Source organism: Nostoc sp. EspVER01 (assembly GCF_034530635.1).
Classification (GTDB): Bacteria; Cyanobacteriota; Cyanobacteriia; order Cyanobacteriales; family Nostocaceae; genus Nostoc.
The window spans coordinates 15,407-206,829 of the sequence record NZ_JAVRCS010000010.1; the positions used below are offsets into that span (position 1 = coordinate 15,407).

Annotated in this window: 152 protein-coding genes, 6 tRNA genes and 5 pseudogenes; 88 read left to right on the forward strand and 75 right to left on the reverse strand. The window is 41.9% G+C overall.

Features of this window, described 5'->3' with window-relative positions:
* Positions 1-191: hypothetical protein (locus RMX69_RS10935; RefSeq protein ID WP_322637484.1), on the forward strand; the 191-nt coding region annotated here is incomplete at its 5' end.
* A 95-nt stretch (positions 192-286) separates the two neighbouring features.
* The gene (locus RMX69_RS10940; RefSeq protein WP_322637485.1) at positions 287-3,886 is read left to right on the forward strand and encodes a tetratricopeptide repeat protein; all 3,600 of its coding nucleotides are present in this window, start codon (positions 287-289) and stop codon (positions 3,884-3,886) included.
* A 187-nt stretch (positions 3,887-4,073) separates the two neighbouring features.
* Here the strand turns inward: RMX69_RS10940 and RMX69_RS10945 are convergent, their stop codons facing one another.
* Positions 4,074-4,742: a (2Fe-2S) ferredoxin domain-containing protein gene (locus RMX69_RS10945; protein ID WP_289796823.1), complete on the reverse strand. Its 669-nt coding sequence runs from the start codon at positions 4,740-4,742 to the stop codon at positions 4,074-4,076.
* 63 nt (positions 4,743-4,805) lie between these two features.
* Positions 4,806-5,063, reverse strand: coding sequence for an Asr1405/Asl0597 family protein (locus RMX69_RS10950; RefSeq protein ID WP_322637486.1), 258 nt, complete (start codon positions 5,061-5,063; stop codon positions 4,806-4,808).
* Positions 5,064-5,517: 454 nt separating this feature from the next.
* Here RMX69_RS10950 and RMX69_RS10955 point away from each other — a divergent pair, with 454 nt between their 5' ends.
* From RMX69_RS10955 to nblB, 7 genes are all read left to right on the forward strand, one after another.
* Positions 5,518-6,072 (forward strand): Dps family protein, encoded by a 555-nt coding sequence (locus tag RMX69_RS10955; protein ID WP_194044835.1) that lies wholly within the window; start codon positions 5,518-5,520, stop codon positions 6,070-6,072.
* Between the two features lie 609 nt (positions 6,073-6,681).
* Positions 6,682-9,948: a carbamoyl-phosphate synthase large subunit gene (carB, locus tag RMX69_RS10960; protein ID WP_289796825.1), complete on the forward strand. Its 3,267-nt coding sequence runs from the start codon at positions 6,682-6,684 to the stop codon at positions 9,946-9,948.
* A 596-nt stretch (positions 9,949-10,544) separates the two neighbouring features.
* Positions 10,545-11,501: an RNA polymerase sigma factor, RpoD/SigA family gene (locus RMX69_RS10965; RefSeq protein ID WP_094348517.1), complete on the forward strand. Its 957-nt coding sequence runs from the start codon at positions 10,545-10,547 to the stop codon at positions 11,499-11,501.
* A gap of 222 nt (positions 11,502-11,723) precedes the next feature.
* A complete protein-coding gene (locus RMX69_RS10970) occupies positions 11,724-12,068 on the forward strand; it encodes a DUF760 domain-containing protein (protein WP_289796826.1) in 345 nt (114 codons plus the stop codon).
* 670 nt (positions 12,069-12,738) lie between these two features.
* Positions 12,739-13,155 carry an 8-oxo-dGTP diphosphatase MutT gene (gene mutT, locus RMX69_RS10975; protein WP_289799979.1) on the forward strand — a complete coding sequence of 139 codons (417 nt, stop codon included), beginning with the start codon at positions 12,739-12,741 and terminating at the stop codon, positions 13,153-13,155.
* A gap of 185 nt (positions 13,156-13,340) precedes the next feature.
* Positions 13,341-13,805 carry a CBS domain-containing protein gene (locus tag RMX69_RS10980; RefSeq protein WP_289796827.1) on the forward strand — a complete coding sequence of 155 codons (465 nt, stop codon included), beginning with the start codon at positions 13,341-13,343 and terminating at the stop codon, positions 13,803-13,805.
* 93 nt (positions 13,806-13,898) lie between these two features.
* On the forward strand, positions 13,899-14,564 hold the full coding sequence (gene nblB, locus RMX69_RS10985) for a phycobilisome degradation protein NblB (RefSeq protein WP_322637487.1): 666 nt from the start codon (positions 13,899-13,901) through the stop codon (positions 14,562-14,564).
* Positions 14,565-14,724: 160 nt separating this feature from the next.
* On the opposite strand, the gene RMX69_RS10990 is transcribed toward nblB, so the two are convergent.
* Together RMX69_RS10990 and RMX69_RS10995 are read right to left on the reverse strand one after the other, a co-directional pair.
* Entirely contained in the window at positions 14,725-15,402 is a 678-nt protein-coding gene (locus RMX69_RS10990) for a PEP-CTERM sorting domain-containing protein (protein ID WP_322637488.1), read from the reverse strand.
* A gap of 555 nt (positions 15,403-15,957) precedes the next feature.
* The gene (locus RMX69_RS10995; RefSeq protein WP_322637489.1) at positions 15,958-16,476 is read right to left on the reverse strand and encodes a DUF456 domain-containing protein; all 519 of its coding nucleotides are present in this window, start codon (positions 16,474-16,476) and stop codon (positions 15,958-15,960) included.
* A gap of 155 nt (positions 16,477-16,631) precedes the next feature.
* Here RMX69_RS10995 and RMX69_RS11000 point away from each other — a divergent pair, with 155 nt between their 5' ends.
* Complete coding sequence (locus RMX69_RS11000; protein WP_289796831.1) at positions 16,632-17,537, forward strand: M48 family metallopeptidase; 906 nt, start codon at positions 16,632-16,634, stop codon at positions 17,535-17,537.
* Between the two features lie 145 nt (positions 17,538-17,682).
* Here the strand turns inward: RMX69_RS11000 and RMX69_RS11005 are convergent, their stop codons facing one another.
* Both RMX69_RS11005 and rpaB read right to left on the reverse strand, forming a co-directional pair.
* A complete protein-coding gene (locus tag RMX69_RS11005) occupies positions 17,683-18,333 on the reverse strand; it encodes a cofactor assembly of complex C subunit B (RefSeq protein ID WP_289796832.1) in 651 nt (216 codons plus the stop codon).
* A gap of 205 nt (positions 18,334-18,538) precedes the next feature.
* Positions 18,539-19,267 (reverse strand): response regulator transcription factor RpaB, encoded by a 729-nt coding sequence (rpaB, locus tag RMX69_RS11010; protein ID WP_012412029.1) that lies wholly within the window; start codon positions 19,265-19,267, stop codon positions 18,539-18,541.
* A 170-nt stretch (positions 19,268-19,437) separates the two neighbouring features.
* Here rpaB and radA point away from each other — a divergent pair, with 170 nt between their 5' ends.
* The 4 genes and pseudogenes from radA (at position 19,438) to RMX69_RS11030 (ending at position 24,147) form a co-directional block, all read left to right on the forward strand.
* Positions 19,438-20,964, forward strand: a complete 1,527-nt coding sequence (gene radA / locus RMX69_RS11015; protein ID WP_289796833.1) for a DNA repair protein RadA — start codon at positions 19,438-19,440, stop codon at positions 20,962-20,964.
* Positions 20,965-21,067: 103 nt separating this feature from the next.
* Complete coding sequence (locus tag RMX69_RS11020; protein ID WP_322637490.1) at positions 21,068-21,793, forward strand: Uma2 family endonuclease; 726 nt, start codon at positions 21,068-21,070, stop codon at positions 21,791-21,793.
* Positions 21,794-22,093: 300 nt separating this feature from the next.
* Positions 22,094-22,312: pseudogene (locus RMX69_RS11025) on the forward strand (Uma2 family endonuclease); the annotation flags it as partial.
* Between the two features lie 584 nt (positions 22,313-22,896).
* Positions 22,897-24,147: a serine/threonine-protein kinase gene (locus tag RMX69_RS11030; RefSeq protein ID WP_322637579.1), complete on the forward strand. Its 1,251-nt coding sequence runs from the start codon at positions 22,897-22,899 to the stop codon at positions 24,145-24,147.
* A 215-nt stretch (positions 24,148-24,362) separates the two neighbouring features.
* Here RMX69_RS11030 and RMX69_RS11035 read toward each other — a convergent pair whose 3' ends face one another.
* Positions 24,363-25,283 (reverse strand): Tll0287-like domain-containing protein, encoded by a 921-nt coding sequence (locus RMX69_RS11035; protein WP_322637491.1) that lies wholly within the window; start codon positions 25,281-25,283, stop codon positions 24,363-24,365.
* 296 nt (positions 25,284-25,579) lie between these two features.
* On the opposite strand from RMX69_RS11035, the gene RMX69_RS11040 reads away from it, so the two are divergent.
* Together RMX69_RS11040 and RMX69_RS11045 are read left to right on the forward strand one after the other, a co-directional pair.
* Positions 25,580-27,475: a serine/threonine-protein kinase gene (locus RMX69_RS11040; protein WP_289796847.1), complete on the forward strand. Its 1,896-nt coding sequence runs from the start codon at positions 25,580-25,582 to the stop codon at positions 27,473-27,475.
* Between the two features lie 105 nt (positions 27,476-27,580).
* Positions 27,581-28,474 (forward strand): SDH family Clp fold serine proteinase, encoded by an 894-nt coding sequence (locus RMX69_RS11045; protein ID WP_289796848.1) that lies wholly within the window; start codon positions 27,581-27,583, stop codon positions 28,472-28,474.
* A gap of 35 nt (positions 28,475-28,509) precedes the next feature.
* On the opposite strand, the gene RMX69_RS11050 is transcribed toward RMX69_RS11045, so the two are convergent.
* Entirely contained in the window at positions 28,510-29,211 is a 702-nt protein-coding gene (locus tag RMX69_RS11050; RefSeq protein WP_322637492.1) for a peptidoglycan-binding protein, read from the reverse strand.
* Between the two features lie 514 nt (positions 29,212-29,725).
* Between RMX69_RS11050 and RMX69_RS11055 the strand changes: the two genes are divergently transcribed.
* From RMX69_RS11055 to RMX69_RS11085, 7 genes are all read left to right on the forward strand, one after another.
* The gene (locus RMX69_RS11055) at positions 29,726-31,174 is read left to right on the forward strand and encodes a hypothetical protein (RefSeq protein WP_322637493.1); all 1,449 of its coding nucleotides are present in this window, start codon (positions 29,726-29,728) and stop codon (positions 31,172-31,174) included.
* A gap of 233 nt (positions 31,175-31,407) precedes the next feature.
* Positions 31,408-31,869, forward strand: a complete 462-nt coding sequence (gene rimP, locus RMX69_RS11060; protein ID WP_322637494.1) for a ribosome maturation factor RimP — start codon at positions 31,408-31,410, stop codon at positions 31,867-31,869.
* 230 nt (positions 31,870-32,099) lie between these two features.
* Positions 32,100-33,386, forward strand: a complete 1,287-nt coding sequence (gene nusA / locus RMX69_RS11065) for a transcription termination factor NusA (protein WP_322637495.1) — start codon at positions 32,100-32,102, stop codon at positions 33,384-33,386.
* Between the two features lie 148 nt (positions 33,387-33,534).
* Positions 33,535-33,804: a YlxR family protein gene (locus RMX69_RS11070; protein WP_289796853.1), complete on the forward strand. Its 270-nt coding sequence runs from the start codon at positions 33,535-33,537 to the stop codon at positions 33,802-33,804.
* Between the two features lie 479 nt (positions 33,805-34,283).
* A complete protein-coding gene (gene infB / locus RMX69_RS11075; protein WP_322637496.1) occupies positions 34,284-37,448 on the forward strand; it encodes a translation initiation factor IF-2 in 3,165 nt (1,054 codons plus the stop codon).
* Positions 37,449-37,551: 103 nt separating this feature from the next.
* Positions 37,552-38,172: a low-complexity tail membrane protein gene (locus RMX69_RS11080; protein ID WP_289796855.1), complete on the forward strand. Its 621-nt coding sequence runs from the start codon at positions 37,552-37,554 to the stop codon at positions 38,170-38,172.
* A 184-nt stretch (positions 38,173-38,356) separates the two neighbouring features.
* Positions 38,357-38,554 carry a hypothetical protein gene (locus RMX69_RS11085; RefSeq protein ID WP_289796856.1) on the forward strand — a complete coding sequence of 66 codons (198 nt, stop codon included), beginning with the start codon at positions 38,357-38,359 and terminating at the stop codon, positions 38,552-38,554.
* Here the strand turns inward: RMX69_RS11085 and RMX69_RS11090 are convergent.
* On the reverse strand, positions 38,551-38,814 hold the full coding sequence (locus RMX69_RS11090; RefSeq protein ID WP_322637580.1) for an alpha/beta hydrolase: 264 nt from the start codon (positions 38,812-38,814) through the stop codon (positions 38,551-38,553). The two genes, RMX69_RS11085 and RMX69_RS11090, sit on opposite strands and share 4 nt — an antisense overlap.
* 342 nt (positions 38,815-39,156) lie before the next feature.
* Here RMX69_RS11090 and RMX69_RS11095 point away from each other — a divergent pair, with 342 nt between their 5' ends.
* Positions 39,157-40,851 carry a DUF1565 domain-containing protein gene (locus RMX69_RS11095; RefSeq protein WP_322637497.1) on the forward strand — a complete coding sequence of 565 codons (1,695 nt, stop codon included), beginning with the start codon at positions 39,157-39,159 and terminating at the stop codon, positions 40,849-40,851.
* A gap of 352 nt (positions 40,852-41,203) precedes the next feature.
* Here the strand turns inward: RMX69_RS11095 and RMX69_RS11100 are convergent, their stop codons facing one another.
* Positions 41,204-41,497 carry a DUF3493 domain-containing protein gene (locus RMX69_RS11100; protein ID WP_289796858.1) on the reverse strand — a complete coding sequence of 98 codons (294 nt, stop codon included), beginning with the start codon at positions 41,495-41,497 and terminating at the stop codon, positions 41,204-41,206.
* Between the two features lie 33 nt (positions 41,498-41,530).
* Here RMX69_RS11100 and RMX69_RS11105 point away from each other — a divergent pair.
* Positions 41,531-41,602 (forward strand) — tRNA-Thr (locus tag RMX69_RS11105).
* 531 nt (positions 41,603-42,133) lie between these two features.
* Here RMX69_RS11105 and RMX69_RS11110 read toward each other — a convergent pair.
* From RMX69_RS11110 to RMX69_RS11120, 3 genes are all read right to left on the reverse strand, one after another.
* Positions 42,134-43,162 carry an SGNH/GDSL hydrolase family protein gene (locus RMX69_RS11110; RefSeq protein WP_322637498.1) on the reverse strand — a complete coding sequence of 343 codons (1,029 nt, stop codon included), beginning with the start codon at positions 43,160-43,162 and terminating at the stop codon, positions 42,134-42,136.
* Between the two features lie 317 nt (positions 43,163-43,479).
* On the reverse strand, positions 43,480-44,874 hold the full coding sequence (locus RMX69_RS11115) for an S-layer homology domain-containing protein (RefSeq protein WP_322637499.1): 1,395 nt from the start codon (positions 44,872-44,874) through the stop codon (positions 43,480-43,482).
* 765 nt (positions 44,875-45,639) lie between these two features.
* Positions 45,640-45,831, reverse strand: a complete 192-nt coding sequence (locus RMX69_RS11120) for a hypothetical protein (protein ID WP_322637500.1) — start codon at positions 45,829-45,831, stop codon at positions 45,640-45,642.
* Positions 45,832-46,436: 605 nt separating this feature from the next.
* On the opposite strand from RMX69_RS11120, the gene RMX69_RS11125 reads away from it, so the two are divergent.
* Positions 46,437-47,642 (forward strand): histidine kinase, encoded by a 1,206-nt coding sequence (locus tag RMX69_RS11125; RefSeq protein ID WP_322637501.1) that lies wholly within the window; start codon positions 46,437-46,439, stop codon positions 47,640-47,642.
* 38 nt (positions 47,643-47,680) lie between these two features.
* Here the strand turns inward: RMX69_RS11125 and RMX69_RS11130 are convergent, their stop codons facing one another.
* Positions 47,681-48,706, reverse strand: coding sequence for a response regulator (locus RMX69_RS11130; RefSeq protein ID WP_289799981.1), 1,026 nt, complete (start codon positions 48,704-48,706; stop codon positions 47,681-47,683).
* Between the two features lie 649 nt (positions 48,707-49,355).
* Here RMX69_RS11130 and RMX69_RS11135 point away from each other — a divergent pair.
* Complete coding sequence (locus tag RMX69_RS11135) at positions 49,356-49,616, forward strand: chlororespiratory reduction protein 7 (RefSeq protein ID WP_322637502.1); 261 nt, start codon at positions 49,356-49,358, stop codon at positions 49,614-49,616.
* A 328-nt stretch (positions 49,617-49,944) separates the two neighbouring features.
* Here the strand turns inward: RMX69_RS11135 and RMX69_RS11140 are convergent, their stop codons facing one another.
* Positions 49,945-50,514 (reverse strand): DUF2854 domain-containing protein, encoded by a 570-nt coding sequence (locus tag RMX69_RS11140; RefSeq protein WP_322637503.1) that lies wholly within the window; start codon positions 50,512-50,514, stop codon positions 49,945-49,947.
* A gap of 414 nt (positions 50,515-50,928) precedes the next feature.
* Here RMX69_RS11140 and RMX69_RS11145 point away from each other — a divergent pair, with 414 nt between their 5' ends.
* Complete coding sequence (locus RMX69_RS11145; RefSeq protein ID WP_094348556.1) at positions 50,929-51,102, forward strand: hypothetical protein; 174 nt, start codon at positions 50,929-50,931, stop codon at positions 51,100-51,102.
* 130 nt (positions 51,103-51,232) lie between these two features.
* On the opposite strand, the gene RMX69_RS11150 is transcribed toward RMX69_RS11145, so the two are convergent.
* The 3 genes and pseudogenes from RMX69_RS11150 to RMX69_RS11160 form a co-directional block, all read right to left on the reverse strand.
* On the reverse strand, positions 51,233-51,649 hold the full coding sequence (locus tag RMX69_RS11150) for a response regulator (protein WP_289796871.1): 417 nt from the start codon (positions 51,647-51,649) through the stop codon (positions 51,233-51,235).
* Positions 51,650-51,846: 197 nt separating this feature from the next.
* The gene (ppk1, locus tag RMX69_RS11155; protein ID WP_409878761.1) at positions 51,847-54,018 is read right to left on the reverse strand and encodes a polyphosphate kinase 1; all 2,172 of its coding nucleotides are present in this window, start codon (positions 54,016-54,018) and stop codon (positions 51,847-51,849) included.
* A gap of 385 nt (positions 54,019-54,403) precedes the next feature.
* Positions 54,404-55,469, reverse strand: a pseudogene (locus RMX69_RS11160) (IS630 family transposase).
* A gap of 637 nt (positions 55,470-56,106) precedes the next feature.
* On the opposite strand from RMX69_RS11160, the gene RMX69_RS11165 reads away from it, so the two are divergent.
* Together RMX69_RS11165 and RMX69_RS11170 are read left to right on the forward strand one after the other, a co-directional pair.
* Positions 56,107-56,523 carry a hypothetical protein gene (locus RMX69_RS11165; RefSeq protein ID WP_322637504.1) on the forward strand — a complete coding sequence of 139 codons (417 nt, stop codon included), beginning with the start codon at positions 56,107-56,109 and terminating at the stop codon, positions 56,521-56,523.
* Positions 56,524-57,166: 643 nt separating this feature from the next.
* A complete protein-coding gene (locus RMX69_RS11170) occupies positions 57,167-57,610 on the forward strand; it encodes a hypothetical protein (protein ID WP_289796876.1) in 444 nt (147 codons plus the stop codon).
* A gap of 218 nt (positions 57,611-57,828) precedes the next feature.
* On the opposite strand, the gene RMX69_RS11175 is transcribed toward RMX69_RS11170, so the two are convergent.
* On the reverse strand, positions 57,829-60,768 hold the full coding sequence (locus RMX69_RS11175; RefSeq protein ID WP_322637505.1) for a hypothetical protein: 2,940 nt from the start codon (positions 60,766-60,768) through the stop codon (positions 57,829-57,831).
* Positions 60,769-61,247: 479 nt separating this feature from the next.
* On the opposite strand from RMX69_RS11175, the gene RMX69_RS11180 reads away from it, so the two are divergent.
* The 5 genes from RMX69_RS11180 (at position 61,248) to RMX69_RS11200 (ending at position 67,998) form a co-directional block, all read left to right on the forward strand.
* Positions 61,248-61,385, forward strand: a complete 138-nt coding sequence (locus RMX69_RS11180; RefSeq protein ID WP_322637506.1) for a hypothetical protein — start codon at positions 61,248-61,250, stop codon at positions 61,383-61,385.
* Positions 61,386-61,448: 63 nt separating this feature from the next.
* Entirely contained in the window at positions 61,449-64,013 is a 2,565-nt protein-coding gene (locus RMX69_RS11185) for a GAF domain-containing protein (protein ID WP_322637507.1), read from the forward strand.
* A complete protein-coding gene (locus RMX69_RS11190; RefSeq protein ID WP_322637508.1) occupies positions 64,007-64,456 on the forward strand; it encodes a response regulator in 450 nt (149 codons plus the stop codon). Before RMX69_RS11185 ends, RMX69_RS11190 begins: the two co-directional genes overlap by 7 nt.
* Positions 64,457-64,461: 5 nt before the next feature.
* Positions 64,462-66,765 (forward strand): response regulator, encoded by a 2,304-nt coding sequence (locus RMX69_RS11195; protein WP_322637509.1) that lies wholly within the window; start codon positions 64,462-64,464, stop codon positions 66,763-66,765.
* 228 nt (positions 66,766-66,993) lie between these two features.
* Entirely contained in the window at positions 66,994-67,998 is a 1,005-nt protein-coding gene (locus tag RMX69_RS11200) for a zinc-binding dehydrogenase (RefSeq protein ID WP_322637510.1), read from the forward strand.
* A 254-nt stretch (positions 67,999-68,252) separates the two neighbouring features.
* Here RMX69_RS11200 and ychF read toward each other — a convergent pair whose 3' ends face one another.
* The 3 genes from ychF to yidD all read right to left on the reverse strand — a co-directional run bounded on the left by ychF (position 68,253) and on the right by yidD (position 69,991).
* Entirely contained in the window at positions 68,253-69,344 is a 1,092-nt protein-coding gene (ychF, locus tag RMX69_RS11205) for a redox-regulated ATPase YchF (RefSeq protein WP_322637511.1), read from the reverse strand.
* Positions 69,345-69,389: 45 nt separating this feature from the next.
* Positions 69,390-69,587 (reverse strand): hypothetical protein, encoded by a 198-nt coding sequence (locus tag RMX69_RS11210; RefSeq protein ID WP_094348567.1) that lies wholly within the window; start codon positions 69,585-69,587, stop codon positions 69,390-69,392.
* A gap of 167 nt (positions 69,588-69,754) precedes the next feature.
* Positions 69,755-69,991 carry a membrane protein insertion efficiency factor YidD gene (gene yidD, locus RMX69_RS11215; RefSeq protein WP_251960177.1) on the reverse strand — a complete coding sequence of 79 codons (237 nt, stop codon included), beginning with the start codon at positions 69,989-69,991 and terminating at the stop codon, positions 69,755-69,757.
* 61 nt (positions 69,992-70,052) lie between these two features.
* Between yidD and RMX69_RS11220 the strand changes: the two genes are divergently transcribed.
* A complete protein-coding gene (locus tag RMX69_RS11220) occupies positions 70,053-70,754 on the forward strand; it encodes a diacylglycerol/polyprenol kinase family protein (RefSeq protein WP_289796883.1) in 702 nt (233 codons plus the stop codon).
* 684 nt (positions 70,755-71,438) lie between these two features.
* Here the strand turns inward: RMX69_RS11220 and RMX69_RS11225 are convergent.
* Positions 71,439-72,338, reverse strand: coding sequence for an alpha/beta fold hydrolase (locus RMX69_RS11225; protein ID WP_322637512.1), 900 nt, complete (start codon positions 72,336-72,338; stop codon positions 71,439-71,441).
* A gap of 447 nt (positions 72,339-72,785) precedes the next feature.
* On the opposite strand from RMX69_RS11225, the gene RMX69_RS11230 reads away from it, so the two are divergent.
* From RMX69_RS11230 to RMX69_RS11250, 5 genes are all read left to right on the forward strand, one after another.
* Positions 72,786-73,340 (forward strand): thioredoxin family protein, encoded by a 555-nt coding sequence (locus RMX69_RS11230; protein WP_322637513.1) that lies wholly within the window; start codon positions 72,786-72,788, stop codon positions 73,338-73,340.
* A 71-nt stretch (positions 73,341-73,411) separates the two neighbouring features.
* Positions 73,412-74,140, forward strand: coding sequence for a UMP kinase (gene pyrH / locus RMX69_RS11235; protein ID WP_194043342.1), 729 nt, complete (start codon positions 73,412-73,414; stop codon positions 74,138-74,140).
* Positions 74,127-74,675 (forward strand): ribosome recycling factor, encoded by a 549-nt coding sequence (frr, locus tag RMX69_RS11240; protein ID WP_289796885.1) that lies wholly within the window; start codon positions 74,127-74,129, stop codon positions 74,673-74,675. The genes pyrH and frr overlap by 14 nt, the downstream gene beginning before the upstream one ends.
* Positions 74,676-74,811: 136 nt before the next feature.
* Positions 74,812-75,933 carry a geranylgeranyl reductase family protein gene (locus RMX69_RS11245; protein ID WP_322637514.1) on the forward strand — a complete coding sequence of 374 codons (1,122 nt, stop codon included), beginning with the start codon at positions 74,812-74,814 and terminating at the stop codon, positions 75,931-75,933.
* Positions 75,934-76,009: 76 nt separating this feature from the next.
* Entirely contained in the window at positions 76,010-76,435 is a 426-nt protein-coding gene (locus RMX69_RS11250; protein WP_289796887.1) for a hypothetical protein, read from the forward strand.
* 669 nt (positions 76,436-77,104) lie between these two features.
* Here RMX69_RS11250 and RMX69_RS11255 read toward each other — a convergent pair.
* Genes RMX69_RS11255 through RMX69_RS11265 form a run of 3 tightly spaced genes read right to left on the reverse strand, consistent with a single transcriptional unit; the run spans position 77,105 to position 77,750 of the window.
* Complete coding sequence (locus tag RMX69_RS11255; protein ID WP_289796891.1) at positions 77,105-77,338, reverse strand: EF-hand domain-containing protein; 234 nt, start codon at positions 77,336-77,338, stop codon at positions 77,105-77,107.
* A 36-nt stretch (positions 77,339-77,374) separates the two neighbouring features.
* Entirely contained in the window at positions 77,375-77,596 is a 222-nt protein-coding gene (locus RMX69_RS11260; RefSeq protein ID WP_322637515.1) for a hypothetical protein, read from the reverse strand.
* Positions 77,571-77,750, reverse strand: a complete 180-nt coding sequence (locus RMX69_RS11265) for a hypothetical protein (protein WP_289796893.1) — start codon at positions 77,748-77,750, stop codon at positions 77,571-77,573. Before RMX69_RS11265 ends, RMX69_RS11260 begins: the two co-directional genes overlap by 26 nt.
* A gap of 103 nt (positions 77,751-77,853) precedes the next feature.
* Between RMX69_RS11265 and lysS the strand changes: the two genes are divergently transcribed.
* Positions 77,854-79,377 carry a lysine--tRNA ligase gene (gene lysS / locus RMX69_RS11270; RefSeq protein ID WP_322637516.1) on the forward strand — a complete coding sequence of 508 codons (1,524 nt, stop codon included), beginning with the start codon at positions 77,854-77,856 and terminating at the stop codon, positions 79,375-79,377.
* 92 nt (positions 79,378-79,469) lie between these two features.
* Here lysS and purF read toward each other — a convergent pair whose 3' ends face one another.
* The 3 genes from purF to RMX69_RS11285 form a co-directional block, all read right to left on the reverse strand.
* Positions 79,470-80,969: an amidophosphoribosyltransferase gene (gene purF / locus RMX69_RS11275; protein WP_289796895.1), complete on the reverse strand. Its 1,500-nt coding sequence runs from the start codon at positions 80,967-80,969 to the stop codon at positions 79,470-79,472.
* A gap of 374 nt (positions 80,970-81,343) precedes the next feature.
* Entirely contained in the window at positions 81,344-83,794 is a 2,451-nt protein-coding gene (gene purL, locus RMX69_RS11280; protein WP_322637517.1) for a phosphoribosylformylglycinamidine synthase subunit PurL, read from the reverse strand.
* A gap of 788 nt (positions 83,795-84,582) precedes the next feature.
* Complete coding sequence (locus tag RMX69_RS11285) at positions 84,583-85,068, reverse strand: allophycocyanin subunit alpha-B (protein ID WP_094348587.1); 486 nt, start codon at positions 85,066-85,068, stop codon at positions 84,583-84,585.
* A gap of 215 nt (positions 85,069-85,283) precedes the next feature.
* Here RMX69_RS11285 and rlmD point away from each other — a divergent pair, with 215 nt between their 5' ends.
* Complete coding sequence (gene rlmD / locus RMX69_RS11290) at positions 85,284-86,690, forward strand: 23S rRNA (uracil(1939)-C(5))-methyltransferase RlmD (protein WP_322637518.1); 1,407 nt, start codon at positions 85,284-85,286, stop codon at positions 86,688-86,690.
* A gap of 390 nt (positions 86,691-87,080) precedes the next feature.
* Positions 87,081-87,530, forward strand: coding sequence for an anti-sigma regulatory factor (locus RMX69_RS11295; protein ID WP_322637519.1), 450 nt, complete (start codon positions 87,081-87,083; stop codon positions 87,528-87,530).
* A gap of 78 nt (positions 87,531-87,608) precedes the next feature.
* Here the strand turns inward: RMX69_RS11295 and RMX69_RS11300 are convergent, their stop codons facing one another.
* A complete protein-coding gene (locus tag RMX69_RS11300) occupies positions 87,609-87,887 on the reverse strand; it encodes a DUF6439 family protein (RefSeq protein WP_094328229.1) in 279 nt (92 codons plus the stop codon).
* A 125-nt stretch (positions 87,888-88,012) separates the two neighbouring features.
* Between RMX69_RS11300 and RMX69_RS11305 the strand changes: the two genes are divergently transcribed.
* From RMX69_RS11305 to RMX69_RS11315, 3 genes are all read left to right on the forward strand, one after another.
* A complete protein-coding gene (locus tag RMX69_RS11305) occupies positions 88,013-88,375 on the forward strand; it encodes a hypothetical protein (RefSeq protein ID WP_069074290.1) in 363 nt (120 codons plus the stop codon).
* A gap of 2 nt (positions 88,376-88,377) precedes the next feature.
* The gene (asnS, locus tag RMX69_RS11310) at positions 88,378-89,769 is read left to right on the forward strand and encodes an asparagine--tRNA ligase (protein WP_322637520.1); all 1,392 of its coding nucleotides are present in this window, start codon (positions 88,378-88,380) and stop codon (positions 89,767-89,769) included.
* Between the two features lie 599 nt (positions 89,770-90,368).
* Positions 90,369-90,677 carry an NIL domain-containing protein gene (locus RMX69_RS11315; RefSeq protein WP_289796904.1) on the forward strand — a complete coding sequence of 103 codons (309 nt, stop codon included), beginning with the start codon at positions 90,369-90,371 and terminating at the stop codon, positions 90,675-90,677.
* A gap of 76 nt (positions 90,678-90,753) precedes the next feature.
* Here the strand turns inward: RMX69_RS11315 and RMX69_RS11320 are convergent, their stop codons facing one another.
* Both RMX69_RS11320 and RMX69_RS11325 read right to left on the reverse strand, forming a co-directional pair.
* On the reverse strand, positions 90,754-91,431 hold the full coding sequence (locus RMX69_RS11320) for a response regulator transcription factor (protein WP_012407592.1): 678 nt from the start codon (positions 91,429-91,431) through the stop codon (positions 90,754-90,756).
* A 421-nt stretch (positions 91,432-91,852) separates the two neighbouring features.
* Entirely contained in the window at positions 91,853-92,011 is a 159-nt protein-coding gene (locus RMX69_RS11325) for a hypothetical protein (protein WP_289796905.1), read from the reverse strand.
* A gap of 502 nt (positions 92,012-92,513) precedes the next feature.
* On the opposite strand from RMX69_RS11325, the gene groES reads away from it, so the two are divergent.
* The 10 genes and pseudogenes from groES to RMX69_RS11375 all read left to right on the forward strand — a co-directional run bounded on the left by groES (position 92,514) and on the right by RMX69_RS11375 (position 100,476).
* A complete protein-coding gene (gene groES, locus RMX69_RS11330) occupies positions 92,514-92,825 on the forward strand; it encodes a co-chaperone GroES (RefSeq protein WP_094348596.1) in 312 nt (103 codons plus the stop codon).
* A 107-nt stretch (positions 92,826-92,932) separates the two neighbouring features.
* Complete coding sequence (gene groL, locus RMX69_RS11335; RefSeq protein WP_012407589.1) at positions 92,933-94,567, forward strand: chaperonin GroEL; 1,635 nt, start codon at positions 92,933-92,935, stop codon at positions 94,565-94,567.
* Between the two features lie 277 nt (positions 94,568-94,844).
* A pseudogene (locus RMX69_RS11340) lies at positions 94,845-95,153 on the forward strand (IS4 family transposase); the annotation flags it as partial.
* Between the two features lie 265 nt (positions 95,154-95,418).
* A complete protein-coding gene (locus RMX69_RS11345) occupies positions 95,419-96,258 on the forward strand; it encodes an urease accessory protein UreD (RefSeq protein ID WP_289796909.1) in 840 nt (279 codons plus the stop codon).
* A gap of 25 nt (positions 96,259-96,283) precedes the next feature.
* A complete protein-coding gene (gene ureA, locus RMX69_RS11350; protein WP_289796910.1) occupies positions 96,284-96,586 on the forward strand; it encodes an urease subunit gamma in 303 nt (100 codons plus the stop codon).
* A 21-nt stretch (positions 96,587-96,607) separates the two neighbouring features.
* Complete coding sequence (locus RMX69_RS11355; protein ID WP_322637521.1) at positions 96,608-96,913, forward strand: urease subunit beta; 306 nt, start codon at positions 96,608-96,610, stop codon at positions 96,911-96,913.
* Between the two features lie 8 nt (positions 96,914-96,921).
* Entirely contained in the window at positions 96,922-97,458 is a 537-nt protein-coding gene (locus RMX69_RS11360) for a DUF1349 domain-containing protein (protein ID WP_322637522.1), read from the forward strand.
* Between the two features lie 9 nt (positions 97,459-97,467).
* Positions 97,468-99,183, forward strand: coding sequence for an urease subunit alpha (gene ureC, locus RMX69_RS11365; RefSeq protein ID WP_322637523.1), 1,716 nt, complete (start codon positions 97,468-97,470; stop codon positions 99,181-99,183).
* Positions 99,184-99,186: 3 nt separating this feature from the next.
* The gene (locus tag RMX69_RS11370; RefSeq protein ID WP_322637524.1) at positions 99,187-100,140 is read left to right on the forward strand and encodes a transposase; all 954 of its coding nucleotides are present in this window, start codon (positions 99,187-99,189) and stop codon (positions 100,138-100,140) included.
* Positions 100,141-100,290: 150 nt separating this feature from the next.
* Positions 100,291-100,476, forward strand: a complete 186-nt coding sequence (locus tag RMX69_RS11375) for a hypothetical protein (protein WP_322637525.1) — start codon at positions 100,291-100,293, stop codon at positions 100,474-100,476.
* A 353-nt stretch (positions 100,477-100,829) separates the two neighbouring features.
* Here RMX69_RS11375 and RMX69_RS11380 read toward each other — a convergent pair whose 3' ends face one another.
* Entirely contained in the window at positions 100,830-103,112 is a 2,283-nt protein-coding gene (locus RMX69_RS11380) for an NACHT domain-containing NTPase (RefSeq protein WP_322637526.1), read from the reverse strand.
* A 665-nt stretch (positions 103,113-103,777) separates the two neighbouring features.
* Between RMX69_RS11380 and RMX69_RS11385 the strand changes: the two genes are divergently transcribed.
* Positions 103,778-104,917: a hybrid sensor histidine kinase/response regulator gene (locus tag RMX69_RS11385; protein WP_322637527.1), complete on the forward strand. Its 1,140-nt coding sequence runs from the start codon at positions 103,778-103,780 to the stop codon at positions 104,915-104,917.
* Positions 104,918-105,093: 176 nt separating this feature from the next.
* Positions 105,094-106,476, forward strand: coding sequence for an aldehyde dehydrogenase (locus RMX69_RS11390; RefSeq protein ID WP_322637528.1), 1,383 nt, complete (start codon positions 105,094-105,096; stop codon positions 106,474-106,476).
* An 88-nt stretch (positions 106,477-106,564) separates the two neighbouring features.
* Here RMX69_RS11390 and RMX69_RS11395 read toward each other — a convergent pair whose 3' ends face one another.
* The 3 genes from RMX69_RS11395 to RMX69_RS11405 all read right to left on the reverse strand — a co-directional run bounded on the left by RMX69_RS11395 (position 106,565) and on the right by RMX69_RS11405 (position 108,466).
* The gene (locus RMX69_RS11395; RefSeq protein WP_322637529.1) at positions 106,565-107,170 is read right to left on the reverse strand and encodes a sulfite oxidase-like oxidoreductase; all 606 of its coding nucleotides are present in this window, start codon (positions 107,168-107,170) and stop codon (positions 106,565-106,567) included.
* 484 nt (positions 107,171-107,654) lie between these two features.
* Entirely contained in the window at positions 107,655-107,828 is a 174-nt protein-coding gene (rpmF, locus tag RMX69_RS11400; RefSeq protein ID WP_012407602.1) for a 50S ribosomal protein L32, read from the reverse strand.
* A 146-nt stretch (positions 107,829-107,974) separates the two neighbouring features.
* Positions 107,975-108,466 carry a hypothetical protein gene (locus RMX69_RS11405; RefSeq protein WP_289796919.1) on the reverse strand — a complete coding sequence of 164 codons (492 nt, stop codon included), beginning with the start codon at positions 108,464-108,466 and terminating at the stop codon, positions 107,975-107,977.
* A 202-nt stretch (positions 108,467-108,668) separates the two neighbouring features.
* Here RMX69_RS11405 and RMX69_RS11410 point away from each other — a divergent pair, with 202 nt between their 5' ends.
* A complete protein-coding gene (locus RMX69_RS11410) occupies positions 108,669-110,534 on the forward strand; it encodes a caspase family protein (protein WP_322637530.1) in 1,866 nt (621 codons plus the stop codon).
* Between the two features lie 110 nt (positions 110,535-110,644).
* Here RMX69_RS11410 and RMX69_RS11415 read toward each other — a convergent pair whose 3' ends face one another.
* From RMX69_RS11415 to RMX69_RS11430, 4 genes are all read right to left on the reverse strand, one after another.
* Positions 110,645-111,022, reverse strand: a complete 378-nt coding sequence (locus tag RMX69_RS11415) for a Mo-dependent nitrogenase C-terminal domain-containing protein (RefSeq protein ID WP_289796921.1) — start codon at positions 111,020-111,022, stop codon at positions 110,645-110,647.
* A 759-nt stretch (positions 111,023-111,781) separates the two neighbouring features.
* Positions 111,782-113,554 (reverse strand): ribonuclease J, encoded by a 1,773-nt coding sequence (locus RMX69_RS11420; RefSeq protein ID WP_322637531.1) that lies wholly within the window; start codon positions 113,552-113,554, stop codon positions 111,782-111,784.
* A gap of 281 nt (positions 113,555-113,835) precedes the next feature.
* Positions 113,836-114,720, reverse strand: a complete 885-nt coding sequence (gene dapA, locus RMX69_RS11425; RefSeq protein WP_289796923.1) for a 4-hydroxy-tetrahydrodipicolinate synthase — start codon at positions 114,718-114,720, stop codon at positions 113,836-113,838.
* Between the two features lie 186 nt (positions 114,721-114,906).
* Complete coding sequence (locus RMX69_RS11430) at positions 114,907-115,944, reverse strand: aspartate-semialdehyde dehydrogenase (RefSeq protein WP_322637532.1); 1,038 nt, start codon at positions 115,942-115,944, stop codon at positions 114,907-114,909.
* Positions 115,945-116,816: 872 nt separating this feature from the next.
* Between RMX69_RS11430 and tig the strand changes: the two genes are divergently transcribed.
* The 4 genes from tig (at position 116,817) to RMX69_RS11450 (ending at position 121,809) form a co-directional block, all read left to right on the forward strand.
* Positions 116,817-118,250: a trigger factor gene (tig, locus tag RMX69_RS11435; RefSeq protein ID WP_289796925.1), complete on the forward strand. Its 1,434-nt coding sequence runs from the start codon at positions 116,817-116,819 to the stop codon at positions 118,248-118,250.
* A 337-nt stretch (positions 118,251-118,587) separates the two neighbouring features.
* Complete coding sequence (gene clpP, locus RMX69_RS11440; protein WP_104905916.1) at positions 118,588-119,286, forward strand: ATP-dependent Clp endopeptidase proteolytic subunit ClpP; 699 nt, start codon at positions 118,588-118,590, stop codon at positions 119,284-119,286.
* Positions 119,287-119,295: 9 nt separating this feature from the next.
* On the forward strand, positions 119,296-120,636 hold the full coding sequence (gene clpX / locus RMX69_RS11445; protein WP_104905917.1) for an ATP-dependent protease ATP-binding subunit ClpX: 1,341 nt from the start codon (positions 119,296-119,298) through the stop codon (positions 120,634-120,636).
* A 252-nt stretch (positions 120,637-120,888) separates the two neighbouring features.
* The gene (locus RMX69_RS11450; protein ID WP_322637533.1) at positions 120,889-121,809 is read left to right on the forward strand and encodes an alpha/beta hydrolase; all 921 of its coding nucleotides are present in this window, start codon (positions 120,889-120,891) and stop codon (positions 121,807-121,809) included.
* A gap of 13 nt (positions 121,810-121,822) precedes the next feature.
* On the opposite strand, the gene RMX69_RS11455 is transcribed toward RMX69_RS11450, so the two are convergent.
* Positions 121,823-123,022, reverse strand: a complete 1,200-nt coding sequence (locus RMX69_RS11455; RefSeq protein ID WP_289799984.1) for an FAD-dependent monooxygenase — start codon at positions 123,020-123,022, stop codon at positions 121,823-121,825.
* Positions 123,023-123,076: 54 nt separating this feature from the next.
* Complete coding sequence (locus tag RMX69_RS11460; protein ID WP_289796927.1) at positions 123,077-124,060, reverse strand: GntR family transcriptional regulator; 984 nt, start codon at positions 124,058-124,060, stop codon at positions 123,077-123,079.
* 277 nt (positions 124,061-124,337) lie between these two features.
* On the opposite strand from RMX69_RS11460, the gene RMX69_RS11465 reads away from it, so the two are divergent.
* The 5 genes from RMX69_RS11465 (at position 124,338) to RMX69_RS11485 (ending at position 131,159) form a co-directional block, all read left to right on the forward strand.
* The gene (locus RMX69_RS11465; RefSeq protein WP_322637534.1) at positions 124,338-125,078 is read left to right on the forward strand and encodes a dienelactone hydrolase family protein; all 741 of its coding nucleotides are present in this window, start codon (positions 124,338-124,340) and stop codon (positions 125,076-125,078) included.
* Positions 125,079-125,199: 121 nt separating this feature from the next.
* Positions 125,200-126,102 (forward strand): S1 RNA-binding domain-containing protein, encoded by a 903-nt coding sequence (locus RMX69_RS11470; protein ID WP_322637535.1) that lies wholly within the window; start codon positions 125,200-125,202, stop codon positions 126,100-126,102.
* Positions 126,103-126,531: 429 nt separating this feature from the next.
* Positions 126,532-127,620 carry a fatty acid desaturase family protein gene (locus RMX69_RS11475; RefSeq protein WP_322637536.1) on the forward strand — a complete coding sequence of 363 codons (1,089 nt, stop codon included), beginning with the start codon at positions 126,532-126,534 and terminating at the stop codon, positions 127,618-127,620.
* Between the two features lie 1,072 nt (positions 127,621-128,692).
* Entirely contained in the window at positions 128,693-129,568 is an 876-nt protein-coding gene (locus RMX69_RS11480) for an SDR family oxidoreductase (protein ID WP_289796930.1), read from the forward strand.
* Positions 129,569-129,662: 94 nt separating this feature from the next.
* Positions 129,663-131,159: an HlyD family efflux transporter periplasmic adaptor subunit gene (locus RMX69_RS11485; protein ID WP_322637537.1), complete on the forward strand. Its 1,497-nt coding sequence runs from the start codon at positions 129,663-129,665 to the stop codon at positions 131,157-131,159.
* 779 nt (positions 131,160-131,938) lie between these two features.
* Here the strand turns inward: RMX69_RS11485 and RMX69_RS29430 are convergent.
* The 4 genes and pseudogenes from RMX69_RS29430 to RMX69_RS11505 all read right to left on the reverse strand — a co-directional run.
* A pseudogene (locus RMX69_RS29430) lies at positions 131,939-133,111 on the reverse strand (S8 family peptidase); the annotation flags it as partial.
* 613 nt (positions 133,112-133,724) lie between these two features.
* Positions 133,725-136,427 (reverse strand): type I secretion system permease/ATPase, encoded by a 2,703-nt coding sequence (locus RMX69_RS11495; protein WP_322637539.1) that lies wholly within the window; start codon positions 136,425-136,427, stop codon positions 133,725-133,727.
* Positions 136,376-137,158 carry a peptidylprolyl isomerase gene (locus RMX69_RS11500; RefSeq protein WP_289796933.1) on the reverse strand — a complete coding sequence of 261 codons (783 nt, stop codon included), beginning with the start codon at positions 137,156-137,158 and terminating at the stop codon, positions 136,376-136,378. Before RMX69_RS11500 ends, RMX69_RS11495 begins: the two co-directional genes overlap by 52 nt.
* Before the next feature lie 369 nt (positions 137,159-137,527).
* Complete coding sequence (locus tag RMX69_RS11505) at positions 137,528-138,349, reverse strand: TIGR00297 family protein (protein WP_322637540.1); 822 nt, start codon at positions 138,347-138,349, stop codon at positions 137,528-137,530.
* Positions 138,350-138,751: 402 nt separating this feature from the next.
* On the opposite strand from RMX69_RS11505, the gene RMX69_RS11510 reads away from it, so the two are divergent.
* Positions 138,752-139,183 (forward strand): VOC family protein, encoded by a 432-nt coding sequence (locus RMX69_RS11510; protein WP_322637541.1) that lies wholly within the window; start codon positions 138,752-138,754, stop codon positions 139,181-139,183.
* 55 nt (positions 139,184-139,238) lie between these two features.
* Here RMX69_RS11510 and RMX69_RS11515 read toward each other — a convergent pair whose 3' ends face one another.
* Positions 139,239-139,874 (reverse strand): triacylglycerol lipase, encoded by a 636-nt coding sequence (locus RMX69_RS11515; RefSeq protein ID WP_322637542.1) that lies wholly within the window; start codon positions 139,872-139,874, stop codon positions 139,239-139,241.
* Between the two features lie 491 nt (positions 139,875-140,365).
* On the opposite strand from RMX69_RS11515, the gene RMX69_RS11520 reads away from it, so the two are divergent.
* Complete coding sequence (locus tag RMX69_RS11520; RefSeq protein ID WP_322637543.1) at positions 140,366-140,932, forward strand: hypothetical protein; 567 nt, start codon at positions 140,366-140,368, stop codon at positions 140,930-140,932.
* A 34-nt stretch (positions 140,933-140,966) separates the two neighbouring features.
* On the opposite strand, the gene RMX69_RS11525 is transcribed toward RMX69_RS11520, so the two are convergent.
* The 5 genes from RMX69_RS11525 to RMX69_RS11545 form a co-directional block, all read right to left on the reverse strand.
* Positions 140,967-143,288 carry a VIT domain-containing protein gene (locus RMX69_RS11525; RefSeq protein WP_322637544.1) on the reverse strand — a complete coding sequence of 774 codons (2,322 nt, stop codon included), beginning with the start codon at positions 143,286-143,288 and terminating at the stop codon, positions 140,967-140,969.
* A gap of 158 nt (positions 143,289-143,446) precedes the next feature.
* A complete protein-coding gene (locus tag RMX69_RS11530) occupies positions 143,447-144,511 on the reverse strand; it encodes a tetratricopeptide repeat protein (RefSeq protein WP_322637545.1) in 1,065 nt (354 codons plus the stop codon).
* A 68-nt stretch (positions 144,512-144,579) separates the two neighbouring features.
* Positions 144,580-145,287: a 16S rRNA (uracil(1498)-N(3))-methyltransferase gene (locus RMX69_RS11535; RefSeq protein WP_322637546.1), complete on the reverse strand. Its 708-nt coding sequence runs from the start codon at positions 145,285-145,287 to the stop codon at positions 144,580-144,582.
* Between the two features lie 87 nt (positions 145,288-145,374).
* Entirely contained in the window at positions 145,375-147,291 is a 1,917-nt protein-coding gene (gene sir, locus RMX69_RS11540) for a sulfite reductase, ferredoxin dependent (RefSeq protein WP_322637547.1), read from the reverse strand.
* 238 nt (positions 147,292-147,529) lie between these two features.
* Entirely contained in the window at positions 147,530-148,069 is a 540-nt protein-coding gene (locus RMX69_RS11545; protein WP_322637548.1) for a hypothetical protein, read from the reverse strand.
* A 394-nt stretch (positions 148,070-148,463) separates the two neighbouring features.
* On the opposite strand from RMX69_RS11545, the gene RMX69_RS11550 reads away from it, so the two are divergent.
* Complete coding sequence (locus RMX69_RS11550) at positions 148,464-149,405, forward strand: ADP-ribosylglycohydrolase family protein (RefSeq protein WP_322637549.1); 942 nt, start codon at positions 148,464-148,466, stop codon at positions 149,403-149,405.
* Between the two features lie 42 nt (positions 149,406-149,447).
* Here RMX69_RS11550 and cutA read toward each other — a convergent pair whose 3' ends face one another.
* The 4 genes from cutA to RMX69_RS11570 all read right to left on the reverse strand — a co-directional run bounded on the left by cutA (position 149,448) and on the right by RMX69_RS11570 (position 152,461).
* The gene (cutA, locus tag RMX69_RS11555; RefSeq protein ID WP_322637550.1) at positions 149,448-149,780 is read right to left on the reverse strand and encodes a divalent-cation tolerance protein CutA; all 333 of its coding nucleotides are present in this window, start codon (positions 149,778-149,780) and stop codon (positions 149,448-149,450) included.
* A gap of 5 nt (positions 149,781-149,785) precedes the next feature.
* The gene (locus RMX69_RS11560) at positions 149,786-150,787 is read right to left on the reverse strand and encodes a transposase (RefSeq protein WP_322637551.1); all 1,002 of its coding nucleotides are present in this window, start codon (positions 150,785-150,787) and stop codon (positions 149,786-149,788) included.
* Between the two features lie 21 nt (positions 150,788-150,808).
* The gene (locus RMX69_RS11565) at positions 150,809-151,660 is read right to left on the reverse strand and encodes a hypothetical protein (protein WP_322637552.1); all 852 of its coding nucleotides are present in this window, start codon (positions 151,658-151,660) and stop codon (positions 150,809-150,811) included.
* Between the two features lie 141 nt (positions 151,661-151,801).
* Positions 151,802-152,461 (reverse strand): Npun_F0813 family protein, encoded by a 660-nt coding sequence (locus RMX69_RS11570; protein WP_322637553.1) that lies wholly within the window; start codon positions 152,459-152,461, stop codon positions 151,802-151,804.
* A gap of 358 nt (positions 152,462-152,819) precedes the next feature.
* Here RMX69_RS11570 and RMX69_RS11575 point away from each other — a divergent pair.
* Both RMX69_RS11575 and RMX69_RS11580 read left to right on the forward strand, forming a co-directional pair.
* Positions 152,820-152,892, forward strand: a tRNA-Arg gene (locus RMX69_RS11575).
* 72 nt (positions 152,893-152,964) lie between these two features.
* A complete protein-coding gene (locus tag RMX69_RS11580; protein WP_322637554.1) occupies positions 152,965-153,618 on the forward strand; it encodes a group I intron-associated PD-(D/E)XK endonuclease in 654 nt (217 codons plus the stop codon).
* Between the two features lie 30 nt (positions 153,619-153,648).
* Here RMX69_RS11580 and RMX69_RS11585 read toward each other — a convergent pair.
* The 3 genes from RMX69_RS11585 to nadA form a co-directional block, all read right to left on the reverse strand.
* Positions 153,649-153,720 (reverse strand) — tRNA-Thr (locus RMX69_RS11585).
* An 88-nt stretch (positions 153,721-153,808) separates the two neighbouring features.
* A tRNA-Tyr gene (locus RMX69_RS11590) sits at positions 153,809-153,894 on the reverse strand.
* Positions 153,895-154,017: 123 nt separating this feature from the next.
* On the reverse strand, positions 154,018-154,992 hold the full coding sequence (gene nadA, locus RMX69_RS11595; RefSeq protein ID WP_322637555.1) for a quinolinate synthase NadA: 975 nt from the start codon (positions 154,990-154,992) through the stop codon (positions 154,018-154,020).
* A 149-nt stretch (positions 154,993-155,141) separates the two neighbouring features.
* Here nadA and RMX69_RS11600 point away from each other — a divergent pair, with 149 nt between their 5' ends.
* A complete protein-coding gene (locus tag RMX69_RS11600) occupies positions 155,142-156,071 on the forward strand; it encodes a TIGR04168 family protein (protein ID WP_322637556.1) in 930 nt (309 codons plus the stop codon).
* Positions 156,072-156,171: 100 nt separating this feature from the next.
* Positions 156,172-156,256, forward strand: a tRNA-Ser gene (locus RMX69_RS11605).
* A 143-nt stretch (positions 156,257-156,399) separates the two neighbouring features.
* On the opposite strand, the gene RMX69_RS11610 is transcribed toward RMX69_RS11605, so the two are convergent.
* The 3 genes from RMX69_RS11610 to RMX69_RS11620 are packed head-to-tail and all read right to left on the reverse strand — an operon-like array spanning position 156,400 to position 160,057.
* Positions 156,400-157,560: a P-loop NTPase fold protein gene (locus tag RMX69_RS11610; RefSeq protein ID WP_322637557.1), complete on the reverse strand. Its 1,161-nt coding sequence runs from the start codon at positions 157,558-157,560 to the stop codon at positions 156,400-156,402.
* Entirely contained in the window at positions 157,550-159,592 is a 2,043-nt protein-coding gene (locus tag RMX69_RS11615) for a hypothetical protein (protein ID WP_322637558.1), read from the reverse strand. Before RMX69_RS11615 ends, RMX69_RS11610 begins: the two co-directional genes overlap by 11 nt.
* 12 nt (positions 159,593-159,604) lie before the next feature.
* Positions 159,605-160,057 carry a hypothetical protein gene (locus RMX69_RS11620; RefSeq protein WP_292732485.1) on the reverse strand — a complete coding sequence of 151 codons (453 nt, stop codon included), beginning with the start codon at positions 160,055-160,057 and terminating at the stop codon, positions 159,605-159,607.
* Positions 160,058-160,301: 244 nt separating this feature from the next.
* Here RMX69_RS11620 and RMX69_RS11625 point away from each other — a divergent pair, with 244 nt between their 5' ends.
* The 3 genes from RMX69_RS11625 (at position 160,302) to RMX69_RS11635 (ending at position 161,673) form a co-directional block, all read left to right on the forward strand.
* Positions 160,302-160,568, forward strand: a complete 267-nt coding sequence (locus RMX69_RS11625; protein WP_322637559.1) for a FitA-like ribbon-helix-helix domain-containing protein — start codon at positions 160,302-160,304, stop codon at positions 160,566-160,568.
* Positions 160,565-161,026 (forward strand): type II toxin-antitoxin system VapC family toxin, encoded by a 462-nt coding sequence (locus RMX69_RS11630; protein ID WP_322637560.1) that lies wholly within the window; start codon positions 160,565-160,567, stop codon positions 161,024-161,026. The genes RMX69_RS11625 and RMX69_RS11630 overlap by 4 nt, the downstream gene beginning before the upstream one ends.
* 200 nt (positions 161,027-161,226) lie before the next feature.
* Entirely contained in the window at positions 161,227-161,673 is a 447-nt protein-coding gene (locus tag RMX69_RS11635) for a thioesterase family protein (protein ID WP_322637561.1), read from the forward strand.
* Here RMX69_RS11635 and RMX69_RS11640 read toward each other — a convergent pair.
* From RMX69_RS11640 to menA, 3 genes are read right to left on the reverse strand one after another with little or no spacing between them, the layout of a single operon-like run.
* Positions 161,666-163,051 carry a 2-succinylbenzoate--CoA ligase gene (locus RMX69_RS11640; protein WP_322637562.1) on the reverse strand — a complete coding sequence of 462 codons (1,386 nt, stop codon included), beginning with the start codon at positions 163,049-163,051 and terminating at the stop codon, positions 161,666-161,668. The genes RMX69_RS11635 and RMX69_RS11640 overlap by 8 nt on opposite strands.
* Positions 163,036-164,037, reverse strand: coding sequence for an o-succinylbenzoate synthase (locus RMX69_RS11645; protein WP_322637563.1), 1,002 nt, complete (start codon positions 164,035-164,037; stop codon positions 163,036-163,038). Before RMX69_RS11645 ends, RMX69_RS11640 begins: the two co-directional genes overlap by 16 nt.
* A gap of 13 nt (positions 164,038-164,050) precedes the next feature.
* Positions 164,051-164,947 carry a 2-carboxy-1,4-naphthoquinone phytyltransferase gene (menA, locus tag RMX69_RS11650; protein ID WP_322637564.1) on the reverse strand — a complete coding sequence of 299 codons (897 nt, stop codon included), beginning with the start codon at positions 164,945-164,947 and terminating at the stop codon, positions 164,051-164,053.
* A gap of 310 nt (positions 164,948-165,257) precedes the next feature.
* Here menA and RMX69_RS11655 point away from each other — a divergent pair, with 310 nt between their 5' ends.
* Both RMX69_RS11655 and RMX69_RS11660 read left to right on the forward strand, forming a co-directional pair.
* Positions 165,258-166,673 carry an isochorismate synthase MenF gene (locus RMX69_RS11655; protein WP_322637565.1) on the forward strand — a complete coding sequence of 472 codons (1,416 nt, stop codon included), beginning with the start codon at positions 165,258-165,260 and terminating at the stop codon, positions 166,671-166,673.
* Between the two features lie 135 nt (positions 166,674-166,808).
* Positions 166,809-167,555: a class I SAM-dependent methyltransferase gene (locus RMX69_RS11660; RefSeq protein WP_289796964.1), complete on the forward strand. Its 747-nt coding sequence runs from the start codon at positions 166,809-166,811 to the stop codon at positions 167,553-167,555.
* Between the two features lie 136 nt (positions 167,556-167,691).
* Here the strand turns inward: RMX69_RS11660 and RMX69_RS11665 are convergent, their stop codons facing one another.
* On the reverse strand, positions 167,692-168,996 hold the full coding sequence (locus RMX69_RS11665; RefSeq protein ID WP_289796965.1) for a glutamate-5-semialdehyde dehydrogenase: 1,305 nt from the start codon (positions 168,994-168,996) through the stop codon (positions 167,692-167,694).
* A 408-nt stretch (positions 168,997-169,404) separates the two neighbouring features.
* Here RMX69_RS11665 and RMX69_RS11670 point away from each other — a divergent pair, with 408 nt between their 5' ends.
* The 3 genes from RMX69_RS11670 to RMX69_RS11680 all read left to right on the forward strand — a co-directional run bounded on the left by RMX69_RS11670 (position 169,405) and on the right by RMX69_RS11680 (position 174,812).
* Positions 169,405-171,393 (forward strand): zinc metalloprotease HtpX, encoded by a 1,989-nt coding sequence (locus RMX69_RS11670; protein WP_289796966.1) that lies wholly within the window; start codon positions 169,405-169,407, stop codon positions 171,391-171,393.
* A 573-nt stretch (positions 171,394-171,966) separates the two neighbouring features.
* A complete protein-coding gene (locus RMX69_RS11675) occupies positions 171,967-173,436 on the forward strand; it encodes an aldehyde dehydrogenase family protein (RefSeq protein ID WP_322637566.1) in 1,470 nt (489 codons plus the stop codon).
* A 167-nt stretch (positions 173,437-173,603) separates the two neighbouring features.
* A complete protein-coding gene (locus RMX69_RS11680) occupies positions 173,604-174,812 on the forward strand; it encodes a transporter substrate-binding domain-containing protein (RefSeq protein ID WP_322637567.1) in 1,209 nt (402 codons plus the stop codon).
* Positions 174,813-174,937: 125 nt separating this feature from the next.
* Here the strand turns inward: RMX69_RS11680 and mazG are convergent, their stop codons facing one another.
* Positions 174,938-175,762: a nucleoside triphosphate pyrophosphohydrolase gene (gene mazG, locus RMX69_RS11685; RefSeq protein WP_322637568.1), complete on the reverse strand. Its 825-nt coding sequence runs from the start codon at positions 175,760-175,762 to the stop codon at positions 174,938-174,940.
* 51 nt (positions 175,763-175,813) lie between these two features.
* Entirely contained in the window at positions 175,814-176,401 is a 588-nt protein-coding gene (locus tag RMX69_RS11690; RefSeq protein ID WP_322637569.1) for a metal-binding protein, read from the reverse strand.
* A 143-nt stretch (positions 176,402-176,544) separates the two neighbouring features.
* Between RMX69_RS11690 and RMX69_RS11695 the strand changes: the two genes are divergently transcribed.
* Positions 176,545-176,617 (forward strand) — tRNA-Val (locus RMX69_RS11695).
* Between the two features lie 125 nt (positions 176,618-176,742).
* Here the strand turns inward: RMX69_RS11695 and RMX69_RS11700 are convergent.
* The 7 genes and pseudogenes from RMX69_RS11700 to RMX69_RS11730 all read right to left on the reverse strand — a co-directional run bounded on the left by RMX69_RS11700 (position 176,743) and on the right by RMX69_RS11730 (position 186,196).
* On the reverse strand, positions 176,743-177,192 hold the full coding sequence (locus tag RMX69_RS11700; protein ID WP_322637570.1) for a DUF5615 family PIN-like protein: 450 nt from the start codon (positions 177,190-177,192) through the stop codon (positions 176,743-176,745).
* Positions 177,192-177,341: a DUF433 domain-containing protein gene (locus RMX69_RS11705; RefSeq protein ID WP_322637571.1), complete on the reverse strand. Its 150-nt coding sequence runs from the start codon at positions 177,339-177,341 to the stop codon at positions 177,192-177,194. Before RMX69_RS11705 ends, RMX69_RS11700 begins: the two co-directional genes overlap by 1 nt.
* 40 nt (positions 177,342-177,381) lie before the next feature.
* Positions 177,382-177,444, reverse strand: a pseudogene (locus RMX69_RS11710) (hypothetical protein); the annotation flags it as partial.
* Between the two features lie 160 nt (positions 177,445-177,604).
* Complete coding sequence (locus RMX69_RS11715; RefSeq protein WP_322637572.1) at positions 177,605-178,348, reverse strand: alpha/beta hydrolase; 744 nt, start codon at positions 178,346-178,348, stop codon at positions 177,605-177,607.
* A 222-nt stretch (positions 178,349-178,570) separates the two neighbouring features.
* A complete protein-coding gene (locus RMX69_RS11720; RefSeq protein ID WP_289797070.1) occupies positions 178,571-179,185 on the reverse strand; it encodes a hypothetical protein in 615 nt (204 codons plus the stop codon).
* Positions 179,186-179,210: 25 nt separating this feature from the next.
* The gene (locus RMX69_RS11725) at positions 179,211-184,643 is read right to left on the reverse strand and encodes a ribosome assembly protein 4 (RefSeq protein WP_322637573.1); all 5,433 of its coding nucleotides are present in this window, start codon (positions 184,641-184,643) and stop codon (positions 179,211-179,213) included.
* Between the two features lie 203 nt (positions 184,644-184,846).
* Entirely contained in the window at positions 184,847-186,196 is a 1,350-nt protein-coding gene (locus tag RMX69_RS11730) for an AAA family ATPase (protein WP_322637574.1), read from the reverse strand.
* 513 nt (positions 186,197-186,709) lie between these two features.
* On the opposite strand from RMX69_RS11730, the gene leuC reads away from it, so the two are divergent.
* From leuC to RMX69_RS11745, 3 genes are all read left to right on the forward strand, one after another.
* Positions 186,710-188,113, forward strand: a complete 1,404-nt coding sequence (gene leuC, locus RMX69_RS11735; RefSeq protein ID WP_322637575.1) for a 3-isopropylmalate dehydratase large subunit — start codon at positions 186,710-186,712, stop codon at positions 188,111-188,113.
* A gap of 81 nt (positions 188,114-188,194) precedes the next feature.
* Complete coding sequence (leuD, locus tag RMX69_RS11740) at positions 188,195-188,803, forward strand: 3-isopropylmalate dehydratase small subunit (protein ID WP_322637576.1); 609 nt, start codon at positions 188,195-188,197, stop codon at positions 188,801-188,803.
* A gap of 962 nt (positions 188,804-189,765) precedes the next feature.
* Entirely contained in the window at positions 189,766-191,310 is a 1,545-nt protein-coding gene (locus RMX69_RS11745) for a calcium-binding protein (protein ID WP_322637577.1), read from the forward strand.
* The last annotated feature ends 113 nt before the right edge of the window (positions 191,311-191,423 follow it).

Below are 191,423 nucleotides of genomic sequence, written 5' to 3' on the forward strand. Positions count from 1 at the left end.
AGCCTCAGAAGGTCAACGTCGAGCCTCAGAAGGTCAACGTCGAGCCTCAGAAGGTCAACGTCGAGCCTCAAAAGGTCAACGTCGAGCCTCAAAAGGTCAAAGTTGAGCCTCAGAAGGTCAAAGTTAAGCCTCAGAAGGTCAACGTCGAGCCTCAGAAGGTCAAAGTTGAGCTTCAAAAGGTCAACGCATAAAAATTACTTAGAAAAAGTTTGATAAATTCCGAAATACACCTTGTATCTTTAGTAGTTATTTTGTAAACACTAGCACCTCAAAATAAAATCTTGTAATGAACCCGCAAAACAAGCCCAAGAGTTTACAAGATATTCTTAAGCAGCGCCAGCAATCAGGTTTTGTGGGTCGTGAAGACCAAGTAAACCAATTTCGCCAAAATTTAGCATTACCCCCAGAAGACGATCGCCGTCGTTTTCTGTATAATGTTTGGGGTCAAGGCGGAGTTGGTAAAAGTACTCTGCTGCGACAGTTTCGTAAAATTGCTGACGAAGCAAAAATCATTTCGGCTTACATCGATGAAGCTGAAAAAACTATACCAGAAGTTATGGGTCGTCTAGCAGAAGAGTTAGAACGGCAAGGTCACAAACTAACACAGTTTACAGAACGCTACAAAGTTTACCGTCAAAAGCGCCAAGAATTAGAAACCGATCCAGAAGCTCCTCAAGGTTTTTCCGCTTTTGTCGGGAAAACTATGGTAAAAACTGGTGTGCGTCTGGCGCGTCGAGTTCCCGTTGGTGGTGCTGTATTTGATTTTGTCGATGAAGATGCTTTTGCTACCCAAGCCGGAGAATGGGCATCTTATGTTGCAAAGAAAATAACGAATAAAGATGAGGTGCGATTAGTTCAAGAACCTGAAGAAGTGCTGACTCCGCTATTTTTGCAAGATATTTTTAAAATTGCAAAAGAAACTGCTGTTGTCTTGTTTTTTGATACTTATGAACGCACCGGGGAATTCTTAGATAACTGGCTACGAGAAATTTTGGAGGGTCGCCACGGTGAAGTATCTCTCAATATATTGATAACGATCGCTGGTCGGCATGAATTAGATAAAAATCATTGGGCACCTTACGAGGGATTAATAGTTCGTTTTCCTCTAGAACCCTTTACAGAAGAAGAAGCCCAACAATATCTAACTCGCAAAGGCATTACAGACAATCGTGTTGTTGAAGTAATTTTACACCTTTCTGGAAACTTACCCCTGCTAGTGGGAATGCTAGCAGATACTCATCCCAATGATCCAAACCAGGTAGTTGAGCCTTGCAACAGTGCTGTAGAACGCTTTTTAAAATGGGTTGATGACCCCAAACAGCAACAAGTGGCGCTTGATGCTGCCATTCCTCGGTGTTTGAATCGAGATGTTATAGCCAAATTAAGAACAGAAGAAGAAGCTGACGAGTTATTTACTTGGCTAAAAGAAACATCTTTTGTCAACGAACGTACCGACGGCTGGGCTTATCATGATGTGGTCAAAACCCAAATGTTACGCCACAAGCGCCTTTCATCGCCGCAAGGTTGGGCTGACATACATGGTAAGTTGGCAGAATATTATGACAGCCTGCGGAATGATTTTCAATTGGAAGAAGAGGAAAAACAGCGCGATCCTAGCTGGCAAAGTCACACATTAAACGTGTTGTATCACAACTTATGTCAGTCACCGCAAAGGAATTTATCTGTATCTCTGAATCAATTTCTTGCTGCACTCAAAAATAAACGCAAATTTGCCCAACAATATGCAGAAACGATGCTTCAGGCTGGTAAAGATGCGGATTCTGCTGAAGTTCAGCGTTGGGGTAAGCAATTAGCGAATGGGTTAAAAGCTTATGAGGAAAACCTTTATCAAGTTACATTGGAAATGTTTACCGCAGTCGTACAAAATTCTGGGATTGAGCTTAAATGGCAACCAATTGCTCTAGGTTGGCGCGGTTATACTTACCACTTAATGGAGCGCTACCCAGAAGCGCTAGAAGATTTTGACCGCGCTATTGAACTTGACCCCAAATATGACTGGGCGATCGCAAGTCGCGGTGAAACTTATTACTCAATGGAGCGTTACCCAGAGGCCCTAGAAAATTTTGACCGCGCCATTGAACTTAACCCCAAATATGACTGGGCGATCGCACAGCGCGGTTTTATTTACCGCTTAATGGAGCGTTACCCAGAAGCGCTAGAAGATTTTGACCGCGCCATTGAACTTAACCCCAAATATGACTGGGCGATCGCAAGTCGCGGTGAAACTTATCGCTTAATGGAGCGTTACCCAGAAGCACTAGAAGATTTTGACCGCGCTGTTGAACTTAACCCCAAATCTGACTGGGTGATCACACATCGCAGTTTTATTTACCAATCAATAAAGCGTTACCCAGAAGCACTAGAAGATTTTGACCGCGCCATTGAACTTAACCCCAAATCTGACTTGGCGATCGCAAGTCGCGGTGAAACTTATCGCTTAATGGAGCGTTACCCAGAAGCACTAGAAGATTTTGACCGCGCTGTTGAACTTAACCCCAAATCTGACTGGGTGATCACACATCGCAGTTTTATTTACCAATCAATAAAGCGTTACCCAGAAGCACTAGAAGATTTTGACCGCGCCATTGAACTTAACCCCAAATCTGACTTGGCGATCGCACTTCGCGGTTTTACTTACCGCTTAATGGAGCGTTACCCAGAAGCACTAAAAGATTTTGACTGCGCCATTGAACTTAACCCCAAATCTGACTTGGCGATCGCAAATCGCGGTGAAACTTACCGCTTAATGGAGCGTTACTCAGAAGCCCTAGAAGATTTTGACCGCGCCATTGAACTTAACCCCAAATCTGACTGGGTGATCACAAATCGCGGTTTTATTTACCAATCAATGAAGCGTTACCCAGAAGCACTAGAAGATTTTGACCGCGCCATTGAACTTAACCCCAAATATGACTTGGCGATCACAAATCGCGGTTTTATTTACCAATCAATGATGCGTTACCCAGAAGCCCTAGAAGATTTTGACCGCGCCATTGAACTTAACCCTAAATCTGACTTGGCGATCGCACTTCGCGGTGAAACTTACCGCTTAATGGAGCGTTACCCAGAAGCACTGGAAGATTTTGACCGCGCCATTGAACTTAATCCCAAATATGACTTGGCGATCGCACTTCGCGGTTTTACTTACCGCTTAATGGAGCGTTACCCAGAAGCACTAAAAGATTTTGACTGCGCCATTGAACTTAACCCCAAATCTGACTTGGCGATCGCAAATCGCGGTGAAACTTACCGCTTAATGGAGCTTTACCCAGAAGCCCTAGAAGATTTTAACCGTGCCATTGAACTTAACCCCAAATCTGACTGGGCGATTGCAAATCGCGGTTTTACTTACCGCTTAATGGAGCGTTATCCAGAAGCCCTAGAAGATTTTGACCACGCCATTGAACTTAACCCCAAATATGACTGGGCGATCGCACTTCGCGGTCAAACTTACCTGATGCTTAAGCTATATAATGAGGCTCTTGCAGATTTAAACTGCGCTATTGACTTACATTTTGGCAATAATTGGTATTTATATAATCGCGCTTTAGCCTACCAAGCCCTTAACCAACTAGATAAAGCACGGGCTGACTTAGCACTTGCCATCAAGCTTGCCACAGAGCATTGTAAAAAAGATTCTAAAGACTGGCTTAATGCCTTTAATTTAGCCCTTTACTATTTAGCTGATCAATATAATCAACCAGCAGAGAAGTTATATCGCTATGTTTTATCTCAAGGTGCTTCCTTAGAGCATATCCATGCAGCTATCCAAGACCTAAATGACTTTTTAACTGTTTTCCCTAACCATGTGCAGGCTACATCCATACGACAGTTGTTGCAGTCTTCTCTAACTGAGATGATGTAATTTCCAGTAAAAATATGAAGCGATGCCTGCGGTGGGCTACGCCTACGCCTCTTCATTCAAAAAACTGGCCTTAATTAAAGCCAGTTTTTTGATTTTATTGCAAACTTCTAGCGGACTTTACGGCCGAGTATTAACGGAACACACTTGAGAAGATATTATTAAGCTTTCTCATTCAAATGTCAAGATTTTATGAACTACTTCCCCAAAGTTTGCCATTAGATATCGCTACTTCCCTTAAATTCTCAGGCTGTGCTGACAAATTTTTATCGCCAAAATGCTGATTCATCAAGGCTGGAACTTGTGCAGCTTGAATTCGACTATGGCGGGTTTTATCTGGCATTACTAAATTCGGCCCAGCTTTACAGTTCTTCATACAACCAGTGCCCTTGATTGTAACTTGGTCTTCTAAACCGCGATCGCTTAAAGCCGCCTCCAACGCCTGACAAACTGCTTTACCACCGCGTTTCATACAATCAGACTTTTGACACACCAAAATCGTGGCCTTAGCCTTAGCTGGTTTTACCTTGACATTATCAATAGATGGGGGTTCTTGTGGTGTAGCGATCGTTTGAATTGTTGCTATTTCAGAACGCGCCGCCATCACACGTTCCGCTTTCAGTGTAACTTTGTCTTTTTTTATATCGTATTCTTTATAACCAACAACTTGTAGCCAAGTACCTGCTGGTAGCCGCAAATCAAAAGCAGCCCGTAAGTGTTTAGCAAGTTTAACGTAGCATTCACCCTCATGAGTACCTAGCAGTAAACCTTTCAGCTTATAGCCGTCTTTAATCACAAAATCTATAAATCTGCCCTCAAGGCAAAATTCTGATACTTCCATATTGTGAGATGCACCCATTTTTGAACCTCTTTTTAGTTAAGACAAGCTGTCAAGCGAGATATTCTCAGCAGTAGCTAAAAATTAGAACTGTTGATAACGACTTTTCCAACAACACTCAAGAGTCCAAATCTGGTCTTGACGAGAGGCTGTAAATCGCTGTACTACACTCCAAAGTTGAACAGCCGCAGTCGGATTGCTAATTTCAACTTTTAATGGCTGGTTAGCCGCACAACTACAGGGAATGTCTAACTCCTCTAAGCGTTGATAGACTTGCCAGCGGTCTACCCAATTCACCTCTACAAGGTGGTTTATTTCTATTTCTGAACTATACGATTTCAAGAGAATTGCCCTCAAAGTGCAACAAACTTGCAGTAACTACCGCCATTTAACTTCCTGCTTTTTGAAAATCTTAGTAGTCTAGCCTCTTAAAACCAGCATACCTTAAGTGCAAAGAATTCTCATTAATTTTGCAAAAAAAATAAAATTATTGCAATCTCTCATGAGAGAGATTAGGGGAATAACGAGGAGTATCAGAGCAAGGAGGCATTTACTCCTCCATCTCCCCTCACTCTCTTCGGGATGTATGCACACTTAACTTTTCATGTCAATAGTAATGAGAAATATACACAACTTGATGAGCGTGCCATAGTCCAGCCAACAATAAAGTTAAGGTTTTTAGTAAACAAAAATACAAAATCTTGTGATGGCAAATTGGCTTGCTCTTATTGTGAAAATGTTAATATGTAAAGAATGAGCAGTTAAAATCTATAATTGCTAAATAATAAGGAGAACAATGTCTGAAACGCAAACTTTGTTACGGAATTTTGGTCATGTATATGACAATCCTGTGTTGCTGGATCACAGTGTAACTGCTCCAGTTACAGAAGGATTTAATGTTGTATTAGCTAGTTTCCAGGCACTGTACTTGCAGTACCAAAAGCATCATTTTGTAGTTGAAGGCTCAGAATTTTACTCTCTGCATGAGTTTTTTAACGAAAGCTACAACCAAGTACAAGACCACGTTCATGAAATTGGAGAACGTTTAGATGGACTAGGTGGTGTGCCAGTAGCTACCTTCAGCAAATTAGCAGAATTAACCTGTTTTGAGCAAGAATCTGAAGGCGTATATTCCTCTCGCCAAATGGTGGAAAATGACCTAGCTGCCGAACAAGCAATCATTGGCGTAATTCGTCGTCAAGCTGCTCAGGCAGAGAGTTTAGGCGATCGGGGCACACGCTATCTATACGAAAAGATTTTGTTGAAAACTGAGGAACGTGCGTATCATTTATCTCACTTCCTCGCCAAAGACAGCTTAACTTTAGGGTTTGTCCAAGCAGCTCAAAGCTAAAATTCTCATAATCTAGATTTGTCTACCTAGACTGAAAGAAAAAGTTGGCAGCACCAACTATTAAAATATTATAAAAAATGGCAGAGAATGGTATCCCTATATTCTCTGCCATTTTTAATCTAAGTAAACATATTTATATAATATTTAACGTTGAAAATATTTAGCAATTAGCTAGGTTAGATAAAAATTTATCTAAGTAATCTATTTGTGTATAAATAAGTAGACAGATAAATACCAAAATAAATCATCATTTATCGGAAGAGTTATCAGATTAAATAACAAAGATTCGCAAAAACTTTAGAAATTTGAGCATCATAATTAAATAAAATTAAAAATACAAAATAATCATCGGGCATTGGGCATGGGGAAAAGGGTAAGGGGAAAAGGGTAAGGGGAAAAGGGTAAGGGGAAGATTAAATTTATTCCTTTAACCTTTAACCTTTAACCTTTAACCTGTTCCCCTGCTCCCCTGCTCCTTGTCCCCCACTCCTTGTCCCCCACTCCCTTCCTGTCATCAAACTTAGAAAACTTAATAATAAAAAGCACCAGAGGGGGTAAAGACCCTTAAAATGATCAGGATTTCTATTCTCGTATTCCAAGGCAACGACTATGCCCCGCCGTGACGACCTCCAGAAGATTCTACTGTTAGGTTCTGGTCCAATTGTGATCGGACAAGCCTGTGAGTTTGACTACTCTGGCACTCAAGCCTGCAAAGCGCTGCGAGAAGAAGGCTATGAAGTGGTTTTGGTCAACTCCAACCCTGCAACGATTATGACCGACCCGGAAACGGCCGATCGCACTTACATTGAGCCGTTAACGCCGGAATTGGTCGAAAAAGTCATCGAAAAAGAACGCCCTGATGCTTTACTACCAACGATGGGAGGACAAACCGCCCTCAATCTCGCCGTTGCTTTAGCCAAAAATGGCGTATTGGAAAAGTACGGCGTTGAGTTAATCGGCGCTAAACTCCCAGCGATCGAAAAAGCCGAAGATCGAAAGCTGTTTGGTGAAGCAATGGCAAGAATTGGGGTAGCTGTGTGTCCCAGCGACACAGCCGAATCTTTAGAAGAAGCCAAAGCTGTTGCCCGCCAAATTGGTACTTATCCGCTAATTATTCGTCCAGCTTTCACAATGGGTGGAAGTGGCGGTGGCATTGCCTACAACCAAGAAGAATTTGAAGAAATGGCACAGGTGGGTATAGATGCCAGCCCCGTTTCGCAAATTCTCATTGACCAGTCTTTACTCGGCTGGAAAGAATATGAACTCGAAGTGATGCGTGATTTGGCAGATAACGTGGTGATTATCTGCTCCATCGAAAACCTTGACCCTATGGGCATTCACACCGGGGATTCAATTACCGTCGCTCCTGCGCAAACCCTGACTGATAAAGAATATCAAAGGCTGCGGGATATGGCAATTAAAATCATCCGTGAGATAGGTGTGGAAACTGGTGGTTCTAATATTCAATTTGCTGTCAATCCGCTGAATGGTGATGTGGTTGTAATTGAAATGAACCCCCGCGTTTCCCGCAGTTCGGCTTTGTCTTCCAAAGCTACGGGTTTCCCCATCGCTAAAATGGCCGCAAAATTGGCTGTGGGCTACACCTTGGATGAAATTAAAAATGACATCACCAAAAAAACTCCCGCGTCATTTGAGCCGACAATTGACTATGTGGTGACAAAAATCCCCCGCTTCGCCTTTGAAAAATTCCCCGGTTCTGACCCAGTACTGACAACCCAAATGAAATCAGTTGGGGAAGCGATGGCTATTGGGCGGACTTTTAACGAATCCTTTCAAAAGGCATTGCGATCGCTCGAAACCGGACGCGCTGGTTGGGGTTGTGACAAAGCTGAAAAATTACCTAGCGGCGAACAAATCCGCGCCCAATTACGAACACCTAACCCCGATCGCATTTTCTCCGTGCGCCATGCCTTGCAACTAGGAATTAGTGCTGAGGAAATCTATGAACTGACTGGTATTGACCCGTGGTTCCTAGATAAATTTCAGCAACTACTAGATGTCGAGAAATTCCTGAAGCGGACACCTTTGCAGCAATTGACAAAAGAGCAACTTTATGAGGTTAAGAGGGACGGATATAGCGATCGCCAGATTGCTTACGCCACCAAAACCACTGAAGACGAAGTTCGCGCTTACCGCAAGTCGCTAGAAATTATCCCAGTTTACAAAACTGTAGATACTTGCGCGGCTGAATTTGAAGCCTTTACCCCCTACTACTATTCTACCTACGAAGAAGAAACAGAGGTAATCCCCGCAACCAAGCCAAAAGTGTTGATTTTGGGTGGTGGCCCCAACCGCATTGGACAGGGAATTGAGTTTGACTATTGTTGTTGTCATGCCGCTTATGCTTTGAAGAAAGCGGGGTATGAGACGATTATGGTCAACTCCAACCCAGAGACAGTTTCGACTGATTACGATACCAGCGATCGCCTTTACTTTGAGCCTTTAACAAAAGAAGATGTTCTTAACATCATCGAAACTGAAAATCCAGTTGGGGTAATTATCCAATTTGGCGGACAAACACCGCTGAAGTTGGCTATTCCTTTACAAGAGTTTCTTAACAATGACACTTCTGGACTGCTCACCAAAATCTGGGGTACATCACCAGATTCCATCGATATGGCAGAAAACCGGGAACGGTTTGAAAAGATTCTCCAACAGTTGAATATTGCCCAACCGCCCAACGGTATCGCGCGGAGTTACGAAGATGCGCTGATTGTTGCTAAACGCATTGGCTATCCGGTGGTGGTGCGTCCCAGCTATGTGTTGGGTGGACGGGCGATGGAAATCGTCTATTCTGATGCTGAGTTGGAACGCTACATGACCTTTGCGGTACTAGTGGAACCAGAACATCCAATTTTGATTGATAAGTTTTTGGAAAACGCGATTGAAGTTGATGTCGATGCGATCGCCGATCATACGGGACGGGTGGTAATTGGTGGTATCATGGAACACATTGAACAAGCGGGGATTCACTCAGGAGATTCCGCTTGTTCTTTACCTTCCATTTCTCTATCACCAGCAGTTCTCAATCAAATTCGCACTTGGACGGTGCAGCTAGCACAAGCGCTTTCAGTCGTAGGGTTGATGAATATCCAATTTGCTGTTGTGGGTGCAAGCAGCTATTCTCCCCAAGTTTACATTCTAGAAGCTAATCCCCGCGCTTCCCGTACAGTACCTTTTGTATCTAAAGCGACAGGCGTACAGTTGGCGAAATTAGCATCCTTAATTATGTCGGGTAAAACCTTAGAGGAGCTACATTTCACCGAAGAAGTCATCCCAACTCATATTGCTGTAAAAGAAGCTGTATTACCCTTTAATAAATTCCCAGGAACTGATACAATATTGGGCCCAGAAATGAGATCCACTGGTGAGGTGATGGGGATTGACAGCGACTTTGGCCGTGCTTTTGCCAAAGCGGAATTGGGTGCTGGGGAGCGTTTACCGCTAACGGGAACTGTATTTGTATCAATGAGCGATCGCGATAAAGCTGCTGCAAGTGGTGTAGTGAAGGAATTTATCGATTTGGGCTTTACAGTGATGGCTACCCTTGGTACACGCCGAGTTCTTCTGGAACAGGGGCTAAATATTGAATTAGTCTTAAAACTCCATGAAGGTCGTCCCCACGTCCTTGATGCGATCAAAAACCAGAAAATCCAACTTATTATCAACACACCTTCCGGGGAAGAAGCCCAGACTGATGCTAGGTTAATCCGCCGCACAGCCTTAGCTTACAAAATTCCCATCATTACTACCATCGCCGGTGCAAAAGCTACCGTCGCCGCCATCCGTTCCTTACAAAATACGACTTTGGACGTAAAAACTATCCAAGAGTACTGCCCGATTGCGAGGGTGTAGGGAAGCAGAAGGGCAGGGGGGCAGGGGAGCAGGGGAAGATGGGGGGACAAGAGGACAAGGGGGTAAACAAAACTCTTAACTCCTAACTCAGCACTCCGTATTCCTAATACCCCATGCCCAATTCCCAGAAAAAATTAAACAATTGTTAGAAGAGAATGAATATAGTTCTCATTGAGATACTTTAACAAATATGAGGAAAATTATTTGAACCAGATAATTTCTTAAATTGACTTTTAGTCAGCCTTAAGATAGAGGGCAACGTTGCATTAACTGGAAAAACCAGTAGATTTCATGTCGTTATCTAGCCAAAATCTTCTCATAAATGTTACAATTGTTCATAGGACTTCCATAAAAAATGTTTAAAAAGCAACCTTTTATCTAACTGTAGATACTTGTGAAAACTAGGAAATAACTGTAGTTTTAGCAGTTAACAAGCCTAAATTTGATGATTATGAGCAGCCGAGTTTCTCAGGCGCGTAAGTTGCAAACCATAACATGGGTTCCCAGTCTGACTGGGTAGCACCCTAATAAATAAAGAAAGCATCTATCCCTTAATGACCCTACCGCCAACCCCATCATTACCAAAGAGTAGCGCCATGAAGACCGCTCAGACAGCCACAGACCTCGTGCGGACTTACCTGCGTGAGATTGGCCGTGTGCCACTCTTAACACACGAGGAAGAGATTTTCTATGGTAAACAGGTGCAACGTTCCTGTGCTTTGCACGAATCAAGAGAATCTCTTGCCACTCAGCTAGATCGTCAACCGACTCTAGAAGAGTGGGCCACAGCAACAAACCTAGAACCAGCAGAGTTGAACGAAGCGATCGCAGATGGTGAAATTGCCAAACGCAAGATGGTAGAAGCCAATTTGCGGCTGGTAGTGTCCGTTGCCAAAAAATACATCAAGCGCAACGTTGATTTACTGGACTTGATCCAAGAAGGTAGCATTGGTATGCAACGGGGCGTAGAAAAGTTTGACCCCACCAAAGGGTACAGATTTTCTACTTATGCCTATTGGTGGATTCGGCAAGCGATTACTCGTGCTATAGCCGAAAAAGCTCGTACCATTCGGCTGCCTATTCATATCACCGAAAAATTAAATAAGATTAAAAAGGCACAGCGCCAATTGTCTCAAAAGTTGGGACGCGCTCCTACGGCTGGGGAGCTAGCTGAAGAATTAGAATTGACCCCCAAACAAGTACGAGAGTATTTAGAAAAAGCGCGTTTGCCTCTTTCCTTGGATTTGCGGCTGGGTGATAACTACGACACCGAACTCGGAGAAATGCTGGAAGATCCAGGGGCTTCTCCCGAAGAGTTTGTTATGCAATCCTCCCTATCTTATGACTTAGATCGTCTGATGGGCGATCTCACACCACAACAGAGGGAAGTAATCACACTGCGCTTTGGCTTAACTGATGGGCAAGCCCTGACTCTGGCTAGAATTGGTGAAATATTGAACATCAGTAGAGAACGAGTCCGACAAATTGAACGGGAAGCCTTAAGCAAACTTCGCAAGTCTAAAGCCAATATGGATGAATATTTGGCAAGTTAGAAGTTAGGAGTGATGAGTTTGTAATTAACTCCCCACTCCTCACTTATTTATTTGGGTGAGAAAATACGCTGACTTTGGTACGGTTACACCCACTTCCACTCTTACGCGAGGCTGTTACATTAGTTGACAGGAAGACAAAATAACTAAGTCAAATCCAAAACAGACATTTAATATTCAAATCACAAGCACCGCAGCTAATAGTGGTAGTTAAGGAGCTAAAAAATGAGTAACCCATCCAATCGTGTCTCAGAATTTTTTAATAGCGAATCAGAAACTAACGATTTACTCTGGCAGTACGTTAAATCCTTGAGTCCAGAGACAGTTACCCAGCTATCCAAACCCACATCTGCCGAAGTGTTTCAGGTGATGGAACGGAATATTACAGGACTATTAGGTAATCTACCTTCAGAACACTTTGGTGTTACTGTAACCACAAATCGCGAAAATCTAGGTAGGCTTCTTGCTTCTGCGATGATTAGTGGTTATTTCTTGCGTAACGCTGAACAGAGAATGAATTTTGAAATGGCGCTACAAGGATCTGAAACCGACAACAGCGAAATTGAGTAGAAATGTAAAATTTTGGAAATTCAATCAATATTGTTGGGCTGAGAGCTAGTCAGAGTTACGGCGATACGAATTGAAAATAAGTCTCTGCGAAATCTTTGCCGCTAATTTCCGCTTATACATCAGCTAAGTTTTTTTAAATATCCAAAATAGTGACGCATTGAGGTTAAAATTTCAATGCAGAGGAACGCGGAGTCTTTGATTTCGCTTCTCTGTAAACTCCTGTAATTTTGTGATTAATTCAATCAATTATATGATGTCAGGGATGTCATGCTAGTTAGTTATAACTCCCGAACCTATGCAGAAAGCATAAAAATTCCTCTCCTGTAAGGAACTTCCAAGAAATAAATTATCCAATCTTGTGGGGTGGGCATCTTGCCCGCCTTTGACTATGGGCTATCGTGTCGCCCACCCCACAATAAATAGTTGTATATTTTTTATTTGGAAGTCCCTAAGCCTTTTTACGGTTTGAATAATAAGTCTTTAACCGAATATGATATTAGAGGCTTATTCATAAATGATGAATGCACATTTGTGGATAAACGAACAGTGCTAAATGACCTTTGCAATAAATCAAAACTCGGCAGAGTTACAACTAGTCTGCCGAGTTTTGTTATTAGTCAAGAGTCAAAATTCAGGAATTCTTTCTCTACTCCCTACTTCCCATGCAATTATGAATGAAACTAGTTCTTTCCCACCCCATAAAATCATTGGTGTTGCAGTAATTTGGAATGACCAAAAGCAAATTTTAATTGACCGCCGTCGTCCAGAAGGAGCGATGGGTGGTTTGTGGGAATTTCCTGGTGGTAAAATTGAGCCTGGTGAAACCATCCAAGAATGTATTCAACGGGAAATTTCCGAAGAACTGGGAATAGTGATTGAAGTAGGAGAGCATCTGATTACTATTGACCACAGCTATACAAACTTACGCGTTACCCTCACAGTACATCACTGTCGCCATCTTACAGGTATCCCCCAACCTTTGGAATCTGATGAAATTCGCTGGGTAAGTTTGGAAGAACTGGAGCATTTTACTTTTCCGAAAGCAAATACTCAAATTATTGCTGCATTGAAAGGAAGTGGGGGCTAGGAAAGAAGCATAGGGAGCAGGGGAGCAGCACTTCGGCTACGCTCAGTGACCGAGGAGCAGAGGAGAATAATTAATAACCAATGCCCAATGACAAATCCCGTAACAATCTATTAATTGCATCAGGTTGAGTCCCGCAATTTTCTACAATAGGCGCAGGGACTTTGATTTAAGGTGTCAGCAAATAAATGCCTAAAACCGTTGCCGATGTGATGAGCCGCGATCCTATTGTTGTCCGGGAGGAAACTCCACTCAAGGAAGCTATCCAAATTCTCGCAGAACGCCATATCAGCGGACTACCTGTTGTGGACGATCTCGGTAAATTGGTGGGCATTATCTCGGAAACCGATTTGATGTGGCAAGAAACTGGTGTTACTCCACCTGCGTACATTATGTTTCTTGATAGTGTTATCTATTTAAAAAATCCTGCTACGTATGACCGTGATTTGCACAAGGCTCTAGGGCAAACCGTTGGGGAGGTGATGAGTAAAAACCCGATCGCTATTTCCCCTGATAAAACTTTAAAAGAAGCAGCTACAATCATGCACGATCGCAGCGTTCACCGCTTGCCAGTACTTGATATTACAGGTCAAGTAATTGGTATTCTCACTCGTGGTGATATTATTCGGGCTATGGCTGCTAGTCAAGATTAGTCAGTTGTCATTAGTTAATAGTCAAGATTTTTTTGACCCTTGAGTATTAACTAATGGCTGTTTTTTATACATTTGAAAATCAAGGATAACTAAATGAGTATTACTCCGGAGTCTGTTAAGCAATTGCTCAGTTCTGAGGATTTAGGCGATCGCTTACGTGCAGTAAATCAAATCCGCGAATTGGAACCTGCGATTGGCTTTGAATTAATTCAAAGTGCTATTGGCGATCGCAATTCCCGTGTCCGTTACTCAGCGGTGAGTCAAATGGATACACTTGGAACCCAAGATTTACAGTTATCCTTGGATATCTTGCGCGATCGCTTGCTTCATGACTCCGAAGTAGATGTACAAGCAGCAGCAGCAGACTGTTTGGGCGCTCTAAAATTAAGCGAAGCTTTTGAAGATTTACAGCAGCTTTATCATACAACCGGTGAATGGCTAATACAATTCAGTATTATTGCTACATTAGGAGAGCTGGGCGATCCACGAGCCTTTGAACTACTTAAAGAGGCACTTTTATCAGAAAACGAATTAGTCCAAACTGCTGCTATTAGTTCTTTGGGTGACTTGGGAGATGTACAAGCAGTTCCTCTGTTGGCTCCCTATGCTACCAACCCGGATTGGCAAATTCGTTACAGGCTTGTACAAGCCTTGGCTCGTTTAGATAATCCAGAAGCCAAATCAATATTAGAAATTCTGGCTAATGATAAAGTAGATGCGATCGCAAGCGAAGCTAAAAATTCTTTGCAGTCAGTTTAAGTCTATCTAAGGTTAATAAAATTCACCTTTAATATAGATTTGTCTGGCAGTATAAAAAATTCGACCTGGTTGGGAAAATTTTGCATTCCAGCCAGATCGAATAGATAAATTAGAGTTACTTTTAGCAATTAAAAGTAACTTTTTTATATTTAGGATAGGACTATTGAAGAATACTTTTGCGACGGCGAGACATAACCATGCCAGCACCAACTAAACCTAAACCTAACATTGTGGTTGGCTCAGGAACACTAACTGCTTCGAGAGTTAAATGGTAAGTGCTTCTAGCTCCATTAACAGAAGCACCCAAATTGCCAGCCGCAATAGTTTTTCCATTGAAATTAAATTTGCCCGTAATCCCATCCAATATTACGTCATTAATGTTAGTAGCCGATTTCCGAATTCTGGTAACTACAGAATCATCTAGATCAAAGGTAAGAAGCGCAGTAGTACTACCCAAGGTTCGCGATCCGAAATTAATGAATGGAGTGTAAACGCCTGTAGAATATGTAGCGCTTGTGGTTGTTCCCACTGTTGGTAGATTAGCTATCTTTGTTAAATTTAGAGTGTTAATGGTAATACCTGTGCCTGATAAAGTTGGTGAGAAGAATTCAAAATCACCATCAGGATCAACACCATCAACATCGACAAATTGAATGCTAGTGGTATCTGGATTGATTCCATCACTAGGAACGATAGATGTACCATTAAGACCAATACTTCCGCTCAGGGTTACAGCTTGAGCCGAACCAGCAGAGGTAAATATTCCAGCAGTAGCCAAGGGGATTGCAAAAGTAGCTGCTAGAGTTGCGTTTACTAATTTAGATTTAAAATTAATCATGATCCTTTGAGAGTCCTAATAATAACCTGGAACAGAGAAATTGATTGCTTAACCTTTACTATCAGTAATCTATTTAAAATACTGTCAGTGAAAGCGAAACTTGCGTGATGTATTTCTTATCTCCATAAAATCACATAGACTTAGAACCTGCAATATTTACTGAGTGGTCTTCATCACATCTTCAACTAATAAGTAGTCTTCATAAAATTTTAATTTCTTACATATCTGCGCTTCGTATATCTCTTACTCTCTAGGGTTTCAATTATTGGCATTCGCTGTGACTTTAAGAAAAATTATTTACGTAATTCAATAAAATAGTAGCTTTTTATACGTATAGTTACTAAACTATATTTTAGATAAATGGAGTATGCACTGTATCTATAATCTTTCTAGTTATCAGTATTTAGTGAAACGGTTCCTCTCATAGAATAAATGGGAGGAACCGCTGTATTTGTTTGCTATGAATAGTCTTTGCGATCAAATTGAATGTTTGTAATCAAACAGCTAACTGCTAGCTATTGCCGCTATTCTCAAATCTGTCTGCTTTTTCAAATGCTAAGAGCCAAATACCTGTGGCCAGGTTGTTACAACAAAAACTACAACTGCGGCGATCGCTAACAACCCTTGAATCAAATTTCCAACCAAAGATCCGACTACAATCCCTATACCTGCTTTAACTGCTAACCCAAATTCACGTCGGTACAGATACTCACCAATAATTGCTCCCAAAAGCGGGCCTAGTAAAATTCCTAACAGTGGCCCCCCAAAAGGTAAAGTTGGCAATAATCCCAAAAATCCTACCACCAAACCAACAATTGCGCCAATTTGCCCCCACTTGCTAGCTCCGGCTTGCTTTGCTCCTACGTAGCTAGCTAAAAAATCTACTCCGATACTGAGCAGTAAAACTATAATTGTCACAATTAGTGGAATTTTGATAGCTGCAAAGGAACTACTAACAATTCCCCAGATGATAATTGCAATTAAAATTAAGCTGCTACCGGGAATGGCTGGAACTACAGCACCAATAATACCCACAAACATTACAGCAACTAATAGCCAATAAATAATTTGCATAGATCAATTGTAAATTTCCAAATTTTCTCATAGGGATGCACATCTGTGCGTCTCTACTGTTTATTCTATCTGGGTAAGATAGCGAAAAATACTTAGTACACTGTGGTGCAAGTTTGCCTAATGCTTCTAAACTGCTATTAAAAAGCTCAAAACCTATGACGAGAAAAATATTAACTGGACTAAGTTCGGAAGCATACGAACACCCCTTCGATCGCAAAGCCTTGGCTTCTTTGCAAAATATGCCCGGTGTCTCCTTGCTACTCAAAAAAATTAACGAATACGGTATCGATCGCCTACTCAGACTGCAAAGCCTTGGTAGTGAAATCAGAATTTCGCCCCGTAATTTTCCCGAATTACATCAAGCATTTGTAGAAACCTGCCAAATTCTTGATGTTGCTCCACTTCCTGAATTGTATCTATTTCGAGGCACAGGTCACATTGAAACCTACATTGTTGGCGTGGAAAAACCCCTTGTCGGTATCAATTTAGATGCAATGGAGTGGCTTGGCGCAGATGAGTTGCTTTATGTTTTCGGACACGAAATCGCTCGCATCAAAAGTCAGCACATGGTTTATCACCAAATGGCAATTGTGATGCCAACGTTGAAAAATTTGTTGAGCAGTACCACATTGGGTGTCGGTGGCTTGGTAGCTGGTGGAATGGAACTAGGTTTGTATAATTGGCGGATGATGGCTAGGTTCACTGCCGATCGGGCTGCTTTGCTTGCTTGTCAGGATATTGACGTAGCAACTACTACACTGATGAAACTCGCGGGTTTACCAGATGAGTACTTGACTACTGCTGTAATTGAAGATTTCCTCGTTCAAGCCCGTGAATTTGCATCCAATAACTTTGATAGCGTGGATAAAGTCACTAAAATATTAAGCTATACAGAGCCTGGGCTTTCTTGGATAGTTATGCGGGCTGGCGAATTATTAAAATGGGTTGATTCAGGAGCTTATGATAATTTAATTCAACAGACAAATTTAAAGACACCAGAAAAACTAGAAGAAAAAACACCGGAAGAAAAAGAAGGTTGGAATTTTTTGACTTCTTGGTAATTGAATTTTAAGTTTTAGATTTTAGATTTAAAAATTAAATTTAAAATACGCTTGTGACAGTCAATAACTTGCTAATACAGATTAGCTGTGAGCTGCTTCCAAACAAGGGGCTTAAGCCCCTTGTCTCACTCAAATTGGCTGACTTCTAGCTGATTACCGAAGTACTAAGAGTAACGGCTAGCTTATCAGCAATTCCCGCAATCCAGTTTTCATCTTGTTTGGTGTAACTGCGAGGAGCATTTGCTCCCAAAATTAATGCACCTTGGTTGCCAATAGGTTGACAAATTACACCTTGAGTATTTTCTGGTAAATAATCAAATTCGAGCCTACCTGGATATATTTTTAGAGCAACTAGATAAATCGGTTTTTGTTTTTCGAGTACCTGTTTTAAGATTACTCCTGGTACAACCTCAGATTTAGTACCCAGAATCCCACGACGCAACAAAACTTTACCTTGATAAAAAACCACAAGCGATCGCGTTACTGTATTAGTCAACAATAAATGAGATGCCCAGGCTAGCTCTGTTTTCACGGCTTCGGGCAAATCTGCTGCCAGTACAAAACCTTCTTCTCCAATTAGTTCTACAATATCAGGCGATCGCGGCTGAACTTGCTGCCAAATTAAACCCGTCAAAATTAATACCGCACTCAAAATTACGCCTACTACATCACCACGCGATTGAGACTGGGTTAATTCCGGTGTCAAGAAACGGTTAATCAATAAAAGTACAGCGCCTAGCCCACCCACAACAATAGGTAGACGCCGCAAAACGCGATTAGGATCGGGTTTAGTCATTTGTCATTTGTCATTTGTCATTGGGCGTTAGGAGTGCTGAGTGCTGTTAGCGTCAGCGGGGTGTTGAACCAGTGCTGAGTGCTGAGTTAGGAGTTAAGAGTTCGGAGTTTTATTTATCTCTTTGTCCCCTTGTCCTTTCATCTCCTTCATCTCACCTGCTCCCTGCCCCCTGCTCCCCTGCTCCCTGCTCCCCTGCCTCATCTCCTTACTCCTCTCCTGGTTCAATAATTCGCTGGAAAAGATAACCAGTACCTCGTGCGGTGAGAATCAATTCTGGGTTGCTAGGATCGTCTTCTAATTTTGCCCGCAAACGTGATATATGCACATCTACTACGCGGGTATCTACATGACGTTCAGGTGTATAACCCCATACTTCCTGTAAAATTTCCGAACGAGAAAAAGCTTCTCCAGAACGACTGACTAACAACTCTAACAAGCTGAACTCCATACCTGTCAATCGAATCCGCTCATCGCCTTTGTAGACTTGTCGCTTATTCGTATCGATTTTAATATTAGCGACATGGATTACCCCAGAACTGGGAATTCCAGAAGCTCCGTTTTTATCTACTCGCCGCAGCACCGAGCGAATCCGGGCTTCTAGCTCCTTGGGGGAAAATGGTTTAACTACATAATCATCAGCACCCAATTCTAACCCGGTGATGCGATCGGCGACATCACCCAAGGCTGTTAGCATAATAATGGGGACATCTGATTCTTTTCGTAATTCTTGACATACACCATAGCCGTCTAGCTTTGGCATCATTACATCTAAAACTACCAGATCAGGCTCAGTTTTGCGAAAAGTTTCCAAAGCTTCTTCCCCGTCGCCAGCCGTCACTACATCGTAGCCAATCATGGAAAGGCGTGTTTCCAAAATCCGGCGAATGCTGGCTTCGTCGTCTACCACCAAGATTTTTTCTTTATGGCTTTCCAAGTTTCTCTAGGCTCCTTGACTAAAAATTTACATGATTAATTTTTAATACCATAATATTAAGATATCATTCCATGAATTGATTTGGAAAAAGCTCTAAATACCACTATTATTAGTTTCTAGTTTTTTTCAAGAATTAAGTAAATATTAAGATTATTTAATAAGATTTAAGAATGGCAAAGCCAAAAACCTTTTTCACTTGTAACGAATGTGGAGCAGAATCGCCCCAGTGGTTTGGTAAGTGTCCAGCTTGCGGCACTTACAACTCTCTAGAAGAACAAATTTCGATTCAATCCTCAGTAGATGTACCCAGTCGAGGGGGGGTAAGTAGTTGGCAATCCGCTCAAGGCAATGGCAAATCTCATAATAAACCAGCTAAAGCGCGAGCCTCTTTAACATTCGACCAAATTACCGATCGCCAAATCGCTCGCTGGGAGTCTGGTTATGGGGAATTAGATCGAGTGCTTGGAGGTGGGGTTGTCCCTGGCTCTATGGTGCTGATTGGTGGCGATCCAGGTATTGGTAAATCGACTTTATTGTTGCAAGTATCTAATCAATTAGCGCAGAAATACCGCATCCTTTACGTAACTGGCGAAGAATCGGGACAGCAGGTAAAATTACGAGCTTCCCGTTTGGGAGTATCAAAACCCCTAAGTGTGGTTAATGAGGAGAAGGTAACAGTAGTAGTAGATCCTACATTACCCATAGACCCTGACAGTATAGGTGCAGATTTATATGTACTGCCAGAAACAGATTTAGAAGAAATTTTACGGGAAATAGATTCTCTCAAGCCAAATGTGGCGGTGATTGATAGTATCCAAACGGTGTTTTTTCCAGCGCTGACTTCTGCACCAGGTTCAGTCGCTCAGGTACGGGAATGTACAGCAGCACTGATGAAGGTGGCGAAGCACGAAGATGTCACCATGCTGATTGTGGGACACGTTACTAAAGAAGGAGCGATCGCGGGGCCTAAAGTTTTAGAACATTTAGTCGATACAGTGTTGTATTTTGAAGGCGATCGCTTTGCTTCCCATCGGTTATTACGGACAGTGAAAAACCGCTTCGGCGCAACTCACGAAATCGGCATCTTTGAAATGGTGACAGATGGATTGCGAGAAGTCTCCAACCCCTCAGAGCTATTTTTAGGCAACCGTGACGATCCAGCGCCAGGTACGGCAATTGTGGTTGCTTGCGAAGGTACTCGCCCGATTGTCGTGGAATTGCAAGCTTTAGTGAGTCCTACCAGCTACCCCTCACCCCGTCGTGCTGGTACTGGTGTAGATTACAACCGCTTGGTACAAATTCTCGCCGTCTTAGAAAAACGGGTGGGAATTCCCATGTCGAAGTTAGATTCTTACGTTGCGTCTGCGGGTGGGTTGAATGTGGAAGAACCGGCAGTAGATTTGGGAATTGCGATCGCAATTGTCGCTAGTTTCCGCGATCGCATTGTCGATCCCGGTACAGTATTAATCGGTGAAGTTGGCTTAGGTGGACAAGTGCGATCGGTTTCCCAAATGGAACTGCGGTTAAAAGAAGCTGCTAAGTTGGGATTTAAAAGAGCGATCGTGCCCAAAGGGACAAAATTCCCCGATTTAAATATTGAGATATTACCAGTCTCTAAAGTCATAGATGCAATTATCGCCGCCATCCCGCATCAGGAATTGACAGCCGACGATTTAGAACCCGATGAAGATCAGTAAGGATAACGGGGGAGATGAAGGAGATGAGGGGGAATAACTCCTAACTCTTCACTCCTAACTCCTAACTCAACAGTCCCTTTTACACCCCAAAGGACAATCCACCATGACAACCCTCACCCAAGACTACAAAATCACTTGGGAAAAACTACCTGATGATTACAAACTCCCTGACGATCCAGTGGATAACATCAACCAACCAGCCTTAGCTGCTGCACTCACAGAAAGCCTACAATTAGCCGGAAAAATTTCAGCTAACACCTTAACAACAACTAATTACGGTATTTGTGCCACTCTAAACAACAAAATGGTCATTAAAGCCCCTGATTGGGCTTTCATTGCCAAAATTAATGTTAGTAGAGAAGAAGTAACACGCAGTTATACACCTCAATTACAGGGTGACATTCCCGTAATTGTGATGGAATTTATTTCTGATACACAGGAGACAGAGTATTCTATCAAAGCGACATATCCCCCAGGAAAATGGTTTTTCTATGAGCGCATCTTAAAAGTACCAAACTACATTATTTTTGAGCCAGATAGCGGCAGTTTAGAGATGTATCGCTTAACCACAGAACAGTACATTTTGCAAGAGCCTGATGAAAATCAACGCTATTGGATAGCCGAAATCAATCTTTACCTTGGAGTGTCGCAAGGTACTCGTGAAAACCGCACAGGAAAGTGGTTAAGGTGGTGGGATGAACAAGGAAACCTTTTACCTTGGGGAACAGAATTAGCCGCACAAGAACGCCAACGCACCGAACAAGAACGTCAACGTGCTGAACGACTAGCAGCACAATTGCGGGCGGCAGGGATTGAACCAGAGATGTGATGACTTATTTTAGGAAAAATTGAAAGCCATAGATCCCCGACTTCTTTGAGAATTCGGGGATTTTGTTTCTCACAAATAATTAAGTAGTGCTGAATACCAGTTGTTAGGCCAATACGGTTCAGTTAAGCATTGTTTTCCTCTCTCTGTTCCCTCTGTGCCTCTGCGGTTCGTTAAAAAAATTGACTTTGATAAAGAGTTTTAGCCTTAACTGAACCATATTGGTTGTTAGGCAAGATGAGGATTTACTAACTGCGATGTCTACGACGGGCTACGCCTACGCAATAGGTTGATTACGATTGATGGCAAGGTTCATTTCGAGATATTGAAAGGTTGTGGTTAAGGTGGTTCACTTTGACAGGAGAATTAATTCCTGAACCCACAGAGGAAGCCGCTGCTGCAACTGAACGAGCTATCATTGCGGAACAAGAAGTTGCTCAAGCCAAAGGAAAAGTAGAACAATTAACAGAACGTTTGCGTCAGTTAGGCGTGAATCCTGATGAACTAGATGAATTCTTGTAGCTTTACAAGTCTTTTCTGATACGCAGTATGATTTTCTGCTTTTGAAGAGTTACCTGCACTAAAAACTTTGATAGCTGATACCGAAGCAGCTATCTGATAACGATATTGGCTCCCATAAAGATTAATTTTTGAGAGCGATCGCATATTTAGCACTTGAAATACATATAATATTCCTTTCGGCAAGTCTATAGCAAACCTCAGTTTTTATGAAAAATCATGATGTCACGCTATATCCTTACTGTTCCTCAACTCAGTTTCAATTGGGTTACTAAGGGGAAAATAAGGTTCAGCAGCAAATCTCAAAGGCGATGCCTTGAACATTTGCAGATATTACCGCAGACACTGATTATGTGGCGGCGGCTAAAATACTTAAGTATGAGTAGTACGAGCTAACTACCCAGGTTAAAATTGTCTATTTGGTAACACAAGACCATCAGAAAATTGTAGAAAAGTGTATTTCCTTGTCTCGATAGTGATGCTAACCTCAATTTAAAGGATGTTATCAGCCTTTATCTGCTAGAGTTTCTGACTTTCAGCAAATTAGATAATTTATCAATAACAAAATCGCTAGGAGTGCGATGATGATGTCACAGTCCCCTATGACAAGACCAGAAATAGCTGCTGGAACTCTAATCGATAACCGCTATATTATCCAAAAACTTCTAGGACAGGGAGGATTGGGACGAACTTACTTAGCATTTGACACTCGTCGGTTTAATGAAGCCTGTGTTCTCAAAGAATTTGCACCCATTGGCACCGGCGAAAGTGGACTGGAACAATATCGTAACTTATTTAAAAGAGAAGCAAAAATTCTTCATCAATTGCAACATCCTCAAATTCCCAAGTTTTTGGCTTGCTTTGAAGGAGATGGCCGGCTATTTTTAGTACAAGAGTATGTTGACGGTAAAACATATTCAAGACTGCTAGGAGAACTTCAACGTCAAGGAAGAAATTTTTCTGAAGACGAAGTTATACAGTGGCTAAAGAATCTGCTGCCTGTTTTGGAATATGTCCATCAGCACAATATTATCCATCGAGATATTTCTCCAGACAACATCATGTTACCCGATGGCAAGGATCTGCCAGTGCTGATTGATTTCGGGGTAGGCAAGCAAATTGCTGATATTAACGAGGGGAGAAGTTCCAACCACCAAATAACGTTTGTTGGCAAAATGTCCCTTGTAGGCAAAGTTGGATATGCTCCCCGCGAACAGATTAGTTTGGGTTTATGTTCACCCTCTAGCGATCTTTATGCTTTGGGTGTAACTGCTATTGTATTACTCACTGCTAGAGATCCATCTTTACTAATGGATCAATACTCACTTGAATGGAACTGGCGTGATTATACCTATGTTACTGATGGGTTTGCTCAAGTACTTGATTGTATGTTGGAAGATAGACCTAATAAGCGATACCAAACAGCCAGCGAAGTTCTTAGAGATTTAGAGCGTATTGGAGAACCAGAAATAGCAATATCTTCTGCAATCATGGTTGATGATTTGCCAGCCACGGTATTTAACCCTGAATTTCAGGCTATGTCAGCCATATCGCAGTCATATAACCAATCTGAAGAAACAATTTTTAGTTCACCGACTAGTCCACAAAATGGGCGGCGAATTGAACAACAGCAACAACAATCCTCACTCCAACCAGCATTTATCAAACATTGCCAGCAAGAATTAGCCTACCACATCGGTCCAATGGCAAATCTGATTATAGAAGAAATACTAGCTCACAATCCTTATATTTCAGCTGACCAATTTATTGAACTTGTAACTAAGGAAATTCCTAACTTTCAAGCAGCTTTTGAATTCAAAAAAAGCTTATTTTCATAGAGATTTAGACATCATGAAATTGAGGAATAATTTTTTATCTCTTAACTAATTCTGTAAGTTGAAGTCAAGAGAGCTAATAAAAGTAACAAGGTTTTTTGGCAAAGCTACATGCAACGTCTTCTACAAAACGTTATGACGTTAGCGCAGCGGTAGCTAGTCCACGTAACCCTGGGGGGAAGCAACCTAATAAACGCAGCATCTTGCAGAGAGCATCATTACGAATTATTGTAATCGCTTGTACCTCCTTGAGTACGTTTGATTCTTTTCATTGCCATTTCTAAACTTAACTGCATCCGTTTAAAGGCTTTAGCTAAATTACCAATTTCATCATTAGACATCTGCTCAAATTCAACTTCCATATGTCCCGTACTAACTTCTTCGGCTATGCGAGTCATGCGTTTGAGAGGAAGAACAACTTGTCGATTCAAGAACAAGTTGACTAACAGAATAGTGGCTATAAATATAGCTGATACAATCAAGATAATTACTAAGGAAGACTGATTGGCTTTGCTGATGACATTCTTTGCAGGTACTGATATAATCTGAGCGCCAACAATTTCATTAAGCTTCCACCCAAATCCATTAGCAGCACCATAAAGACTAATCATACTTTGAGGTGCAGCTTCAGGTACACTATGACAGACCAGACAACTTTGTTCAGAAACTGCTAAGGGACGAGCAATATAAAAGATATCCCCTCCAGGAATTGAACGAAATCCACTAACTTCTTTAAGGTCTGGTTTATTTCTGAACTGTTTTACAATTTCCGTCTCAAAACCGTCAGCCTTATCCCGAAGATTTGTGGGATTGAGAGTTGCTTCTTTATAAAAGAAATCACGGTAGTCTGTTGTTTCCCGTAAAATTTCAAACACCTCTCGTGCTGAGTATCCAGGCACAGTTTGCGGCAAAAATTCAGTAGCCAATTTATCAACTAGCTTTGGATTCACTTGAGTACTGGTGTATTTACGAACAGAACTCATTGTTTGGATCAGCATGAGACCAGTTGAGCTAACATCTTGTTTGGCATTCTCCCTCAGTAGAGAAGAAAGAGTAAATCCACTCAAGCTCAGACCAAATGTCAAAATTACCAGTAGCAGAATTGTAAATTTTTGTTTCAAATTGAGATTCTTTAGCATAATCTTAGATTACCTACAAGTCAAATTATTATGAACAAATATGTCTAAAGTCACTGTTTACTCTAACATGAGCAATCAACTTTCATATTTTCATGTAAAGGCATGGTTTAGCCAAAACTATGAGGGTATATCCAAACTTTATACTATTAGTAATTATTGAGGTTAATGAAAATGTTCTCTAAGTAAGCTATATGCAAAAAAGCTACGACAGCGATTCAAATGGAATTCCCAAAAATTCGTGTTGGCTGTTCTGATACCTTGCCAAAATAAATACCAGCAATTGTCAAATATTACTAATGGTGTGGAATGCAGGAAAGTCTTTATTCGGGGGACGCTACATTATTGAAGGCCAATTAGGTGAAGGCGGAATTGGCATTACTTATCTTGCCAGAAATCAACGAAATCAACAGCGAGTGATTAAAACCCTCAAAGAAGAAATCCTGAATCACCCCGCCTGGATACTCCACCGAAACAAGTTACGGCAAGACTTTCGTGATGAAGCAGTTCGGCTGGCTGTGTGCCACCATCCTCATATAGTACAGATAGAAACCATCTTTGATGAGGGGAATTTGCCCTGCATGGTGATGGATTACATCGAAGGGGAAGACTTAGCACAGCGCTTGAGGCGAATAGGGGTGCTATCAGAGGCAGAAGCACTACTGTACATCCGGCAAATTGGCGATGCTTTGACCCTAATCCATTCTAAAGGACTGTTGCATCGGGATCTCAAACCACGCAACATAATGATCCGCATTGATAAATTAGAAGCAGTGCTGATAGACTTTGGCATCGCTAGAGAATTTGTTCCTAATATGATCCAAAGGCATACAGTGTATCGTACTCCTGGTTTTGCCCCACCTGAACAGTATGAATCAGAAGCGCCGCGAGGAGAATACATTGATATTTACGCCCTAGCCGCTACTTTGTATAACTTGCTTACCGCAGTTGTACCAACTAGTGCAGATGATAGACGTCACAATATTAATTTAGAACCACCACAATATTTTAATCCCAACATCAGCAACAGGGTAAATCAGGCTATTATGTGCGGCATGGATCTGGAGTCAACGTATCGTCCCCAGTCTGTGCAGGAGTGGTTAGATTTATTGGGCCCTGATACTGGGGAAGATATAACTAAAATATCATCTACTCTAGTGATAACACCTAGAGTGAAATTAACTATACCTGTACCTGTTGTATTAGATCGGCAGAACTGGCAATGTATACAGACCCTCAAAGGTCATTCTAGTATGGTTCATGCGATCGCCATTAGCCCAGACGGACAATTTATTGCTAGTGGCAGTAATGACAAGACCATCAAACTTTGGCAAGTCGGTACTGGTAAGTTAGTGCGTCAACTGGGTCGTTGGTCTTCTAGTCATTCCAGTATGGTTCATTCCGTCGCCTTTAGCCCAATCTCTTCAAACCTTTCTTATCAAGGCGAATCCGGCAAATCTGCGGGAGTTGCAGACCTGAACCGAGGAATCTTAGCTAGCGGGAGTTGGGATAATACAATCAAATTGTGGGATGTCAAGACGGGTAAAGAAATTCGCACTCTCACTGGTCATGCTAATTGGGTGAATTCCGTTACTTTTAGTCCAGATGGCAAGTTTCTAGCTAGTGGCAGTGCTGACTGCACAATTAAACTGTGGCAGGTACACACAGGCATAGAAATCCAAACTTTCACAGGTCATTCCGACCCAGTTTCGTCAGTTGCTTACTCTCCAAGAACGCTTGCAACCAATAGCCAGGATAGACAACTAGTGGCTAGTGGCAGTAATGATTACACCATTAAACTGTGGCAAATATACACAGGCAGAAACATTTACACACTCACAGGCCATTCTTTCTTTGTCAACTGTATCGCCTTCAGCAAAAATGGGGAAATTATCGCTAGTGGCAGTGGTGACAACACGATTAAACTGTGGCATGTAAATACAGGCAGAGAAATTCGTACTCTCACAGGTCACTCTGATTCAGTTTGGTCAGTCGCCTTTAGTCAGGATGGACAATTTCTCGCTAGTGGCAGTTGGGACAACACTATCAAACTGTGGCACATACACAGTGGTACAGAAATCAGTACACTTACAGGGCATTCCAACTATGTTAGATGCGTTGCCTTTAGTCCCGATGGCCAAACCCTAGTTAGCGGTAGTGATGACGACACTATTAAAATTTGGCGAAGGGGGTAGTAAATAATTCGTAATTTTTCTATAAATCTACAGATAGAACTGCGATCGCCCCAAATTTGTGACAATAATGACGGCAACCGTTATTTTTGAACAAAAATAAATTATATGGGCTTTGGTATTGGTGATTTATTCTGGATTTTCCTCCTTCTGACTTCTTTACAACCCCTTTGGCAAAAACGTCAAATAGAATATCGGCGCTTGCGTGCTTTACAACAATTCCAGCAGGAACGCAAAAGTCGGGTGATTTTGCTGATTCACCGTCAAGAGTCCATTAGCTTTTTGGGAATTCCCCTATCTCGCTACATTACTATTGAAGACTCAGAACAAATATTGCGAGCAATTCGCCTCACACCGCCAGATGTACCGATTGACTTAATTTTGCACACTCCTGGTGGTTTGGTTTTGGCTACAGAACAAATCGCCAGAGCATTAATTCGCCACCAAGCAAAAGTCACAGTCTTTGTACCCCACTATGCTATGAGTGGCGGTACAATGCTTGCGATCGCCTCTGATGAAATTATTATGGATGCTAACGCTGTCTTAGGGCCAGTTGATCCCCAACTGGGTAATTACCCCGCAGCCAGTATCCTGAAAGTGGTTGAAGATAAACCCATCAGTGAGATTGATGACCAAACTCTAATTATGGCCGATTTATCACGCAAAGCAATTCAGCAGGTACAGCGATTTGTACGAACTTTGCTAAAAGACAGTATACCTAAACAAAAAGTTCTGCCAGAAAATATTGAACCGATTATCGAAGCCTTGACAACTGGGCGCGTCACCCACGACTATCCCATCACTATTGAAGAAGCAACAGAAATGGGGCTGCCCGTAACCGTCGGACTGCCCCATTCTATTTATGATCTCATGGATCTGTACCCACAGCCACAAGGAGGACGACCCAGCGTGCAGTACATTCCTATGCCTTACAACGATCTCCGTCCAATTCTACCTACACCCAAGGGCAGACCCTTAGAAGAACCAAATCAGATGACCTGAGGGGCTAGTTTTGGGGTAAGAGTTTTTTATGGGGGCTAGGGTGTAGCTGTTGGTGTAGCTGTTGGTGTAGCTGTTGGTGTCGCTGTTGGTGTCGCTGTTGGTGTCGCTGTCGGTGTCGCTGTTGGTGTCGCTGTCGGTGTCGCTGTTGGTGTCGCTGTCGGTGTCGCTGTTGGTGTCGCTGTTGGTGTCGCTGTTGGTTTAGCTGTCGGTTTAGCTGTTGGTTTAGCTGTCGGCTTAGTTGTTGGTTTAGTTGTCGGCTGGCTGAAGAGTGTCTTTGCTTCTTCATTCAGCTTTTGGCGGAGTGCTAAATTAGCAATTCCAGTTTCTTGCAACTGATATTTCTTCTGATACTCCTTCACCACTTCTTCCGTGCGGGAACCATAAAAATGATCGCGCGGCAAGGGAGGATTTGGTTTTACCACTGCATTCAAATTTCTGTGCAGAATTTGAACGATGTTAGCAGCAAAATCTTGGGTTTTTGGCCCTGCAATGCCATCAACTGGTTTTAGCTTATAACCAGTCTGAAATTCTCGAATTGCCTTTTTAGTTTCCTCATCCGTCAAAGCAGTATTTGTTACCTTGACGTTATAGCCTAATCCCCGCAATACCTCACGGAATTGCTGGGGCGTATAACTTTTTTGAGGGGCTGCAAAACCTGTGTCTGCAATTACCAAACTAGCAGTCATCAGGCAAGTAACAGCAAAGGTTGCGCTTGATTTTCCAAACCCACACCACATACTTAAAAACTCCTTTGGGTTAAATCAGCAGGATTGTAAACGTTAACAGCTGCATTTTAAGTTTGTTTAATAACTTTTTTCACGATTATTTAATGAATTTTGAACAAATTGTGATTTTTTTTTGTTAAATTTAACTCCGTAATTAAAAAATAATTTATGTCATCTATCAAAAGAAGCATCTTGTATTGGTAGAGGTACAGCAGCGATCTGATCATTTGAATCGAATACACCTTTTCAACACTAAGTTGCTGTGTAATGCACATCTGAGCATTTGTGTCAACTTAAAATAAAAGGTAGTCTGTGTCTCTTTACCTGTGGCTATGCTGCAATCAAGAGTATTTCTAGCCTATGGTTGGAAAAAAGGTTTTAAAGGGGTTTTGGTTTGGGCTGAAGTTGACGCCCATGACAGATGTGCCCTTCTATTGAGGTCTACTCGACTAGAAAGGGGCGAAAATTAATAAATGAAAGAGTTTATATTTTAAATACCCAAACAGGTATTATATATTACAAAAAAATGAAAAATGTAAAATCTTCTAAGCAGCGTAATCTTTGGTTTGAAAGATTTATGGCAATTACTGCCACCGTAAATTTAAGTTTAGTGTTGTTTGATTTAAGTTACGTACCTTGGCGAGATTTCTACTTGCGAAAAGTTCCCCAAATTACTAAGATTTATGACCCGATAAAAGGTATTGAAGCCCATCGAGACACAGAAAACTATCTGAAAACAGTAGACGCATTAGAAGAAGAAGTTAGACAAACAGGGTTACAGTCGCCTCAAGTAAATGGCAAATTAATACAAATAAGTCGTCTTAGTAGCGAGATGATTGACAGTAACCCGTTTGCGGGAGCTAATAAGAGTGGGACGCTGGAAAAAATCAAACAAAGGATGCGATCGCACATCCGCAAAGAATCTGCAAAACAGTCCTTCGCTACTTTTTGGAGTCAGCCGCACTTATCACAAAATGGCTGGCTTGAAGAAATTAATTTTTTTAACAAGAGCATCCGCCCTTTGATCGCCAGTAACTACTACCGCCAAATCGGGGAAAATGGCGATTTTATTGATAAATTCTGGCTTATTGACTTACCCTTTGTAATTTTATTTGGCGTAGAATTGCTGGGGCGTACCTTCTTGCTCAAACGCCAACATCCTGGTTTTAGCTGGTTAGAAGCACTATTGTGGCGTTGGTACGATTTATTTTTACTACTGCCATTTTGGCGAGGGTTGCGAATCATACCTGTATTAATTCGCCTCGATCAAGCGCAGTTATTCAATCTGCATCCAGTGCGAAAGCAAATTAATCAGGGGATTGTCGCCAATTTTGCGGAAGAACTCACAGAAATTGTCGTGGTGAGGGTGATTAATCAGGTTCAGGGTTCAATTCAGCGGGGTGAGTTAACAAGCTGGCTCTCCCAACAAGAAAATTTACGTCCCTACATAGATATTAATAATGTGAATGAAGTAGAAGCGATCGCAGGTCTTTTGGTAAAAACAATTGTCTACCAAGTGCTACCTGATATCCAACCTGCGATCGTTGCCATTCTGCGCCACAACATCGAAACCGTCTTCCATCAAGTCCCCGTCTACCGCAACCTCCAGAATCTCCCTGGCGTGGGACAGGCTCAAACCCAATTAAGCGAACAACTGGCGACTCAAATCACAACTAATCTTTATAAAACTTTAATTAGCGCTGTTGAAGACCCTGTAGGAGCAAAACTCACCAGTCAACTAATAGAAAGCTTCACCAAGGTATTGGGATCTCAAATCAAGGAAAAACATGTACTCTCAGAAATTCAGAGTTTACTTTTTGACTTCTTAGAGGAAATCAAACTCAACTACGTCCAGCGTTTATCCCAAGAAGACATAGACCAAATTATCGAGCAAACCCGGCAGCTACGAACACAAGTATCTGTTCCCGTGGTAGTGGATAAAGGCGCTACTCTCCCAAAAATACGAGAAGGGTAGGGAGAGCAGAGGTGCAGGGGAGACAAGGTGACAAGGGGGTAAACAAAACTCTTAACTTCTAACTCCTAACTCTTAACTCCTAATGTAATGCCCAATTCCCAATACACGACTATAAAAGAAATGCGCTAAACTCGAATTAGGCGAATCATCATTTGGTTCGTCACAAGACTTCTTGGAAGATATACCTATCGCAGGAAGTGGGTCGATGCCCACTTTTTTTATTGAATTCTCTCATGGCTCATCCTTTAGTTCCACAAATTATTGATTTGGCGACACCAGTAGCAGAAGAACTGGGCTTGGAAGTGGTTGGCGTGGTTTTTCACACCAACCAAAATCCACCAGTGTTGCGGGTAGACATTCGCAATCCTGAGCAAGACACTGGGTTGAACGATTGTGAGAGGATGAGCCGTGCTTTAGAAGCCTCCTTAGATGCTGCGGAAATCGTTCCAGATACATACGTCTTGGAAGTGTCTAGTCCTGGTATTTCGCGGCAACTGGTAACAGACAGGGAGTTTATTTCCTTTAAAGGATTTCCTGTCATTATCTCCACAACGCCCCCCTACGACGGACAACAAGAGTGGATTGGTCTGTTGATTCGTCGGGATGAGACAGCACTTTACTTAAACCAAAAAGGTCGTGTAGTCGAAATTCCCCGCTCCCTAATTACTAAGGTGCAGTTAGAGGAGCGCCGATAAACAAAGGGCTATGGCTCAAGAGTTAGAGACTAGAGCACCTTAGCTCAAGGCTAAAGATTAGGAACTAAGGGCTAAAGGTTAGAGGCTAGAGGTTAGAGATTAGTTTAAAGCTATTCTCTAATCCCTGGCTCTAGTGCGTAGTTTTCAGTCCCTAGTCTCTAGTCCCCACTCAGTAGAGGCGCGATTAATCGCATCTCTCTCCACTCCCTAATTTTTAAAGGAGATTGCTTATGTCAATGGTTACTTTACCTGGATTAAAAGAATTAATTGAAAGTATAAGTCGCGAACGGAATTTACCCCGGCTTGCAGTTCAATCAGCTATTAGAGAAGCACTACTCAAAGGCTATGAACGCTATCGCCGCGCCCAAAATTTAGAGCGCAAACAGTTTGACGAAGATTATTTTGAAAATTTTGAAGTAGAACTCGATATTGAAGGAGAAGGATTTCGCGTTCTTTCCACCAAAACCATTGTTGAAGAAGTAGATAATACAGACCATCAAATTTCCCTAGACGAAGTTCAACAAGTCGCTCCCGAAGCGCAGTTAGGCGACTCTGTAGTGCTGGATGTTACCCCCGACCAAGGAGAATTTGGTCGGATGGCGGCGATGCAAACTAAGCAAGTATTGGCGCAAAAATTACGGGATCAACAGCGCCAGATGGTGCAAGAAGAGTTCCAAGATTTAGAAGGAACTGTTCTCCAAGCAAGAGTCCTGCGGTTTGAGCGGCAATCAGTGGTTTTGGCAGTTAGCAGCGGCTTTGGTCAGCCAGAAGTAGAAGCCGAATTACCGAAGCGGGAACAGCTGCCCAACGATAATTATCGGGCAAATGCCACCTTCAAGGTATATCTGAAAAAAGTTTCCCAAGGTCAGCAACGAGGGCCACAGTTGCTTGTGTCTCGTGCTGATGCTGGTTTGGTAGTTTATCTTTTCGCCAATGAAGTCCCAGAAATTGAAGATGAAGTGGTACGGATTGTTGCCGTAGCTAGGGAGGCAAACCCACCTTCCCGTTATGTCGGCCCCCGGACTAAAATAGCAGTAGATACTCTCGATCGCGATGTAGACCCAGTAGGCGCTTGTATTGGAGCCAGGGGATCGCGAATTCAAGTGGTAGTCAACGAATTACGTGGTGAAAAAATAGATGTAATTCGCTGGTCGCCAGACCCAGCAACATACATTGCTAATGCCTTAAGTCCAGCACGGGTGGATGAAGTACGCCTAATGGACCCAGAATCGAGGCAAACTCACGTACTTGTAGCTGAAGATCAATTGAGTTTGGCCATTGGTAAGGAAGGGCAAAACGTCCGTTTGGCAGCCCGTCTGACTGGTTGGAAAATAGACATTAAAGACAAAGCTAAGTATGACTATGCAGCAGAGGATACTAAGTTTGCAGCCGTCAGAACAAAATATCAATCAGAGCAATCAGAAGAAGACGATCTTGAATATGAAGAAGAATTCGAGGATGAAAATCAGAACGAATTAGAAGAGGAGGATAGTTTTGACAATAACGATGATGAATAATTGATTAATTTTGTAAAGTTTTGATACTGTAGATTGTAGTCTCAGTCTTAAGGATAATTTTCTCAAAAGCTATTTGGTATAAGTAAAAAATAGTAATAATAAACTTCTTTTTACACCCAAAATCCTGGACTGAGATCGCAAAGAACCGATGAAACCAAATTATCGGCGCTGTATTAGTTGCCGTAAAGTAGGCTCAAAAGATGAGTTTTGGCGGATTGTCCGCGTCTTTCCCGATGGAAAGGTACAATTGGATCAGGGCATGGGGCGTTCTGCCTATATTTGTCCAGAAACGAGTTGCTTACAAGCAGCTCAAAAAAAAAATCGACTAGGGCGATCGCTACATGCATCAGTGCCAGAAGCACTGTACCAAAGCTTGTCGCAACGTCTAGCCCCCAGTAATACCCAAAACCAAATTTAGTTGGAACAACTTTGTGACGTAATCATTAGAGAAATTGTGTCGAAAGCCGAAGTCGCGCTTTCATCACACCCTCTGTTGATCGTTAAGGTTAGTGCCAAAATAGTAAATGGGTGTAAAACGCATTCGGCTCTCCAATAGCGAGGGGCGAGGCAACATTCCCAGAACAAGATGTAATCGATTGTGTTGTGGAAGACTCAGAATCAACAAAACAAGAAACTACAAAATGGCAACCTGGTAGCGCTCAGGCGCAGTTCGGCGTCAAGGGTTCCTATAAAAATCTTTTATTTAAGAAATTTTTATGGGTATCCCTCAACCATCATTCCTGGTGGGGATGCCATTATTAAACCGAAACATCTCTCTTTCCTGATTGGAGGCACCGGCAAAAACTGAACGGCAGTCTAAAAACAGTAATCCAAGGATGGAGATGTCGCAAACCAGGCAACCATCCGCTAAAACTGTAAATTAAAGGGGAAGAGTGGATGACCAACGGCAAAGTTAGAATTTATGAATTATCAAAGGAATTGAATTTGGATAACAAAGAGCTACTAGCAATTTGCGACCAGCTCGATATTGCGGTCAAAAGCCATAGCAGCACGATTTCCGAATCCGAGGCAGAAAACATCCGGGCGGCAGCAGAAAAGCTTGCAACTACGAGTGTGTCTGCCAAAAAGGAACTAGGTACAACCAGCCATAAGCCAAATTCACCACCCAACGGCGGACGTAACCGACCTGCTGCACCCCACAAACAGCAAATTTTGGAAATACGCAAACCCAAAATATTGAGAAATACTACTCCCAACGCCCCAGAGGCGTCACTTGCTAACAATACCCAAGCTGCCTTGTCTGAAGCTAATCCTCCCTCTCCTCCACGGCCTTTCGCTACACCAGTCTCACCCCTGAAACCGGCAGCACCAACTCGACCTGTGCCCCGGACTCAATCTGAGACTCAAGAGCAACCTCCGATCGCTGACTTGCAACAAACGCCTAATCCAAATCCGGCGCCGGAAAAAATAGCATCCCCAAAACCGGAAAAAACAGTTTCACCGAGACCGAAATCGGAAAAACCAATCAAACCGCAACTAGTTGCTCCTCCAGCCAGACCGGCGGCGGAAGAAGCACAGGTGGTGGCAGATGAACAGCCAGTATCTCAGGCAGATAAACCGATCCTCAAACGCGACCAACGGCTACGTCCCGCGGAAGGCGATCGCGAACAAATTAAGCCAAGAGTCGCTAAACTGCCAACCGACCAGTCCGCACCAGGTGCGCCACAAAGGATAAGTCGTCCTACCCCTGCACCCAGCAGACCAGAGCAGAGAGGCAATAGACCATCTGCACCATCACAACTAGGAGAGGGACAAAGACCCAGACCGGCACGTCCAGGTGAAGCAGTAGCAGCCGCAATGCCGATCGCTACTCCACCCAGACAGATGTCAGGCATAGCGGGCAAATCTCAAGGATTGGGTGATGAACCAGTCACACCGGATCTCCTCGATTTGAAACGCCCAAGTCCGCCTCGCCCGACCAAAGGCGGCAAAAAGTGGGTAGAAGAGGAAATCATTGACGAAGTTAAAGAGAAGGCGAAAGCTGGCGTCAAAGGCAAGCGGATCAAACCCATCCTTGATGATGAGTTTGAAGAAGATTTGCTGGATGATGACGATATAGATTCACCAGCCACAGTCCAAGTCAGCCTTTCCATCGCTCGTCCTCCGAAACCGAAAGCGACTCGACCTGTACAGATGCCAGGTGCAACCCTTGCTAGCGCCCCAACTGCAAGAGGGAGAAAATCTGGTTCTAGGTCTGGTTCCAAGTCTTCGGGTCGCGACCATCACCAAAACCGTCGCCAAGAAGCTGAGACAAAGCGCGATCGCCCCGAAAAAGTGACGATCACAGGGCCGTTGACTGTGCAAGAACTGTCTGACGTATTAGGCGTTGCCGATACAGAGATTGTCAAAATCCTGTTCCTTAAAGGTATGGCGGTGAGTATCACTCAAAATCTAGATATTCCCACAATTACCCTGGTAGGAAAAGAACTAGAAATAGAAGTCGAAACCGTCGAACGAGAAGCAGAAGCTCGCAAAATCACGGAAATGGTCGGTGCAGAAGACCTAGAATATCTCCACCGCCGTCCGCCAGTCGTGACAATTATGGGTCACGTAGACCACGGTAAAACAACTCTGCTCGACTCAATCCGCAAAACCAAAGTGGCTGCTGGCGAAGCTGGCGGTATCACTCAACACATTGGTGCATACCATGTAGATTTGGAGCATGAGGGCAAACCTCAGCAGATAGTCTTCCTGGATACTCCTGGTCACGAAGCCTTTACAGCTATGCGGGCACGAGGAGCGCGGGTAACAGACATTGCGGTGTTAGTAGTGGCTGCTGATGATGGTGTCCGTCCCCAAACCATTGAAGCCATTAGTCACGCCCAAGCTGCGGGAGTGCCAATTGTTGTGGCAATCAACAAAATTGACAAAGAAGGGGCACAGCCAGAGCGGGTTAAACAAGAACTGACCCAGTATGGTCTGACATCAGAAGACTGGGGCGGTGAGACAATCATGGTTCCCGTGAGCGCCATTAGAGGTGAAAATCTGGATACGCTCTTAGAGATGATTCTGTTGGTAGCAGAGGTTGCAGAACTATCTGCCAACCCAGATCGTACCGCCAAAGGAACTGTCATTGAAGCACATCTGGATAAAGCTAAGGGAGCAGTTGCTACCCTACTAATTCAGAATGGCACTCTGCATGTGGGAGATATTTTGGTAGCTGGCTCGGCCTTTGGTAAAGTCCGAGCGATGGTGGATGACAGAAGTAAGAGAGTCGATATTGCTTCTCCTTCCTTTGCTGTCGAGGTGTTGGGTTTAAGTGATGTGCCAGCAGCCGGTGACGAGTTCGAGGTCTTCCAGAACGAAAAAGAAGCCAGAGCACTCGCTAGCGATCGCGCAGATAGACAACGCCTATCCCGCCTCTTACAGGGACGTGTTACCCTCACAACCCTGTCGGCTCAAGCACAAGAAGGCGAGTTGAAAGAACTCAACTTGATCTTGAAAGGAGACGTACAAGGTTCGGTGGAAGCCATTGTGGGAGCGCTCAAGCAAATCCCGCAAAACGAAGTCCAAATTCGGATGCTGTTGGCTACGGCTGGGGAAATCACCGAGACAGATATCGACTTAGCAGCTGCCAGTAACGCTGTAATTATCGGCTTCAATACCACCTTTGCCAGTGGTGCTAGACAAGCCGCCGATGAAGCGGGTGTCGATGTCCGGGAATATAACGTCATCTACAAACTCCTAGAAGATATCCAAGATGCCTTGGAAGGTCTTTTGGAACCAGAGTTAGTGGAAGAACCTTTGGGTCAAACCGAAGTCCGTGCCGTCTTCCCAGTCGGTCGTGGTGCGGTTGCCGGTTGCTACGTTCAATCTGGCAAGCTAGTTCGCAACTGCAAAGTCAGAGTGCGACGCGGTGGTAAGGTGATCTTTGAAGGTGTCCTTGACTCCCTAAAACGGATGAAAGAAGATGCCCGTGAGGTCAACGCCGGCTATGAATGCGGTGTCGGTATGGATAAATTCAATGATTGGGTTGAAGGTGACATCATCGAATCCTATCAGATGGTTACGAAACGCCGCACTCTCACCTTAACGAGATAGTGTTAAGGGTAAAATGGTTAGACGTTAGGAGTAATAAATTAGGAGTTAGGAGTTAAAGGCTGCTAATTCTTAACTCCTAACTCTTAACTCATAACTTTTTATTATGCATTCATTTCGCTCTGAACCTATTTTGTGGATTCACGTCGCTGGGTTGGCGACGTTGCCTGTTTTTTTAGTACTCTGCTTATTGTTCCTGTCTGTAGGCGAACCGTTTTTGCCAGTCTGGGTGGAGCTAGTCTTAGTTGCCTCTATTGGTGTTCTACCCCTGCTATGGATGCAGTTGCGTCGCCCCTTTTATATATTTGCTCTTTTAGGAATAGCCCTAAAGCCAGAAAATCTGACTGAACGGCAGCGAAAAATTCTCTGTTTAATTAATACAAAGTTAAATCGTATCCTGGCATTAGTTGCAGCAGTATTATCAGTTTGGGTACTGTGGAATCTTTACCAAATTGCCCCATTAGTAGCAAATTCAGCTAAATTTCTCCCACAATGGCGTAGCCTTGCACTAGTGCTTGCGGGATTAGCCTTTTTGGGCAGCAATCTATTTTTACAAATCCCTGTGAGTGTAATGCGAGTTTTGGTGATTAATGAGACAGAATTCGCTGGCATCGAGCCATTATCTTTAGAAAAGATTAAGCAAGATTTCACCATTTTAGGAGTCCGGGTTAATCAAATCGTGCCCCGATTATTGCAATCCTTGTTTAGGATAAATACAGATTCGTAGTAGCCCATAAAGTATATTATTTAACTTTCAAGGGCTAGAGAGAAGAGCAGTGGAGGCAGGGGGCAGCACTTCTCTACGAGAGGCTGCGCTCAGTGACCAAAGGAGCAGAGAAGAATAAATAACCAATGCCCAATGCCTAACGTCCAGTTACCGTTGAAGTTTAAAATAAAGGAATTAAGGAACTATGGCTCAAATTCCAGCTTCTAGCGATCGCCAATTTTCTGCCGATACTGAAATTTGGTATAGTCTCAAATGTGCGATCTCCACTAGTTCAGGTTTTCAACGTTGGCAAATAGAACGCGATGCTCAATTGCATGGAATTCGCTTGGAACAGCAGGTACAACGGTATTTACGAGAAACTTTAGAAACTTTAGCTTACTAAACACCTAATAAATCTTGTAGGTTTGTTTGTAAGCGGCGGAGTTGACGGTATACACTCTCCAAGCGATTGCCATCAACTTCCACTTCATTGGTAGGATAATTCTTAATAATTTCAATCAGCGAGACTTGCCTGTCTTGACTAGCAGAAAGTACCAAAGCGGCTCGTAAAGCCTGCCGATCTGCTCTCCGAGACGGTGTATAAATAACTGGACTAATTTGATCAAAAATAATATTACCAATCTGGCTATTTAGACACTCTATGTAAAAATATAGTGTTTAACTTTACTGGCTTTGTTAAATACTGGCGAATCGCCTCATCCCCATAGTGGCCATACGAAAATTTTCTGACTAACACAATATTAGGACTTACGCAAAAAACCTCTTTAAATCTTATTACTCTGCGTCCTCTGTGGTTTGATTTCCCATGACTGTGCGTAAGTCCTAAATATAAGCAATGTATAAGTTCTGTGATCTATCTAAGGAATTTAGCTGAATCAGTGCTAATCATCCAGTATAGTTTGCATGGGTTTTACAGCAGCTACAAAGCTGCTACCTTTAACCTTGTTCGACATACCGTAATTAAGCACATCACAGACTCAAAAAATGAAATATCGGGGTTATCACATTTCTCTAGCGAAAAATTTTCGCCTTCTTTCTAGCAGTCATCTCAGATATACTTTGCGCGTAGGAGCCGGACTCACGGCAATGCTCGTTGTATCTAGTGGTTCACTACTACTACCTGGTCAGGTTAATGCTGGTGCAACTTACCCAGAAAGTATCGCCCCAACTCGCACAGCGCAAGCTCCAGCAACTGCCGCAGCAATTTACGTTAATCCAGCAACTGGTGCAGATAGGGCTGGTGCTGGTGCAACCTCAGCTGCACCCTACAAAAGCATAAGTTTCGCTCTCAGTCAAGCCCAAGCAGGTGCTGTTATTCAATTAGCACCTGGTAACTATAACCAAGAAAGTGGTGAAACCTTCCCGCTTTTACTTAAGCCAGGGGTGACACTGCGGGGTGATGAAGCTACAAAAGGTCAGGCAATATTGATTACAGGTGGAGGCTTCTACACTAGTCGCACCTTTGCCCAACAGAACATTACAATCCTTGCCGGACAAGATACCACGATTACTGGTGTCACCGTCACCAACACAAATAGCCGGGGTACGGGTGTGTGGGTGGAGTCAACCAATCCGATTATCCAAAACAGTACTTTTACTAACAGTGCCAGAGAGGGTGTTTTTGTCACAGGTACAGGCAATCCCAAAGTCGAAGGCAATCTCTTTGTGCAAAACAAAGGCAATGGCATTTCAATTGCTAAGACTGCCCAAGGAGAAATTCGGAGTAACTTATTTCAGGATACTGGTTTTGGTCTTGCGATCGGTGGCACTTCTACACCTCTAATTGTAGAAAACCAAATTATCGAAAACCAAGACGGTCTTTTTATCTCAGAGTCAGCGAAGCCCGTATTGCGTAAGAATGTCATTCAAAATAATAAGCGGGATGGAGTTGTAGCAACTGTTAGTGCTTTACCCGACCTTGGCACTAACGAAAATCCTGGTGGCAATCTTATTCGCAACAACACTCGTTATGATGTGAACAACGCCACCAAAACAGGTAAGATTGTCGCTGTTGGCAACGATATCGATCAGAAAAAGATTTTTGGCTCAGTAGATTTTGTTGCCGCCAGTGTTGATGTACCCCCTGGAGGGCCTGTTGCCTTTAAAGATGTGCCAGCAAATTACTGGGCAAAAACCTACATCGAAGCTTTAGCCTCCCAAAATATTATTGCGGGCTTTCCTGATGGTAGCTTTAAACCAAATGAACCTGTAACCCGCGCTCAATTCGCCACTATTGTTACTAAAGCTTTAACGCCAGCAGCCAAACGCCCAGCCATTCAGTTTAAGGATGTAGCAAGCAATTTCTGGGCTTACGCTGCCATTCAATCTGCTTACCAGGGTCAATTTGTTTCTGGTTATCCCGATGGTACTTTTAAGCCACAGCAGCAAATTCCCAGAGTGCAAGCGTTAGTCGCTTTAGCTAATGGTTTGGGCTTAACTGCAAGTAATCAAAATATCCTTTCTTTTTACACCGATGCAGCCCAGATTCCTAATTATGCGATCGCTCCTGTTGCTGCTGCAACTGCACGGCAACTAGTAATCAACTATCCCACAGTGAAGCAACTCAATCCTAATCGTCAGGCAACTAGAGCCGAGGTTGCTGCCTTTGTTTACCAGGCACTTGTTAATGCTGGACGTGCCCAACCAATTCCTTCATCCTATTTGGTAACAGTTCAGTAAATACCTAGTTAGCAAATTGGAAGCGCCAGACTGATAATTTGTTAGTCTGGCGCTTCCAATTAATGTTGAGTTTTTTTATTCTAGGGTTTTTAAACATAAAAATTGGGGTCTTTAAATATAGCTAACCCCATTTGAATGTGATTGGGTTTATGGTCAGGGTCTTTATATTGGCTGACCCCGTTTCAATGATTTCTATTTTCTCAGAAATTTTTGCTTTTTAGGATTTCCTAATAATTTTTTTATTTTTTCTTTCTTGATATTTTAATCTTCATAAAAGCATTAATAAATTTGAAGAATATAAAGATATATCAAAAGAAAGTAGTCAAAAATTAACTAGCTAAAATTTCTCCCTTCAGGAATTAGGATTTTTACCTGATTGTGGGCGTTGTTGCCGACGCTGTTCCCAGCGCCAAAGGAAAACCATTAAGGCAACTATTCCTACTTGGAGAGCTAAACTAGGCAAAGCACTCTCAACATTTCGTCCGGCAAGCACTTGGAAGAAAAAGACGAATGCACCGAGTGAACCAGAAGCACCGAAAGCAATGTAGAAAAATTGTCGTAAGCCCCGATAAGGAGCGGCTATTTCTGCTTTGAGGCTGGCATACTGTTCAGAATTAAGGCGATTTTTAGGATTTTGATCTACCATGATTAAATCATGTTATACTCTTAGATTGTGTACGCCGATGTGGCTCAGTGGTAGAGCAGCTGATTCGTAATCAGCAGGCCGTGGGTTCAAATCCCATCATCGGCTTTGATGAAAGTATTGCTCAATAGTCAAGTTTGACACAAATCATGTACACTGACTAATTATCTATGATCGGTGACACACTGATGTCGTTGTGACAAATTATTGTCATCAAACCTAGATTATTACTGATGATGGTGATTGATTATGTGACAGTGCCAGGAATTCAAGTATTTACTACTAATTCGGGAGCGATCGCATCCTTGACATAAAAAAATGTTGGCGACAAAAAGATCCCCGACTTTTCTAAAAAGTCGGGGATCTGATTTCTTGCTTAAGTAGGTGTGGATTATTGCAGTAAAGGAGTTGTGCCATTACCGTTAGTTGAAGCATTGCCAATTGCAGCTTGAGTAGGTTGAGTAGTAAGAACCGCAACTCCAGTACCGCGGCAAGCTACGCACCAGACTTATACACCCAGCGCCGCAAATCGTTGCATTAACAACTGGTTAATCTCAGTTTCTGCACCACTCGGAGAATGGTGCATAGCTAATTCTTCAATAATTTGAAATAAGCGATCGCAATCTCACATCAATTAGTTTAGTTTTTAACTGTTATACGAGAAAATTGTGCATCGATAACCCGGACTGCTGACCTTTTTTGTTGACGCTTCAGCACTCCTACCGCACCAAAAGCACTAAGGGCTAAAATCCCCAAGTTTATCGAAGGTTCAGGAACAGACTTAGCCTCAATCGCCGCCAGTGCAGCGTCCGCTACTAACTTATGAGCAGCAGTCGTTGGGTGGAAATCGTCCCAGAATAGAAACTTGTTGTTAGCTGGATCGCATATATCTAGCCTAGATAGACAAGACTCGGTTACATTCGTAAAATCTAATGCACTGGCCTGATTAAATAAAGAAAAAGTATCAATAGAGATAATGTTGAGATTTGGGTTTTGACTCAAAGCGTTCACAGTTTTTGCTAAACCCAAGTTAAACTCACTAGTCGATTTGCTAAGGGTTGCAGGATTGCGATCGTCAATTGTAGCTGCTGGGATCTTTCCCAAATCTGACGAGTTAAACACTAAAATATTTTTCGCGCCGACTCCTACCAGAGTATTCAACGCCAGGGATATATTATTGATTGGCGTGGTAGAGTCTTTGGGGTTAAGAAAAAGGAAATCATTCCCACCTCCCCACAATGTATAAAGTGCATTTGGGTCAGCAGTTTGATTATTTGCTTGCAAAGTTCCAGCAAAACCAAGGACTTGTTGGAGTACTCCTGGTAAATTTGGATTAGGAACGAGAGCGTTACCTGAACCAGAGCTAGCCCCACCGAAAGCGAAGTTTATCCCTTGGGTAGGAGGTGTGGAAGGAATAGTAGTTAATAAAGTAGGCTTTAAACCTAGCCGATCTCCGAGATAATCCACCCAGATAGGCCCATTGGAAAAACGTCCTTCAAAGTAAGGTGGGCTTAGAGGGAATGTTTTCCCAGTAGCATTATATATATTGCCTGTATCAGAAAGACTATCGCCAAATACATAAAGCCGATCAAAACTCACAGCTGAAGCTGTGGTCGGCAACATGAAAGAAAATAGAACAAATCCCGCTGCTACAGCTTGTTTTTTCATATTTGTTTTACCTGTGGTCTTTTTAACTTGTTAAAAGCAATGAAAGGGCGATAGTCTCACAACTTACTCTTTTGAGATACTTCAAAACTAAGTACGTCTATTGAGGTAATTTACGTTGTTTCACTTAACTATGCCTCAAAAATTTATGAAACACAGGTAAAAACGCTTAAAACACTGAGATTTATATTTTCTTGATGAAAAATAGGTGTATTACAAAGAAATAGCAAAATTTATATCCTCAAGGACGGAATTGCCTACTTTTATGCTGATGCTGGACTAACCGCAACTAAATTAGGTAGACCGTAGTAGACATAGCTTTAACTTTGCTTTAATTTCAAAGCCTCAGTAGCCGAAACACCCTCACCCTGACTACCGAAATACCACAAAGCCGTAGCAGCCTCAGCACGAGTTACTGGTTTTTTGGGTTGAAACAGAGTCGTATAACCAAACACCCGCCGAATATTGGATTGTTCGCCATTCTGGTAATCAGCCAACACTGCTCTTAAAGCCTTCGGGTCAATTCGCGCTGCGTCTTGGAAACCCCAAGTTTGTTTGACCGCATCTAAGTTAGCAGAGGGTAAAGCTTGGCGACTATCTAGGGGTAATTTCCACAGCAGCAATTGTTCTCGCGTTAGAGGTGCATCAGGACGAAATAAAACTACTGTAGAATCTCCAGATAAAGGACTGGGAATTAATCCAGCTTCGGCTAATCCCTGAATTGCTGGGAAATCAGGATCTTTTGCGGACACATCACTAAAAGCTGGTTGAGTACTTTCTGATGCCAAGCGAATCTGTTTAGCTGGATTGTTGGTATACACAGCATTGTTAGCAGCGATTAGCCAACGAGCATATTCCCGATGTGTAACGGTTTTACTGGGTTCAAACTGATTAGTTGTGGTAGTGGAGTTGCTCTTAGTTGTCTTTGCTTCTATAGATAAAACACCTAATGCAGCCAAGTCTTGGATATGTTGCCGCCATTCTTGTGGTGCCTTATTCAGATCGTTAAATACCTGAGATTTAGGAGTGGCTGTAGGGATTGTTTGGTTATTAGTTGTGCTTGGTGGCTGTGCAGCCAAGTTTTTGGGTGGTATTGGGCCAATGAACTGTGAATTTCCTGGTTGAGGAACGGCGTCAGCGGTTTCGTTAGAATTTGTAGTTGAAGTAGGTTGTGCTGTTACAGTGCTATTCGGTACGTAATCAATCAGTAATTCAGTGGCTGTTTGGGGTTGATTAGGTGTGGCGTTAGTAACTGATTTGGGCTGAATGGAAACCTTCAACAGCAAATCGTTGCGGCGTGCCTCAAAAGCGCCTCCCGCATCATCTGTCGGCTGTTGTAAAATCTGCCAGTTATTTGTTTGAAACTGGCTGCGATAAAAGCTAGCAATAAAATTACTGGGGTCAGAACTTAACCAACGAGTTGAGATTTTGTTTTCTGAGCCGCTAGCAGGTTTAACTTCCTGTAGTTTGGCATTGGAATATAGAGGAATATCTTTAGGAAAATCAGCTGGTAACTGAACTGCTGATTCATTTTGCTGTGCTTGCGCTTGATTACCTTGGGATTCGCCAAAGACAACTTGATCGCTTTGCAGTTTCGGATCTGCCGCCAAAGATTCTTCAAGGTTTTTGGCGACTGGACTATCAGCACAGGCTGTTAACGAAGTGAGTAGAACAGCCCAAATTAGAAATACAGCTGGACGTTTACAGGGAAGCACAGGAAATCACAGATTGAGTTTCAATTCCTACCCTAGCGCAGACTGTCCATTAAATGGGAATGAGGCATGGGACATGGTTATTCTCCTTTATTCCCCTGCTCTCCTTTGACTATCCATATCACCAAAAGACACTACCGACTTACTATGTCTTCTTCGTAAATGTCTATTTTGGTGATGATATCTCCAAAAATGAGTAAACGGTAGCAAAAGCTACCGTATTGTCTTCGTTTTACAGCCATTAGGTTTTGATAATTCCTATGCTTATTTATAAAGTTCCCTAAAATTCTGGAAAACTAACATTTTTGAGAAAAAACATCAATAAATCTGAAATCCTTGCTAGATAATAGTTTTATGAGTTGGGAGTTTGTAGTAAGAACTATAGTCTTGAGATGAGAACTAGAGCCACCGACTACAAACTGATCGATACTAGATTGTGAACCAATTTTTAAGATAATTATCTAAACATCCAAGTTTCAGAGCAGATAGCTGATTGATAACTGGTCAAAAAACAGTTTAGTTAGCAAAAGCTTGAATCTACTTCCAGATGCACTAGTTGTAATGCGATGCCTACGGCGGGCAAAGCCTACGCCAAGCAACTGAAGTGATAGACTAGGAATAAAGCCCCCCTTAGCCTCACCCAAAGAGGGGAATAGATCGAGTTAACTAACACTGGCTGACAATCGATTCTGGAAATTATTCATCTGACGATGGTAAGGTGAGTAAGGCAATCTCTGGAAAATGGCAGTGTTAAACAATTCCAGGAAATTAGCGTAAGTTCGTTCTTCTTGGCAACTGGGGTAAATAGGTAAAGCAGTCAAGAGTCGCAGCATTTTCCCTAGTATTTCTAAATTTATTATCTGGAGAAAGTGCTACTTGTGCTGTAGTCAAGGGTTTTTTGACAGCCTCGAAGGCAATGAGTGCTTCGTCTAAAAGTGCGTAGTTTGCCGCCGTAGGCATCGCCTATCCAAAACTTTCCCTCAATCAACCCATCCCCTGTTATTCTGGGATAGGACTGTGGTTCTTTTAGGAAAGCTGGAAGGTGCGCTTCGCAAGTTATAGAAGTAGTACATAGCTAGCTATGGCTGTTTTTCCCAATCCTAGTTAATGATTGGCTTGAGGCAAAAAAGACACTTCATCAAATGCACTGGCGGTTGAAAAAAAACCTCTACAAACTTGGTCTGAACAGTTAACAGCTTCCTGATAGATTAGATACAATTAGCATCTGTGTTTTCTTGGGCGATCGCTTGCTTAAAGCGAATACTCAAATTGACATGGTGCTGCACTAGCCGATTTGACATACCATTAAACCTTTCACCTCCTGGCTCTGGTGAAAATTTTTGATTCAGGGCAAATTAAGACTTATATTCAAGGGGCTTGGGTGTTTCTTGGGGATGAAGTTAACCAAAAGGGAGCAAAAGGCTGAATAAGATATGTCTGATGTCAAAAACGCAGATCGGATAGGAATATGAAAATCTAAAATAGATATTAAGAAGAAAAAACAACGACCATCGACAACCGTCAGTCCTTTTTACTTTCTGTAAAGCGTCACCGGGTTGTTACCAGTGCTGAAACACGATTACATGCAAGTTTCCCAGGATCAGCCTATTTATTCTGAGGCTCCACTCCAGCTGTTACTGTTTGTCGATGGACGCCCCAAGTCCCGTCAACAGGTGCAGCGAATACGTGCTTACTTAAAAGAATTGCAGGCTGAGTATAGCTTTGAACTTCAAACTATTGATGTTGGACAACAACCTTACTTAGCAGAACACTTTAAATTGGTAGCAACGCCAGCTTTAATCAAAATTCACCCGGAACCACGACAGGTTTTAGCTGGGAGTAATATCATAGCGCAATTGAAAAACTGGTGGCCTCGCTGGCAAGCCGCTGTAGACGCCTATTTGAAATTACAGGAAGACTTACAAGAACGGATAGACGATACTGCTAGAGTGACATCACCCAAATCCACTATCCGTTCAGTTGCTGTTTCTGCCGAACTCATCCGACTCTCAGACGAAATTTTTCGCTTAAAACAAGAAAAAGATAACCTCCAAGAGCAGCTACAGTTTAAAGATCGGGTGATTGGGATGCTGGCACACGATCTCCGCAATCCCCTAACTGCCGCCGCGATCGCCATTGAAACTCTCCAATCTAACTACAATTTAGAGACAGGGCAATTTCAGCGCCTCAAACCATCTTTGACAGCGCATCTATTAAAACAAGCCCGTAATCAAACTAAGATCATCGATCGGATGATTGCCGACCTTTTGCAGGTAGGTCGTGGCAAAGATACTGAGTTTCCAATTTTACCACAAAAAGTGCAGCTAGGTAAACTGTGCTTAGATGTACTAGAAGAGTTGTGCGATCGCTATACCGCCAAATCCCAAGAGGTCGAAACAGATATTCCCAACGATTTACCTTATGTATATGCCGATCCAGAACGCATCCGGCAAGTGCTAGTGAATCTGTTGGATAATGCCATCAAATACACTCCAGCAGGTGGCAAGATTAGCATCGCCGGATTGCACCGCACTACCCAAAAAGTTCAGTTTAGTATTGGCGATACTGGACCTGGTATTCCTGTAGAGAATCGCGATCGCATCTTTGAAAACCACTTCCGCCTGCAACGGGATGAAGGTACAGAAGGTTACGGCATTGGTCTTTGTCTATGCCAACGCATCGTCCTGGCACATTATGGCCAAATTTGGGTGGATTCTGCCCCCAATAACGGAGCATGGTTTCACTTCACACTGCCAGTTTATCCTTCTTAAGTAATGGGTATTGACAAATGACCAATGACTAATGACAATTAAGAACTTGAGATAAAGCGATCGCGTCCCCCGGCCTTTGCTTGGTAGAGTGCTTTATCTGCCAGCACGATCAACTCTGAAGGAGAAGATTCCCATGTCGGGACAACAGTTGCCACGCCCATACTGAGAGTGACGTGCTGACTCACCGCAGAACCGTCATGAACAATTTGCAAATCTTTGATTCCAGCTTGGATCGCGGCGGCAACGTGAAGTGCACCAGATGCAGGAGTGTATGGCATAATCACAGCAAATTCTTCGCCACCATAACGCGCTACTAAATCCTGATGTTTTTGTGCCTTAAGGCTTAAGACAGCACCCACCTTTTGTAAACATACATCCCCTGCCGGATGGCCATATTTATCATTATAAAATTTAAAAAAGTCGATATCACACAAAATCATTGACAACGGAAATCCCTCTTGTGCGAGATTAATCCATTGAGTATTGAGATAATCGTCAAAGCGGCGACGATTAGCCAACTCAGTTAAGCCATCTACATTGGCAAGGTGATGCAAAGCTTCGTTTGCCGCCTCTAACTGTTTGTATACTTGTGCTTGCTGTAGTAGTCGGCGTAACCGTTGGCGCAATACAGGCCAGTGAATTGGCTTGGTAACATAATCAGTTGCTCCTGCTTCAAAAGCACGATTTACAGATTCCTCATCGTCCAAGCATGTAATCATCAAGATGGGAGTGCGCTCCCATATCTTGGAGATGACTGTATTATTAAGAGTCGAGTCAGTATCAAAGGTGGCAAGGGCTGAGATTAAATTATTCCTAGCAATCTGGAGCAAGTTCTTACAGCAGGTAAAGCCATCCATCACAGGCATTACAGCATCTAGCAAAACTATATCCGGTTTGATAGTCTCGTAAGCATCTAAACATTGCTTACCATCATTGACCTCGACTACTCGATAACCTTCTTGTTCCATTGCTTTACGCAACAATACCCGGATGGTCTTGTCATCATCAGCCACTAGAATCAGTGGTGGTTGCTTAGAAACAGTAAATGGGCTTATGCCTGACATGAGTTGCCTTCCACTTGCAGAACTATCCTGAAAAAGGCTGTGCAACTCAATCGTATGGGGGCGATCGCTATTTTCATCAATGCCAGGATTTGCGGGAAAGGCGTGTCTGGCTTCACAATCAACTGTTTTTTGACAATGGACTGCCCAATGTTGTTGGGCCAAGCAAGCGGTAGATAAATAAGTTGCATAGACAATCTGTAATTGGAACACGAAGGCAATTGCTACCTTTTTGTTCAGCGATGGTTATGGGAGGAAATGTTACTTTTATATTTCCCTATTGTTAAAGTCAAATTACGATTTTTTTGAGAATTACAAATACACACCTTAATTCTTTAGTTGTGTAGTTAGTTGACAAACCTAGCGATCCAGAGCAAGGCAATTGCCAAAGTACCCTCAGAAGATAGTTAATACTAAATACTAATATCACCTGACTGAAATTTATTTAGTCTATCCGACAAGGCTTGCTGAGGTTTAGTATAATTACATAAGATTGAGATAAAACTTAGTGAAAAACTTTATTTTCAAGTGACTTCATAACCATTCCATTCTAGCCATAAACCGCCCAGGATTCACGTTCGTTAGCTATACAAACAAGCAAAAGCTCTTACAAAAACCATCCAAACCTATTGACATTCGCTAAATCTTTAAAATGCCAGACTCATTAATGTACCAGCAGGATAATTTTGTTGTTCTAGAAACAAATCAACCAGAACAATTTATGACGCCATCAGAGCTATTAGAAAAGCTCAAAATAACTCTTCAACAACTCATAATTCAAGATTTACCGCCGGACTTGCAAAAGTTTGATACTGTGGAAACTCAAGCCCAATATTTAATTGACACTAGCTGCGAATTAGATATTGGCCCTGGGAAATATTTACAGTGGTACGCAGTTCGTTTAGAAAAGTAAATTTTTGGTAAGTGCTTAAGAGAATCCCAAAGAAATCTTAAGCAAAAATTATTGCCCATCTCCCCGACTTCTTCAAGAAGTTGGGGAGTTAAATCGTGGTTAAGGGAATTCCCAAAAGAATAATTACTAATTCATAATTCATAGTTAAAGACACCGTACACTAGTCCACACACTCATCAAAATTTAGTGGTAAACAAGAGAATAGAGAGTGCAGGAGCCACCACTAATTGTAATTATAAATTATTAATTATTTTGACTGTTGCAAAAATATAGTCAACAACAAGTCATGCAGGTATGAAGTTTGGGTAACGATAATTTTTGCTCTTGACTATTGACTACTGAATAGTGATTCTTTTTGAGAATTGATTAGCGCTAGCTCAATTGTATTTTCAGATGGCTGTGTTATTTGAATTTCCAATCCAGGGCCAAAATAATTGGTCATTTTTTCATGCTTTTTTTGCCACACATCAATTGGTATTAGCGGTGAATCAAATTCTAAAATTAGGGCATAGCTTCCATTAACTTCTGTTTCTCGTAACCCTGTTACTGTTGGCCGTTCCTGGTCATTGGGACTCAAACCCAGAAAAGAAAGTGTTGTATCTAGATGAGCATCTTGACCGTAGCAATATCGGGTGATGTCTTTGCGAATTTTATTTTGAGTCTCAGTTGCTTGCTGCTGGCGCAGTATCAATGCTGACGGTGACGTAGTTTGGGTAAATGGTACTGGCTTAAGTTCATTAGCTTTTAGTGCCAGTCCTCCCAATAATAGAGGAATCCCGTAAAAAAATCCGACAAGATTGAGTGTGGCATTGTTATCAGCATAGGCGACGAAGCCAATGATGGTTAATATACCGCCGATAGTTAGACCGAGTGTTCCTAAAGAGATTTGGCGTAGCATGAGCTTAAATTAGTATAAAGTCTGAATACCTTAGTTTTATTATCATCGGTTATAAGCAACAAATTAGGGAAGAACATCGCCTTCAGGCGCTAGTATTCAACTAATTCTAAATTGCTATATAAGGGTTAGAAATCGCACACCAGTTGCTAAGAGACGGAAGGAAACACACCAAGAGCGAACAAGTCAGGCATTACATTACCGCCTAAAGCACAGGCTTCGTTTAAACGAGACTTTACCCACCTTTATCTTTGTGGTTTTCAAACACTGAATTTTTCCTTAGTCTACATTCGCGCCGCATCCCGTAGGGAAGGCAACTGACTCTAAGTTGTACCACTAAGGGCGGTATAGTGTTCCAGAATATTAGATTTTGAGTTAACTTTAAATTTAAAGGTAGTTAAAGATAGGAAAAAAATAATGGATCTACAGACTATAAAAGAACGAATTGTCGCAGTTCAAAGTAAACGCGATTACCTATTAAGCTTACTGGAGCAACCAAACCTGGGAACTTTGAGAATTGACGTAAATCAGGCTTTGGAAGAACTGGATGAACTAATTGATGAATTTACACGCACCATTCCGGTAGAGTAGAAGTTATCAAAAATTACGTCGGTTTAACCTCAACTTCAGGCTAGACCGACGTTCTTCACTAGTATCATGTCTTCAAATCCCCAGAATTGAACTAAGCCTGAGTTGGCGAAGCAATAAATCACTGCATCATTTATCCTGCCACTGAACCATCTCCTGCACGCTGACCTAGCTGCCTAACTAAGGCAATAAGTTCGTTTGTAGGTACATCTTTCTTGCAAACGTCATCAAAGCTAGACATTGCCTTTGTCCCATGAAAATTTACGTCTTCCACTGAGGAGTAAGCAAGTATCTGAGTGTTCGGAGATATAGCTTTAATGTGACTGGACGCACTCCAGCCATCCATGACTGGCATCTGTAAATCTAGAACAATTACGTCAGGATGGCAACGTTTAACCATTTCTATAGCTTCTTCACCATTACTGGCTAAACCTACTACTTGAATATTTTCCTGGCAAGAAAAAACTAATTGTAAAGTTAAACGAGTCAGTTCGTGGTCATCAACTACTAAAACACGCAAGGTAGAGAGCTCGCAGGATAACATTAACATTGAGGGGAAAGACAAATTTATTCAGAATAACTTCTCCAGTTTATGAGAACAAGTGCCAGCACTGACTCTATCCTATGGTTGAATAACTTGTGTGAACCTATGATAAACAACTTAGACAACTGCTCAAAAATTTAATTTTTCCAAAAAAACTAAGTTGAGCTAGTTGTCAAGGTATAAGTAACTTATTTTTTAATCAATCAGGTTGGGACTACACCGGTTGAGCGTAATACCATGTTCATGAGAATTTTTTGTGAATTAGCTTCTGGAGAATCATCATAAGGACGCCGTTGAATGTAAGTACCATCAGCTTGTAATTCCCAAGCTTGGCGATTATCTGCGAGCATAATTCCCATAATTTCTTGCAAATCTTTAGCAATATCTGGGTCTTTTACTGGGGTAATTACTTCAACTCGGCGATCTAGGTTGCGACGCATCCAGTCAGCGCTGCCGATATAGATTTCCTCCTGTGTATTGTTATGGAAATAATAAATCCGAGAGTGTTCTAAAAAGCGACCAACAATGCTGATGATGCGAATATTTTCACTAATGTCTTTGATTCCTGGACGTAAACAACAAACACCCCTGATAATTAAGTCGATTTGCACTCCAGCGCGGGAAGCTTCATATAAAGTGGCGATAATTTCTGGATCGACTAGGGAATTCATTTTGGCAACAATCCGTCCAGAAAATCCATTTTGAACATTTTCGATTTCGCGGTGAATTAGTGCCAAAAAGCGATCGCGCATATTCACAGGTGCAACCAGCAACTCTCGATAAGATTTTTGCAGAGAGTATCCTGTTAAGAAATTAAATAAATCTGTGATGTCAGCACCCAATTCTTCACGGCAACTAAACAATCCCAAATCTGTATACAGTCGTGCCGTTTTAGGGTTATAGTTACCAGTCCCAATATGCACGTAGCGACGTATCCGGTCTTTTTCGCGTCGTACCACCATAACAGTTTTACTATGGGTTTTTAGCCCGACTAAACCATAGACAACATGAACTCCAACTCTTTCTAGTCGTTTTGCCCAGTAAATATTATTCTCCTCATCAAATCGTGCCTTTAATTCCACCAGCACAGATACCTGCTTGCCATTTTCAGCAGCAGCAATTAAGGCGTTGACGATGGGCGAGTCACCAGAAGTCCGGTAAAGGGTCATCTTGATGGCTAACACATTCGCGTCGTATGCGGCATGGGTAATAAAGCGAACAACCGTTTCCGAAAAGGATTGATAGGGATGGTGTACTAGTAAATCCTTTTCCCGAATTACAGCAAAAAAGTCTTTTCCTTCATCCGTCTCCAGTGCATCTGGGTCTAAACTTGGTTCTCTCAGCCTTTGCAAACGTAACGGTACAACAGATTGGCGTGGTGGATCTTTGAGTTCCGGCAATGGCAAGGACATAAAGTACATTAAATCTCGCAGTCCCAAAAGACCATCTACCTCGTAAACATCACTTTCTGTTAATTCCAAATCTTGCAATAATCGCGATCGCACTATTTCAGGAGTTTGGGATTGAATTTCTAGCCGGACTGGACTACCACCCAGACGCCGTTTTCGCAATTCCTGTTCGATCGCTAACAACAAATCATCTGCTTCATCTTCTTCTAAGACCAAATCGGCATCACGGGTAATGCGGAACGGATGATATTCTTGAATGTTCATCCCTGGAAATAGAGATTCCAAGTTATGAGCGATCGCCTGTTCTAAAGGTACTCCAGTCCAGTGGGCAGGTTTTTCGCTATTCTGATCTCCCAACTCAGGCGGTATCGGTAAAAATCGTGGTAGAACACTAGGGACTTTGATTCTGGCAAAAAATTCTTCTTCGGTGTCTGGGTTCTTGACGACAACAGCCAGATTCAAACTGAGATTAGAAATAAACGGAAAGGGATGACTAGGATCGACAGCCAGAGGAGTCAAAACTGGAAAGATTTGTTCCTCAAAATAGCTGTTGAGATGAGTCCGCTGCTTTTGATTTAAATCTATGTAATTCAGAATATGAATGCCATGATTTACTAGGAGAGGACGAAGTACTTCCTCAAAATGTTGGTGCTGTTTGTTGACATGGGGAGTGAGGGTAGACCTAATATCGTCTAGCTGTTGTTGTGGTGTGCGACCATCAGGAGTTAACAGGCTAACTTTTGCCTCTACTTGTTGCTTTAAGCCAGCAACGCGCACCATAAAAAACTCATCTAAATTAGAGTTAAATATTCCCAAAAACTTAAGGCGTTCCAGAAGTGGGGTGCGATCGTCACAGGCTTCATGTAATACCCTGGCATTAAATTCTAACCAGCTTAACTCTCGGTTAAGATAATATTGTGGATCGCTGAGATTGATGGGGGTAGCGCTTTTCTTAGATTTTGCCATAATGACCTAACGGCAGGCAGATGTAGCCCATTGAACTGGGGGACAATAAATATAGTAAGTTAAATGGTGCTTGAGGGTGACGCTAAGGCAATTTTTTGCTGCGCTTACGATCTACCTCGTTACTGGTAAAGGATAGACATCAGACTTTTAAAAATCTATTTGTATTTAAATAACTGTAGTCAAAGATTCAAAAATTAACTTGTGTAGGCGCGAAAGCCAAGATTCCTAAGAAATTTTTGGGTGCTTTGCGCGATGCCTTGGGTATCTTCCACAGGACTTACGCACGGGTAACAGAAAATCGAACCACAGAGGACGCAGAGTTCACGGAGGAATGAGAGTTTCAGAGGTTTCTTGCGTAATATCATGTCCGGTAAATTACCCATAATTAAGCTGCAAATTTCGACCACCAGTGAAAATTGGTTAAACCATGTACAAAATCAGGCTGGTCAATAATTTGACGACAACGTTGAATTAAAATTTCCTCAACCTCATCAAGACTATCAAAACTGCGATTAGCAATCAGTTCATTCGTAAGAGTCCACAAACGCTCGGCTGGTTGTAATTCAGGAGAGTGGGAAGGTAAAAACTCCAAGTGTATACCTTGTGGAATCTTGACTTTGGCGCTCTTGTGCCATCCTGCTTGGTCAACAACTAAAACTACCTGTTTTTTCTCACCAATGCCAAAGTGTTGTGCAAAATCTGCAAGTACTTTGTTGAATAATTCAATGTTGACGTAGGGCAGTATCCACCAATATGTTTGACCTAAGTGTGGATGAACAAAACCATAAAGCCACAGCCACTTAAAACGCCAATTAACATTTACTGTAGGTACTGTCCATTCATCAACCCAAATACGTCGGATTACTGGTTTTAAACCAACTCTATGTTCATCCTGCGCCCATACTTCTACGTCGGATTCTGGATTTTGTGTTTGTATCTGTTCGACTTTGGTCTGTAGATTTTTTTTTCCAATCAGCCTGTTGTTCCAAGCAAGATTTAGTATGTTCTGGTCGCGGAACTCTTAAACGAAAACGCATTTGTTTAAGATATTCCCACCCACGTTGGCGACTGACTGGACGACCGATTAAATCAGCAATCCAGTCAGCAACCTTCCGACCATTCCATTGTCCCCCTTCTACTGGTGGCTCTTGTAATGCCTGCCATAGTAATGCTTGCTGTACATCGTCTAAAAGTGGTTTACTACTTCCTTGATTTAAGACCCTTTGATCTCCCAATGTTTCAATTCCACTGCGGTTGTACCCCCAAACCAACTCATAAATCCAACTTCGGCTATAGCCTGTGACTACTGCTACTTCTTCTGTACTCATACCTTTGGCTAACAGCCAAATTATCTGGTAATGTGTCCGCAATACTGGTTTTTTGGCTTGGCGATAACCTACCTCTAACTCTTCTAAACTCAGATGTGGCTCAATTTTTATGATTTTTGGCATTGCGACCCCACCAATTCATCTACCTCTATTTATATTATGGGTGATTTGCCGGACATGATATAAGTCCTATTCTAGATAATCACCCTAACCACCCAACCCATAACTAGATTTTATAGCCGTTTTCAATTTTGTGGAATATGGTATTGGCGTATAGTTATCTGCCCTTTCAAAATATTGCATCCATACAATAACTGCGATTAGCTTGAGGATTCAATTCGTTGCCCACAGCATATTAACCATAAATATGCACCTAAGATTTAGCAAAGATATGACGTAGCCATATCTGACAAGTTTTAACGAATTATTAAGCAGTGTTTACATAGATTGTGGTGTCGAAAGCAGTCTCAAGCCTTACCTCCAGTACTTTATGGATTTTAGAAACTAAAATCCATAATTTGGTGATTATTGCCACAAATTTTATACAGGCACTGGCTATGCATAAGCCTTGCTGCGACTCTATTTATATGATTGTTTTGAAGCTTTTATTCAGATCCACGCCATTACTTCCATCTATTAGTTTTTTTAATTTCTGACCTCTGTAATTTATCTAAATTTCAGTATTGTTACTGGGATTTTTTTGGTAGGCAATGGTTATATTGAGAACGTAAAGAAAAACAACACGGGGAGTTTGTTAATCATGAAAATTTCTGCAATTCTCAAAGGCAGCGTTTGTGTATTAGGTTTGGTTGGTGTTGGTAATTTCTTTGCAGCACCTGCAAATGCAGGAGACGCTGCTGCTCGTGGTGCGGTTACAATTGTTAGACCATCAGGTGCTTCTGTCAGCGTCAGTGCTGAGTTAACTGCACCCACTTCTGCATATTTCACCGGACCAGCGTTAGTTGTTACACCTACATATAACGGTACCATAGGTGCCAATGACGAAAGCGTAGTTACTTTAACAATAGATCCAGGTGCAGTTGTAAACCTGGTCTCACCACCCAGTTCTACAATCGAAGCAGCCATTGCAGCTAAGATTGATGCCGGTACTGCTACATCAGTTGAAGACCTAGCAGCTCTTATCAGAGCAGCTAGTGTTAATGGCGGTCTAGAATAGACTGATTGTTAACTGACAGAAAATCACTATAGTGTTAAAAGCTATTGGCTTTTAGTCTATATGCTTTCACTTCTTGAATTGATTTTCAACCTCTGTTTAGGTATTGTTTGAGAAAATTTTGCCATCAGTTGAGACGAAACGTCTACGACTATCCCCATGCTGGGCATTTGCATCAAAGTATTTGGTAATACGCGAATCGATTCTTTGACTGACTCTACTTTACTTGTATCCATAGTTTTGACAGGGGATAAAGTAGAGAGTGACTGAGATGTAAAAGATTGAAGAAAAAATACAGCCCCTTGAATGTAGTTGAGGGGCGGTATTTCCAAACTTATCTACTATATTACCATATAAACCCGGTTTCTTGCAGAAATCGGGCTTTTGATGTTGTTTAAATAGATACTTCACGAAATCTTTTAAATTAGCCAATAGGTAAAATACAAAAGGCAAAAGACGGAAGCTAGAAAGCAATAGGCGAAAGACAATCACACAATAATTACTCTTGCTATTTGCCTATTGAACTTTGCCTTTATTTACTAAGTGTCAATTCTTATACCAAATTTTAGTAGTCTAGCAATCAAATTTTCTGAAAAGTTACCGCTATATTGCTCATGCCAATCAAAAAAAGCATGAGAAATAAATTATGTATAGCGTGTTTCGTCAATTGCCTGGAACTATCAAAAGAACCATTTGCTTGCTAGGTTTTATCAGTATAGGCAATTTTATTGCAGTGCCAGTATATGCACAAGAAGCTGTGGCACGTGGGGCTATTTCTATAGTTTCGCCTTCCGGCGCTTATCAAAGTGTTAGTGGTGAACTCTCTTTACCTGTTAGTAATAATTTTTTAAATCCCGGCACAAATACAACTCTCACAGTAACGCCTACTTTGACAAATATTGGAGCAACTAATCAAAGAATAACTTCTTTGTCTCTGACAGTAGGCACAGCAAATGAAATAATCACAAATAATAACAATTCGTTTTTGAACCAAACTTTAGAAACAGTCAATAATCAAACATTAATTCCCGATACAGCCTCTTTAATTCAGACAATCAACAGTACTAATGGCTTAGGGGCTTTAGAATAGTTGCAAAAACTATATTAAATTTATTGCTGCATCTACGATATTTGATAATTCTTAGGCAAGAAGTAAAGGGCAGAACGCAATAGGAAAAAGCCAAGATATAAAGGGAAAGAAGCCTCCTTGGATTATACTGATTGTTTTTATATATTAAATTTATATTATTTAATCAAATAATCCAGGATAAATTTTTCTAATTTTAGCTTCCCTATTTATTTTTGTATTTAAAATCGATAACCACCTTGAATTTGCATATCAAGCCCATTCTCTCCCGTACCAATTTTAGATTGTATAAAAATATTATTATCTGTAAAATTATATCTAAAAATGGCTCCGTAGTTTAGACCAGATAATCGGGTATTTAAACCCACGTTTTTAGTAAAATAATTTTTAATATAAGCACCAACAGAGAAATTTCTACCAACTTTTTGCAAGCCTTCTAACTCATAAAAAAGGTTTTTACCTAACTCTAAGTTAGTATTAATATTTAAGCCTGTACTAGTGCTAACTTCACCACTAAACAGTGTTAAAAACTCACCATTGCTATTATCTTGAATAAAAGCTATTGCAGGCGCTAAGGAAAAACTTAGATGTTTTTCTTGATGATTAAAATAATAGCTGAATACAGTTGAAAAAGGATTATTGTTATTTGATGCACTATTCCAGTCAATTTTTAATGATGGTATGTGAGTATTGACAGCTACAGGTTTTTTATTTGAGTTTAACTGGACATGAGTTTTAATATAGTTAGCCAGAATACTGGCATATATACCCACAGATGGTTCTGCTAACCCTAAATTATTATTAGAAACTCCAGGCGCTGAGTTGGCATTTATATTAAACCAAGTTCCTAAGCTAGCACTATAGTTTAAATCCCCAGCAGAACCCGCAGCTAATAATTCAACTGAAGGTAAAGATAGATAACCATCAAATTTTTTAAAACTCACACCTATACGATCGACTCTGGTGAGTTCAAAATAATCGAATGCTAAATCAAATGTGCGGACTGGAATTGGTACTATAGTGTTATCTTCGGAATTAAATCGTTGTACAAATTGTCGTCCTTGGGAGTTAGTCAAAATAACTTCAGCACCGCTAGATTCGTTAATAGGATTAATGTCAGTATTAGTCAAAGGCATCTGATTTCCTATGAAAGTCAGAGGGCCAAATCTTTCATTAGAAAGTCTGAGGGTTGAAAAGAATGTATCCCCTGGATCTAAAAGTTCAACATCCCTTTGTAAAAATTGGACTGTGCGTTTATGATTTCCTGTTCTCAGTTCCAAAATACTAGAATTATTGGGAGTGATTTTACTCTGAATTGTCATACTTCCAGACACTTGCTCTAGATCGCTGGTTGCATTAGAATAAGCTAAAGTACGATTTAGTCTGTTGTTAATTTGTCTTCTTTGATTTGGTGTAGACTTTGTATTTAATTCAACAAAACCTTCTCCATTTTTAAAGCTTTCTCGTGCTTCTGCTAAACTTTCATTAATATTATCTATTTTAATGTATTCAAAGATTCCGCCTAATGCCAATCCTAAAGTAGAGTTAGCTGTTTGGATACTATCAATACTAAAGTCACTTAAATTAGCTGTAAGAGACAATCCTGGACTAGAAAAAATATTAGAATAACTAGCACTAATTTTTTCTTTATCATATTGAACAATAGTACGGTTATGAGGATAGTTAACATATAATCTATGCCAATTAGAAGTTTTTTGTGTCTCAGATAAAGTTTTAAATATGGGGTCTCTTTTGCCGAAAGATACCCAAGATAAAGAATTTAAATAAGACAAGTCTCTCTCAAGTGGCGTCAAGTAAGGATTAACTGCTAGATTTAATAAATCAAAATTATCAAATTCGCCTATCTGGGCAATCTTAACACCTGGTAGTGAAGAGACAGGAGCAGTAAAACCAAAACCTTCACCTGTCAAGATATTTCCCCATAAAATACCAGTCGCTTCTAGAACCCGATCAGGAATAATTTCGCCTAGTTTAAGTTGAACGCTTCCGCCATTTAGTAAAGGCTTTAAATTAGTAGTAGGAAAGGCTTGTAAAATTTTAGGTGTATTAGTAGCATCTAAAAAATCAAATAAAGATCCGCCACCATCATTACTAAAAGTGGAACCGCTTCCAATAATTGGTGTAGTATTTCCCAGAACTATGACATTAGGATCGTTAAGATTAATTCCGCTATTAATTATTACTTTACCAGCAGGTATTCCTTCAGGATTAATTAGTTCTCCTGCTAGAGAAAGTATAGAAAAATCTTGAATTTCAGCTCCGCCGACTAATTCATCAAAATTCACAGGTAAAGTACTAATATTTTGCAATCCCCAAAATCCTTGGGTTGATGTCATATTTTGGGTAGTGTAAGTTTCAGAAGCTCTACCTTGGGCAAGAATACCAGCTTGTCTACCTTTAGTCTCAATTACTAATCTATTGTTATCGAGAACCCAGTAAAACTGGTCGTCCTTGGGAAATTTAGCATGAGTAAATTTATCAATAAACTGATTGTCTCCAGAAAATCTGATATTTAAATCTGTATCTATATAATTTTCGTCTTCATTTGGTTTAAATAATTGAGGTTTAAAAGTCAGGTTATCTGTTGGATTAACAATCCAAGAATACCGATTGGAACTTGCTGTCAGAGCATCAATAATTATTTTCTTTTGGATTACTTGTTGTTGTTTTTTTGTTCGACGTAGTTTTTCTATTAGTATTTGTTGCTGGGGTGTGTATGGTTTTGATGGATTTGAATTTGATGGTTTAATTGTATCTGGCTGAGGCTTTTCTTCATCCTCTTCAGGTAGCTTGGGAGGTTTGTCTTTGTATTCTTCAATTGGGATAACGTCAGCAATGATGAATTGGCGTAATTGTTTTGGTTTCTCTAGGTTAGAGTTAGACTTTTTTAAAGCCTGTTTTAACAGTTCTTGCCTTGGTAAGTTATTTGTTTTTTGATCGGAATTTATTAATGACTTGTTATGAGTAGCGATTAAATCAATATTGTTTTGCCTGTTTATGCTTAAAGCGATCGCAGGTAATTTAATAAATACAATTTTGTATAGAATCGTTGAATACAATAAACAAATTCCAAGAATTTTTACATTTTTTTTGAATCTCATTAGGGAGATATTGATACCTTTTCGATTTGGATTTTTCAATGTTTTCAGAATAAAATTTTTGGCGATTCAAACTATTGAACATTGGCTAATGTCAAAAATTAACCATTATTTAATACTTAGTCTTTGAATTTATTATTGATTTATTTGATTCGAGGAATTCAACAGTGTTTCAGTAAATATAGGTAGTCAAAAAAGCTTGATTTTTTATCCTGGCGCAAAGAATAAAATAGGATTAAGCAGATTTACTGCAACAAGAGTGTAATTCTTGAGCAAAAATTCAACCTCAGCAAAATCACCACAGCTCAAAAATCGAGCAATAATTTAGCCGTATAAATACGTAATCAAAGGCGCTTAACTTCAAAAATGGAGTAAAAAATATACTTCAGACTACTCGCTACAGTCTTTAAATTTGATACACTTCAGCAACTGCCAGATTACTACTGCTGTTTGCTAGCGGAGTTTATTTATACATTCGCAGTACACTGATTGAGCGAATTAAGAATACCCTTAGCCATGTAGTGCAAATACTAGAGCGATATATCACAATTAGCCTTTGTGCATCAATGCTGATATTTGAGCTAATTAATGCTGATGCAGATAAATTTCACATTAATGTAAAAGCCAGTATTCCTGAGAATCCCGACACAGTAGAATAAGCTATTCTTGAGACAATCACGCTGCTGACTGGATATCACATTTAGATTTATTAAAAAAAGTTAATGAAACCTAAACATATTGATACAGAAGTAGCGAGGTTAGAAGCCCTCCGCCAGTATCAAATTCTTGACACAGAACCTGAAGAAGCCTACGACAATCTTGCTCAGTTAGCGGCCTTTATTTGTGGCACTCCCATATCCTTGGTAAATTTTATTGATGAAAACCGTCAATGGTTTAAGGCAAAAATAGGTTTAGACGTATCAGAAATGCCCCGGAGTGTTGGATTATCTTATCTTTGCCAAGAGCAGCGTAATGTTGTGGTGGTTCCTGATACTCTAGCTGATGAGAAGCTGGCAAATAATCCGGTAGTAACTGGCTATCCATATATACGGTTTTATGCAGGTGTACCCTTAATTACTCCGCAGGGAGATATGTTAGGAACTCTGTGTGCGATTGACCAAGTTCCACGACAACTAAGCCAAAAACAAGTGGAGGCTTTTGTGGGTTTGAGTCGCCTGGTAATCGACCAACTTGAACTCAGGCGTCATGTAAGTGAGGTATCTAAAGTTACTGAGAAACTAGTGGCACAAGAGCAAGCAACCCGCGCCCAATCTGAAGCTGCCAAAACCCGCATCACCAATCTTCTCGAAAGTATCACTGATGGTTTTTTTGCTCTAGATCAAAAGTGGCAATTCACCTATATTAATAATCAAGCAGAACGGCTGTTGCAAAAAACTCACAATGAGCTTTTAGGTAAAAACATCTGGGAGGTGTTTCCAGAAATTATCGGCACAACATTTGATTGTGAATATCGCAGGGCAATCTTAGAACAGGTTAGTGTCGAATTTGAGGAGTTGTATCTGCCACAGCAACAATGGCTTAAAGTTCACGCCTATCCGGCAAAAGACGGCTTGTCTGTTTATTTTCAAGATGTTACTGAACGACGGAAAACAGCAGAAGCACTACGAGAAAGTGAAGAACGTTGGCAATTAGCATTACATGGTAATAATGATGGTATTTGGGATTGGAACCTCAAGACTAATGAAGTGTTCTTCTCAACTCGATGGAAGGAAATGCTCGGCTATAAAGACTACGAAGTTTCCAACCGTTGGGACGAATGGATAAAACGAATCCATCCCGATGAGCGAGATTGGGTACTTCAGGCTTTCCAAGACCACTTTGCCAAGAAAACACCGTTTTACGTCTGTGAATATCGAGTCCAGTGCCAAGACGGCAGCTATAAATGGATCCTAGATCGAGGACAGGCACTTTGGGACGCATTGGGTGATATAGTACGGATGGTTGGTTCTTATACTGATATCACAGATCGCAAGCGGGCAGATGAAGAATTAAAGCGGCAAAATTTGCGATCGCAATTATTAGCCGAAATCACCCTAAAAATTCGAGAATCTTTACAAATAGATGAAATTCTTCAAACCGCTGTCACAGAGGTACAAAAATTACTGCAAGCTGACCGAGTGTTAATTTTTCGAGTGGAACCTGACGGTTCGGGAACAGTATTACAAGAGGCAGTGCTGCCTGGTTGGCCGGTAATTCTAGGAGAAAATCTTTTTGACCCCTCCTTCAAAGAAGACTATATAGAAAGATATCGCCAGGGAAAAGTCAGCGCCCTTGAAGACATTGAAACTGCTGATATCCAACCATGCCATCGAGAATTTCTTCAGCGGTTTGCTGTCAAGGCTAATCTGGTAGTGCCGATTATTGTCAGGGACGATATTTGGGGCTTATTGCTAGCTCATCAGTGTGACGCACCTCGACAGTGGAATCAGTTTGAGATGGATTTGTTACAGCAACTAGCGAACCAAATTGGGATTGCTTTATCTCAGGCAAAACTATTAGAAAAACAAACCCAGCAAAGTCAGGGACTTGCTCATTCTAATGCGGAATTAGAACAGTTTGCCTACGTGGCTTCCCATGATTTGCAAGAGCCATTGCGGATGGTAACTAGTTATTTACAACTGCTGGAGCGGAGATATAAAAACCAACTGGATGCCAATGCCGATCAGTTTATTGCCTATGCAGTAGATGGGGCCAGCCGGATGCAGACCCTAATCAACGATTTGTTAAACTATTCCCGCGTCAGCACCCGTGGACAGCCTTTTGTGCCAGTTGATTGTAGTGTTGTCTTAAAACAGGTGCTTGCTAATCTTCAAGTTGCGATCGCAGATCGAAAGGCAGTTGTCACCTACGATACTCTACCTCAAGTGATGGCTGATGCTACCCAATTGGCACAAGTATTTCAAAACCTGATTGCCAACGCGATCAAATTTTGCGATCGTCAACAGCCATTAATTCACGTTGGAGTAAGTAAGAGAGATGCAGATATATTAGATGGAAAAAATTTAAATTTTACCCCCTCGGAGGATGAATGGTTGTTCTGGGTGCGTGATAATGGAATTGGTTTAGAATCCCAATATAATGAGCGTATTTTTATAATTTTTCAGCGCTTACACGGTAGAGACAAGTATCCAGGTACTGGAATTGGTCTGGCAATTTGTAAGAAAATTATCGAACGCCACGGCGGCCGGATCTGGGTTGAGTCGAAACCGGGTCAAGGCTCGACTTTCTACTTCACAATTCCAGATAGAGTAGGTAAGCAATGGTAAACACCATAACAGCGATTATGCCTATTGAGGTTTTGTTAGTAGAGGATAATCCTGGCGATGTCCAACTTACACGCATCGCTCTAGAAGATAGTAAAATCTCAATTCACTTAAACGTAGTCGAGGATGGTGTAGAGGCAATGGCATTCTTGCGAAAACAGGGAAAATATGCTAAATTACCTCATCCAGATATTGTACTGCTCGATTTTAACCTTCCGAAAAAAGATGGACGAGAGGTATTAGCAGAAATAAAAGGAGATGAAAACCTTAAACGAATTCCTGTAGTAGTTTTGACGACTTCCCAAGCTGAAGAAGATATCCTCAAAGCCTATAATCTTTTTGCCAACTGTTATATAACCAAGCCAGTAGATTTCGATCAATTCGTTGAAATTGTCCAATCAATAGAAAATTTTTGGTTTGCGATCGTAAAACTGCCACCGGAGTAGTGGAAATGGCAGGTAAAAATATTATTAAAGTCTTGTTAGTAGAAGACAACCCTGGTGATGTCTTATTGTTACAAGAGTTATTTAAGGAAGTTACCACAGTTGTAGTTGAGTTAATGCCCGTTGAACGGCTTTATGAAGCAGTCAACTACCTAACAAACGAAACTTTTGATGTTATTTTATTAGACCTCTCGCTGCCAGATAGTCAGGGATTACAAACCTTTGTCATCGCTCACAATCAGGCAAAAGCAACTCCAATTATTGTACTGACGGGTATAAATGATGAAACCTTGGCAACTAGCGCAATGCAACAAGGAGCGCAAGATTATTTAGTAAAGGGGCAAGTAACTGGTGACTTACTGGTGCGATCTATGCGTTATGCCATCGAACGCCAACGGGCAGACAACGCACTGCGGCAGAGCGAGGAGCGATTTCGGGTTGCTCTCAAAAACTCTCCAATCTTTGTCTACAACCAGGATAAAGATTTACGGTACACCTGGGTTTACAATCCCCCATCTGGATTGACAGTTGAGAAAATATTGGGCAAACAAGACTTAGATATCATTCCAGTAGAAGATGCTCAACATTTGATCGCAATTAAACGTGGAGTCCTGACTACAGGCATCGGAACGCGAGAGGAAGTATCAATTACCATCAAAGATACAACGCGATATTACGATTTAACTGTCGAGCCACTACGGAATGAAACCCAAGAAATTGTCGGGGTGACATGCGCCAGTATAGATATTAGCGAACGACAAGCTGCACTACGCGAACGGCAAGCCGCACTATGCGAACGCAAATTGGCAGAAGAAAAAATTCGCGAACAAGCAGCATTACTAGATGTCACTACAGATGCCATTTGCGTCCGAGATTTAAACAATCAAATTATCTTCTGGAACAAAGGTGCAGAAACACTTTACGGCTGGCAAGCTACAGAGGCTTGGGGTAAAAATGCTAGTGAGCTTTTGTATGACGAACCTTCACCGGAAATTGAAGCGGCTTTATTACAAGCCATTAGTAAAGGCAAGTGGCAGGGCGAATTAACAAAACTTACTAAAATGAACAAAGAAGTCCTTGTGGCTAGTCGCTGGACTCTGGTATGCGATGAACAAGGAAAACCCAAATCAATTCTCACCGTTGACACAGATATTACCGAGAAAAAGCACCTAGAAGCCCAATTGTTTCGCGCTCAACGCCTGGAAAGTATTGGCACTTTAGCTAGTGGTATTGCTCACGACCTCAACAACATCCTGACACCGATTTTGGCAGGAGCGCAACTGCTACCGCTAAAATTTCCTAATGCAGATGAGCGGACTCGTCATCTCCTAGAAATTTTAGAAATTAACGCTAGACGCGGTGCTGATTTAGTCAAACAGGTACTGTCCTTTGCGCGGGGTGTAGAAGGGAAGCACATCACTTTGCAACTCAGACATATAATTGTGGAAATTGCCAAGATTCTTAAAGAGACATTTCCCAAATCGATAGAAATCAGCACTAATATACCGCAAGATTTGTGGATGGTTTCTGGAGATAGTACCCAACTGCATCAAGTGCTGATGAACCTCTGCGTTAACGCCCGTGATGCTATGTCCAATGGTGGTACTTTGAGTATCTCTGCCGAAAATATGTTGATTGATGCAAATTATGCCCGCATGAACCTAGAAGCCAAAGAGGGGCCTTACATAGTGATTACTGTCTCCGATAGTGGAGTTGGGATTCCTAAAGAAATGCTAGATAGAATTTTCGAGCCATTCTTTACTACAAAAGATGTCGGACAGGGCACTGGTTTAGGACTTTCCACAGTATTGGGAATCGTTAAAAGTCACGGAGGTTTTGTGAACGTGTATAGTGAACCGGAAAGTGGCACTAGCTTTAAGGTTTACTTGCCAGCAGTGGGGGGAATAGAAACACGCAGCCACGAAAATTTGCCATCACAGACAGGACATGGAGAATTGATTTTGGTTGTGGATGATGAAGCCGCCATTCAAGAGATTACAACAACATCATTAGAAGCTCACAACTACAAAATTTTAGTTGCCAGTGATGGTATTGAAGCGATCGCGCTATATGCTCAAAATAGAGACAAAATTAGTGCCGTACTCATGGATATTATGCTGCCCTCACTGGATGGTTTAACAGCCATGCGTACCTTGCAAAAAATCAACCCCCAAGTCAGAATTATCGCCAGCAGTGGACTGATGTCTGACAATAAGCTCAGTGCAGTAGCAGCTATTGGTGTCAATACATTTTTGTCAAAGCCCTATACTGTCAACGAATTATTGCTTTCTTTACAGAAAGTACTATCGTAAGTCAACTAATTACGTAAGTATACATTAGGTGTGAGTACAAAAAATTGCTTTATTGATGTGGGTGCAAATTCCGAGGAGGCATCATAGCTGGTTGCTAGAGGAACTCAGAGGACAAGAATCATCGTTCATTCTAGACATGATAAAGGTTTAAATGTACAGACCAGGACTAAGATTTAGGAGTAGCAGTTGGTAAGTAAGATTTAAACTGATACCAATCCTTTGGAAATAATGATGAACCCCAAGACTTATAAAAAACTAGTTGTCAAACAGTTGAGCCGAGATTTTAGAAGCGCTGTCGATATTGTTGAAGCTGATTTTCCTATACCTGCTCCTAATGAGATTGTCGTGCGTAATCTGTTTGCCGGAGTGAATGCTTCCGATGTCAATATTGCTGCTGGGGCGTATTTTGTAAATACACCACCATTCGATGTAGGAGTTGAAGCTGCATCTGTTGTCGTTGCTCTTGGTAAGAATGTACAGCATCTGAACATAGGCGATCATGTTATTACTTTTCAAATAGGAGGTGGATACCGGGAGTATTTTGCAATTGATGCTACTCAAGTTATTCCAATTAAAGAAGCGACTCCAGAAATCCTGACTGTTGTGGCTAGCGGTATAACAGCTGCAATTGGTTTAGAAGTTGTTGGAGAAATCAAAAGCAGTGATGTGGTATTGGTAACAGCCGCAGCGGGTGGTACGGGTAGTTATGCTGTCCAACTCGCCTTGCTTGCAGGTACTCATGTGATTGGAATATGCAGCTCGCAAGCAAAAGTTGAATTTCTCAAGCAGCTTGGCTGTCATCGAGCGATTAATTACTCTCAAGAAAATCTTGATGAAGTTCTCAAAAAAGAATATCCCCAAGGCGTTGACTTAGTTTATGAATGCGTTGGGAGTGAGTTGTTTGATATATGTGTTGATAACCTAGCACGGCGCGGGAGATTAGTTATTGTCGGATATATTTCTGAATACTTATCATCAGAACTAGAGTTGGTAAACCGTCCGAGAATATACAACAAATTACTATGGAAATCAGCCTCACTACGCGGCTTTCTCTTCGTTGACTATTCAGAATATTTACAAGAGAAACAATCTCGACTGATGGAATTATTATCGACAGGTAAAATTAAACCTGCTGTTGATTCAACAGAATTCAGAGGAATAGAGTCTATTGTTGACGCTGTGGAATACTTATATAGTGGTCAAAATTGCGGTAAAGTTATCGTTCGTTTTTAACAACAATTATCAACCTATACACTACTCATAAAAACTAATAACTGACTAATGACCCTAAAAAGCGCTATCCAAAAGGGGAGCGCCTTTCATTTTATTTGACCTAATTACTGATTGCAACTATATTTTGGGTAAAGCTTGTTTATTTGCGATCGCCAAACGCATATATCGAATACTTTGTCAATATTTTTATAGCGATCGCAACTTAGTGTAGGTTGACCATTATCTTATCGATAACGGCCACCCATTAATTACCCCTACACATTAAATCGGAACAACATTACATCCCCTTCCTGCACAACATACTCTTTCCCTTCACTGCGAACTAACCCTTTCTCCTTCGCCGCATTCATCGAACCAGTTGTTACCAAATCTTTATAAGCAACAGTTTCGGCGCGAATAAATCCCCGCTCAAAATCACTGTGGATTACACCAGCAGCTTGAGGTGCAGACATTCCCGCATTAATTGTCCAAGCGCGGGTTTCTTTGGGTCCACTAGTGAAATATGTCCGTAAACCTAAAAGTGTGTAAGTTGCCCGAATCAATGATTTCAAACCGCCTTCTTCCACACCTAAAGACGCCAGAAAATCAGCTTTATCTTCCTCTGGTAATTCCACTAATTCAGCTTCAACTTGAGCCGAAACTATCACAACTTGGGCATTTTCTGTCGCTGCAATTTGCCGCACTGTTTCCACAAAATGATTACCAGTCGCCAACTCATCTTCAGATACATTCGCAGCGTAGATAATCGGTTTATAAGTGAGCAGTTCTAATCCTTTAATAATTTCTGTTTCTTCTTCATTCAAGCTCACCTGACGCACCGATTTACCTTCATTTAAAGCCGCAGCTAATTTTTCTAAAACTGTGATTTCAAACTGTGCATCTTTGCTGGTACGAGCTAGTTTACGAGTACGATCAATTCGCCGTTCAATTTGTGCTAAATCTGATAAACCCAGTTCTATATTAATGATTTCAATATCTCGCGCTGGATCGACAGAACCAGCAACGTGGATAATATCGTCATTGTCAAAACAACGTACCACATGGACGATCGCATCAACTTCCCGGATGTGGGACAGGAATTGATTCCCTAATCCCTCACCCTGACTTGCACCTTTAACTAAACCGGCAATATCTACAAATTCAACCCGCGCCGGGATAGTTTGTGCCGAACTGGCAATCTTAGCAAGAACATTTAACCGTTCATCCGGTACTGCGACAACGCCGACATTCGGTTCAATCGTGCAAAAAGGGAAGTTAGCTGCTTCAGCTTTGGCATTAGCAACTACAGCATTAAATAAAGTAGATTTTCCGACGTTGGGAAGTCCGACAATTCCGGCTCTTAGCATTTTAGATTTTAGATTTGAGATTTTGGATTACATTACCAAGGTAATCTAAACAGGTTCCGGTATGGTTTGGGGAATTGGCCCTGGAACAGTCTGAGGAATGGGAGCAGGTACTGGTTCTGGTACAGGCCCCGGTAATGGTTGAGGAATCGCTGGCCCCGGTACAGGTTCGGGACTAGGTAACGGACTCGGCCCAGGAGTAGGAATTTGTGGTTCAGGTATAGAAATCGCAGTAGGATTAATCATCGTAAGTCCAAATTAAATTATTCAACCTTCCCACGCTAGATGACAACCTCATCTGTTGACATCTCCCCAAATAGCTATACCCACGAACACATCCTTTAATAATTTACCCCTCCTCTCATTCTCTGCTTCCCTCCGCGCCCCTTTGCGTTTAAACTCTAATCCTCAAACTACTCCTCCTTCACCTTTTCCACCACCTCTGGCACTGGATCGTAACCACCTGGATGAAACGGATGACACCGCAAAATCCGCCGAGTTGCCATCCAGCCACCACGTAACACTCCAAATCGTTCAATAGCTTCAATAGCATACATCGAACAAGTTGGTTGAAAGCGACAAGTCGGGAGAAACAACGGCGAGATAAACATTCGGTAGCCCCGAATCAGCCAAATAAATAATAATTTCATTGCAGCTACCCAAATCTTATAAATTAGTAACAGGGGTAAAACTTTTCATTTTGTTGCATCTTTGTTAATTACATTTTCTGACTTCACCTCAATTCCGGTTTTATGGCTGCAAATTGCGATAGCTGCAATTTGGGTGTTACTCATCCTTCTAATTGCAGGGGTGGTAAACCGCTTTGCCGACAAGCCAGAAATCGTGCGGAAGATAGTTCATATAGGCACTGGTAATGTGATTTTAATCGCTTGGTGGCTAAATATTCCTGCTAGCGTAGGGATTACAGCTTCTATTTTAGCGAGTGCAATCACCTTATTATCCTACCGATTACCCATTCTTCCTGGTATTAATAGTGTTGGCCGCCAAAGTTTAGGGACATTTTTTTACTCTGTCAGTTTCGGTATTTTAGTCGCCTGGTTCTGGTACTTGCAACAACCCCAGTACGCAGCACTCGGAATTTTGACAATGACTTGGGGAGATGGATTAGCAGCCTTAATTGGGCAACGCTTTGGTAAACATAAGTATAAAGTTTTTGGGACAGAAAAAAGTTGGGAAGGCTCCCTAACTATGATGCTCGTTAGCTATGTCGTCAGTAGTTTGATTTTAGTTGGAACTCAAGGAAACAGTTGGCAAACTTGGGCGATATCGCTGATAGTGGCAGTTATAGCTACTGCTTTAGAGGCTGTTTCATTTTTAGGTATTGACAATTTGACAGTTCCCTTGGGTAGTGCAGCACTTGCCTTCTTTTTAAGTCAGTTAGTCTTGAGTTAGTAATTGCCTTGAATACTATTCCTAATTGAGCAAACAAGAGATAGCGCCAAAAATTTATCCTTAGTACTTTTTTAAACGCAGAGGAACACAGAGTTAAACGCAAAGGTACGCAGAGTTTTGCCAAAGTTAATTCGCTATGAATTAGAGAAATATTGTACTTAGTTAATAAAAATAGTACTTCTCAGTTGAGTCCAATACGGGTAATACCAAATCTATGTGAGCCTGCATAGAATAATTACCTTGTCCAGCATGGAGCTTCAAGTGTGTTATTCTGTGCATCTTCATAGAGAATTGGTATTACCACTGAAGAGTTGTTGAAAAAGTACACTTCCGGTAAACGTAACTTTGCTGGGGCTGTGGTAATTAGAGAAAGAGGATATGGGCGCAACTATTATGTTTGATGGTACTCGCCAAAGTGGCCCCTACTTTGGAGAGTGGAAATCCATCAGCAAGTAAGGGAGCAGGTTGAATAAAAAACTTGATAGCATTGAGTTTTTCTATAATCCACTCAATAGATATTCCTTCAATTTCTTCCTGAATTTCCGTAGGAATATTAGCGAAGAAATCATATCGGTATAAAAAAAGTGGTAGAAAGTTAATTTTTCATATCGGCTCAATCAACAAAAAATAAATCTTTTGGAATATATTCGATACACCCATTAGGTAAAAATTGAGCCGAGTCTATTACCGCGATCGCTCCAAAATCCAATCGAGTAAAATCGGATTGACTAACTCCGGCGCTTCATCTTGCGGGCAATGCCCCACTCCCTCTAAAGGAATAAACTTTTCTACTTGCCCAAAGTTAGCTAATTCTCTCCCTAACTTAATTGGTTCCCACGGATCGGCTGTTCCCCACAAAATAATTGCCGGACACTGTAACAGTGGTAAAAGGTCTTCTGGTAGTGGTCCTGTAGAATAAGAAGTAAAAGCAAGAAACACAGCCCCAGCCCCCTGATCGCTTGCTGGTGACATCAAAATATCTACCAACTCATCTGTCACCATCTCAGGATTCGAGTATGCTTGCAGGAGAATTTTCCGCACCGTTTTCGGTTTGGCGAGTTGATTGAAAAAGAAATTACCAACTGGTTTGATAGATAACAAGCGTTGTAGTACAGGCGCTCCGTAACGACGAGAGAAAGGTAAAGTTACCCGTTTGCGATCGTGCAACAGCCGTAAAGAACAGTTGAGCAAAGCAACTCCCAAGGCAATATCTGGGTTACTTACTGCTGCTTGCATAGCGACAATACAGCCAATGGAATTTCCGACTAAAAAAGCTGGCTCACCCACTACTTCACGGCAAAAATCTGCTACTTGCTGTCCCCAGGTTTCTAATGTGTAGTTAATTTGTTCACCAGGTTGAGGTTTTGCAGAAGCCCCAAAACCAATCAAATCGATCGCATAAACACGGCAATTTTCCGCTAATACAGGAATATTTTTTCGCCAGTGCCACCAAGAAGCGCCAAATCCATGCACTAGGACAACAGCTGGCCCTGTAGTTCCTTGGGTTTGATAGCAGATCGGAAAATCTTGCCAAATCCAGGTTTTTGTAGAGTTAAGTGCTGTTTTTGAACTTGAGGTTGTCATGGAAAATTTGATGATAACAAGGGTATAAAGGCTTTCAACAGCAAGGCACAAGTAAAATTGTTTTTAATTTGGATAAAATTTATCAGATTTTCAAAATAAATCTTTTGCTCTAGTGATAGCCTATACATATACCACGAAAGCTTCTAAGCTGATAGTTTTATCCAGTATAGAGTTTTCATTTTATTGATAGAAGTAATTTACTCACAACTAAGATTATGTCAGTATTAAAAATCATAACGTTTCTAATGTGAGTAATATTTTGGCTATTTTTTAGATGTGAGCGAATTAGCATCAGTGCTAGATTCAGTAGTTTCACAATTTACGATCGCAAATTTGGTCTATAAGATTGGCGAATATGAGGCATCGGCTAAGGGGTGGTTTGCAACTGGAAACTGACGCTGAATTTAACAATATTTTTCTTGTTCCTAGTTCTGCGAGCCAGAAATCATGAATTTACTAGAAACAATTGATACTCCCATTGGGAGCTACGCACCGGATTTTGAACTGCCAGGAATTGATGGTCAAGTACACCATCTCAGGCGTTATCTTGAGAAGTTCCGAGCAGTCGGCGTTATTTCTATGTGTAACCACTGCCCTTATGTCGAGCGGTATTTAGGCAGGCTAAAAAACGTTCAAGCCGAATTTGCTCTAAAAGGCTTCACACTAATTGGACTAAATGGTAGTAATGTTGACTACGACACTAGGTCAAGCTTTGAAAATATGAAAGCTTTTGCCCTGCGTCACCAGTTGAATTTCCCTTACCTGTGGGATTCAACGCAAGATGTGACCGGTAGTTTCGGCGCAACAAAAACCCCAACGGCCTTTCTCATAGACACAAATGGTATAGTCCGTTACAAAGGTAAAATTGATAATCATCCCCAAGATCCATTATCAGTGGGAGAGGATTATTTGAGAACTGCGATCGCTTCCCTATTTAAAGGTGAAGAAATAGCTATACCACAAACAGAACCAGTAGGGACTACATTGATTTGGCGTAACTAGACAAAGATAGTCCCTGTAACTGTTATCTTAAATTGGAGGCAATTGCAACTTTTTTGATAAAGCGGAACTTCATGGGAACGAATTACCGACGGGTTTTACTCAAACTGAGCGGTGAAGCCTTAATGGGCAACATGGGCTATGGCATTGATCCCGAAGTGGTCAAAGGAATAGCAGAAGAATTAGCAGAGGTGATAGCCACTGGTACTCAAATCGCCATAGTTGTTGGCGGCGGCAATATTTTTCGTGGCGTCAAAGCAGCGTCGGCGGGGATGGACAGGGCAACCGCTGACTATATCGGGATGATTGCCACGGTAATGAATGCCATGACGCTGCAAGATTCGCTAGAACGCATAGGAGTACAGACGCGAGTACAAACCGCGATCGCTATGCAAGAATTAGCAGAACCATATATCCGTCGTCGTGCCATCCGTCATCTTGAAAAAGGACGGGTGGTAATTTTTGGTGCTGGTTCTGGAAATCCCTTTTTTACTACAGATACGACTGCGGCATTAAGAGCCGCAGAAATCGATGCTGAGGTGATTTTTAAAGCCACCAAAGTAGATGGAGTCTATGATGCCGATCCTCATATTTATCCTGACGCCAAGCGTTACAATAGCTTAACCTACGCGCACGTTTTAGCCCAAGATTTGCGGGTGATGGATAGTACTGCGATCGCCTTGTGTAAAGAAAATAATATCCCAATTCTGGTATTTGACCTAACGGTGCGAGGAAATATCCACCGAGCAGTCTTGGGAGAATCCATCGGCACCCTTGTGGGAGGTTCTTGTGAAATTAGCTGAAGCTGAAAGTACGATGCAAAAAACCGTTGAGGCAACTCAACGAGCTTTTAACTCGATTCGCACTGGTCGCGCCAATGCGAGTCTATTAGATAAGGTATTGGTGGACTATTACGGTTCGCCTACTTCCTTAAAATCACTGGCAAATATTAGCACGCCGGATGCTACGACGATCTTAATTCAACCCTACGAGCGCAACACCCTAAACATCATTGAGAAAGCTATTTCCCTCTCAGATGTGGGTTTAACACCCAGTAATGACGGTTCTGTAATCCGATTGAATATTCCGCCCTTAACCAGCGAACGCCGTAAAGAATTCGTCAAAATGGCATCCAAGTATGCTGAAGAAGGTCGTGTTGCTATTCGTAACATTCGCCGCGATGCCATAGACGCCATTCGCAAACAGGAGAAAGCCTCCGAAATCTCCAAAGATGAATCAAAAGACCAACAAGACAACTTGCAAAAACTAACAAACGAATACACTGCCAAAATAGACTCACTGTTGGCAGAAAAAGAAAAAGACATCACGACTGTTTAAAGTCTCAAGTCTGAGTATAAAGGCTGAAGAATGATGGATAAATTCTTCAGCCTTTATCATTTATTAGGTATTTAACAAAAATTGATTGAGTATCTCAATAGAAAATAAACTAATTCTGGAGCAAAAATTCAGCCTTATGTACGACTGCATCATTGTCGGCGCTGGGCCAGCTGGTGGAACAGCCGCATATCATTTAGCCAAACAAGGTCGCTCAGTATTAGTCTTAGAAAAAGAATCCCTGCCAAGATATAAACCTTGTGGTGGTGGTGTATCTCCAGCGATCGCTCAATGGTTTGACTTTGATTTTAGCCCAGTAATTTCTGTAAAAGCCGACTCCCTTCGCTTTACCTGGAAATTAGGCGATCCCGTGGAGGCAAATATCGCCACCAAAGAACCAATCTGGATGGTGCGACGAGATATTTTTGACCATTTCCTAGTGCAGCAAGGACAGAAGCAAGGCGCTGAACTACGAGATAATACGGAAGTAACGGGTATTGAATTTAAAAGTGACTATTGGCAAGTTAACACACCCAATGGCCCAGTTACAAGTCGCTACTTAATTGCGGCTGATGGTGCTAAAGGACCAATGGCAAAATGGCTCGGCTTTAAAGACCGTAAACGGCGTTTAGCAGCAGCTTTGGAAGCAGAAATTCCCGCAACTGTCAAGGATAAATCTACAATTCACTTCGAGTTTGGCTTGGTAAAAAATGGCTACATTTGGAACTTCCCGAAGGCAGACGGTTATTCCATTGGTGTTGGTACGTTTATTGGTGGTCAATCCCAGGACTTTAAGAAAATTTTAGATGAGTACGCGCGATCGTTTAATGTAGATATCAAAACTGGTAAGCAGTATGGTTATCCCCTTTGCTTGTGGGATGGCAACCAAAAGTTGCATACTCAAAATGCAGTTTTAGCTGGGGAAGCTGCTTGTGTAGTCGATCCAATGACAGCAGAAGGCATTCGTCCGTCAATTTTTAGCGGTTTGATTGCAGCAGGAGCCATTAATGAAGCACTTTCCGGTGATACCAACGCTTTAGAAAAATATAGCGAAGCCATTAATGAACAATGGGGTACTGAGATGGCTTGGGCGCAAAAATTAGGTGGAGCATTTTATCGCTTTCCAGGCATTGGCTACAAAGTTGGTGTTAAGCGCCCCTCTGGTGCGAAAATCATGGGTAAGATTCTGTGTGGAGAACTGCGCTATGGCGATGTTGCTAGTCGCGCTCTCAAGCGTTTAATTCCTGGTTTTGGAGGTTAATTAACCAAACAAGTTGCTTGAGCAACTTGTTAAAGGTGGGCAAACTTCCACCACTGTTTAATAGGGATTTCTCAATATGGCAATTTACTTGACAAAACGGCTATCTGTGTTCGCTAATATTCTTGCTCTTGTCCTGTTGATACCGGGAATTGCCTTAGCTGCACCCCTTCAAATCAATACTACTTCTGGTGTTATTTTCGCCCAAACTACAAAAACTGCAAGCTACTCCACCTCCTCGGAGATTAACCTGACTCCCCTACAACGCCAAGAACTCCAGGCTGTGTGTCAGAGAAGAAACAGGGAACTTGCGGCAGTGCTAACTTCATCCCAGCGTGACCAACTTAATCACAATCTCCGGGCTGGTAATAATATCAATCAAGCCCTAGAAAAGCTAAATTTGCAACCAGAACAGCAAGATTTGGTAAAGGCGATCGTGCAATTTACTAACTTGAAAATAAAGGCTGTCTCATCTAGACATTTGCTAAAAATAGGAGATAAGTAAAGGGTTCAATAATACTGGTAAATCGAGACTTAAACATTTTCAAGGGAGAAAGAAGCCTCAAGCTTATGTATGGGTAAGAGAAATACAGCAAATGCTCAAAAATGGCTGAAACTCATATATATCAAGAAACTCAGCAAAACGATGTCCAAATCATTCTGTGTATAGTTTTTAGGCTCTTTTTTGGTTATTTTTCGTCTGAGTCCCATTAACTTCTGCTCATAAGCTTCCCGTTGCTGCTGCTGAATTTCTTGTAAACTGTTAATGTACGGTTTCACCAAGTCTCTTGTTAAACCACCCGATACAAAAGCTGACTAGGGGTTAGGAACATAGCTATTTATGGCTTCAGCAGAATAAAACAAGTTTCGTTTTATACAATATTCTGTTGTAACCTGTCATTAGTAAAAGCGTCATTGTTAATTCTGCTGTTGACAAAAGTCTAATTCGGAGTTCATCAAGACTATAGTCAAAATCATTAACCAATCGAAAACCCTCTGAGAGATGGCTACAGAGTCGATGGTAGGTTATTACTAGCAATAATGTGTCATTTAGAGGATAGCAAAGTATCACTAAGGGGCAAATAAAGGCAAATCCCTCCAAGTTGCCTAGAGAGGGATTTAGTGCGGGCTAGAAAGAGATTTTGGGGTGAGTGTGGCGTTGATTTTTTGACTGCTAGTTTAAATTATTTGCTTTCTCAACTGCTTCCTTTAACTCTTCAAAGGTAATACTACCGTCTTTGTCTGAATCATAATTTACTAGTAATTCCTGGGGACTAGTGGTATTTGTTTCTGATGAGATGATTGCACTTAAGCCAGGACTTAAAAAAAGATCATTAATGGATACTTTGCCGTCTCGATCGCTATCTAAGGTATTAAAAAGAGATTGAAGCTCTTGCTCGGTTGCCATAAATTTCTATCTGAATTGATTTTTCAATTTAATATCTCAAAATCTTGACAAATACGCAAGGATACTTAATAAAAAGATTTTATTGGGTGCGGAATGGCGATCGATATACTTTCGCGAATCGATGCGGACAACAGCGATATCTGGCTCAGGTTCGGAGTATTGGCTCAACTGAATGGGATTCACCCGAACTAAGGCAACTTCTGCTAGCGATGCCTGCCTGCGGCGGGCTGCGTCAACGCTTGAGGTAGTCAGATGCACAAAGCGTTGTCGCTGCATGGGGAGGATTTTTGGCGCTCATCGGGATAACTCGCCCATCAATCAGTTCTACCCGTTCATCCTCTGTAATAATATCCGTCTTCAGCATCAGGTGATATTCGTTTACAGTCCACAGGCGCACTCTAGTTTGTGTCATTGGACTTTTCCTTTGTCCATCGCACATCACTTTTAGGCGATTATCTCTTACTCTCAACTTTGGCAGCATCTATAATTAATCTTGCCCTATTTAGTTCGTTACCATGTCGGAAGAAGATATCCGAGCCGCGAGGCTGGAGAAAGTAGAACAACTTAAGCAGCTAGGAACTAATCCTTATGCCTATCGTTGGGAATCCACCCATCATGCAGCGCAGTTGCAAGAAAAATTTGCCGATTTATCCAGTGGCGAAGAAGCTGATTTAGAAGTTGCCATAGCCGGACGCATTATGGCGCGTCGCGTTTTTGGTAAATTGGCTTTTTTCACCTTGCAAGACGAAACCGGTACAATTCAGCTTTATCTGGATAAAAATCGCATTCAAGAAGGTATGGCAGATATTGATGCCGATGCCTTCAATCACCTGAAGCAACTTACAGATGCAGGTGACATATTAGGAGCTAAAGGTACTATTAAACGGACTGAAAAGGGCGAGTTATCTGTCTACGTTAAACAATATACTATCCTCACTAAATCCCTGTTGCCCCTACCCGACAAATGGCATGGATTAACGGATGTTGCCAAGCGCTACCGTCAGCGCTACGTTGACTTAATTGTAAACCCAGAAGTGCGGCAAACTTTCCGCCGTCGCGCTCAAATTACTGCTGGTATTCGCCGCTATTTAGAAGAACGGGATTTTCTGGAAATTGAAACCCCAGTTTTGCAAAGTGAGACTGGAGGTGCAGATGCGCGTCCATTTATCACCTACCACAACACTTTAGAAATGGAATTGTATCTGCGAATTGCCACAGAACTCCATCTCAAGCGGTTGATTGTGGGTGGTTTTGAAAAGGTGTTTGAATTGGGGCGGGTTTTCCGCAATGAGGGAATTTCGACTCGACACAATCCTGAATTTACGACAATTGAAGTTTACCAAGCTTACGCCGACTACAACGATATGATGGCGTTGACTGAGGGTATTATTACCACTGTTGCCCAAGAGGTACTCGGCACATTGGAAATCACCTACCAAGGGGAACCTATAAATTTAACACCACCTTGGCGACGGGTGACAATGCACGATTTAGTTAAAGAATTTACAGGCTTGGATTTTAATTCATTCCAAAGTTTAGAAGAAGCAAAAACAGCAAGTAAAAATGCTGCTATTCCTGGTATAGATGAAGCCCAATCAATTGGTAAGTTACTAAATTTAGCCTTTGAAGAGAAAGTAGAAGCTAATTTAATTCAACCTACCTTTGTAATTGATTACCCTGTAGAAATTTCGCCCCTAGCAAAACCGCACCGTTCTCAACCTGGTTTGGTAGAACGATTTGAGTTATTTATAGTCGGGCGAGAAACTGGGAATAGCTTTTCAGAACTTACCGATCCTATTGATCAAAGAGAACGCTTAGAAGCACAAGCGGCGCGGAAAGCTGCTGGTGATTTAGAAGCCCAAGGTGTAGATGAAGACTTTCTGACAGCTTTGGAATATGGTATGCCGCCTACAGGTGGTTTAGGGATTGGGATCGATCGCTTGGTGATGTTATTAACCGATTGTGCCAGTATTCGGGATGCGATCGCCTTCCCCTTACTCAAGCCAGAAAAATCAGAATCATCCCCAGAAGAATCCTAATCTTACACCCCATTCCTTAATCCCCTCCTCGCTTGCAGGGAGGGGAGACAAAGCGTAGCTTTGGCGGGGTGGGGTTCTTCTGTTTGAAGCCCCTACACCACTACCTTTTCTAAGATCAGCTTAGAACGTTTCACTTGCTCAGGAATCGTTACGGGATAATCTCCGGTAAAGCAGGCAGAACAGAAACTATTGGTGTCTTCTCGTGTCGCTTCTAGCATTCCTTCCCAACTCAGATAGGCAAGGCTGTCTACTTCCAGTTGCTTGGCAATTTCTGCTACTGACTTGGTAGCAGCAATTAGCTGATCCTGAGAATCAGTATCGATGCCATAAAAGCAGGGATGAGTTACAGGCGGAGACGAAATTCGCATGTGTACCTCTACTGCACCTGCTTCACGTAAGGTTTTGACTAATTTACGGCTGGTAGTACCCCGTACAATCGAGTCGTCTACAATAATTACTCGTTTACCTACTAGCACATCTTTGAGGGGGTTGAGTTTCATCCGCAGACCCGATTCCCGCATGGTTTGGGTTGGTTGAATGAAGGTTCGCCCAACATAGCGGTTTTTAATCAGTCCTTCGCCGTAAGCAACACCAGACGCTTGGGAAAATCCAATAGCAGCAGGTATACCAGAATCAGGAACACCAAAGACAATATCGGCATCTACAAAAGATTCTTTAGCTAGCTGGTGTCCTAATCGCATTCGATAGCTGTACAAACTCTCGTTGTGCATGACGCTATCAGGGCGGGCAAAGTAAATCATTTCAAAGATACACAATTTCCGCTCAGATTTTTGACTCCAATGATAAGAAGCCAAACCTTCTTCAGTAATCCAAACTAATTCACCTGGTTCTACGTCTCGCAGGTATTCGGCTCCAATGATGTCTAAACCACAAGTCTCGGAAGCCAAAACGTAACGAACTGGATTACCAGCCAAAGTGCCGATTACTAAGGGGCGGATTCCATTAGGATCGCGGACACCCATAACACCGACGGGAGTCCCAATAACTAAACTAAAGGCTCCTTGGCAACGTTGAAATGCCTTAATTCCACCTTCTAGCCAATCAGCGCCCGTATCTATGGCTTCTGCGATCGCAAAAGCGATCATTTCTGAGTCTGTTGTTGTAACTAAGTTACATTTATTCTCAAGCAACTCTTGACGTAGTTGTACGGTATTGACTAAATTACCATTGTGTGCAAGTGCTAATGAACCTAAACGGGTTTCTAGTACTGCGGGTTGGGCATTAACTTTGCGGCTAGAACCTGTGGTGGAATAACGAGTGTGACCAACAGCAAGACTACCGGGCAATTGATCCAAGACAGATTCATTGAAAACTTGAGACACCAAGCCCATATCCTTGTGGAGATGTACTTGTGTACCCTCAAAGGTGGCAATACCAGCTGATTCTTGACCCCGATGCTGGAGGGCATACAATCCAAAGTAGGTCAGTTTAGCAACGTTTTCTCCTGGGGCGTAGATGCCAAAAACACCACAAGCTTCTTCTGGCTTGTCAGGCTGATTTTCATGACTATTGATTGGGTTGTTGGTCTGGTCGGGGTATTCATCCGAAGTGACAGAATGAATAGAAATCATGCTAGCTTTGCTCCTGGTGGGGGGGTCAATCAGTTTTGGATTTGAGACTTCGGCTACGCTCAGTCGAACGATTGACGATTTTGATTTTGGATTGATCGCACCGTAGTAAGGATGCGGCTTGGGATTTGAGAATGGCTATTTTAGATTTTTTGCCCAGTAAGAGCAAGAGATGAACTAGAAGCAACACTGCTAGTCCAAAATCTAAAATTCAAAATCTCAAATCGGTAGTCAAGTTACTGGGATTATATAAATGGTTGAGGATTTCTTAACAAATCTTTAACCATCCATTAAAACAGTACCGTAATTTTGCTCAGAGACGCTAATAAAAGAGTGAGTAATTAGGAGTTATGCTTTTTATTCCTAACTCCTCACTTTCAACTCCTAACTTCTTCAGGGATAGTGGTATGGATGGCGAGACGTTTGGCGATCGCATAGGAATAGCGATCGTTCATATCTTCGATACTAACTTTGATTAAGGTTTGGTTATCAGTGGTGAAAACCCCCAAACCCGTCTCAAAATTAGCAACTACACCCAGTTTTTGCCACTTTTGACTTAGATGTTCCTGTAAATATGATTCCCAAATTCCTTGTTGTGCTGATGCTACAGAAACTAAAATTCTGGCACCACCTTCGGCAAACAACATCTCGTCTAAGCGAGGCAGTGCAATCTTGGGGTCTCCCCAAGTGGAGCAACTGCCGTGGTTTAACTGTGTTGGTGCTATTTCTAAATTGATTTCGGCTCCAAGATTGCCAGCAAGACAACATTCGGCTAGTGCGATCGCCACTCCTCCCTCAGCAGAATCGTGGGCTGAACGTACCCAACCATTACGAATTCCTTCACGACAAACTTTTTGTACGCGGCGTTCCAAGTCAAAATCTACCCGTGGTGGTTTTCCGGCAACAGTATTGTGGATAGTGGCTAAATATTCAGATGCTCCCAAACTGATTTTCGATGCCAAAGGCAATCCGAGAAGATAAATCACATCGCCGGCTACTTGCCAACCTTGACCACAAATTTTGGTTATATCAGGAATCAAGCCCACCATACCCACCACAGGAGTGGGATAAATGGGTTGTGGGATGCCTTGAGAATCAAGAGTTTCATTGTACAAAGAGACATTTCCGCCCGTGACTGGTGTTGCCAATTCTCGGCAACCTTCCGCCAAACCGCGACAAGCTTCTGCCAATTGCCAGTAACCAGTGGGTTTTTCTGGAGAGCCAAAATTTAGGTTATCCGTCACTGCCAGAGGTTCTGCACCCACACAGCTAAGATTGCGTGCAGCTTCTGCCACCACTGCCTTAGCCCCTTCGTAAGGGTCAAGATATACATAACGAGGATTGCAATCTACCGTCGCCGCAACACCGGATTGGGCATTGAGGGTTTCCTTGTCTCCTTGTCCTCCTTGTCCCCTTGTCCTCTTGTCCTCTTCCAAAGGACGCAACCGGATAACAGCCGCATCTGCACCACCTGGCAGTATTACTGTATTATTTTGTACTTGATGGTCATACTGACGATATACCCAATTTTTAGAAGCGATCGTGGGTGTATCGAGCAAAGTTAAAAGAATATCATTCCAATTTTGCAGTCCTCCTGGAAGTTCTATTCCAGCAGTTGTGGAAGGAGGTAGGGAATCAGCAGTCCATTCCCAAGCTTGACGCGCATATTCTGGTGCTTCTGCCAACAACTCTCGGTTATATAGTGGGGTATTCTCCGCCAAGGCCTCAGCAGGAATTTCTGCTGCTACTTCACCCTGAAAGAGAATCCGCACAATCGGTTCAGCGATGACTGTCCCTGCGACAACGGCTTGAAGTCCCCAACGATGGAAAATGTCAATTAATTCTTGCTCACGCCCTTTATGAGCGACAAACAGCATTCGTTCTTGAGATTCCGAAAGCAGATATTCATAAGGAACCATCCCCATTTCTCTGACGGGAATTTTATCTAAATCTAGTTCAATTCCCACACCGCCTTTTGCAGCCATCTCTGAAGTAGAACAGGTGATTCCCGCAGCTCCCATATCTTGGGCGGCGACAACTGCACCCGTTTTAAACGCCTCCAGACAAGCTTCAATTAACGACTTTTCCAAAAATGGATCGCCCACTTGCACAGCAGGGCGATCGTCTATGGATTGATCGCTCAATTCTGCACTAGCAAAACTCGCGCCTCCCATACCGTCGCGCCCAGTGGTGGAACCAACATACAACACGGGGTTGCCTAAGCCAGATGCTCCAGATTTGACGATTTCTGAGGTTTCCATCAACCCCAATGCCATAACGTTCACTAGAGGATTACCAGAGTAAGCAGAGTCAAAGTAAACTTCGCCGCCAACGGTGGGTACTCCCACACAGTTACCATAATGAGAGATTCCTGCCACCACACCAGTGAATAGTCGTTGGGTTTTGGGATCTTCTAAGGAACCAAAACGTAACGAGTTTAATAGGGCAATGGGACGCGCACCCATTGTAAAAATATCTCTGAGAATACCTCCGACTCCCGTTGCCGCTCCTTGAAACGGTTCGACTGCTGAGGGATGGTTGTGAGATTCAATCTTAAAAGCTAGTTGGAGTCCATCACCCAAGTCTACAACACCAGCATTTTCACCAGGCCCCACCAGGATGCGGGGACCATCGGTGGGAAATTGTTTGAGTAGAGGTCGAGAATTTTTGTAACAACAATGCTCTGACCACATAACGCCAAACATTCCTAGTTCAGCTTTGTTGGGATGACGGCCTAGCCGACGGACAATTTCTGCGTATTCTTCTGGTTTAAGACCAACAGCCGCAATTTCTTGGGGGGAAAAGGCTGGTTTTGAGGTTGCAGTCATGGAAGTAATGCACTCTGGGGGGACAGAGCATTATTCTATCGATTTACTTGCCCTGTAAGTGCAGTCCTTAATTGAAGCGCGATCGCTCTTCAATTTAAACTCTAACTAAATATCAGTATTTCCATTTTGGTAAATACTGGCAGAAGATGCTTGTGCAGCCTTTCTTACAAGCGAACTTGTTTATCGTATTGAGAGGTAGTACAACCTCAGAATGCAGTCAACAGGATTATTCTGACCATGAGGTAGAAAGATTGAGATCAATACCACACCAAATGCTTTAGTCTTTAAAGATAACTTGATTTTTTAATCTCAGTGAAATTTCTAGCTCCTTTACTTACGTGAATCTAATGTCTACTCAGAGATTATTCGGGTATATGCAGTTTAGATGTAACAATCAAGTGACGAGAATCACACATATCGATGATTAGGATCGTCTCCTTCATCTCGCTAACTAGGCATAATTAATGACAACTGAACTCTAGCCGAGTCATTAATAGGGAACACACTTAATAGCCGACAGCCTTAATCAAGGACTGTCGGTTTTTTGTATTTGTCATCAGTTAAATGCCCAATACCCACTTGCCCTGAGTGAATGCAAGTGCCCCATGCCCATATCCATAAAATTTCCCCACAACTGGTTGGTAACTTGACAAAGATTTTGCCACAGCCACTACCAAATGTGGGGAGGGTATGATCAAATTGGGGATCTTATGCCTATCGAGTGCTAATATTTTGCACTCACTCTAGTAGACCGGAAGTATATTCCTAGAACCAGCACACACTTTGTATTAAGACATCGCTTGAATGATGTAATCAAAGTAAGGTGCTGCTTCAGCAGCGTCTTCCGCACTCAGTAAGCTAAGGGAAGCTGTTTTGAGGGAATTAATCGCTTCTACCATTCCAGGCACGGGAACGCCCAATGAATTGTACATTTCCCGCACACCAATCAAACCGATTTTTTCAATTGGCTCTTTGTCACCGGCAAGTACACCATAAGTAATTAAGCGTAAGTACCAGCCAAAATCACGGATACATAGAGAGCGTTGGCGTTCACCGTAAGCATTACCTCCAGGGGAGATAAAGTCAGGACGCTTCTGCCAAAGTTGTTTGGTTGCTTCTTGAACTATCTTCTTTTCGTTTTCGGCTAAGGTAGCCGCAATCCGTGTCCGTTGTACGCCGGTTTGCAAAAAGTCTTTGATATTTTTAAGTTCGCCACTGCTGGGATAACGCAGTTCGTCGTCGGCTTTGAGAATAACTTGGCTAATTACAGTCATGATTATTGAAATCACCTGAAATATTATCTGTTAGTTTAGCGAGTTGGAGGTACACAAGTGAAGGGATCGGAGTTACTTATGTATTGAATTTATCTATTTAGGGGTGTGGGGACTGAAGAAGGGAATAAGTAACAGGTTACAGGGTAGAGATTATTCCCTATCACCTGTCACCTAATCCCAATGACCAATGACAAATGATCAACGACCAATGACAAATGACTAAAATAATTTGGCAACAGGGTGAATTAATTGAAGTGACGATCGCTAACCTGAGTGATACAGGTGATGGTGTGGGGCGTGCTGATGAGCGTGTAGTGTTTGTCCCAGATACTGTCCCAGGCGATCGCGCCATTGTCCGCTTAGTTGATGTTAAACCTAAATACGCCCACGGGAAGCTCCAGCAGCTATTGTCACCATCCGCCCACCGTATCCGACCCAGTTGTATTGTGGCTGACAAGTGCGGTGGTTGCCAGTGGCAGCATATTAATTATGATTACCAGCTAGTAGCCAAGCAAAATCAAGTTATCCAAGCAATGGAGCGCATTGGCGGTTTTATCCAACCACCAGTAGATCCGGTACTCGCTGCCCCTTCTGCTTTCGGCTACCGTAATAAATCTACATATCCTCTCTCGCTATCGGCAACAGGACAAGTACAAGCTGGTTACTATCAAAAAGGTAGTCACCAATTAATTAACTTAAATCAATGTCCAGTCCAAGATGCGCGATTAAATCCCTTGCTTGCCGAAGTTAAGCAGGATATTCAACAGCAAGGTTGGCAAATTTACAACGAACACCGCCACCAAGGAAAAATTCGCCATCTCGGTTTACGCATTGGCCGACACACTGGAGAAATGTTGCTGACTTTGGTAGTAAAGGACTGGAATTTATCAGGAATTGAAACCCAAGCCCAGGAATGGTTAAAGCGCTATCCGCAGTTAGTGGGAGTGTCGCTCAATCGCAATAGCGATCGCACAAATGCTATCTTTGGATCAGAAACCCGTTGCATCGCTGGAGTACCCCACCTGCGTGAAAATTTTGCTGGACTGGAATTTCAAGTACGCCCAGATACATTTTTCCAAGTGTATACCGAAACAGCAGAGGCACTATTAGAGGTAATTCAATCAGAACTCAATCTTCAAGGGCATGAGTTCCTAGTTGATGCCTACTGTGGTATTGGGACTTTAACTTTACCTCTCGCCAAAAAAGTACGTATTGCTACAGGATTAGAAGTGCAATCAGCAGCAGTAGAACAAGCAATTTTAAATGCCCACCGCAACGGAATTGATAATGTGACTTTCCTTGTCGGCGCAGTAGAGAAATTGCTTCCCCAAATGGGCACAATACCAGAAGTAGTAATACTCGATCCGCCACGTAAGGGGTGCGATCGCGCAGTCATAGATACTTTACGGCAATTGAAACCATCTCGGATCGTTTACGTCAGCTGTAAAGTAGCTACCCTCGCCCGCGACCTGAAATTGCTTTGTCAAGATGGGCAATATACCATCACACGGGTACAACCTGCTGATTTTTTTCCTCAAACTGCTCATGTTGAAACTGCCGCCTTTCTTGTGCTATCACATTTTGACAAGGGTAGTAATTCCTTCAAAAAAACTGAAATTTGAAAATTTTAGTCTAGGGCATACTAAAGATGCTAAAATTGAATTAAGCCAAAAATAAAAATTCATTTTGTTTAAATAAATTCAAGTTGCATCGGTTCTTAAAAACATGAAGAAGATTGTGTAAATGATAAATCGGCAACTAACTAGAGTATGCCAATACTCTCTAAAATTAACAGCATATTCTTAATCTGCTGACTTCATTATCAAATTTATTACAGCCGATATATACCTAAACAATCCGAATTCAGACTATAGAGCTAATGCTCCCTAGCATTTTCAAAATTTAGTTTTAAAGACGCAAGTTTGAAGGCAGCATGACCACCTCAAGTTTTATCAGGGTGACTGTAATAGCAAACTGATGTCTAGCTAACTGAAAGCTATGGGGTTTCTCTTGTGATTACTATTTCACTCCGTCCAGTTGGACGTTATTGGGGCACTATTAGTTTTGCCTCAACCCTCTACCTTTGTCCCATATTAGACTTATTGTTGGCAGAAATACCAGCAAGATTACAAGCAGAACTGCGGCTAGGACTTCAAGAAGCCCTAGTCAACGCAGCTAAACATGGTAATAATCTCGATCCGAGTAAAACAGTTGTAGTTCGTTTTTCCGTAATAGATAATCACTATTGGTGGATAATATCAGACCAAGGTAGTGGCTTTACTCCTTCATCTACTATTAATGAAGAACCAACAGACTATCTTCCACCAGATGAGTCAGAAAATGGTCGTGGTTTATGTCTTCTACATCAAATTTTTGATCAAGTAGAGTGGAACCGTAAAGGCACAGAATTGAGGCTTTGTAAACAAATGGAAAATCGTCGGGGATTATCTCTGCGACGTTAGGGTAGTTAGGGGTTAGGAGTTAGAAGTTAGGAGTTAGGAGTTAAAAATTTAAAACTTTTAACTCATCACTTCTAACTTCTAACTTTTTCCGTGAGTCGGACAGGGAGGTGCAGAAATAGAGCGATCTAACCAACCAATTGCCTGTTCTAATCTAGCTTGAGCTTCTTGTGGCTGATTCTTTAAAAGATACACAATCGCTGCTGCCACTTGTTCATTAGCGCGGGAATTGCGGTTAGACTTGAGGCGATGCCAATCGTTAGGGGAAATACTCAGTCTTTCCATCAGGGCTTGAGCTAGTTCCAGAGTACTAAGTTCATTCAGTTGACTGGTTTTCGGCAGCTGGGTAGATTGAGACATAATTATAAGTCCTTTGTCTTTTGTTCTTCGTCCTTTGTCCTTCGTCCTTTGAAAAATTACCAATGACAAATGACTAATGACTAATGACAATTGGTTAAGATTTAATTTTAGTTTACTACCTGTACATGAAGCCGCCAAAACAATCACAGTCGTCAGCAGAAAATCAAGAACCAGATTTTGAACAAGAACTAGAGGAAGTAGAGCGATCGCTCCTATCCTTAAAAGAACGTTACGATCAAGTGCAACGCGATCGCCAACAACAGGCACAATGGCAACAGCGTCGGGATCAATTAAAGCACAATAAATCTCAGACACCAGAAATCAAAGCAGAGTTACGGCAAATTCAACGACAGTTGGAAATGCTAGAACTAAACTTAGAAAGCCAGTTATTTTCTTGGCGTAGTCTCAAAAAACCTTTCTGGCAAGTCGTCCGCTTTGGTGGAATGGGCGTTATCATAGGCTGGATATTAAAGTCTTATGCTGGGTAAATATGGTAAATCGACGGATTGCAGAAATATTGCGAAGTGGCCAACCTGATGAGTCCCTCCAAGTGCAAGGCTGGGTGAGGACAAAGCGTGAGTCTAAGGGATTTGCTTTTATTGAAGTCAATGACGGCTCATCACTAGCTAATTTGCAAGTCGTCATTAATCAGGATTTGCCAGATTACGAAGCTATATTGAAAAAACTGAATACAGGTGCTGCTGTTGAGACTACAGGGGTACTGGTGGCTTCTCTGGGTAAAGGACAGCGAATTGAGTTGAAAGCCGAGTCCGTGAAAGTTTACGGAGAAGCTGATCCCGATACATATCCTCTGCAAAAGAAACGCCATTCCTTTGAGTTTCTGCGAACCATTGGACATTTGCGATCGCGCACTAATTCTTTTGGTGCAGTTTTCCGTGTCAGGAATGCTTGTTCAGCAGCAATTCACCAATTTTTCCAACAAAGAGGCTTTTTGTGGGTACACACACCCATCATCACCGCTAGCGATTGTGAAGGCGCGGGTGAACTGTTTAGCGTTACCAGTTTAGATTTAAAGAATATTCCGCGCACAGAAAACCAAGCAGTAGATTACAGCCAAGACTTTTTTGCTAAACCGACATATTTAACAGTTAGCGGCCAGTTGGAAGCGGAAGTGATGGCGATGGCGTTTTCTAACGTCTACACCTTTGGCCCTACCTTCCGTGCAGAGAATTCCAACACCTCCCGTCACCTAGCAGAATTTTGGATGGTTGAGCCAGAAATGGCTTTTTGTGACTTAGAAGGCGATATGGATTTAGCTGAGGCATTTCTCAAACACATTTTTAAATATGTGTTGGAAACTTGCCCAGAAGATATGGAATTTTTCAATGAACGCATTGATAAATCTGTGTTGGCAACAGCCGAAAATATTATTAATAATCAGTTTGAACGGTTAACTTATACAGAAGCCATCAAAGTTTTAGAAAAAGCTGATGTTAAATTTGAATATCCTGTGAGTTGGGGTTTAGATTTACAATCAGAACACGAACGTTACTTGGCTGAACAACAGTTTAAAAAGCCAGTAATTGTCACAGATTACCCAGCGCAAATCAAAGCCTTTTATATGCGTTTGAACGACGATGAAAAAACCGTCCGTGCAATGGATATTCTTGCACCGAAAATTGGCGAAATTGTCGGCGGTTCCCAACGCGAAGAACGCCTAGAAGTATTAGAACGCCGCGTGTTAGCGCAAGGATTAAAGCCAGAAGACTTGTGGTGGTATCTGGATTTGCGTCGTTATGGTACTGTTCCACACGCCGGTTTTGGGTTAGGTTTTGAACGACTTGTACAATTTATGACGGGTATGGGAAATATTCGTGATGTGATTCCGTTCCCGCGTACACCACAAAATGCTGAGTTTTAGTTTGGGAATTTCAATCAGGTGATTAGAAATCGCGTCTGCACGGACTTATAAAAACTTTGAAACCCGCATTAGCGGGTTTTCCTTGTATAGGCACGTAGTTTTATAAAGCGATTAATTAAAATTAATAATTTTGAATGTCCCTTCACTCGATACATCTTGATTGGCAATACAGTCTAAAATGAAAGTTTTATCAGAACTACCAAATAAGGTTGCTAACACTCCAACAATAACAGAACCAGGATATCCAGGCAGTATTTCTCCTGTTGAATCAAGCCAAGGATATTTAGTCAATACTAAGGAGTAATGATATCGAGAATATATACAAATTTCTCACTTCAGTATTAAATTTCATACACAATAAATTAGGGTTACAACACCCTACAGATTGGCTATATTCAATTTGCTCGAAAATCACTATAGAATAACAATTAACCTCATAACTAGCTGATTATGAGCAATCATTCACATTTACTATCTTTAGATTAATGGTTTGGCAAGGTAAATACTTTCTTGCTTGCCTGCGTGGATAAGTGACGCTAGTTTTAAAAGAATTGTGCAAAGCGAAACCCCCCATCCCAGAAGTCGAGTAGGAAGCTAGAATGGTAATTCCAAATAAACAAGTAAAATCTAATACAGATATTTTAGATAATAGACGCACCCAAACTCGTATCCAAGTTCTCATTCCTAAAGATTTGCATGAGGAACCAGTCATTTCACGACTGGTTTCTCACTATAGTGTCACAGTCATTATTGCTGATGCTCAGGTAAGCGCAAACGTGCCACAACATAGCTGCTTCGATCTGGAACTGCAAGGTACTGTTTCTCAGATTGAAAGCGCCCTAACTTACCTGGATGAACTGGATTTAGAAGTTTTGCACCGAGCCAGCCCTGAAGAAGATGGTTGGTAGATTTGGTTAGGAGTTAGGAGTTAGGAGTTATGAATTTTTTAACTCCTAACTTTTAACTCTTAACTCTTAACTTTGTTTAAGCCATTTGATTTTCAATCGCCCACCGCGCTAGTTCAGTGCGGTTATGGAGATTGGTTTTGCCCAACATATTGGACACATGACTTTCAACCGTGCGCTGACTAACATTTAGTTCTTCAGCAATTTCCCGGTTAGCTAAACCCCTAGCGACGAACTGGACTACTTTCAGTTCGGTTGGGGTTAATTGCACATCGAAGGGAACCTGGATACGGGAACCGTTTTCGCCTCCTTTAGCTTGGTGTTCTTTCCAACGGATAGTTTGTTTCAGCGAGGATTCAACTTGCGCTACGAGTTCTTCTGGTTCAAAGGGTTTGACCATATAAACATCAGCACCTTTATTCAGACCCTTAACTCGGTCTGCACTTTGTCCCTTAGCTGAAAGGAAAAGAACCGGAATCCAGCTGGTGCGTTCGTTTTGCCGGACTTGTTCCACAAAAGTATATCCGTCCATTTCCGGCATCATCACATCGCAGATGATCATGTCTGGAACATCTTGCTCTAAAATTTCCAGAGCTTCACGTCCATTTTCAGCGGTGATGACTTCATATCCCCGGAATTCTAAGTAATCCTTCACCAGCAAGATGAGGTTAGGGTCATCATCAATCAATAGAAGTCGTTTGTGATCTTTCATGCTGGGCTCTTTCATAGCAGTGGCACTTGTCGCGCTTCGGTCCATCAAAGTCTTGAATATTTATCCTCTATGGTGGGTTATTCGAGATGTTGTCCTTTTTCCTACTTAACTTGCCTTTGCTGTCTCGAAGTCTCAAAAATGCCGAGCACTTTCAATAGACTAGTAGCTCGATAGCAAAAGTCCAGCAAGGATACGTATAGCAGTAGTATCTATAATGCGCTATTATATATCGCTTTGAAAGGGGCGGGGTAAAAAACACTGATTAAATAATAATCTTTCGGACTCACAAGTAAGTATTGGCTTAAAGATAACCCTACCTCAAAACCAACCCGCACTTTCTTAAAGCTTACTGCTATACCATATCCTTTAGTTGTTAAGCCTCTATGAGGTGTTCACAAGAAACTAGGGAAGTTTCTGGCAAAAGATGGATTGAAAACGCATATTCTTCTACCACCTTATTGCCTATTCAGTGTTCTCGGATAATCCGCAGGGTAACTTCCGGGTTTGCTTGGCGATACCAGACACCATCAGGGTAAACCACCATTATCGATCTAGAACAAGAAACACGCAAGCAATTGGCTTTAGTTTTGATAGACGCAAATAGAATAACTTTAGTGCGGCTCATTGAGTTTTAAATCTTTAAGTCGCTTTTTTAAGTAATCCCAGAATTCCAGACTAGCTCCTTTTGGGCAGCAATTGCCTGGTCAGCGCAAATAAAAATGTATTGCTGAATTTTTGCAAGTCCTAAGCTTTCTACACAATTACTCAGGGTCTTATGTTCCAGAGACTTAGTAGTTTTGGGGATTTGATGGCTGGACTGGCTCGCTGTCACTGTATTGTTACTTATCGAGTGGCTCCCTGATTACAGTTCTATAAAAATTTGCAAGCTTTGCAAATAAAGTTGACTGGGGAGTGGAGAAGAATTCTCATACCTCCCTACTCCCTACTCTCTTCGTAACTTACAGAACAAAACCCGCAAAGTAGAAATAATTAAGCATTTATACTTAAGTACATCTATGACCCTCTAGTTCGGGAACCCGTACTCAAGGCATTCTTGCCATTAGACGCCACTTTTCGGTAAATTAGCACTCAGGAGTTGAGAGTGCTAAACTCTGGAGAAAATAATTATGGCAGCTTTATCTCTAAGCGTTTCTACAGTTAAACCTTTGGGCGATCGCGTTTTCGTAAAAGTGAGCGCCTCTGAGGAAAAGACCGCAGGTGGTCTGTATTTGCCCGATACCGCCAAGGAAAAGCCCCAAGTAGGGGAAGTAGTGGCCCTTGGTCCTGGCAAGCGTAATGACGATGGAAACCGTCAGGAATTGGAAATTAAAGTCGGCGATAAGGTGCTGTACTCTAAGTACGCTGGCACTGACATCAAGCTCGGCACCGAAGAATATGTACTGCTTTCTGAAAAAGATATTTTAGCAGTTGTTATCTAGTGGGGAGCGGGGAATAAGCAATAGGGAACGTCAAAGACAATGCCCGATGCCCAATACCCAATACCCAATTCAAAAAAAATTGACTTACTCCCGGAATTTAGACACCTATGGCAAAGCGCATTATCTACAACGAAAACGCCCGTCGCGCCTTGGAACGAGGCATTGACATCCTGGCTGAGGCTGTAGCTGTTACCCTTGGCCCCAAAGGTCGTAACGTAGTCCTAGAAAAGAAATTTGGCGCACCGCAAATTGTTAATGACGGTGTAACGATCGCCAAAGAAATCGAATTAGAAGACCACATTGAAAACACTGGCGTAGCTCTGATTCGTCAAGCTGCTTCTAAGACCAATGATGCTGCGGGTGATGGTACTACCACTGCTACCGTTTTAGCTCATGCGATCGTCAAAGAAGGCTTGCGGAACGTTGCAGCTGGTGCTAATGCAATTTCCCTGAAGCGTGGTATTGACAAAGCTACTGCCTTTTTGGTAGACAAAATCAAAGAACACGCCCGTCCAGTGGAAGATTCCAAAGCCATTGCCCAAGTTGGTGCGATCTCGGCTGGTAATGACGAAGAAGTTGGTCAAATGATTGCCCAAGCAATGGACAAGGTGGGCAAGGAAGGCGTAATTTCCCTAGAAGAAGGGAAATCTATGTTCACCGAGTTGGAAATCACTGAAGGGATGCGCTTTGACAAAGGCTACATCTCTCCTTATTTCGCTACCGACCCTGAGCGGATGGAAGCGGTTTTTGATGAGCCTTTCATCCTGCTGACCGATAAGAAAATCGCTTTGGTACAAGACCTTGTACCAGTGTTAGAGCAAGTAGCTCGTGCTGGTCGCCCTTTGGTGATTATCGCCGAAGATATTGAAAAAGAAGCTTTGGCAACCTTGGTAGTAAACCGTTTGCGCGGTGTACTCAACGTGGCTGCTGTTAAGGCTCCTGGCTTTGGCGATCGCCGCAAAGCACTACTAGAAGACATCGCTGTTTTAACTGGTGGTCAACTAATTACCGAAGATGCTGGTTTGAAGCTAGATAACACCAAGCTGGATAGCCTGGGTAAAGCTCGCCGGATCACCATTACCAAGGACAGCACTACAATTGTTGCCGAAGGTAACGAAGCTGCTGTTAAGGCTCGTGTCGAACAGATTCGTCGTCAAATTGATGAAACCGAATCTTCTTACGACAAAGAGAAATTACAAGAGCGTCTTGCTAAACTCTCCGGTGGTGTTGCTGTAGTGAAAGTTGGTGCAGCGACCGAAACCGAAATGAAAGACAAGAAGCTGCGCCTAGAAGACGCTATCAACGCCACCAAAGCTGCTGTGGAAGAAGGTATCGTTCCCGGCGGTGGTACAACTCTGGCTCACCTTGCTCCTGAATTGGAAGTTTGGGCAAAGAGCAATCTTAAAGATGAAGAGTTGATTGGTGCGTTAATTGTCGTTCGCGCCTTACCTGCACCTCTGAAGCGGATTGCTGAAAACGCCGGTCAGAATGGTGCTGTGATCGCTGAACGCGTCAAAGAGAAAGAATTCAACGTTGGCTACAACGCTGCAACAAACGAATTCGTCGATTTGTTAGCTGCTGGTATTGTTGATCCTGCGAAAGTGACTCGTTCTGCTCTGCAAAACGCTGCTTCCATCGCTGGCATGGTGTTGACAACCGAATGTATTATAGTTGACAAACCTGAGCCTAAAGATGGCGCTCCTGCTGGCGCTGGTGCTGGTGGCGGTGACTTCGATTACTAATAGTTTGTAGTTACATAAGTTGAAAAATAGCTGCTTCCCTTGTGGAGGCGGCTATTTTTTGTGTCAAAAGAAGAGGAAGAGGGTGAGTTACGACAACGCTTGTAAATATTTAGCTGAACAAGTACCCAGCCGAGTTTGTGCGTTGGTTACTTGGGGTAGAGGTGCAACAAATTGAAGTCTTAAAAACGCAGAAGTGTTGAATATTAAGAAAAATCCTATAAAAATAACCCAAAATATGGTAATTTTGGGCGAAGGCTTAAAATATATTAGTTTGATTATAATTATAAATTCATTTACCAAAATTGTCAAAGATATCCTGAAAAGCCTACCAAAAAAACGATTATCCAGTATTAAATAGTCGTCTATTCTTTGAGTGCTGGCTGCTTCTTTTGCTCTGGATAACAGTTTAACAAGTATGCGAGATTTATTTCCAAGATTAAATAACACCGGATTTAAAGTAGATATTTCTACCTTTTCCAAAACCAGTTCTCACCACGCACAAAAACCCTTTCAAGAAATTTATCAGAAATTGAATGAGTTAGTACAGAAGAAAATTCATAAAAAATTACACAATAAATATTCAATATTTCTGGGTATAGATATCTAACCTCAACAGGTTCAAGAACATCTTTGCCCGGTGCTGAATTTGCTAAGTTTGCTCAAGAGAAATTACCAAAAAAGCTGTATATGAGTCCAATACTGCAACAGTATTTTGGTCAGAAGCATCAGTCAAGCTATACATTAGATGATTATGTAATATTGGCGAAAAAATCATGATAAATTGCAAGTAAAGTACCAAAGAATGCATTAAATCAATATAAGATATCTGAACTTTAATCTTGAATTTATAAATGACCTGCAATTCACAAATAGCAGAAGGTTGGCATGGCAAACTTAATTTAGTCTATACCGATCGCCAGGGTAAAACCCAATTAATTTACAATCACCAACAAGCACCCCTGAAGGTACAACGCCCATTTTACCCAGAAGGTGAAAAAGTTTGTCATAGCGTAATTTTACACACGGCTGGGGGAATGGTAGGAGGCGATCGCTTATCCTCTAATATTCACCTCCAACCCCAAGCCCAAACCTTAATCACCACGGCGGCTGCAAGCAAAATATACCGCAGTAATGGCTTACAAGCTAGACAAACCATACAGATGCAGGTTGACGCTGATGCTTGTTTAGAATGGTTGCCGCAAGAGACAATTTTATTTAACGACGCGATTTATCGGCAAGATTTACGGGTAGAATTAGCAACCGGGGCTAGCTTCTTAGGCTGGGAAATTACCCGATTTGGTCGCAGTGCTAGAGGAGAGAAATTCTTGCAAGGAGAATGGCGATCGCACACGGAAATTTGGCAGCAAGGTGTTCCTTTATGGATTGATCGCCAATACTTACCGGGTAGCGAAGACATTTTCCACAGTCCCCACGCTTTGGCTGGAAAACCAATCGTAGGTAGTCTAGTTTGGGTTGGTAGTGCCGTTTCAGCAGAAATTGTCGAAAAAACGCGAAATTTATGGAATGGGGTAGGAGAAGCGGGTGTTAGCCGATTACAACATGGATTATTGTGTCGATATCGCGGTGCTTCTACATCTGAGGTGAGAAACTGGTTTATTGATGTTTGGCAATTGCTGCGAATTTCTTTTTTGAATCGTGGTAATTGTATACCAAGAGTATGGCAGGTTTGAGCTAATCAGCGAGGAGGAAGTACGAATGCAACTTACGCCGCAGGAAAAAGATAAGCTATTAATTTTTACTGCTGCTTTATTAGCAGAAAGGCGAAAAGGAAGGGGTTTAAAACTGAATTATCCCGAAGCGATCGCTTATATTTCTGCTGCCATTTTAGAAGGTGCAAGAGATGGGCAAAGTGTAGCTGAATTGATGAGTTATGGTACAACTCTCTTAACGCGGGATGATGTCATGGAAGGAATACCTGAAATGGTGCATGATGTACAGGTAGAAGCAACTTTTCCTGATGGCACAAAGTTAGTAACAGTACATAATCCAATTCGTTAATTTTTTAGTTTTTAATTTATTATGATTCCTGGGGAAATTATCACACCAGCAGGTGAAATTGAACTAAATGTTGGTCGTCCAACTATAAAATTGCTAGTGTCAAATACAGGCGATCGCCCGATACAAGTTGGTTCACATTATCACTTTTATGAAGTCAACACCGCCTTAAACTTTGACAGAGAACAAGCGCGAGGAATGCGCCTCGATATCCCCGCAGGAACCGCAGTCCGCTTTGAACCAGGCGACGAAAAAGAAATAACTCTAGTCCCCTTAGTTGGTACTCGCCAAGTCTACGGTTTCAATGCCAAAATTAACGGTTCTCTGTAGCTATGAAAATGGAATGGTACAATGAACCGCCTGTTTGGGAAGTGAAAGATGAAGCGATCGCTATCACTTCCGGCGCAAAAACAGATTTCTGGCGGGAAACTCACTACGGTTTTATTAGAGATAATGGTCACTTTTTTTATCAAAAGATTCAAGGTGACTTTATTGCTGAAGTGAAAATCAGCGGACAATATCAGGATTTATACGATCAAGCGGGCTTGATGGTACGTTTAGATGATTTGAATTGGTTGAAATGTGGTATTGAATTTGTCAATGGTGTGCAACAAGTTAGCGCAGTAGTAACACGCAATTTTTCAGATTGGTCTGTTATTCCAATGCCGCAAAATCCATCTGCAATTTGGGTGCGTGTAACTCGATGCGGCACAGCAATAGAGGTGGAATACTCTTTGAATGGAACTGAATATACAATGCTGCGGCTCGCTTATTTGACTCCAGCGGAAACAGTAAGTGTAGGTGTGATGTGTGCCTCACCTGAAGGGAATGGTTTCCAGATGAGGTTTGAAAAATTCCAAATTCGCAGTTTGTGAGGAACAGTTATGAGTTACAGAATGGATCGCCGCGCTTATGCCGAAACTTACGGGCCAACAGTAGGCGATCGCATCCGACTTGCAGATACAGAATTATTTATTGAAGTTGAACAAGATTTCACCACCTACGGCGATGAAGTAAAATTTGGCGGCGGTAAAGTCATCAGAGATGGTATGGGACAATCCCCAATTTCTAACGCCGATGGTGCTGTAGATTTAGTAATTACCAATGCCTTAATTCTCGATTGGTGGGGTATTGTCAAAGCAGATATCGGCATTAAAGATGGCAATATTTTCAAAATTGGTAAAGCCGGAAATCCTTATATTCAAGACAATGTAGATATTATTATTGGCCCCGGAACTGAAGCTTTAGCCGGTGAAGGAATGATTCTCACTGCTGGCGGTATTGATGCCCATATTCATTTTATTTGTCCCCAACAAATTGAAGTGGCGATCGCTTCCGGGATTACCACCATGCTCGGCGGCGGTACTGGCCCAGCTACAGGTACAAATGCCACTACCTGCACCCCCGGCCCTTGGAATATTTACCGGATGCTGCAAGCTGCTGATGCTTTTCCCGTCAACTTAGGATTTATGGGCAAAGGTAACGCCAGCAAACCCCAAGGACTTGTAGAACAAGTAAATGCTGGTGCAATGGGGTTAAAACTTCATGAAGACTGGGGAACTACACCCGCAGCAATTGATACTTGCCTCAGTGTTGCCGATGAATATGATGTGCAAGTAGCGATTCATACTGATACCCTGAACGAAGCCGGATTTGTCGAAGATACGATCGCTGCTTTCAAGAATCGTGTCATTCACACCTACCACACCGAAGGCGCAGGTGGTGGACACGCGCCAGATATCATCAAGGTTTGCAGCCAAGCCAACGTTTTGCCATCTTCCACTAATCCCACACGCCCTTACACCCTCAACACCTTAGACGAACACCTGGATATGTTGATGGTATGCCATCACCTCGATCCTGCGATCGCTGAAGATGTCGCTTTTGCCGAATCTCGCATCCGCCGAGAAACCATTGCCGCCGAAGACATTTTGCACGACTTAGGCGCATTTAGCATGATTTCTTCCGACTCCCAGGCGATGGGAAGAGTGGGCGAAGTAATAATTCGCACCTGGCAGACATCTCACAAAATGAAGGTGCAACGGGGAACTCTTAACCCACAAGGAACTGAGCAAAAAGCAGACAATTTTCGTGCAAAAAGATATGTTGCTAAGTATACAATTAACCCTGCGATCGCTCACGGAATTGCTCAATATGTGGGTTCAGTGGAAGAGGGAAAATTAGCAGATTTATGTTTGTGGCGTCCTGCGTTTTTTGGCGTGAAGCCAGAGATAGTGATTAAAGGCGGAATGATTGCATGGGCGCAAATGGGTGATGCTAACGCCAGTATTCCCACACCGCAACCAGTTTATATGCGATCGATGTTTGGTAGTTTTGCAGGGGCGCGTCATGCTACATCATTAACTTTCGTTTCCCAAGCAGCTTTAGAAAAAGAAATTCCCAGCCAGCTAGGTTTACAAAAGTCAGCAGTTGCCGTTTCTGGAACACGCCAATTGAGTAAGCGGGATATGAAGCTGAATGATGCACTACCTCACATTAAAGTAGATCCAGAAACATACCAAGTCAGGGCTGATGGAGAGTTGCTGATTTGTGAACCTGCGACAGTTTTACCAATGGCACAGAGGTACTTTTTGTTTTAATTCATGACCGAGCAACTTACTGATTACGATAGTCCTTGGAAAGAAGTCATTGAGCTATATTTTCCCCGCTTTCTGGAATTCTTTTTCACCCAAGCTTATGCCGAAATTGACTGGACGCGACCTTATGAATTTCTGGACACAGAACTGCAACAGCTAGAACCGGATGCAGAAATTGGACGGCGTTTGGTCGATAAAGTCGCAAAAGTTTGGCTACTAGATGGAGAGGAAGCTTGGGTATTGGTTCATGTGGAAGTCCAAGGGCAATATGACAGCCAATTTGCCGAACGGATGTACACATATAATTATCGCTTGTTTGACCGCCATAAAAAGCGAGTCATTAGTTTAGCAGTTTTAGCAGATGAACAAGCGAATTGGCGACCTTCCAGCTACAGCTATCAACTGGGCGGATGTCGCGTCAGCTTAGAGTTTCCTGTGGCGAAACTGTTGGACTATGAGCAAGGGTGGGAAACCCTAGAGCAAACCATCAACCCCTTTGGTGTAATTGTGATGGCGCATCTCAAGACCAAGGCAACCCAACGAAACCCAGAAAATCGGCTACAGTGGAAACTAAGCCTAGTCAGACGGCTGTATGAACGGGGATATAGCCGGGAAGATATTCGGGAGTTATTTCGGTTTATCGACTGGATAATGGTTTTGCCAAAAGAGTTGGCGCTTAATTTTAAAACAGAAGTAAGAAGTTACGAGGAGGCAGATAGAATGCGGTACGTAACTAGTATTGAAAGGCTAGCAAAAGAAGAAGGAATTGTTGAAACTGCTAGAGAAAGCATCATTACAGTTCTAGAAACGCGGTTTGGAGAAGTGCCAAGCTCTATTGTCGAAGTTATCAATAAGATAGAAGAACCATCTGTGCTAAAAATGCTTCATAAAAGTGCGATCGCAATTACTTCCACAGCAGAATTTCAGCAAATTTTAGATAGTCTCTCCTCTGGGAAATAAGCGTAGGCATTGAGCGGTTGATTACCAAATATACCTCTTAAAGATGAGAGTAAAGTTGCCTTCATCAATTTTCTGTCTTCGAGTTACGATCAATATAGTAAAACGTTGTATCTGATATACAAAATCATGTTACCTTTTAAGAAAAAAATTGTGACTGATGAAGCCATGCGTCCGGTAGCAGTATTAATTGATTATCAGGACTGGCAGCAAATTGAGAAGATATTAGAAGCTCATCAATCACAAAAAAAACAAGAGTTTAATTTAAACCAGTATGCGGGTGTAATTCAACTAACTCAAGACCCTTTGGAATATCAGCAGCAAATTAGGGATGAGTAGTGTTGACACAACCTTTGATTTTTTTATATACAAATGTAGTCTTGTATTTTTTGGGTGGTCGCTTGGTCAATCCACTACCATCAGGACAATATTTTATTTCAGTGATTACTGAGATTGAATTGCTCTCTTATCCGAGTCTCAGTTTATAAGAAGAAAGACAAATTATTGATTTTTTTAATAAAATTACAATCATTGGTATTGATAGTAATATTAAAAATGGCTCTCCTAGACTAGTTATAGAAAATTAATACTTGATATCAGGTTAAGTCCTTACATAGTAGGGGATTCAAGAATCAGAAATCATATTTTTATTAAATCTTTAGAAAATGTGGAAAAAAGTTTAAAATGCAAAATTAGAAAATCTCTTTGTTATTTTCCGTTTCTAATTTACTTATTGGTAATAGCAAGTTATGCTCAATTTCTTGTCTAATTTTATCGCTAATTTTACAATCGCTGTTTAAGCAGTTAACCAGGAGCTTGTTGCTATTATAATACTGCTGTAGTAGTTTAGCTTGTCTATAACTGAACTGCCAGTTATGACCAATATTACGATGTTCAATCATTAAAGCTATTAACTGCTCAGTCCAGGCTTGACTGTTTTTCTCCCACCATTCTCCAAATCCTTCTAGTTCTTCAAATAGGTTTTCCCATTCTGGTATTGCCTCATTGAGTTTATCTCTTAATAACTGCAATGCTGTCTTGAATTCTGATTGAAAAGAAGAAGCTAAATCTAGAGCATTTATAAGAAAATCATCAATATCAGCTATATTACACCAAGCATCATCCCGAGCAACTAACGCTTGCCCACGAGATGATTTATCAATAGTTTCATCAAGAATATCAGTAGCATCAAGACCTTGAAAAAAAGCGTTAGCTAAGTCATCACTAAGAACAAGAGTATTTGTGAGAGCATGATTGAGTAACCAATCTATCTCTACATCACCTAAAGTATCTTCTGAATCCCATCCAAGAGCATTATCTAAACCAGATAAAGTATTTTCTGAATCCCATTCAAGAGCATTATCTAATTTATTTTGTTCACTATCTAAAGTCATTGTAAAATACAATGCTCTGATAGCTGCTGGCTTGTAAAAAGATTCAAATGAACTAGATTTAAAATCAAGCCATTCTAAAAAATGCTGTATTTTTTCATCTGAAGCAGCTAAATTATCAATTTCCCGCTTCATTAATAATACTAAATTATCTGGATCTTCCATAACTCCAACTGTAAGTAAAAACACCTCCTGCCAGCGTTTTTCATTGATGTGATGCACTAAATTTTTATATGCTAAAGTAGCTACAATCTCTCTAGCACAAAAATACTCTTGAAAAGTCAGATGCGAAAAAGAATAAATTCCTTTTGCTCTTTCTACCAATAACCCATGCTGGGCTTCAATAGATTTCAAAACGTCTTCGCTATCAACTTTCAAAACCTCTGGTTCTAAATTAGTATTCTGTAAATTACTGATAAAATTGGCGATATATGCCTCTACAGTTTTTTGTTTAAAAAAATAGTCTTTCTGTTCAAAGGTAGTAAAAGCAATTTCACTGAGTAAATCTTCTTTACAGGACGAAGATAAATTTTTATAAACTTGATTGCGCTCAATGTTCCGTTTAGCGTCCCATTTCTTAAGCAATATATCCAACCCTTCTTTATAAAGTTCTGAACGGTTTTCTGGAAAATCTTCGTTTTCCTCAAATACCAGACACATCAAGGTTAGCAATAGTGGATTAGTTGCCAGTTCAAAAATTCGTTTGTTAGCTTGTAGTTTTTCAATAAATCTTTCAGCTTTCACTTGGCAGTTTAAGCAGAACCAGTTGTGAGCAAAAATAGTAATCTGTTCTTTGTCAAAATCTGCTACTTCCACTTCAGTAAACTGTTCAAAGGTGTATTCTTTGGCAGCTATCCGACAGGTTATAACAAATTGATTGGTGTGGAACTGTTCTGAAATCTTCCGAGTTTGCCATAAAATACGCTTTGTATCCTCTTCTCTAACTTCATCCAGACCATCTAGTAAAACCAAAAATTTACCCTGTCTCAAAAGTTGCTCGGTTTTCACACTACTATTGTGGATACCACAGATAAATAATTGTTGAGTTATGTACTGGAAAATATCTAGTTGTTTAGGGTCTTGTGCAAAGTCTTTGAGGATGATGAATACGGGAACTCGGTTTGTCAAAAACTGCCCTTCGATACAGTGCATCGCCAAATACTTCAAAAATGTAGTCTTTCCTGCGCCCGGTTTACCTAAAACCATTAGTTTATTGTGATGCTGCACTGCTTTTAGCCCTGGCACGCGCTTCTCACTGGGTTCATGAAGTCCAAAATGATCAAAGTCTTCCCGATCAAACTTTTGCAGCAGTTGCCCAATTTTCACTCGCCTGCGTTTTGTGGTTTTCTCCAGAATGTTGACGTTAGTATAGATGCCTCGCTCTCCAGTTAACTCAATAGGCTGATCCATATCCAGCACACGCATCGTTCCACACTTTTCTTTGATGCTGGGTTTAATCTTTTCCCGGATTTCTTGAACTAGAGCATCAATATCATCCTCTGCAATGTCAGCAGTTGAGCCACCAGAAGGTTTCTGCTGGGAATATCGCTTTTCAAGATACTCTCGCAAGCGGCTTTCTTTCACAGGCCCACTGCCGCAAATACTGAACTTTTTGTAAACCCCCGTTAGAAAACTGTTGAGATTGCTGTTAGAGATGTTAAGCGCTTGTGTAACTTGAACTCGACTCTTGCCACTACTGAAGATTTCTAAAAAGACTGCCTTTTCTCGGTTTGACAATTCGCTGTATTGCTCTAGTTGTGTTAGGAAGTCTCTTGGTAACGACATATACCTAGTGTGAAATCGCCTTAAAGTTCAGTCTAGCTTGCGTTTGCAGAAATTGGCGGCTAATCAAGATATGTCAAGACAAGTCAATGTAAGTCACTACAAGTCAAATAAATAACTACAAAACAAAATTGCGACATTGAACTCAGTCAAGCATCTGAGGCGATCGCAATGTTAGAAATATTAATTACTCTGATTCTCAAGAAATCTATTGAAGTTATCCTAGTGCTATTGCTGAAAAAAATCTGGGCATGGCTGCTGAGGGATGAAAGCTTTCAATGTCTCAACCACTTTCTGAAAATGCAGATTTTTATACTCTATCTTGATTGGATTTTGCTCAAAACATCTCTTAAGTCTCTGCCTGAGCCAACAAAAGAGAACGATTCACACACATATAGCTAGACAAATTGTTACAAATACAGCTAGCCTTATCAAAAATTTACTTTTACCCCGTACCTTGCATCTATATGACTTCACAATCTCCTCGCTCTGACAAAATTCTGGTTGTTGACGACTCTCCTGATAACGTGTTTTTGATCAAAACTATTTTGGAGGAAGAAGGTTACACAGTTAGCACCGCAGAAAATGGTATTTCAGCCTTGGCAGAATTGAAAGCTTCTCCTTGTGACTTGGTTCTGCTGGATCTGATGATGCCAGGTATGGATGGATACGAAGTAACTAAGCACATTCGCGGTGAGATGAAATTGCCGCAATATATCCCTATATTGCTGATTACTGCCCACGATACGCCCAACGTCGCCCACGGTTTAGACTTGGGTGCTGATGATTTTATCCGCAAACCTGTAACAGTAGATGAATTGCTGGCACGAGTGCGATCGCTCTTACGTTTGAAGCATAGTATGGATGAACGTGATGAAATTGCCCGTCAGCGAGAAGATTTTGTCTCCCGCCTCACCCACGATTTACGCACTCCCTTGGTAGCCGCCGATCGCATGTTGATGCTATTTCAACAAGGCGCGTTGGGAACATTATCACCGCAAATGCAGGAAGTAATAGCCATCATGGCCCGTAGCAATATCAATCTGCTTTCTATGGTCAATACCTTATTGGAAGTTTATCGCTTTGAAGCTGGTCGCAAAAGTTTGGCGTTTCAACCAGTTAATCTGAGACAACTGCTAGAAGAAGTGACTGGTGAATTGTCACCTCTAGCCCAAGACAAAGCACTGTCCCTAAATTTGGACTTTACTGAAGAGTCAAATACAGTGATGGGCGATCGCTTAGAACTGCATCGTCTATTCACCAATCTCATAGGGAATGCGATCAAATTTACCAACTCTGGATCTATTACTATTCGTTTTACTTCTCAACGCCAGTTCGACAACAGTAGTCAATCTCAGTTATCTGGAAAATCTAATTCTGGTGACTACATTAGAATTGAGATAGCGGATACTGGCCCAGGTATTCCCACTGAAGAACAAGCCACCATATTTGAACGATTTCGCCAAGGCAGTCACAAAACTTCTGGTAGTGGCTTAGGATTGTACCTTGCTCGTCGAATTGTCGAGGCACATCAAGGCATAATTCTCCTTAATTCTGAGTTGGGTAAAGGTAGTGTGTTTATTGTGCTTCTACCCAGCAAAACATGAAAAAATTAGTAATTATAAATTATGAATTTTAGAATTATTTATCCTGATAATTTCTAATTTATAACCTTACTAGTATTTACTTTTAGCTAAATATTCAAATTAGAAAATAGAACAATAAAAATATGCTTATTTAGCAGCAATCAAATTCAACAAACAGTTTTTTATCGGACAAGCAAATGATTACCACTGAATTATCTAACGTTGGTGAAATTATCCAGAATCAGCGAGAGTTTTTTCAAACGGGCAAAACTAAAGATGTCACTTTTCGCATTGAACAACTTAAAACTCTCAAGCAAGCAATCATTGAGCATGAACAAGCAATAGTTGAGGCATTACAAGCTGATTTACATAAACCAGAAGTAGAGACTTACCTTACAGAAATCAGCGTAGTCAAGGAAATTGATTATGTTATAAAACATCTTCAAAACTGGAGTAAGCCAAAAAAAGCATCTGTTTCTTGGGACTTTTTTTCATACTCAGCAAGAATTTATCCAGAACCATTAGGGGTTGTCTTAATTATTGGCCCTTGGAACTATCCATTTCAGTTAATTATCTCACCATTAATAGGTGCGATCGCAGCCGGAAATTGTGCAATTCTTAAACCTTCAGAAATTGCTTCTCATACATCTGATATTGTTGCTAAGATTATTGCCAAATATTTTGACCCTGCTTATATTGCAGTGGTTGAAGGAGGCGTGGAAGCAAGTCAAAAGCTACTTGCAGAAAAGTTTGACCATATATTTTTTACTGGTGGCACAGCCGTCGGCAAAATCATTATGGCAGCAGCGGCAAAACATCTCACACCAGTGACTTTAGAATTGGGCGGTAAAAGTCCTTGTATCGTAGATACTGACATTAAACTTGAACACACTGTCAGACGAATTACTTGGGGTAAATTTATTAATGCTGGACAAACTTGTATCGCTCCCGACTATCTTTTAGTTAATAAAAAAATCAAAAAAGATTTAATAGATGGTCTGGCAAAATCCTTAAAAGAATTTTATGGCGATAATCCTGTAAACAGTCCTGATTATGCCAGGATTATCAGTGAAAAACACTTTGATAGATTGGTTAATTTTCTCAAAGACGGTGAAGTTATCATTGGTGGAGAAAATCAACCTTCAGAGCGTTATATCGCCCCCACAGTGATTGATCATGTCTCTTTGGAAGATCCTGTAATGCAGGAAGAAATTTTTGGCCCTATTCTACCAATCATTGAATATACTGACATTGCAGAAGCGATCGCTTTGATTAACTCTAGACCCAAGCCCTTGGCGTTATACTTATTTTCTCAAGACAAAAACCTGCAAAAGCGAGTTTTGCAGGAAACTTCCTCTGGTGGAGTCTGCATTAACGACACAGTGATGCAGGTTGGTGTCTCATCTTTACCATTTGGTGGAGTAGGAGATAGCGGTATTGGTCACTATCATGGTAAAGCTAGCTTTGACACCTTTTCCCATAAGAAAAGTGTATTGCAAAACTCCTTCTGGCTAGATTTAAAATGGCGATACGCTCCATATCAGGGCAAATTGCCAATAATCAAGAAACTTTTGGGTTAAAAAAATTTATGAGTTAGGAGTGAGAAATAAAAATCTACAACTCCTAACTCTTGTACAGACGCGATTAATCGCGTCTCTCCTAAAATTCCTAAAACCCAAAAGCGTTGCTGTAACGCTCCTCCGCCCAAGGTTCACCACGGCGATGGTAGCCATTGCGCTCCCAAAAACCAAGTTCTTCACCAGCTAAAAATTCTAAACCATTAATCCACTTAGCACTTTTCCAAGCGTAGAGGTGGGGAACAACTAGCCGCATCGGGCCACCGTGTTCAGTTGAAAGGTCTTCACCAAAAACTTTAAAGGCAAAGAAGTTTTCTTCGCACATGAAATCTTCTACAGAAATATTGGTAGTGTAGCCACCATAGCAGTGTTCCATAATGTAGGCTGCCTTGGGGTCTAACTCAACCAGACCCATAAAATCTGTAACTTTAATGCCAGTCCATTTGACATCGAGTTTAGACCAGCGCGTTACACAGTGGAAGTCTGCTGTGAATTCGTGTTGAGGTAGCGCCATAAAGTCTGACCAACTAAAGGTAGCCGATTTTGCTAAACCCCAAACTTTAAACTCCCATTCCTCAGTGCTGACTTGGGGAGTTGCACCGTAAGTTAATACGGGGAAACCTTTAGCTAAGTGTTGACCAGGAGGAACGCGATCGCTTTCTTCCTTCCCTGGTTTCTGAAAAAATTTTCCTAGCATAGTTGGAGAAAACTTATTTTTCTCAAGGTATTTACAAGTTTCTTTGTGGAGTTGCCAACAGCACCAGATGTTTTACTTTTTATAAGAAGAATTCAGAACTCAGGAGTCAGAATTCAGTATGAGTTCTGTACGAGTGGGTGACGAATATTGCTGAAAAGTGAGTGTTTAGTGGGCGAAAAAAATTAAAATATTCTCGCCTTAAAACTCTATCTTTTTATGGGTAGAGTATTCTGAATTCTGAATTCTGACTCCTATTTTATAGGATGACTTAATCATTACTTGTGAATGATAGGTAATGGGTAATGGATGTTCCCAATTACTCACTACCAATTTTTTTGTTCTAATGAGCTTATGTAGAGTGTTTATGATTCATAATTCAATCAGGAAAGCTAAGAAAAAGCATTTATCCAGTAGTGAGAAGTTTCATTGGCAAAGTCACCAATCAAATCTATCGGTGCTGTTCATGCTTTTCCTGACTGGGAAATTATGATTCTTCTTCCTCTTCTTCAGCAGTTGGATATACAAATGTCGAACGTCCAGTCAAAATCGACTTGCCCAGAGAGAGGGCTTTCTGAGCTTCAACGACAGCTTTGTGTCTCCAGGTAGCTCGACGTTTATCTCGTTTTGATTTTGAAGTTTTCTTCTTAGGAACAGCCATGTCAGCAGATATCGCGATTCTTGACAACCTTCTTATTCTAGGCCATCCACTGACGCCAAAGACAACAGTTGAGTCAGGAATAAGTTAAGAAGTTCCAAATCAAGGAACCTTGGCTTGGAACTTCTCTCTGTATCTAGCCCAATCCGTCATTTTGGGGTTGACACACTACTAGCTGCTGGAACTGAATTAGAGGTATTTTCAAAGAAAAGTAGCGATCGCGCAGTTTTAAAGTAAGTTGCCCAATTTTGAGCATCAGGACGCGATCGCCATTGAGGACGACTGACATCTAATGTCAGGACTGGTGCGATCGCTCCATAATTTTGTACTGACACAATGATGGAAACATCTGTCACCAAGATATCTTGGTCGAAGCTCCTTTGAGCAGCTGCCCTAGCGACCGCTTCCGCTCTTCTGAGAACGGTTTCATAGTTTTCTTCCGGCAGACGGTCAATAGCTAGATCGACTCTAGCGGTGTAAGCTCGCACAACCTGGGGTGCGATCGCTTCCATCAAAAACCACGCAGGAACAGTAGATATGAGCAAAACTACTAAAGGAATTATCCGGATTCTTCTGGCAATTTGGCTAATAACTGAAAAGGGAGCGAGCGATGATGGTAGGTGAGCAGAAATTTTGCTCATGACCTTCTATCTCCTTAGTAATGATCTGTTATTGAAATTAGGTAAAGGTATTTTCCGGCTAATTAACGTAATAAAAATTACATTTTAACTTAAGATTCAATCAGAATCACCTAGACTATAAGACATAGGTTAGCTTTGTTTTTTTAGCAAAGCCAACCGCAATTTTAAGACCAGCAAACAACAATAACTGACAAAGAGCGGGATGGCAAATTACTGGGCGATCGCGATTGGTATCAATCAATATCAGTTATTTCAACCTTTAAGTTGTGCCCAAGCAGATGCTGAGGCACTAGAAGATTTTTTGGTGACAGAGGCAGGTTTTCTCCCCAAGCACTGTCTAGTGATGACAGATACTTCGCCGCCGATTGGGGATAGATCGACTTATCCGACGAAGGAGAATATTTTGCTGCTGCTTGAAGATTTGGCAGCAACAAGTTGGCAACCGGAAGACTATCTGTGGTTATTCTTTAGCGGTTATGGAGTTAATTACAAGGGCAAAGATTACTTAATGCCCGCAGAGGGCAACCCGGAACTGGTGCAAGAGACCGGCATAGAATTGCGATCGCTAATGCAAAGCCTGCAACTTGCCGATCTGAATGTATTGCTACTACTTGATATCAACCGCGCTTTTGGCACTCAAGCGGATGCCCCCGTTGGCGAAGAAACAATAGAACTAGCCCAAGAACTACAACTGGCAACAATTCTTTCTTGCCAACCAGAGCAATTTTCCCATGAGAGTAGCGAACTAGGTCACGGATTCTTTACAGCAGCTTTATTAGAAGCTTTACGTTCTGGTAATGGCAGCAACTTGGCAGATTTAGAAAGCTACCTAAGCCTGATCGTGCCAAAATTATGTCACCATCACTGGCGTCCTATCCAAAATCCTGCCACTATCATCCCATCAAGGCAGCAAGTAATCTTGCCAGAATTGGCAGTGGAAAGCGACTTTCAAGCAGAACCGGTGATTTATCCTGAAGAATCTTTTGCTATTGCCCTTGCAGCTCCTCCCCTCGATGATTCCGCTAGAACTTCAGTAGATCGGGGCAGACGGGGAGAAGTTAGTGTGAACCCCTCCCAACAGGTGAAAGGTAAAAAAGTCCAGGAGTCAGGTAGCAGATTAGTTGCCCAGCCAATGGCGGAAACTTCCTTGGGAGTGAATACTAGAGGAAGATTTATCCCCAATTCCTCTAAAGGTTACGTCTCTCGATTGCCAGCGAATCAGCCAAGCATCCCTTTTTGGAAACAGTTTATCTTGTGGGGCGGAGGCAGCTTGCTGGTAGCAGGTTTAATCGCCGTAGTTTTTCTGCGTAATCAAGAAACTTTTAGAATTAAGCAAATATCAAGTGCATCACCCAATGCTACTGTTAGCGATCGCCAGATTGTCGAAAATTTACCAAGCGATGTCTACGACGGCACTCCACCAGTTAGACTTAGCAACCAATCTAGCGCTCAAATAGCCTCTAGTTCCCAGTCAAAAAAGCGGAATCAAGCAGTATTAGACCTGGCGAAAATGTCGCTCAGACAAACTCAGGCTAGCGATTTGAGCATGGCGATCGCTACAGCCCGAAAAATTAAACCTGGTGAACCACTGTACGAACAAGCTCAAGAGAATATTAAGATTTGGAGCCAGATGATTTTAGATTTAGCAGAAGGTCGTGCTAAACAAAGACAGTATGCCAGCGCTATTGCTGCGGCTCGATTAATCACCAAAGATGAAGCCCCCTACGCCAAAGCACAAGCAGCAATTAACCTGTGGCGGCTAGAGGGCAAGCAGTATGTCAGTAACAAAACTCTTTTAGATGCAGCTAATGCCTTAATTAAGTCTGGACAGGCATCCACCTACAATCGGGCGATCGAAGTTGCCAAGAAAGTACCACCCGGACAACCAGGCTTTGATAGTGCCCAAAAGTCTATCAATAAATGGAGTGAGAAAATTTTAGACCTGGCTAAGAGTCGCGCTGCCGAAGGAGATCGTAGTGCAGCAATTGCAACTGCTGCGTTAGTGCCAGAGGAGACAGGCGCTTACGAAGATGCTCAAGATGCCATTCAAAAATGGCAAAATAAATAGTAAAAAAATAATAAAAAATGGTTAGGAGTTAGGAATTAGGAGTTATATTATTGATCCCCGACCTGTTACTCCTGACTCCTAACTTTTACCTCAGCGCTTATATCTCAGTATTAGCAGTACTGCGATACATCTTCGCCACACTCGTCGGCTAGATAGCACAACGCTCGGAAACGTAAACCAACCACTTCTTCATATAAGGGGTTGAGCTTGCACATGGGTGGGATGTGAAACAGGGTTTTCCCAAATAATTTGACATCGCGCTCAAAGGGGCACTGAGATGGGATCAGTTTGCACAAACGATGAGCTAGTTGGCGATCGCGGACTTGAATGTTTTCTACTCGCTGCCGTAAGGGTTGGAGAATATCCCAGTAAGGCTTGGAAACAGAATGGTTTAGCTGGGTTCCTTTATGGTCACTAGTCTCTGCTTGATTGATTGATACCCAGCTAGCCAGAAAAATCTTTTTGGTGGTATTGTCGAATACCTTCATGGTTAACCCTCTGTGTTATTGAGGCTATTCACCTTTTTGATGAATATATACAACGTGGCAACGAACTTTCCCGGAAAAATCGCGTTCTGACTGCGATATAATGTAATACCTGATTAGCCACTTAAGTCAGAACCTAATTTATTACTACGTCAAGTTAATCGCAAATTTCTGGGGATCGGTAGTGTAATATTACGATCTTGTTCATAACTTGACACAGTTTAAATTTTAATAAAGACATCCATCATTGGATAGGTTTTAGTGTAACATTTACAGAACTTAATATAAGGTCTTTTTGAAAGTATTTTTGCTAAGTATAAACATCAGTAATATCCTAGAAGGCTTTTTTCCTCTCCGTGTTCCCACTTTCTCACGTAAGTGTGACTTGTTCATCGCTGGCTGAATACCGTAAAAGTAGTGATTTCTGATTGAGTAGAATAGATAGCATTTCATAAAACTTAGGTTGGCAGCACGGTTTGAGAATGATACAGTCTGAAGCGTTAAAATCAGATGAACTTGCTTATGGGTGTTTCCGTACTCTACAGAGCAATCCATCCTGGCAGTACGCTGTACGCACGCCTTCAGTGACAGCAATCTAACAAGTGAGATCGCCTCCAAGAACTATAGATAATTTCTATACCCATTACAAAAGAAAGCGCAAAGACGTTCAGAAAAATTCTGTGTCTTTGCGCCAATCGAAATTTGAGCGGTGAAAGCCACTGCTCAAACTTCTCTCTGTATGAGATTTTTACCTGAAATTTTCTATGATGCTACCTGAGCAGCAGTCCGAGTCCGCCGTCTTCTCCCGTCAGCAACTTTTACAGGTGGCTCATCAGGAATTTGCATCAACAAAGTTACAGATGGCTGACACTGTAATTCCCGACGGATGGAACGTTGCAATTCTCGTTCTAAAGTACCTTGCAATCCACCCCAGTCTATATCTGCTGCTTCTCCCTGCTCAGGAGCAAATTCTGTCCAGCGCACAGAGAGGATTTCTTCAATGCGTTGTTTTACCCAGGTTTGTAAGAGCGATCGCTCTACACTTGTAACTACACCCCGGAGGTGAGTTTCTGGTTTTGCCAACAGTTTACCATTCCAATCAATGGCAGCTGCGATCGTGATAATCCCTTCGGAAGCCATGCGTTGCCGTTCTTGCAGCACTTTCGCACTTACCATACCCGAACTAGTAGTATCTACCAATTCAATACCAGATGGCACTTTACCAGCGACGCGAATGGCATCTTCTGTCAGTTCGACAATATCACCATTCTGAATAATGATCATATTTTCTGCGGGAATGCCCATACTCTGAGCCGTTTCTGCGTGCTTCACTAGCATCCGATGTTCGCCGTGAAATGGCACAAAGAATTTCGGTCGAGTTAAGGCAATCATCAGTTTTTGTTCTTCCTGACAGCCGTGACCGGAGACGTGAATTCCTTTATCCCGACCATAGACTACTTTCGCACCTTGAATCATTAATTTATCAATGGTGTTGACTACAGCGATCGTATTTCCGGGAATTGGGTTAGCAGAGAATACTACCGTATCTCCTTGGCGGATTTTAATGTGAGGATGTTCTTTGTTAGCAATGCGGGTCATGGCTGCCATCAATTCACCCTGAGAACCTGTAGTTAAAATCAGTACTCTTTCATCGGGTAGATTGCGGACGGCGTGCAATGGTTGCAGCAGATTATCTTCACACTTGATGTAACCTAAATTCCGGGCATGAGCAATCAAGTTCAGCATGGAACGCCCGACAACTGTCACTACACGGTTCTGCTTCTTCGCAATATCCAAAATCATGTTGATGCGATGGACGCTAGAAGCAAAGGTCGTGACAAATAATCGCCCAGGTGCTTGACTAAATACTCTCTCCAGATTGGGATAAACTGAACGTTCGGAAGGTGTAAATCCTGGCACTTCCGCGTTAGTGGAATCGCTCAGTAAACAAAGAACGCCTTTTTCCCCATGTTCTGCTAGGCGTTGCAAGTCAAACTTTTCACCATCCACTGGGGTATGGTCAATTTTAAAATCCCCTGTGTGAATGACAACACCCAGGGGAGTATGAATGGCAACAGTAAAACTATCAGCAATGGAGTGGGTATTACGGATATATTCAACTAAAAAGTTTTTGCCAATCCGCACCACATCACGTGGTAGAACTGTTCTAATTTCTGTGCGATCGCGGACTCCTGCTTCTTCTAATTTACCCTCTAGCATTGCCATTGCTAGTCTGGGGCCATAAATCACTGGGATATCAAATTGCTTGAGATGAAAGGCAATCCCACCAATATGATCTTCATGACCATGAGTAACGATCATCCCTTTAATTTTGTGGCGATTTTCCCGCAGATAGGTCGTATCTGGTAAGACAATATTTACCCCATGCATCGCCTCTGTGGGAAAAGCCAATCCTGCATCTAACAGGATTATTTCATCGTCATACTCAAAAAGACAGGTATTTTTACCAATTTCATGCAAACCGCCCAAAGGAATAATTTTCAAGGCGGAATTATTAGCTTCGTTTTTAGCCATTTTCTCCTTAGATTGTTACTTGTGGTTAATTAAGTTGATAGTTAACGAACTTGTATTTAAGACAACATCATCTGTCTCTTAAGCCAGTCCCAAAGCAATCAAGTTTTAATTGAAGATTTCAATTTTTTATTCAATAAAATCAACTGTAAGACTCAAGGATTCATAGTATATCTATCAGTCCTAGCACAGGTTTTTTAATTGCAACTTATGAACAATTATGATCGTTGTTTATATGTATCTTTGACAAGGAGGAGACTACCAGCATTTAAATAAGTTGGTGGTTAAATTAAACTAAGTTCTTTCAGAACCGCTTCTAATTTTTGACTGACTTCTAAATCAGCTTCACATAGCGGCGGACGAGTTGAACCAACCTCCCAACCTTGAAGTTGCAGTGCTTTTTTCACTGGAATGGGATTTGAAGTGAGAAATAGAGCTTTAAACAACGGAAATAGTTGGAGATGAATGTCGCTTGCTACCTCAATTTTTCCCGCACTAAAAGCTTGGATCATCTGCTGTAGTTGGTTTCCTACCAGATGAGAAGCCACACTTACTACACCCTTTGCCCCGATCGCTAACAAGGGCAAAGTCATGTAATCATCACCAGAATAGATGTGGAATTCTTTTGGTGTCAAGCGACGAATAACGCTAGCCTGATCTATATTACCAGTGGATTCTTTAATCCCGACAATATTGCTAACCTCAGCTAACCGGGCAACTGTTTCTGGCTGAAGGTTTTGTCCGGTACGACCAGGGACATTATATAACAACAACGGTAAGTCGGGACAGGCTTGTGCTATTGCCTTAAAGTGCGCTTCCAATCCCGCTTGCGGCGGTTTGTTGTAATAAGGAACAACTTGTAAGGAACCATGTACTCCTATCTTAGACGCTTTTTGGGTGGCTGCGATCGCTTCTTTGGTTGAATTCGATCCACAACCTGCGATTACCTTGGCTTTTCCGGCCACGGACTGCAATACCTCGACAAACAACTGGTATTCTTCATCCCAACTTAGCGTCGGGGATTCTCCGGTTGTGCCGCACATCACCAATGTATCTGTACCGTTGTTAGCTAGATGTGCCGCCAGTTCTGCCGCTACATCATAGTTGACACTACCATCTGCTTTAAATGGCGTAATCATAGCGGTTAAAACATTACCAAAATCTCCCACCCTTTTTTCACTCCTGATTACCCATGTTTTTATATCTTGGTGGTTCTCTATTGTAATAACCTATCTGCAAATTGCTTTCAAGTGTCATTAGTCATTTGTTATTTGTCCTTTGTCACTTTACTAATGACCAATGACCAATACTTCTCTACGAGAGGCTACGCCAACGACTACGCCCAGTACAAGTGACTAATGACTAATAGCTAATGGTTTGAGTAGATTTTTCTCTACTAATAACTCGGCGATTTGTACTGCATTCAATGCTGCGCCTTTGCGAATTTGGTCGCCACATAACCATAATTCCAAGCCACAAGGATGAGAAATATCCTGGCGAATCCTTCCCACTAAAACTTCATCTCGACCGGTTGCTTCAATTGGCATCGGAAAATGATTCGTTCCCCAATCTTCTACCAATTTAACTCCAGGGGAGGAATTTAAAATTTCTCTGGCTTCCTTCGCACTAAAGGGAGTCTCAAATTCTAAATTAATGGCTTCTGAGTGGGCGCGGAGTACGGGAACCCGTATACAGGTCGCAGTGATTCTGATTTGCTGCGTACCAAATATTTTTCGGGTTTCGTTGACCATTTTCATTTCTTCCTCACAATAACCCGAATCGTTTAATGGGGAGTTATGCGGGAATAAATTAAATGCCAATGGGTAAGGCAATATTTCGGCAACCGGTGGCTGTCCTTGTAGTATAGCGCTTGTTTGGGTTTTGACTTCTGCCATTGCTCTAGCACCCGCACCACTAGCCGATTGGTAGGTTGCAGCGACAATGCGCTGCACTGGTTTAACTTTATGCAATGGCCAGACTGCCACAGCCATTAAAATCGTTGTGCAGTTGGGGTTAGCAATAATGCCTTGGTGATGCGCTGCGGCTTGGGGATTCACCTCTGGCACTACTAAGGGAACTTCCGGGTTCATCCGAAAGGCACTGGAGTTGTCAATTACCACTGCGCCCTTTTCTACGGCAATTGCTGCCCAAGTTTTAGATGTCGAACCACCTGCACTAGCTAGTACTATATCGACATTTTCAAAGGCGCGATCGCTCACTGCCTCTATTGGTATATTTTCACCTTTAAACCGCAGCGATCGCCCGACACTCCGCTCTGATGCCAATAACTTCAAGTCAGCAACCGGAAAATTACGGCTTTCTAATAATTCCAGCAACTCTGTGCCTACTGCACCAGTCGCTCCCAAAATAGCTAAACGATAGGATTTCGACAAACTTGCTTCCTCCTTTAAGAGACTTATCTGCAATTTCTTGGAACAATTGACAATTTAGTTATATTTAAATAGCGATCGCGGTCTGGAAATACATTTTTAATAGGTTTAGATTTTTCTTTAATTTAATATATCTTTATATATTTAATACATTTTTTTAATTAAGTTAAGTGATGTTGCATTTTAAAATAACGGCGATTTTTTCATTGATTTACTATAACTATATATTATACAATAAACCGCTATTTATCATAAAAAGGGAGATATCTGCATTTAGGGGTTTAACAAGCATCCTTCCTGTCAAGAAACAAAAAATATATTGGCTACAAACTTGCGACTAAGATGATGAATATACTACTAAATGCAAAAAGCCAGCACAATGTAAAACTGAGTTATGTGGTTAAGTAACAGATGCACTCTCCTACCACACATAACTTAATAATAGCTAGATAATACCTAGACTCAATACTATAACTTTAATCTGGGGTACTAACCACTCTTTGAGACCAGGATATCACGGCGTTAGCCCACTGAATAATTAATTCCCAAATTTTAGAGTGAGTCGGGAATGAAGAGGCGAATAGGATATTAGGTTACAGGGTAGAGTTACAGATTTTTTCCCTATCACCTGTCATCTCCCCCTAATCCCAATGCTCCATTAACCAAATTGTTATGAAGGTAAAATGTCAAGTCCTTGATAATTGGCAGTAAACTGGATCTTTGCCCCAGGACAAGCATCCATCTTTGGATGTCACAAGACCTTTTGGCAAACTCCCATTACCCCTAAGAGACATCAAGCCATAAACGCAAACAATTATTTTATTGCGTTTTGTGTGTACTCGGAGTATAAAATACCAGAAAACTAGAGACAAAGCATGAAAGTCACCCAGGAAAAACTTCCCGCCAGCCAAATTGGCCTGGAAATAGAGATTACGCCGGAAATTACCAAGCAAACTTACGAACAGGTCATTAAAAACTTAGCGAGTACTGCCAATATTCCTGGGTTTCGTAAAGGCAAGGTGCCTCGGCCGATATTACTACAACGGCTGGGTACAACTCGAATCAAGGCAGCGGCGCTGGAAGAACTAATTCAAGATGGTATTGAGCAAGCAGTCAAACAAGAAGCCATCCCAGCAATCGGTCAGCCGCAATTGCGCTCCTCCTTTGAGGATTTGATTAATAATTATGAACCTGGAAAACCCCTGACGATTTCGGCGGCTGTCGATGTAGAACCAGAAGTAAATTTAGTTCAGTACACCGATTTGCAAGTCAAAGCTGAAGAAGTTAAGTACGATCCAGAACGAGTAGACGCTAACCTTGACAAGGAACGTCAAGAATTGGCGACATTGATTCCTGTGGAAGGACGTGCAGCCCAAATCGGCGATATTGCCGTAGTCGATTTTAAAGGTTCATTCGCTAGAGTTGAGGGCGAGGACGAAACCGCTGAACTAGAACCGATTCCCGGAGCCGAAGCAACTGATTTTCAAGTTGAGTTGCAAGAAGATAAGTTTATTCCAGGCTTCATTTCGGGAATAGTCGGGATGAATCCTGAAGAAACCAAAGAAATTGCGGCGCAGTTCCCAGACCCGTATGCTAATGAAGATTTAGCTGGAAAAGCAGCAACTTTCACCGTGACGCTCAAAGAATTAAAGGAAAAGGAGCTACCAGAAGTCAATGACGATTTCGCCCAGGAAGTCAGCGATTTTGAAACCCTAGAGGAGTTACGCGCTTCTTTGGTAGAGCAATATCAAAAAGAGGCGGACGACAAAACAAAAACCAATAAGCAGGAAGCCTTGTTAACGGAACTGCTTAAGCACGTAGAAGTTGACTTACCAGCAACTTTGATTGAGCAAGAAGTGGATGCAATGCTAACGCAAACAGCAATCCGGCTGTCTCAGCAGGGATTGGATGTGAGAAAGTTGTTTACTCAAGATATTATTCCGCAATTGCGGGAGCGATCGCGTACTGAAGCAATTGAACGTATCAAACGCTCCTTATCCTTGCGGGAAATCGGGAAACGCGAATCTATCGAGGTAACACCAGAAGAAATCGCAGCCAGAGTCACAGAACTTTTAGAGCAGTACCCAGAGGAACAGGACGTTGATGAAGATAAACTGCGCTCAATCGTGGAAAACGAACTGTTAACCGAAAAAATCATCGATTGGCTCTTAGAACACTCCTCAGTTGAACTTGTACCCGAAGGTTCCTTGAGTCCTGCAAAGGAAACGGAAGACACAGAATCTGATGCTGATGCACTTCAGACAGAGGAAGAAAACAGCGAGGCTTCTACAGAAGTTACAGAAGGATAATAAAAAATCCCACAACCATGAGTTCACCAGTTCTGAGTTAAAGTACTGGTGAAATGGGTAAGGTAAGGGAGATGAGGAAGTAGAGGGAAATAACCAATGCACCATACCCCATGCCCAATGCCCTATAACTCAGGGATGAAGTCAAAATAATTAAAGAATTAATGAATTTTCGGCAAATAGTGACACCTGTTATCACTTGAGCTTGATACTGTGTTACACGAGAGGAAATTATATGAGGCATAATGGTTAACACGTAGCTTATAAAAATTCCATTCGTTGAAAAGGCAGTATCCGCTGCTGAAACATTTGTCCTAAATAATCGTCAAAGAAAGCTTGTATGCTTGAATCGCAGTCGGGAAATTCCCCAATCAGCAACTTAAGTCGAATAAACATTAACTCCCAGTTAAGCAGCCCTAGCAACATCGTACCAATGGTGATAGAGCAATCTGGCATGGGAGAAAGAGCTTTCGACATCTACTCCCGCCTGCTGCGAGAGCGGATTATCTTTTTAGGAACGCCAATAGACGATGCCGTAGCCAACTCAATTGTGGCTCAGTTGTTATTCCTAGACGCCGAAGACTCAGAAAAAGACATTCAACTGTATGTTAATTCTCCTGGCGGCTCCGTCTACGCAGGGATGGCAATCTATGATACAATACAGCAAATTCGCCCTGATGTTGTTACCATCTGTTTTGGATTAGCCGCGAGCATGGGGGCATTTTTGTTGACAGCAGGAGCTGCCGGTAAGCGAATGTCTCTGCCCGACTCCCGGATTATGATTCACCAACCACTTGGTGGCGCTCAAGGTCAAGCCATTGACATTGAAATTCAAGCCAGAGAAATTCTTTACGTTAAGGCTAAGTTGAATCAGTTAATGGCTCACCATACTGGTCAACCCTTAGAAAGAATTGAAGCAGATACTGAGCGCGACTTTTTTATGTCGGCAGAAGAGGCAAAAAACTACGGTTTGATTGATCAGGTCATTTCCAGGCAAAATCTTCCCGTAGCAGGGGAAAACGTCACCATTCTGAAATAAGAGGCTGGTATGTCTAAGTACGACTCCCATTTAAAATGTTCATTTTGTGGCAAGTCTCAAGAGCAGGTGCGTAAATTAATCGCAGGGCCGGGAGTCTACATCTGCGATGAATGCGTTGACTTGTGTAATGAAATACTAGACGAGGAGTTACTCGATACTAATGGTGCGGCAGCACAACCAGCACCAAGAGCAGAGCCACCTGAAAAACGGCGTACTCACTCTGCTAGTATTTCGTTTAATCAAATACCCAAGCCAAGAGAGATTAAAAAGTATCTAGACGAACACGTTATTGGTCAAGACGAAGCGAAGAAAGTTCTGTCAGTAGCTGTTTATAATCACTACAAGCGGCTGGCAGTCATTCAGTCTAAGGCCAGTGGCAAACCTGGGTCAGATGATGCCATAGAACTGCAAAAGTCCAACATCTTGTTAATCGGCCCGACTGGTTGCGGCAAAACTCTCTTAGCGCAAACCTTAGCAAAAATCCTGGATGTACCCTTTGCCGTAGCCGATGCGACGACGCTGACGGAAGCGGGGTATGTGGGAGAAGATGTGGAAAATATCTTGCTGCGACTGTTGCAGGTGGCAGATTTGGATATAGAGGAAGCCCAACGGGGAATTATTTACATTGACGAAATTGACAAAATTGCTCGTAAGAGCGAGAACACGTCAATTACCCGCGATGTTTCTGGCGAAGGCGTGCAGCAAGCCTTGCTGAAAATGTTAGAGGGAACGATCGCTAATGTACCACCCCAAGGAGGGCGCAAGCATCCTTATCAAGACTGCATCCAGATTGATACGAGTAATATTTTGTTCGTCTGTGGTGGTGCCTTTGTAGGCTTAGAAAAGATTGTAGACCAGAGAGTTGGCAAAAAAGCAATCGGCTTTGTGCAACCGGGAGAAGGTCAATCGAAGGAGAAACGAGCAGCAGACACTCTTCGCCATCTAGAACCGGATGATTTAGTAAAATTTGGCCTGATTCCAGAATTTATTGGGCGGATGCCAATGGTAGCAGTAGTAGATCCGCTAGATGAAGAAGCGCTGATGGCGATTCTTACTCAACCACGCAGCGCCCTCGTGAAGCAGTACCAAAAGCTGCTGAAGATGGATAATGTCCAGCTAGATTTTAAAGCAGATGCTTTACGAGCGATCGCTCAAGAAGCTTACCGCCGTAAAACTGGTGCTAGAGCATTACGTGGTATTGTCGAAGAATTGATGTTGGATGTAATGTATGAGTTACCATCCCGTAAGGATGTGACACGCTGTACAGTTACAAGAGAAATGGTCGAGAAGCGATCGACTGCTGAACTGATAGTACATCCATCTTCACTACCGAAGCCAGAATCAGCTTAATAGTCATTAGTCATTTGTACTGAGTTTCGACTGCGCGGTAATCGAGCGAAGTCGAGATTCAACTACCGCGTAGTCGTTGGCGTGGCCACTGAGCGTAGTCGTACCCCTCCGGGGAAGCAAGCTACGGGCAGCGTCTCGAATAGAAGTGCAGCCTCTCCAAGAGTTGTATTAGTCATTAGTCATTGGTCAAAAAATAAGGAATAATAACCATATACCAGGGACTAATGACAACTGACAAAGGACAAATGACTAATGCCTTATATTAACGTTCGTGGCGTTGAGCATTACTACGAATGGGTGAAAAAACCATCCGGTTCTTTGGTAAAACCAGTGATGGTTTTTATGCATGGTTGGGCTGGTTCGGCTAGATATTGGCAAAATACTGCTGATACTTTATCAGAGCAATTTGATTGTTTACTCTACGATATGCGGGGATTTGGCCGTTCTGGTGGAAAGCCAACTATCGCCCAAGCAAGTGAAGCTGTTGCCGAATCTGAATCCCCACAGGAAGAATCAGAGGCAATCAGAGAGTTAACCTATGAATTAGAGGAATACGCTGATGATTTGGCAGCCTTGTTAGATGGGTTGCATCTTCAGCGTGTTTATATCAATGCTCATTCGATGGGCGCTTCTGTTGCCACTTTATTTTTTAACCGCTATTCCGAACGAGTAGAACGAGGAATTTTAACTTGTAGCGGCATTTTCGAGTACGACGAAAAATCTTTTAGTGCTTTTCATAAATTCGGTGGCTATGTAGTGAAATTCCGTCCCAAATGGTTAAGCAAAATCCCATTTGTTGACCGGATGTTTATGGCCAGATTTTTATATAGTTCCATACCACATTCTGAGCGGCAAGCTTTTTTAGAAGATTTTCTCGAAGCAGATTACGATGCAGCAATAGGGACAATTTTTACTTCAGTCAGTAAGGCTCAATCTGAAGTGATGCCGCAAGAGTTTGCTAAGCTGACAGTGCCGACTCTACTTATAGCTGGGGAGTATGACAAGATTATTCCAGCCGAGATGGGGCGTCAAGCAGCGTCACTGAATGACAAAGTGGAGTTTGTGATGATTCCTAACACAGCGCATTTCCCAATGTTGGAAGATGCCCCAACTTATCTGCAACGCGTACAAGAGTTTTTGCAAATTAACACGCCAAAACCACAAGTGGGATAACTGCTGGCGATTTTTAGACAGTTAAGTGTACCTGTGTGATACCTTGACGCATTTTATATTGGCGCTTTAACCAAGACTTTTGAATTGTTTTACGGAGCAAGGGAGCAAGTTGAATCAACAGCAATCGCAGTAGTGCATTTTTTCGCAGTAGTTCGCCTTGTCTAGCTTCCGCTAACTGGAGTTGTTGGGCGCGGATAATTTCTGGCTCGCGTTCTGCTTGGATGTGCGATAGTGTCATGTCAATATCCTGGTGTCTAGCTTCTTTTTGCAACAACGGCACAAGATGATTAGCAGCGACAATCACATCACGCAATGCGAGATTAATTCCTTGAGCGCGGACAGGAGACATTGGGTGTGCAGCGTCACCCAGAAGCAGTACTCCTGGTACGTGCCATTTTGGACAATAACCAACCACAACAGAAAGCCGAATGGGGGATTCAATTGTGTCTGCATGATTACGGAAATGCTTTGCTAGCCATGAGGGTGATAGTGAGGCAAAAATCTCTGCCCAGTTGGCTTGCTTGGGGTCAGTGTTTTCGGTTGCGGACATCACCCAAGCTAGATGCAGTTTTCCTGATTCTGCTCCATGAAAGATACTAAATATGCGATCGCCATTTACAATTGTACGAAACACATTATCGGCTGCAAACTCAGGACTGGCGGCAAGTTTAAACCAGAGAATATCAATATTTTTGGGCTGACGTACCAATTCCAACCCTATACGTTGTCGCACAAGAGAATTTCGACCATCTGCCCCAATCACTAAGTCAGCAGTAAGTTCTTTCCCATCGCTTAGTACTACACCTGCAACACGTTGATTACTCCACAGTAAATCTTTGACAGTAACACCTTGGATAAATTCAAATCCATCATTGGTTTGAGCTTCCGAAATCAGTGCTTTTAGTAGTGGTGGTTGTGAAACCAGTGTACAGGGTCGGGTTGCCCCCATTGGTTCATCAACTCGAAACAACTGCTTGCCCCCGATAATGAATTCCCATGCGTCGATTTGCCGATGGGGAATATCCTCCAACAACGCCGATAGACTCATTTCCTCTAGGGCTTCTAAACCACTGGGCATTAATCCTTCACCGCGAAATACACGATGAAAGTCTTTTGCTGCTTCAATTAACGTTACAGCAATACCACGTTTTACAAGGAGCAGGGCAAGGGTTACACCTGTTGGACCTGCACCCACAATCACAATCTGCACTATCCCATCCCTCCGGTATCAGTTGCTCTCAAAGATGTTGGTCAAATTATCTTGAGATTAACTTAAACCCAGCTCTCGTTTTAGCAAGTTAATCGAGTTAGCGCCGATATAATTTTCCACCTTAATCAGCTTTGGTGGACGAATAATATCTTCATCAGAGGCTTGTACGGCTGCTTGCACTGCTGCATAACTGGCTTGGTCGCTGATGATGACCTCAGCCCGTTTAACCATTGCCTGAAGTTTGTAAGCATCTTTTGGTTGCGAAGTCATCACCAATAGTTCATCGCCCCGCAAACCGTGGAGGATGACTTCTGCTGCTCGCGCAATCCCGGAACTGAGGCTAACTATCCCAACACAGTTTTCTTTTGGTAGGGTTTTCAAGATGCTGAGTTCTTTGCTGTAGTCGTAGATATCCAGAGGAATTACTCGTGCAGCTTTTGGAGCTGCGATCGCTTCCACATTACTGATAAAATATCGACTTGTGACGACTGTCGCAGAGGTAGTTTTATCTAACACAGCTGTTAATTCTTCCATTGCTACCAACTGGACTGGAATTTTTAGCGATCGCTCTAATTCATACACCATCAATTCTCCAGCACCCATATCATAAGACGGCACTGCAACCAATACTCGCGCACTACAACGCAAGCGCCAGTCAATTTCCGCTAAAAATAGCTCTCTAGCTTGATTTAGCGAACATCCTTGAGAAAGCAACTCATCAAGTGCTTGCTGGACAACTTGATATGCATCAGGATTTTGTTTGAGAATTGGTGATTGCAGCCTACTACCGCCCTCATGACCTTGGGCGCGAACATAAATACCCGAACCAGCCATACTTTCAACAAATCCGTCTTCTTCTAGTTGACGGTAAACCTTACTTATGGTATTTCGGTGTAAACCTGTTTGCATTGCCAGCGCCCGTGTGCTTGGTAATTTGTAAGCAGGAGGATATTGCCGAGAAGCGATCGCAAATCGGATTTGATTAAACAGCTGGGTTGATGCGGGAATTTCGCTGTCTGGCTGAATACGGAATTGAATCATCACCAAACCTCCTGAATACTAAGTGCTAATGAGTGCTGAGTTTTGAGTATTAAGTGTTGCTTTTATACTCAACACTTTTTACTCAGCCCTCCTTTTGTTACCAGCTACATTTGCTACATCTCAAATATGTTTATTTACATATAAAGTTTTTCTGATACAAATTTCTAATGCGCTCGCTATTGGTAATTGATAATTTAATTAGAAAAAAGCTAGGCATACTGGCATAGTTATATCAAATAAACACACGGCTAATCACATAGCACTGGTAAAAATTATTATGACAGAGCAAGCAACAACTACCACAACGATTAATCTTTTGCAAGATAATATTCAAGTGTCTGCTTATCTAGCAGAACCAAAAGAACCTGGATCTTACCCAGGAGTTGTAGTATTACAAGAGATTTTTGGTATCAACACTCACATTCGAGAAGTTACAGAACGGATTGCCCAACTTGGTTATGTAGCGATCGCACCTGCACTTTTTCAACGTATTGCCCCTGGCTTTGAAACCGGATACACACCCGAAGATATTGAAACGGGCAGAAGTTACGCCATGCAAACTCAAGCCTCAGAGTTATTAAGCGATATTCAACTAGCAATTGACTATCTCAAAAATCTGCCTCAAGTAAAAAAAGATGGTTTTGGCTGTATTGGCTTCTGCTTTGGGGGTCATGTCGCATATCTTGCAGCCACCTTGCCAGATATTAAAGCTACCGCTTCCTTCTACGGTGCTGGAATTACCACTCGCACACCGGGAGGTGGCGCTCCTACTATCACCCGCACCGAAGAAATAACAGGTACTCTCTATGCCTTCTTTGGCACAGAAGATGCTAGCATTCCAGCCGAACAAGTAGATGAGATTGCAACAGAGTTAGAAAAATATAAAATTCCTCATCGTGTGTTTCGCTACGATGGAGCTGATCACGGATTTTTCTGCGACCACCGTGCCAGTTATAATCCTAAAGCTGCGGCCGATGCTTGGGAGCAAGTAAAACAACTCTTTGGTCAACTAAACTGAAGCATACGCACCCAAGTTCGTCATTGGTCATTGGTCATTGGTGAATAACAAATGACAAATGACAAATGACAATTTAAACTTCAGTTGCACCATATCAAATAAAAACTAATCTTCAAAAGTCATGAATTCCGAATCGAAACTTTCTCAAACAGCCAATTCGCCCTTTACAATGGACGATTTTGCCAAAGCACTAGAAAAACACGACTACCAATTTCAAAAGGGACAGCTCGTAAATGGCAAAGTTTTCCAACTTGACCATGATGGAGCCTATGTTGATATTGGTGGCAAGTCGTCAGCTTTTCTGCCGCGCGATGAGGCTTCTTTGAGAGCAGTTACCGATTTATCGGAAGTGCTGCCATTGCAAGAGGAAATGCAGTTTTTGATTATCCGAGATCAAGATGCAGAAGGGCAAGTTACCCTTTCTCGAAAGCAGTTGGAAATTCAGCACATCTGGGAACGACTGACCGAAATGCAGGAAAACGCTCAGACTGTGCAAGTACGGGTTATGGGTGTGAATAAAGGTGGTGTCACCGTCGATATTCTTTCTTTGCGGGGATTTATCCCGCGATCGCACCTGGCAGAGCGTGATAATTTAGATGCACTCAAAGGTCAAAATCTGACTGTGGGTTTTTTGGAAATTAATAAAAACACCAACAAACTCATTCTTTCTCAACGTTTAGCAACTCGTTCTAGCAACTTCAGCTTATTAGAACTAGGCCAGCTGGTGGAAGGTAAAGTTACTGGCATCAAACCTTTTGGTGTATTTGTCGATTTAAGTGGGATGAGTGCCTTACTTCATATCAAGCAAGTAAGTCAAAAATTTATTGATTCTTTAGAAAAAGTATTTCAAGTTGGTCAGCCAATTAAAGCTGTAATTATTGACTTGGATGAGGGTAAAGGGCGGGTTGCTCTTTCTACCAGAGTTTTGGAAAACTTCCCTGGCGAAGTACTAGAAAATTTCGATGAGGTTATGGCTTCGGCTGAGGTGCGTGCTAATAGAGCTAATAATAAAGCATCTGAATAGTTTTGAGGTGGGCTGCTTGCACAAAGTTATAAATAGTGCGTAGGCGTAGCCCGTCGTAGGCATCGCATCTGCGGTAGGTAGGATTAATCGGGAATAGCGCCCAAAAATTGATCGATAATCCAAATAGTGGGTTATTTTATCCCCCTGCATCTACCAATATGTAGGGGAATTGTAACTTAAAAAAGCTTTCCATAGATTTAGACCTCTTGCCTCTGGCAATAATTTTAGCCAGCTTTAAATTGTAAGCCTCAGAATAAATTCTGAGGTTTACTTGTGGGCGATGCCAAAATTTTCCAATAGGTCTATTGTAAAAATATTGTGTGGTATATTTAGAGCTTTACCTATTGTGAATTGAATCGTCCGATTTTAAAAACGTTACGATTTACCGCAAAATTTCACTCAACTAAATTCTCTACGTGACAATTATTTATGAATGTTAGTACCGAGCCAAAACTGATTCATCAGAAAATATATGCGAAAGAATTACGTTCTCTGATGCCACCTGAAGCATTTACTCCCGATCCAAGTAAGTTAATTATATTGTTCATTAATCTGGCAATTTTGATACTAGGTTGGATGATAGCGGCGCGGTTAGATTCTTGGTCGCCATATTTTTTATGGCTTTATGTACCTTTAAGCATAATTATGGGCAATAGCGTGGTTGTCTTACTATTTAGCACCCACGATTTGATGCATGGTAGCGTAATTAAAAATCCTCGATTAATCTATATCATTGGTCTTTTAGGGCTAACAATGTTGTGGATGCCACCAACGTTATGGAAAGCAGTTCATAACCGAGTACATCATAATCACACTAATGATTTAGGCGACCCAGATCGTAATTACTTGTATGAACAATCTTCAACCTGGGGAAAATGGATTCAGGACTTATTTGTACCTTCAACTGAAGTCAATCCTGTATGGTTCATAGTGGGAATGACTTCTGCTTGGGGAGTACATACTTTTCGCAATCTGACATCTGTGCTGTTTTTCAATCATAAATCCGTCGATTATGTTCCTGCTGCATTTACAGTCAGTCCTAAAGATCGTCGAGCGATCGCATGGGAATTATTGATGATGATCATGATTCATCTGAGTATCCTCATCTATCTCCAATTTGACCCCATAAAGCTCATGCTTGGTTACTTTTTACCGATTGCAATTGGTTATGCTGGAGTGATTTTTTATATTTATACAAATCATTTACTTTGTCGGATGACCAGCGTTAATGACCCACTAGTTAATAGTATGTCTCTCCGGGTTTACAAAATATTTGACTTGTTGCATTTAAATTTTTCTCATCACACTGAACATCATATTTTTCCAGGAATGAACTCGGACTATTATGTTATGGTTAGGGACTTGTTAGAAACTCACTATTCTGAAAAATTTAATTTATTGGATGCTGGAAAAGCTTGGTATTTGCTGCTGAAAACCCCCCGGCATTATAAAGATGAAAATACTCTTACAGATTGGTCAGGTAAAAAGTCTGTTCCTTGTCCTACAAGCGACAGTTAAAAAGGTTTATTGCAAATGAATATGCTGCTAAATCTGAGGATTTTGCAATAAATATCGACCACAGTCCAAGCCAGGCAATAAGCCGAAAAAGTCACGATGGACAATAACTAGCACCGCAAGGCGGAATTAAAAATTAAAAATGAATATAGCATAAGCATTTCATTGATTTGGAATAGATAGTTTATTTCCGCCATGTTGTACTAGTTAATTAATCGAAAAAATATATAAAGTCGAATTTAATAAGCAAAATGGTATTTGACTTACTTAAACCCCAGTTTGCTTACTCAAAAGCTGTGTTTGTTTTCTAATTTTGGTGTTTTCCGCAAGTAAAATGACGTTTGACTTACTCAAACCCCAGTTTGCTTTCTCATTTTGGTGTTTTCCGCAAGTAATCAAGCATACTAAGAAAGCAATATGCTTGATTGCTGACTCATACCAGTAATTCTCACAGTTATGACAACTATTTCTTTAAGATTACTTTTCTTTATCTTTATCTAATGCTTCTTGAATTGCACGACGGCAAAACTCTTATGATTTTTCTTTAATTGCTTCTTTATTCATTAGACCTCTTGCATAAATCAAAAATAAGAAAGAACCCCACCCCGCCAAAGCTACGCTTTGTCTCTCCTCCCCGCTTGCGGGGTGGGGTGTCAGGGGCTTTTGTAAGAGGTCTATTGTTTTGCCTCCTCTGCATCCCCGACATCCCTCTTTTTCGTGTTGCACCCTCCTATTACTCTATCCCCGACATCTACAAAAATATGGGGGATCATTTTTAGAGTATTAAAATAAATAAGGTGTGACTTAGGATCGTGGATTTAATAACTTGTGTAGGTTGGGTTGAGTCTGCAAAACCCAACGCCCCAGAGATGTTGGGTTTCCTGCCTCAACCCAACCTACAAAAGTCGATGTTATTTAATTCTTATTCCTTATTGGTGTGAGACTATCTTGAGCATGGTAACAAAATATAAAAATATGCTCATATCTCTATTTAAGTATTGCTCAATGGGTTTTGATCATATATCGAGCATTTTGACAACTATAAACGCTGTAACTATTCAATTTAGGTATTTGTATGTTTCTGGTAACTGGAGCAACGGGAGGAATTGGTCGCAGAGTTGTACGACTCCTACGACAACGAGAACAGTCGGTGCGGGCATTTGTCCGCCTTACTTCGCGCTATAGCGAGTTAGAACACAGAGGTGCAGAAATTTTCATTGGTGACTTGCTAGAGGAAAAATATATCCAGAAAGCTAGTCAGGGTGTGCGGTATATTATCAGCGCCCACGGTTCTGATAGCGATGCCCTATCTTTAGATTACCGCGCCAATATTGAACTAATTGAGCAAGCAAAAGCCAATGGCGTAGAGCATTTTGTCTTCATTTCCGTACTGGGAGCCGATCGCGGTTATGAAGATGCTCCCGTTTTCAAAGCCAAACGAGCAGTAGAGCGATATTTGGCAGCTAGTGGCTTAAATTACACTATTTTGCGCCCGTCTGGATTAGCATCTAACTTGCTGCCACTAGTAGAACGATTTCGGGAAACGGGATTGTATCTGCTGGTTGGCGATCGCAAAAACCGTACCTCAATTGTCAGTACTGATGATTTAGCAAGGATGGTTGTGGATTCTGTGACAGTTGAAGGCGCTCGCAACCAGATTTTACCCGTCGGAGGGCCGGAGATTTTATTGCGAGAAGATATTCCCCGGATTTTTGGTCGGATTTTCGCCAAAGAACCAGTAATAATTAACTCACCCCTATTTGTCATTGATGGGTTACAGGGTGCATTGGGTTTATTTAATCCCAAAATCCAAAAAGCTTTGGGAACTTATCGCACATTGCTAGCAAATGAATTTTTCTGCACAAAAGATGAAATTGCCAATTTAGAGGCGATTTTTAACTTCCAATTAGAGACATTAGAAAATTTTTTGCGGCGTTATTTAGCAGTTTGAATTAAACATCAGTCATTAGTCATTAGTCATTTGTCATTAGTGAATAACAAAGGACAAATGACTAATGACAAAGGACAAAGGATAAAGGACACAAATGAAATCTTCTCTAGCTGCAAATGCTGCTCAAGCACGTCAGACAAAAGAGCGATTCGCCCAACCGGAGGAACAACTTACTTATGAATTAGGGAAAGCAGTACAGGAATTGCCGCCCCTGTACACTAGATTATTAGCGGGAACGATGAGCGCCATCGTATTTGGGGCGATCGCTTGGGCATACTTCTCCCAAATAGATGAAGTAGCAACAGCACCGGGGGAATTAATTGCTTCTACACAGGTAAGACCGGTAACATCTTTGGGTGGAGGATCTATTGTCGCTGTTAAAGTGCAAGAAGGCGATCGCGTTACTAAAGGTCAAGTTCTGATTCAAAAAGATCCAGACTTGCAAATAACTGACGTTTCCCGCCTAGCCAAATCTACTAGATTGATTCAAGACGATTTACAGCGTTTGGATGCAGAACGTGTTGGAGGCAAAACTACTGGCACGAAAATGCAAGATGAACTTTTAAGCTCCCGCCTGCAAGATTTCCAATCTCGTCAAGCAGCGGCGGAAGCAGAAGCAAATCGCCAAATAGCACTTATCGATCAAGCTAAAGTCCGCTTGAGCAGATTGCAAGATAACTTAGTTAATGCTAAAAGCAGCTTTGGGAATGCTCAAACCAACCTTGCCAATGCAGATAGCATCCGAATTAAAATTGAAAGTAATTTAGCCCTGGCTCAAGAAAGGGAAAAAAGCCTACGTACTCTAATTACTCCTGGCGCTGTGCCTCGTGTCGATTACCTGGATGCCCAAGAAAGATTAACTCGTGCAAAGACAGAAATCACCAGAGCGCAAGATGAAGTCATCAACGCCCAGAATAGAATCACAGAGGCTCAAGATAAAGTCACATCATTAGAAAAAGATATTGATGCTCAAGTCCAAGAAATTCGCCAAGCAGAACAAGCTTACAACGCTGCACGCAGTCAGGCCCAGCGTGTAGCATCAGAACGCCAAAGCGAAATTTTGACGCAGTTTAATAAGCGTAAAGAAGAACTAACAACTGTTCAAGGTCAATTAGAGCAAGCGAGGAAGCAACAAGCTTTAGAAACGATTGAGGCTCCCGTAGCCGGTACAATTTATAAAGTTAAAGCCACTAAGGGGCCAGTACAATCGGGTGAAGAATTGCTGTCAATTTTGCCGGAAGGGGAAGAAATGCTTCTAGAGGTAAAAGTTCTCAACCGCGATATTGGGTTTATTCGTCAAGGAATGAAGGCAAAAGTCAAAATGGCGACTTTTCCCTTCCAAGAATTTGGCATTGTGGATGGCGAAGTTATGCAAGTCAGTCCAAATGCAATTGCTGATAAAGAATTGGGTTTAGTTTTTCCGACGAGAATTAAGCTAAATAAACACGCAGTGAATGTTCGAGGTCAAGAAGTAGAATTTACACCAGGGATGACTGCTACAGGTGAAATTGTCACTCGTAAAAAGTCAATTTTGACATTCATCACTGAGCCTGTGACACGGCGGTTCAGTGAAGCATTTTCTGTTAGGTAGGAAAGTCTGTTAGATTAGCCACAAGTAAGGGTTTAGCATTGTTAAACCCCTACATTTATTCACGACAGACGAGCAGTATTGAACTTAACTGCAAATCGCTATAATTTTCAAGCCATACCCAAAAATTTTCTATACTGATCTATTTGTTTTTGCATTCCCTCTAGTAGTTTGACAAAATCTGGATTATTCTCATCCTGATTGCTATTCACATTGATGTTGCCCAGAATCTTTTCATAGTTTTGAAATTGCGACCATAATTCTGGATTTGTTGATATGCTATTACCCTCGGCTGATATCAGATATTTTGTGGTTTCTGTAATTGCCTGACCAATCACAGGGCTAAAATCAGAATCATTCCAACTAGCGATTGTTTCTGATGTTAGATATCTTGTGGATTCTGTAATTCCCTGACCGATTAGAAAGCCAAAATTGGAATTATTAAAACTAGCAATCTTTTCTGGGGTTAGATATCTTGTAGTTTCTGTAATTGCCTGACCGATTAGAGAACCAAAATTGGAATTATTAAAACTAGCAATCTTTTCTGGGGTTAGATATCTTGTAGTTTCTGTAATTGCCTGACCGATTAGAGAACCAAAATTGGAATTATTAAAACTAGAGCTTGTAATTTGTGTGTTATTCACTGCGGTTTCTGCAATTACCCGACTCGCTAGTGCATTGACATTAGCAATTTTAAAACTAGAGCTTGTAATTTGTGTGTTATTTCCTGCGGTTTCTGCAATAACTTGACTCGCTAGAGAACTGACATTAGAAATGTTAAAACTAGAGCTTGTAGTTTGTGTACTATTTCCGGCGGTTTCTGTGACAATCTGACGTACTTGGGCATCAGTCAGGTTAGGGTTAGCACTAAGCATCAAAGCAACTACACCAGCAACGTGGGGAGTAGCCATAGAAGTGCCACTATAAGTTGCATACTGATTATTTGGAACTGATGAATAAACCTTGACTCCTGGAGCTGTGACGTAAGCGATTGGATTCGTTCCAGAGCGGTTAGAGAAGTCGGCCAAATTATTATTCTTATCTACTGCCCCAACGGCAATTCCTGACTTCGATGCATAGCGGGCGGGATAGTCTGGTGATGAGTCACCATCATTACCTGCTGCCATGACGACAATTACTCCTTTACTGCTGGCATAGTTAATGGCTGACTCTAGAGTGCGATTAGAAGATGCGCCTCCTAAACTGAGGTTAATTACATTAGCTCCATTATCTACAGCGTAGCGAATACCTTTAGATATGGAACTATAGGAACCAGAGCCAGAGCTATCTAAAGCTTTGATAGCCATAATTTTGGCATCGTAGGCAATACCAGTGACACCGTAGTTATTATTTTCCCCTGCGATCGTGCCGGAAACATGAGTACCATGACCGTTGTCGTCTAGGCTGTTGTTGCTATTATCAGCAAAGTTCCAGCCGTAATTATCATCAACATAGCCATTACCATCATCATCTATACCGTTACCCGCAATTTCCTTGGTATTCGTCCAAATATTATTTGTTAAATCTTCGTGGTTATAGTCAACTCCAGTATCCACAACAGCGACAACAACGCCTTTACCTGTATATCCCTGTGCCCAAACTTCCGGTGTTTTAACCATGTCTGCTCCCCAATTATTGCCACCAATATCGGGAACATCAGCAAAGGTATTTTGACCAATAGCTCTAGCCACTGCTGCTGCTCCATTAATCAAGCCATAGCCATTAGTGGAGTTATAATTTTGAGTGCTAAAAGCATTATTAGTAGCGTTATTGCTATTTTTAGATTCATCGTTATTTAGCAACTGCACATCAGCATCATCGAAGTTATAGCTACTACGGTTGCTGAAGTTGAGGCTATAGTTATCTTTTGTATTAAAGCTATCTAATGAGGATATTGAAGTGGCATTTAGCTGTTTTTTTGACAATATATTGTTATTAACATCATCAATGTGCATAAATTTTTTCTCAAAGATAGCAACCGTTTTTTGACAGTTTAAAGCCTTGAAACCTTGACAATAAAAAGATTTCAATGTGTGAGCAAGCCTTATTCTCAATAATTACTATGGAATTTAATAATAAAATGCTAATTTTATTACCAAAAAACATTCTGATAATTACGGTTTTTATTCAGAGTCAATTTATCGAGTAAATCTTAAATATTTGAAGTGTATTAATGAAGACTAATGCCAAAATTATAATAGGTACGTTATGACTCCTTTTATTACTCTTAGAAATGCTGCGATCGCCGACTATAAAACAATACAGTTCAGTTAAGGATAATCGTAGGTTGGGTTGAACGAAGTGATACCCAATAAAGCACTAAAAATGTTGGGTTTCATTCCTCAACCCAACCTACGCAGTTTAAAGTTTTAGGTCTAACTGAACTGTATTGGGCTATAAAAATATTTACACTACCCAGACTGTAGCAAGGGTAATTATTGAAATCAGCAAAATTAAAATGGCGAACGGAGTTATGCTCCATTCGCCAAAGGCTATGTTTAAGCCGCGTTGCAAAGGTTTATCTTTTATCTAGTCACAAGTTTTGAGCTAGTTAAATCTATTAAATGATTAAATGTTTGCTTGCTGCCGTTGATATAGTGACCAATACAAACCCTTTTGTTGCAACAATTGTGAGTGAGTACCACGTTCGGCAATCACGCCTTGCTCTAATACTAAAATCAAGTCGGCACGTTTAAGGGGAGCAAAGCGGTGAGCAATCAGAAACACGGTACGATTGGCGGAAATTTTTTGCAGGTTTTGCAGCACTTGTTGTTCAGTTTCACTATCCAAGGCACTGGTAGCTTCATCCAAAACTAAAATCGGCGCTTGGGAAAGAAATAACCTTGCCAGGGCAATGCGTTGTCTCTGTCCACCAGATAAAGCTGTACCGCGTTCGCCAACATTGGTTTCGTAACCGTAGGGTAATTGACTAATGAAGTCGTGAGCCACGGCTAATCTTGCCGCCTCTACAACTTGCTCTGCGGTAATGTCGGGACTACCGAGAGTGATATTTTCCAAAATAGAACCGTTAAATAAAAAGTCTTCTTGGAGAACTACACTAACTTGTTGCCGCAGTGAGGCTAAATCGGCACTTTTTATATCAAAACCATCAATCAGAATGCGTCCTGATTCAATTTGATAGAGGCGTTGCAATAGCTTAGATAGGGTACTTTTCCCAGAACCGCTACGTCCGACAATGCCAACAAACTGCCCTGGTTCGGCACTGAAAGAGATTCCACGCAGAATTGCTTCAAAGTTGGGACGGTAGCGGAAAAATACTTGCTCGAAGGTAATTTGTCCTTTCAGGGGTGGCAAAACTAAGCCAGTTCCCAGTTCAGCTTCAGGGGAGACGTTGAGAATATCACCAATGCGATCAACAGAAAGTAGCACTTGTTGAAGGTTTTGCCACAACTGTACTAAGCGCAAAAGCGGGCCTGTGACTCTACCAGACAGCATTTGAAATGCAACTAGCTGTCCAATTGTGAGCTTTTGTTCAATAACTAACTTGGCTCCAAACCAGAGAATCAGCATTGTGGACAAATTAGTGAGAAAGTCACCAATGTTGCTGCTGATATTGGAGGTAGTAGAAGCTTTAAAGCCAGTGCGAATGAAGCGGGCAAATAAGCCTTCCCAGCGATCGCGGGCTACTGGTTCGGCTGCGTGGGCTTTAACAGAGTGAATTCCGGTGATTGTCTCTACTAGAAACGATTGACTATCAGCACTCCGGTTAAAAGTTTCGTTGAGCCAGTTACGCAGAATTGGTGTTGCAACTATCGTCAATGTGGCAAATAGTGGCAGTACAGCTAAAGCCACAAAGGTGAGTGGGACGTTATAGTAAAACATCAATGCCAGGTACACCACAGCAAAGATGCTATCTAGAATCACAGTTAATGCTGTACCTGTGAGAAACTGACGAATTTGTTCGAGTTCCTGGACTCTTGCTACTGTGTCTCCGACGCGGCGCGACTCAAAATAAGCCAAAGGCAGGCGCATCAGATGGCGAAATAGCTGCGCTGATAAACTCAAATCCAAACGGCGAGCTGTATGGGTAAAGATGAATAGGCGCAGTATCCCAAGTACGGACTCAAATATGGCTACGCATAAAAGTGCGATCGCCATTACATCAAGAGTCGGCAAACTCCCCTGCACCATCACTTTATCAATGACGACTTGGGTAATTAGCGGTGTTGTTAACCCCAAAAGCTGCAAGGTAAAAGATGCTAACAATACTTCTGTGAGCAATCCCTTATACTTCCAAACTGCTGGGGTAAACCAACTGAGGTTAAATTTTTCTTGCTGGGATATGAGTTCTACTTGCCACAATTGTCCATCCCAAGACACCTCAACTATTGACTGCGGCAAGCTTTCACAAGTCCGTTCGGGATTTAGGGGGTTAGCGATAATTAAGCGATCGCCTTTAACTCCATAAGCCACCACCCAGGATGGACTCTGGGGTGAGTCAGAATTCCACAGCAATAAAGCTGGAAATGACAACTGTCGCAACTCACTCCAACTCACTTGTAAGCGCCGCAACACTAACCCTAACTTTTCTGCTGCTTCCACAACCTGTTTTGGGCGTTGTCCTCTGAGTTGACGCTGCACCCATTCCAGTTGCACAGAATTTTCTAGTTGTTGCGCCACCATTGTTAAACAGGCAGCAGCAGTATTCCAACTGGCAACAAACGGATAAATTGAAGTGATTAGATTGGCGGCTGGGAGTCCTTTTTGGGGTTGGAGGCTGTGGGGGCTGGAAGTCCCGTCTGAGGCTGAAGTTACTGAAGGAGTGCTAGAGAAGGAAAATGTCTCCCTTTGTCCTTCCATCTCTACTGGTAACGCTTGCCAAAATTCCTGAATTTGTGGGTGAGAAAATTCTGCCCATAGTGCAGTTTCCCAACAAACTACTATCACTTCTTTACTAGCAGCTACAGCTTTAAAATCCGCAGACAGCTTTTGGAAATCGCCAAACCAATCCCCTGCATCTAGAGCGGCTATTGGTTTGCCAACACCCTCTTCTCGCAAGCGGACTTTCCCAGCCACAATTAAAAATTGATAGCCACCGACATCGTTTGACCAGATTTTTTCTCCAAGACGATACTGGCGGGTTTGGCACTCATTTTCCAATCGGGATTGTTGTTCGGGAGTCAGCCAGGATAGCGGTGGCTGATTCCAAGGCAAAGAAGCTAGCACTTTTAATCGTAAAGATTCATTATCCAGAGTTTTTAACTCACTTGTAACTTGACTGTCAGTTTTTGAATTTTCTCTGCTAGCCATTTTTCAAACAACTCATTTTGTAGTGCTTGCTGTAGTTGAGTATCTTCTAAAGACGCTGGTAGAAATTGTTCTACTCGAAACAAACCATAAGGCCCTTCTCCTTGGGGAGAGTCTTTGCCAACGATTTCTATTGGTCCTATCAATTGTCCAGGATTGGCCACATCAATAGCTGCCCGTAATATATCTGGCATACTACCTCGGCTGACAATTCCCATCATGCCATTCACAATTCGGTCATCTGAAAGGGAATACTCTTTAGCTAGTTGCTCAAAACTACCTCCTTCTTCTATTTGGGTTTGGAGTTCGTCTGCCAATTCACGATTATCAACAACAATCCGGGAAAGTACTACCCGATCCAAAAAAATCTTGCGTTCAATAAAATATTCTGGGAGTTTTGTTTGTGTCACTACAGCTTTCAGCTTTTCTAACTTGTAACCAAAAGCAACCGATGTGTGAAAAGTAGCGTAATCTGTGTTATTTGTCTTTAACCATTCTTGAAAACTTTGGGGGTCAGTGAGTTGATTTTTCAGCCTAAAGTCAATAATTGACTGTTCAGTTATTGCGGTGCCAATTTCAATATCATCTCGTGTTCTAATTTCTTCCTCAATTACGTACTGCCGGAGAATATCCCCAATGAACTGTCCTAATTTTCCAGAGGCTTGCAGATACTTTACTGCTTGCTCTATAGAAATTATTTGGTCATTAATTGTCAAAAATGATAAAGATTCCATGAACTAATTATGTGAAAATGGTTAAACACTTATAGAACTTTTAAATTAAATCATATAGAAATCATCTGGTTATTCATGGATAAATACGATAAAGATTCAATGAACTAATTACATCTAAATGGTCAAAAAATTATATAGCTAGTAAATAAAATAATTTGCCACGATCACTTTTACAGTCTAGTGGGGACAAAATCAGGATTGAAAATATTAGTGGTGGCGCAACCGCAAGGCAAATAGTTATTTTTTAACAATGCCTTTCAAGAGTGCTGAGTGCTGTAAATGGATAGCGGCTAAGTGGGGAATCTCGAACTGGTAACGGTCTAAATGCCCCACTTAGACGAGTAATTGTAATTGTTTATTCTCGTCACCCTAGTTAATGAAAGTTATCCATGTGCAAGCAAGTAGCACAGATGCGATCGCACCGATTAATGTATTAAAAATATTTACTACTTCATTAGTCAGCCAGGTATACTTAGATTGCAGTGTTGCACCAATCACACTTTCTAGGTTAGTAGCAATAAATGCTGCCAGCACACACCAAGCTATTCCCAATATATCGATTAAACCAACTCCCCAACCCACAAATGCGATCGCTACAGAAGCCACAATCCCGGCTAAAGTTCCCTCCAAGCTTACCGCTCCTTCTGTACCGCGAGGCACTGGTTGGAGTGTGGTAATCAAAAAGGTGCTTTTACCATAAGCTTTACCGACTTCGCTAGCAGTGGTGTCAGCTAGCTTAGTACTGAAACTCGCTACATAGGCTAGTAATAGTAGGGACTGGGGACTTGTACTGAGCATTGCCGAAGTATTGGGGATTAGCGACTGGGGATTAGGTACAAGGAATCCCGAATTTATTATTCCTACTCCCAAGGCACACAGTGCCCCAGTTAAAGCCGAACCCCAAACATTTTCTGGGCCTCTTGCCCCAGAACGTTTTTCGGCAATTCCTTCTGCCTCCTTCTGCGCCATCCCAATGCGGGTAACGCCAGAACCAACCAAAAAATAGAACATTACTACTGCATATCCTTGCCAGCCTAGAGTTACCCAAATTAAGATGGCCAAAAACCAGGCGTGGAATAATCCAGCAGGGGTAAGTAGCTTTTTGGGAGCAATCCAAGCTAAACCCAATAAAATTGTGTTTAATACTACTGCTACTAACCAGGGATTTACAGAATCTATTGAGGATGACATCAGCAATTAATCATGAGTAATTTTGTCTGAATATCAACAGAATAACGAATTTGTGATGCTTAGTGCTTTATTTTTGCAACCTCTCTAGGTAAAGTAATATGTTTGTATTATTAACTAAATTGCGTAGGCATCACTCTGAAAGCTGAGTGTCAAACCATCAATGGTGTCTTAGATATACGCTGCAATGATTAAACAAAATGCAAAACTTCTTTTGAGTTAGGTAGACTCTTCTCCGTCACCGCAGATTAGAGTGGCTGAAGTATTACTCAATCCCCAATCTTAGTAATAAGGATAAAGAATATAAGTTAATGTCAATAAAAACTGTGTTCAAGTTAACCACAATTAAAACTTAATAGCATAAATTGTAGATAGCATCAACTACTAGTCTTTTTAATACCAGCTATGAGCCAAACTTTATTCCATCTAGCTTTCCCTGTAACTGACATTGCCCAAACAAAAGCATATTATGTAGATGGTTTGGGCTGCATTCCTGGTCGTGAAAACCACCATGCCCTGATTCTCAATCTCTACGGTCATCAATTAGTGGCTCATGTCACAAAAGAACATTTGACACCGCAACAAACTATCTATCCCAGACACTTTGGGCTAATTTTTACCCAAGAACGTGACTGGCAAGACTTACTAGAAAGGGCACAACAACAACAGCTACTTTTTCGTGAAGAAACTAAAAATCGTTTTGTCGGTTCTCCTCTTGAGCATCGCACTTTCTTTTTAGAAGATCCCTTTTATAATCTCATGGAGTTCAAGTATTATCGTCACCCAGAGGCGATTTTTGGGAGTTACGAACATACGCAAATTGGGGATAGGACTTAAGTAATTCGTAATTCGTAATTAAAGATGAATAAATCGAGCGTGGCAAGCTTTCTGGTTACTGACTGGATGCTTTCTCAAGGAAGGGTAACTGAATAGGCTTTGCTAAAGCTGCTGTGACTACCGCTAAACTCCTGGGATCTGTCAGCATCCAAGGGTGTAGAGTAACTGGTACTATTACTTGGCTTCCTACGGACATTTGTGAACTATTTGCTGGGACAATCATTAAATCATAAGGTGTCCAGATAGACGTAAAATCTATCTGCCCTAACATTACAGCATCCGAATTTAAATCCTTGAGAAAAATGCTGTCGGGGCGCATTTGTAGGCAACCAGGACGGCGGGAACCATAAGCAACTACAGTTCCATAATGGGGCGAAGAGATGGTAATAAACCGCTGCACGCGGTTAATTCCTCCTAATCGCTGAACGTAGTAACGGCTGACAATTCCTCCCATGCTAAAGCCGATTAAATCTAGGCGTTGTTCTGGTGCAAAGGTCGCTGTAACATAATCTGCTACTTGTTTTGCCAATTCATCAAGACCCACATCACCATTATTAGGAACTAGATTCAGGCTATATACAGAGCAACCCTGTTGTATGAGGTATGCCCTCATTTTATGAAAAACTGCCTCTGTGTCGTCAATGCCGTGTATTAACAAAACGGGATTGCGTTGTTGATTTTCAATGTTCATTTACAAAATCTAACTGAATTAAAGGGTGTATTTCACTGTTGTAGACACTTACTGCTCTACAAACTGAAGCTATTGCTTTTCGGATTCTTTAACAGATCCAAAGAGAATTTGTATAAAGTTTTACAAATTAATCTGTTCGTCTGCCAATAGGCTATGACACTCTTACCACTGGTTGAGAATAAACTGCTTGTTTAACTTCAATTGGGTATTTACCAAACAAAGAAATGTTAATTATTGTAAAGCTTGCTTTCAGAATCTTGCTCTTAGCTACAGTAAAATTTAATAATTAGTTCTCGGTGTATGCAGGTTGCAAATGCTTGCAATAGAACATTTTGCCCTGTGGTTTTACTACAATGTTAATTAAGCACAAGCCTATAAGGGTTGTCACCAGAGCGAGGTGACACTAAGTAGATAATGTAACATTTTGTCGTAATTTTTAACAATTACGGTCGAGTTACAAATATAAAAGGTAAAAGGCAGGAGTAATTGTAATGGATTTTATCAAAAAGTTAATTTCGGGTATTCAGGGTTTTCTTGGCGGTATTTTGGGTTTCATTACCGGACTGTTACCAGGGAAGAAAAAAAGCAACGGCTACTTCTTAGAATTGGACGAAGCCAAAGATGCTGCTAAAGAGGTAGCATCGAACGCAAAGAAAGTAGCAGAAACAGTTACATCGACAGTTGCATCGAATGCTAAGAAAGTAGCAGAGACGATTACATCAGAAGCACCAACTCCAGAAGCACCAACTCCATCTAAACCAGATTCATTGAACGGAACAAAAACTGCTGCGGCTAAGACTAAGGCTAAGGAAAAATCAGCTAAAAATCCCAAACCAGCCGATGTTCAACTAGTCCAGACTGCTGAAGGTCTGAAAGTTGAACCGGGCAAAAAAGAAAAAGCCGCAGCAGCCAAAGTACTTAAAGAGCAGCCAACTGAAACAACCTTTGCACCAAAATATCTTGCTCCTTCGACTACTAGCTCTAATGGTCGTCGTCGTCCAGGAGCGAATATGAGTGCTTATCTAGAAATGGCACGTCAGATTAAAACATCTAAATAATTCATAGAGACGGTAAATTTACGGTCTCTAGAGATTAAGCGTGAAGATGCAAGGTTAAGATAACTTTGCCAGTTGTAGATGGGGGAACTCTCCAAAGTAAGAGCGATCGCTTAATTTTCTCCACTACAACTGGATCTTTTAGGGTAGAGGTTTCCTCGTCTAACATTACCCGTTCTACTCGACCTTTGTTGACGGTGAACTCAAAGACGATTTCACCGCTGAAGCCTGAAGGAAAGTTTAGTTGCTGAAGGTGTCGGGTTAGATTAGCAATTTCTGTATTATTATCCAAGCCAGTGATGCTGATGACCTCTAACTGATGGTTGATGGCTGCGTCTAAGATTTCATCTTGTTCCATCTCCTCGAAATCAAAGCTCAAAGATATCTCGACTTCTTTGGGTGCTGGAGATTGTAGCGATCGCTTTTGCCGGAGAAAATCTGGAGCTTCTTCTGAAGCTGGCGCTGATGGCATTGAGAGTGATGTTTTACGTGCAAAACCACCAGATGGAGCCTTGCCAAACACTCCTTGGTAACTAACTGCTTCAGGCATTTCCACTGGCACTTGCATAGACAAGTATTCGCTTCCTGGTTCAACCCGCACGTCATCACTGACAGCCACAAAAGCGGTGTATTGAGAAAGCAACTGATAAGTTAAGGCTGTTTCTGTAACTGCTTCTACACCAGCTTTAGTTTCAAAGCTCACCATTTGATTCATCAAATCTTTGATGCAAGCACGTCCCCATAACTGCGCTACAGCAAGATTTCCTGTTTCCTCAAATTGGAGGTTAAACGTTTTTTCATAGTGCTTACCGCCCGCAGCAATGCCGGAGATTTGCAGATTTCCACTAACTCTATCTTGTTTGCGACCAAATAAAACTAATGGTTGTTCGCAAAATAAATCAGGCGCTACCTTTGGGTAAATCACAGGCGATTCTGTGTCGCCTTGCCAAGAGATTTGAATATTCGTGAGTACAGGATTGTTAATTTGCCTGTAAAACTTTTCGGCAACTTCTTCCGTGGGTTCATCATGACGAATAATTCTAGATATTCCCCGGCCAATTTCGGCGATGCGATTTAATAAAAAACGGTTAACTGAACTACCAACACCAAAACTATAAAGGCGATTTCCTGGTTGGAGGTGCTGTTGTACTTCTGCTAAAATCTCATTTTCGTTGCCGATATAGCCATCAGTTAAGAGTACAACGCTGCGTAATCTTCCGACTGGTGTGGGGAAATTTATGGCTGTACGAATGCCACTGAGCATTTCTGTGCTGCCATCAGCTTGTAAATTGTTAATGTAAGAGATCGCTTGGGTACGATTTTCTGCTGTATTCGGCAGAGGTGTTGGTGATAACTGTCTGACTCTATCGGAAAAATCGATAATTGTGAAAGTATCGTTGGGATTCAACCCATTGATAAATCGTCGCATCAATTCCTGACACTTCCATAACGGATCGCCAGATTGGGAGCCAGAGGTATCCACTAAAAATACAACATCTTTAGGCACAATCTCATCAGTGGAATATTCCAAAGCTGGAATCAGATATATTACAAAATGTCCGCCGCGATCGTCGGCTTGGCTTAATACTGTGGATTGAGTTTCTTTACCAGAAACTTGATAGCGGAGAATTAAATCTTTGTTGGGAATTGTATCTTCTCCAGCTAATTGAATCCGCACAATTTGACCTGAGTGTTCAATTTTTAATTGATGGGAAGGAGAACGCACTTCAGAAATAGGCAAACCTGCATCAATTTCGACTGTGACATTAATATTGTGACGCGAGCGCGTTCCTTCTAAGACTACAGGCGGTGTAATGCGAGAAGCATCAGGAACTTGGTCTGTATCACCGCTACCATCTATCGGCGTTCCCGGAATATATCTTGGCCCCACCACCATCGGGAAAACAAATTCGTAGTTTCCCGCCTCAAATTTTAAACTTTCGGTGTAACGAATTGTGACATCAATTTGTTCGCCAGGTTTGATATTAGCCAGCGATTGGGTAAAGATGTTATCTCGTTCCTGTTCGAGAAGTCCGGCGGTGCGTCCTTCTTGTTTTGCCTTTTCGTAGATGGCTACAGCTTCTTCACGTTTTTTAATATTACCTTTGATGATGCGATCGCCTATTTTGATTTCCATGTCATCCACCGCCGCCTCATCAGGTAACGGAAAGATATAGATTGCTTCTAAAGGCTGTGTGAAGGGATTTTCAAAGCTTTGGATGACATCAACTCGTGATAAATTACCGGCAATTTTTGCGAGAACTTCTGTATGCTTGAGTGGAAAAACTAGTTGTTCTCCTTGAGGCGATTGAACGTACAAACCGCCTAAATTTAGATTTTTAGCACTTACTGTATTCATCAAACACTCCTATTTGATCTGTAAACTTACTTCTTAAAGTAGGTAATAAGTAACTTAATTACGAATTACGAATTACGAACTTGTATTGAGCGTCTTGCCTTGACTTGTGCCGAGCGAAGCCGAGGTAGCGAAGTCGAAAGGAGCCGAAAGATTACGAATTATTTAACAAACACCAGTCCACTATACAAATGAAAAGCTGAATCCCAATTAGTCTGTTCCCTACGAAACAGCTCGATGTGAGACTTGATATGACTCAACATTTCTGTTTGATCTAATGTTGTATCTGCAAAAGATGTGAAATCTGACCAGATTTTGACTTGAGGTAGTTGCTGGTCAATCCAACTTGATAAACTATTCCAATTAATTCTGATTGTATTTTGGCTAGCTTGAGGAATGATTTCTAAACCTTGCTGAAATTCATAACCGTTATCATAAAGTCGAAGAATGCAACGTCTACCAGGTATGTGTAAATCACAAAACTGAGCATAGTCTTGTGTTTGAGTTTTCCATTCCAGTTTACGGCGGGCATCAACATCTACAACTTGTTCAAAAATGGGCAAAAGTCCTACTACTCTTGCTGTGACTTCTGACCAGTCAAAAGTGAGAGAACCAAGTTGATTTACCTCGTTTCGGCAAACAACAGTAGCTTGTGGGGTAGATGCTTGGAAATGTTTGACTTGATAAACTTGAATTTGCTGAATTTCCGCTATTGTTGCCCAAAAGCAAGGAATACCAGCCTGCTGTAGCTGTTTCCCATAAAATTTTAGTTCTCCTACTTGGCCAGTGCGGTACAATCTCCAGCCACGACTTGGCAGTACCAGCCGTGCAGTGTAGGGGTCTAGCTGCATAATCTGAGCAAATTTTCGAGATGCTTCTGTTTTCATCTCGGTACTGAGTGGCTCTAAAACTAGTACGCTAAGTTCGGTGTTATTTGGTTCAGATTTTGCTTGGGAAATAGCTCTTTGTCTTTCTTCTAGTTCAATTTCTTGTAGCCGTCGCAAACCTTGGCGTGCGAGCGTTACTATTTTGGCGTTTCTTGTATCTCGCAGCAGTTGCCGATAAATTTTTTCTGCATCTTGGTGTTTTTCTGATACTTCATTTAGCCGACCGAGATAATATTGTAACCAAGGATTTTCGGGTGATTCTTTTTGCAGCTGTTTGAGTAATTTAGCTGCTGTTTGATAGTCTTTATGCTCAAAGGCGATCGCAACTTGCTCAATCATCACTTACTTTAAATACACGTTGGAGTGATGTCTCGCGCAAAAGTAATTTTGCGTGAGCTATAAATCATTTATACTTCACAAGTTGCGGTAATCAAGGATAATGCTACTACTGGGGCTGTAACTGCTCTCAGGATGCGGCGACCAAGGGAAACAGGTTGAAATCCAACTGACTTCGCATTGTCAATTTCTTCTGTTGTCCATCCCCCTTCTGGTCCAGTAGCAATGACAATCTCCTCAGAAATGCTATTTAGCACCTTGCTTAAATGGGGATACTCTCCACGAGCCTCACAAATGTAACGGTGACTTGTCTGATTCGCTGTGACGGCAGTATTAAAAGCAACAGGTTCTAAAATTGTCGGCACAAAAGAGCGTTCTGACTGCTCGGCGGCTTCCGCTGCGATGCGCCGCCAACGTTCGAGCTTTTGAGGACTAGGATAAAGTAAAGTGCGATCGCTCAATACTGGTGCAATACAAGCTACTCCCAACTCTGTACAACACCGCACCACTTCATCAAATCCATTACCTTTGGGCAACGCCACCATCAGCGTAATCGATACAGGTAATTCAGTTTCTACTAAAAGCGGTTCTAAAACCTCTGCTTGTTCCCCTGCTAACTGCGCTAACCACCATTTTCCCTTACCATCCATTGCAATAAAGCGATCGCCTTCACGCAAGCGCAACACACGCCCCAAATAATGCTGCTGTTCTTTGGTGAGCAAAATTTGTCCTTGTTGGAGTTGGGAGGGTGCGATCGCAATTCTTTGCAGTTGAGACATGAGATTTGGGAATTTTAAGGATATCAAATCAAAGATGGACACAGATAAGTCTATCTGTGTCCATCATGGTTTAGTTATTTATTTGACTTACGAAAGATTCTGGAAGTAAGCCTCTAGCGCTTCAGTAACTAACTGAGTCATGGGTTTACCTTGACTTTCTGCTACTTCCTTCAACTTACCATAAACCTCTTCTTTCAAATTGACCCGATGGCGCGATTTGTTTGCACCATTAGCTGTTTGTGGTTCGTAGCTAGCAGCAAATTCGCGGATGGCATCAAAACCAACGCGATCGCAAAAATCACCAAAGCTTTCCTTCGATTTCCGAGATTTCTTAAAGTAAACAAAAATCGGCTCTAAGAAGCTTTCTAAGTCATTGTGGTGTAGTTTCTCTGTGTAAGGTTGTGCTAGTCGAGTCTGATTTGGCGAACCTCCTAACCATACTTGGTAAGATTCTGGAGCGCTACCGACAAAGGCCAATTCTGCCAAGTAAGGACGAGCGCAGCCATTGGGACATCCTGTCATCCTTACCACAAAATGTTGTTTTTGTAAACCTAATTTATCCAACAGAGCGCGAATCCGCTCCAAAATGCCTGGTATTGCCCGTTCTGATTCCGTGATTGCCAAGCCGCAAGTGGGCAAAGCCGGACAAGCCATTGCATACCGTACTAAAGGTTCGATTTTACTAGGGTCGTCTCCGACACCGTGACGGCTGAGAATGTCTTGAATAGCTTCCTTGCTATCTGGTTCGATATCGTAAAAAATCAGGTTGTGGTTGGCTGTCAGACGGATGTGTAAGTTGAACTGTTTAACAATTTCCCGCAAAGCGGTTTTCAGTTGAAACGAACCTTCATCCTTGACCCGACCATTGTCAATGGAAATTCCTAAGAAGAGCTTGCCATCACCTTGTTCATTCCAGCCGAGGAAGTCGTGATATTTAAACTCTGGCAGTGGCTTGAAGGCTTCGACTGGTTTACCAAAATATTCTTCAACTTGGGTGCGGAATTTATCTACGCCCCAATCGTTGATTAAATATTTTAATCTGGCATGACGACGGTCGGTGCGATCGCCATAATCTCTCTGGGTAGCAACAATCGCTTTCACTATGTCGTAAACGTCATCTTTCGTTACATAACCAATGGGATCTGCTAACCTAGCGAAGGTTTCTTCTTTACCGTGGGTTCTACCTAAGCCACCACCAGCAAAAATATTAAATCCTTCTAATTGCTTCTTCTTATTGGTAATCACTACCAACGTCAGGTCTTGGGAATACAAATCTACCGAATTATCCCCTGGCACTGTCACGCAAATTTTAAACTTGCGGGGCATATAGTACGTGCCATAAATCGGTTCTTCGTTGTCATGGATAATTGTCCCATTTCCATTGCGCTGTCGGGCTGCCTTCACCTCTGGGTCTTCTTCAGCACTAATTGCCTTTTCCCCATCTAACCAAATTTCGTAATAAGCACCTGTTTGCGCTGTCAGCAAGTCAGCGATATTCTGGGCATACTCCCAAGCATACTGATACTCTGGGCGATTCTTAAAGGGGGCTGGTGGTGCCATCACATTTCGATTAATGTCACCACAAGCTCCCAAAGTCGAACCCAGGTTCTTGACAATGGTAGCAATTGCTGATTTTAGATTCTTTTTTAAAATTCCGTGCAGTTGGAAACCTTGACGGGTAGTTGCTCGTAATGTGTGGTTGCCATACTCATCAGCTATTTTATCTAAAGCCAGATACAGCTGCGGCGGTACTAAACCACCCGGATTTTTTGTCCGCAGCATAAACTGGTAATCTTTTTCCTGTCCCTTGGTGCGGTTGTCGCGGTTATCCTGCTGGTAAGAACCGTGATACTTCAAAAGCTGTACCGCATTTTCAGTAAAATGGGTAGTGTCTTGAAGGATCTCAGTTGCTACAGGTTCACGCAAAAAATTACTATTTTCCTTGATCCCTTCTACTTTGGAAGGCTTACGGCTAGCGATTGGGGAAGGAGCAGATTTAACCATTAGACTTGTATAGTATTCTCAATAAAGCATTAGTAGACGCCGAATCAGCACCCTTCGGCTACTTGATCCCCGGTAATCCGGCCGGAATAATGAGGAATGATTTAATTTTAACACGGCAAAAGCCGGCTTTGTTAGTGATGTAATACTTAGCAAAACCAGCTTTTGGGAGTAGTGAGTTTTTAGTGCTGAGTCCTGAGTACTAAGTAAAGTATAAACTGACTGAGGACTCAATAATCTTTTATTTGAAGCGATAACCGATACCACCATTGATGCTAACAGCAGAAGCATCGCTATTTTGGTAAGCACCAAGTCCGACTTTGGCATTAGTGTAGACGAGGAAGTTATTAGCAACTTCCGATTCGACGCCAGCACCTACAACTACAGAATCTCTATTACCTATAGGAGTTGGTGAGCCATCTTTCTCTACAAAAGAATAACCACCAGTTAAATAGGCGTTAGTTCTATTAGCAATAGGCACATCCACAGAAAGTTCTGGAATTATGGCACTTGTTTTATCACTCCAAAGGACATTACCACGTGCAGAAAACGGCGTAGTTCCTAATTTCACGCGGCCTGTGACGTTACCACCAAATGTGGCATCATCGTTGATGCCTTGTCCGCCACTGGTAACGCCAGCAGCAACACCAGCACCAACATAACTAGCATCAGTACCCTTTTTAGTTTCGGCAGAAGCTTGACCAGCTGATAGAACAAAAGGAGCAACTATTAAGGAAGACAATGCAGAGATTGTCACGAAAGACTTGAGTAAGCATTTCATAATTTTTACCAAAATTTGTATTTTTTACTTGTATATTCCAGGTCGAAAATAAAGTGATAATGTTCCAAATGATTCCCAACTTTTATTAAAAAACTGTTGTTGTTAATGTATAACGCTTACAGGATAACTATCCCTTGAATTGATAAATAAGCTGTTATAATTACATCTCAATGTCTTTCCATTCTGGCTGTTTGTTCCCCCAATAGACGCTTTTAAAACTGTCACAATATTTGGAACTAAAACTAAGTCGGGATATGGTAAATAAAATACCCGATTAATAATTTTTGTCGAGCTTTTCAAAGATGATGAAAAAGTAGGCTGTAACATCTGTTGCAACAAGCTATAGAGGGAATCTATAAAGTTAATTTTGAGCAATTCTCGTGGAGATTGAATAATGCTAACCGCTGCAAAAACGTTGTCTGGTTTGATGGGTTTATGTGTCGGTGATGCGTTGGGTGTGCCGGTGGAGTTTACTAGCCGTGCTGAACGAGTAAAATCTCCAGTGACAACGATGTTGGGTTATGGCACATGGAATCAACCACCAGGAACTTGGTCAGATGACAGTTCCTTAAGCTTTTGTTTGGCAGAATGCCTTTGTAGAGGGTATTCCTTGGATGCCATAGCTAATTCCTTCTGGCGCTGGTACAAGGAGGCTTACTGGACTCCTCGTGGCGATGTCTTTGATATTGGTCAAACTACCCACACAGCAATTATGCGGCTCAAGCAGGGAGTTGTTCCCCATCAGGCGGGTGGTAAGGTTGAAAATAGTAATGGCAATGGTTCGTTGATGAGAATCTTGCCAATGGCTTATTGTCACAGAAACTTCACTTTAGGCGAATTGCTGGCGCGGGTGCATGATGTTTCGGCGATTACCCATGCTCATGCGCGATCGCAAATGGCTTGTGGCATTTATATTAGTATTGCAGTGGCGCTTTTAGAAGGAGCAGACCCCCAAACAGCTTATTTACAAGGATTGCAAGACATCAAAACAGTATATTCTGTCCGAGAATTTTTGTTAGAAAAGCCGCATTTTGGCAGAATTTTCAGTGGTGAGATTGCCAAGTTACCAGTTGAAGAGATTAATTCTGGTGGCTATGTGATTGATACCTTGGAATCGTCCCTGTGGTGTTTATTAAATAGCTCGTCTTATTCTGAGGCGGTACTGAAAGCTGTCAACTTAGGTGGAGATGCCGATACAACCGCCGCCGTCACCGGTGGGTTAGCGGGAATTTATTACGGGGTGGAAAATATTCCTCAAAAATGGATGAATCAAATTGCTCGGAGACAAGACATTATTTACTTAGCAGAGCGTTTTGCCAGGGCTGTTTACGCATAGAGTTGTTAGTTGAGAGTAAAGAGTGAGAAGTTATGAAAATCCTTACTCTTTACTCTCAACTTGCTGAAAAATCCACTGTAAGTAGGCTTGAGAACCGGCAACAATTGGTAAAGCAATAATTTCTGGCACTTCATAGGAGTGCAGTTCCTTAATTTTGGCCTCCATTGCCGGAAATTGCGCCAAATCAGTTTTAATCAGTAATTGCCATTCTTCCTCTTTATGCAATTCCCCTTGCCAAGTGTAAATTGAGTGGATTGGTAATAGACTGACACAAGCAGCGAGTTTCTCTTCCACAAGAGCATTAGCAATTGCTTCTGCCTCCTGCACGTTGCCAACTGTCACCAATACCACACTATAGCCAGCAGGTGTCTCCATGACCTCTAAACCGTCGTAGACAAGGAATAGACCTGACCATCAATTAACAGTCGTGTGATGCCCTTAGCTTGCAAATGAGTCCGAGCCTTATGAAGCATTTTACTATCTGGAACTTTAATCACGCGATCGCGTTTAGTAGAAAAACGCTTGGCGACACGATGGTTATCAAACACCGGCAGAGTTCTTTGCTGGGTTTCCAGGCTGGGAATTTGTCCCAAGTCACCAAAGTCCTTCAGAGGTCGCGTAATTAATTCTGAGGAACGGTCAATTACCAAGTAGCAAGTTTTGGGCAAATTGGCTATCGACAGTGGTAAAACTTCAACTGATGCTTCACCTGGTCTGCGTTTTGTGACTAAAGGTCTTTGGTCATCAAGGTCATCGTCATCAAAGTCTTCTTCCTCAAAGTCGTCATCCTCTAAATCATCATCTTCTAAATCGTCCAAATCCTCGGATTCGTCAAGCAAATCTTCGCCTAGCATGTGCGCGATGACCGCCGCTCCTGGATGTTCATTCTTTAGCGGTGGGATAGGAATGCTGACTATTTCCGGCGGTTTTGGCTCTGGAGTTTCTAATTTCTCTGTGACTCGGAGTTTGGGTTTTTCCGCAGCCGAGGGGCGTCGCCGCACACGTCTACTAGCGGCGATTGACTCCGCTGTTTCCTCTGAGTAAAGTTGCTCCTGTACACGAATTATCTTACGTGGCTGTGGCTCAACCTTTGGCAATTCCAAGGGTTGGCTTTCACTGGGTGGAACTTCTATTTCCGGCTCTGGTTGACTCAGCAGCGGTAACTGCTCGTAGCTTACCTGTGCCCTTCCCTCAGGAGTTCTCGCAGCCCGCTTTAAAGAGACTAAGTATTCATACTCGTCCTCTGGCAAAGTGCTTTTGAGTAGGCGACTAATTGTCGAGTTACTCACACCATAGCGGTCTGCCAAAGTTGAGGTTGTTTCGGCAGTCTCTCGATATAACTTCAGAATTTCTTGCTTGTCAGAGTCTGTTAATTTTCTCACGGTAGATACCAAAAATCCTTACTAAGCTCGTTTCCGTCCGCTGGTACGCCGCGTTCGTCTTAGTGATGCGTCATATTCTAAGACAGCGCCCATGCCAAATAACACTCCACTAAACACCCAAAACACTTCTAATATCTCCCCACTTTGATAATTGGGGCCTTGGGCGTATTTAAACCACATATCTGCAATGTAGAGCGAAAAGGCCGCCGCCGCAATCATTCGCCAAGACTGGGAAACTCTTCCCCCCCAAAAGGCTAGTAGCAGAGTGGTAGCAATAATTAACAAAACTACATCGCTAACTACGTAAAACCAATTCAAAATAGCGACTAGCAGTTCTGAGGGTGTTTCCTGTTGCATAGAAATCCACCATGCCAACAAACTACCGAACACTGCAATTGCTAACACAATTAGCCACTGCCATTTTTCCAGATTGATTCGCCTGGAAGCCACAGCTAAAATCATGCCTGCGCCAAGTAATAGATAACTAAGTACAAAGAATATATCGCCTACAGACACATCCGGTTCATCTTTTAAAACTATTTCGGTATAGCCGAAAATTATCCCTCCAACAAAATAGGAAAGCATGCCTAACCCAATTAAGAGCCAAACATTCCGGCCACTGACGATTTGCTGACTTAGCCAGTTCCTCAAGCATAAGATACTGGCACCCAAATAAGCTAAAGCTTCAAAAATATTTGTGCCAATCACATACCACTCGGCTCGGCTTTCTATGCCATCGGCTCCAGGAACTTTGGCGCTAAACAACAAAAAGTATAGCAGTGCCAGTACGGCCCAGCCAATATTAGCCAAGACAATGTTCTGAGTATTGAAAATGGATTTAGAAAGGAACGAATTCTCGTAAGAGTTATTCATAAGACTTGACTATTGTAGATGCACTCTGGCAGTATTTTGAGTTAATGGACTGTATATCTAGCAGTGTGTCTGCCAGGTAGCACACAATCAGACACCAAAAGCAAGTGCCAGTGGCAGGAATTTTGTTAAATAATTTCCATACTACTGCCATAGCTTACCCAGTGGCGATTGATTTAGCCAAGTGATAAATAGCGATCGCTCGGCTTCTGGCATATCTTCTAGCTTATAAATCACTTGTTTGGTAAAATTGGCATTGCCAAAATAGGCTTTCCCTAATCGATGAAGTTCTTGTAAGAGGATAACTACATGACTTTCTTGCCAATCAGGTATTTTAGCTGCCGGCAAAGGATTGGTAGATACCAAATATTTCACTGCTTCTAGGGAAGATGCCTGAGGAAATTGCTTTTGCTGTAATACTTCCGCAATATCTTTTTCAAATAATGCAGCTTGTCTAGCACCTAAAAACTCTTCAATGTCGATAGCAACACCCTGCAACAGCAAAATACCAGCTTGGATTAAAATCGCCGTTTTGCCATGACCACCTGTGTCACTATCCAGTTGCTCTAAACGGATTTTACCCCAGACGCTAAACCGTTCGGGTTCCTCGAGCAAAACACAGGCTTTACCCCGGTTATCCGTTAATTCTCTCCATAAGGCTCTAGCTTCTTCTTCTTGACTAGCTTTGAAAACACTAATCAAGCGAAAAGTCTGCCCTTGATAATTGAGAATCGGCACCTGCTGATCCTTTTTTGGGTGCTGAATGCTTGATATTTCAACATCCTGCCGTTTGAGAATAAACATGGCACTAGCAAATAACTCCTCACAGGGGCACTCTTAATATGGAATATATAATGGCATTTGGCAGTATCGCCAAGGCTGAAATTACCTAGCATACTTTGGAAATGAGCCTAGCGATCGCCAAATCCTTCCCGAAGGTAGTCGCCCAGAGAGCGTTGGCGCTAACGGGCAAATAACCCCTTGACAACACAATATATCTAAACCAATACCCCATCTGTTTCGTTTTCGGTGTAGATTGCACTAACTAGCGACTAGCATCTTAGCCTTGCTAGTGGTAAATCTGCAATTTTTGATTGCTTCTTGGTAGGTGAAGACGATATAATAATGTAGGTGACTCTTTCGGGAGCCATTATTTTGTTTTGGGCGCGTAGCTCAGTGGATAGAGCCACGGATTTCTAATCCGTTGGTCGCAGGTTCGAACCCTGCCGCGCTCGTTTTAACTTAATACGAACCCTAAAGAAGCCTTTTCATGGTAATTTACCAAATAGGCTTGAGAGTTCATATAAATGCACCACACAAAAGATAAGGGTGATCTAGCAGCTGCTAAAGTGATAGCAGATTTAGTTGAGAAAGAATATTCGGTTTTTGTACCAGTAGTAACTGAACACGCACCCTTTGATTTGATTGCCTACAAAGATGGCAAATGTTACAGAATTCAAGCTAAATACAGTTGTGATGGCACACTGAAAAATAAAAGCAATTGGGCAGACAAGAATGGTTGTCATGAGAAAAAGTACAAATCTGATGACTTTGATTTCTATGGTCTTTATTTGCCAGATATAAACAAAGTAGTGTATCCATCAATTAGGTTTGGCGGTTGCGGTATCAGGACAACGCCACCTAAATCACCCAATCCTTTTTACTGGTGGGAGGATTTTACAGACTTTACTGAAGTAGCATTTAAGCGAACCTACAAGGAGTTTGGCGTTGATTTAACAACCAGAAAGGTTAACCCAGACTCTAGGATTCATACCAGAAAAGTTGAAAGACCATCTAAAGAAGAACTGGAAAAACTAGTTTGGGAAAAGCCAACCGCACAAATTGGGAGAGATTTTGGCGTGTCTGATAAAGCTGTAGAGAAGTGGTGTAAGGCTTATGGGATAAAAAAGCCACCTAGAGGTTATTGGGTTAAGAAAGCTCATGAAGAAACCGAAACTTAATGCTTCTCTTTCGTTTATATTCATTTAAAAAGCCCGTGACGAGGATTGAACTCGTGACCTCACCCTTACCAAGGGTGTGCTCTACCACTGAGCCACACGGGCGAAATTATGATTTCGATTTTTCAGCTAGAAGTTAAAATGCTGGGAGTTTTGATGCTTTCCCAGTCATTATAACTTATAACTTCGTAAGTGGTGGGCCGGGCTGGATTTGAACCAGCGTAGGCGCAAGCCAACGGATTTACAGTCCGTCTCCATTAACCACTCGGACACCGACCCGATTTGTCTCACGATTTAAAATCTTAGCACCACCTTTTAGAAATTGCAAGAGATTAGAAAAAATAACTTGTGGGTAGAGATCGCAACAAAACTGCGTCTCTAGCATCTGGATAAAAATACTGGTTACACGCTCATCTCCAGCATTCGTTGCATTGGTCGCAGTGCAGCAAGACGGATATCCTCTGACATGGTAATTTCGGGAGTGCGATTTTTCATTGCCCAGTAAAGCTTTTCTAGGGTGTTTAACCGCATAAACGGACATTCGTTACAAGCGCAATTATTTATCGGCGGTGCAGGAATGAAGTGTTTGTCAGGAGCTAGTTTTTGCATTTGGTGAATGATTCCCGGCTCCGTAGCAACGATAAATTCTTTGGTGGGGCTGTTTTGACAATACTTGAGTAAGGCGGCTGTGGAGCCAATAAAACTGGCGTGGCGCAATACACTACTTTCACATTCTGGGTGTGCGATCGCCTCTGCTTCGGGATGGGCAATTTTTAATTGGATAATTTTCTTTTCCGAGAAGGTTTCATGGACAATACAGCTACCTTGCCATAGCACCAAATCTCGTCCAGTCTGTTCCATGACGTACCGCCCCAAGTTCCTATCTGGGGCAAAAATAATCGGCTGTTCCTTCGGTATCTGCTGCACAATTTTCACAGCGTTGGAACTGGTGCAAATAATATCACTCATCGCCTTGATATCAGCAGAACAGTTGATATAAGACACCACCAGATGATCTGGATGCGCTGCTTTAAAAGCTGCAAACTCCTTTGGTGGACAACTGTCGGCTAAAGAACAACCAGCATTCAAATCTGGTAAAAGTACTAATTTATCGGGATTAAGTATCTTTGCTGTTTCTGCCATAAAATGGACACCAGCAAAGACGATCACATCCGCATTGGTTTTTTCGGCGGCTCTTGCTAGTTGTAATGAATCCCCAATAAAGTCTGCAATATCCTGAATATCTGGCTCTTGATAATAATGCGCCAGGATAACTGCGTTGAGTTCTTTTTTGAGACTCTCAATGGCGGCAAACAAATCTAGTGGTAGTTCACCCGGTTGGGTTTTTTCTCGTTGAGCTAGTGCAGTAGTAAACACAGTTAGGGGGTGCTTTAAATTGCAAATTTATGTCCTGTGGAATCAATTATAGTAGTTTTTACCAAAAATAGTGGACGGTTGATATTTTGGGGTTGTGTCCAAATCCGGCTGAGTTTCATATCCTGGAGATAGACGGCAAGGAAAGTGGCATGACCAGTCAGAAAACTCAATCGATAACCCTCAAAATTGCTGTAGTTGGAGATATTCACGACCAATGGGAAGTGGAAGATGGTATTGCACTCAAGCATTTGGGTGTTGACTTAGCGCTGTTTGTCGGGGATTTTGGCAACGAGTCGGTGGAAGTGGTCAGAGCGATCGCATCTCTCGATATTCCCAAAGCAGCCGTAATGGGCAACCACGATGCTTGGTATACCGCCACCGAATGGGGACGCAAAAAGGCTCCTTATGACCGCTCTAAGGAAGACTGGGTACAGGAACAACTCGATTTATTAGGCCCGTCCCATGTCGGTTACGGTAAGTTGGATTTTCCCGCTTGGAATTTAACTGTAGTGGGGGGTCGTCCCTTTACTTGGGGTGGCCCAGAGTGGAAATTCGCGGAAATCTGTAAAGAACGTTACGGTGTGACAAGTTTGGAAGAATCCGCCGATCGCATCTTCAAAGCAGTTAAAAGTGCCGCTTACGAGACAATTATATTTTTGGGTCACAATGGGCCGAGTGGATTAGGCGATCGCCCCGAAGACCCCTGCGGCAAAGACTGGCACCCAATTGGCGGCGATTTTGGCGATCCAGATTTGGGCGAGGCGATTTCTCAAGCCTTGACTGCTGGTAAAACCATTCCCCTGGTGACATTTGGTCACATGCACCGAGATTTACGCCATACCAAGAAGGTGCAACGTAAACCCATCTTTAGAAGTCCAGAGGGGACAATTTACTTAAATGCGGCTAGTGTCCCCAGGATTGTGGAAAATGACGGCGAGAAGTTGCGTAACTTTTCCATTGTCACTCTAGAAGCAGGTGTGGTTTCGCAAGTTTCCCTAGTTTGGGTGGGGAATGACTTCCAGGTGGTACAGGAGGAAATTTTGTACGAGCGATCGAATCCAGTAGTGCAATCTGCGTAGATAATAGGGTATAGTATTATCTGTCAAGTTTAGTGCTAACCAACAAAAGCGCCTAAATAGCGTCTGAAAGTAGGATATGCACAAGTTTGACAGATTTACTGGAGAGGTGGCAGAGTGGTCGATTGCGTCCGACTTGAAATCGGATGAGGCTAAAACCTCCGGGAGTTCGAATCTCCCCCTCTCCGTTGAAGAAAAATTAGGTTTTACAAATGTTATTAGCGACGTTAGCCATTGATTAGATTTAATCTAAACAACGGCTTAAGTGTGATTTATTCTTGATAAGTGCCTATTTAATTCTTAAAGTTAGCAAAAGCTTCAAAAAACTTAACTAAAGGAATGCTGGCATAGATTCATTGATGGACTCATCTGCTTTTTCATACAGAGCATTAAGGTAATCACGTTGCCGCACACCTTTAATGTTACTACCTCTCAATAATTGGTGAAATAAGAGTCGAGCAGAATCTTCATGTAAAAGTACATCATTTCCTTCTTGTAATTGTTTGTTTTGTGCAAAATTTCTGGCTTCCATTTTGGCCTGTTCCAAGTAGAATTTGAATAATTTTACGGCTTCCTCTTCATTTCTGATAGGTGAAAGTTGAACTTCATTAGCAAGACGACCTCTAATAGCTGGAAGCATCTCACGGTAACGTTCAAGAGCATCTGTAGTTAAAGCAACCATTAAGAAAAGATATTTAGGTAGTGCATCAATTAAAGCCCGCAGAGCAGATAAATATCTTAAAACAATAGTTTTTGATAAGCTCCCATTCTGTTTTTCCAATTCATCAAGAAGAATAAAAATACCCTCTAAAGTCTTCATTTCTGAACCAAAATATACAATATCTCGCAATGCTCTTGTTTTCGCTTCTACAGTATCTAGACGAAAATTTACTCCCAGTTCAGTTTGATGAGTTTTTCTTACAGGTAATCCTAAAAGCCATTGATATGCTAAAGATAGGCGCTCATTTAGTTTTTCTTCGGAATTAGTAACACTCAAAAGAGCCTTAAGCATTATTTTAATTTCGCTCATTCGCACAAATGCTAATAATTTATCAATATCATCTATCTCTTGCTTCCTCTTTGCAAGTGCATCAATTGAGCGACGTAAGTAGTCTTCTCCCAAATTTTCAAATATAGACCTAATGAGCGGATCAAAAAATGGTTCTGGATCTGGAACGTATCTAATAACGAAAAAACCATGTTGAGAAAGTTTTTCACGTAAAGCATTTTCATAAGCATTCAGAAGGTTAGTCTTTCCAATTCCCTGACTAGCAGTTATTGAAATTACATGAGACTTACGATCTGAATAAAATGTCTTTACCGCAGCATCAACTTGCTTATCTGCTTCTGTTGACATATGCGGATGGCCACTGGTTTGTCCAGCACTGGGAAAAGGGTTACTCAACACACCAAACTTTTTATAGAGTAATTTGGGTTGTTCTTCTGGTGCGTTAGCAGTCGCCTCATCTGTAAATAGATTTTCAAGAGGCATTTTTAACTCCTTCTAGCTTGATACGTACAGCAGATGTACCAGGTATAAGAAAATCTCCATGATACAAATAAACTTTTTCTAACTGGGGAAGTCCGTCACTTGTCTTAATTATCCACAAATCGTGCTGTTCAAAACGAGTATCTGGAGTAGATCCTTCAGCATAGACATTCACTAAGTTTTGTTCTTGTGCTTTTTTCACTAGTTTTCTAGCCAATATGGGATGAACAGCATATTTAATAGCTAATTCTTCTAACCAGCGACCAGTAAGTATCCATTCTGTGTCTTCCTGTGAACGAATGAATTTATAAACCTCTACTGCTAAATTAGCAAAATCTGGTATATCAGGTATGTTATCAGTAGCAACAATTTTTTTGTTTTGTATATTCAACCAAGCACATGCTGCCTCACCGAGCTTGATATAGGTTGATTTGGCGTTATTTAAAATTGGTAATGTGCTATATTCAACAGTCTTACCTTGATTTACATGGTTGTGTAGTGCTTCAAAAGATGGTACTTTCTTCAAATAAGATAAAAATTTAATATGGTCTTCATCAAGTACACTTTGCCATAGAGATTTAAGTAATTCTGTACAGATGATTTTGCTATCATTAATTTCAACAAATGAACCACTCTTCAGGAAATTTTTATACAAATTATAACGTTCTTGATGTTTTAATCCTAATTTATCTTGAGCTTCTTGATTAGTTAATTCTCCCTTGTCTACTAACATTTTCATCAGCAATAACATCTGATCTGGACTAAATGCATATGCCTTAGCTATAGCTGTTTTTTCTATATTTTCGCTAGAGACTGCATCAGTATGACCTGAGCTTTCTATGTCGGATGATAGTGCAATAGAGGTATTGTCTGTTGTAGAGGATGTTCCAGAATTAAAAATTCCCCAAAGAAGATCATTTTTAACATGAAGTGGTTGCCAAGTATATTCACCACTAGGTATGCCCCATAGCTCTAATGACTCGTTAGTGTTGTAATTTTGCAAGCGTAGGCAACCAAAAGATACAGCTAATTCCCAAAGGACATCTGTTAGTGGTACTGTATATATTTTTTGACTGAAAGGATGAAAAAGAGAGCCAGTGAGTTTTCTACTATCAAATTTAGGAAAGGAGCGAGATTCAAAAAAGAACACATCCATTCCTTCAGCCATTGTCATTCTGGCTAGACCTTGATCGCTAGTTAGAAGAGCTAGAGCATGATCCGGGCGAACTTGAGTTTGAAAGCGTCGTGCAGTTTCTAAAATCAGACGATCAGCAAAACTTCTAACAATCTCTTGTAGTTTAAGATTACCATCTTCAGGATCGCTACTCGGTGTCACAATACCCCGGAGGGGATCTGCACCTAAGTCACCACGTTCTATTTCTGCATCTGAAAATTCTAGACGAAGTAAAGTTCGTTGACCACCCTGGCTGAGAATATGTTCTCGAAGTGCCGCAGCAACAGGTTTTTTCTTTTTTTGACTCTCTCTACGAGTTGCAAAGTACCTATCTACCTGATTAATTATTTCCATGTGAACAATAGCTGGTACTTTTATTTTTGCCCAAGGACTAAGAAACCGACATATAAAATCAAGTCCTCCTTGGTGAATAGCTGATGTATCTGTAACAATAGTTATTGGTTTTTGCAAAGGTATTTTGCCAATAGTTTCAACATCAAAAATAGGTAAAAGTAATAATGTTCTCCGGAGTACATCCTGCAATCCTTCCCTAAAAGCTTTTTGAACTCTATCTTTACTCTGTGAATTCTCCAGAGCTTCAGTAATATTATTATTGAGTTTCTCTAAGGATAGTATTTGCCATTCAAACCCACCAAATTTAGCTGCACAATACTCATCATATCTAGTTTCATTTTCAATATATTGCCCTCCTGGTTGTAATGTAATAGTTCCGACATTCACCCATTTGCCACGTCCAAAACAAATATCTTCACCAAGAGATATTTCAAATGGCTCCCCATTCTTACCTATTTGGGCGATACATTTTAGTGCATCTTCTTTACTAAACAATTTTAATGTCATAAGGTTATTCTTTTAATGAAGGGACACATTAACATTTGGAACATTAACAAAGGTATCACACACCCACTGAATATGCTGGCGTAAGGCCAAAAGTTGATGTTGACGAAGGTTGACACTATCACTATTAGATAAGCGTCCAAGCTCTTCTAAATCACTCCAAGATGATTGATCATTAGACAATATCTCGTCTATTACTTGGATGACTTGCTTAAACTGTTCAATTCCACGCTTTTCAGGTTTTATTACTAGTGTAAATTTTTCAATTAATTCTTCTCTTAGTCGCTGAGTTTGCTCACTACTAGTCACTGAACCAAAGGGATCTCCAAAGGGTTCCCAAGAATAAATTTCTTCTTGATAAAATGTCGGTTCAACTAAAGCATTTGTATTGGTATCTAAGTATTTTTTACCCCAGCGACAAGGTTGCCAAAGAACAACCTTTAATGGACTTGAACTATTGCTGCTCACAAGAATTAATTCTCCAAAGTAATTATTTATGAATATCTAGATTAAATCTAACTGTCAAATTACTTTTTATTTATGAATCATAGGTTTTGAGGGTCAAGCCACAATTTGACTGATTTTTTTGGGTATTATAATCATAATTGGAACTTAATTAAAAATTTATCAAAAGTTAAGATACATCGCCCCACTCCGCCCTTTTGCTTGCATAGTGCTATCATAATCATAAATCCTACTTTGAGGTAAAGCGATGGCTACCCTTTATGTAAGAAATTTACCCGATGATTTGTACGCAAAACTGCAAGAGTTAGCGGCATCTGAACACCGTTCCATTAACGCCCAAGTTATAACTCTGTTAGAACAAGCTTTAAAAACTGAAGCACAGCATACGGAAGACGAAAAGCGAAAAAATGTCCCAAAACTGTTAGAGGAAATTCGCCTTCGTCGTGAGAGTCGCCAGACTGATGTGGAATGGCCTGATAGTACTGCGTTAATCCGAGAAGACCGAGACAGATGACTATCCCTCTCAGGTGTGTTGTAGACGCAAGTGTAGCTATTAAGCAATTTATACCAGATGATCCACTAACTCCGAAAGTTAATCAACTGTTTGCTCATCTTGCCAATCCCCAAACTGCGATCTTTGTCCCAGACCTGTTTTACATTGAGTGTGGCAACATCATTTGGAAGTATGTCCGCGCCAGACTTTATGCTGTTGCTGATGTGCCAGCAGATTTAGCAACTCTCAAAAACTTCCCCTTGCGTGTTGTCTCCACGGCTGACTTGATGGCGGATGCAGTTGCGATCGCATTAAATTATGGAATCTCCGCCTACGATGGCTCTTATGTCGCACTTTCACAGCAGGTAGGTGCTACTTTGCTGACTCTAGACGCCAAGCTGGTAAAGGCTTTAGCTGGTTCGTCTTACAATGTTTCCTCGTTTAATGACTTCGAGGTTCCGCCGTTAGAGTCAATGTAGAAGCGATGTCTTCGACGGGCTATGCCTACGCTTTCCTCACCATATATTTAACCCCAAAGCATTGAATGAGGCTAAACAAATCGATACAAACTCAGAATTGGGGAAATTAAATTTTTATCACTGACTTATCTTAGTTGCAATAAAATTAGTTTGTAAAGCAGGGAATAAACCTGCTGTTTTTTAATATTCAATTGTCAAAAATGTCTTTTACTTATAACCGCACGGTTCGTTTTCAAGATACTGATGCTGCTGGGGTAGTTTATTTTGCTAACGTTTTGGGTATTTGCCATGAAGCTTATGAAGAATCTTTAGAAGCATCAAGTATTAATCTCAAAGATTTTTTTACTAATCCGTCTGTGGGGTTTCCCATTGTTCATGCTAGTGTTGATTTTTTGCGCCCTATGTTTGTCGGGGACAAGTTGCTGATTAGCTTAATTCCCCAAAAAATAGGTGTTGATAAGTTTGAAATTACTTACGAGATTATAGTGGGTGAGGTGGTAGTTGCTAAGGCTATTACCCGTCATGTTTGTATTGATGTGAGTAGTAGAAGTAAGCAGGAATTATCTGAAGAGATAATCCAATGGTTGGAAACTAACCGCAGAGATGCTGAAGGCGTAGAAAGAAGAAAGTCGAGAGAGATTATGTGATGGAATTATGGAGGAATTCTGTGGCTATTTGTTGTAACTTTTGGCGGTTAATCTTACCTTGAGAGTTACGGGGTAAGTTTTCCTGTGGAATCCAATATTTAGGGATTTTAAATTTGCTGAGTTTGTTTTTGAGTAGGGTTTGGATTTTTAAGGCAGAGATATCTGATTTTTTGGGAATGTAAATCGCTGTTAAAGCTTGTCCCCAGTGTTTATCTGGGAGGCCAATGATACAAATATCGGCAACCAGTTGAGTTGATAGGATAGCTGATTCAATCTCTGCTGGATAAATATTTTCTCCACCTGTAATAATTTTGTCGCTGTTACGTCCGACTATATTTAAATAACCTTGTTCGTCTAAAAAACCTAAATCATCTACTTGAAAATCAGTTTTATTTTCTCTATTTTTAGGATAGTAACCAAGGGCTAAAGATTGAGCGTGAATGGTGATATTTCCGATTTGATTGGAATTTAAAATTTCGCCTTGCTGATTGCAAATAGTTACTTTTGCATGGGGGAGAATTTGACCACTGCTAATTTTACCACTCAGAAAATCATCCGGTTTGAGGGTAGCAATTTGAGAGGCGGTTTCTGTCATACCATAGGTAGGTGCTAATCGGATGTGGTGAAATCTGGCTTTTTCTAGGAGTTCGTTCCATGCTGGCGCACCTCCCAAAAGTACAGTATTAAATTGGGATAGCCATTCAGTTAATTCTGGATTTTGTAGGAGGCGTTGTAACTGCGTTGGTACTAAAGATATGAAAAATTCTGATTGTTTAATATTTAATATTTGACCTGATTCTACAGCTTTAAATGGTTGAATAGATAGTTTACCTGCGGTAGTGAATGAGCGCATAAATTGCATTAAACCACTAACGTGATATAAGGGCAACACGCAAAACGAATTGACTTGTTTTAGTTCAAAGTATTCTGTAAATCCTTGTACCGATGAGATGAGAGTTTCCCAAGTGTGAATGGCAAATTTAATTTGTCCTGATGAACCACCCGTAGGAATCATTATGAGTGGGGAGTGGGGAGTGGGGAGTGGGGAGTGGGGAAGTTGGGGAGTGGGAGAGTGGAGTAGTTCTCCCCAAATAATGTCTGGCTGTACTAAATCAAAGACTTGTTGCCATTCTTGTGTTCCCCAGTCGGGGTTACAAAGAAAAACTGGACAATTCGCTGCACAAGCGGCAATAAAACTGGCTAAAAATCGTAATGGTTCACGTTCAGCTAAGATGATTTTTGGTGGTGTTCCACACGCTGATAATTGTGTTAGTTCTAAATATAATTCTTGAGCTATTTGATTAAATTGACGGCTGTTATAACTGATAAGCCAATCATTTTGAGCTAGGTTATTAAGACAGTCTAAAGGTCGTTCCATAAACTTTGAAGCCACGTTTCTTCTTGTTCAAAAAAATGGTCGATGCCAAAACCAACTGCCCGGTTATTTTGGGATAATTCTGTTACTAGTTGGAGTGCTGCAAGTCTAGCGATCGCAGTTTCAAATACTGATGAAAATACAGTATCAATTTTATGCTGGTGGCAAAACTTTCTCAGACGAGATGGCGATCCGACTATCCCAGGCTTGATGACAAAAATCCCTCGCCAACCTTGTTGATAACAAACAGCGAGTTGTTTAAGCGTGGCGACAGATTCATCTAAAGCGATCGCAGTTTCATAACTCATACTCAATTCCAACATCTGCTGAAATTGCTCCACGGGTAGCGGTTGTTCGATAAATTCAATTTCTAGGGGTAGTTCTGGATTTTCCTTGAGATTGTCGCAAGTCCGCAGCCATAATTTAGCTTCTTCATAACTGAGTCCACCGTTGGCATCTAATCGCAGTTTCGTAGAGGCTGGTAAGGTGTGTATCAGTGACTCAAAAATTTTTAGTTCATCAGCGATCGCATACACTCCAATTTTCCACTTAAACGTGCGATATCCCTGCTGCCACAAAGTTTCCCATTGGGTTAAAGCTGCTTCCCCTCCTGTTAGCAAGGCGCTGTACAAGAGGAGTGAGGAGTTAGGAGTTATAAAATTATCTCCCCCACTCCCCACTCCCCACTCCCCACTCCCCCACCCTTGCGCTGACTCAAAGCCAAATTGACAAGCTGGTAACTCATCTGGGATCGAAAAAATCGTTTCGTCTGTGATTTCTCCTGGGAGTTGGCGACAAAAATCTAAGGCTTGTTCTAGGGTTTCGGAACCGAACCAGCTAATGGGGGCAATTTCTCCCCAACCGACTTTACCTGATTCATCGGTAAGGCGAAGAATAATACCTTCACGAATATCCCACTTCCCATGATTGGTAGCTAGCGATCGCAAAAATCTTCGCTGATATGGACGAAATTTAAATTGATAACGCATCAATTAGTAATTGCTAAAGCATAAATCCTAGTCCGAACAACGAGCAAGCCCAGAAATGCACGGCTACGGCGATGAATTTACAGTTACTAACTTTGTCCGGCTGGTTGTGATTTTCTTGGACATGGCGGCATAATTTGACAGCGAAGGGTAAACTCACCCAACTCAGCAACGTCCAAGCTGGAGAAATCCCCAATAGCACAAACAGCAAGGTGAGGGGATAAATGCTAGCAGTAAACCAAACTAGGACTTGGGCCCCTTTTTGGGTTCCGAGACGGACGATAGGCGATCGCTTACCTGCGGCTATGTCATCCTTGACTTGGTGAAAGTGGGAGCAGAACAAAACTAAGGTTGTGGCAATCCCGACAATGACTGAGGCTGCTAAACTTGTCATTGACCAAGTTTGGGTTTGGCTGTAGTATGCTGCCTCCACTGCTAAGGGGCCAAAGGCAAAAAAGCAAAGAATCTCGCCTAAACCCTGATATCCTAAGCGAAAAGGAGGCCCTTGGTACATATAGCCCAAACCACAGCATAGTAGGATGATGCCAATCACAGTTAGGTCTTGTTGCCAAAATGCGATCGCTAGTATGCCCAGCAACCCCAAACCTAAACACAAATTTCCTATCCAAAATATTAATGGCTTATTGCCTGTTAAGTTCACCAGAGAATGGTGCTTATTTTGATCGATACCTGTTTCAGAATCAAACACATCATTACTGATATTTTCCCAGGCAAGAATTAAGATTGCCGCAGCTACAAAAGTAGAAAATACTACAGCATTGAAAATTTTAGTTTCGGCATAAGCTACTGCTGTTCCTACCCAAATGGGCATAATGGCAACGCTATACATTGGCGGTTTAATCGCTGCCATCCATAACTTAGTGTTGGGATATAAAATTTGCTTGGTAGTCATCAGTCGTGATTAATTAAATTGCCGGAATATTACTCACACTTTAGATTTTATGATTTAAAGAGACGCTAGATATGGGCGATATACAAATAACTGTCACTTTTATGATGGCTTGTTAACCTTGTGTTGTTAACACTCACACTTACGTTGCAGTCTCAGTCCAAAACTGTCTTATCATGGTCTGGGAACACCACAAATAAGCCAAACCCTACCCTGGTGAAATAGCAACTTAATATGTTACCTGTAAAAATACGACCACGATTAATTACACTTTAGGAAGTTAACTTAAAAAAAATTTACTATCGTTAGATCCATGACAGTTTCACCATGTCGTAGTAACTTGTTTGTAAAGCACAAAGATTTATATCAATTTCTGGTAGCGGTGCAAGAAAAGTGCGTCAAAAATAATTGCAGACAAATTGTCAGTGTCTCCCAAGAAATTGATTTAGTTGATCCTTTACTTGTATTAGATAAACTTACACAAGCAAATGAAATAAATTTTTACTTTGAGGACAGAGGTAAAGGAGAAGCGATCGCAGCAATTGATGCTGTAGCAAAATTACAGATTGATGGCTCAGACCGTTTTAATCAAGCAGAATATTTTATCAAATCTTGTCTAACAAATATAATTAATTTTGGTAACGCAAACCAACCTTTTTCTGGGCCTCACTTTTTTTGTTATTTCAGTTTTTTCGATAAAAACGCCCAAGTAGATTATCCATTTCCATCTGCTACCATTTTTCTTCCACGTTGGCAAGTAGCTGTAAAAAACCAGCGTTGCATATTAGTAACAAATATAATTATCAATCCAAATGTAAATATTGAAAGATGGTTGGAGAAAATCCAAAATAAAATTGAATTTATCCAAACTTTAGAAAATCACTCTGCTAATATTGATTATTTTCCTACAAACTTATATAAAAAATCTGTCACAAACTCTGCTCAATTTAAACGTTCAGTAGTATCTGTTTTGGAAAAAATTCAGTCAACTCATTTAAGTAAGATTGTCCTAGCAGATATATTAGATGTAAAATCAAGTAACCACTTTAACTTAGTTAAATCATTAAATAATCTTAGACAAAATCATCCTAATTGTTATATCTTCTCTACAAGTAATGGCAAAGGACAAAATTTTATTGGTGCAAGTCCAGAAAGATTAATTAGTATTAATAATAAACAGTTAATCACTGATGCTTTAGCTGGTTCTGCGCCACGAGGTAAAACCCCTGCTGAAGATGCAGCTAATGCCAATCGCTTACTAAATAGTGAAAAAGAAAAGCACGAACATTCCCTAGTGCTTGATTTCATTACACAACGACTATGCCAGTTAGGTTTATTACCGCAAATATTAGCACCACGACTGCGACAATTATCGAATATCCAGCATTTATGGACACCAATCAGTGCTATGGTTCCCGCTGACATACACCCATTAAAGATTGTCGGACAATTGCATCCTACCCCAGCCGTTGCAGGTGCAGCCCAAGATGTAGCTTGTGCCGAAATTCGTCGTTATGAAAGCTTCGAGAGAGGTTTATATGCTGCACCTTTAGGTTGGATAGATTCTCAGGGTAACTGTGAGTTTATTGTGGGAATTCGTTCAGCATTAATTGATGGCGATCGCGCGAGATTGTATGCTGGTGCTGGTATCGTGGCTGGCTCTGATCCTGATAAGGAGTTTGCAGAGGTGCAGCTTAAACTTCAGGCGTTACTGAAAGCATTAGTTTAAAATTAATTCTTTAGTAGTTGACCTAGAAAATGCTATTAGCAACAACGTACTAGACAGCAACTTATTGGATAATATGAAAATATTGTGGTTTTTACGAAACCCCTATCAACTATAAATTCTAAGGAAATAAGTAATATGTTAGATATAAAGCTTTCTAAAAGTAGCGAAGAAGAACTTTTCCCGCCTCAAGAGTTTTTTAACGAGCAGTGGAAACTTTACCAAAAAATACTCGATAACAATTACATGGGACACCGTGAAATTTACTCTACACTGCGCGAGTTGCTGCTTGGACACTTCCAACAACCCTTTAAGATGCTTGATTTGGGATGCGGCGATGCTAGCTTTACTTCCCAAGCTTTGTTAAATAGCACGATTACTTCTTACCAAGGCATAGACTTATCTATACCTGCACTAGAGATTGCTAAGAATAATATGGCAAAGATTCAATGCCACACAACCTTTACCCAAGGAAATATTTCCCAATTTGTTCCTGAATTGATGTCAAGTCAGCAAAATAGCTTCGATGTCATTTTAAGCTCTTTTGTTCTCCATCATTTAAGCCTTGAAGAAAAGGACTCGATTATTGGTCAGCTTAAGCATCTTCTCACCTCTAAAGGTGTTTTTATTCTCATTGATGTTGTCCGTAAAGAAGGAGAAGATCGAGAAACCTACCTTAAATGCTATTTAGATAATGTACAAAAGGACTGGTCTTTAATTACTCCCCAAGAGTATTTAATGTTAGCAAATCATATTTCTTCAAGTGATTTTCCTGAAACTCAGAAAACTCTTGATGAGATTTCACAAACATACAATTTTACTCGCTTCGATTGCCTGTATAACAATCCACTCGATGCCACACAATTGTTGTGCTTTTACCGATAAGCATAAAAGATTGGTGGAATTATTTGTATAGAGAGCCTCTCTCTTTGTAGAAAAGAGGCTTTGAATCGTACTTGAAACTCGTCAAATACAATTTAAAATGATTTCTTTTTGCACAATTGCAGAGTTAGAAATTCATCTAAAAATCCTGATGAGTAAAAGCTTTAGCATTCGCCCCGGTGTAAGTAGCAACGATATGACCATCACCAGTCATTTGATATTTGTATGTCACCAATCCTTCCAAACCAACGGGGCCGCGGGGAGGCATTTGTTGCGTACTAATCCCTACTTCTGCGCCGAAACCATAGCGGAAACCATCAGCAAATCTGGTAGAACAATTGTGGAATATATTCGCTGAATTTACTAGTCCAAAGAAAGTTTCCACAGATGTTGGATCTTCAGAGATAATGGCATCGGTATGACGAGAACCATATTCGTTAATATGAGCGATCGCATCTTCTATAGAGTCTACAATCTTAATAGACAAAATAAAATCGCTGTATTCTGTTTCCCAATCTATTTCTGTCGCATTTGCAATGTTAGGCAAAATTTCCAAGGTGCGTTGATCACCTCTTAATTCCACATGGCGTTCTTGCAAAGCCTCAGCAACTTTTGGTAAAAATTCTCTAGCAATTGATTGGTGAACTAGCAAAGTTTCAATTGCATTACAAACAGCCGGATATTGAGCTTTCGCATCTACAGTAATCGGAACGGCTTTAGAAATATCAGCGGCTTTATCTATATAAAGATGACAAATTCCATCAGCATGACCTAGTACCGGAATACGAGTATTTTCTTGTACAAATCTGACAAAGGAATTAGAACCTCTAGGAATAATTAAATCTACATATTTATCTAACTTCAAAAGTTCTAGAGTTTCTTCTCTAGTTGTAAGCAACTGTACCGCATCAGGGTTAACAGCAGTTTGAGATAATCCCTGTTTAATTGCTTTAACGATCGCTTCGCAAGAACGCACCGCTTCCTTTCCACATTTGAGGATGACACCATTTCCCGATTTGATTGCTAAAGAAACAATTTGAATCGCCGCCTCTGGACGGGCTTCAAAAATAATCCCCAAAACCCCTAAAGGACAAGTAATTCGTTTGAGAATTAAGCCAGTGTCAAGTTCGCGGTGAATCTGCACTTTACCAATTGGATCGGCTAGCTTACCAACATCTCGGACTCCAACGATCGCATCTCTTAATTTATGTTCATCTAACTGCAAGCGCTTATAAAGCGGTTGCGGAATACCTTCGGCAGTAGCAGCTTTACAATCAGCAACATTTGCTTGTAAAATTTCATCTCTAGCTGATTCTAAAGCTTGCGCGATCGCCTCAATCGCCTGATTTTTTGCCTCAGTGGAGAGAATCGCTAGCTTACTTGCAGCTTGGCGGGTTTGTCCTGCGATCGCAATTAGGGGAGAAGCTATATCAAAAATAGTCATAGTACAAATCTTTACCTTTTCTTCATCTTATCAATCTCAGGTGATGTTCATCATTCGTCTTCCTCCAATCGGGTGAACCGTTTGGGTAATCAATAATTACTCTAATCGGGTGAGGCAAGGCTGGGTGGAAAACATTTATTCTCTAAATATCAAACACGGACAAAGAGGTACTAAGTTTACCGCAGCAAAAATATTATAAGTATTATTACAGTTGTTACTTGAAAGTCTTAAATATGATTTATGCGTTCCCCAGGCTAGAGAGACATAGTAATGTATGTTTCTCTAGTCTTTTACTTAAGTAAATATTTTATACTGTCATTATTTAAATTTTTACGAAATTGCAGTGACGATCGCTGGATCTATTGAGTATTGATAGATCAAATACCACTCCTTTAGTAGGGAGATACTATGTCATTGCAATCTGCATTAGATGCCTTAAACCAAAAACGTTATCAAGAAGCGGTTGAATTACTCGAACAATTCTGCCGCGATTGCGCTGAACAGAATTCCTCAGATTATCTTTCAGCACAGATGTGGCTGATGAAAGCTTATCAAGCCACAGGCGAAACCGAAAAAGCCAAAGCCCTGTGTCAAAAGCTAATCATGAGTGAAAATCCACAGGCTCGCAGTTGGGCAGAACAAGCTAGTCAATCCTTGGGTCAAACGCCACCTAAAGCTAGCCAAAAAGCTGGTCGTGCCGTTACCACTGGGATGAAATTAGCAATGGGGGGAGTGGGTGGTAGTTTGGCGTTAGCTTCTGGTGTCACCATGACCTTGCTGTTTGGCATGGTGTTGGCTTTAGGTTTGAGCATAGTATTTATTTTGGGTAACGATAATCCACTCCAAGGATTAGCGATCGCTATTGGTATTACCCTAGTCTTTAATATCGCCGCCTTTTTCATATCTCCATTCATCATGGACTTAACTCAAGGCTGGCTTTACCAAACTCGCTGGGTAGATTTGGCAGAAGTTGAAACCCTCAGTCCAGAGACAGCTAAAGTTATTCGCCAAGTCTGTGAGCAGAAAAAGCTAAAAACGCCGCGTTTGGGAATTATTGACGACCAAAATCCCACGGCTTTTACTTATGGTTCATTGCCGAACAGCGCCCGTTTAGTCGTCAGTCAGGGACTTTTCACATACCTCGATGACGATGAAGTTGCTACCGTTTACGCTCACGAACTGGGGCACATCGTCCACTGGGACTTTGCAGTGATGACAGTAGCTTCTACCTTAGTGCAAATTTGTTACTTGATTTACAGCACAGCCAGAAGATTTGGGCGTGGCGGTGGCGATAGCAAAATCAAAGATGCGATGCAAACTGCTGCCCTAGTTGCTTACGTGTTTTATGTCATCGGTACTTATCTAGTGCTGTACCTCTCCCGCACACGAGAATACTTTGCCGACCACTTTGCAGCCGAAAGTACAGGTAATCCCAATGGATTATCCCGCGCTTTAGTGAAGATTGCCTACGGAATTTTAGAAGAAGGTTCGCGGACACAAGAACCCAGCCGTTTAATTGAAGGAACTCGCGCCTTGGGTATCTATGACCATAAAGCCGCCGCTTCCACAGGAACCGCTTACCGCATTACATCCGATACTCAAAAAGTTGGTCGCGTCTTTCTGTGGGATATGTTTAACCCTTGGGGTTGGTGGATGGAGTTAAATTCAACTCATCCCTTGACAGGCAAGCGAGTTCGCGCATTGAGCAACTATGCCGAACAATTGGGTTTACCGACTGAGTTTGATATGGGGCGAGTTATTGGAGAAGGTAAAACTCTTAATAAAAGTAGACTTTACGGCAACTTCTTTTTAGATGTTGTACTTTACGGCGCTGAAACTATTGGTTTCTTTGCTGGCTTGGTAACAGGTGTGATTTTGTTGTCAAGTTCGCAAAACACAGGTTTAGTACTGGGTGCGCCATTAATTGGCTTAGGGATGGGAATTCTCATCAAAGCCTTGGTGATGTTCCCCGACTACAAGCAAGCACCAGAAACCGATATTCTCACCCTGATGTCAGACCCTTATGCCAGTCCATTACGCGGACAACCTGCAAAACTGGAAGGTCAACTTATTGGCCGTGGCGACGCTGGTTATAAATTTGGTTCCGATTTAAAAATTCAAGATCGTAGCGGAATGCTTTATTTGCATTACGCTTCACGCTTTGGCCCTATTGGCAATTTTCTGTTTGGGATGAAGCGAGTCCAAAGCTTGATTGGCGAACAAGTTGGCGCTGTGGGTTGGTTCCGTCGAGGTGTTGCGCCTTGGATGGATTTAATTCAACTCCAGAGTAAAAATGGCACCATCGTCAACAGTTACCATCGCTTTTGGTCATTCATCCTTGGCGGTGGATCGATTATCCTGGGAGTGGTCTTGACTATGTTTTTGAGCCGCAGCTAGCAAAGTTTCTAGGCTGCTGTCGAAGCATTTCTCAGTCCATCCAAGCTTTAATTTCTCAGGAGGTAGTTAGTAACTGCCTCCGTTTTTTATGGAAGGGGGCAGTGTTTCGACTACGCGGCAGTTGAGCGTAGTCGAAACTCAACCGCATTTGTTATTTCGGTTCCTCAAAAGCTTCTGCTGTTAGCTCTTGCTGTGAATACGGCTCACTTGTAGTCCTTTGCACTAATGCCCTTACCCGTGAGCGCAATGTTTCTATTTGTTGACTGAAATCGTCTACATCCATGTTGCTCACTTTGCAAAGACTAAGAAGCGTAAGTTAGATAAAATATTTGGCAATTATAAATAAATCTATAATTACACTAAAAGCTGAACTCAAAACTATTGCTCAAAAGATAGAGGTTTGTCTTGACAACGCGAGTTCTACAAAGTGAATTAGACACAATATAGCTGTCTCAACCTCTAATTCTGATCCTAAAATAAAGAATTCATAAAGAAATCCACCTAGAGTGCTGTACAGCAACAAACATAATAAGTAGATTTAAAAAAATTTTTTTATAACTTTAGGAGGGCCTGATGGTTACAGCAACAGTACCAAGACAACAGGTTAAAATTGGCCCAACCAAGTTGCTGATTAACAATGAGTGGGTAGAAAGTGTCAGCGATCGCCGATTTGAAACAATCAACCCGACTACAGGTGAGGTAATCTGCGAAGTCTCAGAAGCAGATGCCCCAGATGTAGATAAAGCAGTGCAAGCAGCCCATGCTGCTTTCACTCGTGGAGAATGGAGAAAGATATCTGCCACCCGTCGCGGCGAGTTGCTTTACAAGCTAGCTGACTTAATTGAGCAGAATATCGATGAGTTGGCACGACTAGAAACTCTCGACAACGGTAAGCCATTACAAGATTCATTAGGTGACTTAGGATTAGTCATCGCCTGCTATCGTTACTACGCAGGCTGGGCTGATAAAGTACAAGGTAAAACCATCCCGATTAATGGGCCATACTTCTGCTACACTCGCCATGAGCCTGTGGGTGTAGTTGGTCAAATTATCCCGTGGAATTTTCCACTTTTGATGCAAGCGTGGAAATTAGCACCGGCTTTGGCAACTGGTAATACTGTAGTTCTCAAAACAGCCGAACAAACACCATTATCAGCGCTGCGAGTAGGTGAGTTGATTATTGAAGCAGGTTTTCCCCCTGGTGTGGTGAATATCTTATCAGGATACGGGCCAACCGCCGGGGCTGCGATCGCTCGTCATAGAGATATTGACAAAGTGGCATTTACTGGTTCCACTGAAGTCGGTCATCTAATTATGGAAGCAGCGGCTAAGAGTAACCTGAAGCGCGTCACTTTGGAACTTGGTGGCAAGAGTCCTAACATCGTCTTTGCCGATGCAGACATGGACGAGGCGATCGCAGGTTGTCACGATGCCTTATTCTTTAACCAAGGGCAGTGCTGCTGTGCTGGTTCGCGATTATTTGTCGAAGAAAAATGCTATGAAAAGTTTGTTGTCAAGACCGTAGAAAGAGCTAGACAGAGAGTTGTCGGTAATCCCTTCGATGCCAACACACAACAAGGGCCGCAAGTAGACAAAGACCAATTTGATCGGGTGATGAGCTACATCGAATCTGGGATACGTGAAGGCGCTCAGTTGTTATGTGGTGGCAATCAAGTCGGCGACAAGGGTTATTTTATCGCACCCACAGTCTTTGCCGATGTCCGCGATGACATGAAGATTGCCCAAGAGGAAATCTTTGGCCCAGTGATGAGCATCATCAAATTTAAAGATATTGATGAAGTCATTCAACGGGCGAATGACACAATGTATGGACTCGCCGCCGCTGTGTGGACTCAGGATATCACCAAAGCTCATGCGATCGCCAACAATCTTCGGGCTGGTACTGTGTGGGTAAATTGCTATGACGTATTCGATGCTGCTGCACCCTTCGGTGGATTTAAGCAGTCTGGTATTGGTCGCGAACTAGGCGAATATGGCTTGCAGCAATATACCGAAGTTAAGACCGTTACCATCAAGTTGTAGTTCGAGCCGAAGAGGACAAGGGGAGGATTTTCTCGCTTTGTCCCCTTATCTGTTTATTCATCCTCCTAAATCTGAAAAAAATCGATTTTAGGAGGATGATGAATGTGATATTTGATATGGGGTGGGCATGATAAATAGATTATGCACACAACCCTAAGAGAATTCTGATGATAAATGCGATCGCTAGTAGATTTCGCCAACTTATGGCTGGTAAAAACAGCCCAATTGGCAGATATGACCATAAAAACAAAACCAAGCGTTCCTTAGCACTGTATACCTGCATAGGATTAGTAGGTGGAATTCTGGCATTGTTGTTAATGGCGTCCCCAGGAGTGGCCCAAAAACCGGAACCCCAGCAATCCTCACAACTCCAACAACCGTTATTAGTAGCTACACGAGTTATACCGCCCTTTGTAATACCAAACAAAGGTGAACTATCGGGATTCAGTATCGACCTCTGGCGCAGCATCGCCAACCAAATAGGTGTAGAGTCTAAATTTATAGAATATTCCACTGTGCCGGAACTGCTTTCTGCTATTAAGGACAACAAAGCTAATTTAGGGATTTCAGCTATTTCGATTACAGCCGAACGCCAGCAGAATTTTGATTTCTCATTACCCATTTTTGCTGGGGGGCTGCAAATAATGGTACGAAACGCAGAAAGCAACGACAGCGCCTTCCCAAATATTTTGCAATTATTTTTCTCTACTAGCCTCTTGCAAGTAATAGGCGTTGCCTTAGTGCTAATTGTCGTAGCAGCCCACATTCTTTGGTTATCTGAGCGCAATCATAAAGATGGGATGATTCCCCAATCATACTTTCCTGGCATTTTCAAAGCCTGTTGGTGGTCAGCTGCCACATTAGCAACCCAAGCTGATGAAATGCCCAAGGGAGTACTAGGACGCTTAGTAGGTATTATCTGGATGTTCATTGGAGTACTTTTTGCCGCCTACTTTACAGCCAGCGCTACTACTTCATTGACAGTACAACAGCTTCAGGGCGATATCAGGAGTATAGACGATTTACCTGGCAAGGTAGTGGCCACAACTGCGGGCAGCACAGCCGCCACATATATGCGAGAACATAAGATTTCAGTTCTAGAAGTTAACAAGATTGATCAAGCTTACAATGCTCTGCAAACCAAAAAAGCTGATGCCGTAGTGTTTGATGCACCTGTACTTCTTTTCTATGCTGCTAATGAAGGCAAAGGGAAAGTACAGATTGTTGGCAGTATCTTGCGTGAAGAAAACTATGGCATTATTCTGCCCAACAACAGTCCCTACCGCAAACCAATTAATCAAGCTCTACTGAATCTTAAAGAAAATGGCACTTATCAATCGCTATATGATAAGTGGTTCGATGCTGAAAAATCTTGAAGAAGGGAATGGGGAGCAGGGAGCAGGGGAGCAGAGCAGGGGACAAGGGAGAATTATTGAACAAGTTTCTTCCTTGTCTCCCCCCTCTTCCTTGTGTTCCTTGTCTCTTCCCAATGCCCCACTCGCTACTCCCCACTCCCTTCTTTCGCAAGTTGAGCTTTTGCCTGTTGCCAGAGAGTTTCTAACTCATTCAAACTGTAATCAGAAAGGGGACGGTCAACAACCGCCTCCATTTTTTCTAATCGCTGGACAAATCGTTGATTAGTGCCTTGCAAAGCGTTGCTGGGGTCAAGATTATGCCAACGCGCTAGCTGAATCACGGCAAATAGTAAATCGCCTAATTCTGCTTCTTGTCGTTCGGGTGTTTCCTCAGCTAAAGCTTGCTGGAACTCTCCCAACTCCTCATGAAACTTATCCCAAACCCCCTGAATATTTTCCCATTCAAACCCGATCGCAGCAGCCTTTTGAGAAATCTTCATCGCCGCCGTCAGTGGGGGAAGAGTACGTCCATAACGAGCGAGTTTAGCACTAAATTTTTGGGCGTCTGGAGATGCTTCGCCCTTTTCCGCAGCTTTGATTTGTTCCCAATTTTGCCGCACCTCATCCACACTTGCCACCGACACATCACCAAACACATGAGGATGACGGCGAATCAACTTTTGGGAAATTCCCTGAGCGATCTCCTTAAGAGAAAATTGCCCCGATTCACTAGCGATTTGGGCTTGTAATACCACCTGTAATAATAAATCGCCTAACTCCTCAGCGATCGCACCCTTATCCCCACTCTTAATTGCATCCACCACCTCATAAGCCTCCTCAATCACATAAGGAGTCAAAGTTTCGGCAGTTTGAGCCAAATCCCAAGGACAACCACCATCAGGCTCACGCAACTTCGCCACCACCTCAATCAACTCCTGCAACGCCGCCAAACTCTCATCTTGCTTTTCCATACCTCTGCGTACCTCTGCGCTTCCCTTAGCGTTCCTTTGCGTTTAAAAAAATTATTTCTTCACTCTCGCCCGACGACCACCACCCCTCACTTTCCGCCTCTTAATTTTGCCACTAGGAAGCAACCCCCGAACCCCCTGTTTTCGCACACGTTTATAAGCCGACCCCCCCCAATCGCTGAGAGAATGACTCATCGCACCGAGTTCCAACCCCAAAAACAGGGCGACATATTCAGTATCGTATTGCACAAGCGATCGCCCCACAGTCTGTCCCAAATCCTGCCAACTAAAACTCAGATTCCACAACCTTTGAGCGATCGCCAAAACGACAATTGCCAAAATAGCAAGCAAACACCCCAGATAAATCACCCGTAAAATCGTACCAATAATCGGCCCGTGGGATAAAAAAGAACGATGGCGGAGACTTTTTTGATAAGGTAGCCAAATCCAGCGCAAGAAACCCCAGCGTTGGAATTGCACAGAGTAAATATCCAAATCGGGGCCAAACATCAGCCCACCAAAGAGAAACCCACCTGCAACCAACAAAGTCGCATTGCTACTGCGAGTTTGCCAAAAAGTAACGCCCGCCACCAACGGCAGAGCATACATAGTAATGCGATCGTGCGTCCGACCAGAGGGCATCCTAAATCCTGTTAATGATAGCGGGGCGTTTAACTCGTGCTGAGTAACTGAATACTGAGTCAGTATAAGAGAAAAAAAGATTTTCTTGAAACTACTAGCGCAATGCGAAATCTTTTGCTATATTAGTTAAGGATTAGTCAAACGGGCGGTTAGCTCAGTTGGTAGAGCGCCTGCCTTACAAGCAGGATGTCATCAGTTCGAGTCTGGTACTGCCCATTCAGTAAATTAAGGCTAGAGACAGCTTAAATGCAGTTTCTAGCCTTTTTGGATTTGTGGTATTCCTTAATTATGGCAGAGGACGCTGACGAATCTGATCGCGCTCTAATACCGTGAACCGCTCCTCAAATTGCAATCCTTTTATCTCTAGTAAGGGACTTGAGTGAAAATAAAGTACCAATAAACCGAGTTTCGACTGCGCTCAACTCTCGACATCTGAGGGTTGAGCGCAGCGATGCACTGAGCGCAATCGAAGGTCGAAACCCTCCTGGCTGGGACACTATTAACCCGCAGATCCCTAAATTTAACAATAATGTGGCTGGCTCCTCTGGAATATGGGGGCGAAACCGCAGATAAATCACACCCGTTGGTGATGGTAATCTTAAGCGATAGATGAGTTCGCCATAGTCGCGATAAAACCTTAAAATCACCCGTTGCTCATTAGCGGCACGATTCAAAACCTCGGTATCTTCAATACCTGGACAATCCTCTGTCACCGAGGCAACATCATAGCCCGCTTGCCGTAGCAGCCGCACACTGGGAAGTGGAAAGTTCTCATTCGCCAGAAACCGCATTACTTGGCCTCAATAGACAGCAATGGTGTGTAGAATACATCCTCTTTGAGACACTCCGCGGCAAATGCGAACACAGCTTGGATTGCAGGAGCGCTGAGAGTTGGATAGCTTTCTGTAACTTGCTGTTCTGTCCAACCTTCGGCAAACAACCAACAACCCTAATATGAATTCCACAGATAGCCGCGTTCCTTTGACGACAGGCTTTCTAAGGAGAATTTTCGGGTCTGAATGAATATAAGTTCTCCAATCCATACCAGTTTACCTTTATCGGGCTTCATTTATTATGAGCGATACCTACGGCGGGTTGCGCCAACGCACCAGTAAGATATTCTGCATTTTTATCAGATTCGTCAAAAATGCAGCAGTTGGAAAATAACTTTGCTATGGCAACAATTGACCCAAACTCAAACAATTAATCACTAGTTAATACTGAAGCCAGAAGGTCAGGACGAGACAGGTGTGGGCAATGTCCAGAAGGTAGTTCAATGGCATCGACTCCTAAACGCTTGCGTGCGGCGTAGCGTGACCATGTAGGAGATATTATTCGGTCATTGGTACAAACAATATATTTACGTTCAACATCTGGCAAAGCTTTTAGAGGATTTGTTTCAAATATATATGCCATAGATTGTTGCGAACGACTTTTCGAGATTGCCCACTGTGCTACATCTGGTTGACAATCATGAAAGAAAAACTCCCTTAATACTGCTTTGTCTGAATAATCTTTACCTACGGAAGCTGGTTCATAAATATCAGGCTCATCGTGGAACTGTTCGAGTTTACTTAGCTCTTTTGGCTGGTAATTGAATGATTTGAGCATATCAGAATCAAGACGATGAGAAAACTGGTCGAGTGTACTGACTCCAGGATATGGAAGTAGCGCCGCCACAAACACTAGTTGACGCACTTTTACCGCTTCTGCAACCAAGGGAATTATAGTACCAGCCATTGAGTGACCGACTAGGACAATATCATCATCAGTTTTTGGCAGCGCTTGAATTACTACATCTGCAAATTGGGACAAAGTAGCAGATGCATTTTCAATTGGCAAATCCATTGCTACGGTTTTGTGACCCTGCGCTTCTAAGTATGGAATTAGCAAATCCCAACACCAAGTGGCTTGGAAAGCACCGTGAACTAGACAATATAGACTCATATCAATCGAATAGTGGTAAGTAGGTAGACATAATTAAATATAAAATAAACTCCTAGTTTGTAGTGAGCGATTTATCGCTCAGAGCAAGGATTATCAGGACTAAAGTCCTTACTACAAACTTATGCCTAGATACTTAATGGTGAACGAGTTGTTTAACTTATCTTATTTTTTAGCAAATTTTCAAACTTGACCAGGTAAGTTACATCAACACCTGCTATATATTCAAACAGCAGTTAAAACAGCCTGAAAAGGTTGCAATAAAATACCCAAAATTTTATCAACTTCTTTAATATAATACTCAGTCGAATCTATATAAACAGTCGTCCCTTCTAAAAATAAAAACTTCCAGTTAGTTCCGCTAGTAACCGAGCCATAAATTCGCCCAAATTCATTGCCTTGATTTTGATTGAACAGCTGCGCTGCAATCATTGCCGCTACGCATTGACCCAGACCGCCGATAATATCTTCTTTTTTTGCTTCAAAAATAAACATTACCGGAGCAGAAATAAATAATTGTTCTTGGGAATGGCTGATGATGTAATTGCAAAAACCTTGCAAGCCTTGAGTTGCATCAACATTAAATTCATTTCCCGAAAATAGGGAGATTTTATTATTTAATAATCGTCTGATCTCTGCAATAATTGGTGCAATTAAAAACTCTGACCTTGCTTTTTCGGTTGAAATTGCAGTTGCTAAAGGGATGTAATCTATTAAAATTGTTCTGAGTGTTTCTGATGGTGTAACAGGTTTTGTATCAGCAAATAAATTCCGAGTTTCATCGAGTGTTAAATCAAAACTCTTTTTCACCTTGGCGAGACTAAAATCGCTGTATGCCATCCTTTTGCCTTGTGATTATCTATCATTAGGGTAATGTCCCCTTGTCACCTTTAACTTTATTCGCCAACTCTTTCGCCCTCGCCTGGGAATCAAACTTTAATTTATTATCCCAATGCTGTGCTTTGTTGAACTTTTCAACAGCGCCATTAATATCATCATTTCGTGCTAACTTCTCACCTTGGATGACTAATACTGTAGCACCTTGCGCCAAACGAGATGGAGTTTGGCATGATTGCAACTCTTCTAACACTTCTGGATGGCCAATGAAGTAATTATTCAGCAAGTTGCAACCACTGTGTAATAAATTATCGAAATCCAAATCCCATAAAATTATTGTTTTGTCAGCACTAGCAGAAGTTAACTGTTGTCCATTGGGGCTGTAAACCACACTCTCGACTACATTACTATGACCAGTCAGAGATTTGAGAAGTTGACCACTGCTGACATCCCAGATTTTGATGGTCTTGTCATCACTAGCAGAAGCTAACTGTTGTCCATTGGTACTGAAGACCACGCTATTGACCCAACCAATATGACCAGTCAGCGTTTTGAGGAGTTGACCACTGCTGACATCCCAGATTTTGATGGTATTGTCATCACTAGCAGAAGCTAACTGTTGTCCATTGGGGTTGTAGGCGACGCTATTGACCGCACTGCCATGACCAGTCAGCGTTTTGAGGAGTTTACCACTGCTGACATCCCAGATTTTGATAGTCTTGTCATCACTAGCAGAAGCTAACTGTTGTCCATTGGGACTGTAGACCACGCTAAAGACAGCACTGCTATGACCAGTGAGTGATTTGAGGAGTTTACCACTGCTGACATCCCAGATTTTGATAGTCTTGTCAAGACTAGCAGAAGCTAACTGTTGTTCATTGGGACTGTAGACCACACTAATGACCGAATTGCTATGATCAGTCAAAGTTTGGAGGAGTTTGCTGCTAGTGACATCCCAGATTTTGATGGTCTTGTCATAACTAGCAGAAGCTAACTGTTGTCCATTGGGGCTATACACCACGCTACTGACCAAATCGCTATGACCAGTCAGAGATTTGAGAAGTTGACCACTGCTGACATCCCAGATTTTGATGGTCTTGTCATAACTAGCGGAAGCTAACTGTTGTCCATTGGGGCTATACACCACGCTACTGACCACATTGTTATGACCAGTAAGCATTTTGAGGGGTTGACCTCTGCTGACATCCCAGATTTTGATAGTGTTGTTGTCAAGACTAGCGGAAGCTAACTGTTGTCCATTGGGGCTATAGACCACACTACTAACCGCATTGCTATGACCAGTCAGAGTTTGGAGGAGTTTGCCTCTGCTGACATCCCAGATTTTGATGGTCTTGTCAGCACTAGCAGAAGCTAACTGTTGTCCATTGGGGCTGTAGGCAATGCTATTGACCCAAATACTATGACCAGTCAGGGGTTTGAGGAGTTTGCCGCTAGTGACATCCCAGATTTTGATGGTCTTGTCATAACTAGCAGAAGCTAATTGTTGTCCATTGGGGCTGTAGACCACGCTACTGACCAAATCGCTATGACCAGTCAGGGTTTTGAGGAGTTTGCCGCTAGTGACATCCCAGATTTTGATGGTCTTGTCATAACTAGCAGAAGCTAACTGTTGTCCATTAGGGCTGTAGACCACGCTAACGACCTCACTGCTATGACCAGTCAGGGTTTTGAGGAGTTTGCCGCTACTAACATCCCAGATTTTGATGGTCTTGTCATCACCAGCAGAAGCTAACTGTTGTCCATTGGGGCTGTAGACTACGCTAATGACCGAATTGCTATGACCAGTCAGGGTTTTGAGGAGTTTGCCGCTACTGACATCCCAGATTTTGATGGTCTTGTCAGTACTAGCAGAAGCTAACTGTTGTCCATTAGGGCTGTAGACCACGCTATAGACAGATTCGCTATGACCAGTTAAGGTTTTGAGGAGTTTACCACTGCTGACATCCCAGATTTTGATAGTTTTGTCATAACTGGCAGAAGCTAACTGTTGTCTATTGGGACTGAATGCGACGCTAATGACCCCATTGCTATGACCTTCTAAAGTATTTACCTCTATAGGACGGTTTTCTTTCTTCTCATTTGGCTGTAAGTAAACCGCTTGCCGTAAAGTTGCTACAGTTTGCATTCGGGTATCGCTTCTGTGCTGTGCCCAAATTGTATGCTTGAGTTTATTACTTGCCTTTAAGGCTGTTATTAAAGCATCTGAATATTGTCCAGAGGCAAAAAAGGCTTCAGAAGAGTTATTGATGGCATTAATTAGCTGAACATTTGCCTCTACTGTCCACTGGAATGTTACCACTGCCAACCCAGCAAATCCTAAACCTGCGGAGATGGAACTAAAAAGGGCGCGTTTGAGAAAGTTATTCAGTTTCGCTTCACTCAGTTTTCTTTGTTTTCGTTCCTTTTCCAGTTCTGCCATTACCTGCTTTAACTTCGGTTCTTGTTGCTGGCGGATAAAGGCGGCAATGTAGTCATGTACTAGTTGATAATGGTCAGCCGGGTTTTCTGGTAGCAAAACCACTAAGCCGGATTGAACAAAAATTTCTAACACTAAATCTAATTGACTTATTTCAGAAGCTTGTTTCTCCCTAGCTTCTGACCCTCCCTGAAGTTCTGAGCGACGAAAGCCGCGGCTCAGACTTACTTTTGCCTGCTGCGATCGCCTTAAAAAAGATGTAAAAAGAATAAAGCCCCCTTTTTTAAGAGGGATTGGGGCAATCTCGAAGAAGTACGGGAGCAAATCGCGTTCCAACTCAGCGCGAGTCTTTAGAGGGCGAGTTCCTTTTTCATCGGTCAGCAAATAGAGTAATATGTCTGCTGCTTGCTGATTCTCAACACCGCAATCATTAACAACTTCATGCAAATAACGTTTAACCAATTCGTCCTTAGTACCACGCTGCCGATATTCTGCCAGAGTTGTAATATTCTCCGTTTGCAGTTGCGCCCCCACAACCTGCAACTCAATAGGACGAACTTCACCCAATTCTCTGGCTAAATCTTGTACCAGTTGTTCAACTAAAGCTGATTCTAAACGAAAACTAGTATTTTCAGTTAAACGCTGAATAATTGACTTTGTATCAGCAGGTGAAAAATTCCCCAACTTGTAAAGCACATTATTACTGAGAATGTCATTGCCAATAATCTTGAGACTGGACAAATCATTGCACTCCAGCAAGTAATGAATGTAATCCACCCGCAGCGATAAGATAACTTTCACCGATAGAACATTCAAACACTCTCCCAAAAACTCAAAGAATTGCTTTCTTTGTGCAGGTTCGGTGTAAACAAAGAAAAATTCCTCAAATTGATCAAAAATTAGCACTGTGCGGAGGTTACGCTGTTCGTTTTTGCGCAGTTGGGTGATTAGGAAGTTAGGAGTTAGGAGTGAGGAGTTAGGAGTTAGAAGTGAGGAGTGGGGATTTTGAGTATTAGAGGTCGAAGTTTTAAGTTCTGAGGTCGAAGTTCCGAGTTCTGAGGCTGAAATTTTGAGTTCAGGGGTCGAAGTTTTGAGTTCCGAGGTCGAAGTTTTGAGTTCAGTGGTCGAAGTTTGGAGTTCTGAGGTCGAACGTTGAGGTTCTGAAGCGGAAGTTTTGAGTTCCGAGGTTGAAGTTCCGAGTTCCGAGGTTGAAGTTCCGAGTTCCGAGGTTGAAGTTCCGAGTTCTGAGGCTGAAAGTTGAGGTTCTAACTCTCCCCATTCTCCAGTTCCTCCCAAAAGCCTCCCCAACTCTTCCACCCAGTTGGTGTAAACGCGCATTACCACCGGCAAATAATCTTGAGTGCCGATTGCTTTATTCTTTAAAGCTGGCATTAGTCCCGCATTTACCAGGGAACTTTTGCCTACACCCGATTGCCCATGAATTACTATCAACTTATAATCAGGGCGACCCATGCGTTCAATTAAACGTTCTACATCCAAAAGACGACCAGATGCAGCAATTTCTGGGGCAATATTTCCTTGGGGAGAGTTTGAGCGCAATGTCTCTACAAATGCCTGTTTTGTTGCTTCTAACCTACCCGCACCAATAAAAGCCCGCAAGCCAAATTGCTGTTCAATGGAACGCCGCTGCTGTTTAATTTTGTATGCTTTGAGATATTTTTTCTGTTCAAAATAAAGCTGCTGCAAAAATCTGAGAATATCCAAGTAAAGCCTGACATCTTCTAGGGGATTACCCACATCTTTAGCAGTTTCTAAGCTGAGGGTTGCCTCTTGAATTTGACCGAGATGGTATTGAGAACGACCTAGAATAAATCGATACAAGCTCAAGTCTTTTGATTTTAAAACCCTTTCGGAAATATCAGATAAAATCCCTGATATATTAGCTGATTCCAAATCTGGAATCGTAGCAAAAACTTCTAATGCTTGTTTAACTAACTGATTTGCTTTAACCCAGTTTTTTTGAGCTAAAGCCACCTCAGCTAAAAAACCATAATCTTTGGCTATTTCCCTTGGCTGCTTGTTATTTTGATGGATTAATAAAGCTTGTTCTGAAAGACTCTGTAATATTTCCCACTTTTTCAAGTCTCGCAAAATATCACCAAATTTAACTACTGAACTAGCAATTAAATCTGGACTTTTAAACTGGCTAATAAAATTTATATACTCTTGAAGATAATGCCAAGTTGTCTGCCAATCTTGAGAATTGATATCTTGATGCTTCAAAGCTTTGAGATAATAGCAAAAGCTAATCTCAGCGAGGATTTTTACCTGTCTTTCTAAATTATAACTTTGCTGCCAGAGCTTATAAGCTTTGTGATAATGTTGCAGTGCCGAATCTTTCTGATTGTTTATCTGTTTAACAAAACCTAAGAGAGATTCTAAGTTAGCTTGAATTTGTAAATTATAAACATCTGGCTTGTTGAGTAAATATCTTTGCGCCGCTTCTAATTCATTTTCCAGCTTAATATATACATCGAAGCTAAATTTTAAGTTATTACTAAACCACTGATTAGCTGTTTCAATAATAAAATCTACTAATTGTTGGGTTGATATATCAAAATTTCTCGTAGTTGCCCAACTTTCCAAATCTGGTGCAAGCTGTATTAGTTGCTTGTAGATTTCATCGTCAATCCACAACACTAAGGGAAAAGCAAAATTCTTGCGAAACTCCTCCCGCACCTGATTAGCAGAAGTTAACATCACAGACAAATTCTGCACTGATTCCAAACCCACAACCATCACACAGGCTGGTATTTCTTCGCCGAATTCTTCCTGAATGGTAGTATAAAGAGTTCTGTTTGATTCCTGCACTGCCAAGATACGAATTTCGACTTGGCAAATTTCTTGCAATCTTTGGATGAGGCGATCGCGCAAGCTAGCATAATTACACCGTGCCAATATCAGCTTAAACTGTCCCACAGAGGATTCAATCGCCCAAGCTAATTGTTTCAGAGAACGCTCGTTGTTTACATGGTCATCTTCTGGTGATTGCGAGTCTGCCATAAGTTGATGTGCTTTTCAGGTGCGAATTTTTACTATATGTTTTGACGTTGAGTCAACATATCCCGCCTTGCACTCAAGTACAAGGCTAATAGCTGAAGTCCACTTTAGTGGACTGGAAAGAATTATTAGTCCTCTTGAGAAAACTTTAGCTATTAGCCTCGGAATTTATTCCCAGGCGGGTGAGTGGATAAACGAAAGATACCTTACTGCAACTCCTTCGCCTCAGCCAAAACGGGATTAACATCAAACCAAGACTCGCCACCATCCCGATATTCAAACACAAACCGACTGCGGATCAGTTTTTGATATCCGTGGTCATCACTCACCTTTTTCCTTTCCTTGACATGGCGTAACAATTGCCACTCATCCTCAGAAATCGGCAACATGATTTCATTCCGCCGAGAACGAATAACTTGCTCTAAGGTTTCACGGGTTAGGGGAAGACTCATCTCTTCCATAATCCAGGTATTCAGCAGCCTCAGCACGTCCCGCACATGACCACCGCTCATTTGACATAAACGCTCTAGACTGGCAGCACTATCAAAAATCTCGGTAACTTTATTTAAACGCTCCTCTGGTGTCAAGTCAGGAAAAGCTCTAGCTAGTACCATCTGCTGCATGAGTGACATTCCCTGTGTATGAACACTGCCATCAGACCATTGCACAGGAACCATTGGTAACACCTTGGGGTCTTCTGGGAAACGCTGAGTCAGCATTCCGTAATCATTGGAAAACTTCAACGACAAAGGCATGGTGTAGATGAGATGACAATTCAGCTTCGTCAAAAACTCACCCTGATCGACAAATAAATATTCCTGTTGCGGACGACCCCAAGGTTTGGCACGATTATCTATGCGGTCAAGATTATCGACAATTACCACCAGACCATTTTTACCTTGCTGTTTGAGTTTAGCGATCGCAGGTTCCAATAATTCTTGATTAATCGCTTCTAACAGCTTAGTTTTTTGTGGTGCTAAATATTGATTGAGTTTTTCTCGCAGCGTTGGGTCATTTTTCATCTTCGCGGTGATTTCCCCAATCCCTACAGACAGAGAAAACTTTTCTTTATCTGCCGATAAACCCACATCACCAAGCACCGGAAGCTTAACTTTTCCCGCCGTCACCTCGGAGTTTAATACCTTCCAAGCACCTTGCAGCAACTCATTAAACTTGTTGGGTTCCTCTAGGGTAATTTTATCCAGACTTTGACTCACCCGCCGAGCGATCGCTAGCAGCACATCAGCAATATCGACATCAGTCATTTCCAAGTCGTCACTGGACTCAAAATAGACCACATGAAAACCTAACTTTTCCAGTTCAGCCTGTAAGCGCAATAATTCTGTTGATTTACCACAACCAATATGCCCAGTAAATAAAGTGCAAGTAGGTTCATTCGGCTTAAAAAAAGTAATCTTCTGCTTCAGCTTGCCCAGAATATCACCACCTCGTACCGAGGAAAAATCTATATAATACTTGCCATCAGAGCTATTGTTGACAAACAGAGTTCTGCTGGGATCGCTAGCCTGATAAAATTCCCGTAAATCTATGGACATAACCTGGTAGTGCAATAATCTGGTATTGTCTTAACATATCCTTGTAAAAAAGGATAAAGTTATTTACATCTTGGCATCTCAATATTTCGGAGAATTTTCGCATTTACTACCTCAAAGGCGATCCAATCACATCAAGAATTCTCTGCGTACCTCTGTGCGACGGCAGTCGCTACAACGGAGGGAACCCCCGCAACACGCTGCCCATTGGTGTCAACTTAAGCTAGAAATAGCTGCGCTACGGGCTTCATAACCCGCCAGAGAATTCATTCTCTGGCTCATAGCTAAAGTCTACTGAAGTAGACTGAATATTTTTGGGGATATCTAGTCATCTTCAGATGACTTTAGCTATGAGACAGGGATTTACAATCCCTGGCGGACGTGCGGTTTCGCGTTAAGTTGACACCAATGCGCGCTGCCTCCCCTCTGCGTTTAACAATATTTAAGTTATCTGCAAAAACCCAGACTATTTTTTGATACTATTTAAGACCGGACTCCTTAAATATTGATTGACGTATGAGCAAAGGTACCCTGTTTGACAAAGTTTGGGACTTACACACCGTTGGTACACTTCCCTCAGGGCTGACGCAACTATTTATTGGGCTTCACCTAATTCATGAAGTCACCAGTCCCCAGGCTTTTGCTATGTTACGCGAGAGGGGTCTAAAAGTACTGTTTCCAGAGCGGACTGTGGCCACGGTCGATCACATTGTGCCCACAGAAAACCAGGCGCGTCCCTTTGCCGATAGCTTGGCAGAGGAAATGATCCAGGCGCTCGAAAATAACTGTCAAGAAAATAACATAACTTTTTACAATATTGGTTCTGGTAGCCAGGGTATAGTTCACGTCATCGCTCCAGAACTTGGGCTGACCCAACCAGGAATGACGATCGCTTGTGGAGATAGTCACACTTCCAGTCATGGGGCATTTGGTGCGATCGCATTTGGTATTGGAACTAGTCAAGTCCGGGATGTTCTCGCTTCCCAAACCCTTGCTCTCTCAAAATTGAAAGTCCGCAAAATAGAAGTTAACGGTACTCTCAACCCTGGAGTTTACGCCAAAGATGTCATCCTGCATATCATCCGCACCCTTGGCGTGAAAGGTGGTGTGGGTTATGGCTATGAATTTGCAGGTACGACATTTGAACAAATGAATATGGAAGAGAGGATGACTGTCTGCAATATGGCGATCGAAGGCGGTGCTAGATGCGGTTACGTCAATCCCGATCGAGTCACCTACGATTACCTCAAAGGCAGAGATTTTGCACCCAAAGATGCAGATTGGGATAAAGCAGTAGCTTGGTGGGATTCCATCAAGAGCGATGCAGATGCCCAGTACGATGATGTAGTTGTATTCGACGCTGCGGAAATTCCTCCTACCGTCACTTGGGGGATTACTCCCGGTCAAGGTATCGGTGTCAACCAGTCAGTACCTCAGCCAGAAGAACTGCTAGAAGAAGACCGATTTATTGCCGAAGAAGCTTACCGCTACATGGATTTATATCCCGGTCAACCGATAAAGGGCACTAAAATCGATGTCTGCTTTATTGGTAGTTGCACCAACGGCAGAATTAGTGATTTGCGAGAAGCGGCGAAAATCGCCAAAGGTCGCCACGTTGCAAAAGGAATTAAAGCCTTCGTTGTCCCCGGTTCCGAACGGGTGAAGGAAGAAGCAGAAGCAGAAGGACTGGATAAAATCTTTCAGGAAGCCGGATTTGAATGGCGTGAACCGGGATGTTCTATGTGCCTAGCCATGAACCCCGATAAGCTGCAAGGAAGACAAATCAGCGCCTCTTCCTCCAACCGCAACTTTAAAGGCAGACAAGGTTCCTCTTCTGGTCGGACATTGTTAATGAGTCCGGCGATGGTGGCTACTGCTGCGATTAAAGGCGAAGTTTCTGATGTGCGTGAGTTGCTGTAATTTTTTGGTCATTGGTCATTTGTCATTGGTCATTTGTAGAAATTAACATGCTGTCATTGAAATGATAGGTAAATAAAGTTTATGGTGAGTGAAGTTAAAACAGTTTCAGGGCGCGGTGTACCCTTAGTGGGCAATGATATAGATACCGATCGCATTATTCCTGCGCGATATTTAAAAGCCGTTACCTTTGATGGGTTAGGCGAAGGCGCATTTATCGATGACCGGACAGCGCTCAAAGGTGAACATGCCTTTGACCAACCCCAATACAAAGGGGCGAATATTTTAATAGTCAACCGTAACTTTGGCTGTGGTTCATCACGAGAACATGCACCCCAAGCGATCGCAAAATGGGGAATCCAAGCTTTAATCGGTGAAAGCTTCGCCGAAATCTTTTTTGGTAACTGTGTGGCAATGGGCATACCTTGTTTGACAGCCGATGCTGTGACTGTTAAACAACTGCAAGATTTAGTTGCTGCCAATCCTCAAGCCGCTGTAACAGTAAACCTGGAAACCTTGCAAGTGCAAATTGGTGATTACACCGCTCCAGTTGCGATCGGTGAAGGGACAAGAAGCACATTTATTTCTGGAACTTGGGACGCTTGCGGTCAGTTGGTGGCGAATGCTGACCAAGTTCTGGCAACAGCTACAAAATTACCCTACGTCGGTTGGAGCAATTTAGCCGCGAGTTAGTATTCTCTCATTCCCTGACTGTCAGCCAGGGAATGATGTCAACTGCGGTCAATTCTTGTGATTCCTGCGTGGCATCTAAATACTGTTCGGTTAAGGCAAGAGACGCGATGAATCACCGTCTTAACAATAACTCAGTCTTTAACCAAATCGTATTGCATGGCCTCTCCCCTAATAGGCTTACGGTGTACACACAAGTCATCTGATTACCCAAAAGTCCTTCTAAACCTCACCCTGGTTTTGCTATGCAAAGCCTTCCGATAGGACAGGGTGAGGTTCTTTTATTATAGGCAATTCAGCGGACACGATATAAGCCGTCGAATTTACGTAACTCTAGAACCAAAATATTGAATCAGATTAAAGTATTACATTTTACTCATTAGATAAATACTTGTTTGAGAGTAAATGTAAAAATCAATGCTCCAATTTCAACAAAAATCCGGGTTAATAACTGAATGAATTGATTTTTATTAGGTACGTTGGAATCACTAGTACTTATAAATTCTTTGAATCAAAACTTACAATATTTTTCATATAAACACTCACTTATTAATACGACTCAACGAATTAAGCAGCTGTCAGTAAAGTCACAATACGAATACGGTTTAGTATTTAATATTGTCATTTTTTCAACGTTACTTACATTTGTTTGAACTTGAGCAAAAATCGTTCAATCAGTTGAAAGCTAGTTTGTAAAAGGCATTCACGAGCTACTCTTTCTTTTTCAGATGACGTAAAAAGTCAGGATGTATTCAACTCTATCTATAAAAATCATAGTGAAGAAGTTTTACAAAAACCAATATTCTGCATAAAAGAAGAAAATATCTCTGAGTAATACTTAGCAGCTAAAAACTATAAGTTTTGTAGTTCATAGAGAGAAACTAGTACTTCCATACATTTATTAAAAATGAAGTATTAGTAACTCATTATTCACTTAGAGAAATTAAGAATTAGGAGTATTAATCATGGCAGTAAATTGGATTCCAGACCCAGGGCCAACTAATGGAGCAGATATAGGTATCAGTAATGCTGCTTCTGATAACTTCAATGGTTTGGGTGGAAATGACAGCCTTTTTGGAAATGGTGGTAACGATCTGTTACGAGGTGGCGATGGTATCGACTTTCTATCTGGTGGAGGCGGGAATGATACCCTAATCGGAGATCGTGGGAACGACACCTTCACTGGCGGAAACGGCAACGATCGCCTGATTTGGAACAATGGTGACGGTAGCGACAGAATCAGCGGTAATGCTGGCTATGACGTGGTTGAGGTCAACGGCGCAGGTGTGGGAGACAACTTCCGCCTGCAACAAGATGCTCAAGGCAGAGCAATCTTCGATCGCCTGAACCTGGTTCCTTTCACTCTGACTGTAGACAGTGCAGAAAGGTTTGAAATCAATGGTGGTGGAGGTGAAGACACCCTTGATGTCAACAACCTCTCAGGAACTTCTGTAAATGCAGTCTGGTTCACAGGCGGGGCAGGAAATGATGTACTCGATGGTAGTGGTACAGCGACACCGTTAAGAGCCTTCGGCGGTGAGGGTAATGACAGCCTGACAGGTGGTACTGGCAATGATAACCTCTATGGTGATACCGGTAATGACCTGTTACGAGGTGGTGATGGTATCGACTTTCTATCTGGTGGGGACGGGAACGATACCATACTCGGAAATCGTGGCAACGACACCTTTACTGGTGGAAACGGTAACGATCGCCTGATCTGGAACAATGGTGACGGTAGCGACAGAATCAGCGGTAATGCTGGCTATGACGTGGTTGAGGTTAACGGCGCGGGTGTGGGAGACAACTTCCGCCTACAACAAGATGCTCAAGGCAGAGCAATCTTCGATCGCCTGAACTTGGTTCCCTTCACTCTGACTGTAGACAGTGCAGAGAGGTTTGAAATCAATGGTGGTGGGGGTGATGACACCCTTGATGTCAACAGCTTGTCAGGAACTTCTGTAAATGCAGTCTGGTTCACAGGTGGGGCTGGCAATGACTTCCTGGATGGTAGTGGTACAACAACACCGTTGAGAGCCTTCGGTGGTGAGGGTAATGACATTCTCTATGGTGGCGCTGGCAATGACTTACTCTATGGAGATAGTGGTAATGATACATTACGAGGTGGTAAAGGTAATGACATCCTGACTGGTGGTGCTGGTGGCGATCGCTTTGTATTCAACTCAGGTGTTGGGTACAATAGTGCCGATCTCGGTGTCGATACAATTACTGACTTCAGCAACTTTAACGATAAAATTGTCCTCGATAAGACAACTTTTGGCGGACTCAATAATCTGCTCCAAATTAGGATAGTAGCTAATGATGCAGCAGCGGCAACTAGCTCTGGACTCATTACTTACAGTCTTGGAACTGGCAACTTGTTCTTCAACCAAAACTTGACATCACCAGGCTTTGGGACAGGTAGTCTGTTTGCCAACATTGATAACGATAACAATCAATTCACAGCCCCACCATTATTATCAGCGACAAACTTTGAGATCGTTGCGTAAACATCTCTCAAAATCCATAGAAGGCTAAGGCATGTCTGCAAGCTTACAGCTAAATCCAAATTAAGTAGGTCAACCAAAAAAAACGTAAGATAGATAGAGTGCAGAAATCAAGT

Coding starts and splice junctions, on each gene's coding strand:
- RMX69_RS10940 (WP_322637485.1), top strand. CDS start 287: ATGAACCCGCAAAACAAGCCCAAGAGTTTACAAGATATTCTTAAGCAG.
- RMX69_RS10945 (WP_289796823.1), bottom strand. CDS start 4,742: ATGGGTGCATCTCACAATATGGAAGTATCAGAATTTTGCCTTGAGGGC.
- RMX69_RS10955 (WP_194044835.1), top strand. CDS start 5,518: ATGTCTGAAACGCAAACTTTGTTACGGAATTTTGGTCATGTATATGAC.
- carB (WP_289796825.1), top strand. CDS start 6,682: ATGCCCCGCCGTGACGACCTCCAGAAGATTCTACTGTTAGGTTCTGGT.
- RMX69_RS10965 (WP_094348517.1), top strand. CDS start 10,545: ATGAAGACCGCTCAGACAGCCACAGACCTCGTGCGGACTTACCTGCGT.
- RMX69_RS10970 (WP_289796826.1), top strand. CDS start 11,724: ATGAGTAACCCATCCAATCGTGTCTCAGAATTTTTTAATAGCGAATCA.
- mutT (WP_289799979.1), top strand. CDS start 12,739: ATGAATGAAACTAGTTCTTTCCCACCCCATAAAATCATTGGTGTTGCA.
- RMX69_RS10980 (WP_289796827.1), top strand. CDS start 13,341: ATGCCTAAAACCGTTGCCGATGTGATGAGCCGCGATCCTATTGTTGTC.
- nblB (WP_322637487.1), top strand. CDS start 13,899: ATGAGTATTACTCCGGAGTCTGTTAAGCAATTGCTCAGTTCTGAGGAT.
- RMX69_RS10990 (WP_322637488.1), bottom strand. CDS start 15,402: ATGATTAATTTTAAATCTAAATTAGTAAACGCAACTCTAGCAGCTACT.
- RMX69_RS10995 (WP_322637489.1), bottom strand. CDS start 16,476: ATGCAAATTATTTATTGGCTATTAGTTGCTGTAATGTTTGTGGGTATT.
- RMX69_RS11000 (WP_289796831.1), top strand. CDS start 16,632: ATGACGAGAAAAATATTAACTGGACTAAGTTCGGAAGCATACGAACAC.
- RMX69_RS11005 (WP_289796832.1), bottom strand. CDS start 18,333: ATGACTAAACCCGATCCTAATCGCGTTTTGCGGCGTCTACCTATTGTT.
- radA (WP_289796833.1), top strand. CDS start 19,438: ATGGCAAAGCCAAAAACCTTTTTCACTTGTAACGAATGTGGAGCAGAA.
- RMX69_RS11020 (WP_322637490.1), top strand. CDS start 21,068: ATGACAACCCTCACCCAAGACTACAAAATCACTTGGGAAAAACTACCT.
- RMX69_RS11030 (WP_322637579.1), top strand. CDS start 22,897: ATGTCACAGTCCCCTATGACAAGACCAGAAATAGCTGCTGGAACTCTA.
- RMX69_RS11035 (WP_322637491.1), bottom strand. CDS start 25,283: ATGCTAAAGAATCTCAATTTGAAACAAAAATTTACAATTCTGCTACTG.
- RMX69_RS11040 (WP_289796847.1), top strand. CDS start 25,580: ATGGTGTGGAATGCAGGAAAGTCTTTATTCGGGGGACGCTACATTATT.
- RMX69_RS11045 (WP_289796848.1), top strand. CDS start 27,581: ATGGGCTTTGGTATTGGTGATTTATTCTGGATTTTCCTCCTTCTGACT.
- RMX69_RS11050 (WP_322637492.1), bottom strand. CDS start 29,211: ATGTGGTGTGGGTTTGGAAAATCAAGCGCAACCTTTGCTGTTACTTGC.
- RMX69_RS11055 (WP_322637493.1), top strand. CDS start 29,726: ATGAAAAATGTAAAATCTTCTAAGCAGCGTAATCTTTGGTTTGAAAGA.
- rimP (WP_322637494.1), top strand. CDS start 31,408: ATGGCTCATCCTTTAGTTCCACAAATTATTGATTTGGCGACACCAGTA.
- nusA (WP_322637495.1), top strand. CDS start 32,100: ATGTCAATGGTTACTTTACCTGGATTAAAAGAATTAATTGAAAGTATA.
- RMX69_RS11070 (WP_289796853.1), top strand. CDS start 33,535: ATGAAACCAAATTATCGGCGCTGTATTAGTTGCCGTAAAGTAGGCTCA.
- infB (WP_322637496.1), top strand. CDS start 34,284: ATGACCAACGGCAAAGTTAGAATTTATGAATTATCAAAGGAATTGAAT.
- RMX69_RS11080 (WP_289796855.1), top strand. CDS start 37,552: ATGCATTCATTTCGCTCTGAACCTATTTTGTGGATTCACGTCGCTGGG.
- RMX69_RS11085 (WP_289796856.1), top strand. CDS start 38,357: ATGGCTCAAATTCCAGCTTCTAGCGATCGCCAATTTTCTGCCGATACT.
- RMX69_RS11095 (WP_322637497.1), top strand. CDS start 39,157: ATGAAATATCGGGGTTATCACATTTCTCTAGCGAAAAATTTTCGCCTT.
- RMX69_RS11100 (WP_289796858.1), bottom strand. CDS start 41,497: ATGGTAGATCAAAATCCTAAAAATCGCCTTAATTCTGAACAGTATGCC.
- RMX69_RS11110 (WP_322637498.1), bottom strand. CDS start 43,162: ATGAAAAAACAAGCTGTAGCAGCGGGATTTGTTCTATTTTCTTTCATG.
- RMX69_RS11120 (WP_322637500.1), bottom strand. CDS start 45,831: ATGCCTACGGCGGCAAACTACGCACTTTTAGACGAAGCACTCATTGCC.
- RMX69_RS11130 (WP_289799981.1), bottom strand. CDS start 48,706: ATGTCAGGCATAAGCCCATTTACTGTTTCTAAGCAACCACCACTGATT.
- RMX69_RS11135 (WP_322637502.1), top strand. CDS start 49,356: ATGCCAGACTCATTAATGTACCAGCAGGATAATTTTGTTGTTCTAGAA.
- RMX69_RS11140 (WP_322637503.1), bottom strand. CDS start 50,514: ATGCTACGCCAAATCTCTTTAGGAACACTCGGTCTAACTATCGGCGGT.
- RMX69_RS11145 (WP_094348556.1), top strand. CDS start 50,929: ATGGATCTACAGACTATAAAAGAACGAATTGTCGCAGTTCAAAGTAAA.
- RMX69_RS11150 (WP_289796871.1), bottom strand. CDS start 51,649: ATGTTAATGTTATCCTGCGAGCTCTCTACCTTGCGTGTTTTAGTAGTT.
- ppk1 (WP_409878761.1), bottom strand. CDS start 54,018: ATGGCAAAATCTAAGAAAAGCGCTACCCCCATCAATCTCAGCGATCCA.
- RMX69_RS11165 (WP_322637504.1), top strand. CDS start 56,107: ATGAAAATTTCTGCAATTCTCAAAGGCAGCGTTTGTGTATTAGGTTTG.
- RMX69_RS11170 (WP_289796876.1), top strand. CDS start 57,167: ATGTATAGCGTGTTTCGTCAATTGCCTGGAACTATCAAAAGAACCATT.
- RMX69_RS11185 (WP_322637507.1), top strand. CDS start 61,449: ATGAAACCTAAACATATTGATACAGAAGTAGCGAGGTTAGAAGCCCTC.
- RMX69_RS11190 (WP_322637508.1), top strand. CDS start 64,007: ATGGTAAACACCATAACAGCGATTATGCCTATTGAGGTTTTGTTAGTA.
- RMX69_RS11195 (WP_322637509.1), top strand. CDS start 64,462: ATGGCAGGTAAAAATATTATTAAAGTCTTGTTAGTAGAAGACAACCCT.
- RMX69_RS11200 (WP_322637510.1), top strand. CDS start 66,994: ATGATGAACCCCAAGACTTATAAAAAACTAGTTGTCAAACAGTTGAGC.
- ychF (WP_322637511.1), bottom strand. CDS start 69,344: ATGCTAAGAGCCGGAATTGTCGGACTTCCCAACGTCGGAAAATCTACT.
- RMX69_RS11210 (WP_094348567.1), bottom strand. CDS start 69,587: ATGATTAATCCTACTGCGATTTCTATACCTGAACCACAAATTCCTACT.
- yidD (WP_251960177.1), bottom strand. CDS start 69,991: ATGAAATTATTATTTATTTGGCTGATTCGGGGCTACCGAATGTTTATC.
- RMX69_RS11225 (WP_322637512.1), bottom strand. CDS start 72,338: ATGACAACCTCAAGTTCAAAAACAGCACTTAACTCTACAAAAACCTGG.
- RMX69_RS11230 (WP_322637513.1), top strand. CDS start 72,786: ATGAATTTACTAGAAACAATTGATACTCCCATTGGGAGCTACGCACCG.
- pyrH (WP_194043342.1), top strand. CDS start 73,412: ATGGGAACGAATTACCGACGGGTTTTACTCAAACTGAGCGGTGAAGCC.
- RMX69_RS11245 (WP_322637514.1), top strand. CDS start 74,812: ATGTACGACTGCATCATTGTCGGCGCTGGGCCAGCTGGTGGAACAGCC.
- RMX69_RS11250 (WP_289796887.1), top strand. CDS start 76,010: ATGGCAATTTACTTGACAAAACGGCTATCTGTGTTCGCTAATATTCTT.
- RMX69_RS11255 (WP_289796891.1), bottom strand. CDS start 77,338: ATGGCAACCGAGCAAGAGCTTCAATCTCTTTTTAATACCTTAGATAGC.
- RMX69_RS11265 (WP_289796893.1), bottom strand. CDS start 77,750: ATGACACAAACTAGAGTGCGCCTGTGGACTGTAAACGAATATCACCTG.
- lysS (WP_322637516.1), top strand. CDS start 77,854: ATGTCGGAAGAAGATATCCGAGCCGCGAGGCTGGAGAAAGTAGAACAA.
- purF (WP_289796895.1), bottom strand. CDS start 80,969: ATGATTTCTATTCATTCTGTCACTTCGGATGAATACCCCGACCAGACC.
- purL (WP_322637517.1), bottom strand. CDS start 83,794: ATGACTGCAACCTCAAAACCAGCCTTTTCCCCCCAAGAAATTGCGGCT.
- RMX69_RS11285 (WP_094348587.1), bottom strand. CDS start 85,068: ATGACTGTAATTAGCCAAGTTATTCTCAAAGCCGACGACGAACTGCGT.
- rlmD (WP_322637518.1), top strand. CDS start 85,284: ATGACTAAAATAATTTGGCAACAGGGTGAATTAATTGAAGTGACGATC.
- RMX69_RS11300 (WP_094328229.1), bottom strand. CDS start 87,887: ATGTCTCAATCTACCCAGCTGCCGAAAACCAGTCAACTGAATGAACTT.
- RMX69_RS11305 (WP_069074290.1), top strand. CDS start 88,013: ATGAAGCCGCCAAAACAATCACAGTCGTCAGCAGAAAATCAAGAACCA.
- asnS (WP_322637520.1), top strand. CDS start 88,378: ATGGTAAATCGACGGATTGCAGAAATATTGCGAAGTGGCCAACCTGAT.
- RMX69_RS11315 (WP_289796904.1), top strand. CDS start 90,369: ATGGTAATTCCAAATAAACAAGTAAAATCTAATACAGATATTTTAGAT.
- RMX69_RS11320 (WP_012407592.1), bottom strand. CDS start 91,431: ATGGACCGAAGCGCGACAAGTGCCACTGCTATGAAAGAGCCCAGCATG.
- RMX69_RS11325 (WP_289796905.1), bottom strand. CDS start 92,011: ATGAGCCGCACTAAAGTTATTCTATTTGCGTCTATCAAAACTAAAGCC.
- groES (WP_094348596.1), top strand. CDS start 92,514: ATGGCAGCTTTATCTCTAAGCGTTTCTACAGTTAAACCTTTGGGCGAT.
- groL (WP_012407589.1), top strand. CDS start 92,933: ATGGCAAAGCGCATTATCTACAACGAAAACGCCCGTCGCGCCTTGGAA.
- RMX69_RS11345 (WP_289796909.1), top strand. CDS start 95,419: ATGACCTGCAATTCACAAATAGCAGAAGGTTGGCATGGCAAACTTAAT.
- ureA (WP_289796910.1), top strand. CDS start 96,284: ATGCAACTTACGCCGCAGGAAAAAGATAAGCTATTAATTTTTACTGCT.
- RMX69_RS11355 (WP_322637521.1), top strand. CDS start 96,608: ATGATTCCTGGGGAAATTATCACACCAGCAGGTGAAATTGAACTAAAT.
- RMX69_RS11360 (WP_322637522.1), top strand. CDS start 96,922: ATGGAATGGTACAATGAACCGCCTGTTTGGGAAGTGAAAGATGAAGCG.
- ureC (WP_322637523.1), top strand. CDS start 97,468: ATGAGTTACAGAATGGATCGCCGCGCTTATGCCGAAACTTACGGGCCA.
- RMX69_RS11370 (WP_322637524.1), top strand. CDS start 99,187: ATGACCGAGCAACTTACTGATTACGATAGTCCTTGGAAAGAAGTCATT.
- RMX69_RS11385 (WP_322637527.1), top strand. CDS start 103,778: ATGACTTCACAATCTCCTCGCTCTGACAAAATTCTGGTTGTTGACGAC.
- RMX69_RS11390 (WP_322637528.1), top strand. CDS start 105,094: ATGATTACCACTGAATTATCTAACGTTGGTGAAATTATCCAGAATCAG.
- RMX69_RS11395 (WP_322637529.1), bottom strand. CDS start 107,170: ATGCTAGGAAAATTTTTTCAGAAACCAGGGAAGGAAGAAAGCGATCGC.
- rpmF (WP_012407602.1), bottom strand. CDS start 107,828: ATGGCTGTTCCTAAGAAGAAAACTTCAAAATCAAAACGAGATAAACGT.
- RMX69_RS11405 (WP_289796919.1), bottom strand. CDS start 108,466: ATGAGCAAAATTTCTGCTCACCTACCATCATCGCTCGCTCCCTTTTCA.
- RMX69_RS11410 (WP_322637530.1), top strand. CDS start 108,669: ATGGCAAATTACTGGGCGATCGCGATTGGTATCAATCAATATCAGTTA.
- RMX69_RS11415 (WP_289796921.1), bottom strand. CDS start 111,022: ATGAAGGTATTCGACAATACCACCAAAAAGATTTTTCTGGCTAGCTGG.
- RMX69_RS11420 (WP_322637531.1), bottom strand. CDS start 113,554: ATGGCTAAAAACGAAGCTAATAATTCCGCCTTGAAAATTATTCCTTTG.
- tig (WP_289796925.1), top strand. CDS start 116,817: ATGAAAGTCACCCAGGAAAAACTTCCCGCCAGCCAAATTGGCCTGGAA.
- clpP (WP_104905916.1), top strand. CDS start 118,588: ATGCTTGAATCGCAGTCGGGAAATTCCCCAATCAGCAACTTAAGTCGA.
- clpX (WP_104905917.1), top strand. CDS start 119,296: ATGTCTAAGTACGACTCCCATTTAAAATGTTCATTTTGTGGCAAGTCT.
- RMX69_RS11450 (WP_322637533.1), top strand. CDS start 120,889: ATGCCTTATATTAACGTTCGTGGCGTTGAGCATTACTACGAATGGGTG.
- RMX69_RS11460 (WP_289796927.1), bottom strand. CDS start 124,060: ATGATTCAATTCCGTATTCAGCCAGACAGCGAAATTCCCGCATCAACC.
- RMX69_RS11465 (WP_322637534.1), top strand. CDS start 124,338: ATGACAGAGCAAGCAACAACTACCACAACGATTAATCTTTTGCAAGAT.
- RMX69_RS11470 (WP_322637535.1), top strand. CDS start 125,200: ATGAATTCCGAATCGAAACTTTCTCAAACAGCCAATTCGCCCTTTACA.
- RMX69_RS11475 (WP_322637536.1), top strand. CDS start 126,532: ATGAATGTTAGTACCGAGCCAAAACTGATTCATCAGAAAATATATGCG.
- RMX69_RS11480 (WP_289796930.1), top strand. CDS start 128,693: ATGTTTCTGGTAACTGGAGCAACGGGAGGAATTGGTCGCAGAGTTGTA.
- RMX69_RS11485 (WP_322637537.1), top strand. CDS start 129,663: ATGAAATCTTCTCTAGCTGCAAATGCTGCTCAAGCACGTCAGACAAAA.
- RMX69_RS11495 (WP_322637539.1), bottom strand. CDS start 136,427: ATGGCTAGCAGAGAAAATTCAAAAACTGACAGTCAAGTTACAAGTGAG.
- RMX69_RS11500 (WP_289796933.1), bottom strand. CDS start 137,158: ATGGAATCTTTATCATTTTTGACAATTAATGACCAAATAATTTCTATA.
- RMX69_RS11505 (WP_322637540.1), bottom strand. CDS start 138,349: ATGTCATCCTCAATAGATTCTGTAAATCCCTGGTTAGTAGCAGTAGTA.
- RMX69_RS11510 (WP_322637541.1), top strand. CDS start 138,752: ATGAGCCAAACTTTATTCCATCTAGCTTTCCCTGTAACTGACATTGCC.
- RMX69_RS11515 (WP_322637542.1), bottom strand. CDS start 139,874: ATGAACATTGAAAATCAACAACGCAATCCCGTTTTGTTAATACACGGC.
- RMX69_RS11520 (WP_322637543.1), top strand. CDS start 140,366: ATGGATTTTATCAAAAAGTTAATTTCGGGTATTCAGGGTTTTCTTGGC.
- RMX69_RS11525 (WP_322637544.1), bottom strand. CDS start 143,288: ATGAATACAGTAAGTGCTAAAAATCTAAATTTAGGCGGTTTGTACGTT.
- RMX69_RS11530 (WP_322637545.1), bottom strand. CDS start 144,511: ATGATTGAGCAAGTTGCGATCGCCTTTGAGCATAAAGACTATCAAACA.
- RMX69_RS11535 (WP_322637546.1), bottom strand. CDS start 145,287: ATGTCTCAACTGCAAAGAATTGCGATCGCACCCTCCCAACTCCAACAA.
- sir (WP_322637547.1), bottom strand. CDS start 147,291: ATGGTTAAATCTGCTCCTTCCCCAATCGCTAGCCGTAAGCCTTCCAAA.
- RMX69_RS11545 (WP_322637548.1), bottom strand. CDS start 148,069: ATGAAATGCTTACTCAAGTCTTTCGTGACAATCTCTGCATTGTCTTCC.
- RMX69_RS11550 (WP_322637549.1), top strand. CDS start 148,464: ATGCTAACCGCTGCAAAAACGTTGTCTGGTTTGATGGGTTTATGTGTC.
- cutA (WP_322637550.1), bottom strand. CDS start 149,780: ATGGAGACACCTGCTGGCTATAGTGTGGTATTGGTGACAGTTGGCAAC.
- RMX69_RS11565 (WP_322637552.1), bottom strand. CDS start 151,660: ATGAATAACTCTTACGAGAATTCGTTCCTTTCTAAATCCATTTTCAAT.
- RMX69_RS11570 (WP_322637553.1), bottom strand. CDS start 152,461: ATGTTTATTCTCAAACGGCAGGATGTTGAAATATCAAGCATTCAGCAC.
- RMX69_RS11580 (WP_322637554.1), top strand. CDS start 152,965: ATGCACCACACAAAAGATAAGGGTGATCTAGCAGCTGCTAAAGTGATA.
- RMX69_RS11600 (WP_322637556.1), top strand. CDS start 155,142: ATGACCAGTCAGAAAACTCAATCGATAACCCTCAAAATTGCTGTAGTT.
- RMX69_RS11610 (WP_322637557.1), bottom strand. CDS start 157,560: ATGCCTCTTGAAAATCTATTTACAGATGAGGCGACTGCTAACGCACCA.
- RMX69_RS11615 (WP_322637558.1), bottom strand. CDS start 159,592: ATGACATTAAAATTGTTTAGTAAAGAAGATGCACTAAAATGTATCGCC.
- RMX69_RS11625 (WP_322637559.1), top strand. CDS start 160,302: ATGGCTACCCTTTATGTAAGAAATTTACCCGATGATTTGTACGCAAAA.
- RMX69_RS11630 (WP_322637560.1), top strand. CDS start 160,565: ATGACTATCCCTCTCAGGTGTGTTGTAGACGCAAGTGTAGCTATTAAG.
- RMX69_RS11635 (WP_322637561.1), top strand. CDS start 161,227: ATGTCTTTTACTTATAACCGCACGGTTCGTTTTCAAGATACTGATGCT.
- RMX69_RS11640 (WP_322637562.1), bottom strand. CDS start 163,051: ATGGAACGACCTTTAGACTGTCTTAATAACCTAGCTCAAAATGATTGG.
- RMX69_RS11645 (WP_322637563.1), bottom strand. CDS start 164,037: ATGCGTTATCAATTTAAATTTCGTCCATATCAGCGAAGATTTTTGCGA.
- menA (WP_322637564.1), bottom strand. CDS start 164,947: ATGACTACCAAGCAAATTTTATATCCCAACACTAAGTTATGGATGGCA.
- RMX69_RS11655 (WP_322637565.1), top strand. CDS start 165,258: ATGACAGTTTCACCATGTCGTAGTAACTTGTTTGTAAAGCACAAAGAT.
- RMX69_RS11660 (WP_289796964.1), top strand. CDS start 166,809: ATGTTAGATATAAAGCTTTCTAAAAGTAGCGAAGAAGAACTTTTCCCG.
- RMX69_RS11665 (WP_289796965.1), bottom strand. CDS start 168,996: ATGACTATTTTTGATATAGCTTCTCCCCTAATTGCGATCGCAGGACAA.
- RMX69_RS11670 (WP_289796966.1), top strand. CDS start 169,405: ATGTCATTGCAATCTGCATTAGATGCCTTAAACCAAAAACGTTATCAA.
- RMX69_RS11675 (WP_322637566.1), top strand. CDS start 171,967: ATGGTTACAGCAACAGTACCAAGACAACAGGTTAAAATTGGCCCAACC.
- RMX69_RS11680 (WP_322637567.1), top strand. CDS start 173,604: ATGATAAATGCGATCGCTAGTAGATTTCGCCAACTTATGGCTGGTAAA.
- mazG (WP_322637568.1), bottom strand. CDS start 175,762: ATGGAAAAGCAAGATGAGAGTTTGGCGGCGTTGCAGGAGTTGATTGAG.
- RMX69_RS11690 (WP_322637569.1), bottom strand. CDS start 176,401: ATGCCCTCTGGTCGGACGCACGATCGCATTACTATGTATGCTCTGCCG.
- RMX69_RS11700 (WP_322637570.1), bottom strand. CDS start 177,192: ATGCGGTTTCTGGCGAATGAGAACTTTCCACTTCCCAGTGTGCGGCTG.
- RMX69_RS11715 (WP_322637572.1), bottom strand. CDS start 178,348: ATGAGTCTATATTGTCTAGTTCACGGTGCTTTCCAAGCCACTTGGTGT.
- RMX69_RS11720 (WP_289797070.1), bottom strand. CDS start 179,185: ATGGCATACAGCGATTTTAGTCTCGCCAAGGTGAAAAAGAGTTTTGAT.
- RMX69_RS11725 (WP_322637573.1), bottom strand. CDS start 184,643: ATGGCAGACTCGCAATCACCAGAAGATGACCATGTAAACAACGAGCGT.
- RMX69_RS11730 (WP_322637574.1), bottom strand. CDS start 186,196: ATGTCCATAGATTTACGGGAATTTTATCAGGCTAGCGATCCCAGCAGA.
- leuC (WP_322637575.1), top strand. CDS start 186,710: ATGAGCAAAGGTACCCTGTTTGACAAAGTTTGGGACTTACACACCGTT.
- leuD (WP_322637576.1), top strand. CDS start 188,195: ATGGTGAGTGAAGTTAAAACAGTTTCAGGGCGCGGTGTACCCTTAGTG.
- RMX69_RS11745 (WP_322637577.1), top strand. CDS start 189,766: ATGGCAGTAAATTGGATTCCAGACCCAGGGCCAACTAATGGAGCAGAT.